Raw genomic sequence first — 222,370 nt, forward strand, 5'->3', positions numbered from 1 at the left:
CAGCAGCTTGGCACCGGCCGCCTCCAGCGCGTCCCCGGTCACGGCGGCGGCGTAGACCGCGGCACGGGCGACCTCGGCGCGTACCAGCATCTGCGCGCAGAGGTGCTTCACGGCCTGGAACGCCCCGATGGGCTGCCCGAACTGTTCGCGCTCACGCGCGTATTGCACGGCCGTCTCGCAGGTCCGGACGGCGCTGCCGAGCTGCTCGGCGGCGTGCAGGAGCACCCCCCGGCCGGGGCGGGGCGCGCCCGGTACGCGATGCAGCGGCGTCAACGGATCGACCGATCGCAGGGGGACGGCTCCGGTGACGTCGCCCTGGACGACGTCCGCCTCCTCCAGCCACGGGACCAGGGTGCCGTCGACCGCCGTCACGACGGCCTCCCCCGTCCCGGCACCCACCACCTCGCCCGCCGCGAGGAACGTCGCCACGGCGGGCCCCGGGAGCAGCACCCGCCCCGCTTCCTCGAAGGCGAGTACGGCCTCCGGCGGCCCGAGCCCGACGCCGCCGCGGTCCTCGGGCAGGGCGAGGGAGAAGAAGCCCGCCTCCCCCAGCTCCCGCCACAGGCCCCGGTCGATCCGGCCGGCGGTGTCACGCAAGGAGGCCCGCGAGGAAAGGCGCCCCTCCAGCAGCTCCCGCACCCCCGTACGCAACGCCCGCTGGTCATCCGTCAGTTGGAAATCCATACGGACCGTCACCGCCCCTTCGGGAGGCCGAGGATCCGCTCGGCCACGATGTTCTGCTGGATCTGCGAGGTCCCCGCGGCGATCGTGTACGCCAGGGAGGACAGCCGGTCCAGGGTCCATTCGTGCCCGAGGTCGAGCGCGTCCTCGCCGAGCACGTGCGCGGCGGCGTCGTACAGCTCCTGGCGTGCGTGCGAGTACCGCAGCTTGAACACCGAGCCACCCGCTCCGGGCACACCGCCGGTCCGCTGCGCCTCGCTCACGTTCCACTGCGTGAGCCGCCACAGCGCCGAGAACTCCGCGGCGAGGCGTCCGAGCCGGCGGCGCAGCGCGGGGTCGTCCCAGCGGCCGTTCCTACGGGCCTCACGCGCGATCTCGCCGAGCACGCGACGGCAGGCCACCACCTCGCCCACGAAGGCGGTGCCCCGCTCGTAGGAGAGGGTCACCATGGTCACGCGCCAGCCGTCGTTCTCGTCCCCCACGCGGTGGGCCACCGGGACCCGCACCTCGTCGAGGAACATCTCGGCGAACTCCGTCGAGCCCGCGAGGGTCCGCAGCGGGCGCACGGTGATCCCGGGGGCGTCCATCGGCATCGCGAGCCAGGTGATGCCCCGGTGCTTCGGCACGGCCTCGCTCACCGGTGTCGTACGCACGAGGAGTTCGCACCAGTCGGCGACCTCCGCGTGGGAGGTCCAGATCTTGGACCCGCTCACTACGTAGTGGTCGCCGTCGCGCCACGCGCGTGTGCGCAGCGACGCGAGGTCGGAGCCCGCGTCGGGTTCGCTGAAGCCCTGGCACCACACCTCCTCGCCGCGCAGCACGGGCGGCAGCCATCGGGCGCGCTGTTCCGGCGTGCCTTCGGAGGCGATGGTCGGCCCCGCGTGGAGCAGGCCCACGAAGTTGGCGCCCACATAGGGGGCGCCCGCCTTCTCCGTCTCCTCCAGGAAGATCAGCCGCTGGGTGGGGGACGCGTCCCAGTGCACGTGGCCGTATCCCGCGTCGTACAGGGTGCGCTGCCACGCGGTGTCGTACGCGCGCCGTCCGGGCCAGTCGTGGGGAGAGGGCCTGTCGGGGAGCTTCAAGAGCGCCGTCGCGAGCCATTCCCGCAGGACCGCCCGGAAGGCTTCCTCCTCCTCGGTGTACGTGAGGTCCACACGCGTCCCCTCCGCGGTCTCTCCGGCCACACCCGAGACCTGATGGCCCGTCAGGCAGCAGGCTAGCGCCGCGCCTCTGGACCGACAAGGCGCCGGGACTTACGCTCTCCGCACGATCTGACGGCTCATCAGTTACTGGCCCGACCGTCCCGACCCGAGGGGATCGCATGGGGACTTCGCAGCACGAGCCCTCGCAAGGGTGTGACGGGACCGCGTACGAACTGGCCGCCTCCCGCACCCTCTGGGAGCTGATCGAGCGCCGCGCGGCCCTCACTCCCGACGCGCCCGTCCTCATCCAGGCCGCCGCCGACCCCGCCGACGACCGCACGCTCACCTTCGGCGGCCTGCGCGAGCGCGCCGAACGCGTCGCGGCCGGCCTCTACGGCATGGGCGTGCGCCCCGGCACCGTCGTCGCCTGGCAGCTGCCCACGCGCGTGGAGACGGCCCTGCTCTCCTTTGCCCTCGCGCGCGTGGGGGCCGTCCAGTCGCCGGTCATCCCCTTCTACCGCGACCGCGAAGCAGGCTTCGCGCTGCGGGAGTCGGGGGCGGAGTTCTTCGCGGTGCCCGGTGTGTGGCGCGGCTTCGACCACACGGAGATGGCCCGGCGGCTCGGCGCCGCAGGAGTCTTCGAGGCGTACGACGACCTGCCCGAAGCCGACCCGTCCGTCCTGCCACCGCCGCCCTCCGAGGGCACGTCCGTGCGCTGGATCTACTGGACGTCGGGCACCACGTCCGACCCCAAGGGCGTGCGCCACACGGACCGTTCACTGATCGCGGGCGGCTCGTGCCTGGCCCACGCCCTGCGTCCGAAGGCGACGGACGTCGGCTCGATGGCGTTCCCCTTCGCGCACATCGCGGGCCCCGACTACACGGTGATGCTGCTCCTGTACGGCTTCCCCGCGGTGATGTTCGAGCACTTCGCGCTGCCGGACGCGCTCGACGGCTACCGGCGGCACGGCGTGAGCGTGGCGGGCGGTTCGACGGCCTTCTACTCGATGTTCCTCGCCGAGCAGCGCAAGCGGCCGGCGGGCGAGAAGGTCATCCCGACCCTGCGGCTCCTGGCGGGCGGCGGGGCCCCCAAGCCGCCGGAGATCTACCACGCCGTCGTACGCGAGCTGGGCTGTCAGCTCACCCACGGGTACGGCATGACCGAGGTCCCGATGATCACCATGGGCGACCCGGACGACACGGCGGAGAACCTGTCGACGACCGAGGGGCGGCCCCCGGCCGGCATGGAGATCCGCGTCACGGGCCCCGACGGCGAGGAGCTGCCCCCGGAGACGGACGGCGAGATCCGGCTGCGCGGCGAGGCCGTCTGCAAGGGGTACGTCGACCCGGACCAGAGCGACGCCGCCTTCGACGCCGAGGGTTTCCTGCTCACCGGCGACCTCGGCCACCTCAGGAAGAGCGGCCATCTGGTGCTCACCGGGCGGGCGAAGGACATCATCATCCGCAAGGGCGAGAACATCTCGGCCAAGGAGATCGAGGACCTGCTCCACCGGCATCCGGCCGTGCAGGACGCGGCGGTCGTCGGCCTGCCGGACCCCGAACGCGGGGAACGGCTCTGCGCGGTCGTCGAACAGCGCGCGGGAACCGAGCCGTTGACCCTGGACGAGGTCACCTCGTATCTGCGCGGGGAAGGCCTCTCCCCCTACAAGCTGCCGGAACAGCTGGAGGTCGTCGAGGCGCTTCCCCGCAACGAGACACTGCGCAAGGTCCTCAAGTACAAACTGAGGGAGCGCTTCTCACCGGCGTAGAGCCCACGTCGGCGGCCCTCACTCGGGAACCGTGAAGTACTCCGCGAAGGCCGTCACGATCTCCTGCTCGGCCACCTTGCCGTCGCCGTCCGCGTCGAGGGCGCCCGCCGTCGCCGCGGCGGTGTCCTCGGGCACGCCGAGCGCCTTGAGCGCCCGCTCGACCTCACCAGGGGCGACCGCCCCGTCGCCGTCGGCGTCGGCGATCCCGATCGCCGCGTGCAGAAAGGGCCGCGCGATCTCGGCGAACCGCTCGGGGCTGTCCCGCAGCCGCTTCACCGCGCCGCCCACGAACTCGTCCCGGGTGATCCGCTGATCCCCGTCGCGGTCCGCGATTCCGGCCATGCCCTGCCAGAACGCCTCGGCGCCGATGTAGAGCGCCTGCCCCTTGTCGGACCGCGCCGTCGCGCCGAACTCCTTGCACAGGGCTGCCGCCGCCGTGCTGAAGTCCTCACGGGAGATGTACTTGTTGCCGTCCTGGTCGAAGGTGGCGAACCGGGCCGCGATCTTACGCTCGTACTCGGCACTGTCCATGGTCTTCGGGCCGCCTCACTTCCGCGGTTGGGTGCAGTTCAGGGGGTGGGTACCCCGGCAGCGAGCGTACGTCGTCGCAGGCCGCCCGGAAGCCGGAAAGCACCGCTTGTGGCAAGACCGCCCAAATTCCGGGACAAGGGTGTGGCACGGGGACGATGTGCTGCACTGTGCGCGTGGAAGCGGTTGCGGCGAGTGTCATAGCGGTGTTGGGAACTCTCCTGGGCGCGGGCATCACCCACGCCTTCCAGCGCAAGGCGATCGAACGGACGGAGGAGTTCACCCGCGGCGAGAAGCTGCGGCAGGAGCGGATCGACGCCTACTGCGCGTACGCGGGCGCGCTGGTCAACTACCGGCGGGTCCTGGTCGACCGCTGGTTCAGCAGGCACGAGAACCGCCCCGAGGACGGCGAGGAGGCACGCTTCCGCTCCTACGAGATGCGGTCCGAGGCCCAGGAGGCGCTGTTCCGTGTGCAGTTGCTCACCAGCGACGCCGAACTGGTGCGGCTGGCCTGGGAGACGCTCGACCAGGTCGCCGACGTGCACAGGGCCGACGACCGCGACGAACTGGCGGAGCGGCGCCGCGTCTCCCGGGACGCGATCAACGCCTTCGTGGCGGCGGCCCAGCGGCAGGTGTGACTTCCTGGGCCGGTTCAGGCGGAGAGCGGGGTCGCCTTTTCGTCGAGGGCCGCCACGACGTCCGGGTAGACCTCGAAGAGCCTGCGTACGCCGAGGGCGGCGAGGACGCGGTTGACGTGCGAGCCGTCGACGGCGCCCTGCGCGGGCAGGATCAGCCGCAGCCGGCCCTGGCAGGAGCGGATCAGACGGCGCGTGGCGATCAGCACGCCGACACCGCTGGAGTCGCAGAACAGCACGTCGGAGAGGTCGAGGACGACGCTGCGGCGGCCGTCCGCCACCGCGTCGTGCACGCGCTGGCGCAGCACGGGTGAGGTCAGCAGGTCCATCTCGCCGGACACGCGCAGCACGGCCCAGCCGGACTCCTCGCCCACCACCACCTTGAGCGTCACGCGCCATGCCTCCCGCTCGCCATGCCCGTCCCGCCCGTCCGGAGTGCCCCGGCGCCCGGAGTGATCCGGAAGCGGTCCTTACGCTTCGTTCTGCTGCGGCTGCCCCACCGCCCTCCCATGAAACACCAAGGGTCCGCCGTCAATATCATCCGGTGTCGGCCCGGGCTCGCGCTTTGCCATAAACAGGAGCCCGCTGTCAGTGCCGCCGACTACATTCGAGGGATAGTCAGAAACAGGCGGTACCGTCGAAGGACAGGTCCGAAGCACAGGTCCGAAGCACAGGGCAGGGCAAGGCAAGCGCACGAGGGGGCCGCATGCCGAAGGACGCGCCGCGGCGCTGGGACCGCCGGATGCAGCAGCGGCTCGCGCACGGGGAGGCCGCCGCGCTCGGCGAGCTGTACGACCGCTTCGCCTCGCTCGTGCACGGCCTCGCCCACCGGGTCCTCGGCGACGAGTGCGCCGCCGACCGCATCACCCGCGAGGTCTTCTCCCACGTCTGGGAGAACCCCGACGCGTACGACCCCCGGCAGGGCCCCCTGCGCTCCTGGATCGCCACGCTCACCCACCAGCGGGCCGTCCGCAGGCTCCGCCAGACCGAGTCCGCCGCCCTCGCCCTCGGCGGCGAGGGCACCCCGGAGGACCTGGAGCGCAAGGTCCGCCGCGCCTCGGCCGCGGCCCGCGCCGACTACATCGTGACGGCCATGCCGACCCCGCTGCGCAAAGCCCTGGAGCTGGCGTACTTCCAGCGGCGTGACTACCGCCAGACGGCGGCCGACCTCGGCGTGACCGAGGACGAGGCCCGGCGCAGGCTCCGCCTCGGCCTCCAGCTCCTTTCGACGGCCCACGACACCGCGGACCCCTCCGCGAGCCCGGCCCCCGGCCCGCCCGGATACGGGACAGCGCTGTGACCGGCTCCGACCGCCCCGAGCCGTACGAAGAGCCCGACGGCCCCGAAGGCCCCGGCCCCGCCGGGCAGCAGCGCGGTGCCCCGCGCATACCGCTGCCGCGCTCCTCCATAGAGGACACCGGCCTTCCCCTGCCCGACCCGGACCCGGACGCGATCACCTGGGAGGTGCCACCGCCTCCCCCGCCCGAGCCGCTCGTCCTGGAGCACCGCGTCCTGAAGTCCCTGCTCGGCGCCTGGGCGCTCGCCGCGTGCTCCGCGGCCGAGGCGACCGCCGTGGAGGAGCACCTGGGCGACTGCGGGCCCTGCGCGGAGGAGGCGCTGCGGCTGCGTGACGCCGTCGGCCTGCTGCACCCCGAGGAGAGCCTCGATCTCGACCCCGGGCTGCGCACCCGCGTCCTGGAGAGCTGCCTCGGCCGGCGCCCGCCGCGCATCCCGGTGCCCGAGTGGGCCGTGCCGTACGACGCGGAGAGCGCCCGCCTCGACGCCCTGCTGCGGGACATCGGCGACTCGGAGTGGCACGCTCCGGTGCGGCTGCGCTGGTTCGAGCAGGACGGCCCGGTGAACAGGAAGTCCACCGTCGCCGGGGTCATCGCGCATCTGCTTGCCGTCGACGGCCTGGTCGGGCTCGCCCTCGGCCTCGACGACCCGCTCGGACCGGGGACCGCGGGCCCGCAGCACCCCACCCGGCGCACCGAGGCGTACTGGCACGCCTCGCGCTTCCCGCCCACGCGCGCGGTGCGGGGCCCCTGGCGCGACCAGACGCACGAGATCGTCCGCACGGTGTCGTTCGCGGGCGACGGCTCGGGGCGGCTCCCCGTGCCGTACGGGACGGTGCCGGCCGCCGACCCGGCCGCCGGCGCCGAGACCGGGCAGAAGATCGAGCTGCCGCTGCGGGACGCCATGGTGGACCGCGCCTTCGAGTGCTGGATCCACGCGGGCGATATCGCCGAGGCCGTCGACTACCCCTACGACCCGCCCGCGCCCCGGCACCTCCACCACATGATCGCCCTCGCCGTCCGGCTGCTCCCCGGCACGCTGGCCGACCGCCGGCGCTCCGGGCTCGCCGCGCCGCCCCGCGGCCTGGTCGCGGCGGGCACGCCGGGCCGCACCCTGCGTCTGGAGATCGAGGGACTCGGCGGCGGCGAGTGGCTCATCCCGCTCGACTCACCGGCGGCGGTCGCCTCGGCGGACCGGGAGGTCGCGCATGTGGCCCTGGACGGCGTCGAGTTCTGCCGCCTCGCCGCGGGCCACGTCTCCCCGGTGGAAGCGGCCGCGGGCCAGGACGGCGACCGCGAGGCGATCCGGGACGTCCTGTTCGCGGCGGCCTCCCTGAGCAGGCTGTAGCCCCGGCGGCCGAGACGGGTGGGTGGATGGGCGGGCGGGAAGCTCGCCGCGCAGCGGCGCTCAGAAACCCACGACGGCCCGCACCCGGGCCACCCGCGGAGCTACGCGAAGACCACCGTCCGCCGCCCGTTCAGCAGAATCCTGCGCTCCGCGTGCCACTTCACGGCCCGCGCCAGCGCCTGGCACTCCACGTCACGGCCGATCGCGACCAGCTGGTCGGGGGTCACGCCGTGGCCCACCCGCTCGACCTCCTGCTCGATGATCGGCCCCTCGTCGAGGTCGGCTGTCACATAGTGCGCGGTGGCACCGATCAGCTTCACCCCGCGCGCGTGCGCCTGGTGATACGGCTTCGCGCCCTTGAAGCTCGGCAGGAACGAGTGGTGGATGTTGATGATCCGCCCGCTCAGCTCCTTGCACAGGTCGTCCGAGAGCACCTGCATATAGCGGGCCAGGACGACCAGCTCCACGCCCTCGGACCGCACGATCTCCAGCAGCTGCGCCTCGGCCTGCGGCTTGTTGTCCCGGGTCACCGGAATGTGGTGGAAGGGGATGTCGTACGAGGCGACCAGCTCGGCGAAGTCCGTGTGGTTGGAGACGACCGCGGCGATCTCCACCGGCAGCGCCCCGATCCGCGAACGGAACAGCAGGTCGTTCAGGCAGTGCCCGAACTTCGACACCAGCAGGACGACCCGCATCCGGTCCTCGGCACGGTGGATCTGCCACTCCATGTGGAAGGAGTCGCCGATCGCGGCGAAGCTCGCCCGCAGCTTGTCGACGGTCACCGGCGCCTCGGCGGAGAAGTGGACGCGCATGAAGAACAGCCCGGTGTCGTGGTCACCGAACTGCTGGCTGTCCTCGATGTTGCAGCCGGTCATGAAGAGGTAGCTCGACACGGCGTGCACGATGCCCTGCTTGTCGGGGCAGGAGAGGGTGAGGACGTACTGCTCAGCGGGAGCGGCGGAGGCGGCGGGGGCGGCGGCGGACTGCTCATTCATGCGGCCAAGGTTCCCATATGCGACGGGCGCCGCGGGCAGGCGTCCGGCCGGGCTCAGGCGGACCTGGTCAGGATCCGCAGCACCTCCAGCGTCCGCGGGGCCTCGTCGGGGTCCTCCCCGTCCCCAGCCGCGAGCCGCACGTGCGCGTCCCGCGCCGCCCGCACGGCGTCAGGCCAGCCCGGGTGCTCCAGGTAGACGGAGACCATCGCGTCGGGCCCGACCTCGTGCATGATCCGCAGGACCCGCAGCACGGCCGTGTCGACGAGCGCCGCCTCCTGCGGGTCGCGGAAAATCGTCCCGACGTATTTCTCCGCGGACCAGTTGTCCAGCCACGTGTCCTCGACCAGCCGGTACACGGCGTCGGTCACGTCCCCGTACTCCTCGCGCCCCGCGAGCCAGCACTCACGCTGGAAGTCGGGGTCGGAGAGCATGTGCAGCGCCGAGCGCACGTTGCTGCGCCAGCGCCACCACGGCATGTCATTGGTCGGCATGCCGCCCATGGTGCTGGAGCGACGGCCGCGACGGGAAGAGTTCTCCGAACCTTGCACGGTCATCGATCGTACGTTCCCACCTCATGCACTCGAATCGGCCCCCGCCCGTTCACCTTCATGTCACAGTCCGTTGAGAACGAGTCACTCCACGGTTGGCCCTCCAACGGCATCGTGCGGGGACATGACCGGCCGGCGACGCACCTTCCTCCCCCGCCCCTCCAAAACCGCGGTACTCGCCGCGGCAGCGGCGGCGTGTACGTCCCTGATAGCCGGGTGCGGGGTCATCCCTGGGACCACGGGGGGTTCCAGGGACGACCCCATCACCGTCATGACCTGGGCGCCCGAGAAGACCAAGGCCACCAACAAGCCGGGCGTCCCCGCGATGGCGCAGGCCTACGCGCGCTGGGTCAACGCGCACGGCGGCATCGACGGCCGCGAACTGAAGGTCCTCACCTGCAACGACCACAACGACCCGGTCGGTGCCGCCGACTGCGCCCGCGAGGCGGTCGACGAGGACGTGGTGGCCGTCGTCGGCGCCTACAGCCAGCACGGACGCTCCTTCCTCGCCCCGCTGGAACTGGCGGGCATCCCCTACATCGGCGGCTACGGCATCACCGACGACGAGTTCAGCAGCCCGCTGTCCTACCCCGTCAACGGCGGCGAACCGGCGCTCCTCGCGGGCAACGGCCGCCAGCTCGCCGCCCGCTGCGACCGCGTCGCCCTCGTCCGCCCCGACACCCTCGCCGGTGACGAGCTGCCCAAGCTGCTCAACTCCGGGCTCCGCGACGGCCACCACAAGCCCGTCGCCGACATCCGCGCCCCCGAGGACGGCACCGACCTGACCCCGCAGGCCGAGCAGGCCCTCAAGCACGCGGGCGCCGAGCACGGCTGTGTGACGGCCGCGCTCGGGGCCCGCACCGACACCTTCTACGACTCGTTCCGGCGCACCAAGGACGACTATCCGCCGGTACGGATCTCCTCCGTGCTCGGCAGCGTCGACCAGTCGCTCGTCGACCGCACCGGCGGCGCGAGCGGCCCCTACGAAGGGGCGTACGTCACCGGCTGGTACCCGCCCGCGAGCGACCCCCGCTGGTCCGAGATGCGCAAGGTCATCCGCGAGCAGGCGTTCGGCGACAACCGCGTCGACCCGGCCGACGCGGGCGTCCAGACGACGTGGATCGCGTACACCGTCCTGAAGCAGGTCGTCGAGTCGCTGGACGGCGGCGAGGTCTCGTCCCTCTCGCTGCGGCGCGCCCTCGACGGCGGCCTGCGCGTCGGGACGGGCGGCCTCACACCGACGCTGCGCTGGCGCTTCGAGGACCTGATCGCGGCCAGCGAGTTCCCGCGCCTGATCAACTCGGGCGTCACGTTCCAGGTCGTGCGGGACGGGAAGTTCGTCCCGGCGCGCAAGGGGTTCGTGGACGTGGAGCAGACGCTGGAGCAGTCCGCGTAAACCGCCCCGGCGGTTCACGCGGACCGTCCCGCCGGGACCTACAGCTGGGACTTCTCGCGCGTGGTCAGCCCGTACTTGCGGGCGATCGCGTTCCAGTGGTTGGCCGCCTGCTCCTTGGCGCTGGTCGCCTGGCCGCTCGCGCGGTTGCCCGCGCCCTGCTGCGGGGTGCTTCGGGCGTGGCCCTTCCTGCACCCCTTCTTGCCGGCCACCTGGTCCGCCCACGCGGCGTAGTGGTTGTCGGCTGACGCGGACGCCTTCCAGGCCCGGTTGAGGGACGAGGTCAGCAGGTCGTTGGCCGGGAGCTTGTCGACCTTCAGCCCGGCGAGGCGCGTGACCAGGCCGTTGCGCTGCTTGGCGGCGGCGCGCAGGTCGGTCGCCGACTGGCTCAGGTTCTGGCACTTGCCGACGTTGCGCACGGCGGCGATGACCATGTCACGGCTGTTGTTGCTGTCGGCGAGCAGCTTGTCCAGGGCGACCGCCTGCGCCTTGGCGGGGTCGGCGGTGGGTGAGGGCCGCTCGTCGGCGGGGGCGGGCGCGGAGACGGGCTTGCTGTCGTCCGCCTCCGCGTCGTCACCGCCGCCGGAGCTGAGGAGCGCGCCGGCGCCGACGCCGAGCACGGCGATGCCGACGCCGATCGCGGCGATGAGCGGCACCTTCGATCCGGTGCGGCTTCGGCGCCCGCCATGCCCGCCCCCGTGAGCGGGAGCAGCCGCGGGAGCCGGGGCGGGCGCGGCCGCGGGGGACTCGAAACGGGGCATCTGCTGCGTGGAGGCGGGGCCCTGTGCCCCGGCGTCCGGTTCGGTGCGGAAGAGGCTGTCGAACTCGGCGGGCGGCTGCCGGTCACCGGGGGCGCCGGGGCGGATGCCGTAGGGCGCGGCGCCCGGCTCGGGCGGCCCTCCGTGACCCGCGGGGCCGCTGCCGCCGGGGACGGGCGCGATGTACTGGGTGGGTTCGCTGTCGGACGCGGCGGCGGGCGTGGGGTCCTGGGCGCGACCGAGGAACTGCGTGGCGTCGGCGGCGGGAGCCTCGGGCGGCAGGGCCCCGGGTCCCACCGGGGGTATGTACTGCGTGGCCCCTTCGTCGGCACCGGCGGCGGGCACCGGCGCGATGTACTGCGTGGCCTCGGCGTCGGATCCGCCGACGCCGGGCATCGGGGCGCCGGGCGCGGCGACGGGGGGCAGCGGGGCGCCGCCCTGGCCGAGCGGCGGCAGAGGCATCCGCTGCCCGCCGTAAGAGGCGTCACCCTGGGCGGGCCGCTGGGGCTGCTCGGGGGACTGAGGGGCGTACCCCTGCTGACCGCTGTACCCCTGGCCCTCGTACGCACCATAGGAGGCACCAGTGCCGTACGAGGCATCCGTGCCGTACGGAGCATCCTGGCCGTACGAGGCGCCCGTGCCGTACGCGGCGCCCGCGCCCTCCGGGGGCAGCGGCATGGCCTGCGGCTGCTGGGTCTCCCACTGCCCGCCCCGGCCGCCCGGCGGCGGGCCGGCCGTCTCGGGCCCCCAGGGCTGGCCCCAGGGGGTGCCGCCCGCCGGGGTGGTCTCCCGGCCCGCGGTGCCGGGAAGCAGCGGTTCGCTGCCGTCCGCGGGCAGCACGACGCCCTCGTGGGCTGGCCGATCCGCGGGCTGCCGCGGATCGGAGGAAGCAGCGCCCTGACCGCTCTGCTGCGTCACCGGGACTCCTACGTATGGGGGACCTACGGAACCGTCGGCTCACGCTACCGGGTCCCCGCGGCCCTCTGCCACGCAGCTCGGAACAGCAGCTCATGCCCAGTGGCGGGAGTAACGAAACCTCCCGCCCGGACGCTGTACAACGCGCGCCCGCGCGCCTCACGCCGCCTGGACGTCGACCCGCGCCCCGAACTCCCTTACCACCGGCTCCTCCCGGTAGGGCTCAAGGCGCTGCTGGAAGTCCTCCAGGTACTCCGCGCCGCGGTTGGACCGCAGGGTGCCGAGGAGTTCGACGGCCTTCATGCCTGTGTGGCAGGCCTGTTCGACCTCGCGCCGCTGGACCTGTGCCGTGGCGAGCAGGACCAGACCGATCGCGCGGCGCCTGGCCCGCGTCTCCGGATGTCCGTCGAGGGACTCCTGCGCGCTGCGCGCCGCCGCGTCCGCCTGGCCCAAGTCCCGGTGACAATGCGCCATTTCATCGGCCAGATACGCATGGTCGAAGTGCCGGATCCACACCGGGTCGTCGCCCGAGTCCGCCTCGCCGGCGGCCCGGTCCATCGCCTCGATCGCCCGGCCCGCCACCACCTGCGTGGCCCGCGCGTCCCCGAGCAGCGCGTGCCCGCGCGCCTCGGCGGCGTAGAACATCGCCTCGGCGCGGGGCGTGACCCGCCCGCGCGTCCCCTCCTGCGCGGCCCGCGCCAACTGCGCGATCTCGCGCGGATTTCCGAGCTGGGCGGCGAGGTGGCTCATCGAGGCCGCGAGCACGTACCCGCCGTAGCCCCGGTCTCCGGCCGCCTGCGCGAGCCGCAGCGCCTGGATGTAGTAGCGCTGGGCGAGGCCCGGCTGGCCCGTGTCCACGGCCATGTAGCCCGCCAGCTCCGTCAACCGCGCGACGGCGGCGAACAGTTCACGCCCGACCGCTTCCCGGTAGGAGCCCGCGAGCAGCCCGGAGACCACGGAGTTGAGGTAGTGCACGACGACGGGACGGACATGCCCGCTGCCGTACTGGTGGTCGAGGCGGGTCAGCGCCTCCGTCATCGCCTTGACCGCCGCCACGTCCGCCATCCCGACGCGCGGCCCCGCGGTCCGTCCGACCTGCGGGTCGGTCGAGGAGATCAGCCAGTCGCGGCTGGGCTCGACGAGCGCGGAGGCGGCCACGGTCGAACCGGAGAGGAAGTCACGGCGGCCCACATCGCTGCGCCACAGCTCGCAGACCTGCTCGATGGCGCCGAGGACGGTCGGCGAGAACTGGAGCCCCACGCCCGAGGCGAGGTTCTTGCCGTTCGCCATGCCGATCTCGTCGATGGTGACGGTCCGGCCCAGCTTGCGGCCGAGTGCCTCCGCGATGATGCCGGGCGCCCGCCCGCGCGGCTGCTGCCCGCGCAGCCAGCGGGCCACCGACGTCTTGTCGTAGCGCAGATCGAGACCGTGCTCCGCGCCGCACATGTTGACCCGGCGGGCGAGACCGGCGTTGGAGCAGCCGGCTTCCTGGATGAGCGCTTGCAGCCGTTCGTTGGGCTGCCGTGCGACGAGTGGCCTGGCGGCCATGGCTTACCCCCTGTGTGCACCGTGGACCATCGGAGACAAGGCGGCCGCCGAGGCCGCCTCACGACGATCAATGCCCTTGGGGCAAGGCGAAGATGCGCCACGAAAGAGGCATAAGAAGCAATGAAGAACAACAAGTACTAAAATGTACGAATCTCCCCAGAGGCTTCCTCCGAGGCGCCTTCTGATTGCCCTTGAGCTGGCTACCCGCACATGGATGCCATTTCCCCTGCGCGCCCCCGGCCGTGCACCCATGCGCCCCGCTCGCAGGATCGATGCTCCTCCTCCGCCCTCGCGTGCGCCCGTAACCCGCGGTGGTGGCGGGAGTTGAGAACTCCGTGGAAGAGACCATCGGAGTCACGTCAGCCGCGCAGATCCCGAAGCAGCGCGGAGAAGCCTTGCTGGACACGGCCGTGCGATACGCGGAGGAGCGCCACTGGGACATCTTCCCCGGTACCTGGCTGGAGTCGGCCGAGGGCACCGAGCGCTGCTCGTGCGGCGACACCGCGTGCGCCTCACCCGGCGCACACCCGGCGCGCGAGGACTGGCCGACCCAGGCCACCGGCAGCGCGACCGTGGCCCGGCGGCTGTGGCAGAAGCAGCCCAAGGCGTCGATCCTGCTGCCCACCGGGCGTACGTTCGACGCGATCGACGTGCCCGAGACCGCCGGGTTCCTCGCCCTCGCCCGCATGGAACGCATGGAGCTGACGCTCGGCCCCGTGACCTGCACGCCGGACCGGCGCATGCAGTTCTTCGTACTCCCCGGCGCCACCGCCAAGGTGCCCGAACTCGTCCGCAAGCTCGGCTGGCCGCCCGCCGCCATCGACCTGGTCGCGCTCGGCGAGGGCACCTACGTGGCCGCTCCCCCGACCCGCTTCGGCGCCTCGGGCGCGGTCCAGTGGGCCTGCCGCCCGACCGCCGCCAACCGCTGGCTGCCGGACGTGGAGGAGATCATCTCGCCGTTGGCGTATGCGTGTGGCCGGGAGGCCCGGCGCTGAATCGCCCCAAAGGGGCGCGGGGAACTGCGCGACCAGCCACAACCCGGCCCGCAGGTCCCCGAGCACACAGAAGCCCCCGTATCGTGCGGGCACGGGGCAAGCTGTGACGGAGGGCGGCGCGGTGACCGAGGTGGCTTCGGCGGCGGTACGGGTTCAGGGGCTCTGGAAGCGGTTCGGCGAGCAGGTAGCCGTGGCCGGGATCGACCTGGATCTGCCCGCGGGCAAGTTCATCGGTCTGGTCGGGCCGAACGGTGCCGGGAAGACCACCACCCTCTCCATGGTCACCGGCCTGCTCCGACCGGACCAGGGCACCGTCGAGGTCGTCGGCCACGACGTGTGGCGCGACCCCGTCCAGGTCAAGGCCCGCATCGGCGTACTCCCCGAGGGCCTGCGCCTCTTTGAGCGGCTCTCGGGGCGCGAACTGCTCGCGTACACCGGACGCCTGCGCGGCCTGCCCGGCGCCGAGGTCGACAAGCGCGCGACCCAGCTCCTCGACGTCCTCGACCTCGCGGGCGCCCAGCACAAACTCGTCGTCGACTACTCCACCGGCATGCGCAAGAAGATCGGCCTCGCCGCCGCGCTGCTCCACAACCCCGAAGTGCTGTTCCTCGACGAGCCGTTCGAGGGCGTCGACCCCGTGTCGGCCCAGACGATCCGCGGCGTCCTCGAGCGCTACACCGCGTCCGGCGCCACCGTCGTCTTCTCCTCCCACGTCATGGAGCTGGTCGAGTCGCTCTGCGACTGGGTCGCCGTCATGGCCGCGGGCCGCATCCGCGCCCAGGGCACCCTCGCCGAGGTGCGCGGCGCGGCGCCCTCGCTCCAGCGGGCGTTCCTCGAACTCGTCGGCGCGCACGGCCGTGACGCGGGCTCCGATCTCGACTGGCTGGGCGGTGGGGCGCGATGACGGCCGTCGCGAACGCATCGGCGATCACCCCCGTCCTCGTACGCCTGAAGCTGTCGCTGCTGCGCAACGGCCTGCGGCAGTCGGCCGGGCGCCGGGCCGCCTACATCGCCTCGGTCGGCTTCGCCCTCCTCTTCGCCGCGCTCCAGCTCCTCGGCCTGATCGCGCTGCGCGGCAACCCGCACGCCGCCACCGTGTGCGTACTCCTCGTCGCGGTCCTCGCGCTCGGCTGGGCGGTCATGCCGCTGTTCTTCCCGAGCGGCGACGAGACCCTCGACCCGACCCGCCTGGTGATGCTGCCGCTGCGGCCCCGGCCGCTGGTGCGGGCGCTCCTCGTGGCGTCGCTGGTCGGCATCGGTCCGCTGTTCACGCTCTGCCTCGCCGTCGGCGCGACCATCGCGCTCGCCCGCGGCGCGGCGGCCGCGGTCACCGGCGTCCTCGCGACCGCGCTCACCGTCCTGACCTGCGTGACCCTCGCCCGCGCGGTCGCCGCCGCCAACATCCGCCTGCTCACCAGCCGCAAGGGCCGTGACCTCGCGGTCCTGAGCGGCCTGCTCATCGCGCTCGGCGCGCAGGCCGTCAACTTCGGCGCCCAGAAGCTCGGTTCGTCCGGGCTCTCCACGCTCGACCCGGCGGCGGCCGTCGTGCGGTGGATCCCCCCGGCGGCGGCGCTCGGCGCGGTGGACTCCGTGAGCGAGGGCTCGTACGCGACCGGCGCGGCGCAACTCTTCCTCTCCGCCGCCGCCTTGGTGGCGCTCCTCGCTCTCTGGCAGCACAGCCTGACCCGCCTGATGACGACACCGGACGGCTCGACACTGGCGGCCGCGGAGCCGGAGAAGGGCACCTCACGCGCCTCGGGCGCCCTCGGCGGGCTGCTCCCCGCCGGGCGCACCGGCACCGTCATGGAACGCGGCCTGCGGTACGTCCGGCGCGACCCGAAGACGAAGGCGGCCTGGGTGACGTCCCTGGCCATCGGCCTGATCGTGCCGCTCTTCAACGCCCTCCAGGGCACGGGATCGGTGTACTTCGCGTGCTTCGCGGCGGGGATGCTCGGGATCCTCATGTACAACCAGTTCGGCCAGGACACCTCGGCGTTCTGGATGGTGGCGATGACGATCTCCTCGACCCGCGACGCGTACGTGGAGCTGCGGGGCCGCGCCCTGGCGCTGCTGGTGATCACCCTCCCGTACGCCACGCTGGTCACCGTCCTCACCACGGCGGTGCTCGGTGACTGGCCCGCCCTGCCGGAGGTCCTCGGGCTCTCCTTCGCGCTGCTCGGCGCGATGCTGGCGACGGGCGCCTGGTCCTCGGCCCGGTTCCCGTACTCGATCCCGCAGGAGGGCTACAAGAACGTGGCCCCCGGCCAGGCGGGCCTCGCCTGGATCTCCATCTTCGGCGGGATGGTCGCGGCGGCCCTGCTGTGCGCCCCGGTCCTCGCCCTCACGATCTGGCTGCACGCCTCGGCCGCCGACTCCTGGAGCTGGCTCCTGCTTCCCCTGGGCGCGGCGTACGGCTGGGCGCTCTCGGAGGGCGGGCTGCGCCTCTCGGCGCCGCGTCTCGCCCGCAGCCTCCCGGAGATCCTCACGGCGGTCAGCAAGGGCTGACAGCGGGGCCGGCAAGGAGCGCCGACAACGGGGCCGGCCACCGACCGATGACTTTCTCGGCTCCCGCCGGTCAAATGTGTCGTCAGTTGCTCAACGAGGTGCACGAGATGCACGAGATACCTGGAGACCCGACATGCGCACCCTGATCAGCTCTGCCTTCGTCTCGCTCGACGGCGTCGTGGAGGCCCCCGGCGGCGAACCCGGCTACCGGAACTCGGGGTGGACCTTCAAGGACATCGAGTTCCTCCCGGAGGCGTTCGAGATCAAGGGCCGTGAGCAGGAGGAAGCCACCGCGATACTGCTCGGCCGGGTCAGCTACGAGGCGTTCAGCCCGGTCTGGCCCAGCATGGAGGACTTCGCCTCCTACAAGACGATGCCCAAGTACGTCGTCTCCACCACCCTCGGCGAGGGCGACCTGGTGTCGGACTGGGGCGACACCACGATCCTGCGCTCGCTGGACGAGGTGGCCGCGCTGAAGGAGACCGAGGGCGGCCCGATCATCATGCACGGCAGCGCCGACCTCAACCGCGCCCTGTCGGACGCCGGCCTGATCGACCGCTACCACCTGCTGGTCTTCCCGCTGCTGCTCGGCGCGGGCAAGCGGCTGTTCAGCGACACGGACAAGGACAAGCAGCAGCTGAAGCTGGTCGAGCACGCGGCGTACGCCAACGGCCTCCAGCTGAACGTCCTCGACGTCGTCCGCTGACGCAGACGACCCGCGAGCCGTGGTTCCTGCCGCACCGGACGGGCCGGGCGGAGGAAGCCGGCCGGACGTACCGGCGGCTCGCGGGTCGGGTGACTGCTTGGGAATAGGGCCGGCTGCACACACCACACGTGCGGGTCCGGCGCCGAATTCGAGTTGCGACGACGGGCCGCTAGCCCGCAGTCACCTCACGCGTCCGGTTTCGATACATCTGCCGAACCACCTCCCTTCTCGTGTGCACGCCAGCCTAGGAACCGCCCCTCGCGCCGCACAACCCAATTTCCGCGCACCGCCGAATCCCTCCGACTTCCGGGAATTCGCTGTGGGCTGCGTCACGTTCGAGTTGAATGATCTGAGGACACGGTCTGTAGGGGGTTCGGGGTGAGTGCTGCGCGGCAGAGCGGAACTACTGACGAACTGGGCCCTGAAGAGCCCGAGCCCGGCGGGGCGGAGCTGCTCGCGGCGTTGCTGGACGGGATGGACGCGGCGCTGTGCGCGTTCGACGCCGACGGTGTGGTGACGCACTGGAACCGCGAGGCGGAGCGGGTTCTCGGGTGGTCGGCGGCGGAGGCCGTCGGGCGGCGGGGCTTCTCCGGGTGGGCCGTGCGGCCCGCCGACGCCGGGGAGGTCGAGGGGCGGCTGCTGTCCGCGATGGACGCGCCGGGGCGGCAGGTGCACGAGTTCGCGCTGGTGACCAAGGACGGCGGGCGGGTCCTCGTACGGATGCAGTCCGCGGCCGTGCGCGGCGGGGACGGGAAGCCCGCGGGGGTGTACTGCGCCTTCAGCGAGGTCCACGCGCAGATAGACCTGGAGCGGTCCATCGCCCTGAGCGAGGCGCTCTTCGAGAACGCCACCTGGGGCGTGGTGCTCGTCGACGCGGATCTGCGGCCCGCCGTGGTGAACGAACACGCGGCCCGCGCCCTGGGCGTGGGGCGTACGGCGGTCCTCGGGCGGCCCCTCGCCGATCTGCTCGGGCAGGGCGTCGAGGAGCTGGAGAGCGCGCTGGCCCACGTGCTCGCCGAGGGGGCGCCGCCCGCACCCGCCGAGCTGTGGGTGTCGGTGCGGGCCGGGGACGGCCAGGAGGACGGTTTCGAGCGGCGGTGCTGGCGCAGCGGCTTTCTGCGGCTGGCCTCCCCGCTGGCGGAGGAGCCGGTGCCGCTGGGCGTCGGCTGGCTCTTCCAGGACGTGACGGAGGCGAAGCTGACGGAGCAGGAGGCCTCGCAGCTGCGCTTCCGCTCCCAGCAGCTGCACCGTGCGGCGCGGGCCGCCGCCGAGTGCGAGGACCCCATGGAGGCGGCCACCGTCCAGCTCGACTTCGCGCTCGCCGGGTTCGCCGATCACGCGCTGGTGGATCTGCTGGCGGGTGAGGAGCCGGTGCGGCTGGTGCGGGTCGCGGCGACGCCCGCGGGGCCGCCGGGGCCGTGCCTTCCGGTGACCATGGCGGGCATCCCGGTGCGCTATCCCGAGGGGCATCCGGCGCCGCAGTGCGCGGAGCGGGCGGGGTCGGTCCGGGCCAGCGCGGGGGCGGCCTCGGCGGAGCGGGCCCGCGCGTGGGCGAGCGCCCGGCAGTGGCCGGAGGACTCCGTGCACGCCTTGTGCGCGGTGCTGCGCAGCCGGGGGCGGACGCTGGGCGTGGTGACGTTTCTACGAGGGGCGGGGCGGGGGCAGTTCGAGCGGGCGGACGCGGTGTACGCGGAGAGTGTCGCCGCGCGGGTCGCGGCCTCGCTTGATCTGGCCGGGGGGCCTGGGGGGTGAGGGCTCGGGTGCTGGTGGCTCAGGTGCTGCCTGCTCGGGTGCTCGTGGCTCGGCAAGAACCTTTCCCACCCACCCGTTTGCCCCGCGCTTCACCGCTCGGTAGGGGCCTCCTCAACGCCGATAGAAGATTCGGTCCCCGTACTCCTGGAAGACCCGGCCGTTCCAGTCGTGGCCCCCGTCCACGTTCCCCGAACGGAGCAGCGGCGGCTGGATGCCTCGCGAGGTCAGTTGTTCGACGGCGGACGCGGTCATCGCCTGCATGAGCGCGTTCGTCACGACGCCGGACGCGGGACCGAACGGCGCGTCGACCCCGTCGAGGGAAAGCTCCGCGTCCCCCACCGCGATCTTGGAGTCGACCACGAGGTCGCAGTGGTCCTTGAGGAAGGTCCCGGAGACGTGCCGCGAGCGGGTCTCCGTCGCGTACGCCACGGAGGTCACCCCGATGACCTTCAGGCCGAGCGCGCGGGCGTTCATCGCCATCTCCACCGGCAGGGAGTTGCGCCCCGACAGCGAGATGATCACGAGTACGTCGCCGGGGCGGGCCGGGGAGGAGTCGAGCACGGCGCCCGCGAGGCCGTCGACGCGCTCCAGGGCGGAGCCCAGCGTCGCGGGCATCACGTCGACGCCGACCACGCCGGGCACGGCGAGGAGGTTCATCAGGGCGAGGCCGCCCGCGCGGTAGACGACGTCCTGCGCGGCGAGCGAGGAGTGCCCGGCGCCGAAGGCGAACAGGCGCCCGCCGGACGCGACCGCGTCGGCGAGCAGGGTGCCGGCCTCCGCGATGGTTCCGGACTCCTCGTCGCGGACCCGCTGGAGCAGGTCGATGGCGGCGTCGAAATACTGACCGGCCAGCTTGCTCTCGCTCTTGGAGCTCATTCGCATCACGTTGCGGTCTGGACCAGCGCCCTGTCAACACGGTCACCGGACGTCCCGGGGCGGGTTTTCCCACGGCGCGACACGGTTGTCAGTGGTATGCGTCAGAATTGAGGGCAGGGCCAGCGCACGAGCGAATTCTGAGGGGCACCCATGTCGGGGCTGATTGACACCACTGAGATGTATTTGCGCACCATCCTCGAGTTGGAGGAGGAAGGTGTGGTCCCCATGCGCGCCCGGATCGCCGAGCGGCTCGACCAGAGCGGACCGACGGTGAGCCAGACCGTGGCGCGGATGGAGCGCGACGGCCTGGTGGCGGTCGCCAGCGACCGCCACCTGGAGCTCACCGAGGAGGGCCGCCGTCTGGCCACCCGTGTGATGCGCAAGCACCGCCTGGCGGAGTGCCTGCTCGTCGACGTGATCGGGCTCGAATGGGAGCAGGTGCACGCCGAGGCGTGCCGCTGGGAGCACGTGATGAGCGAGGCCGTGGAGCGCCGCGTCCTCGAACTGCTGCGTCACCCCACCGAGTCTCCGTACGGCAACCCGATCCCGGGTCTTGAGGAGCTGGGCGAGAAGGACGGCGCGGACCCGTTCCTGGACGAGGGCATGGTCTCCCTGACGGAGCTGGACCCGGGCACCGAGGGCAAGACGGTCGTCGTGCGCCGTATCGGCGAGCCGATCCAGACGGACGCCCAGCTGATGTACACGCTGCGGCGGGCCGGTGTGCAGCCGGGCTCGGTGGTGAGCGTGACGGAGTCGCCGGGTGGCGTGCTCGTGGGCAGCAGCGGCGAGGCCGCCGAGCTGTCCTCGGAGATCGCCTCGCACGTCTTCGTCGCCAAGCGCTGAGCAAGCACTGAGCAGTGCTGAGCAGTGCTAAGCAAGCACTGAGCAAGCACTGAGCAAGCGCCGAGCCAGCACTGAGGGCACCGGCTTTCGAGCGCACCGCCACCGCATGCGGACACGGGCGTCAACTTCCGCTACTAGCGGGATAGTTGACAGGGTTTCAAGATCTCCGTCAGATCTTGCGGAATCCAAGATTCAGTGTGCGGAACCGCAGCGCGCGAGCGTTTCGCGTGCGAGGCTGTCGCGAGAGGCATATGACTTGAGGGCTCTTGACCGTGTCGGCGCCGGGTCTGGCCGCGCGGCCGGAGAGGGGGCGGGAGGATGTGCCCGTCTGGTGAGCTTGGACGTGAGGGTCCCGGCGCCCGAGGGCGCCGGGACCTGTCCTCCCCTGTGCTGACCCGGAGCCCCGAGCTCCCAGGGTCGTCCCCCACGGGCCGATGTCCCCGAGCGGCCCGCCTCCCGATGAAGATCTCCCCTCGGCCACGCCGGTCAATCCTTGAGCGTGGTCACCCGAACGAGGGGTGTTACCGGCAATCCCGCCGCTTTCGAAAGGGAGTTCGATAGCGTGCGGGGGTGTGGGGCAGGACCAGGCGTGGATCCCGAGCGGAATCTAGGGGGGTGCCAGGAAACATGGTGCGGCGCATCGACGTGACGGGCGCGGGTGGCGTACGCCTCGCCGCCTGGGAGTTCGCCGATCCTCCCAAGCTGAGGGAGGCCGAGGGGTCGCAGGGCGGGGTGCTCCTGCTGCACGGCCTGATGGGCCGCGCCTCGCACTGGGCGGGCACCGCCCGCTGGCTCGCCGAGCGGCACCGCGCGGTCGCCCTCGACCAGCGCGGCCACGGGCAGAGCGAGAAGCCCCCGGAGGGCCCCTACACCCGCGAGGCCTACGTGGAGGACGCCGAGGCCGCCCTGGTGCAGCTCGGCCTCGCGCCCGCGGTCCTCATCGGGCACTCCATGGGAGCGCTCACCGCCTGGCAGCTGGCCGCGCGCCGGCCCGACCTCGTCCGGGGTCTGATCATCTGCGACATGCGGGCCTCCGCGCTCGGCGCGGCCTCGCAGCGCGAGTGGGAGCACTGGTTCAAGTCGTGGCCGGTGCCGTTCGCGACCCTCGCCGACGTGCGCAAGTGGTTCGGCGAGGACGATCCCTGGGTGGAGCGGCCCAACCCCGCGCGGGGCGAGTTCTTCGCCGAGGTGATGGCCGAGGGCCCCGACGGCTGGCGGCCCGTGTTCGACCGCGCCCAGATGCTCAAGTCCCGCGAGACGTGGGTGCACGACGCGCACTGGGAGGAGCTGATCCAGGTCCGCTGCCCCGCGCTCGTCGTGCGCGGCCTGGACGGCGAGCTGGGCCGGGCCGAGTCCCAGGAGATGGTCCGCGTACTGCCCCGGGGGGAGTACGCGGAGGTGGCCGACGCGGGGCACCTCGTCCACTACGACCAGCCCAGCGAGTGGCGCGCGGCGGTCGAGCCGTTTCTGGACAGGGTCCTGGCGGGATAGGCGCGGCGCCCCGGGTGTGCCGTGCCGCCTGTCGTGGCCTTCGGCCTACTCGTCCTCGAACGCCGGACGGGCTAAACCCTCACGGGCTCAGGCGTTCCAGGTGCCAGTCCTTGCCGTCCGGCGTCCGGACGTAGCGCAGGCGGTCGTGGAGGCGGTTTCTGCGGCCCTGCCAGAACTCCACCTCGCGCGGGGTCACGCGGAAGCCGCCCCAGTTCGGGGGGACGGGGACCTGTTCGCCCTCGGGGTAGCGGGCCGCCAAGTCGGCGTACGCGCGGTCCAGTTCGGCCCGCGAGGTGAGGACGGACGACTGGGCGCTGGCCCAGGCGCCGAGCTGGGAGCCGTGCGGGCGGGTGCGGAAGTAGGCGACCGTCTCCTCGCGCCCGACGCGCTCCGCGGTGCCGGAGACGATGACCTGGCGGGCCATGGGGTGCCAGGGGAAGAGCAGCGAGACATGCGCGTTGGCGGCCAGCTCGTGGGCCTTGCGGGAGTCGTAGTTGGTGAAGAAGACGAAGCCCCGCTCGTCGAAGCCCTTCAGGAGCACCGTGCGGGAGCTGGGCCTGCCCTCGGCGTCGACGGTGGAGACGACCATGGCGTTCGGCTCGTGCACGGCGCCCGTGGCGGCCGCCGCCTCCTTGAACCAGAGCGCGAACTGTTCCATGGGGCCGGCGGGCAGCCCCGCCTCTTCGAGCCCCTCGGTGACGTACTGCTCGCGCATGAGGGCCGGCTCGGGGAACGGTCCGGAGAGAGAGGCACTGGAGTCGGTCACCCGATCATCTTGCCGTATACGTAACGGAGCCGGCGGGCGCACTCCGCCACGGAGAGGTGACGTGTGGCACTGAGTGCCGCATCCCATCGCCAAAGGTGGCACCAGGGGATATCGTCCTGCTGCCGAATCGACCGCGAAACCGGATCGAAATCGCCCACCGTCATGCCGAACCCATCACGAGGAGCCGCCTGATGTCCGACTTCGTACCCGGTCTTGAAGGAGTCGTCGCGTTCGAGACGGAGATCGCCGAACCGGACAAGGAAGGCGGCGCGCTTCGCTACCGCGGCGTCGACATCGAGGACCTGGTCGGCCACGTCTCCTTCGGGAACGTGTGGGGCCTGCTCGTCGACGGCGCGTTCAACCCCGGTCTGCCGCCCGCCGAGCCCTTCCCGATCCCGGTGCACTCCGGGGACATCCGCGTCGACGTCCAGTCCGCGCTCGCGATGCTCGCCCCCGTGTGGGGCCTGCGTCCGCTGCTCGACATCAGCGAGGAGCGGGCCCGCGAGGACCTGGCGCGCGCCGCCGTCATGGCCCTGTCCTACGTCGCCCAGTCGGCCCGCGGCCAGGGCCTGCCGATGGTCCCGCAGCGGGAGATCGACAAGGCCGACACGGTCGTGGAGCGCTTCATGAAGCGCTGGCGCGGCGAGCCGGACCCCAAGCACGTCCAGGCCGTCGACGCGTACTGGACCTCGGCCGCCGAGCACGGCATGAACGCCTCCACGTTCACCGCCCGCGTCATCGCCTCCACCGGCGCGGACGTCGCGGCGGCGCTGAGCGGGGCCGTCGGCGCGATGTCCGGCCCGCTGCACGGCGGTGCGCCCTCCCGCGTCCTCGGCATGATCGAGGAGATCGAGCGCACGGGTGACGCGGTGGCGTACGTGAAGCAGGCGCTGGACAAGGGCGAGCGGCTGATGGGCTTCGGCCACCGGGTGTACCGGGCGGAGGACCCCCGGGCGCGGGTGCTGCGCCGCACCGCCCGTGAGCTGGGCGCGCCCCGCTTCGAGGTCGCGGAGGCGCTGGAGAAGGCGGCCCTCGACGAGCTGCACGCCCGCCGGCCCGACCGGGTCCTCGCCACCAACGTGGAGTTCTGGGCGGCGATCGTCCTCGACTTCGCCGAGGTGCCGGCGCACATGTTCACGTCGATGTTCACCTGTGCGAGGACCGCCGGGTGGTCGGCGCACATCCTTGAGCAGAAGCGGACGGGGCGGCTGGTCCGCCCCTCGGCCCGGTACGTGGGGCCCGGCTCCCGTAGCCCGCAGGAGATCGAGGGTTTCGGGGCCATCTCGGGCTGACGCCTCTGGACTCACCGCCTCGGGGCTCCGCCCCGGACCCCGCTCCTCAAACGGCGGAGGGGCTGGATCTCAGAGCCCCCTCCACCAGCACCGTCCACTGCGCCACCACCCGCTCCCGTCGCGCCCCGTCGTCCGTCAGCAGGTTCGCGAGGCCCAGGCCCCGCGCCATGTCCAGGAGGCCCTGGATGGTCTCGCGGACGCCGGGGCGGGACTCGTCGGCGTCGAGGAGTTCCACCGCGATGCGGTGCGTCTCGCGGCCGACGCGGGATTCCAGTTCCGTGACGCGCGAGCCCAGCTGCGGCTCGTTGGACGCGGCCACCCACAGATGGAGCGCCGCGCGGAAGAGCGGGCCGGTGTAGAGGTCGACCAGGGCGGCGACCACCGAGGCACGGTCCTGTGCGGGCAGGGCGCGCAGGGCCGTGGAGCGCTGTTCGGCGACGTACTCGACGGCGGCGGTGAACAGGTCCTCCCGGGTCGGGAAGTGGTGCTGCGCCGCGCCCCGCGAGACGCCCGCCCGCTCGGCGACCACCGAGACCGTCGAGCCCGCCCAGCCGTGCTCGGCGAGGCAGGACACCGCGGCCTCCAGGAGCCGCAGCCGTGTCGCGCGGCTGCGGTCCTGCTTGGGCGCCCGGTCGGCGGTGGTCACAGCACCCATGGGGGCTCCCGTCGTTCGAGGAACGCCTCCGTCCCGTCCCGTGCCTCGGTGGAACCGAAGAGCCGCGCGGACAGGGCGGTACAGGCGTCCGAGTGGTCGTCGAATGCGTCGAGCACCCTAGCCGTGAGCAGCTTCTTCGTCTCGGCCAGGGCGCCCGGTGCCGCCCGCCGCAGCCCGTCGAGCATCGGTGCGAGACCCGCGTCGACGTCGGGCGCGTACGCCGTGACCAGGCCGATCCGCGCCGCCTCCGCCCCGTCGAAACGCTCCCCGGTGAGGCAGTAGCGGGAGGCGGCGCCCGGATCGAGGCGGGGCAGGAGCGGCAGCGAGATCACCGCGGGCGCTACCCCGACGCGTACCTCCGTGAGCGCGAACGACGAGCCGGGTCCCGCCACCGCCAGATCGCACGCGCCGAGCAGCCCGAGCCCGCCCGCCCGCACATGCCCGTCCACCCGTGCGAGGACCGGCTTCGGCAGCTCCACGATCCGCCGCAGCAGCGCCACGAACGCGGCCGGGTCGGGCGGCTCCCTCAGGTCGGCACCCGAGCAGAACGTCGTTCCCGTGTGCGCGAGGAGGACCGCGCGGGTGCCGGGGTCCCGGCCGAGGTCGTGGAGCGCCTCGGCGAGGGTGCCCACCAGGGCCGCCGAGAGTGCGTTGCGGCGCTCGGGGACGTCCAGGGTGACGGTGGTGATGCCGCGCGCGGGTGAGGAGACGGACAGGCTCATGAGGGAGGGCTCCTCAGTACGACTTGGGCAGGCCGAGGGTCTGGTGGGAGACGTAGTTGAGGATCATCTCCCTGCTGACGGGGGCGATCCGCGCCACGCGTGAGGCGACGATGAGCGAGGCGAGGCCGAACTCCTTGGTGAGGCCGTTGCCGCCGAGGGTGTGGACGGCCTGGTCGACGGTCTTCACACAGGCGTCGGCGGCGGCCAGTTTCGCCATGTTGGCGGCCTCGCCCGCGGCCATGTCGTCGCCCTCGTCGTAGAGCCTGGCGGCCTTCTGTGTCATCAGGCGGGCCAGTTCGATCTCGATGTGGCACTGGGCGAGGGGGTGGGCGATGGCCTGGTGGGCGCCGATGGGTGTCTTCCAGACGGTGCGTTCCCCGGCGTACTCGGTGGCGCGGCGCAGGGCGTAGCGGGCCATGCCGAGCGAGAAGGCGGCCGTCATGATCCGCTCGGGGTTCAGCCCCGCGAAGAGCTGGAGCAGTCCCGCGTCCTCGTCCCCGACGAGCGCGCCGGCCGGCAGCCGTACATCATCGAGCGTCAGCTCGAACTGCTTCTCGGCCGCCTGGAGTTCCATGGCGATCTGCCGCCGTTCAAAGCCCGGGGTGTCGCGCGGGACGATGAACAGGCACGGTTTGAGGCTGCCGGTACGTGCGTCCGACGTGCGGCCGACGACGAGGGTGGCGTCGGCGATGTCGACGCCGGAGATGAACACCTTGCGGCCGGTCAGGAGCCAGTCGCCGGAGTCGGGGTCGCGGCGGGCCGTGGTGGTGATGCGGTGGGAGTTGGAGCCCGCGTCCGGCTCGGTGATGCCGAAGGCCATGGTGCGGGAGCCGTCGGCGAGGCCGGGCAGCCAGGCCCGCTTCTGCTCCTCGGTGCCGAAGCGGGCGATGACGGTGCCGCAGATCGCGGGCGAGACGACCATCATCAGGAGCGGTGAGCCTGCGGCGCCCAACTCCTCCAGAACTATGGAGAGTTCGGAGATGCCACCGCCTCCTCCGCCGTACTCCTCGGGCAGGTTCACCCCGAGGTAGCCGAGCTTGGCGGCGTCCGCCCACAGCTCGTCGGGGTGGCCCCCGTCCGCGACGACGCGGGTCATGTAGGCGCGGCCGTACCGCTTGCCGAGGGCGGCGACGGCGGCGCGCAGGGCCTGGTGCTCCTCGGTTTCGAGGGCGGCGCCACGAGGGCTGCGTGCGGTACTGCCGGTGGAACTGCGGGCGGTGCTCATACGGACTCCTCCGGGACGGCGGCCTGGACGACGGCGAGCAGCGCGCCGACCTCGACCTGGCGGCCGGGCACGGCGTGCAGCGCGGTGAGCGTGCCGGAGGCGGGAGCGCAGACGCGGTGCTCCATCTTCATGGCCTCCAGCCAGACGAGGGGCTGCCCGCCCGTGACCTCCGCGCCCTCGGTGAGCCCTTCGGCGACGCGGACGACGGTGCCCGGCATCGGGGCGAGCAGCGAGCCGGGTGCGCGGCGGGCGGTGGGCTCGGGGAGCAGTGGCAGCGCGGTGAGGGCGGTGTCGCCGCGGGGCGTGGTGACGTGCACGCGCTCGCCGTACCGCGTGACGGTGAACTTCCTCCGTACGCCGTCGACCTCGAGTTCGACGCGCGTCGGCGTCACGGCGAGGACCCGCACTCCCTCGGCGACCGGGCCGGTCCGGGTGTGGTCGTAGCGGACCTCGTGCACGGCGGCGTCGGGCTCGGTGCGGTAGCGCTTGGTGTGGGGCTGCGAGCGGAGGTTGCGCCAGCCGCCGAACCGGGAGCGGCCGTGGGCGTCGGCGAGGGCGGCGGCGAGCGGGGCGTGCGGGTCGGGCTCGGGGGCGGCCAGCTGTGCGGCGTACCGGTCGTAGAAGCCGGTGTCCATGCGGGCCTCCGCGAACTCCGGGTGCCGCAGGGAGCGTACGAGCAGGTCGCGGTTGGTGACCGGCCCGTGCACGACGGCCCGCTCCAGCGCGCCCGCCAGCTTGCGGACCGCCTGCGCGCGGGTCGGCGCGTACGCGATGACCTTGGCCAGCATCGGGTCGTAGTGGACGCCGATCGAGTCTCCGCCCGCGTAGCCCGTGTCGAGGCGGACGCCCGGCACCTCCAGGTGGTGCAGGGTGCCGGTCTGCGGGGCCCAGTCGGCCGCCGGGTCCTCGGCGTACAGGCGGGCCTCGATCGCGTGCCCGCGCGCGGGCGGGGGTTCCTTCTCCAGGGCGTGGCCCTCGGCGATCTGGATCTGGAGCGCCACCAGGTCCAGGCCGAACACGGCCTCGGTGACGGGGTGTTCGACCTGGAGGCGGGTGTTCATCTCCAGGAAGTGCGCCCGGCCGTCCGCGACCAGGAACTCGACCGTGCCCGCGCCCCGGTACTCGGTCACGCGCGCCGCCCGCACGGCCTGCGCGTGCAGCTCGGCGACCAGGTCCGGAGCGAGTCCGGGCGCCGGGGACTCCTCGATGACCTTCTGGTGTCTGCGCTGGAGGGTGCAGTCGCGGGTGCCGAGCGTCCACACGGTGCCGTGCGCGTCGGCCATGACCTGCACCTCGACGTGCCGCCCGCCCTCGATGAACGGCTCGACGAACACCTCGCCGTCCCCGAAGGCGCTCGCGGCCTCGGCCCGCGCCGCCGCCAGCTCCCCCGCCAGATCGGCCAGATCGCGTACGACACGCATGCCGCGCCCGCCGCCACCGGCCGCCGCCTTCACCAGGACGGGGAGGTCGGTCTCCGTGACGTCGCCGAGCGGCTCGACGCCCATCAGTTCCTTGGCGCGCGTCTTGGACGCCATCGCCTCGATCGCCTCGGGCGGCGGGCCGATCCAGACCAGGCCCGCGTCCAGGACGGCCCGCGCGAAGTCCGCGTTCTCGGAGAGGAAGCCGTAGCCGGGGTGGACCGCGTCGGCGCGCGCGGCCTGCGCGGCCTTCACGACGAGGTCGCCGCGCAGATACGTCTCGGCGGGCGCCGCGCCCGGCAGCCGTACCGCCGTGTCGGCCTCACGGACGTGCAGGGCGTCCGCGTCGGCGTCGGAGTACACCGCGACCGTGGCGATGCCGAGGTCCCGGCAGGTGCGGAAGACGCGGCAGGCGATCTCGCCGCGGTTGGCCACGAGTACTGACTCGATCATGGTCACTGCCTCACATCCGGAAGACGCCGAAGCCGCCGCGCGCGCCTTCGTAGGGGGCCGTGTGGATCACGGACAGGCACAGGCCGAGGACGGTGCGGGTGTCGCGCGGGTCGATGATCCCGTCGTCGTAGAGCCGCCCCGACAGGAACATCGGCAGGGACTCCGCCTCGATCTGCTGCTCCACCATGGCGCGCAGGCCCGCGTCGGCCTCATCGTCGTAGGGCTGGCCCTTCGCGGCGGCCGACGCGCGGGCGACGATCGACAGGACCCCGGCGAGCTGCTGCGGGCCCATGACGGCCGACTTGGCGCTCGGCCAGGCGAAGAGGAAGCGGGGGTCGTAGGCGCGCCCGCACATGCCGTAGTGCCCGGCGCCGTACGAGGCGCCCATGAGGACGGACAGGTGCGGCACGCGCGAGTTGCTGACCGCGTTGATCATCATGGCGCCGTGCTTGATGATGCCGCCCTGCTCGTACTCCTTGCCGACCATGTAGCCGGTGGTGTTGTGCAGGAAGAGCAGCGGGATGTCGCGCTGGTTCGCGAGCTGGATGAACTGGGCGGCCTTCTGGGACTCCTCGCTGAACAGGACGCCTTGTGCGTTGGCGAGGACGCCGACCGGATAGCCGTGCAGGGCGGCCCAGCCGGTGGTGAGGCTCGTCCCGTACAGCGGCTTGAACTCGTCGAAGTCGGAGCCGTCGACGATACGGGCGATGACCTCGCGTGGGTCGAAGGGCTTCTTCAGGTCGCCGGGGACGATGCCGAGGAGTTCGTCCTGGTCGTACTCGGGCGGCTCGGCCGGGCCCGGATCCGCGTACGCCTTGCGCCAGTTGAGGCGGGCGACGACCCTGCGGGCCTGCCGCAGCGCGTCCCGCTCGTCCTCGGCGAGGTAGTCGGCGAGACCGGAGGTGCGGGCATGCATCTCGGCGCCGCCGAGCGACTCGTCGTCGCTCTCCTCGCCGGTCGCCATCTTCACCAGCGGCGGGCCGCCGAGGAAGACCTTCGCGCGCTCCTTGACCATGATCACGTGGTCGCTCATGCCGGGGACGTACGCGCCGCCGGCCGTGGAGTTCCCGAAGACGACGGCGACCGTCGGGATCCCGGCCGCCGAGGACTGCGTGAGGTGTTTGAAGAGGGCGCCTCCCGGGATGAAGATCTCCTTCTGGGACGGCAGGTCCGCGCCTCCCGACTCCACGAGGTGGATGGACGGCAGCCGGTTGGCGTGCCCGATCTCGTGCGCCCTGAAGGCCTTCTTCAGCGTCCAGGGGTTGGAGGCGCCGCCCCTGACCGTCGGGTCGTTGGCGGTGATCAGGCACTCGACGCCCTCGACGACACCGATGCCGGTGACCATGGAGGCGCCCACGGGATAGTCGCTGCCCCAGGCGGCCAGCGGGGACAGCTCCAGGAACGGCGTGTCCGGGTCGAGCAGCAGCTCGATGCGCTCGCGGACGAGCAGCTTGCCGCGCTCGCGGTGGCGCCGGACGTACTTCTCGCCGCCGCCCTCCAGCGCCTTGGCCTGCTCGGCGTCGAGCGCGGCCAGCTTCTCCAGCATGGCCGCGCGGTGCTCGGCGTACTCGGCGCTCGCGGGGTCGAGCGCGGAGGCGAGGACGGTCACAGCAGTACCTCCGGTATGTCCAGGTGGCGGGCGCGCAGCCACTCGCCGACGCCCTTGGCCTGCGGGTCGAAGCGGGCCCGCGCGGCGACGCCCTCACCGAGCAGGCCCTCGACGACGAAGTTGAGGGCGCGCAGGTTGGGCAGGTCATGGCGCACGACGGTCAAGTCGGCGCTCTCCGGTACGAGTTCCCGGAAGCGGTCCACGGTCAGCGCGTGGGCGAGCCAGCGCCAGGCGTCGTCGGTGCGCGCCCACACGCCGACGTTGGCATCCCCGCCCTTGTCCCCGCTGCGGGCCCCGGCGACGAGGCCGAGGGGGGCGCGCCGAGTGGGGCCGGGCGGGAGGGGCTCGGGCAGCGGTGGCGGCGGCACGTCCTCCAGGACGAGGGTGCCCGCGCCGGGCGGGACCGGGCGCCGCTCCCCGTCCGGGAGGACGGCCACGTGCGCGACGCCGGAGCGGTCCACGTACACCGCCTCGAAGACGCCGTAAGGCGCGCCCTTGCCGGGGGGCGCGGTCACGTGGAAGCCGGGGTAGCTGCCGAGGGCGAGTTCGACGGCGGCGCCGCTGAGGGCGCGGCCCACCGCGCCGGCGTCGGGGTCGCGCGCGACGAGCCGCAGCAGGGCGGAGGCGGTCTCCTCGGTGGCGGCGTCGGCGCGGTCGGTGCGGGCCAGCTCCCAGCGCAGCTCGGCGGGGCGGGCCTCGGCGCGGCCGAGGGCGTCCTCGATCTGCGCGCGGACGAGCGCGGCCTTGGCCTCGATGTCCAGGCCCGTGAGCACGAAGACGACCTCGTTGCGGAAGCCGCCGAGCCGGGTCAGGCCGGCCTTCAGGGCGGGCGGAGGCGCCTCGCCGCGCACGCCGTCGACCCGTACGCGGTCGGGCCCCTCCTGGGTGAGGGTGGCCGTGTCGAGCCGGACGGTGACGTCCGGGCCCGCGTACCGGGCGCCCTGGGTCTCGTACAGGAGTTGCGCGGTGACCGTGCCGACGTCGACGAAGCCGCCGGTGCCGTCGTGCTTGGTGATGACGGCGGAGCCGTCCTGGTGGATCTCGGCGAGCGGGAAGCCGGGGTGGCGTACGGACGTGGGGCCGTGCTCGGCGAAGAAGGCGTAGTTGCCGCCGGTGGCCTGCGTGCCGCACTCCAGGACATGCCCGGCGGCGACGGCGCCGGCGAGCCTGTCGTAGTCCGCGGGGCCCCACCCGAAGTGGGCGGCGGCGGGCCCGGTGACGAGGGCGGCGTCGGTCACCCGCCCGGTGACGACCACGTCGGCCCCCGCGCTCAGGCAGGCCGCGATCCCGCCGCCGCCGAGGTAGGCGTGGGCGGTGAGCGCCCCGGGGAAGCGCTCCCCGAGGTCGTCGCCCTCGACGTGCGCGACCCGCACGGGGACGCCGACCCGCGCGGCCAGCTCCCGTACGGCGTCGGCGAGACCGGCCGGGTTGAGCCCCCCGGCGTTGGCGACGATCTTCACGCCCCGCTCGTGGGCGATCCCGAGACAGTCCTCCAACTGCCGCAGGAAGGTCTTGGCGTACCCGCGGGAGGGGTCCTTCAGCCGGTCACGCCCGAGGATGAGCAGGGTCAGCTCGGCGAGGTAGTCCCCGGTGAGCACGTCGAGTTCCCCGCCGGTCAGCATCTCCCGCATGGCGCTGAACCGGTCGCCGTAGAAGCCGGAGGCGTTGCCTATGCGCAGAGGCGGGACCGTCGCCCCACCCGGCGGCTTCACCGCCCCGCTCCCGCACGCGGCTCGCGCCCCGCGCCCGGGGGCCCCGCGAAGGCCTGGGCGAGGGACAGCCAGCGGTCCGCGTCGGGGCCCTCCGCCCGCAGGGCCAGGTCGGTGCGGTGGGCGCGCTGGGTGACCAGGAGGCAGAAGTCGAGCGCGGGGCCCGTGACACGCTGGCGGGCGTCCTGGGGGCCGTACGCCCACACCTCCCCCGTCACGGGCGACGTCAGCTCGACCCGGAATTCCTCCCCCGGCGCGCCGAGCCCCCGTACGGCGAAGGCGAAGTCCCGCGTCCGTACGCCGATCCGCGCCACGTGCCGCAGCCGGTCGGTCGGTGTCCGCGGCACGCCGAGCGCGTCCGCCACGTCCTGGCCGTGCGCCCACGTCTCCATGAGCCGCGCGGTGGCCATGGAGGGCACGGCCATGGGCGGCCCGTACCAGGGCAGGCGGGCTCCGGCCGGGGCCTCGCTCAGGGCCCGCCACAGCCGGTCGCGGCCCGACCGCCAGCCCGCGAGCAGCTCGTCGGGCGGCAGCGCCGCGCCCTCCTCGGCGCCCTCGTCCACGAACGAGCCGGGTGCCGCGGCCGCCTTCTCCCCCTCGGCGGCGAACGCCCCCGGGTCGGTGGCGGCGAGCAGCGCGGCCCGGTCGGTCCAGGCGAGATGCGCGATCTGGTGGGCGACGGTCCAGCCGGGCGCGGGGGTCGCGAGCGCCCAGCGCTCCTGCGCCAACTCCGCTACGAGCCGGTCGAGTTCCTCGCTCTCGCTGCGCAGGTCGTCGAGCACGGACAGGGCATCGGACACGGAACGCTCCCCTCGGGGCAGGCGGTTAGCCAGGGAGCATGGCAGGACGCACAGAAACAAGCAAGCGTGCTTGCATTAATTTTGCCCGGCCCCGTGGCGGGCGTGCGGCGTGCGTGCGTACGGCGCGTGCGCGTGCGGCGGGACGGCGGCCCGAGGGCCGCCGTCGGTCGGGCACCGGCTCAGGCGGTGCAGGCCTGGTAGAACCGCTTCCAGCCGTCGCCGGGCATCGCCGGCGGCTCCGCCGGGGTGCCGTGCTCGCCGTACTTGTACTGCTGGTCCGAGTCGTAGCGCCCCGGCCCGCTGCCCGGCTTCGTCAGGCGGACCTCCCGGTCCCACACCCCGTCACCGGCGTTGTTGAGGATCGCGAGGTCCGGGTACGCGTCGTCGCCGTAGTTGGCGATCCGGAGCTGCTTGACCTCGCGGCTGTCGCCGATGTCGAGGTGGCGGGTGCGGGCGGAGCCCAGGTTCGCGCGCTTGAGCGGGCCCGGACGGTAGTCGGCGACGCGTGCCGTCGCCGGGTCGTCGACGCCGGACGGCTTGACGATGTTGACGACCATGTCCAGGGTGCCGTCCTGCTGGAAGTCGGCGACCGCGGCGGTCGCGACCTCGCCCGGCTTGGCGCCGAGCAGCTTGCCGACGGAGTGCTCGGTGCCGAACGAGCCGTCCGCGGCGCCCCACTGGACAGTCATCCTGGTCCCGGTGTGCCCGGGGTTCGAGATCTTGTCCGGGCGGCCGTCACCGTCGAGGTCGCCGACCAGCGTCGTGGCACCGGCCAGGCACGGGACCGGCGCCGCGGCCTCCCTGCCGGACGCACCGGAGGCGCCGGACGCAGCGGTCCCACCGGACGCACTGGCCTGGTACCCGGCGACGGTCAGCGTCAGGGCGACGGCCGCGATCGGCGCGGCGATCAGACGTGAACGCTTGCGAAGCATGTACGGACTCCTCAGGTCGTTGCCGTTGTGCCGTGGTGCGGACACGGCTCGACCATGCGGGGTGATCCGTCCCGAAAGCCACGAAAGTCCGGTAGTACGGGACGCTGGAACGCGGCAACAAGTCCTGACCAGGGGAGACGTAAGCCGCCTGGAACGCGGGAGCGGGACGCGCGCCGCCCCTTTCAGGCGCTGTCGCGTGCCGTGCGCGCCTTCCCCCGCCCCACCTGCGTCCGCACCGCGCCCATGCTCGCCGCGATGACCAGGGAGATGGCCAGCGCCTCGGCCACGGTCAGGGCCTGGCTCAGGACGAGGAATCCGGCGATGGAGGCGATGGCCGGTTCCAGGCTCATCAGGATCGCGAAGGTGTGCGCGGGAAGGCGGCGCAGCGCGAGGAGTTCGAGGGTGTACGGCAGCACGGACGACATGACCGCGACCACCGCGCCCAGCGCCAGCGTGCCCGGCTCGACCAGCTTCGAGCCCGACTCGACGATCCCGAGCGGCAGGAACAGCACCGCCGCGACCACCATCGCGAGGGCGAGGCCGTCCGCCTGCGGGAAGCGCCGCCCGGTACGCGCGCTGAAGACGATGTACGTCGCCCACATCGCGCCCGCGCCCAGTGCGTAGGCGACGCCGACCGGGTCGAGGCCGCTGAGACCGCCCCCTCCGCCGAGCAGGAACACGCCGCCGAGCGCGAGCCCGGCCCAGATCAGGTTGACCGCGCGGCGCGAGGCGATGACGGAGAGCACGAGCGGCCCGAGGACTTCGAGGGTGACGGCGGGGCCCATGGGGATGCGGGCGACGGACTGGTAGAAGAGGCCGTTCATCCCGGCCATGGCCACGCCGAAGGCGACGACCGTGCCCCAGTCGGCGCGCGAGTGCCCGCGCAGCTTCGGCCGGCACACGGCGAGCAGCACGAGCGCGGCGAAGGCGAGCCGCAGCGTCACGATGCCGAGTGCCCCGGCCCGCGGCATCACGCTCACCGCGACCGCGCCGCCGAACTGCACGGATATGCCGCCCGCGAGGACGAGCCCGACGGGCCCGAGCCTGGCGCGGAGGCTGCTCACGGCCCCACCCGGGGCGGCCTCGGCGGTCGCCGCCGCACCGGCGACTTCCGGCTGCTGGGCCACCACGGGGGCCGCTGCCGGTGCCGCCTGATCGCTGCGCGAGACGTTCACGCCTGAGCCTTCCTGCCGTTTGCCACCACTCCCAGCAGTCCAGTGTTCTGGACTCCGCCGTCCAAGGTAATGGACCAGGACAGGATTGTGGAGCGCGTTCACTCCTGTACGCAACCCAGGTCCGCCTCAACCGCGTCCAGCGCCTCCGCGAGGACCTCCGCCAGATGCCGCCCCCGCACCCCCGCAAGCTGCCCCAGCTGCGTCCGGCAGGAGTAGCCGTCCGCGAGGACCACCGCCTCGCCCGGCGCCTGCCGTACCGAGGGCAGCAGCTGTTCCTCGGCGCAGGCCGCCGACACCTCGTAATGGCCCCGTTCGAAACCGAAGTTCCCCGCGAGTCCGCAGCAGCCGCCGCTCAGCTCGCCCTCAAGACCCGCCTTCGTACGCAGCCGCCGCTCCGCCGCGTCGCCCAGGACCGCGTGCTGGTGGCAGTGCGTCTGGCCGGCGACCGGGCGGCCGATGTGCGGGGGACGCCAGTCGGGGGCCAGCTCTTCGAGTGCCTGCGCGAAGGTGCGGACCGACGCGGCGAGGCGGTGGGCGCGCGGGTCGTCGCCCAGGAGTTCGACGAGGTCGGTCTTGAGAGCGGCCGCACAGCTCGGCTCCAGGACGACGACCGGCGCCCCCGCCGCGAGGAGCGGGCCGAGACGGTCCAGCGTCGCGCGCAGTACCGCGCGGGCACGGTCCAGCTGGCCCGTCGAGACATACGTGAGCCCGCAGCACACCCCTCGCGGCGGCAGCGCGACGGTGAGCCCGGCCGCCTCCAGGACACGCACCGCGGCCCGGCCCACGGAGGGCGAGAGGTGGTCGGTGAAGGTGTCGGGCCACAGCACGACCCGCACGACCCGCGCCCCCGGCGCCCCCCGCCTCCGCGGCCTCCCGCGCCACCACTGCCGCAGCGTCTGCGGCGCCACCGCCGGAATCGAACGCTCCGGCGCGATCCCGCCGAGCCGCTTGCCGAGCGCCGCCAGCGGCCCGATCCGGGCGAGGGCGTTGACGACGGGAGCCGTGCGCGTGCGGGCCACGGCCCGCAGCCAGCGCGGCAGCCACCCCATCGCGTAGTGGGCCGCGGGCCTGCGGCGGCCTTCGTAGTGGTGGTGGAGGAACTCCGCCTTGTACGTGGCCATGTCGACGCCCACCGGGCAGTCCGACCGGCATCCCTTGCAGGACAGACAGAGGTCGAGCGCGTCCCTGACCTCCGTGGACCGCCAGCCGTCCGTGACCACCTCGCCCGCGAGCATCTCGTGCAGGAGCCGCGCCCGGCCGCGCGTGGAGTGCTCCTCCTCGCCGGTCGCCCGGAAGGAGGGGCACATGACGCCGCTGGGCGATGCCGCCGTCGCCGTACGGCATTTGGCGACGCCCACGCACCGCCTGACCGCCGCCGAGAAGTCCCCGCCGTCGTGCGGGTAGCCGAAGGCGACGTCGACGGGCTCGCGCGGCAGGGGCGCGAACCGCAGGCCGGTGTCGAGGGGCGCGGGGCGCACCAGCATGCCCGGGTTGAGCAGGCCCGCCGGGTCCCAGACGTCCTTCACGCGCTCGAAGAGCCGGACGAGTGCGGGCCCGTACATCTTCGGCAGCAGCTCCGCGCGGGCCTGCCCGTCCCCGTGCTCACCGGAGAGCGACCCGCCGTGCGCGACGACCAGGTCGGCCAGCTCCTCGGAGAAGCGGCGGAAGCGGGCCACGCCCTCGGTGCTGAGCAGGTCGAAGTCGATGCGTACGTGGATGCAGCCGTCGCCGAAGTGCCCGTACGGCGTGCCGCGCAGGCCGTGTTCGGCGAGCAGCGCCCTGAAGTCCCGCAGATAGGCGCCGAGACGGGCGGGCGGCACCGCGCAGTCCTCCCAGCCGGGCCACGCCTCGCTGCCGTCCGGCATCCGGGTGGCCGTGCCGCTGGCGTCCTCCCGCACCCGCCACAGCGCCCGCTGCCGTGCCGGGTCGTCGACGACCACGGCGTCCAGTACGTCGGCGGCGCGCACGATCGTCTCGGCACGCGCGCGTGCCTCGGCCGGGCTCGCGCCGCCGGTCTCCACGAACAGCCAGGCGCCGCCCTTGGGCAGGGCGCTCTCCTGCGCGGTGTCGCGTACGAGGTCGGCGGCCATGCCCTCCACGGTCAGCGGGCCGTGCGGCAGGAGGCCCACCGCCGCCTCCGCCGCCGCGTTCTCGTCGGCGTACCCGAGGACGGCGAGCGCCCGCGCGCGGGGCGCCTCGACGAGCCGCACCACCGCCTCGGTGACGACGCCGAGCGTGCCCTCCGAGCCGCAGAACGCGCGGGCCAGGTCCGCGCCGCGCTCCGGGAGCAGCGCGTCCAGGGCGTATCCCGAGATGCGGCGCGGCAGGTCGGGGAAGCCGGTGCGCAGGAGGGCCAGGTCGCCCTCCACCAGGGCGCGCAGGCCGGTGGGGGCGCCGTCCCAGCCCCGGCCGAGGCGGAGGGTGTCGCCCTGGGACCTGACGACCGTCAGACTCCGGACGTTGTCGGCCGTGGTCCCCCAGGCCACCGAGTGCGAGCCGCACGAGTTGTTGCCGATCATGCCGCCGAGCGTGCAGCGGCTGTGCGTGGAGGGGTCGGGGCCGAAGGTCAGGCCGTGCGGGGCCGCCGCGGCCCGCAGGTCGTCCAGGACGACTCCCGGCTGGACCACGGCCGTACGCGCCTCGGGGTCGAGGGAGACGACGCGGTTCATGTGCCGGGTGAAGTCGAGGACCACGCCGGTGCCCGTCGCCTGCCCGGCGATCGAGGTGCCCGCGCCGCGCGCCACGACCGGCACGGCGCGCCTCCGGCAGACGTCCAGGGCCGCCGTCACGTCGTCGGCGTCGCGCGGGGCCACGACGGCGACCGGCACGCGGCGGTAGTTGGAGGCGTCCATGGTGTGCAGGGCCCGTGCGGTGACGGAGAGGTCCACCGCGCCGCGTACGGCCGCGCGCAGGTCCCGCTCCAGGCCGCCGAGGTCACCGACGTCACCGACGCCGCCGACGCCGCCGGGTCCTGCGAGGTCGCCGAAGTCGCCGTCGAGGTCGCTCATGCGGTCCAGGATGCCCTCGCCCCGGGACCCCGGCGCCACCCCGCCTCACCCCATATGTCACGATCCGGAAGGGAACATTCCCAACACGCTCATCAACTCTCCTATAGTGACCAGAACTTGAGCAGAGTGTGTCGCTTCCGATCGAGGACCCCGATTGATGACCGCGCCAACCCCCCTAGCGCGCCCCGGGACGGAGCGCCCGCCGCTGCGTCCTTCCGCGCTCGTCCTGCTGGCCTGCGCCCTCGTCACCGCGGCGCTCGCCGGGACGGCCGTCGCCCTCGCGCCCGCGTCCGCGCGAACCCCTCTGGCCTGGGGTGCGAGCGCCGCCGCCCTCGCGCTCAGCGCGGCGGTGACCGTCGCCTTCCACGCCCTGCGGTCACTCTCCCTGTCGCGGCGTCAGCTGGCCGCCGCACGCCAGGAGACCGGCCGCCTCCAGCAGGAACAGACGCGGCGCGCCGCCGAGTTCGGGCAGGAGCACGCCCGCCTCACCGCCGCGCACGCGCGTGAACTGGCCGAGCTGACCGCCGAGCAGGCCCGGCTGCGGGAGAAGCTCACCGCCGAGCACGACCGCGTACGTACGTCACTCGCCTCCGAGCTCGACCGGGTACGCGCGGAACTCACCGCCGAGAACGCGCGCGTGCGGACCGAGCTGACCGAGCGCGTACGCACCGCCGAGTCAGAGCGCGCCGCCGCGCTCGCCGCGTGTGCCAACGCGGCGGGGCGGATGCAGGCGCTGGCCACCGGCATGCTCGCCGACCTGCGCGAGATGGAGGGCAGGCACGCCGACGAGGACGTCCTCACCGACCTTCTCCACCTGGACCACAGGACCGCGCAGGCCGGCCGCATCGCCGACTCCGTGGCGGTCCTCACCGGCGCCCGCTCCGGGCGCCGGTGGGCCCGGCCCATCGTCATGGAGTCGATCCTGCGCGGCGCGATGGGCCGCATCGGCGGCTACCAGCGCGTGCGCCTGCACTCGGCCAGCGAGGTCGCGGTCGCGGGCCACGCCGCCGAGGGCGTCATGCACGCCCTGGCCGAAATCCTCGACAACGCCGCGAACTTCTCGCCGCCCACCTCCGAGGTGCACGTCTACATCGAGGAGGTCGCGGCCGGGGTCATCGTCTCCGTCGAGGACAGCGGCCTGGTGATGGGCCCGGTGCAGCAGCGCCGCGCCGAGCGTGCCGTGTCCGGGGAGACGACGGGCCTCGGCGGCCTGAGCGGCACCCGGCTCGGCCTCGCGGTGGTCGGCCGCCTGGCCCGCAAGTACGGCCTGACGGTGTCGTTCCGCCCCTCGGCGCGCGGCGGCACGGGCGTACTCCTCCTGATCCCGCAGGAACTGCTCTCCCGCCCCTCGGACCCGGCCCCGCTCCCCGCGACTCCCCTGCCCCGCACCCCGGCCCGCGCCCAGCTCCCGGCGGTCCCCCAGGACGTGGCGCCCGCCCAGGAGCCGGTGGCCCCGCAGCCCTCGGCCCCCGCCCAGGACCCGACGAGCGCCCAGCACCTGACGGCCGCGCAGCCCCTGGCGCCCTCGCCGAACCCGCAGACTCCGGCGCCCTCGCCGAACCAGCCGTCCCTGCCCCCGGCGGACGCCCGGTCACCGAAGGCCCCTCACCTCCCCGGCACCGTCCCCGACCCCCTCACCGACCGCGTCGACCGCGACCCGGTGCCGACCCACCACTCCCCGGCCGACCGCCCGGCCGGAGCGGGGGCCGAGGCCGAGGGCGTCGCGATGCCGCTGCCCAAGCGGCGGCGGGGGCGGACCCTCGCTGCCGCCGAGCGGGCCCGCGCCGACAGCGACACCGGGGAGAGCCCGCGGCCGCGCCCCGCGGACGCCGCCAGTACCGCGGCCCGCTTCAGCAGCTTCCGCCAGGCCGTCCGCACCACTGCCCCGGACCCCTCCGAACCGTCGACTCCCCCGCACCCGGAAGGCGGCACCCCCCGATGACCACCGGCACCACCCACGCCACCACCGAAGCCAAGCTCACCTGGCTCCTCGCGGGCCTCCTGGAGCGCACCCCCGGCGCCCGGCACGCCCTGGTGCTCTCCCGGGACGGCCTGAAGCTGTGCCGCACCCCGGAGCTATCCGTCGACCAGGCCGACCAGCTCGCCGCGATCGCCGCCGGCATCCAGTCCCTGGCGCACGGCGCCTCCGCCGAGTTCGGCGACGGCACCGGCGGAGTGCGCTCGGCGATGGCCGAGTTCTACGGCGGCATCCTCTTCATCGTCGAGGCCGGCGAGGGCGCGCACCTCGCGGTCGTCGCCGACGAGGACGCCGACGCCGGCCTCGTCGGGCACACCATGAGCGAGCTGGTGGAACAGCTCGGCGAGCATCTGCGCGCCGCGCCCCGCGGGGACGGCGGCCCGGGCGCCAAGACCACCGCATGAGCGTGCGCCGCCCCGGCCGCGACGACTCGCCCGACCGGCTGTACACCCTCACCGGAGGCCGCAGCCGGTCGGCGCCCGACGCCCCCTTCGACCTGGTGACCCTCATCGTCGCCGAGTCCGGCCCCCTGCCGGGCATGCAGTCCGAGCACGCCGCGATCCTGCGGATGTGCGAGCTGCCCACGGCGGTCGTGGAGATCGCCGCCGACCTGGGCCTGCCGGTGAGCATCACCCGCATCCTGCTCTCCGACCTGCTCGACGCGGGCCGGATCAGCGCCCGGCACCCCCGCTCGGGCCCCACGCACAGCCTTCCCGATTCCGAACTCCTGGAGCAGGTGCTCGTTGGACTCCGCAATCTCTGAACGCAAGCCGGCCGGCGAACGCGAGCCGGCCGGTGCCGGCCGAAGAGAGCTGACCGCGACCGCCGACAACGGCCTGAAGATCGTCGTGGTCGGCGGCTTCGGCGTCGGCAAGACGACGCTGGTCCGCTCCGTCAGCGAGATCCGTCCCCTCAACACCGAGGAGACGATGACGCAGGCCGGCCGGGGCATCGACGAGACCGGCGGCCTCGAAGGCCTCGACGGCAAGACGTCCACGACGGTCGCCTTCGACTTCGGCCGCATCACGCTCGACGCGCGCAACGTGCTCTACCTGTTCGGCGCCCCGGGCCAGGAACGCTTCTGGTTCCTGTGGGACCGCCTCTTCGCGGGCACGCTCGGCGCGGTCGTCCTCGTCGACACCCGCCGCCTGGAGGACTCCTGGTACGCGATCGACCGCCTGGAACACCACGGCACGCCGTTCATCGTGGCCCGCAACGACTTCGGCGGGCCCCAGCACACCCCCGAGCAGCTGCGCGAGGCGCTCGACCTCGACCCGTGGGTGCCCCTCGTCGACTGCGACGCCCGCTCCCGCGAGTCCAGCAAGGGCGTACTGATCACGCTCGTGGAACACCTGAAGTCGCTGTACGCCGCTCAGCCGAACGCCCCCCAGGAGAACGCCCAGTGACCTGCCCCGTGACCGGCGCCGCCCCCGGTCCCGTACCGCTCTCCGGCCCCCGCTTCGCCACCGAACCCGCCCAGCTGTACCGGGAGATGCGCCGCGACCACGGCCCCGTCGCACCCGTACTGCTCGACGGCGACGTGCCCGCCTGGCTGGTGCTCGGCTACCGCGAGCTGCACCAGGTCACCGGCGACCCCGTGCTGTTCAGCCGCGACTCCGAGCTGTGGAACCAGTGGCCGGCCATCCCCGCCGACTGGCCCCTGCTCCCGATGATCGGCCACCGGCAGCCGTCCATCCTCTACACGGTCGGCGAGCGGCACACCCGGCGCGCCGCGATGATCTCCCACGCCCTCGAAGCGGTCGACCCCTTCGAACTCCGGGCGCACGCCGAGACGTTCGCGGACGAGCTGATCGACCGGTTCTGCGGCACGGGCGCCACGGACATCATCGCCGAGTACGCGATGCTGCTCCCGGTGCGGGTCCTTGCCCGTGTCTACGGCTTCTCCGACGAGCAGGGCCCCGGCCTCGTCACCGCCATGAACGACATGATCGACGGCCGTGAGCGGGCTCTCGCGGGCCAGCAGCACCTGGCCGGTTCGATGATGCGGCTCATCGCCGACAAGCACGAGAAGCCGGGCCTGGACGTCGCCTCGTACATGATCGAGACGCAGCTCACCGAGGACGGCTCGGACTTCACCGACGAGGAGATCGCGCAGGACCTGATGGTGATGATGGCCGCGGGTCACCAGCCGACCGCCGACTGGATCGGCAACTCGCTGCGCCTGATGCTCACCGACGACCGCTTCGCCGCCTCCCTCTTCGGCGGCCGCAACAGCGTCGCCGAGGCCATGAACGAGGTCCTGTGGGAGGACACCCCCACCCAGAACGTCGCCGGGCGCTGGGCCTCGCGCGACACCCGGCTCGGCGGGCGCCACATCAACGCCGGTGACCTGCTGCTGCTCGGCCTCGCCGCCGCCAACGCCGACCCGCAGATCCGCACCGACGGCTCCGCCCTGACCGGCGGCAACAGCGCCCACTTCGCGTTCGGGCACGGCGAGCACCGCTGCCCCTTCCCCGCCCAGGAGGTCGCCGAGGTCATCGCGCGGACCGGCATCGAGGTGCTCCTGGACCGCCTGCCCGACCTGGACCTCGCGGTACCGGCGGGGGACCTCACCCGCCGCCCGTCGCCCTGGCTGCGCGGCCTGACCGATCTGCCGGTGCGCTTCACCCCGACCCCGACCTCAGCGTTTGGAGACCCCAGATGACGCGCATCGCCCTGGACCCCTTCGTCACCGACCTGGACGGGGAGAGCGCCCGGCTGCTGGCGGCGGGCCCGCTCGCCGAGGCGGAGCTGCCCGGCGGCGTGCCGGTGTGGGCGGTCACGCACCACGCGGAGGCGCGTCAGCTCCTCACGGACAAGCGGCTGGTGAAGGACATCGAGGTCTGGGGCGCCTGGCGGCGCGGCGAGATTCCCGCCGACTGGCCGCTGATCGGCCTCGCCAACCCGGGCCGTTCCATGCTGACGGTCGACGGCGAGGAGCACCGCCGGATGCGGACACTAGTGGCGCAGGCCCTCACCCCGCGCCGGGTGGAGCGGCTGCGCGGCCGCATCACGGAGCTGACGCACGCCCTGCTCGACAAGCTCCCCGCCTCCGAAGTGGTGGACCTGAAGGCGGAGTTCGCGTACCCCCTGCCCATGTACGTCATCAGTGACCTGATGGGCATCGACACGGCTGACCATCCGCGCCTGAAGGTCCTGTTCGACAAGTTCTTCTCCACGCAGACCCCGCCGCAGGAGGTCGTCGCGACGCTCGGCGAACTGGCCGCGATGATGGGCAAGGTCGTCGCGGCCCGCCGCGCGGAGCCCGGCGACGACCTCACCAGCGCGCTGATCCAGGCCTCCGAGAACGGCGACCACCTCACGGACGAGGAGATCGTCTCCACCCTCCAGCTGATGGTGGCGGCGGGCCACGAGACGACGATCTCCCTCATCGTCAACGCCGTCGTGAACCTGTCCGCACACCCCGAGCAGCGCGCGATGGTCCTCTCCGGCCAGGCCGGCTGGGACGCCGTGATCGAGGAGACCCTGCGCTACTCCACACCGACCTCGCACGTCCTGATCCGCTTCGCCGCGGAGGATGTCCCGGTCGGGGACAAGGTGATCCGCAAGGGTGACGCGCTGATCGTGTCGTACGGGGCGATAGGCCGCGACGAGCGGGCCCACGGCCCCACGGCCGCCGCCTTCGACATCACGCGCACCTCCCCCACCCGCCACATCTCCTTCGGCCACGGCCCGCACGTCTGCCCCGGTGCGGCGCTCTCCCGCCTGGAGGCGGGGGTGGCGCTCCCGGCCTTGTACGAGCGCTTCCCGGACCTGGCCTTGGCGGTCCCGCGCTCGGAACTGCGCAACAAGCCGGTGGTGACGCAGAACGACTTGTACGAGCTGCCGGTGAAATTGCGCCCCTCCGGCGTTTGAGGAGCGGGGTCCGGGGCGGAGCCCCGTGGTATGGACACCCAAGGGGCAGTGGATCTCAGCGGCCGGACACCAGGAGAACCCCGCGCCCTGAGCCGCTAGGCTCCCCCCGTGGCTGAGATCCAGATTCCCGCTGACATGAAGCCCGCCGACGGCCGTTTCGGCGCGGGCCCCTCCAAGGTGCGTACGGAGGCGCTGGAGGCCCTGGCCGCCACCGGCACCTCCCTCCTCGGTACGTCCCACCGCCAGGCCCCGGTCAAGAACCTGGTCGGCCGGGTGCGCGAAGGCGTCAAGGACCTCTTCTCCCTCCCCGAGGGGTACGAGGTGATCCTCGGCAACGGCGGCTCCACCGCGTTCTGGGACGTGGCGACGCACGGCCTGATCGAGAACAAGTCGCAGCACCTGAGCTTCGGCGAGTTCTCCTCCAAGTTCGCGAAGGCGGCCAAGCTCGCCCCGTGGCTCGCCGAGCCCACCGTGATCACGAGCGACCCGGGCACCCACCCGGCCCCCCGGGCGGAGGCGGGCGTCGACGTCTACGCCTTCACCCACAACGAGACCTCGACGGGCGTCGCGGCTCCCGTCAAGCGGGTCGCGGGCGCCGACGAGGGCTCCCTCGTCCTGGTGGACGCCACGTCCGGCGCGGGCGGCCTGCCGGTCGACATCGCCGAGACGGACGTCTACTACTTCGCCCCGCAGAAGTCGTTCGCCTCGGACGGCGGCCTGTGGATCGGCGTGTTCTCCCCGGCGGCGATCGAGCGCGCCGAGCGGATCCACGCGTCCGGCCGGCACGTGCCGGAGTTCTTCAGCCTGCCGACGGCGATCGACAACTCCCGCAAGAACCAGACGTACAACACCCCGGCGCTCGCCACGCTGTTCCTGCTCGGCGAGCAGCTGGAGTGGATGAACTCCCAGGGCGGCCTCGCCTTCACGACGGGCCGCACCGCCGAGTCGGCGCGGACGCTGTACGGCTGGGCCGACGAGTCCAAGTACGCGACGCCGTTTGTCACGGATCCTGCCAAGCGGTCTCAGGTCATCGGCACGATTGACTTCTCCGAAGAGGTTGACGCGGGCGCCGTTGCTAAGGCTCTGCGGGCCAACGGGGTCGTTGATACCGAGCCGTATCGGAAGCTGGGCCGGAATCAGCTGCGCGTCGCGATGTTCCCGGCGATCGACCCCGCGGATGTCGCTGCGCTCACCCAGTGCGTTGATTACGTGATCGAGCGCCTTTAATGCTCCCAGCTGCGCGGCCAGCCACCTGCGGGTGCGTCGTGGCTGGTCGCGCAGTTCCCCGCGCCCCTATCGGGGCTTATCGGCTCAGCTGCTTGAACTTTCGTACCGCCAGGGGCAGGAACACCAGCGAGATCACGATCGGCCACACCACCGCCATCAGGACCGCGTGCTGCTCCACCCAGGTGGAGCCCCCCGCACCGGGGTTGCCGAACAGTTCACGCGCGGCCGTGCCCGTCGACGAGACGGGGTTCCACGCCGCGATCGGCGCCAGCCAGTCCGGCATCAGGGACGGCGCCACGAAGACGCTGGAGATCATCGTGAGCGGGAAGGCCACCGCGTAGAGGCCGCCCGCCGCCTCCGGGGTCGGTACGAGCAGGCCCAGGAAGACCCCCACCCAGATCAGGCTGAACCGCAGGAACAGCAGCAGCCCGAAGGCGAGCAGGGTGTCGAGCACGCCCGCGCTGGAGCGCCAGCCGATGGCGAGGGCGGTCAGCGCGAGGATGGTCAGTTCCGCGCAGGCGACGACGAGGTCGGCGACGCCCCGCCCCGACGCCACCGCCGAGGGGGCCATCGGCATCGAGCGGAAGCGGTCGATGACACCCTTGGAGGCGTCGGTGACCACGGCCATGGCGGTGTTCATGAAGCCGAAGGCCATGGTCATCACGAACATGCCGGGCATCAGGAACTGCTTGTAGTCGCCGTCGTCCCCGCCGCCCGGCACCTTCATCGCCTCGCCGAAGACGAAGCCGTACAGGAGTACGGAGATGATGGGGAAGCCCAGCTGCCAGGCGATGGTGACGGGCTGGCGCACGAAGTGCGTGAGGTAGCGGCGGGTGACGTTCCAGCAGTCGGCGAGGGCCCAGTAGAGCCGTCCGCGCGAGGTGTCGGCGGTGAGGGCGACGCTCATGCCGCGACCTCCTTCTCAAGGTGGGTGACGGGGTCGGCGGCCTCGGAGGTCTGGCCGGTCAGGCGCAGGAACACATCGTCCAGACTCGGCCTGCGCAGGCCGATGTCCTCGACCGGGACGCCCTCGTCCTGGAGGGTCCGCGCCACGTCCGTGAGGGCGGCGACCCGGTCGGTCACGGAGGCCTGCACGCGCCGCTCCACCTCGATGACGAGCGGTTCACCTGCGCAGACCCGGCTGACGGCCTTGACGGCGGCGGGCAGGTCGGCGGCCTCGCGGACCACGACGTCGAGGTGGCTGCCGCCCACCGTGTTCTTCAGGCCGTCGGGGGTGTCGTCGGCGATGGCCCGGCCGCGGTCGATGACGGTGATGCGGGAGGCGAGCCGGTCGGCCTCCTCCAGATACTGCGTGGTGAGCAGCACGGTCGTGCCGCCCGCGACCAACTCCCTTACGGTGTCCCAGACTTCGAGGCGGCTGCGCGGGTCGAGGCCGGTGGTCGGCTCGTCCAGGAAGAGGACGGCTGGCGCGAGGATCATCGAGGCGGCGAGGTCCAGCCTGCGCCGCATGCCGCCGCTGTACTGACCCGCGCCCTTCTCCGCCGCGTCCTCCAGGTGGAACTGCTCCAGGAGTTCCTGGGCGCGCAGGGCGGCCCGCTTGGCGCCGAGGTGGAACAGGCGGCCGAACATCTCCAGGTTCTGCCGCCCGGTGAGGATCTCGTCGACCGCGGCGTACTGCCCGGTCAGGCCGATGCGACCGCGGACCAGGGCGGGTTCGCGCACCACGTCGGCGCCGGCCACCTCCGCGCACCCGCCGTCGAGCCGCACGAGCGTGGACAGGATCCGTACGGCGGTGGTCTTGCCCGCGCCGTTGGGTCCGAGCAGTCCGTGCACCGTCCCCTGCCGCACGTGCAGGTCGAAGCCGTCCAGCGCGTACTTCTCGCCGTACCGCTTCTCAAGCCCCTCGGCCCGTACCGCGAGGCCGTTCCCGTTGCCGTTCATGCCTGACCCTCCAGGTCGTCGTACATGCGCGAACCGTGCCGCGCACCCTCTGGGTACGCCGTACTCATTTGAGAGTACACCGTACTCAGTTCGTCGGGTACACCGTACCCAGTTTCGTGGGTACGGTGTACCCAATTCCAGTACGGGCGATTAGGGTGAGCCCATGACGAGCAAGAACGGCGGCGACGACCGGCGCACCGGCAGCGACATCACCCGCAGTCTGGAGCTGCTCTGGGAGGGGAGCGGGCGCCCGGCGCGCGGGCCGAAGCCGGCCCTCACCCTCGACCGGATCGTCACCGAGGCGGTACGCCTCGCCGACGCCGAGGGGATCTCGGCGGTCTCGATGCGCCGCCTGTCCACGGAGCTGGGCACGGGCACGATGTCCCTCTACCGCTACCTCCCCGGCAAGGGCAGCCTGCTGGACCTGATGCTCGACCGCGTCTACACCCCGCCGGAGGAGGAGGGCCCCTGGACCGGCGGCTGGCGCGAGGGCGTCGAGACGTACGCCCGCGAGACCCTCTCCCTCTACCGCCGCCACCCCTGGCTGCTCCACGTCAACCAGGCCCGCCCGGTGCTCGGCCCCGGCGCGGTCGGCGGCCTCGACCGGACCCTGTCGCGGATCAGGCCGATGGGGCTGACCGACCCCGAGCTGATCGGCGTCATCGTCATGGTCGAGGGGTACGTCACCGGGGCCGCCCGCACCCAGGTGCACGAGATGGAGGCCGAGCAGCGGACCGGCCTCTCCGACCAGGCGTTCTGGGAGGCGCAGACGCCGGTCCTGGAGGAGGTCATGAAGAGCGGCCGCTATCCGTCCCTCGCGACGCTGGGCGAGGACGCGTTCGGCCCGGACTTCGACCACTTCGAGTTCGGGCTCCAGCGCCTCCTGGACGGCCTGGACGTCCTGGTCGCCCGGCGCGGACAGGCCGCCTGAAGAGACCGACGAGGCGGAGGAGCCTGCGGGCTCAGCGTTTGCGCAGCAGCCGCTTCAGGCCGAAGAAGGCGAGCAGCACGGCGACGACCGCGACGGCGCCCGTCCTCAGGTCCCCGCCGAACCCGCCGGGCCCCGCGTCACCGCCGTCCGAACTCCCGCCCCCCGTACCCGAGCCGGAGTCGCCGCCCTTCCCCGGCACCTCCACGGGCGTGACCTCGCTCTGCGCGCCCTCGGTGCCGTACATCAGGGTCGTGCCGTCCGGGGTGTACGTGATCGACTCGCCCTGCCGCTGGATGGGGACGCTGAGGCGCCCCTCCCGCGCGGGCTTCTCGCCCTCGCCCTTCCACGCGTAGGAGACCCCGCCGAAGTACCCGCGCAGGGCCAGCTGCCGTCCGTCGGGCGAGAAGGCGCCGTCGGTCACCCACAGGTCGGTGGCGGCGACGCGCTTGAAGACGTTCGTCCTGGAGGCGGACATCTCGGCGGGCCCCTCATAGAGGCTGCCGCCCTCCTCCTTCTTGTCGGCGATGTAGATCCGCCCGGTCTTCGGATGCACCATCAGCGCCTCCGCGTCCCGCGCCCCGTCGGCGTACTTCACGACGTACTGCGTGGCGCGGACCGTCTGGTCCTTGAGCGTCTTCGGCTCGGGCAGCTTGTAGATCCACACGTTCGACCAGGTGCCGCCGAGGTTGTCGCCGATGTCGCCGACGTAGAGGTTGCCGTCGGCGCCGACCGAGATCGCCTCGACATCGCGCGGGGCGCCCACGCCGGTCATCGTGACGGTGGCGACGGTCTTGCCCGTCCGTGAGTCGACCGCGTACAGGAAGGCGCCCTTGTCCTGGTCGTTGTGCGTCCAGTAGATCCCGGGGTGGGCGCGGGACGCGGCGAGGCCGCTGGACTCGACGATCCGCGGGTCCTTGATGGTGAACCCCTCGTGGTCGTCGGCCGCGGCGGGCCCCGCCGCGGTCAGGAGCAGCACGGCACCGGCGAGGAGGACAGAGGGAACAGCCCGAAGCGAACGCATGGGCCCAAGCGTGCCATCCGCGCGGCGAGCCGGGGTGCTCAGCCTCACATCGCAGGTGGCGGGCGTGATCCGCGATGATGTGCGGATGCTCAGGTTCATGTTCGTCGGCGACTCGATGACGATCGGAAGCGCCGGTGAACACACCTGGCGCTACCGGATGTGGCAGCACCTGCGCGACACCCTCGGCGACGGGGGCTTCGCGGTGGTGGGGCCCCGCGACACCCTCTACGACCAGTCCGCGGGGGAACCCCTCTCCCACGACTACGCCGACGCGGACCCGGACTTCCCCCGCCACCACCTCGCGGGCTGGGGCGAGGGCTGGCTGCACATGGCGCCGCGGGTGGCCGGCGCGCTGGCCCGCGACCCCGCGGACGTCCTGCTGATCTCGCTGGGCCTGATCGACCTCGGCTTCTACACGAACGCGGAGCAGACGGCCGCGAACGTCCGCGCGTTCATCGGCCGGGCCCGCTCGGCCCGCCCGCACATACGCATGGTCCTGCTCCCCGTCATACCGAACATCCGCGCCGAGTCGGACGCGCCCTTCGCCGCCGAGGTGGCCCGCTTCAACGAACTCCTCGCGAAGACCGTCGCCGACCTGGACACGGGCTCCTCCCCCCTCCTCCTGGCCTCGTCCCCGCCGTCGTACGACATCCACCTCGACACCTACGACGGCACGCACCCGAACACGAGCGGCGAGCACAAGCTGGCCGGGGCCTTCGCGGACGCGCTGGGGCAGGCGTGGGGCATCGGCGGCCCCTACGCGCCGCTGCTCACGCGGCCCACCGGCTGACCGCGAACTTCGCCCCGTCCCGCCGGACCTCGGCGGCGCCCGCGCCCCGGAAGTGCGCCGGGACCACCAGCTCCCGCTCGTCCGCGGCCCGCCCGAGGATCCGCACCCGGGTCGCGGCGGCCTCCCGCGGGTCGGCGCACAGGCAGCTGCTGTGGCCGGGTTCGAGGATCTGCACCGGGGTGTGCAGCAGGTCACCGACGAAGACGGCCCGGTCGGTGCCCGAGGCGAGGCGCAGGACGGACGAGCCGGGGGTGTGGCCGGGCGCGGCCTCCAGGGTGAGGTGGGCGTCGATCCGGTGGGTGCCGCTCCACAGCAGCGTCTGACCGGCCCGGTCCACCGGCGCGACACTGTCCGCGAAGACCGGGTCGCGGCTCTCCTCGTCCGCGCCCCGCGGGCCGAAGTGGGCGTGGTCGGCGGCGGGCATGAGGTAGGTGGCGTTGGGGAAGGCCGGCACCCAACCGCCGTCCCCCGCGCGGGTGTTCCAACCCACGTGGTCGGCGTGCAGATGGGTGTTGACGACGACGTCGACGTCCTCGGGGCGGACTCCGGCGGCGGCGAGGCGGGCGAGGAAGTCGGTGTCGAGGTGCGCGAAGTGCGGCGCGTCGGGCCGTTCCCGGCCGTTGCCGACCCCGGTGTCGACGAGGATGGTCCTCCCCTCGCTCCTGAGCACCCAGGTCTGCACGGCCGCCACGGTCCGGCCACTGGCGGGGTCCCAGAAGTCGGGCGCGAGCCAGTCCTCGTTCGCGCGCCACACCCCCTCGGGCACTCCGGGCACGAGCGCGGCGGCCGGGAGGAAGGGCGCCTCCAGCTCCACGACCCTGCGGACCTCGACCTCGCCCCACATCATCTTCATGTCCATGCGTACGACCGTAGGGACCGGGCGCTGAGCGCCTCAATGCCCCCAACGCTCATCTGAATACGCGTACGCCTCACCAGCGCCCCTCTACGCTGCCCTCATGGATGTAGTCAGCGACGCGATCGCGGCCGCGCGGATCGGGCGGCCCGACGCCCACCGGGTCAGGGCCTCGGGCTCGTGGTGCAGTCGGCTGCCCGCCTACGACGGGGTGGGCTTCCACGTGGTCCTGGAGGGCGGCTGCTGGCTGCTGCCGGACGACGGGAGCGCGCCGTTCACGCTGGCGACGGGCGATGCGGTGCTGCTGCCGCGCGGGGCGGGACACGTGCTCGCGGACGCCCCCGCCGACGCGCACACCGTCGCACGTGCGGTGCCCTTCGAGCGGTGGCGGCAGCCGGAGACGGAGGGCGAACAGCAGGGCGCGGCAACGGAGTTGCTCTGCGGCAAGTACCGCTTCGACGGCCGCCACGCCCACCCGCTGCTCGCCGAGCTGCCGGAGGTCGTGCACCTGCCCCGGCGGGAGGGGCGCCACCCGGAGCTGGGGGCGGCGATCGGCCTGCTGGGCCGGGAGACGGGCGCGGCGCGCCCCGGCGCGGACGTGGCCGTCCCCGGCCTCCTGGACCTGCTCCTCGTCTACATGGTGCGGGCCTGGACGACGGACGGCCCGCCCGCGTCCGCCGCCGCCCGCTGGCCCGCCGCGCTCGGCGACCCGGTGGTCGCCGAGGCCCTGCGCCTTCTGCACTCGGCCCCCGAGGCCCCGTGGAGCAACGACCGGCTGGCCGCCCGCACGGGCGTCTCCCGCGCCACGCTCGCCCGCCGCTTCACGGCCCTGGTGGGCCGCGCCCCGATGGCCTACCTCACCTGGTGGCGCATGACCCGGGCGGCCACGCTCCTGCGCGACACGACGGACCCGCTGGAGACGGTGGCGCGCCGGGTGGGCTACGGCTCGCCGTACGCCCTCTCCCACGCGTTCACCCGGACGTTCGGGACGACGCCGGGGCGCTACCGGACGCGGTACGGCTCAGGTTTACGGGCCGTTACACCGCTGGTTTGACGCGTACGTCCTGTGCTGTGGGCGACCCTGATGCCCTGCCGCCACGAGCAGCCGCCGGCGGTCCACCTCACGGACGGGACGTACTCATGAAGCGCTCACTGATCGGAGTCCTCGCCGCGGCCTCCCTGGCGGGGGCGGCCCTGGCCACCGCCGCCCCGACGCAGGCGGCGGCCCTGCCGACCTGCACCACCTACCGGGAGTACCAGGGCCTCTACGTGTTCTCCACGGCGAGCGGCTCGATCAACTGTCAGCTGGCCGCGGGGACTCGGAGCAGCGGTGCGGTGCCGCAGCTCCAGCGCAACCTGCGGGACTGCGACCGCTACCAGCGCGACGTCACCGTGGACGGCATCTTCGGCCAGCGGACGGTGGCGGCCCTCAGGTGGGTGCAGAACAAGGAGGGCGTGCCCCCGACCGGCGCCTACGGCCCCGCCACCCGCGACAAGATGTACTTCATGGTGGCCGGCAGCCGGACCGAGTGCCGGCCGCTGAACGCCTGACCGGCACACCTGCCGACTGCCTGGCAGGACGCCTACCGACTGCCTGACCGGTACGCCGACACTTTGGTCGCCGCTCCCTAGCCATTGGACGGACGCGGCCGGGCCACCCGTCTCCCTACCGTCCAGGCATGACGACCGAGACCACGAAGACAGAGCGGGCCCTCGCCCCCGATCTGGCCCGAGGGCTGATGCTCCTGCTCATCGTGCTGTCCAACACGGGCTTCCACCTCTGGAAGGCGGAGCGCGGGCCCTCCGGGTGGCAGCCCGTGGACGGCGGGGCGCTCGACCACGCCGTGCAGTTCACGATGATCACCACCCTCGACATGCGGGTGTACCCGCTGTTCGCCTTCCTCTTCGGGTACGGCATGACGCAGCTCTACCTGCGTCAGACCTCCGCGGGAGCTTCGGGACGCGACGCCGCGCGGATCCTCCGCAGGCGCAGCCTCTGGCTGATCGTGATCGGGCTCGCACACTCCACGCTCCTGATGGCCGGCGACATCGTCGGCTACTACGGGCTGCTGAGCCTCGGCCTCGGCCTGCTCTTCCTGCGCCGGGGCGACCGCGCGCTCAAGTGGTGGATCGGCATCGGCGCCGCGCTGCTGCTCTTCGGGGCGCTGGAGCCCGTCGTATCGGCCTGGCTGCGGGGCGAGTTGGGGTCGCTCGGCGACGCGGGTGCCGAACCCGGCGCCGCCGCCTATGCCGCCGACGAGCCGAGCTGGCTCGACGCCGCCGGCACCCGCCTGGAGAGCGGCCTCTTCGTCACGTTCGTCGCCGCGCCGCTCTCCCTCGTCGGCGGCGGCTTCACCGTGTTCCTGCTCGGCTTCTGGGCCGCGCGCCGCCGGATCCTCGAAGCACCCGGCCACCACCTCCCCCTCCTGCGCCGCACGGCGGTGCTCGGCATCGCGGTCGGCTGGCTCGGAGCCCTTCCGGCGGCCCTCGCCCACATCGGCGTACTCGACGTACCGGACGACGCGCAGAGCGAGACGGGAGCGCTGAGCCTGCTGCGCGACGTCACCGGGAACGCCGCCGGCCTCGGCTACGTCGCCGCCCTCGCCCTCTTCGCCCACTGGTGGACCCGGCGCCCGACGAGGCGCGGCGCACGGGCGGTCACCGCGGTCTCCGCCGTCGGCAAGCGCTCCCTGTCCTGCTACCTCACGCACTCGCTCCTCTTCGCCCCGCTCCTCGCCGCCTGGGGCCTCGGCCTGGGCGCACACCTGACCAGCGCGACGATGGCGCTGGTCGCCACCGGGGTGTGGCTGGTGACGGTGGCCGGGGCCTACGCCCTGGAGCGGGCGGGGCGGCGAGGCCCGGTGGAGGCGGTGCTGCGGCGCCTGGTCTACCGGGCGTGAGGACGGTCAGGTCGCTCGCGTCAGCCGGTTCGCGAGCGTCGACATCGTGTACGCACCGAGGCCGAGGACGACTTCGAGGGCGTTGCGCTCGGTGTAGCCGTGGGAGAGGAACGCCTTCACGTCCTCGTCGGGGACGCCGCCCGCCGTGGCCAGCACTGTCAGGGTGAACTGGCGTACGGCTTCGAGCCGTTCGTCCGGCAGCTCCCGCTGCTCGCGCAGGGCGGTGATCAGCTCCGTCCCCGCACCCAGCTTGCGCAGCTTGCCGGTGTGCATGGTGACGCAGATGTGGCAGTCGTTGCGCGTCGCGAGCGTCATGATGACGACCTCGCGGGCCACGGGCTCCAGCGTCGTACGGTCGAAGGCCGCGCTCATCTCCAGGAAGCCGTTGAGGAGTTCCGGCGACTCGGCGAGGCGCGCCACCGCGTTCGGGAGCTGGCCGAAGGCCTGGGTCACCCGCTCCATGGCGGGGCGGGACTCGGCCGGCGCGGTGTCCACGGTGTGCTCGACGAACATGGTGTTCCCCCTACTATCGACAACATGGTTGACGACATGAAGGTAAACCAGGTTGTCGATGAGCGCAAGGGACATGCGGGAGGAGAAGAGGAGGGCGCAGGCAGGGGATACGAACTTCCCTTCCTCCTCCTCGCCGGCTTCCGCTCCCTCATCGACCGCCTGCACTCAGAACTCGCCCACCAGGGCCACCCCGACATGCGCCCCGCCCACGGCTTCGCCATGCAGGCCATCGGGGCCCGGGGCGCGACCGCCAGCGAGATCGGCCGCCGCCTCGGCGTCTCCAAGCAGGCCGCGGGCAAGACCGTCGACCGCCTCGTCGCCCTCGGCTACGCGGCCCGCGCCGACGACCCGGCCGACGCCCGCCGCAAGCTGGTCCGCCTGACCCCGCACGGCGTCGACGCGCTGCGCCGCTCGGCGGTCGTCTTCGACGAGCTGCGGGCGGAGTGGGCGGCGACCCTCGGCGCGGACCGGCTCGGCGAGCTGGAATCCGGCCTGCGCGCGGTCGTGCCGCCGGAGGCGTTCCGCCTTGACGCGGCGGGGTGGCTGGGCGGTTCGTGACCGGACGTGACCTTGCCTCCGTGCGTATCGTTGTACTGCGCGGCTGCCCACCCAAAGAGGCAGCCGGGGAGGAGCGCCACGATGACTCTTGTGGACGACAGGATCAAGATGGCCGACAACAACACCGCGCGCCTGGACGAGATGTTCGAGGCGCTTGAGCGGGGGCCCTTCCTCGAGGGATACAAGATCGACATCATCGATGGGGCCGTCCACATGACGCCGCAGCGGGCCAACCACTGGGACATCATCGCGGGTGTCTACGACCAGTTGAGGACCAAATACCCGCGTCAGCGCACACTGTCCGACGTCCGCATCGACTACCCCGGTGAGCTGAATGCCTTCTGTAGTGACGTGGCCCTGGTCGCCGAGGGTGCCGAACGCACGGAGCGGGGCGGTTTCCTGTGCGGCGACGTCGAGTTCGTCGCCGAAGTGATCTCCCGGAGCACGGGCCCGAACGACTACGGCCCCAAGAAGTCCGGATACGCCACCGCCGGCGTCGCCGTTTACCTGATCGTCGATCCCTACAAGGGCAAATGCCACGCCTACACTCAGCCCGAGGGCGATGACTACCACGTCCGGACGACCGTCGACTTCGGCGAAAAGGTCGACTTGACCCACACCCCCCTCGGCCTCGTCCTCGACACCTCCGACTTCTGCCGCGACTGACCCGAGCCCTCTAAACCCAGCCCCTCAACCCCCTTGGCCAGGACCTCATGAAGTACACGCAGCTGGGACGGACAGGGCTCAAGGTCAGCCGGCTCGCGCTCGGCACCATGAACTTCGGGCCGCTCACCAACGAACCCGACAGCCACTCGCTCATGGACACCGCGCTCGACGCGGGCGTCAACTACTTCGACACCGCCAACGTGTACGGCCAGAGCGCGGGCAAGGGCCGCACCGAGGAGATCATCGGAACCTGGTTCGCCCAGGGCGGCGAGCGGCGCGACAAGGTCGTGCTCGCCACCAAGGTGTACGGGAACATGACCGCCGACGGCGAGCCCGTCTGGCCCAACCACGACCGGCTCTCCGCGCTCAACATCCGCCGCGCCGTCGAGGGGTCGCTCAAGCGGCTCCAGACCGACTACATCGACATCTACCAGTTCCACCACATCGACCGGCACACGCCGGTCGAGGAGATCTGGCAGGCCGTCGACGTCCTGGTCCAGCAGGGCAAGATCCTCTACGCCGGGTCCTCCAACTTCCCCGGCTACAAGATCGCCCAGGCCAACGAGACCGCGGCGCGCCGCGGCGGCTACGGCCTCGTCAGCGAGCAGTGCCTGTACAACCTCGCCGTGCGCGACGCCGAGATGGAGGTCATCCCGGCCTCCCAGGAGTACGGCGTCGGCGTCATCCCCTGGTCGCCGCTGCACGGCGGCCTGCTGGGCGGCGCGCTGAAGAAGGCGGAGGGCGCGCGCCGCAGCGGCGGGCGGGCCGCGGCCGAGCTGGCCAAGCCGGAGGTGCGCGCGCGGGTCCAGGCGTACGAGGACCTGCTTGACAAGCACGGCCTTGCGCCCGGCGAGGTCGCCCTGGCCTGGCTGCTGACGCGCCCCGGCGTCACCGCGCCGATCCTCGGCCCGCGCACCGCCGAGCAGCTCGACTCCGCGCTGCGCGCCGTCGAGCTGGAGCTGTCCCGGGAGGTTCTCGACGCGCTGGACGAGATCTTCCCCGGTCCGGGCCCCTCACCGGAGTCCTTCGCCTGGTAGCCCCTCGGGGTGAGCGGGGCGGCCGCGGCAGGCCCTAACCGCCGAGCGCGGCCGCCACCGCCACCACGACGAACATCATCACGAGCACACCGGCCATGATCCGGTTTCTGGTCTTCGGGTCCACACCGTCGAGGTTAACCGGCCGCCCCCGGAAGCCGGGCGCCGCCTCCCAGTGGCCAGCGCCCGATCGTCTCGTACCGGGGCCGCTCGCCCGGCACCCCGCTCCTCGGCAGCTCACTGCGTACGAGCGTCAGCTCCTGAACCGTCCAGGGCGCGCCCTCGAAGGGGGCGAGGGCTTCGGCGTACGGGCGGAGGTCCGTCTCTCCCCCGCCGCGCGCCAGCGTGAGATGCGGGCGGTAGGGCCGGTGCTCCTCCCTCGGGAGGCCCGCCTTGCGCGCCGCCGCGTCCGCCCGCGCCGCCAGCAGCCGCAGCGCCGCCGCGTCACCCGTGGCCCCCGCCCACAGCACCCGGTCCCCGAAGTGCCCGCCTCCGCGCAGGGCGAGCGCGAAGGGCGGCGTGCGGTGCGCCGCCCGCTCCAGGCGGGCGGTGAGGTCAGGCACGGTCTCCTCGGGCACCTCGGCCATGAAGGCCAGCGTGAAGTGCCAGCTGTCGCGGGGCGCCCAGCGCAGGGCCTCGGCGCCAGGGAGCTTCCGCAAACCGGCCGCGGCGGCGGCCAGTTCGGAGGTCACGGCGTCCGGAGGGAGAACCGCGGCGAAGAGTCTCATGGGGAGAGTCTCCCCGCGGCTCGGAGAGCTGTCGCGGGCCCTCGGCACGCCCGCCGCCCGGCCGGGCCACCCCGCACGCCCGCCGCCAGGCCGGGCTACGCCGCGGTCGTCAGCTCCCGCTCCCTCGGCACGAAGCGCAGGTGCTGCCTGCCGCGGCGCAGGTCCACCTTCAGCCGAAGGTTCGCCGCGCGCGCCAGCATCAGGCCCACCCCGACCGCGGCGAGCGCGCAGACCAGGCCGCCGACGGCCATGCTGAGCCGCACGCCGTAGGCGTCGGCGAGCCAGCCGAAGAGGGGTCCGCCGAGCGGCGTGCCGCCCACGAAGACCATCATGAACAGTGACATGACGCGGCCCCGCATCTCGGGGTCGGTCGCCATCTGCACCGAGGAGTTGGCGGTGACGTTCACCGTCAGGCCGAGGATGCCGATGGGCACGATCAGCGCGACGAACATCCACAGCTCGGGGGCGAGGGCCGCCACGATCTGGAGCACGCCGAAGGCGATCGCCGCCCCGGCGAGCAGCCGCAGCCGCGAGGTGCCGCGGCGGGCCGCGAGGAGCGCGCCGGCCAGCGAGCCGAGCGCCATCAGCGTGTTGAACAGTCCGTACATCCCGACGCCGCCGTGGAAGACGTCGTCCGCGAAGGCGCTCATCCAGATCGGGAAGTTGAAGCCGAAGGTGCCGATGAAGCCGACAAGGACGATCGGCCAGATCAGCTCGGGGTGCCGGGAGACGTAGTTCAGGCCCTCCCGCAGCTGCCCCTTGCCGCGCGGCTTGCGCGGGGTGGGGTGCAGCTCGTCGGGGCGCATCAGCAGCAGGCCGGTGAGCGGTGCGAGGAAGGACAGGCCGTTGGCGAGGAACGCCCAGCCGGGTCCGACGGCCGCGGTCAGGCCACTCGCCACGGCGGGGCCGATGAGGCGGGCGGACTGGAAGTTCGCCGAGTTGAGCGAGACGGCGTTGCGGACCTGGTCGGGGCCGACCATCTCGGAGACGAAGGACTGCCGCGTCGGGTTGTCGACGACGGTGACGAGACCGGTGAAGAAGGCCGCCACGTAGACGTGCCAGACCTGGACGTGCCCGCTGAGGGTGAGCGCGGCGAGGAAGAGGCCGCTGACGCTCATCGCGCCCTGAGTGCAGAAGAGCAGGTTCCGCTTGGCGAAGCGGTCGGCGATCACGCCGCCGTAGAGGCCGAAGAGCAGCATCGGCAGGAACTGCATGGCCGTGGTGACACCGACGGCCGCGGAGGAGCCGGTGAGGCTCAGCACCAGCCAGTCCTGGGTGATGCGGGCCATCCAGGTGCCGGTGTTCGAGACGACCGCGCCGGTCGCGAAGAGCCGGTAGTTGCGGATCTTCAGCGAGCTGAACATCGAGGACTTGCGGGGTTCAGGCTTGTCGAGGGTGGTTGGTGCGGGGGCGGAGTCTGCTCCGGATCCCGTACTCAAAGTGCGTTCGCCTCCTTTTGCGTACGAAGGGTGTGTGAGGTGGTGCGGGACCGGCGGCTCGGTGCCGGCGGTCCCCGGTGGCTTCGGCGGCTCAGAGGTGGGCGAGCTTCTCCAGGACGGGGGCGGCGGCGCGCAGGCGCGCCCACTCGTCCTCGTCGAGGTGCTCGACCAGCCCGGCCAGCCAGGCGTTCCGCTTGCGGCGGCTCTCTTCGAGCATGGCCTCGGCGGTCTCGGTCTGGGTGACCACCTTCTGGCGGCGGTCCTCGGGGTGCGGTTCGAGCCGGACCAGGCCCTTGGCCTCAAGCAGCGCGACGATGCGGGTCATCGACGGCGGCTGCACGTGCTCCTTGCGGGCCAGCTCGCCCGGAGTGGCGTGGCCGCAGCGGGCGAGGGTACCGAGCACCGACATTTCGGTGGGGCTCAGCGACTCGTCGACACGCTGGTGCTTGAGTCGACGGGACAGGCGCATCACAGCGGAGCGCAAGGCGTTCACGGCGACGGCGTCGTCACCATGGGAGAGGTCCGGCATGTTCGTTAGAGTAACTCATTACCCAAGCTAAAGACCACCCACTTCCCCCACCTCTCGACCACCAAACCCATTGGTCACCCGTAAGAGTGAGTGGACGACGGAAAGACGGGTGTCCCCCGTGAGCGGCCGGGACCCTGTCCCGCATGGGATCGACAGTGCTCAGCCTGCGGATAGACGGTGAGCTGCACGACCGGCTCCGGGCGCACGCCGCGAAAAGAGGAATGAGCGTCCAGGACTACGTGGTCCGGACGCTCATTCGAGACGACTTCGACGAACGGTTCGCGAGGTCCGTCGAGGAGACGGAGAAGTTCTACGGGGCGGCGTGACGCCCGGTGCGCGGCTGGCAGCACGCGCCCTGGTACCAGCCCGGTATCACGGGCGTATGGCAATGACACTCCGACTCCCCGACGACCTCGACGCGAAGCTCACCGAACGCGCGCGCCGCGAGGGCCGCAGCAAACAGGAGCTTGCCATCGAGGCCATCCGTGAGGCTCAGGACCGGGCCGAGCTGAAGGTCGACGACGTCCTGGCAGAGCTGATGGACAGCGACGCGGAGATCCTGGACTACCTGAAGTGACCGACGTGCGCTATGTGCAGATCGACGAGATCCTCGCCATCGCCCGCGCGGTCAACGGCACCAGCCACAGCGTGCGGGACATGGGGCTTCCCCTCGGCGGTCGAACGGCCCCGGACCCACGTGTTCGGTGCCGAGCTGTACCCCACCCTCCACGAGAAGGCCGCCGCCCTGCTGCACTCGATCGCCCGCAACCACGCGCTGATCGACGGCGACAAACGCACAGCGTGGCTCGCCATGCGCTTCTTCCTCCGCGTCAACGGCGTCAGCGCGGCCACCCGCCCGCCTCACGTCTCCGTCGCGGGGCCGTTCGTCGAGGATGTCGCGCAGGACGACATCGACGTCCCGACCGTCGCCAAGCGCCTCGCGGCTTGGTTCCCCGTCTCCTGACGGGGAACCGTGCGCGGCTGAGCGGAGCGCGGGGGCGCCACCGTGCCTACGTCAGATCCAACGCCGGCATCAGGTAATAGAAGGCGAACACGGCCGACACCGCGTACATCGCAGCCGGAACGTCCCGCCCCCGGCCCGCGGCCAGCCTCAACACCGTGAAGGTGATGAAGCCCATGCCGATGCCGTTCGTGATCGAGTACGTGAACGGCATCATCAGCATCGTCACGAACGCGGGGATCGCGATCGTGTAATCCGCCCAGTCGATCTGGCGGATGGAGCCCGACAGGATCAGGAAGCCCACCGCGAGCAGCGCGGGGGTGGCCGCCTGGGACGGGACCATCGTGGCGAGCGGCGTGAGGAAGAGCGCGACGGCGAAGAGGCCGCCGGTGACGACGTTCGCGAGGCCGGTCCTCGCGCCCTCGCCGACGCCCGCCGTGGACTCCACGAAGCAGGTGGTGGCCGAGGAGGACGAGGCGCCGCCCGCGGCGACCGCGATGCCGTCCACGAAGAGCACCTTGTTGATGCCGGGCATGTTGCCGTTCGCGTCGGTCAGCTTCGCCTCGTCGCCGATGCCCATGATCGTGCCCATCGCGTCGAAGAAGCACGAGAGCAGCACGGTGAAGACGAAGAGGACGCCGGTCAGGACGCCGACCTTCTCGAAGCCGCCGAACAGGCTGATCTCACCGACGAGCCCGAAGTCGGGCGTCGAGACCGGGTTGCCCGGCCACTCGGGAGTGGTCAGACCCCAGGACGGCACCTCAGCGACGGAGTTGATGATCATCGCGACGAGCGTCATGACGACGATGCTGATCAGGATGGCGCCCGGCACCTTGCGCACCATCAGGGCCAGCGTCAGCAGCACGCCGAGCGCGAAGACGAGCACCGGCCAGCCGTTGAGGTGACCGTCCCCGCCGAGCTGCAACGGCACGGTGGTGTGCGCGGCGTCCGGCATGCGCGAGACGAAGCCGGAGTCGACGAGGCCGATCAGCATGATGAACAGGCCGATGCCGATCGCGATGCCCTTGCGCAGGCCGAGCGGCACGGCGCTCATCACGCGCTCCCGCAGTCCGGTCGCGACGAGCAGCATCACGACGAAGCCCGCGAGGACGACCATGCCCATGGCGTCGGGCCAGGACATGCGGGGCGCGAGCTGGAGGGCGACGACGGTGTTCACACCGAGGCCCGCGGCGAGCGCGATCGGGACGTTGCCGACGACGCCCATCAGGAGCGTGGTGAAGGCGGCGGTGAGCACGGTCGCGGTGACCAGCTGCTTGTTGTCGAGCTGGTGCCCGTACATGTCCTTCGCGCTGCCCAGGATGATCGGGTTGAGCACGATGATGTACGCCATCGCGAAGAAGGTGGCGAAGCCGCCGCGGACTTCCCTGACCAGGGTCGAGCCCCGCTCGCTGATCTTGAAGTAGCCGTCGAGCCCGCCCTGCGGGGGCTTCGGGGGCTCTTTACCGGCGTCGACCGGGGCAGTGGCCGAGGGGGACATGGAAAACCTCGTGACTTGTATTTTCGTACGAAAGCAACCGGCCATTCATAAGCCGTTTCAGTATGAATACATAAAGCGGAAATCGCTATCTCCGCGCGTAGACCCCGGCGGGGCAAGGGCACGGCCGGGGGCCGCGGGTGCCGCGGGGCCCCCGGCAGGGGCCCCGTAAGCTAGGCCCCATGGCCAAGTGGACCCCCAAGCACGAAGCGCCGGAGCCCCTTGAGGGCCCCGTGGTCGCCACCATCACGGGCGGCACGATCCTCTGGTTCGTCCTCTTCCTGGCCCAGCTCCCCTTCTACGGCTGGTTCGACGACCGCGACGCCACCTGGTGGGTGTGGACCTGCCTGGCCGGCGGCGGCCTCGGCCTCATCGGCATCTGGTACGTACGGGTGCGCGACGCCGCGATCAAGAGGTCGAAGGTCACTCAGTCCGACTAGCCCGTACGACCACGGGACCGGGCCCGTCCTACCGTGGTCGGATCTTTGGGGCATTCAAGGGGTGAAGCCCCAGCACCGCCCTTACCGTCGAATGCATGACGCATATCGACGCGGGCGCCGAACTCGACCCCGTCCACCCCGTGCAGCCGCCCGAGGGGCCGCCCAAGGGGCTGAGCGCCGCCGAGGTCGCCGAGCGGGTCGCCCGCGGCGAGGTCAACGACGTACCGGTCCGCAGCTCCCGCTCCCTCGCCGAGATCATCCGGGCCAACGTCTTCACCCGCTTCAACGCGATCATCGGCGTGCTCTGGGTGATCATGCTGTTCGTCGCGCCGATCCAGGACAGCCTCTTCGGCTTCGTGATCGTCGCCAACACCGGCATCGGCATCATCCAGGAGTGGCGCGCCAAGAAGACCCTCGACTCCCTGGCCGTCATCGGCGAGGCCAAGCCGACCGTGCGGCGCGACGGCAGGGCCGCCGAGATCTCCGCCTCCGAGATCGTCCTCGGCGACCTGGTGGAGCTGGGCCCCGGCGACAAGATCCCGGTGGACGGCGAGGCCGTGGAGACCGACAGCCTGGAGGTCGACGAGTCGCTCCTGACCGGCGAGGCAGACCCCGTCGTCAAGAAGCCCGGCGACAGGATGATGTCGGGCTCGTTCGTGGTCGCGGGCGGCGGCTCGTTCACCGCCACCAAGGTCGGCCGCGAGGCGTACGCCGCGCAGCTCGCCGAGGAGGCGAGCCGCTTCACCCTCGTCCACTCCGAGCTGCGCTCCGGCATCTCCACGATCCTCAAGTACGTGACGTGGCTGATGGTGCCGACCTCCGTCGGCCTGGTGATCTCCCAGCTCGTCGTCAAGGACGACAACTTCAAGGAGTCCATCGCATACACGGTGGGCGGGATCGTCCCCATGATCCCGGAGGGGCTCGTCCTCCTCACCTCCGTGGCCTTCGCGATCGGGGTGATCCGGTTGGGCCGCAAGCAGTGCCTCGTCCAGGAACTGCCCGCGATCGAGGGCCTCGCGCGCGTCGACACGGTCTGCCTGGACAAGACCGGAACCCTCACCGAGGGAGGCATGGACGTCACCGAGCTGCGCCCGCTGAACGGCTCCGACGAGGAGTACGTACGTAAAGTCCTCGGCGCCCTCGGCGAATCCGACCCGCGCCCGAACGCCTCCCTCCAGGCCATCATCGACGCCTACCCCGACAGCGAGGAGTGGCGCTGCACGGAGTCCCTGCCCTTCTCCTCGGCCCGCAAGTACAGCGGCGCCTCCTTCAGCGAGGGCGACGGCACCGCGTCCGCCTGGCTGCTCGGCGCGCCCGACGTGCTGCTGCCCGACGACGACCCGGCCCTCACCGAGATCGAGGAGCTGAACGAACAGGGCCTGCGCGTCCTGCTCCTCGCCCGCGCCGCCGGCGACCTCGACGATCCCGACGTGGCCGACCGGGCGGACGCCGCCGCCCTGGTCGTCCTGGAGCAGCGGCTGCGCCCCGACGCCGCGGACACCCTGCGCTACTTCGAGGAGCAGGACGTGGCCGCCAAGGTCATCTCGGGCGACAACGCGGTCTCGGTGGGCGCGGTCGCGGGCAAGCTCGGCCTGCCCGGCGCGCAGAACACCGTGGACGCGCGGCGGCTGCCCGCCGAGAAGGACGAGATGGCGCGAGCCCTGGACGACAACGCGGTCTTCGGCCGGGTCACCCCGCAGCAGAAGCGCGACATGGTGGGCGCCCTCCAGTCACGGGGGCACACGGTCGCGATGACGGGCGACGGGGTGAACGACGTACTGGCTCTGAAGGACGCCGACATCGGCGTCTCGATGGGTTCGGGCTCGGAGGCGACGCGGGCCGTGGCCCAGATCGTGCTCCTCAACAACAGCTTCGCGACGCTGCCCTCCGTCGTCGCCGAGGGCCGCCGCGTCATCGGCAACATCACGCGCGTGGCCACACTGTTCCTGGTGAAGACCGTCTACTCGGTGATCCTCGCGCTGCTCGTGGTCTGCTCGCAGGTCGAGTACCTGTTCCTGCCGCGCCATCTGACGCTGCTGTCCACGCTGACGATCGGCGTCCCGGCCTTCTTCCTGGCCCTCGCCCCCAACAAGGAGCGCGCGCAACCGCACTTCGTCCGCAGGGTCATGCGCTACGCGATCCCGGGCGGCGTGATCGCGGGCGGCGCCACCTTCGCGACGTACCTTCTGGCCCGGCACCACTACGAGGGCGCGGGCGCGCGGGAAGCCGAGACAAGCGCGGCCACTCTGGCACTGTTCCTGATCGCCATGTGGGTCCTCGCCATCATCGCCCGCCCCTACACGTGGTGGCGGATCGGCCTCATCGGCGCGATGGGTCTCGGCTTCCTGCTCGTGCTGACCGTGCCCTGGCTCCAGGACTTCTTCCAGCTGAAGCTGGTGGGCACGACGATGCCGTGGGCGGCGGTCGCGATCGCGGCGGTGGCCTCGCTGGCCATCGAGGTCATCTACCGCTGGGTGGACCGCCGCGTGCCGGCGTGAGCCGTGACTACTGGACGTCGATGGCGTCGCTGGTGGCCGTGACGGGCGCGGTGGTGGACGAGCCCGCGAAGACGTAGCGGTAGTTTCCGTCGACGGAGGCCGTGACGGTGGTCTTCAGCGCGCCCTTCGAGCCGGACTTCACCGTCTTGACGGTGGAGTACGTGCTCGCGCCCTTCTTCTTGAACTCCAGCTTCACGGACTGGCCGGTGTAGCCGGCGTACTTGTAGGTCTCCCAGTTGGCGCGGGTCAGGGCGCCGGTGACCGTGATGGTCTTGCCCTTCTTGACCGGCTCCGGGGAGGCGTTGGTGGTGAGCTTGGCGGCGCGCAGGACCCGGGCGTCCGAGGGCGCCTTGTCCTTGCTGATGAAGTCGCCGTCCTTGCCGATCGCCGAGGCGCCGACGTGCCACTTGCCGGCCACGATGTTGCTGTAGAAGTCGCTCTTCGGGTCGGCGGTGATCGCGACCGTGCAGGTCGAGGTGGTCGCGTTCACGACCGTGCACTTGGCGTCGCCGTCCGCGATCATCAAGCCGTCGATGCCGTTCTCGCTGTCGAGGTCCGTGCCGTGCCAGAGGAAGGCGTTGGCGCCGTAGATGCCCTCCGGATCGGTCGCGGTGACATCGATGGTGAACTTCTTCTTCTCGGTGGTGCCGAGCACAAGGGCCTTGCCGCCGTTGACGGTGACCTTCGTGATCTTGGTGTCGCCCTCGGCCTCGTCGGCCGGAGCCTTGGCGACCAGGGCGTCGAGCTTCGAGAGGTTCGGCCCGTCGGCGGCCTGGGCGGCCGGGAGAGCGAGTGCGGACAGAGCCAGGGTGCCGGACAGTGCGGCCACGGTGGCACGGATGCGCATGTGTTTCCCCAGTCGGAGAAGGGGTTCCCACGGTGCGTGACGCCTTCACGCGGGAACCGAGTGATCTAGGAGTCTGTTGACTCGCAAGATCAGACTCGCGTCAAAGGCGAACGGTTGTACGACGATTGAAGAAAACGCAACCAATCTACGGAATGCCCGCTTCCGCCCCGTTGGCCGGGACGGAAGCGGGCATTCCGGGTAACGGTCGCCAGCCGTCCGTCAGTCGAACCAGCGGTCCCGCGCCAACTCCGCCGTCCGCGAGGGGTCTTCGAGCAGCGCCGCCACCTCGAAGCGGCGCGGCCACTGCCCCGCCGCCCAGGCGAGCCCGGCCGCGACCCCCTCCAGGGTCGCCGCGTGCACGGTGCCGTCCGGGGTGCGCCGCCAGTCCAGCTCGACACCGCCCGCGATCAGTTCGTCGTGCTCGACGTACGTCCGCGGGGTCGTCGCGCCCAGCAGGATCCGCACCGGTTCCGGCACCGCACGCTCGACGCCCTGTCCCGCGGGATCGACGGCCGCCGTCTCGCTCAGCCTGCGCACCTGGAACAGCTCCGCCAGGTCACCGGCCCTGCGGGGCTCGACGGGCAGCAGCGCCACACCCTCGGCCAGCGGCAGCAGGTCGGGGGCGTCGGCGACCACCGCGTCCGCCGCGTCGACCACCACGACCTCGCCGTCCACCACCGCGCGCAGCTCGTCGGGGAGCGTCACCCGCTCCGGGTCGAGATCCGCCAGCGCGCCGTACAGGGCGTGCAGTTGGCCGGGCGAAACGGGCCGCTCGGGGTCCGCGAGCCGGTCGAGGAGTTCGGCGGCACCGCCCGGCTCCTCAAGGAGGGCCGCGACGGACGTGCGTACGCCGAGGGCGCGCAGCACCTGCTCGTCGCCGAACCCGGACGCGTCCGCCGCGTCGTACAGCCCCACCAGGAGCGGATCGCCGCCTTCCGCGCGCAGTCCGGCGGGACGGCGCCCGTCGAGGACGGGGTGGCCGCGCAGCCACCAGGCCGTGTACGAGCGGACGGTCTGCGTCGTGCCGTCCGGCAGCAGCACCCGCAGCGGCTGCGTCAGCGCGTCCCGCAGCGGCGGGCGCGAGAGCATCGCGAGCGCCTGCGGCCAGCATTCGTCGTCGACCAGGTCCAGATCCCGTACGGCGACGATCTCCGTGGCGACCGGCGGCACCGGGGTGTCCGGCAGCCGGTCGAGCAGGTCCTCGCACCACACGTCGACGGCGTCGAGGAGCCCTACGTCGTCGGGCTCGGCGAAGTCGCCCTCACGCGGCTCCAGTTCGTCCGGGTCGAGGACGACGTCGGTGGCCCGTACGAGCGCGAAGGTGGCGAGCACACCACAGGCGGCCAGCGGCTGCTCGCCCCAGCGCTCGGTCAACTCCTGGTCGGCGAGGGCCAGTTCGTCCTCGCGCATGACGGCCGCGAAGTCGCTGCCCGGCAGGACGAGTTCACCGGCGGGTGCCAGTTCGCCGTCCTCGTCGGGCAGGGCGAGGGCGGCGAGCCACGGCTCGTCACCGGGCGCGAGGTTCGCGTCCCGCACCAGCGCGAGCACGACGTCCGCCAGCTCCTCGGCGTCCAGGGCGTCCTCGTCCCACGTGTCGTCGTCGAGGGAAACGGCGACGGCCGCGCGCACCTGCGGCGTGGTCAGGACGGCGCGGGGCGTGGCGGGGAGCGCGCCGAGCTTTTCCAGCAGCGGGTGGGCGGCGTCCGGGTGGGCGACCTTCAGGCCGAGGCGGGCCAGCGACGCGGGGTCGCGCTCGTCACCGGGGGCGGGCAGCAGCACCTGCCGGGGCCCGATCGTCGTACGCCTGTCGGCGAGCGGCACCGGCAGTCCCGAGAGCCGCTCCGGGTCGACCCCGGCGAGGGTGTCGTAAAGGCGGCGCCACCAGTCGGGCTCCCGCTCCAGACCGGCGAGCCGGTCGATCGCCTCGGTCAGCGGGACGCGGGCGACACCGAGGGTGCGCAGCTCGGCGCGGCGCTCAAGTCCCGCGGGCAGCAGGCTGGGCAGCACCTCGGCGAGCACCCGGACCGTGTCGGCACCGGCGCCCTCCACGACCTCCGCGTCCCGGGGCCGCAGCGTCTCGGGCAGACCGTCCTCGTCCTCCTCGCCCCGGGGCAGGGCGGGCGGCAGGAAGGCGGTACGCGGCAGCCGCTCCAGAACGGCCCGGCGCAGGGCGCCGTCCAGCTCGCTCTGACCGAGCGGCCCGGGCACCAGGCCGATGATCTCCTCGCCCACCGGCCGCCATTCGCCGAGGAGTTCGACGTACGCGTCCGCCGCCCGCTCCACGAGGAAGTCGGTCAGCGGACCGGGCGCGGCGTGCCGCCGTGCGGTGTCCAGCGGGAACGACGCGATGAGCAGCGCCGGTACGCCGAGCGGCTCGTCGCTGGGTGTCGGCGCGTGCACGACGGGGGTGGTGCGGGGCCGCTCCGGGGCGCCTGAGCGGTCCGCCGGCACGGCCCAGGTGACCGACCAGTGCGGGCGCAGCCGCTCCTCGACGGGCCGGTCCTTCAGGAGGGCGGCGTCGAGGGCGCCCTGGCGGCTGACGGTGCGCCAGCGGGTCGTGCCGTCCCTGCTGTCCTCGACGACGGTGTACGGGGCCTCGGCGCGGCGGCGCAGGGTGCGGGTGGTGCCGTCCGGGGTTTCGATGCTGACTTCCTCGAGCCCCGGGAGGGCGAGGAGCAGGGCGTCGTCGACCTCGCCGAGGAGCCGCGCGACGAGGTCCTCGGCGGCGGCGTCGCGCAGGGGCAGGATGACGACGGTGTCGTAACCCTCGGGAGCGATGCCCTCGGCGGCCAGTGGCAGCCGCAGCAGCGGTACGTGCCCGTCCCTGCGCCGGATCTCGTCGCCGAGGCCGGGGCTGAACCGGGCGGTCTCCGCGGCCAGTTCCCTGGCCTCGGACAGCGACCAGCGGACGCCGCCGGTCCGCCCCACGACGGCGGGCTCGTCGCTGACGGCGAGCACGGCGGCGAACCCGACGCCGAACCGTCCCACGCTCTGCCCCTTCTGGTCCCTGCTCTCCTCCCGCTTCGCGGAGGCGCGGAGGGTGGACAGGGACTCCACCCCGGCGGCGTCGAGGGGGGCGCCGCGGTTCGCCGCGGCGAGGACGCCGTCGCGCAGCGTCAGAGCGAGCCGTCCGGGGACGCCCGCGCGGGCGGCGGCGTCGGAGGCGTTCTGGGCCAGCTCGACGACCAGGCGGTCGCGGTAGCCGCCGAGGGCGAGGTCTTCCTCGGCGTTGGCGTCCTCACGGAAGCGGGCGGGGGCCGCCGCCCAGGCGTCGAGGACTCCGTGGCGGAGGCGGGCGGTGCCGAAGGGATCCGTACCTTCGGCCGCCGGCCGCACGGTCTTGCTCACGGGCGTGACTCTCCTCTGCGGTTCCGCTGCGCTGGGCTTGGCGGGGTCGGACTGGGTCGGACTGGGCTGCGGCTTTCCCCTCCACTGTGGGCCGGGGTCGCCCTGCGGGCGAACGCTACCGCCTCCTGGCGCGGGCGCCTGAGGACACCTGGGGATGCCGGCCGGGAGGTCCCGGCGGGCTTATGCGCGCGTCAGCGCGAACGACGCCACCGACATGACGATCATGACGGCAACGCAGAACACGACGTGCCGGCGCGGCATGACGTACGTATCGCGTGTCACGCCCTCGTTGATCTCGCGGGCGTACGTCGTGAACAGCTTGCGGGACGGAAACAGCCCGATCGTCAGACCGGCCAACGCGAACGAGTAGAGGACGAGGAGCTCACGCGGGGCGATTCCCTCCGCCCACCCGGCTATGCCCAGGTAGACGACCCCGGACAGGACCCCTTCACTGCTGGGAACCGGCAACGTCCGGGCTCGGCTCCGTACCGGAGTCGGTCGCCGAGCCCCGGGGCCGGGGCTAGCTGTGGCCCAGTTCTTCGCTCGGGCCCTCCACCGAGACCGACCCCGAGTCCGCCGAGGGCCGAAGGGGCAGTACGTCCACCCGCGTCTCGTCGAGAACCGGCGGCGCCGGCCGGGGCGGCTTCGGCATGACGGCTGCCTCCGAGTGCCCGCCGCAGCCGTACGAGAGCGAGACGACATGCCCGTCCGCAGGCCCGAACTCATTGGCGCACACCCCGAACGCCTGCCCGAGCGAGCCACCGATCGCGACCAGGAACCCGCAGCTCACGCACGCCGCCGGCGCCGCCTGCGCCATCGGGGTCTTCGCGCCGTGCGACTCCTCCCAGCGGTCGGCGGCGACATGCAGCCCGTACCGCGAGAGGACCCGCGCCCTGCGCATGCCCAGCTCATCGGCGATCGCCGCGATGGAGCCACGCGCCGGGGCCACCGGCAGCTCGGCGGGCGATCCCGCCGTGACCTCGGCGTCCTCGGCCTCGGCGAGCGCCGCCATCTCCTGCGACACGATCGAGTTCGGCGGCGGCTCCTCCTCGCCGGTGAAGCCGGGCTCGAGACGGAGATCCTCGGCGTCGGTCGGCAGCAGATCACCGGGGCCCATGTCGCCGGGGCGGAGCCGCTCGCTCCACGGCACCCACTCGGGGGCCAGCAGGGCGTCGGGGCCCGGCAGCAGTACCGTCTCGTCGAGCGTGACGACCTTCGCCCGCGAGGCACGGGCGACCGTCACCGCCCAGCGCCAGCCGCGGTAGCCGAACTCCTTGCACTCGAACAGGTGCGTGACGACGCGGTCGCCCTCGACGACGACCTCGACATGCTCACCGACCACACCGGGCGCGGCGGTCTCCTCGGCCGCGGCGCGCGCGAGGCCGACCGCCTCGGCGCACAGGCGGTCGGGGGTACGCGGGGTGCGCTGGGTACGGCTTCGCGTTGTCGCTGCGCTCACAGGTATCGCTTCTCTCCTACGCCGTCTCACGAGTGCGCCACCCTTACGCGGGGGGCGGACGGAGCGGACCAGGGGGCCGCGTCAACGTCCGCGCCCGACGTTCTCGGGCGCACCTACGTCACCCATTCTGCGGGATGACCGAGAGGCGCGCGGCCAAGAACAACCGCCGCAGGCGCGCTACGCACGCTACCTTCTCCTGGCCCCTGGGCCTACACCGACGTACGCGCCCGGCCCGCGCGCTCCCCCCGAACTCCTCGCCCGCCCCCCTCCCCGCGGGACCTCCACTCCCCCGGCACCACCCCCCGAAGCGCCGCCGCTCCGCGCCGCCTTCCCCACCCACCCGCCCTCACAACCCCTCCAACGCGGGGCAAACGGGTGGGCGGGTGGAAGATGCGGCGAAAGCACCGCCACCCCCGCAGCCCAGCGGGCGGGCCCCACCCGACACCGCCCAAGGCTCACAGCCAGTCTCCGCGCTAGTAGTCCCCCCAACAGGGCACTATGAACGACGTGGCCCCCACAAGGTCGACATCCGTAGGAACCGTCTCGCCGGGCCCGGCGAGGCGGGCCGCGCGTGCGCTGGGACGTGCCCTGCATCTGCCGTTCACCGGGACGGCCCGCGGTATCCGCAAGGCGACCCACGCCCACGGCGCGGGCGAGTCCGGCCTCGGCAAGCTGATCGAGCTGCACGCGGTGAACGGCGCGGGCGACGTCATGGTCACCGTGGCTCTCGCCTCCACCGTCTTCTTCTCCGTGCCGACGGACGAGGCCCGCGGGCGCGTCGCGCTCTACCTCGCCATCACGATGGCCCCCTTCACCCTCCTCGCCCCCGTCATCGGCCCGCTCCTCGACCGGCTCCCGCACGGCCGCCGCGCCGCGATGGCCGGTGCGATGCTGGCCCGTGCCCTGCTCGCGCTGGTCCTCTCGGGCGCCGTCGCCACCGGCAGTGTGGAGATGTATCCGGCGGCGCTCGGCGTACTCGTCGCGTCGAAGGCGTACGGCGTGGTGCGCAGTGCCGTCGTGCCGCGCCTTCTGCCACCCCGGTTCTCGCTGGTCAAGGCGAACTCCCGGGTGACGCTCGGGGGCCTTCTCGCGACGGCGGTGGCGGCGCCCGCGGGCGCGGGGCTCCAGGCGATCGGCCCGCGCTGGCCGCTGTACGGGGCGTTCGTGATCTTCGTATCGGGGATGTTCCTGTCGTTCTCGCTGCCCCGCAAGGTCGACTCGGCGAAGGGCGAGAGCAAGGCGCTGCTCGCCGCCGACGAGGAACACCTGCATCTGCACGCGCGCGCCGAGGCCGCCGCCGACACCACCCGCAAGCGGCGCCTCGGGCTGCGGACGGTCGGCCCCGCCGTCACCCACGCCCTGGCCGCCAACGCCACGCTGCGCTGTCTCTCCGGCTTCCTCATCTTCTTCCTGGCGTTCCTGCTGCGCGAGCATCCCCTCGGCGGGCAGAGCGCGGCCGTCTCGCTCGGGATAGTGGGCGTCGCGGCGGGCACGGGCAATGCTCTCGGCACGGCCGTGGGCGCCTGGCTGAAGTCACGGGCCCCGGAGTTGATCATCGTGACGGTCGTCGCGGTGGTGCTGGGCGTGGCGATCGCGTCCGCGGTGTTCTTCGGGCCGGTGGGCGTGGCCTGCCTCGGCGCGTGCGCGGGCTTCGCGCAGGCCCTCTCGAAGCTGTCCCTGGACGCGCTGATCCAGCGGGACGTCCCCGAGCAGGTCCGCACCTCCGCCTTCGCCCGCTCCGAGACGCTGCTCCAGGTCGCCTGGGTGGTCGGCGGCGCCATCGGCATCGCCCTGCCGCTGAACGGCTCGCTCGGCCTGTCGGTGGCCGCGGGGATCCTCGCGCTCGGCTGGCTCTCGACCGTGCGGGGGCTGCTCAGGACGGCCCGCGGCGGCGGCGCGCGCCGCGCCCGGGTGGTGTGACCGCCCCGTGCGCCACGCCCGGACGTACCCACCCCGGCCTGCCGGACGCGGCACGCCCGCGACCCCCGCGTAACAGGTCCCCACAGCGCGCCCGATAGCCTTCGCCCATGACCTCCCTGCTCCGCGGCGGAGCCGCGAATGTGAACAGCGCGGCGCGCCGCCGCCGCACCGTGGCCGCCCTTGGCGCCGTCTCCGCCGGACTCCTCGTCCTCTCGGCCTGTGACAAGCCGACGCCGCTGGCCACCGTGACGGTCGGCAGCGACTCGGTGAACACCGAGGCCTCCTGCTACAACGACGGCAAGGAGCTGAAGCAGTCGCAGCTCAAGTCCTGTCTCCAGGACAAGGACGTGAAGACCGTCAAGATCGATCCCGACGAGAAGGTCCGCTTCGGTGTCGACCCCGAGGTCGCCGAGAAGGGCTGGACGCTGCTGATGAACGGTCAGCCGCTGACCGAGGCCAGCAAGAAGACGTACGTCGTCATCCCCGGCAGCGTCTTCTTCAACCAGCAGTACGGCGGTGGCGGCAACAAGTCGACCGTCAGCCTCCTGGAAGGCGGCAAGGGCGGCACGCAGAAGGCCACGGGCCTGTGGTCGTTCAAGTTCGAGAAGGACTCCTGACCTCCGGTCCGGTGCCTCACCCGCGCGTCCTCGTCGCCACCGCCGTCCCGGCCGAACGGGACGCGGTGGCCCGCGCGCTGCCCTCGGAGGGCCGCCTCGACGCGCTGGCCGTCGGCGTGGGGCCCGCGGCCGCCGCGGCCGGCACGGCGACCGCGCTCGCCCGCGCCGCCGCCGCCGGCAGGCCCTACGGCCTGGTCGTCTCGGCGGGCATCGGAGGCGGCTTCCAGCCCGACGCCCCCGTGGGCTCCCTCGTCGTCGCCGACGAGATCACCGTCGCCGACCTGGGCGCCGAGACCCCGGACGGCTTCGTGCCCGTCACCGAGCTGGGTTTCGGAGCCGTCACCCACCGGCCGCCGCGTTCCCTCGTACGAGATGTCGCCGCTGCCTGCGGTGCCGCGACCGGCACAGTCCTGACCGTCTCCACCGTCACCGGCACCGCCGAGCGTGCCGCCGGGCTGCGGCTGCGCCATCCGCGTGCCCTGGCCGAGGCGATGGAGGGTTTCGGTGTCGCCGAGGCGGCGGCCCTGCACGGCCTGCCCGTCCTTGAGATACGCGCGGTCTCCAATCCGGTCGGACCGCGCGACCGCGCCGCCTGGCGGATCGGCGAGGCGCTGGCCGCGCTGAGCGACGCGTTCGGGAAGTCCACGCCGGTACTGAAGGGTTGGAACACGCATGACAGGAACGACTGAGTCACCGCTGCGCATCGCGTACTCGCCCTGCCCCAACGACACCTTCGTCTTCGACGCGTGGGCGCACGGCCGGGTGCCCGGCGCCCCCGGCCTGGACGTGACGTTCGCGGACATCGACATCACGAACGGCATCGCCGAGCGCGCCGCGTCCGCCACTCCGGCCGCCTCCGACCTCGACCTCGACGTGCTGAAGGTGTCGTACGCCGTTCTGCCGTACGTCCTCGACGAGTACGCCCTGCTGCCCTGCGGCGGCGCGCTCGGCCGGGGCTGCGGACCCCTCGTCCTGACCCGTGAGCCGGGTGTGGACCTGGCCGGCCGGACGGTGGCCGTGCCGAGCGAGAAGTCGACGGCGTATCTGCTCTTCCGGCTCTGGGCCGCGGACACGCTCGGCGGCGACGGCGTCGGTGAGATCGTCGTGCTGCCCTTCGACCAGATCATGCCCGCGGTGCGCGACGGGAAGGTCGACGCGGGTCTGGTCATCCACGAGGCGCGCTTCACCTACCAGAACTACGGTCTGCACCGCCTCGCCGACATGGGCGAGCACTGGGAGGCCACGACGGGCCTGCCGATCCCGCTGGGCGCGATCATCGCGAAGCGGAGCCTGGGCGCTGCGGCGCTCGAACAGCTCGCTCAGGCGGCCCGCGCCTCGGTCCGCATGGCCTGGGACGACCCCGAGGCATCCCGGCCCTACGTACTCGAACACGCCCAGGAGATGGATCCGGCCGTCGCCGACCAGCACATCGGGCTGTACGTCAACGAGTTCACGGCGGACCTGGGCGAGGACGGCTACGCGGCCGTGCGGGGGCTGCTCACGCGGGCCGCGGCCGAGGGGCTCGTGCCCGCGCTGCGGCCGGGCGCGCTGGCGTTTCCGTGAACGCCGGGCGGGCCGGACAGGCCCGCCCGGTACTCGGGTCGTGCGGTACTCGGGTCGTGCGGCTATACGTCCAGCTGGTCCGCGACCGCCCTCAGCAGGCCCGCGATTTTCGCACCCGACGCCTTGTCGGGGTAGCGGCCCTTCTCCAGCATCGGGGTGATGTTCTCGAGCAGAGTCGTCAAGTCCTGGACGATCGAGGCGAGTTCGTCCGGCTTGCGGCGCTGCGCGGCCGCCACCGACGGGGTCGGGTCGAGAAGGGTGACGGAAAGGGCCTGGTCTCCGCGCTGCCCCGCGACCACGCCGAATTCCACGCGCTGGCCGGGCTTGAGTGCGTCGACGCCGGCGGGCAGTACGGAGGAGTGCACGAAGACGTCGCCGCCGTCGTCGCGGGAGAGAAAGCCGAAGCCCTTCTCACTGTTGAACCACTTGACCTTGCCGGTAGGCACGTGAAGTCCTCGTCCTCGTCGTACTCGTCTATGCCGGTCCGCCCAGCCGGGAACGACCGGGCGAAAACGGCTCTGGATAGCACTACAGCGGGTCTTCCGACCCGCCGGGACCAAGACTATTGGTCCGGGAGCCGGTGACAAGACGTCCCCGATCTCTTCCTTCGGGTTCCTCCTTCGCGCTGGGAACTACCCTGGTGGGGTGCGTGACAAAACCCAAGCGAATTCGGCCGGGCCCGGCGACGGGATGGTCCGGATCGGAGCAATCGTCTTCTTCGTCGGCGCCGTGGCCACCATGGTCACGGTCGCCCCGCTGTTCCTGGGCACCGACCCCTTCCCGCCGCTCGCCTACGCGGTGTGCATGCTGATGGGCGTCGGCTTCCTCATCGCGGCCGCGGGCGTGCTGCGCGGCATCGCCGTGCAGCGGCGGCAGGCGAGGTCGGCGGCCGGCTAGGGCCTGTCCGGCGGATCGGGCCGCACTTGGGCGACGGTCACCTTTCCGCGCCGGTGAGCGGGGTCTGGTGCGTCGCAGATCGGCGTGCCAGACCCCGCGGCCCGCGGCATGATCCGCCGGACAGGCCCTAGACAGGCCCCGCTGCGGCGTACGCGTCGAGCCAGTCCGCGAACTCCGTCAGTCCGCCGAGGACCACGTCCGCGCCCGCCGCGCGCAGTTCCGCTGCGTCGCACGGCCCGGTCGCCACCGCGACGGACAGCGCGCCCGCCGTACGCGCGCCGCGTACGTCGCCGGTGTGGTCACCGACGTACACGGACGCCTCGTGCTCGCGCAGGGCCTCCGCCTTCGCCTCCGCCCAGAGCCAGCCGATGACCGCGTCGGCCTCGATGCCGAGGTGGGCCAGGTGCAGCTTCGCGTTCGGCTCGTGCTTGGCGGTCACCACGATCGCGCGGCCGCCACGCGCGCGGACCGCGGCCACCGCCTCGCGGGCGCCGGGCATCGCGAGCGTCGGCGCGATGGCGTATGTGGGATAGATCTCACGGTAGCGGTCGCCCATTTCCCGGATCCTCTCCTCGGGGAACCAGTTCCGCAGCTCCTGCTCCAGCGGCGGCCCGAGGCGCGTGACGGCCAGATCGGCGTCTATGTACGTCCCTGTCTCCGCGGAAAGCGCCTGGTAGGCGGCCTTGATGCCGGGGCGGGAGTCGATCAGCGTCATGTCGAGGTCGAAGCCGACGGTCAGCGCGCGTGAGGTCATGCGCCCATTCTGCCCAGGCGGTCACTGCCCCCACCCTTAGACTGTGCGCGCTTAGCCAAGCCTTACCAACGTTCAGCTCTCCGCACTCCGAAACGAGTCCAGCCGATGCGTGTGCCCGTCCGACGCGCTGCCGTGATGATGGCGGCCGTCGTGGCCCTGCTGCTCGCGGTCCTGCTCAGCCTCGCGGTCGGCGCCCGCGCGATCGCCCCCACCACGGTCCTCGACGCGCTGCTGCACGGCGGGCACAGCGACTCCGCGGAGGTCGTCCGCGAGATGCGGGTGCCGCGCACCGCCATCGGTCTGATGGTCGGCGCGGCGCTCGCGCTGGCCGGGACGGTGTTGCAGGGCATCGCCCGCAACCCCATCGCCGACCCCGGCATCCTCGGCATCAGCCAGGGCGCCTCGGTGGGCGTGGTCACCGCGATCGCCTTCGCCGGCGTCCACACACTGACCGGATACGTCTGGTACGCCTTCGTGGGCGCCGGTCTCGCGTCGGTCGCCGTGTACGCGATCGCGGCGAGCGGGCGGGGCGGGGCGAGCGCGGTGAAGCTCGCGCTGGGCGGCGCCGCCATCAACGCCCTGCTGGTCTCGGTGACCACGGCGATCCTCACCACCAAGGCCTCCGCGCTCGACGAGTTCCGCTTCTGGCAGGTCGGCTCGCTCTCCGGGCGGGACTCCGAGATCGTCGGCCAGATCTGGCCGTTCCTCCTCGTGGGCCTCGTGCTCGTCCTCGCGGTCGCGCGGGGCCTGGACGCGCTGGCGCTCGGCGAGGACGTGGCGAAGGGACTCGGACAGAACGTGGCGACGGTACGGATCGTGGGCGGGCTCGGGGCGACGGTCCTCACCGGGGTGGGGGTCGCCGCGGCGGGGCCCATCGCCTTCATCGGCCTGGCCGTCCCGCACATCGCCCGCGCGGTCGTGGGCAGCGACCATCGCTGGGTGCTGCCGATGGCGGCGGTGCTCGGTCCCGTGATGCTGCTCGCCTCCGACGTGGTGGGGCGCGTCGTGTTCCCGCCCAGCGAGGTGCCCGCCGGGGTGATGACCGCGCTGATCGGGGTGCCGTTCCTCGTGGCGCTGGTGCGCAGGAAGGCGGTCGCCGCGTGAGTTCCGTGCCGTGTGCCCCGCGCCGGATCCGTCCGATCCGTCCCGTCGGATACGCCGTCGTACGCGTGGGCCGTGCCGCCTTCCTCCTGCACCGGCGGGCTGCCCTCGTCGCCCTCGGGCTCGGCGTTCTGCTCGCCGCGAGCTGTCTGGCGTACCTGTGTGTCGGGGAGTCGTACGTCCAGCCCGTCGAGGCGCTGAAGGTCGTCCTCGGGCAGCCCTCCGCCGATGAGCTGGTCGTGGGCACGCTGCGTGAGCCCCGCATGGTCGTGGGGCTCCTCGTCGGCGCCGCGTTCGGGGTGGCCGGCGGGCTCATCCAGACCGTGGCCCGCAATCCGCTCGCCAGCCCGGACATCATCGGCATCAGCCACGGCGCGAGCGCGCTGACGGTCGGCGCGATGACCTTCGGCGTCACCTCGTACGCGGTGCTGCCCTACCTGTCGGTGATCGGCGGCATCGCGGCCGCCGCCCTCGTGTACGTCTTCGCGTGGCGCGGCGGCCTGCACGCCGCCCGGTTCGTGCTCATCGGCATCGGCTTCGCGATCGCGCTGCGTTCGGTGACCACGCTCTTCATGACCAAGGGCGACTACCTCGTCGCCCAGCAGGCGCAGATCTGGATGACGGGCTCCCTCAACGGCCGCGGCTGGGCCGAGGCGGACCCGCTCGCCCTGACGCTGCTCGTGCTGCTGCCGTGCGTGTTCTGGGCGGCCCGCGCGCAGCGTTCGGTCGCCCTGGACGACGACACGGCGACCGCCCTCGGGGTGCGCCTCGGCCGCGTACGCCTCGGGCTCGTCCTGCTCGGCGTCGTCCTCGCCTCCGTCGCGACCAGCGCCGCGGGGCCCGTCGACTTCGTGGCGCTGCTCGCCCCGCAGATCGCCCGCAGGATGACCCGGACCGCGCAGATCCCGCTGCTCTGCTCGGCGCTGATGGGGGCGCTGATCGTGGTCCTCGCCGACCTGCTCGCCCGCCGCCTGTTCTCGCCCACGGAGCTGCCGGTGGGCGTGCTGACGGCGGCCGTCGGTGCCCCGTACCTGATCTGGCTGATCGTCCGCAGCCGTTCCGTCCGCAATGGAGGCACCTCGTGACAGCCGCCCGACTCTCGGCCCGCGAGCTGACCCTCGCCTACGAGGACCGCACGGTCGTCGACCGCCTCGACCTGGCGATCCCCGATGGCAAGGTCACCGTGATCGTCGGGCCCAACGCGTGCGGCAAGTCCACGACGCTCCGGGCACTCGGCCGTCTCCTGAAGCCCAAGAGCGGCGCGGTCCTCCTGGACGGCGAGACGCTCGCCAAGCTGCCCACGAAGAAGATCGCCCAGCAGATCGGGCTGCTCCCGCAGACGCCCGTCGCCCCCGAGGCGATCACCGTCGCCGACCTCGTCGCGCGCGGCCGCCAGCCGCACCAGCACTGGTGGCAGCAGTGGTCCGACGCCGACGAGACGGCGGTGACGGAGGCCATGGAACGTACCGACGTGGCCGCCCTCGCCGAACGCGCCGTCGACGAGCTGTCCGGCGGCCAGCGGCAGCGCGTGTGGATCGCGATGGCCCTGGCCCAGGACACCGACCTGCTGCTCCTCGACGAGCCGACGACGTACCTCGACATCTCCCACCAGGTCGAGGTCCTCGACCTGGTGCGCCAGCTCAACCACGACCGCGGCCGCACGGTCGTGGTCGTCCTGCACGACCTCAACCAGGCCGCGCGGTACGCCGATCACCTCGTCGCCATGAAGTCGGGCGAGGTCGTCGCCGAGGGCGCCCCCTCGAAGATCGTCACCGAACAGCTCGTACGCGACGTCTTCGGCCTGGCGTGTGTCGTCGTAGCGGACCCCGTGACCGGCTCCCCCCTCGTCGTCCCCGGGGCGCCGTGGTCCGCGGCCGCGCCCGCCCCCAGCAGCACCCCCGTTTAACGCATGAAAGGCGTCCCCATGACCCTCCCCACGCACCGCTTCCGCTCCCCGCTGCGCCGCCGCGCGCTCCTCACCGGCTCCCTGGCCCTGACCGGCGCGCTCGCGCTGTCCGCCTGCGGCTCCTCGGACTCCGACAAGGACTCCGGCTCGGGCAAGACCCGTACCCTCAAGACGGCCATGGGTGACGTGAAGGTCCCCGTCGCCCCCGAGCGGGTCGTCGTCCTCGACACCGCCGAGCTGGACTCCGCGATCTCCCTGGGCGTCAAGCCGGTCGGCGCCACGCACGTCGAGGCCGAGTCGGGCTTCCCGGGCTACCTGCCGAAGGACAAGGTCAGCGGCATCAAGGACGTCGGCGAGATGATGACCCCCAACATGGAGGCCATCGCCGCGCTCAAGCCCGACCTGATCCTCACGTCGAAGATCCGGCACGCCGCCAAGTACGACCAGCTGAAGAAGATCGCGCCGACCGTCATGACGGAGACGACGGGCTTCCCCTGGAAGGAGAATTTCCAGGTGCACGCCGACGCGCTGGGCAAGCGGGCCGAGGCGAAGAAGGTCGTCTCCGACTACGAGGCCCACACCAAGAAGGTCACCGAGGCCATCGGCGGCCCCGCGAAGGCGAAGGCGACGAAGGTCAACGTCCTGCGCTTCATCGAGGGCGCCGACATCCGCCTCTACGGCGAGCAGACCTACATCGCGACGCTCCTCAAGGACGTCGGCCTCGGCCGCGCGCCGATCGCCGCGAAGGCGAAGGACGGCTTCTCCTACGACCTGTCGCCCGAGAAGATCGACCTCGCCGACACGGACGTCATCTTCCAGTCCACGTACGGCGATCCGAAGAAGGCCAAGCAGACGCAGACCGTCGGCAGCGGCCTGTGGAAGAACATGAAGGCCGTGAAGTCCGGCAACGTCCACACCGTCAAGGACGAGCTGTGGATCCAGGGCATCGGCTACACCGCGGCCAACAAGATCCTCGACGAGATGCAGGCGGATCTGACGAAGAAGTAGGGCTCCCCGTGCGGGGTGCGGCGTGAGGCGTGAGGGGTGCGGCGCTCACGGCCGTCGTCGCTGCGATCTCCACACCAGGAAGAGCGCCGAGGCGACGGCCGCGCCGCGCACCACCCACGGCCACGTCTCGGCGATGGCGCCGCTCATCCGCCCGTCCCGGATCGGATCGCCCCACCGGCCGTCCGTACGCCCCCACAGCCAGGTGAGCCCGGCGGCCACCGCGAGCCCCGGCATCCCCAGCACGGCCCACTTCGCCTCGGCGCGGGAGAGCCTGCGGGAGGCGTAGGCGATGAGCCAGCCACCGCCGAGCGCCAGCCAGTTGCCGAGGACGGCACCGGCGATGAGCAGGGCGGCGGCGAGGAGGAGCAGGGGGTTGCTGAGGCCGGCGCCTTCGCCGGGGCGGCGGGGGAGGCGGGGGCGCCAGCGGCGGCGGCTCTCGGCCTCCCCCACTTTTTCCACTTCCTCCACTTCCTCCTCGGCCTCCGCGCCGGCCTCCGCAGCGGCCTCCTTGCCGAGGCGCGGGGGGTCGTCCGGGTCCGGTGGGGGTTTCAGTATTTCGGGGATCTCCACGCCGCCGACGAAACCGGGAACGGTGTCCGCGCCGCCGAAGGGGCTGCTGTCCAGCCGCCACCAGTCCGGCTCGGAACCGCTCGGCCCCAGCTCGTCCGAGCCCGCGAGATGCGGCGGGGACGGGCGGGGGTCGTCCAGGTCCAACAGGTCCTGCGGCGGCGGGGTCTTGGGGGCACGGCGGGGCCGGGGCACGATGCGGCGAAGCCGCTTGGCTGCGTCTTCTCCTCCTCCGTGCTGCGGGGGTACGGCCGCGGGGGCGTCTGGAGTGCCGGGAGTGCCGGGGGTCTCGCCCGCCGCGTCGACGATGTCTTCCGGGGTGCCGAGCCGCGCCAGGATGCGGCGGACGGCGGCGGGGCTGTCGCCGCCCGCGCCCGCGCCGGCCCTGCCCCGGTCGATCTGATTGCGCAGGTCGGCGACCAGGCGCATGCGGGCGCCCGACGGCAACTGCCGCTGCTGGGCCAGGTCTCCGACCCTGCTCAGATAGTCGTAGACCAGCTGGTCGCTCTCGATCCCCACGAAGTCCCCTCCGGGGCGGCTGCGTTGGTAATCCCCGAGGTCCGACGTTACCGGGTCCGCCTCGGGAAACACGCGGGCGGTCGCTCATGAGGCCACGACCGGGGAAGCTGTTTGTGTGCGTGATTACGTAGAGGTTCCCGGTCAGTTGGTTCTGCGCCCGTGGTCGCTTCGGGACCGTGACAGCTTGGTGGCGGCATTCAAGGAGCCGGAGATGGGTCGTCAGGCTGATCAGCCCGTCGATACGCCGACCGCCGCGGCCGACTGGATCGAGCGGCGTGCCGGTCGGTGGGCCGACGGTTCGGAGTATTCCTTCGCGGTGACCGGTGCCGACGGCGTGGTGCTGGGCAATGTTGCCGTGGGTGCGGTCGATCGGGTGCACGGCATCGGATGGGTGTCGTACTGGACCACGTCCGGCGCACGCGGACAGGGAGTGGCCACGAGAGCATGTGTCGCGCTGGCCGACTGGGCCTTCGAGGACGCGGGTCTGTTCCGGCTGGAGCTGGGGCATCGGGTGAACAACCCGGCCTCGTGCCGAGTCGCCATGGGCGCTGGGTTCACGATAGAAGGCAGGGAGCGCCAGAAGCTCGTCTATGACGGCACGCGCTACGACGTGGAGTTGCACGCTCGCTTGGCCAGTGACCCCTTCCCCATCTGACACCTCCTCCCTGGAGGGGCGGGGGCGGGTGGGGAGCCCCCGGGCAGAAGGCGTCCCGCCCGATAGGCGTTCCGCCCGATAGCCGTCCCGCCCGATAGCGTCCCCCCGTGAAGCCACGTACAGTCACCTTTCTGTCACTCTCCGCCCTCGGCGCCTCCCTCGCCGCCCTCGCCGTCCTCTGCCTCCTCCAGCGCATCCCCATGGCCGACGCCCTCGTCTATCGCGCTGAGGGGCAGGCCGTCGTCGGCGGTGCGGATCTGTACGGGTTCACCGTCACCGAGTGGGAACTCCCGGCCACCTACCCCCCGTTCGCCGCGCTCCTCTTCGTGCCCGCCGTCTGGCTCCCCCTCCCCGCGCTCAAGGTCGTCTTCCTCCTCGGCAACACCGCCCTCGTCGCCCTCCTCCTGCACCTCTCCTGTCGTCTCACCGGCCTCCGCCCCCGGCCCAGTCACCTCTGCGCCGCCACGGCCCTCGCCCTGTGGCTGGAGCCCGTCTTCCAGACCGTCGTCTTCGGGCAGATCAATCTCGTCCTCGCCTGCCTGGTCCTCTGGGACCTGACCAGACCCGAGGGCGCCGTCGGCAAGGGGTTCGGGGTGGGGGTCGCCGCGGGGATCAAGCTCACTCCGGCGCTGTTCATCGCGTATCTCTTTCTCGTCGGCCGCGTACGCGAAGCCGTCACCGCCCTGGCGGCGTTCGCCGGGACCGTGCTGTTCGGCGCGCTCGTCCTGCCGTCGGCCACCGTCGAGTTCTGGACGCGCCGCGTCTTCGAGACGGGGCGCGTCGGCAAGGCGTGGATCGTCGACAACCAGTCCTTGCAGGGCCTGATCGCCCGCGCCCTGCACGACGCGGAGCCCGGCCTCGCGTGGGCGCTGCCCGCCGCCCTGACCGCCGCCGCGGGCCTGTGGCTGGTCCGCCGCGTCCCCGCCGACGCTCCCGGAGGCGTACTCCTTGCCGCCCTCACGACCCTCCTGATCTGCCCCATCAGCTGGTCCCACCACTGGGTGTGGTGCGTGCCGCTGCTGGCCTTCCTGATCGCGGAGGGCAGGGCGCGCCTGGCCGCCGCCGTGACCGTGCTCTTCACGGCCCGCACCTTCTGGGTACTCCCGCACCAGGGCGACCTCGACCTCGGGCTCCCCTGGTGGCAGCAGCCGCTGGCCTCGCCCTATCCACTGCTCGCCCTGGCGCTGTTGCCGCTGCTGGCCTCGGCGCCGTTGTTGAGTACGTACATGAGTACGAGGACCGAGGTGCCGTCTCCGCGCGCCGGGGTTGACTGGCCGCATGGAACGAGCCCGGCCGAACACGGAGACCGCGACCGCCGCCGCACCGGCGCGGACCGAGACCACCGCGGAGCCCCGCGCCGCGTGGGCCGCCCGTAACGCCGCCTACGCCGCCGCCCACCCCGTCCCGCCGCCCTCCCGCATCGCGGCCCTGGCCCTGGCGACCCCCGCCGTGCTGCTGCTCCTCGCGCTCGGCTGGCTGATCGTCGCGCTCGACGGGAGCATCGGCGGCGCGTCGACGCCGGAACACCGGGACCTGGTGGCCCGCTACGTCCTCGCGGTGTTCGCGGGCCTCGGCTGCCTGACGGCGGGCTGGCGCACGCCCCGCGACTCATCCGTGGCATGGCTGCGGACGGCGTTCGCCTGCGCGTCGGTCGCGGTGGTCCCGGCGGCGATGCTGCTGGGGCTCTGAAGCGGGCGTTCTCAGCTGCCGGCGAGCAGTTCGTCCGCGTCGACGATCCGGTACGCGTAACCCTGCTCGGCGAGGAAACGCTGCCGGTGCGCGGCGAAGTCCTGGTCGATGGTGTCCCGCGCGACGACGGAGTAGAAGCGGGCCTCGTGCCCGTCCGCCTTGGGCCGCAGCACGCGCCCGAGCCGCTGGGCCTCCTCCTGGCGCGAGCCGAACGTGCCCGACACCTGGATGGCGACGGTCGCCTCCGGCAGGTCGATGGAGAAGTTCGCGACCTTCGACACGACGAGGACGGAGATCTCGCCCTGCCGGAAGGCGTCGAAGAGCTTCTCCCGCTGCGCGTTCGTGGTCTCGCCCTTGATGACGGGCGCGTCCAGGTGCTCGCCCAGTTCGTCGAGCTGGTCGATGTACTGCCCGATGACCAGGGTCTGCTCACCGGCGTGCTTCTTGACCAGCGCCTCGGTCACCTTCCGCTTGGTCGCCGTGGTGGCACAGAAGCGGTACTTCTCCTCGGCCTCCGCGGTGGCGTACGCGAGCCGCTCGCCGTCCGTCAGGTTGACCCGCACCTCGACGCAGTCGGCGGGCGCGATGTAGCCCTGGGCCTCGATCTCCTTCCACGGGGCGTCGAACCGCTTGGGGCCGATGAGCGAGAAGACGTCGGACTCGCGGCCGTCCTCGCGTACGAGCGTCGCGGTGAGCCCGAGGCGGCGGCGCGCCTGGAGGTCGGCGGTGAACTTGAAGACCGGCGCGGGCAGCAGGTGCACCTCGTCGTAGATGACGAGGCCCCAGTCGCGCGAGTCGAACAGCTCAAGATGGGGGTAGATGCCCTTCCGCTTGGTCGTGAGCACCTGGTACGTGGCGATGGTGACGGGCCGGATCTCTTTCCTGGTCCCGCTGTACTCACCGATCTCGTCCTCCGTCAGGGAGGTCCGCTTCACCAGTTCGTGCTTCCACTGGCGGGCGGAGACGGTGTTGGTGACCAGGATGAGGGTGGTGGCCTTGGCCTGCGCCATGGCCCCGGCGCCGACGAGGGTCTTGCCCGCCCCGCAGGGCAGGACGACCACACCGCTCCCGCCGTGCCAGAACCCCTCGACGGCCTGCTGCTGGTAGGGCCGCAGCGCCCAGCCGCTCTCGTCGAGGTCGATCGTGTGCGCCTCGCCGTCGACGTACCCGGCGAGGTCCTCGGCGGGCCAGCCCAGCTTCAGGAGCGTCTGCTTGATCTGGCCGCGCTCGGAGGGGTGGACGGCGACGGTGTCCGGGTCGAGCCGGGCGCCGACGAGCGGCTGGACCTTCTTGGACCGCAGGATCTCTTCGAGCACGGGCCGGTCGGTGGTGGTGAGCACGAGCCCGTGGGTGGGGTGCTTGGAGAGCGTGAGGCGTCCGTACCGCGCCATCGTCTCGGCCACGTCGACGAGCAGCGCGTGCGGCACGGGGTAGCGGGAGAACTCCACGAGGGCGTCCACGACCTGCTCGGCGTCGTGCCCGGCGGCGCGCGCGTTCCACAGGCCGAGCGGGGTGACGCGATAGGTGTGGATGTGCTCGGGCGCCCGCTCCAGCTCGGCGAAGGGGGCGATGGCACGGCGGCAGGCGTCGGCCTGCTCGTGGTCGACCTCGAGCAGCAGTGTCTTGTCCGACTGGACGATGAGGGGACCGTTCACGCGAGCGCCCTTTCCTTAGGCCAAACGTCCAGTGTGCCGCATGTCGTCCCCGAAGGGGGCGGGCTCTCCCTGGGGCGGGTCCCGGGGCGCCCGGCGTGGCCCCGTAAGGGGCGCGGGGAACTGCGCGCTCAGCCCCCGCGCACCCGCGGACGAAGCACAGGCCAGCCCCCACAAGCCCCGCCCCGGCGCCCCGCAAGCTCCGCCAGCCCCGGCAAGGGGCCGGAACCCGCTAACGTGAGCCGGATGAGCACCGACGAGCCGCCGCACCCCAAGGCCCCCGCCCCCAAGGCGCCGCGCCCCGCGGAGACCCCCCGCTCCCTCGCCGAAGCGCTCCGCTCCCGCGAGGACGACGCCCTCGCTGAGCTGCTCCACGCCCGCCCGGACCTCCTCAGCCCCGTCCCCACCGATCTGACGCAGCTCGCGAGCCGCGCCGGCACCCGGGCCTCCGTGGTCCGCGCCCTGGAGCGGCTCGACCGCTTCACGCAGCAGGTGGCGGAGACCCTGGCGGTGGCCCAGGAACCGACGACGTACGAGGAAGTGCTCGGGCTGCTCACCGGTGACGAGGGGGACGCCGCCGTCGAGCGGGCCCTGCCCCGCGCCCTCGGCACCCTCCACGAGCAGGCCCTCGTCTGGGGCCCCGACGACCGTCTGCGGCTGGTCCGCACCGCCCGCGAACTCCTCGCCCCCGGCCCCCAGCACCCGTCCCCCACGGGCCTCGGCCCGACCGTCGCCGAGGCCACGGCCGGCATGTCGCCCACCCGCGTCCAGGACATCGTCGCGGCGGCCGGCCTGCCCACCACGCACGACCCGGTGTCGGCGGTCGGCTCCCTCACCGCCCTGTTCACCGACCGCGCCCGTATGTCGGCCCTCCTGGACGAGGCGCCCGCCGAGTCCGTGGAGGTCCTGTCCCGTCTGGTGTGGGGCCCTCCCTACGGCCAGGTCACCGCGGATCCGGCCCGTCACCTGCGCTGGCTCATGGACCGCGGGCTGCTCCTGCCCACCGCACCCGGCACGGTCGTACTGCCCCGCGAGGCGGCCCTGCATCTGCGCGCGGGCCGCGCCCACCGCGTGCCCGAGCCGACGCCGCCGCCCGTCGAGGTGGCGCGCGAGCACCGTCCACAGGTTGTGGACGCCACGGCGGCCGGCCAGGCCTACACGGCGCTCGCCACCATCGAGGAGCTGCTCAAGGAGTGGGACGAGGGCGGCCCCGCGGTGCTGCGCGCGGGCGGCCTGAGCGTGCGCGACCTGAAGCGCACGGCGGTGGCGCTCGACCTGCCCGAGCCGATGGCCGCGTTCTGGGCCGAGCTGGCCTACGCGGCGGGCCTGGTGGCCTCCGACGGCGAGGCCGACGAGCGGTACGCGGCGACGCCCGCGTACGACGACTGGCAGGAGCTGCCCGCCCCCGAGCGCTGGGCGGCGCTCGCCGAGGCCTGGCTGGCGGCGACCCGCACGGCGGGCCTGATCGGGGGCCGCGACGGCAAGGACCGCACGCTGTCCGCGCTGGGCCCGCATCTGGACCGCTCGGCGGCGCCCGAGGTACGCCGCCGGGTCCTCGCCCTGCTCGCCGGGCTTCCCGAGGGCGCGTCACCCGACCCCGAGTCGCTCCTGGCCCGCCTCCGCTGGGAGCGCCCGTCCCCCGCGTCGCGGGACCTCCGCGCCCGCATGGCCCAATGGACGCTGAACGAAGCGGAGTTGCTGGGCGTCACGGGCCGAGGGGCGCTCTCGACGCACGGGCGTGCGCTGCTCGGGCCTTCGGCGGGCGGGGCCGAAGCGGGTGTGGCGGCGACCGCGCGGGGGACTGCCGGCACACCCGCACCCGCACCCGCACCCGCACCCGCGAAGGCTGAAGGCGTCGCACCCGCCACCGGCGCCGAGCGTGCCGTCGCCACCGCGCGGGCCGCGCGGCTCCTCGCCCCGCTGCTCCCCCAGCCGCTCGACCACGTCCTGCTCCAGGCCGACCTGACGGCCGTGGCGCCCGGCCCGCTGGAGCGGCCGCTCGCCGAGGCGCTGGCCGTGCTCGCCGACGTCGAGTCCAAGGGCGGCGCGACCGTCTACCGCTTCACGCCCGGTTCCGTACGCCGTGCGCTCGACGCCGGGCAGGCGGCGTCCGATCTGCACGCGTTCCTGGCCGCGCACTCCCGTACGCCGGTCCCGCAGCCCCTCGCGTACTTGATCGACGACGTGGCCCGCAAACACGGCCACCTGCGCATCGGCGCCGCGTCCGCCTACGTGCGCTGCGACGACGAGGCGCTGCTCAACGAGATCCTGGCCGACAAGCGCTCCCAGAGCCTGCGTCTGCGCCGCCTCGCGCCGACCGTGCTGGCCGCGCAGGCGGACCCCGGAACGCTCCTCGAAGGACTGCGCACGATGGGCTTCGCACCGGCCGCGGAGTCCCCGGAGGGCGACGTCCTGATCACCCGCGCCCACGCCCACCGCACCCCGCCGCGCTCGGCGCCCGAGCCGGTGCCGGACGGGCCTCCGCTGCCCGACGCCACGCTGATCGGCGCGGCGGTGCGGGCGATCCGCGCGGGCGACCTGGCGTCGACCGCGCCCCGCAAGGAGACGCCGCGCACCCCGAGCGGCGGGCTCCCCCGCACGACGTCCGCGGAGACCCTCGCCACGATGCAGGCCGCGGTGATGACGGGCGAGACGGTATGGATCGGCTACGTCAACGCCGAGGGCTCGGCGAGCCAGCGGATGATCGCCCCGGTTCGGGTCGAGGGCGGCTTCGTCACGGCGTACGACCATACGGCGGACGAGGTCCGCACGTTTCCTCTCCACCGGATCACGGGCGTGGCCGAACTGGCAGACGACTAGTGCCCCGTCGGGGGCGCGGGGAACTGCGCGACCAGCCCACGCGGACCCGCGCCCGAAGAACTCGCCCTGCCCGGTCCTCGCCCCCGGGGCCCGTCCCCCGACCGCGGGCCCGTCGTGGCTTGGCGCGCAGTTCCCCGCGCCCCTGACGGGGCTTTCCCTACGCCGCTGAAGTGTCGGGTCCGTCGGAAAACCGTTGGCGGCGCCACGGGCCCCCCGCCTAAGCTGCCCCCTCCCCCGGCCTCCCCCGCGGAGCGCCGCCGCCCGGACGGAAACCGGGCGGCAGCACCAGACCACCCCGCTGAACCGCCGGAGGCACCCCGTGCAGGCGCACGACCAGACGACCGACCCCCTCGCCCGTGAGCGGGGGCACCTCGCCGCGTCCCGTTCCGCGCTGCGCGCCATGCGCGCGGACGCCGAGGCCCTGGACATCCGCGATGTCACCGCGAACTGGGTGAACGCCGCCGTCCTGGAGCGCCAGATCGGCGAGCGCGTCAAGTCACTCGCCGACCTCGCCCACACGCCGCTGTTCTTCGGGCGGCTCGACTATCTGCACGCCCCGGGCGCCGACCAGGCGGAAGGGGCCGGAGGCGAGCAGTTCTACATCGGGCGCCGGCACGTGCACGACGCCGACGGCGACCCGATGGTCATCGACTGGCGCGCGCCGGTCTCCCAGCCGTTCTACCGGGCCTCCAAGAAGGACCCGATGGACATCGCGCTGCGCCGCCGCTTCGGCTACACGGGCGGCGACCTCACCGCGTACGAGGACGAGCACCTCAGCGACCCCGCCGAGGACGAGCGGGCGAGCAAGCTCCTCCAGCGGGAGATCGAGCGGCCGCGCGTCGGGCCGATGCGGGACATCGTCGCCACCATCCAGCCCGAGCAGGACGAGATCGTCCGCGGCGGGCTGAGCGGGAGCGTGTGCGTGCAGGGCGGGCCGGGCACGGGGAAGACCGCCGTCGGCCTCCACCGTGTCGCCTACCTCCTCTACGCCCACCGCGAGCGGCTGGCCCGCACCGGGACGCTCGTCATCGGCCCCAACGCGTCCTTCCTGCACTACATCGAGCAGGTGCTGCCCGCGCTGGGCGAGCTGGAGGTCAAGCAGGCCACGGTCGACGACCTCGTCGCGCATGTGGAGGTGCGCGGTACGGACGACTCCGCCGCCGCCCTCGTCAAGGGTGACGCCCGCATGGCGCGGGTGCTGCGCGCGGCCGTACGCTCCCACGTCACGCTGCCGGCCGAGCCGGTCGTGGTCGTACGCGGCTCCCGGCGCTGGCGGATTCCCGCGTACGAACTGGAGGAGATCGTCAGCGAGTTGCTGGCGCGGGACATCCGCTACGGCGCCGCCCGCGACGCCCTGCCGCAGCGCATCGCCCACGCCGTCCTCGTCCGCATGGAGCAGGCGGGCGAGGCCCCGGACGACCGGGTGCAGGACGCCGTGGCGCGCAACGCCGCGGTGAAGGCGGCGGTGAAGGCCATCTGGCCGCCGGTCGATCCCGCGAAGCTGGTGCTGCGGCTGCTGTCCGACGCGGAGTTCCTGGCCGCGCACGCCGAGGGCGTGCTGAGCGAGGACGAGCAGAAGGCCATCCTGTGGACGAAGCCCGCGCGCAGCGTGAAGTCCGCCAAGTGGTCCGCCGCGGACGCCGTGTTGATCGACGAGGCAACCGATCTCGTCTCGCGCACGCACTCCCTCGGGCATGTCGTGCTCGACGAGGCGCAGGACCTCTCCCCCATGCAGTACCGCGCGGTGGGGCGGCGCTGCACGACCGGTTCGGCGACCGTGCTGGGCGACCTCGCGCAGGGCACGACGCCCTGGGCGACCCGTAGTTGGGCCGAGGCGCTCGGCCACCTCGGCAAGGCGGACGCGGTCGTGGAGGAGCTGACGGCCGGTTTCCGCGTGCCGCGCGAGGTCATCGCGTACGCGTCGAGGCTGCTGCCCGACATCGCGCCGGGCCTGACGGAGGTCGCCTCGGTCCGCGAGTCGCCGGGTTCGCTGGCGGTGCGGCGGGCGACGAAGCGGGGCGCACCCGCCCCGGACGCGGCCGACCTCGACGCGGCCTGCCTGGAGGCGTGCGCGGAGTCGCTGCGGCAGGAGGGGTCCATCGGCCTCATCGCCGCGGACGCCCGTATCCCCGCGCTGGCGAAGGCGCTGACGGCGGCCGGGATCACGTACCTCTCCCCCGGCGAGGAGACGACGCCCGACACCCGGCTCACGCTCGTGCCGGCGTCCCTCGCGAAGGGCCTGGAGTACGACTACGTGGTACTCGACGAGCCCGCCGCCGTGGTCGACGGCGAGCCCGACGAGCGGACGGGCCTGCGCCGCCTGTACGTGGCGCTGACCCGTGCCGTCTCCGGCCTGATCGTCGTCCACTCGGCGCCGCTGCCGCCACAACTGGCCTAGGGCGTGTCCTTGGAGCCGTCCGCCGCAGCTCCGGCGGACGGCAGGTGGTTCACGATCAGCACGATGCCCGTGAGCGTCACGACGCGGATCGCCGCGTCCAGGCCGTTCCAGTTCTCGGACTGCCACATGGCGAACCACTCACCGCCGACACCGATGAACCCCGCCCCGAAGAGCAGCAGGATCATCAACAGCCCGACACTTCCGAGGCGTTGGGCGCGCGCGAACCCCGCGCGGCGCCGCAGCGCCGCGGCCCACAGGGCAGTCGCGGCGATGAGGACCAGCGCGGCGACGCTCTCCCACACGATGATCGCGATGTACGCGGCGTCCTGGAGCGCGGTGGACTCCACCGCGCGCCACATCAGGTCGTCGTCCTTGAAGGTGGTGTCCATCGCGAGGACATGGCGTACGAATTGCTGGTTGGTGCCGAAGTCGGTGATGTTCCCGAACGCGACGAGCGCGATGTAGAGCGCGACGGTCCCGGTGAGCAGCGCGGCCGCGACGGGCTGCGTACGACTTGCGTGTGCGGTCATTGAGGTCCCCTCCGTTTCGGCCCAGTTGTATCGCGGGCCCCACTGAGGCGCCCCGTCAGGGGCGCGGGGAGCTACCCCCGCCGTCCCCTATCCCTCAAGGGCCTCCCGCCACTGCGCGACGGCCGCCGAGGAGACCTGGCCCGACCACCCGTCGGGCCTCGCCGCTCCGCCGATGTGGAACGCGTCGACCCCCGCCGCCCGAAGCCGCGGCAGGTGGTCCAGGCGGAGGCCGCCGCCTACCAGGAGTTGGGGGTCGTAGGCGGGCTCTCCCCGGCGGGCCGCCTCGGCGAGCAGTGTCGGCAGGCCCTCGTCGACTCCGCCCGCGGCACCCGCCGTGAGGTACGTGTCCAGGCCGGGCAGGTCCGCGAGCTGCTTGCGCAGGGCGTTGCGGTCGGCGGCCCGGTCGATCGCCCGGTGGAAGGTCCAGCGGCAGCCGTCGAGGGCGGCCAGCACGGTCTCGACCGCGCCGAGATCGGGGGCCCCGGCCTCGTCGAGGAAGCCGAGGACGAACTCGTCGGCGCCCTCGCTCCTGAGTTCGCGGGCGCGGCGGACGAGCGCGTCGACGTCGCCCGCGGCGAATCCGTCGGCCAGCCGCAGCATGACGCGCAGCGGGATGTCGACGCGGGCGCGGATCGCGGCGAAGGTCTCCCGCGAGGGGGTCAGGCCGTCCGCGGCCATGTCGGTCACCAGCTCGAGGCGGTCCGCGCCTCCGGCCTGGGCGGCGACGGCGTCCTCGGCGTCGAGGGCGATCACCTCCAGGACTGCACGCTTGCTCATGGATGTCTCTTCCTTCTCGTCGAGGTCCCGGAGCCCCGGAGTCCCGGAGTTCCGTGGTCCCGTAGTTCCGGCCCGCACAGGTCTAGTCCAATTGCCAGCCTACGCGCAGAACACCCCGGCGCGAGCCGAGTAGCTCGCACCGGGGTGCGTCGGACGAGCGGACGGAACGCTCACGCCAGCGGCTTGAACCCCCTCAGCCGCAGGCTGTTGCCGACCACGAAGACCGAGGAGAAGGCCATCGCGGCTCCCGCGATCATCGGGTTGAGCAGCCCGGACGCGGCCAGCGGCAGCGCGCCCACGTTGTAGGCGAAGGCCCAGAAGAGGTTCGTCCTGATCGTGCCCAGGGTGCGGCGCGAGAGCCTGATCGCGTCCGCCGCCGCCCGCAGGTCACCTCGTACGAGCGTCAGGTCCCCCGCCTCGATCGCGGCGTCCGTCCCCGTGCCCATCGCGAGGCCCAGGTCGGCCTGGGCGAGGGCCGCGGCGTCGTTCACGCCGTCGCCGACCATGGCGACCGAGCGGCCCTCGGCCTGGAGCCGCTTGACCACGTCGACCTTGTCCTGCGGCATGACCTCCGCGATCACGTGCTCCGGGGAGATGCCGACCTCCGCGGCCACCGACGCCGCGACCGCCTTGTTGTCGCCGGTCAGGAGGATCGGGGTCAGGCCGAGCGCCCGCAGCCGCCGGATCGCCTCGGCGCTGGTGTCCTTCACCGCGTCGGCGACCTCCAGGACCGCGCGGGCCTCGCCGTCCCAGGCGACCGCGATGGCCGTCCGTCCGGCCGCCTCGGCGTCGGCCTTGGCGCGCTCCAGCTCCACCGGGAGGCGGATCTCCCACTCGGCCAGCAGCGATTCCCGGCCGACCAGGACCGCGTGGCCCTCGACGATGCCCTGCACTCCGCGGCCCGGCACGTTCGCGAAGTCCTCGGGGACGGGCAGCGTGCCCACCTCGGCGGCCGCCCCGGCGGCGACCGCCTGGGCGATGGGGTGTTCGGAGGAGTGCTCCAGGGCACCGGCCAGGCGCAGCACGTCGGCGGCCGAGGTACCGGGAGCGGTGCGGGTGGCGAGCAGGGTCATCTTGCCGGTGGTGACGGTGCCGGTCTTGTCCAGGACGATGGTGTCGACCTTGCGGGTGGACTCCAGGACCTCCGGGCCCTTGATCAGGATGCCGAGCTGGGCGCCGCGTCCGGTGCCGACCATGAGGGCGGTCGGGGTGGCGAGGCCGAGGGCGCAGGGGCAGGCGATGATCAGTACGGCGACGGCCGCCGTGAAGGCGGCGGTGAGGCCGGCGCCGTTGCCGAGCCAGAAGCCGAGGGTGGCGAGCGCCAGGCCGATGACGACCGGTACGAAGACCGCGGAGATCCTGTCGGCGAGACGCTGGGCGGCCGCCTTGCCGTTCTGCGCGTCCTCCACCAGCTTGGCCATGCGGGCGAGCTGGGTGTCGGCGCCGACGCGGACGGCCTCGACGACGAGGCGTCCGCCGACGTTGAGGGTGGCTCCGGTGACGAAGTCGCCCTCGCCGGTCTCCACGGGCACGGACTCGCCGGTGAGCATGGAGGCGTCCACGGCCGAGGCGCCCTCGATGACCTTGCCGTCGGTGGCGATCTTCTCGCCGGGCCGGACCAGGAAGCGGTCGCCGGTCCTCAAGTCGCCCACGGGGATGGTCTCTTCGCGTCCCCCGTCGCGCAGCACGGTGACGTCCTTGGCGCCGAGCTGGAGCAGCGCCTTGAGGGCGGCCCCGGCCTTCCTCTTGGAGCGGGCCTCGAAGTAGCGCCCGGCGAGGATGAAGGCGGTGACGCCCGCCGCGGCCTCCAAGTAGATGTTCCCCGCGCCGTCGCTGCGGGCGATGGTGAGTTCGAAGGGGTGGGTCATGCCCGGCGTGCCCGCGGTGCCGAGGAACAGGGCCCACAGCGACCAGAGGAACGCCGCCGAGGTGCCGACGGAGATCAGCGTGTCCATGGTGGCCGCGCCGTGCCGGGCGTTGGTGAAGGCCGCCTTGTGGAAGGGCCACGCGGCGTAGGTCACGACGGGCGCGGCGAGGGTGAGGGAGAGCCACTGCCAGTACTCGAACTGGAGGGCGGGCACCATCGCCATCGCGATCACCGGCACCGAGAGCAGCACCGCGGTGATCAGCCGCTCACGCAGCGGCCGCAGCGCCTCATCGGCCCGCCGGGCCTCATCGGCCTGCCGGGCCTCATCGGATTGCCGGGCCCCGCCGTCACCCGTGAGCGCCGCGGTCTCCTCCCGTACGGCCGTGGGCTCCTGCGCCGTGTAGCCGGTGGCCTCGACGGTCGCGATCAGGTCCTGTACGGAGATGTCCTCGCCGCGGTAGCTGACCTTGGCCTTCTCGGTGGCGTAGTTGACGGTCGCCTCGACGCCGTCCATGCGGTTGAGCTTCTTCTCGATCCGGGCGGCGCACGAGGCGCAGGTCATGCCACCGATGGCAAGTTCCACCTCTGCGGTGGAAGCGGTGGGGGCCGCCTCGGGGGTGCCGGGTGTGGTGGTGGACATGGTGCGGGCTCCTCGTGACGCGCTCATGGTGCTCCCTGATACCCGGGGCGGGTATCGACGTGATGAGGCCAGTTATACCCCTGGGGGGTATCAAGCGCAAGAGCGGACCACTCGGCACCCCGGACTTGACTTGGTACCCCGGGGGGGTATCTTCGAGGCATCGAGTATCGCGTATCAGCCAAGGAGTCGTCATGAACACCGGCCTGAAGATCACCGCATTCGCCGCCGCCGTCGCCGCGACCTTCGGTACCGCGTATGGAGTGGGCAAGGGCGTCGGCCCTGTCACGGACCGGACGCCCGCGGCTCAGCACGGTCACGGCGAGGAAGAGGGCGCCGGGCACGGCGGCGAGAAAACCGCCCCCGGCGGCCTCCAGATCTCCGAGCGGGGCTACACGCTGGACCTGAAGACCTCGCGGGTCGACGCGGACCGCGAGGAAGAACTGCGCTTCGCCGTCGTCAAGGACTCCACGGGCCGGAACGTCACCGCGTACCAGCGGGAGCACGACAAGGAGCTGCACCTCATCGTCGCCTCACGCGACCTGACCACCTACCGCCATCTGCACCCGGCCCGCGCGGCGGACGGCACCTGGTCCACCCCGGTCGACCTCCCCGAGGCGGGCGGCTACCGCGTCTTCGCCGACTTCCGCCCCGAGGGCGCGAAGGAGGCCCTGACGCTCGGCGCGGACCTCGCGGTGGCGGGGAAGTCCGCGCCGAAGGAGCTGCCCGCGCACAGCACGACGGCGAAGGTGGACGGTTACGACGTGACGCTGAAGGGCGAGCTGAAGACGGGCGCGGGCGGCGATCTCACCCTGGACGTGGCGAAGAACGGCAAGCCGGTGACCGACCTCCAGCCCTATCTGGGCGCCTACGGCCATCTGGTGGCCCTGCGCTCCGGCGACCTCGCCTACCTCCACGTCCACCCGAACGGCGAGCCCGGCGACGGCACGACCAAGGCGGGCCCCGGCATCTCCTTCACGACGACGGCACCGAGCAAAGGCGCGTACCGCCTGTTCCTGGACTTCAAGCACGAGGGGAAGGTGCGCACGGCGGCGTTCACGGTGCACGCGGGCGGCGCCGGGCACGCGGAGAAGGGCGGAGCCGGGCACGCCGAGAAGGACGGCGCCGGGCACGCGGAGAAGGGCGGTGGCCACCAGCACTGACCACCCCCCTGGCGCCACGCACGTGCACCCTGGACGCCTACGCGCCCGGCGCCACCGCCGCAAGCTCCTCCACACTGCCCGACATGACGGCCCGCACATGCTGGGTCAGATGCTCGACCGGCCAGTCCCACCAGGCGAGTTCGAGCAGCCGCGCGATGTCCTCGTCGCCGAAGCGGCGCCGGATGAGCCGGGCCGGGTTGCCGCCGACGATGCCGTAGTCCGGCACGTCGTCGACGACCACCGAGCCCGAGGCGATGACCGCTCCGTGCCCGATCCTGACGCCCGGCATGACCGTGGCGCGGTAGCCGAACCAGACGTCGTGGCCGACGACGGTGTCCCCGCGCCCCGGCAGCCCGGTGATCAGGTCGAAGTGCTCGCCCCACGATCCGCCCATGATCGGGAAGGGGAACGTCGAGGCCCCGTCCATCCGGTGGTTGGCGCCGTTCATGATGAACCGCACGCCCTCCCCCAGGGCACAGAACTTCCCGATCACCAGCCGCTCGGGGCCGTAGTGGTAGAGGACGTTGCGGGTCTCGAAGGCGGTCGGGTCGTCGGGGTCGTCGTAGTACGAGAAGTCGCCGACCTCGATCAGCGGTGAGGTGACGAGCGGCTTGAGCAGGACCACGCGCTCCTGGCCGGGCATGGGATGCAGCACGTTCGGGTCGGCGGGCACGAGGGGGGCACCGGGTTCGGAGGTACCGGGTTCGGAGGTACCGGGTTCGGGAGTACCGGGTTCGGAGGTCATCCCTCCATGATCCACCTCAGTCGAACAGGCCCAACTCCTTTTCCGTGGCGCCCGCCAGCTCGTACCGCGTCCCCGTCAACGGCCGCCCCGCGCAGATCCGGATGAGGGTGGGCGCGTCGCCGATGTAGCGGGCCGGGGGCCGTCGGCCGTCCGTGGCGCCGAGGACCAGCGGCTCGTCCCAGCCGTCCACGTCGGCGTGGACCGCGAGGCCGGGCGCCGCCGCGCTGAACGGCGAGCGGCTGTGCTGCCCGAGGAGCGGCAGCGCGTCCGTGAGCCCGGCACCGGCGTACGCTCCCGGCTTCCCCCACGCCTCGCGTACGTCACCGGCGTGCACCCACTCGCCGAGCGCGATGCCGTCCAGGCGCCCCTTGGCGGCGGCCATGATGGGCCCGACCTCGGACATGCGGCGCTCCAGCTCGTCCACGACACGGGAGTTCGGCCAGTCGGCGCACTCGGCGATGTCCCTTTCGTTGCTCTCCGGGCTGAAGACGCCCTCGCCGTAGCGGCTCTCCACGACCCGCGTCAGCACGGTGGCGCAGTGCGCGACCACATGCCGCACGGTCCAGCCGGGACAGCAGGTGCGGACCGCGAACGCCTCGTCGGGCGCGGACCTCAACAGGGGGATCAGAAGGTCGCGTTCGGCCCGCAGGAGCCGTCCGGCGCGCTCAGGTTCGTACGTGTCTTCGGGTGCAGTCGTCATACCGGAACCCAACCGCCCGACACCCGCACCTGGCAACGGCCGGGCAGGACAGATCGTCCCCGGCGGGCGATTGATTACGCTCGCCCCATGGCCCACGACGAGAACCACGAGCTGCGGGAGCGCTGGCTCGGCACGCTGCTGCGCGCCCGGGACACCGACCGTTGCGTCTACGACCCGTACCGGTTCGCCGACGACCTGCTCGCCCGCTGGGCCGAACCCCAGCGCCGCTATCACACGATCGCCCACCTCACGGCGGTCCTGGACCACATCGACGTACTGGAGGACCACGCCGACGACCCCGAACTGGTGCGGCTCGCGGCCTGGTTCCACGACGCGGTGTACGCGCCCGACCGCTCCGAGAACGAGGAGCGCTCGGCCCGCCTCGCGGAGCGGGCCCTCCCCGAAGCGGGCCTGTCCGACCGGCGGACGTCCGAGGTGGCGCGCCTGGTCCGCCTCACCCTCACCCACGACCCCGCCGACGGCGACCACAACGGCGAGGCGCTGTGCGACGCCGACCTGGCGATCCTGGCGGCCGCCCCGGACGCGTACGCGGCCTACGCCGCGGCCGTCCGCGAGGAGTACGGCTTCGTGCCGGACGAGGTGTTCCGCGCCGGCCGCGCGGACGTGCTGCGCCAACTCCTCGCCCTTCCCCGCCTGTTCAGGACCCCGCACGGCTCGGCGAACTGGGAGGGCCCGGCACGCGAGAACCTCACGACGGAGCTGGCTCTGCTCGACGCCTGAGACCGCACCCCGGACCCCTGAAAACCCGGGGCGCTCCCGCCCGTGTGCCCGTACTCTCTGCGCATGCTGCTCATGGGTGGGGACAGAATCGACGAGGCCGTCGCGCACGCGGCGCGGGTGCTGCGTACCGCGGTGGACCGCGACTGGGACGTCAAGGCGGGCGGGCTCGACTGGAGCTGCCTGGAGACGGCGGAGCACATCGCGGGCGATTTCGTCGCGTACGCCGGGCAGCTGACGGGGCGGGCCACCGACGGCTGGGTCCCCTTTGAGGTCACGCTCGACGAGGGCACGGGCCCGGAGGGCGCGATCCAGGTGATCGAGGCGACCGGCCGCCTGCTCACGGCGACGGTTCGCACGACGCCCCGCGGGGTCCGCGGCTTCCACCCCTACCCCTCCGGCAGCGCGGACGCGACGGGCTTCGCCGCGATGGGCGTCACCGAGGTGCTTCTCCATACGTACGACATCTGCGAGGCGCTCGGCGTCGACGCGGAGCCGCCCGCGGAACTGTGCGGGGCGGTGCTCGGGCACCTCTTCCCGCACGTGCCGCCCACGGGAGGCACGCCGTGGCAGGTCCTGCTGTGGGCCACGGGCCGCGGTGAGCTGCCGGGACGCGCGCGGCTCTCTTCCTGGCGCTGGCACAACTCCCTCTCCCTGCCGGCCGGTCCGCTCGCGCTGCGCGAGGTGTCCCCCGCTGCCGCCGCGGATCTCGCCGCGGGCGGCACGGGCGGGCTGACGTGGGTCGAGGGCGGCCCCTTCGACGGGACGCGGGGCGCCTCGGGGAAGCTGGCGAAGGCGTACGCCGACGGGGTGCACCGCCCCGGGTGGGGCGTGTACGCGCTGGTCCGCACCGAGGACGAGCTGGCGGTCGGCGCCATGGGCTTCCACGGCCCGCCGGACGACGAGGGGTGCGTGGAGGTCGGGTACGACCTGGCGGAGGCGGCGCGGGGCCGTGGTTACGCCACGACGGCGCTGCGGTCCCTCGCGGAGTGGGCCCTGTCCCGCCCCGAGGTCACGTCGCTGCTGGCACGGGTGGACCCGGGAAACACGGCATCCGAGGCGGTACTCGCCCGAGCGGGCTTCACCCGCCTGCCGGACCGGGACGACACGCACGTATTCGGCTTGCGCCAAAGCTGACGGTGGCGCCCCGCAGGGGGGCGCGGGGAACAAACACGGCGAGGACGCCCCCTCACCGCCCTCCCAGGGCGAGCCGCACCGGCTCCCGACTCCCCGCCCCCTCCGCGAACGCGGAGGCATAAGCCCCCTCGCCAAGGGCCTCCCGCACCAGGCGCTCCGCCAGAACGTGCGCGTCGTGCAGCGGCTTGAGCCCCCCGAGCGCGACGCCCGTCGTCCGCAGAAGCCGCGCCGCCGCCCCGAAGAGGCGAGCCGCATGAGCGTGGTCGCCCGTCGCGGTGGCCGCCCAGGCCATCGTCTCCACCCCCCACACCGGGCCCCACCGGTCACCGATGCCCCGCTGCCGCCGCAGCGAGTCGCGGAAGAGGCCGACCGCCCGGTGCGGGTCACCGTGGCGCAGCTCCGCCAGGCCCATCCCCCACAGACCCCAGGAGTGCGCCCAGCCCGCACCGTGCGCGGCGGCCTCCGTCACGTACTCCCGGCCGGCCGTCAGCGCCTGCTCCCGCTCGCCGAGGAACGCCGCCGCCATGGCCCACAGCATGCTCGCCATGTGGGCGTCGCCCACCAGGCCCGCGGCCCGGAACCGGTCCCGGGCCCGCGCGAGGAGCGCCACGGCCGCCGCGTCGCCGTGGGCGAGGAAGGCGAAGGCGCCCTCCATGTACGCGAGTACGCCCAGCGTCTCGCCGTCCGTGGCGCCCTCGCCGAGCCGTACGGCCCCGGCCAGGAAGCGTTCCGCGGCGGGCCGGTCCCCCTGGCACAGGGCGATCCACGCGGCGAGCGCGAGGCCGCCGACCCGCAGCGGGACGGGGGCCTCCGGCGCCAGGTCCAGCGCGCGGGTCAGCCACAGCCGCCCCTCTCCGAGCGAGCTGCTGAAGAACCAGTAACGCGTACGCGTCAGATTCGCGGCGATCGCGAGACCGGCCGCCGCGTCGCCCTCCCCCGAGACGCTGAAGTCCAGCGCCGCCCGCAGGTTCGGCGTCTCCAGGCGGAGCCGGGACAGCCACGCCACCTCGTCGGGACCGCACCAGCGCGCGGCCGCCCGCGCGGCCATGTCCCCGTAGTACGCGCAGTGCCGCCGCCGCAGCGGCACCTCGCGGCCCAGCTCCCCGAGCCTGCCCTGCCCGTACTGGCGCAGGGTCTCCAGCATTCGGTACCGGGCCCGGGAGCCGGTCGTGTCGACGGTGAGGACGGACTTGTGCGCCAGCGCGGCCAGGACGTCCACGACATCCTCCCGGGGGACGTCCACAACGTCCTCCCGAGGCCCGTCCTCGCCGGGGCAGACCGCCTCGGCCGCCGCGAGGTCGAACCCGCCGGAGAAGACGGACACCCCCGCCCACAGCCGCCGCTCCCGCTCGTCGCACAGGTCGTGGCTCCAGTCGACGACGCCGCGCAGGGTGCGCTGGTGGCGGCGCCCCGTCCGCGCCGCCCCCGTGTCCGACAGGAGCCGGAACCGGTCGTCGAGGCGTTCCAGGATCTCCTGTGCCGAGAGCGTGCCGAGCCGCACCGCGGCCAGCTCGATCGCCAGCGGAATACCGTCGAGACGCCGGCACAGCCGCCCCACCGCCTCCTGGTTGCGCGCGGTGATCCGGAAGTGCGGGGCGCACGCCTCGGCGCGGTCGGCGAGCAGCCGCACGGCCTCGCTGCGCTCCAGCGTCGGCGGCTCGCCCCGGTCCGTGGGAACGGCCAGCGGCGGTACGGGCAGCAGATACTCCCCCGGAACCCGCAGCCCCTGTCGGCTCGTGGCCAGCACGCGCAGCCCCGGGGCCGCGCACAGCAGGGTGCCGAGGAGGTGGGCGGCGGCCTCGGCGACGTGCTCGCAGTTGTCGAGGACGAGCAGCAGCCGGCGTTCCCTCAAGTGTTCGACGAGCACTTCCGTGCCGGGGCGCAGGGACTGGTCGGGGATGCCGAGCGCGTCGGCGACCACGCGGTCGAGAAGACCCGGATCGGTCAGCGGTGCGAGGTCGGCGAGCCAGGCGCCGTGCGGGTACGCCCAGGAGGCCTCGGCGGCCGTACGCAGCGCGAGCCGCGTCTTGCCGACCCCGCCCGGCCCGGTGAGCGTGACGAGGCGGGCGCCGTCCAAGAGCTTGCGGGTCTTCCTGAGCATGGCTTCGCGGCCGACGAACGTCGTCGTCTCGGCGGGCAGATTGCCCTCCGTCCGTGGCCCGTGGGGTGAGTCCGGCGGCGCCGGGGCGGCCAGGGCGGGGTCGGCGGTGAGGATCTGCTGGTGCAGCCGCCACAGCTCGGCGCCCGGGTCGACGCCCAGTTCGTCGAGGAGCAGCGCGCGGACGGTGCTGTAGCAGTCCAGGGCCTCGCCCTGGCGGCCCGCGCGGTAGAGGGCCAGCATCCGCTGCGCCCAGAAGCGCTCCTGCAAGGGATGCGCGGCGGTCAGTTCACGCAGCCGCGGCAGGACGTCCGCGTGCCGGCCGAGCCGGAAGTCGGCGTCGGTGCGCAGCTCCAGGGCGCTCAGGCGACGTTCGTTCAGCGCGGGGACGACTTCCTGGCGCAGCCGCTCGGACGGCACGTCCGACAGCGGTTCACCGCGCCACAGCGCCAGCGCCTCGCCCAGCAGCGCCGAGGCCCGCTCGGCTGTGCGCGCGGTCTCGGCGGCTCGTGCCGCGTCGACGAGGGCGTCGAAACGGTGCAGGTCGAGGGCGTCTTCGGGTACGTCGATGGCGTACCCCTGCGCGCAGGTGCGGATGGGGCCCCGGGCGGAGCCGCCCAGGGTGCGGCGCGCCCTGAGCACGTAATTCTGGAGGGTGTTGCGGGCGCCGTCCGGCGGCTCGTCCCACAGCCGGGCGATCAGGGTGTCGACGGGAACGACCCTGTTGGCGTCGACCAGCAGTGACGCGAGCAGGGCCCGCTGCTTGGCCGCCCGGACCACCACGGGCCTGCCGTCGCGGACCACTTCGAGCGGCCCCAGGATCTTGTACTCGAACTTCTCGAACTTCTCGGACTTCTCGAACTTCTCGGGCTCCGTGTCCCCCACCCCAACAGTCACGTTCCGTCATGCTTCCATCACCTGAGGTGAGTGTCGAGTGACTGTCGAGTGACCGGCGTGACAGGCCTGCTTGGAAGCATTCACAGCGACGGAAAGCAGCTCCATTCGCTTCAGAAAAGGGAGACCGAACCATGAACGAGCCTCGCCGATCCACCCGCCTCGCCCTCAAGCTCGCGACCCTGGCGGCCGCCGCGACACTGCCGGTGGCGGGCCTCGCGCCGAGCGCGGTGGCGACCCCGTCGCAGGAGGCGTCCGCGGCCGCCAACATCCTCACGTGCCACACCGATACGGACGGCAGGTGGGGTCACGCGCACTGCAAGAACAACACCAACGTGGTGAAGGCCTTCCGGGTCACGGTGGTCTGCGGCGTCTGGCCCGACACGTCCGGCCCGTGGAAGACGCTGAGGCCGGGCCACTCCGACGTGTCGAGCGCCCGCTGCAATGGCGGCACGGGGGTGGGCAGCGTCGGCTGGCAGGAGGGCTGACCCCGCCCCGCCTCTCGGCGGGCAGAGCCACTCCCCCGCCCTCACGGCGGGGCCGCCCGGCCCCGCCTCTCGGCGGCCAGAGCCACTCCGTCGCTCTTCCGGCATGGCCAGCCGGTTCCGCCTCTCGGCGGAGAGAGCCACTCCCCCGGCTCCCCCGCCCCCCCCCCCGCCACGCGGGCTCCGCCCAACGGCAGACAGAGCCACGGCCCCAACTCCTCCTGCCTGCCTCACGGCACGGCAAGATCCCCACCCACCCAAATCCCGCCTCGGCGAGGAAGCAGCCGCTCCCCCGGCTCCCACCCCTCACCGCGCGGCAAGATCCCCACCCACCCGCCCGAACCCCGCCCCACGGCGAGGAAGCAGCCGCTCCCCCGGCTCCTACCCCGCCGCCCGATGCGGCGAGACGGGCGGGTGGGTGGGAAAGCATCCGCCGCGAAGCGGCGGCCCAAGGACCCGGGGGTGCCCCGTGGCCGCGAGGTGGGCGGCGGAGGGCAACGCGACGCCGTCGCCGACGCGCACGCGAGGGCCGATGACCCGCACCTGGAGGCCCGCAAGGGCTGGGCCGGCCTCCTGTCGTGGCCGGGCGCGCCCGCGCAGCGGAGCCGTATGTCGACACGGCCCCGCGCCCCTCAGGGCGCTACCGCTCAGGGCCGCAGGTGAGCAAGCAGCGCGTCCGCGGCGGGATAGACCGGCTCCTCAGGGAGGAGCGCACGGGCACCGTCGAGGTCGCCTTCACGTACCAACTCCCTTACGCGCCCGGCCTGCTCGGTGACGTCGGTGACCGAGACGATCCACTCGTCCGCGTACCGCCGGGAGGCCTCCCCCGCGAGGCCGAGCTGGAGGGACCGGTGGGGCAGCGGACGCAGGTGAAGGTCCCGCTCCGGGTCCCACTGCACCCGCGCGGGCGCCTGCTTGAGCTGCCGCTTCCAGTCCGCGGCGTCCGCGTGCACGCCCGGCTCGTAGTGCGAGAGGCACGCGTGGGCGAGGGCCCAGTCGAATCCTTCCCTGCTGATCTCCAGTGCGAGGACGGTCTCCTGCCCCTCCTTCGTGCCCCAGCCGCAGCGGTACATCATCCACAGGAACGAGGGCTTGATCCACGTCATCCGCTCCCGCCGCCACGCGGCGGGGAAGCGCCCGTCCCGGGCGGCGGGCTCCCCGATGTGCGGGGCGTACGCCTGGTAGACGGTCACGGTGGTGTCGGTGTGGGCGGCTCGGATCTGGTGCTCGGGGTGTTTCACGGGGCCAAGCGTGCGATGCCGGGACGATCGCGCGCCAGCGATTTCGCCCCGCTGGGGTTCTTGTGGGAGGTGGTTCCCGCCGCGGTGAGGAGTTCGGGGGTTTCAGGGTGGGGGCCTTCGTTGGCCCAGTCCAGCGGGGAGCGGCCCCTTCCGTGCTCTCCGCGCCAGCGGGAATGCCCCGAACCCCCCAAACGTTCACCCCTGATATGCCGTCCCCCGCCCAGCGCGCAGCGCCCCGCATGCCCATAGCCGTATACATGCTCGGCCTCGCCGTCTTCGCCCTCGGCACGAGCGAGTTCATGCTCTCGGGGCTCCTGCCGCCCATCGCGGACGACATGAACGTCTCCATCCCCCGCGCGGGCCTCCTCATCTCCGCCTTCGCCATCGGCATGGTCATCGGCGCCCCCCTGCTCGCCGTGGCGACCCTGCGCCTGCCCCGCCGTACGACCCTCATCACGCTCATCACGGTCTTCGGCCTGGGCCAGGTCGCCGGCGCCCTGGCACCTTCGTACGAAGTCCTCTTCGCGTCCCGCGTGATCAGCGCGCTGGCCTGCGCCGGGTTCTGGGCGGTCGGCGCGGCCGTCGCCATCGCGATGGTCGACTTCAACCAGCGCGCCCGCGCCATGGCGGTGATGCTCGGCGGCCTCTCCATCGCGAACGTCCTCGGCGTCCCGGCCGGCGCGTTCCTCGGTGAGCACTTCGGCTGGCGCTCGGCGTTCTGGTCGGTGGCCGGGGCGTCCGCGGTCGCGCTCGCCGGGGTCCTGACGCTCATCCCCCGCATCCCGCTCCCCGCCGAGAAGCCGCAGCTCAAGAAGGAACTGTCCATCTACGCCGACCGTCAGGTCTGGCTGTCCATCGCCGTCACCGCGCTCGCCGCGGGCGGCGTCTTCTGCGCGTTCTCCTACCTCTCCCCGCTGCTGACCGATGTGGCGGGCCTGGACGGCGGCTGGGTCCCGTCGGTCCTCGGCCTGTTCGGCGTCGGCGCCCTGGTCGGCACGGCGATCGGCGGCCGGTTCGCGGACGCGCACCTCTTCGGGGTGCTGCTCAGCGGCATAGCCGCGTCGACCGTCTTCCTCGTCTGCCTGGCCCTGTTCGCCGCCACCCCGGCCGCGGCGGTCACGCTGTCGTTCCTCATCGGGGTCTCCGCGTTCTACACGGGCCCGGCGCTCAACGCCCGTATCTTCAACGTGGCGGGCGCCGCCCCCACCCTCGCGGGCGCGACCACGACAGCCGCGTTCAACCTCGGCAACACGGGCGGCCCCTGGCTCGGCGGCACGGTCATCGACCTCGACTTCGGCTACGCGTCCACGGCGTGGGCGGGCGCGGCGATGACGGCGACGGCGCTCGTGGCGGTGGCGGTGTCACTGCGCCTGCACCGGAAGACACCGAGCCGCGTGATCACGTCCTCGACGCGGTCGGAAAACACACAAGCCGAAACCACCGCGGCCCGAACCCCCTGACTCCCCGGCCCCCTGCCCCCTGATCTCCTGCCCCCTTACGCAGACGCAGGCCGCCCCTTGGGCCTCCGCAGCCCCGCCCCCGTGAGCCTGCGCACCAGCTCCTTCGACCCGACCTCCACCGCCCCCGCCCGCACCGCGTCCTCGTACCGGTGCGACGGGATGTCGTAGTGGTCGCGTTCGAAGGCGCGCGGCGGGGCCCCGATGGACGCCGCGAACGCGTGCAGTTCCTCGTACGAGACGTCGCTGATCAGGTGCGACCACATGCGGCCGTGTCCCGGCCAGGTCGGCGGATCGATGTAGACCGTCACGCGGTCAGCCCGCCCACCGGCGCCACGACGACTCCCGCCTTGCCGCACACCCAGTGCGGGTCGGGCCCCAGCTCCGGTTCCACGTCGAGGGCGTGCGGGTCCCCCGAGCCGCACACGGGGCACAGCGGCCAGCGCCCGTACCGCTCCAGGAGCGCGTCCTGTACGTCCTGCGCGACGAGCCCCGCCACATAGGCGATGCCTTCGGGCCACTGCTCGACCCACCAGCGGCGGTGCGCCACGGACTCCTCGACGAGCGAGACGACCTCGGCCTCGGCGACCTCACGGGCGACGAGGTCGGCGAGGACAAGTGCGCGGGCGGCGTGCAACGCCTGCTCCAGGGGGTCGATCGCGTCCATGCAGCCATTGTCACCCCACACGCCCCGTCGCACGGAGCAGAGCCGCCCCATCTCACGGAGCGGAGCCGCCGTGCCCCTCGGAGCGGCACCGCTGTCGCGGACCTTGACCCCACCCCCCGCTGAAAATACGTTTCAAGCGTGACCCAAGACGTGAAGGAAATTTTCGCGGGCGCCGCACCCCCGGCCCCCGCCGCCCTCGCGGCCAAGGTGCGGACCCTGGCGCCGTCGATGACCCGCTCCATGCAGCGCGTCGCCGAGGCCGTCGCCGGCGACCCCGCCGGCTGCGCGGCCCTGACCGTCACCGGCCTCGCCGAGCTGACCGGCACCAGCGAGGCGACGGTGGTCCGCACCGCCCGCCTCCTCGGCTACCCGGGCTACCGCGACCTGCGCCTCGCGCTCGCGGGGCTCGCCGCCCAGCAGCAGTCGGGCCGGGCGCCCGCCGTCACCGCGGACATCGCCGTCGACGACCCCATCGCCGACGTCGTCGCGAAGCTCGCCTACGACGAGCAGCAGACCCTCGCCGACACCGCCGCCGCACTCGACACCGTGCAGCTCGGCGCCGCCGTGGCCGCGCTCGCGACCGCCCGCCGCACGGAGATCTACGGCGTGGCCGCGTCCGGCCTGGTCGCCCAGGACCTGGCGCAGAAGCTGCTGCGCATCGGCCACATCGCGCACGCGCACTCCGACCCGCACCTGGCCGTCACGAACGCGGTGACGCTGCGCGCGAAGGACGTGGCCATCGCGATCACCCACTCCGGTTCGACGGGTGACGTGATCGAGCCGCTGCGGGTGGCCTTCGAGCACGGGGCCACCACGATCGCGATCACCGGCCGCCCCGACGGGGCCGTCTCGCAGTACGCCGACCACGTACTGACCACCTCCACGGCCCGCGAGAGCGAGCTGAGGCCGGCCGCGATGTCGTCCCGTACGAGTCAACTGCTCGTCGTGGACTGTCTGTTCGTGGGCGTCGCCCAGCGGACGTACGAGACGGCGGCCCCCGCGCTGGCCGCGTCCTACGAGGCGCTGGCGCACCGCCACAGCCCGCGCGGCGGCCCCAGCGGCCGCTGAGCCGACCCGACCGGACCCGACCCGAGCCGACCCGAGCCGATCCGAGCCGCCAACCCCCCACCTCCGCACACGAAAGAGCCACACCCACCATGACCTTTCCCGAATCCGCCTCCGCCTCCGCCGCCGAATCCGAATCCGAATCCGAGACCTACGGACAGCTGCGCGCCCAGCTCGCCACCCTCACCACCGAGGCGTTCCGCCCCGAGCTGTCCGAGATCGACCGGCTGGACACCCTCGACATCGCGCGGATCATGAACGGCGAGGACGCGTCCGTCCCCGCGGCCGTGGCCGCGCAGCTGCCCGCGATCGCCGCCGCGATCGACGCCACCGCCGAGCGGATGGCCCGCGGCGGCCGCCTGGTCTACGCGGGCGCGGGCACGGCGGGCCGCCTCGGAGTGCTCGACGCGTCCGAGTGCCCGCCGACCTTCAACACCGACCCGGGCGACGTCGTCGGCCTCATCGCGGGCGGGCCGACCGCGATGGTCAGGGCGGTCGAGGGCGCGGAGGACAGCAAGGAGCTTGCGGCCGAGGACCTGGACGGCCTGAAGCTGACGGCGGACGACGTCGTGGTCGGCATCTCCGCGTCGGGCCGCACGCCGTACGCGATCGGCGCGGTGGAGCACGCCAAGGACCGCTACGGCGCGCTGACCATCGGCCTGTCCTGCAACGCGGACAGCGCGCTCGCGGCCGCCGCCGAGCACGGCATCGAGGTCGTCGTAGGCCCCGAACTGCTCACCGGCTCCACCCGCTTGAAGGCGGGCACGGCGCAGAAGCTCGTACTCAACATGCTGTCGACGATCACGATGATCCGCCTCGGCAAGACGTACGGGAACCTGATGGTGGACGTGCGCGCGTCGAACGAGAAGCTGCGCGCCCGGTCGCGCCGCATCGTCGCGCTCGCCACCGGGGCGCCCGACGAGGAGATCGAGGCGGCGCTGGCCGCGACGGACGGCGAGGTGAAGAACGCGATCCTCACCATCCTGGGCGGCGTCGACGCCCCCACGGCGGCGGACCTCCTCACCACCACGGACGGCCATCTCCGCGCGGCCTTGGACAGAGCCCGTACAAGCTGACTGAGGCGTGGCGGGACGGGTAGCCCGCGTCGGCGCTCCTCATCTCGTGCTGTCAAGCAAGTACGCGGGTACACGGTCGAGCAGGTGTTCAGACAAGTAGGGCGAGCGGACAATGCGCGAGGCTGGCATTGAGCTAGCGGCGGTCGAGCTGATCCTGAACGCCCGACGGCGGTCTCCGGGTCCAACACCCGTGCGCAGGACGCTGCCGACCGCAACGAGCCGCCGGGCACGGCTCGACAACCCGGGCAACTCCTGCCCCCTGACCACAACCTGACTGCCCGCCGGCCTGTTCGCCGTTGCGGTCACAACTACCCAGGCTCCAGCACTTATCGGCCATAGTCCGCAGTCGACACGGAAGAGTGGTCTCCATCACAGCGTGTGACGTTAACTCCTGGTTGGGTGATCTTCACCGAACGGGCACAGAGTCATCACCGATATCGGGAACTCCGCTATGCCCAAGGCCATTTCCTGGAGGGGGACTTCTCACACCATGCCTACCGCTACAGCCAGACGCCGCACACTCGCCCGCACCTCCGCAGTTCTCGTGAGCGCTCTCGCAGCGACCACACTGCTCACCTCAGCCGCCACCGCCGACGACACCGGCCCGGCCGGGGACACCGTCGACATCACCGACGACGCGGGCACCGTCAGCCTCGACGAGGAGGGCCTGTTCGAACTGCCGGCCTCCAACGACGGCGAGATCCAGCCCCAGAACTTCACCAGCAAGATCGTTGAATGGAAGCCCGGCAACCACGAATCCAGTCACTGGTCGGACAACGACTACACCGAGATCAAGTTCACCGGCTGCTCATTGGAGGGCGTCTCCGGAGGGGGTAGGTCCCTTCACGTGCAGCTTCATCAGGCCATTCCGTTCAGCCTGGACAGGAGTCTGGGCTCGAAGCGTTTTACGAACTGCTTCAAGGGCTCGGGCAAGACCTCAAGGGGCGAGTGGGACACGCACGAATCCGGCGGCGACAACCGCTACTTCACCATCCCCAAGCACAACGACTCCGAGTACAGCCGTACGTCCTTGGACGTCAGGAAGGTCTACGTCGACACCTCAAAGGCAGACTAGTCACAACCGAAGTGGCATGACGCAGAGCCGGGAAGCGCCCACGCGCTTCCCGGCTTCCCCCATTTCTTCACAGAGCGGCCTCGGCACCTTGAACCTTCGCACCCGACTGCGCACCACTCCGGCCGTGTGGACCGCGCCGATCTGGCTCGGGATCATTGGCTTCTACTACTTCTACGCCCTGCACTTCGAGGACTCCTACCAGGAAGTCATTAACGGCCCGCTCTGGGCACCCGAACAGGTCGAGGTGGCACTGTCGTACTTCTATGCCTTCGCCTATGCCATCACTCTCGGGCTCGCTGTGTGGGAGGGCGGGCGGTTGAAGCGGGACGGGGTTTGGCAGCTCGTCCCGGGCCGGTCCCGCTATCGCGTGGCCGCTCACACACTGGCACCTGTAGTCGCCGCCGGCTGGTTGGTGCTTGTGTTGCCGGCGGTGATGCGTCTGATCGAGACCCGGCTCATGCCGACACCGGCAGCAGTGGCGCCCCTGGTCATGGCCATGGGCATCGTCTGCGCGTACACGGTGATCGGCTGTGCCCTCGGACACCTCACCCCCCGCATGATCAGCGCACCGCTGTCTGCTGCTGCCGTGTTCTACGTGATCATTTACACCGTGAAGTACGACGCCCCGACATGGCCCAGGCACCTCTCGGGCCAGCCGGACACCTCCCTCGGATTCGGCGAGGAATACGGCGCCGCCACACTCTTTGCTCCCTTTCTTTTCATCGCCGCAATAGCCGCCGCGGTGGCTGCGTGGTGGATCCGTACGGCAGGTCAGGGCCGGTGGGTGATACGCGGCGGCGGAGCAGTGGCAGCCGTGGCGCTCATGGCCACGTGTGTCAACGTCGCAGGTGGCTGGGCCATCGCGGACGGCCCCGTGACCTCCCATCACGCCACAGCGCGCTGCACCGGCACAGCGCCAAGGGTGTGCATGGCCGAGACCGGCGGCGCGGTGGAGAAACTCGACCAGGTACGCCGGCAGATCGTGACGTCGACGTCGAAGCTCCGTGCCGCAGGAGTCAACGTGACCCTGCCCGCCACCGTGTCCGACAGCCTCCTCAACGGCCGGGACCGCAAAGCCTCGTCGAACACCACTTGGTGGCTCCCGCTCTCCCGGCAGGCCGGGCAGGCGGGAGGCGGCATGACAGCCATCCGGTATGCCGTCCTGCGCAGCAGCGTCACTTTTCCCTGCACCTTCCCCGCCTCCTACGAGTCCGCGCCTTCGGCTGACTACGTCGTCAACCATGACGCGGCCATGCTGTGGGCCGCCGTCGTCATCGACGCAGACCGGCCCTATCTGGCATGGCGCAAGGGGGAGTACGGCGGGGTATTTGAGAACCCCCGCCAGGTCCTGGACAAGGTCATGCAACGCGCCCGCGACGCCCTGGAGCTCCCCGCCCGGCAGCAGACCGCCTGGTTCCACAGAGAGCAGGCCAAGGCCTGCCGCCTCGCCGACCAGGGGGCCAAGTCGTGATCTGGTGGATCAAGGCCCGCCGCCTGCGCCCCGTGCTTGTGCCCGGCACCGCCGCATGCATCCTCCTCGTCGCTCTCGCACACGACCAGGCCATCGAGCTGCCCGGCATGCTGAGCGCCAGTGCCAACCAGGTGTTCCTCATGCAGCTCACCCCCCTCCTGGTCACCTCCACCCTCGCCCACTGCCTCAACCAGCGTCTGGACGAGGCCGAAGTGATGGCCACCCGCAACCTGCGCCGCCTCGACATAGGAGCGGTCCTGACATGCGTGTCGGCCGTGGCGGTGGCCGGAGTGGCCATCGGCGCCGCTGCGGGTTCCGACGAGGCGACCACGATCGGGCGCAACACCGCTTTCCTCACCGGCCTCATGCTGCTCGCCGAAGCCGTGCATCCCAAGGCGGTCACCGTGGCGCCGGCCGGATGGGTGTTCGCCATCATGTTCCTCGGTTACTCCGACTACCACCGCCCCTGGCCGTGGGCCGTGACGCTGCACTCCCCGCCCAACATCCCCGCTCTCCTCGTCTGCCTGGCCGTCTTCCTCGGCGGCCTCATCGCGCAGGCCCTCACCCGTCGCACCATATGAAAGGCCGTCCCCGCCATGCCCGTTGAACTCCAGGCAGTGTCCTACGCCTACGGCCGCAACAAACCCCGAATCCTCGACCAGCTCACCTACACCACCCCGCACGGCTTCACCGTCCTACTTGGCCCCAACGGCGCCGGCAAATCCACGCTGTTGAAGCTCGCCGCCGGCGTCAACCAGCCCACCACCGGCGCTGTACGCCTAGGCCGCCTGTCTTCGACGACCCGGGAATACCGCACCAAGGTCGCCTGGATGCCCCAGACCATCACCGCGATGACAGGCCTCACCGCACGCGAACAAGTCGCCTACACGGGCTGGCTCAAAGGCATGAACCGCGCATCCGCCTGGGAAGCAGCGGCCACCGCCCTGGACCGGGTACAGATGAAGGATCGCGCCGACACGAAGACCAAACAGCTATCCGGCGGTCAGCTGCGGCGTATCGGCGTGGCCTCCGCCCTCGTCCACGACGCCCGCATTCTGCTCCTCGACGAACCTACCGCCGGAATGGACCCCGCCCAGCGCCGCGTCTTCCGCGACCTGATCCTCCGCCTCGCCACCGACGAAGTACAGGTGCTGATGTCCACCCATGACGTCGCCGACCTCGCCGAAGAAGCCGACCACGTCACTGTCCTCACCGACGGCCGCATCACCTTCAACGGAACCACCCGGGACTTCCTCGCCCATGCCCCAACTCAAACTCCTGCGGGACGACAGGCCGAAGCGGCCTACACCGCCATTTCCTCTGAGTTCACGGCCCCCCCGGCCCACTGAGCCCCCGAAGCAGCAGATACGCCTGTTGGATGAAGGTGCCGTGCAAGGTGGGGTTCGTGTTTGTCAGGGCGACGACGGCCGTCTCCGGGTGGGGGGTGAATCCGGTGAAGGCGGTGAAGCTTCTTGTGCCGCCCGCGTGGAAGTAGAGGTCGCGGCCCGGCAGGCCGCGCCTGTTCCAGGCGAGCGGGAGCCGCGGTCCGTCGTTGGACAGCGCGCGAAGTCGCAGTACCTCCGTCATCGCCTCACGCAGTGAACCGTCGGGCAGCCGGGTGGGCTCGGCCAGGTACCGGAGGCAGGTGAGCAGGTCGCGGGCGCTGGAGCGGAGGGCGCCCGCGCCCGGCAGGGCGGGGATGGACCAGGGCGGGCGGGGCCGCCCGCGCAGGTGGCCGGTGGCTTGGGCGAGCCCGTCGCAGCCCGTGTCGGCCAGGTGCAGCGGTCGCAGTACGTGCGTCTGGAGCGCGCTCGCGTAGTCGGTGCTCGCCCGTTCGGCAAGGAGGTGGCCGAGGAGGCCCATACCGAAGTTGGAGTACCCGACACGGGTGCCCGGCCGGTGGCGGACGCGGCTGCGGGCCAGGGAGTCGAGCAGCCGGTCGGGTGTGTAGTGCGCGTAGGGATTGCTGTACCAGGACCGTGCCCCGGCGGGCAGCAGGCCGGGTGGCAGCCTGGGCAGTCCCGCGGTGTGGGTGGCGAGGTGCTCCAGAGTGATGGCCGCCCCGTGCGGGCCGCGCGGGAGGACCCACGCGGGCACGCAGCGGCTGAGCGGCTCGGCGAGCAGCAGCAGCAGCAGCAGCAGCACGGTGAACGTCTTGGTCACCGAACCGACTTCGAAGCGTGTCGCTCACCGACCGGCTGGGTTCTCGTCCGGTCCGTGAATCCCTGGCACACCGTGAGAGAGTCTCCGCCGGTGTACGCGGCGACGGCGACGCCCGCGTCAGGGCCGGCCGACCGGGCGACCAGGCGAAGGCGCTCGGTCAGCGAGGCGGGCTCGGACGCGGACGCGGACTCAGCGGGGGGACACATCGCCGCTGCGGGCCTGCGCGAGGGTGCCGGCCACGACGGTCACGACCCCGGTGTGCTGGTGGTCCCGGAACGCCTGCTCCGGTTCGTCGCTGACCGGCTTCCCGTCACGGGGCACAAGACCGTCGGCGTGCTGGACGGCCGCCAGCCGCTGCCAGACGTCGAGGTGGTGGCCGGGGCGGGGCAGACAGGCGTCGACGATGAGGAGTTCCACGACGAGGTCCCACTCCTCGATCTCGACCCAGATGTCGATCCACACCGGCAGCCAGCACTCCAGGTAGGCGACCACGTCAGCGGGAAGGTCATGGGGCAGTCCGCCCCAGTCGGTGACGTGGAAGACGGTGTGGGTCATGCAGTAGGCGGTCATCCAGTCGATGGCCCACGGCTCGGGGAGCGGCGAGTGCGCCGGTTCACGGCAGGCACCGTTTTCCCCGCCGGTTCACGGCAGGCGCCCTTCCCAGTTGACCTGCCGCACCTTCGCCCGCAGCACCTCCCCCGACGGCGCCTCGCCCACCGACCCCGGCGGGCAGTCCCACTCCCGGCCGCCGCCGATCGGCCTGAGCTGTACGAGGCCGCCCTCGCACCCCATGACCTCCCCCACACTGCCGTCCCGGTGGTCGACGGCGTACGTCCCCGTCTCCGGCACGCTCGGGTCGTCGTTCATCGCGCCCCCTCCAGGACCGCCACCAGCCGCAGCGCGGTGTCGAGGTTGCAGCGCCCCAGCTCCACGAGTGGCAGCGCGCCTTCGTCGGCGGCGCTCAACGGGTCCATGCGCAGTGACGGCAGTGTGATGCCGACCTCCCCGAGGGCCGCCTTCAACTGTCGTACGGCCTCCTCGGCCGCCCGCATTCGTTCCTCCGCCGTCAGTGCCATGTGCTTCGCCTTTCACACCGAGTGTTGCCGTTACCTCACCCAGAGTGGCCGGGTGTGCGTAGCCTGAGAAGCATTGGCGTCCCAACAACCCCCCGTGTCCAATGGAGGAGTTGCCCCATGACCCGCCCCAAAGACCTCGACCCCTCCTCGAACCCCCGAGCGCTCCTCGGCTGCGAACTGCGCCACGCCCGCGAACAGGCGGGCCTCAGCCAGGAGGCGCTGGGGGCGCCGATCTTCGTGAGTGGTTCGTTCATCGGCCAGTTGGAGGCGGGGACGCGGCGGATGCATCTGGAGTACGCGAAGCACTTCGACGCGGTCTTCGGCACGGACGGCTTCTTCGAGCGCAACTGCGAGGCGGTCGGCAAGTCCAAGTATCCGGACCATTTCGCGGAGGCGGCGGAGGCGGAGGCCGTCGCGACGGCCATCAGGCAGTACGCGACCCTGCTGATCCCCGGCTTGCTCCAGACGAAGGCGTACGCCGAGGAGGTGTCCCGCGCGTACCACCCGACGGCGACGGACGAGACGATCGACGACCTGGTGGCGGCCCGACTCGAACGGGCGCATCTTCTTGATGACCCAACAACCCCGTTGTTCTGGGTGGTGGTTGACGAGGCCGCGCTCCAGCGGGCCGTCGGCGGCGGGGCGGTGATGGCGGAGGCCCTGCGCCACGTGTCCGCCCTTGCGCGCAAGCGCCGCATCATCGTGCAGGTACTCCCGTTCAGCGCGGGCGCACACGCGGCAATGGAAGGCCACCTGAAACTGATGGAGTTCGAGGATGGGCCCCCTCTCTGCTTCGTCGAGGGACCGAGCATGGGGAAGCTAATCGACGACCCAGCCACCGTCACCCACCACACCATGATGTTCAACCTCCTCCAGGCAGCCGCACTCTCCCCGAAAGATTCCCTGGCCCTGATCGAATCGGTGGCGCAGGATTACGAGCATGGACAACAGCATCCGTGAGTACGAGTACGACCTGAGCGGCGCCACTTGGCACAAGTCCAGCTACAGCGGCGGGCAAGGCGGCGACTGCCTGGAGGTCGCCACCTGGCGAAAGTCCAGCTACAGCGGAGGCAGCGGCGGCGACTGCCTGGAGGTAGCCGACACCTGGCGCAAGTCCACCCACAGCGGAGGCGAAGGCGGCGACTGCCTTGAAGTCGCTGACGGGCACCCGCAAATCGTCCCCGTCCGCGACTCCAAGAACCCCACAGGCGCAACCCTCGTGTTCCGCAACACGAGCTGGTCCGCGTTCATCGCGGACGTCAAGGCCCGCTGAACTCACCCGGCGAGCAGCCGCCCCGCCGCCACCGTCGCCCCATCCGCGCGGACCGTGGCGGCGACGGCTGCCGCCTGTTCCCGAAGTTCGGGCGCCAAGGCCGCCGCCAGCGCGGCCGAGAGGGAGTCGAAGCTCGGGGACGGGCCCTCCTCGTGCGCGGCGCCGATACCCAGGTCGGCCACCCGGCCCGCCCAGTACGGCTGGTCCGCGCCCTGCGGCACCACCACCTGAGGGGCACCCGCCCCGGCGGCGACCGTCGTCGTGCCCGCGCTGCCGTGGTGCACGACGGCGGCCACCCGGCGGAACAGTTCCCGCTGATTGACCTCGCCGACGACGAAACAGTCCCCCTCGTCGTCGACGGGGGCCAGCCCGCCCCAGCCCCGGGAGAGAACAACCCGCCGCCCCTGCGCGCGAACCGCCTCGATCGCGGCACGGGAGACCGCCCTCGGATCACTCAACGGCGTACTGCCGAAGCCGACGTACACGGGCGGAGCCCCGTCCTCCAGGAACGCCACCAGGTCATCAGGGAGCGGCCGCTCGTCGGCCCGTACCCACGCACCCGTCTGCACCACGTCCAGGTCCGTCGGCCGCCACGGGGACAGAACGGGATCCGTGGCCAGCCACGGCTGCTCGCTGAAGGCGTAGTCGCGGACGCCGGACACCGGAGGCAGACCAGCCGCATCCCGCCGGGAGTTGAGCATCTCGCCGAACATCGTGTCGGCGATCTCGGCGTCCCGGTCCCACAGCGCCTGGTGGTCGGTCGCGCCCGGCGGCAGCGGCTGGCCGCGCCGCGCGGGCGGACGGCGGTACGGCGAGGGCAGGACGACGGGCTGATGGCTCGCGTGTACGTAACGCATGCCGAGCTTCTCGGCGACGGACCGCGCCCCCGCGGTGACCGGCAACGGGCCGGTGGCCACCAGCACGTCACACCCCTCGGCGACGGCGGCGACCGTCTCGAACTGGGCGTCCATCAACTCGGCCACCCGCTCCGCGAGGCCCGCCGCGGACCCGGGTGCCACCGAGGCCACCAACGGGCTCACCGGCCGCCCGACCGGCACGGCCTCCACCCCGACCTCCCGCAGCCGCCCCGCGAACTCCCCGTCGGGCGGCGCGCAGACGCGGACCTCGGCCCCCCTCTCCCGCAACCGCGCCGCGAGCACGGCTATCGGTTCGACACTCCCCCGCGACCCGTACGTCGACAACACGACACGCATCCCACAACCCCCACTTGCGCTGGCACTGATACCGGCTTTAGTGGGGGATTGTGCCAACCTCCCCGCATCAAGACATCGCGCAGCAGCAGGCGGCCATCACCCGACTGCTGCTCCAGCACCTCCACCAACCCCTGGGCGGCGACCAGTTCATCAAGGGCGTCCTGCCCGCGCCGCCCGCCCTCGCCGTCATCCGTGTCGTCACGGGCCCCTGCGACGCCATCCCCGACGAGTGCACGGTCTGGGAGCTTCCCCTGCGCGTCGCGGACTCCGAGGAGATGTACGGGCCTCACGACCTCCTCGGCTTCCTGCGCGCCCTGCACACGGGCACCCACATCTTCTCCACCAGTTGCATCCGCACCCTGATGGGCATGCCCTTGTTCCAGGCCGACGTGAGCACGCTCTAGACGGAGGACTGCGCCGCCTGCCCCCGCACCGGACCGCCCCGGCGCCTTCGCGACAGACTTCCGCCCCTTCCCCGCGCCCCCGGCCCCCGCCCCGCACCCCGAGTTGGCCGACGCGCCGCCGGGGCGTCCCCCCGCGCCGGCCGCCGCCGCCCACCCGTGCCTGGCCAGCGCCGCGGACCCCCTCCCGCCCCACCCGTAAAGGGCGATGAACGGCCGAAGCCGCCCTGTCCGAAAGGGCCCCGGCCGACTGTCGGCAGCCGACGGACGTACCCAAGATGGCGCCGAACGGCACCAGCACCGGTGGACCGACCCGAGGGGACCCGCAATGACCGACCCCAACCACCCCGACGCCCTCACCGAAGCCGACGCCCGGCGCATCTCCGAGGCCTTCGGGGCCGCCGCCCGCGTCACCCTGGCCCCGGGACCGAGGCAGGCCCGGGAGGCGCCCGCCGCCGCGCCCGAGCCGGACGACGAGTGGGCGCTGCCCGAGGGGCGGGCCTGGGTGTACCTCGCCGACCGGACGCGCGGGCTGACCCGGCCCGTCATCCTCGGCGACGGGTTCAACTCGGGTCCGAGCGACCTCAACTACTCCTGGGAGATCCTGGAGCGCGGCCCGTACCCGTTCGTCGGCGAACTGCGCCGCCGCGGCTACGACGTCATCCTGCTCGGCTTCGACGAGCGCGGCGCGTCCATCCTCGACAACGCCAAGGTCGCGCGGGCCGCCATCCGCGAGGCCATCGCACGGCGCGACGGCGACCACCCGCTGACCGTCGGCGGCTTCAGCATGGGCGGCCTCGTCACCCGCTACGCGCTCGCCAAGATGGAACACGACGGCGGCCCGGAGAACGACCACCAGACCGCCCTGTACTTCTCCTACGACAGTCCGCACCGCGGCGCCTGGATCCCCCTCGCCCTCCAGTCGTTCGCCCACTACATCCGGCGCCTCAACGCGGCCTTCTCCGAGCAGATCAACAGCCCGGCCGCCCGCCAGCTGCTGTGGCAGCACATCACCGAGTGGGACGACAGCCCCGAGACGGACAAGGAGCGCGGCACGTTCCTCGCCGAGCTGGAGCGCGTCGGCGGCTGGCCGAAGCGGCCGAAGAAGATCGGCGTGGCCAACGGCGTACGCATCGGGCAGAGCAACGGCGTCCGACCGGGCGAGAAGGCCTTCCACGGCAAGGGCCTCGCCATCACCGGCACCCACCTGCACACCCAGTCCGTCGGCGAGGACCAACTCGTCGCCCAGTTGCGGGTCGTGACCCTGCGCAAGCCCCGCATCCGCACCTCGGGGATCCCCGAGATCGACGGCGCCCCCGGCGGCACCCTGGAGGGCTTCGGCATCCTCGCCGACGAGCTGAACAAGATCCCCGCGCTCATCGGGCTCGGCTCCCAGGCCGACGTCCGCGCCCACTGCTTCGTCCCGACCGTCAGCGCGATCGCCCTGCGCGACATCGACAGCCACGAGAAGCTGTACGAACCGATCACGGCCGCCGAGGACGAACTGAGCGAACTGGACGAGTTCCGCTGCGCCTCGAAGAACGAGGGCCACACCCTCGTCACCGAGGAACTCTGCGCCTGGATCATGGACCGGCTGCCGTAGCCGGAGAACGCCCGAGGGCGGCACCCCTTCCTGAGAAGGGGTGCCGCCCTCGGTACGTAAGGACAGTGATCAACCAGAGGTCGATCAGAAGTCCATGTCACCGCCCGGCATGCCGCCGCCGGCCGGGGCAGCGCCCGCCTTCTCCGGCTTGTCGGCGATGACGGCCTCGGTGGTGAGGAACAGCGCGGCGATCGACGCGGCGTTCTGGAGGGCGGAGCGCGTGACCTTCGCCGGGTCGAGGATGCCCTCGGCGATCATGTCGACGTACTCACCCGTCGCGGCGTTCAGGCCGTGGCCGACGGTCAGGTTGCGCACCTTCTCGACGACGACACCGCCCTCAAGGCCGGCGTTGACCGCGATCTGCTTCAGCGGGGCCTCCAGGGCCAGCTTCACAGCGGCGGCACCCGTGGCCTCGTCGCCTTCCAGCTCAAGCTTCTCGAAGACGGCGGAAGCCTGGATGAGGGCCACGCCACCACCGGCGACGATGCCCTCCTCGACGGCCGCCTTCGCGTTGCGAACGGCGTCCTCGATGCGGTGCTTGCGCTCCTTGAGCTCGACCTCGGTCGCGGCACCGGCCTTGATGACGGCCACGCCGCCCGCGAGCTTCGCCAGGCGCTCCTGGAGCTTCTCGCGGTCGTAGTCCGAGTCGCTGTTCTCGATCTCGGCGCGGATCTGGTTGACGCGGCCCTGGACCTGGTCGCTGTCACCGGCGCCGTCGACGATGGTCGTCTCGTCCTTGGTGATGACGACCTTGCGGGCGCGGCCGAGCAGGTCGAGACCGGCGTTCTCCAGCTTGAGGCCGACCTCCTCGGAGATGACGGTGCCACCGGTGAGGATGGCGATGTCGCCGAGCATGGCCTTGCGGCGGTCACCGAAGCCCGGGGCCTTGACGGCGACGGACTTGAAGGTGCCACGGATCTTGTTGACGACGAGCGTGGACAGCGCCTCGCCCTCGACGTCCTCCGCGATGATCAGCAGCGGCTTGCCCGACTGCATGACCTTCTCCAGCAGCGGAAGGAGGTCCTTCACGTTGGAGATCTTGGAGTTGACGATCAGGATGTACGGGTCGTCGAGCGACGCCTCCATACGCTCCATGTCGGTGGCGAAGTACGCCGAGATGTAGCCCTTGTCGAAGCGCATACCCTCGGTGAGCTCCAGCTCCAGACCGAAGGTCTGGGACTCCTCGACGGTGATGACGCCTTCCTTGCCGACCTTGTCCATGGCCTCGGCGATCAGCTCGCCGATCTGGGTGTCGGCGGCGGAGATGGAGGCCGTGGAAGCGATCTGCTCCTTGGTCTCGACATCCTTCGCCTGCTCGAGGAGGGCACCGGAGACGGCCTCGACGGCCTTCTCGATGCCGCGCTTGAGGGCCATCGGGTTGGCACCGGCGGCCACGTTGCGCAGACCCTCGCGCACCAGGGCCTGGGCCAGGACGGTCGCGGTCGTCGTGCCGTCACCGGCGACGTCGTCCGTCTTCTTCGCGACCTCCTTGACCAGCTCGGCGCCGATCTTCTCGTACGGGTCCTCGAGCTCGATCTCCTTGGCGATGGAAACACCATCGTTGGTGATCGTGGGGGCGCCCCACTTCTTCTCGAGGACGACGTTGCGACCCTTGGGGCCCAGGGTCACCTTGACGGCGTCGGCGAGCTGGTTCATGCCGCGCTCGAGGCCGCGCCGTGCCTCCTCGTCGAACGCGATGATCTTGGCCATGTGAAGTGGTCCTCCCGGACAGGGGTGGCATGCTCCGGATCGACGTCGGTGCCCGCGACGGACGGCCTGCAAACCTTGTGGTTCCTTGCCCCACTCGGCCTGCGGACCTCACCGGCCCGATCCAAGTTCTGTCACTCTCACTGGGAGAGTGCTAAGCCCAATGATTAGCACTCGACCCCTGCGAGTGCAAGCGCCTCTCCCGGATCCCCGGAGGCGCTCCGGTCCTACCCGCGGGCGCGCGGGCGCACACGAGGGGCCCGTACCCCCATGGGATACGAGCCCCTCGCGATGCTTGCTTCGGTGGTCGGTCGCGCCGAGCTAGACGGCGAGCTTGACCATGTCCGCCTGCGGACCCTTCTGGCCCTGCGAGATCTCGAACTCGACTCGCTGACCTTCTTCAAGGGTGCGGTAACCGTCCATCTGGATCGCGCTGTAGTGGACGAAAACATCCGCACCACCGTCGACCGCGATGAAGCCGTACCCCTTCTCCGCGTTGAACCACTTGACGGTGCCCTGAGCCATGCCTAACTCCCCTATTACTGGCCCTTGCACAGGACCGCACTTCGCGGACCCGGGTCAGACCTCACCCCCCACTGGTTGGGGGTGTGCGCCGGAACGCGTCGACCGCCGCTGAATGTATCTGTCCAACTGCCCTCTGCAACAGGTCAATCGGACGAGAATTCTGAGCACCCGCGAACGGGAATATGCGGAGAATTCGCCAGAAGCCGGGGCAAGTCGGGCCCGACAAATGGCACATGCGACTCAAAAGGGTGGCTCGCTTTGGCTGCTTCTTGTCGACTCCGGGCCGAGTTCGTATATGCGCTCGGCACAAACGGAGAAGCGCCTTTCCCAACTGTACCGCGCTCAACCATCCAGAATTGCCCCCTCCGTTTGTCTCCCGGAGGGGGCAATTCTGGTTACGCAGGAAAGTTGCGGAAATAGATCATCCGCCGGCGACCGCCGGAATGATCGAGACGCCGGCGCCGTCCGGAGTGGCCGTCTCCAGGCCCTGTTCGAAGCGGACGTCGTCGTCGTTCACGTACACGTTGACGAAGCGCCGCAGCTTGCCCTGGTCGTCCAGGACACGGGCGGCGATGCCGGTGTGGTTCTTCTCCAGATCGGCGATGACCTCACCGAGGGTGCCCCCCTCGGCGACGACCTCGGCCTTGCCGCCGGTGTAGGTGCGGAGGATGGTGGGGATACGAACGTTCACGCTCATGGGGTTCACCTCAGAAATACGGGGATGGGGGCGCCCCGTCAGGGGCGCGGGGAACTGCGCGACCAGCCACAGCCGTCCCGCAGGGAAGCAACAACCTCAGTTGGCGAGACCCGCGGAGCGAAACGCCTCAAGGCTCGGCTTGATGGTCGCGGTGGCCTGCGACGTCTCAGCGACAGCGTCCAGCGTCTTCAGGCCGTCCCCGGTGTTGAGCACGACCGTGGTGAGGGACGGATCGAGCAGCCCCGCCTCGACGAGCTTCTTGGTGACGCCCACCGTCACACCGCCCGCGGTCTCCGCGAAGATCCCCTCGGTCCGAGCGAGGAGCTTGATCGCGTCGACGACCTGCTCGTCGTTCACGTCCTCCACGGCCCCGCCCGTGCGCCGCGCGATGTCCAGCACGTACGGCCCGTCCGCGGGGTTGCCGATGGCCAGCGACTTGGCGATCGTGTTCGGCTTCTGCGGGCGCACGACGTCATGCCCGGCCTTGAACGCGGCCGACACGGGCGAGCAGCCTTCCGCCTGGGCGCCGAAGATCTTGTAGGGCTTATCGGCCACGAGGCCGAGCGCGATCAGCTCCTTCAGACCCTTGTCGATCTTCGTGAGCTGCGAGCCCGAGGCGATCGGGATGACGAGCTGATCCGGCAGCTCCCACCCCAGCTGCTCGCAGATCTCGTACGCGAGGGTCTTGGAACCCTCGCCGTAGTACGGCCGCAGATTGACGTTGACGAAGCCCCAGCCCTCGCCCAGTGGGTCGCCGATCAGCTCGGAGCAGAAGCGGTTCACATCGTCGTAGTTGCCCTCGATGCCGACGAGTTCACCGCCGTAGACCGCGGCCATGACGACCTTGCCCTGCTCCAGGTCGTGCGGGATGAACACGCAGGACCGGAAGCCGGCGCGGGCGGCGGCGGCGCCGACGGCGCCCGCGAGGTTGCCGGTGGAGGAGCAGGAGAGGGTGGTGAAGCCGAAGGCCCTGGCCGCTTCGAGCGCCTGCGCGACGACACGGTCCTTGAAGGAGTGCGTGGGGTTCCCGGAGTCGTCCTTGACGAACAACTTGCCCTGCTCGACGCCGAGTTCACGCGCGAGGTTGTCGGCCTTGACGAGCTGGGTCCAGCCGGGGTTGAGGTTCGGCTTGTCGGCGACGTCGGCGGGGACGGGCAGGAGCGGGGCGTAGCGCCAGATGTTGGCGGGGCCCGCCTCGATCCGCTTGCGCAGGGCTTCCGGGTCGCCGAGGGGAAGGTCGTACGCGACTTCGAGGGGTCCGAAACACTCGGCGCAGGCGAAGATCGGGCCGAGCGGGAACGTGGTGCCGCACTCTCGGCAGGAGAGTCCCGAAGCGGGCCCGAGGTCTACGGAAGAGACGGAAGAGGTGGTGCTTTCGGTGGCGACGGTCTGCACAGCCATGGAGGCGAGGCCCTTTCTCCTCATCTTCCCCGCGGCGCATCTCGCCGCGAGACGGAATTGGCACCTTCCCGAGCCGGGAGCCTCGCGGCGCTGAACTGCGCACGAGACCGGCTGGAGGGTTGCCGGGGCTTCAACGGGCCGTATCCCTCTGCCCCTCTGGATGAGCGGTATTCGATTGTGGGTTTCAGTTGTCTGTGGGTTTCAGTTGTCGATCTCACGCGACGGCGACCCCGACATGCGATGGTCACCGGCGTTGTTCAAGACTGTAACCGAAGCCCTGGACCCTTGAGATAGTCGTCCGAACCGCGAGATGGATCACATACGGGAGGACTCCGACCGTGCTGGAAGAGGCCGAGCGCTGGCTGAGCAGGCGTTCCTGGTCGGTCGCCGACCGCCCGCTGGACCGGCTGGCCGCGGCCAAGCGCGCGTCCGGCGCGTCGGTGAGCGTCGTGCTGCCCGCGCTGGACGAGCAGGCGACGGTCGGCGCGATCGTCTCCGAGATCCGCCGCGAGCTGATCGAGAAGACCTCGCTGGTCGACGAGCTTGTGGTGATCGACTCCGGTTCCTCGGACCGTACGGCGCAGGTGGCCCGGGAGGCGGGCGCCAAGGTCGTGCACCGGGACGAGATCCTGCCGCGCATCGCGCCGCTGCCCGGCAAGGGCGAGGTGCTGTGGCGCTCGCTCCTTGTGACGAGCGGTGACATCGTCGCGTTCGTCGACGCGGACCTGAGGGAGTTCTCCGCGGACTTCGTCTCGGGGATCGTGGGCCCGCTCCTGACCGATCCCGACGTGGCCTTCGTGAAGGCGATGTACGACCGTCCGCTCGGCGAGGCGACCGGCCAGGGCGGCCGGGTCACCGAGCTGATGGCGCGCCCGCTGCTGAACATGCACTGGCCGCTGCTCGCCGGGTTCGTCCAGCCGCTGGGCGGCGAGTACGCGGCCCGCAGGTCCCTCCTGGAGCGGCTGCCGTTCCCCGTCGGGTACGGCGTGGAGCTGGGCCTGCTCGTCGACGCGCTGCACACGGTCGGCCTGGACGCGCTGGCGCAGGTGGACGTCGGCGTACGCAAGCACCGCCACCAGGACGGGCAGGCGCTCGGGCGGATGGCGGCGGCGATCTACCGGACGGCGCAGGTGCGGCTCGCGCGCGGGCACCTCGTACGCCCGGAGCTGACGCAGTTCGAGCGGGGTGAGCGGGGCTTCGTGCCGCGGACGTACGCGGTGGACACGGAGGAGCGGCCGCCGATGACGGGCATCGCGGAGTACGCGCACCGACGCGTGGCGTGAGCGCCTGACGGTCGTACGTTTGCCCGGCCCCGGGACGGGCTACGTTTTGCCACATGGTGTCCGAGCCCCGAACAGCAGCAGCGCAGGTACTCGTCGCGTCCAACCGCGGCCCCGTCTCGTACTCCGTGGGGAAGGACGGGGAGCTGACCGCCAAGCGCGGCGGCGGCGGTCTCGTCTCCGGGCTGAGCGCCATCGGTGACTCCCCCGAGGACCCCGCCGCCCTGTGGGTGTGCGCGGCGCTCGGCGAGGGCGACCGGGAGGCGGTGCGGCGCGGCGTCGGCGAGCCGGGCGTGCGGATGCTCGACATCGACGCGGGCTCGCGCGAGGGCGTGCACGCGGCGGCGTACAACGGCATCGCCAACTCGGTCCTGTGGTTCGTCCACCACATGCTGTACCAGACGCCGCTGGAACCGGCGTTCGGCCCGGAGTTCCGCGCGCAGTGGGCGGCGTACGAGACGTACAACCGGGCGTTCGCCGAGGCGCTGGCCGCGGAGGCCGCCCCCGGGGCCTCGGTCCTCGTGCAGGACTACCACCTGACGCTGGTGCCCGGGATGCTCCGCGAGCTGCGCGACGACGTGCGGATCGGCCACTTCTCGCACACCCCGTGGGCGCCGGCCGACTACTTCCGGATGCTGCCGGACGACGTGGCCGAGCAGGTGCTGCGCGGGATGCTCGGCGCCGACCGGCTCGGGTTCCTCACCGGGCGCTGGGCGGACGCGTTCACGGAGTGCTGTGTGCGGCTGCTCGGCGGGACGTCGGGGACGCGCATCGGGGTGCACGGCCTCGGTGCCGACGCGGACTTCCTGCGGGAGCGTTCGCGGCGGGACGACGTCGAGGAGCGGATGGCGACGCTGCGGGAGCAGATCGGCGAGGGCCGCAAGGCGATCGTGCGGGTGGACAGGACGGAGCTGTCCAAGAACATCGTGCGGGGCATGCTGGCCTACCGCGAGCTTCTGGAGACCCGCCCCGAGTGGCGCGAGCGGGTCGTCCACGTCGCCTTCGCCTACCCCTCGCGGCAGGACCTGGCGGTGTACCGGGAGTACACCGCGGAGGTCTCGCGGGTCGCCGAGGAGATCAACTCCACGTACGGGACGCCCGGCTGGACGCCGGTGATCCTGCACGTCGACGACGACTTCGCGCGCTCGCTCGCGGCGTACCGGCTCGCGGACGTGGCGCTGGTCAACCCCATCCGGGACGGCATGAACCTCGTCGCGAAGGAGGTGCCCGTCGTCTCCGACGAGGGGTGCGCGCTGGTGCTCTCGCGGGAGGCGGGGGCGTTCGAGGAGCTGGGCGAGGACGCGATTCCGGTCAACCCTTATGACGTGACAGCGACGGCGGAGGCGTTGCACGCGGGGCTTTCTATGCCGGTCGGGGAGCGGGCCGAGCGGACCAAGCGGCTCGCCGCGGCGGCTACGGCGTTGCCGCCCGCGCAGTGGTTCCTGGACCAGCTGCACGCGCTGACCGGCGATCGTCCCTAGACCGCCGCTTCGCGGCGGGTGTCTCCCACCCACCCACCCGTTTGCCCCGCGCTATCAGGCTAGGTGGCGTGCGAGGGCGTTGAGGAGAGCCACCACTCCGCCGGGGCCGTCCACCACCAGGTCGGCCCGGTCGGAGAGTTCCGTGACCTCCGCGCTGCCGCTGCACACCAGCAGGCCCGCCATGCCGTCCGAGCGGAGCTTCTCGACGGCGGCGAAGGCGGGCAGGTCGCCCAGGTCGTCACCGGCGTAGAGCACGGACTCCGCGCCGACCTCCCGCAGGTACGCGGCGAGGGCCACGCCCTTGTCCATGCCCGGCGGGCGCAGCTCCAGGACCATGCGGCCCGGCTCGACGATCAGGCCGTGCCGGTGCGCCAGCTCGGCGAGCGGTGCGCGCAGCGCGTCGAAGGCGGCCTGCGGGTCCCGCGCGCGGCGCGTGTGGACCGCCACCGCGCGGCCCTTCTCCTCTATCCAGGTGCCGCGCCAGGCGTCGATCGCGTCGAGGAACCCGGGAAGCTCGGCGCGCACGGCAGCGACCCCGGGGTGCGGCTCGGCCGCCTGGACGGTGCCGGTGACCGCGTCCCAGCGCTCGGCGCCGTAGTGCCCGAGGACCACGAGGTGTTCGAGGCCCGGCACGCCCGCGAAGCCGCCGTAGCGCACGGCGACGCCCGCCGGGCGGCCCGTGACCACGGCGACGGACCGCAGGCGCGGGGCGAGCGCGGCGAGCGCGGGCACGGCGTCCGGGTGGGCGCGGGCCTGCTCGGGGTCGGGCACGATCGCGGCGAGCGTGCCGTCGAAGTCGAGGGCCACGACGGACCGGTCGGGCCGCGCGAGAAGCGCGGCGAGGCCGTCCCGCCCGGCGGACGTCACGGGTTCGGGCAGGCCGGGACGTCCGGCCCGGTCGGGCTGCGCGTACGTAGGGTCACCCATGGGCCCGACCTTAACCGCGTCAGCGCTCGTCGCGCCGTGACTCCCGTACCCGGCGCAGTCGATTGACCGTAATCGGGTCGTGCGCGAGGGCGCGGGGGTCGTCGAGGAGGGCGTTCAGGAGCTGGTAGTAGCGCACGGGGACCATGCCAAGCTCCTCGCGGACGGCACGTTCCTTGGCGCCCGGACCCGGCCAGGCGCGCCGTTCGAGGGCGAGTACGGCGCGATCGCGCGCGGAGAGGCCCTCAGCGGGTTCCTGGTCGGTCATGCGGCCACGCTATTCCGCGTTCTCCGCGGTCGCCGCCTTGTTCTGGATCTGGCCGAGGATCGAGGAGGGGTTGCCGTTCTTGTCGACGGTCCTGCCGATGTTCTGCTTGATGGACGCCGAGACCTGCGCCCACGACGTCTTGCCCACCGGGTAGAGCTGCGAGGTCGGCAGCTCCTTGAGGAACTTGCCCAGCTCGGTGTGGCCGCGGTCCTTGGCCATCGCCTCGGAGGCGGAGTTCGTCACGGGCAGGATGTCGTACTCGTTGGAGAAGTCGAGCACGTTCTTCTCGCTGTAGACGTAGTCGAGGAACTTGCCGGCCTCCTTGCGGTGGCCGTTCTGCTTGAACGCCATCATCCAGTCGGCGACGCCCATCGTGGCCTGCGCCTTGCCGTTGACGCCGGGCGCCGGCACCATGCCGAACTTCACGCCCTTCTTGGCGGCCATCTTCATCAGCGTGGGGTGGCCGTTGAGCATGCCGACGTCGCCGCGCGAGAACGCCGCGAACGCCTCGGCGCGGTTCATCTTGGCGGGGGGCGTCGGTCCGGTCAGGCCCTTGCCGACGAGTTCGTCCCTGAGCCAGGCGAACGTCTTGGCGTTCTGCTTGGAGTCGATGTCGTACGAGCCGACCTCGTCGGTGTAACCGCCGCCGCCGCTGAGCATCCACATCAGCGTCTCGGCGGGCGCCTCCTCGGGACCGAGCGGCAGCGCGTACGGGATCTTCACGCCGCGCGCCTTGAGCGCCTTGGCGGCGCTCTGGAGTTCGCCCCAGGTCCGCGGCGGGGTGAGGTGCGCGTCCTTGAAGAGCTTGGTGTTGTAGAAGAGCAGGCGCGTGGAGGAGGCGAACGGCATGCCGTACTGGATGCGGTGGACCTCGCCGGCCCGGGCGAGCGGGGTCATGAAGTCGGCCTGGGTGGCGATGGAGAGCAGCTCGTCGGCCTCGTAGAGCTTGTCCTGCGCGGCGTAGTCGGCGTACGCGCCGATCTGCGCCAGGTCAGGGGCCTCGCCCTTCTTGACCATCTCCTTGACCTCGCGGTCCACGTCGTTCCAGGAGTGGACGGTCACCTCGACGTCGATGCCGGGGTTGTCCTTCTCGAACCCCTCGACGACCTTGGCCCAGTACTTCTTGGAACTGTTCGCCGCCGAGTCGCCGTAGTCGGCGGCCACCAGTTTGAGGGTGACGTCACCGGAGTCGCCCGGGCCGCCGCAGCCGGCGAGAACGCCCGCCATGCCCAGTACGGCCACCGCCGCGGTCAGTCCTGTCACGCGCCGCTGCACAGCTGTCCCACCCTCGTTGCTTTCGCGCACCGGGGCCGGTGCGCCCCACCGCTGTCGAACTGCGATTTTCCCCCGAGTTTCCCCCGGGTCCGAACACAAGGTCTACACCAGCCCAGTATCACTTGTGCAACGGGCGGCCATTGCAGCCCCCGCCCCCGGCCTGCTAAGCACGTCACGTTCACGTCCCGCACGACGAGGAGCCTTGCCGCATGTCGCGTACCGCAGCAGAAATAGCCACTCAGCCCGCCTGCTGGCACCGGGCGGCGGAGGCGGCGGCCTCCTTCACGGGGTTCCCCGAGCCGGGTGAGCGGGTCGCCGTCACCGGGTGCGGGACGTCGTGGTTCATGGCGATCGCGTACGCGGCTCTGCGCGAGGCCGCCGGACAGGGCGAGACGGACGCCTTCGCGTCGTCGGAGTTCCCGGCCGGGCGGCGCTACGACCGGGTGGTGGCGATCACCCGGTCCGGCACGACGACGGAGGTCCTCGAACTGCTCGGCCGGCTGAAGGGGACGGTCCCGACGCTCGCCCTGACCGCCGACCCGAAGACCCCGGTGATGGACGCGGCGGACGCGGTGGCGGTCCTGGACTGGGCGGACGAGCGGTCGGTCGTCCAGACCCGCTTCGCCACGACCGCGCTCGCCTTCCTGCGGGCCGGGCTCGGTGACGTCCCGGGCGTGAAGTCGGTGGCGCAGGCGGCGGTGGACGCGGAGCTGGCGGTGACGGAGCCGCTGCCGGACGCGGTGGTCTCGGCGGAGCAGTGGACGTTCCTGGGGCGCGGCTGGACGTACGGCCTCGCGCTGGAGGCGGCGCTGAAGATGCGGGAGGCGGCGGGCGCCTGGACGGAGTCGTACCCGGCGATGGAGTACCGCCACGGGCCGATCTCCATCACCGGCCCCGGCCGGGTGACGTGGATGTTCGGCACGCTGCCGGAGGGCCTCGCCGGTGACGTGGCCCGTGTCGGCGGCGAACTGGTGGCCCGCCAGGAGGCGGACCCCCTGGCGGACCTGATCCGCGCGCAGCGGCTGGCGGTGGCGCTGGCGGAATCCCGCGGCTTCGACCCGGACCGGCCGCGGAATCTGACGCGGAGCGTGATCCTCAGCTAGGGCGTGTCCGGCTTCGCTCACCTCGGGGTGATGGCGATGCCCTCGGGCTGGTGGCCGGTGCGCAGGGTCGTGCGTACCTTCGTGAGGCCCGGGTCGACCACGGATACGGTGTCGGAGTCCTCGTTGGTGACCCAGACCCGGCTGCCGCCCGGACTGACGGCCACGCCCTGGGGTGTCTTGCCCACGGGCACCCGGGAGAGGACACCGCCGGTCGCGGTGTCGATGACGAGGAGCACGTCGGCCCCGGAATCCGCGGCGTACAGCCGCTGCCCGTCGGGGCTGACTCCCAGGCCGAGCGGGGCCTTGCCGACCGGCCAGGTGGCCGTCACCTTGCGGGTGACCGGGTCGATGACGGAGATGCTCCCGGAGCCCGTGTTGGCGGCGTAGACCCTGTCCCCCTTCACCGTGGCGGTGATCCCGCTGGGGAAGTCGCCCACGGGGATCCGGGCCACGGGCTCGTGCCCCCTGGACAGGACGGTGACGTTGTTGCTGCCGCTGTTGGTGACGTAGGCGGTCCCGTCGGGCAAGGTGGCGACGCTGTGCGGGAGTTCACCGACCGCGGGCGTCGCGATGACCCGGCGACTCGCGGTGTCGATGACGGAGACGTTGCCGCTGCCCCAGTTCGCCGCGAGCACCCAGCGCCCGTCCCGGCTCGGAGCGGCCGAGAACGGATAGGACCCGACCGGCACGGTCGCCACGGCCTTGCGGCTGACCGTCTCGATGAAGGTGACCGAGTCGGACACGCCGTTGGCCACGTACACGTGGGAGCCGTCGGGGGCCGCGCCCACGCCGGTCGGTCCAGTGCCCACCGTCGTGGTGGCGACGGGCCTCTCCAGGCGGACGTCGGCGGAGGAGACGGTCCCGGAGCCGCTGTTGGCCACGTACGCGGCGATGCGCATCGGGAAGTCCTTGTGGGGCGCCTTCGACGCGGGCCGCGGCTCCGGGGGCGGCCCGGTGGACGCGGCGGCGGAAGCGCACGCCATGGCGGCGAGCACGGACCCGAGCGCCAGACGGACCAGACGGACACGGCAGCGGCGGCTGCCTGCGAAGAGTCTCACCATGGGTCTACCTCTGCGGCTGTGGGGGAGTCCGGGACGAACGCGCATGGTCAAACGGGCGGTACGCGCGTCCCGCACCCAGCCGGGGCATGGATTCGCTCTTTCGCATGGCGGCTCTGCGGCAAATTGGCCATTTCGCATACTTGCGGGTGTCATATGACAGCAGCGACAGGTGGACTAGACCTTTCACGGGGTGACGGGCGAGACTGTATCCGTGAGACACGTCATCGCCCTCGATGTGGGCGGCACCGGAATGAAGGCCGCCCTGGTAGGGGCGGACGGCACCCTGCTGCACGAGGCACGCCGTCCGACGGGCCGCGACCGCGGCCCCGAAGCGGTCGTCGCGTCCATCCTCGACTTCGCGGCGGACCTCCGCGCCCACGGCATCGCCCACCTCGGCGAACCCGCCGCGGCGGCGGGCGTCGCCGTGCCCGGCATCGTCGACGCCGCCCGCGGCATCGCGGTCTACGCGGCCAACCTCGGCTGGAGCGACGTCCCCCTGCGGGACCTCCTCAGCGCCCGCCTGGCAGGCGTCCCCGTGGCCCTCGGCCACGACGTCCGCACCGGCGGCCTCGCCGAGGGCCGCCTCGGCGCGGGCAAGGGCGCCGACCGCTTCCTGTTCGTGCCCCTGGGCACCGGCATCGCGGGAGCCATCGGCATCGGCGGAGCCATCGAACCCGGCGCCCACGGCTCGGCCGGCGAGATCGGCCACATCGTCGTACGCCCCGAAGGACCGCCCTGCGGCTGCGGCCAGCGCGGCTGCCTGGAGCGCCTGGCCTCCGCGGCCGCGGTCAGCAGGGCCTGGGCCGAGGCGAGCGGAGACCCGGAGGCGGACGCCGCGGACTGCGCGAAGGCCGTGGAGTCGGGCGACCCCAGGGCCCAGGAGGTCTGGCGCGACGCCGTCGACGCCCTCGCCGACGGCCTGCTCACCGCCCTCACCCTGCTGGACCCGAACACGCTGATCATCGGTGGCGGTCTCGCCGAGGCCGGGGAAACGTTGTTCACGCCGCTGCGGGCCGCCGTCGCGGCCCGCGTCGTCCAGTTCCAGACGCTGCCGGAGATCGTCCCCGCGGCCCTCGGCGACACCGCCGGGTGCCTGGGCGCGGGCCTGCTCGCCTGGGACCTGCTCGACCGAGCAGCTCCCACCGACCCCACGGAGGTAACCACCTGATGGCCACTAGCAAGGTTCTCGCCGGTGCCCGGGTGGTACTGCCCACCGGAACCGTCCCCGACGGCCGCGTCATCGTCGACGGCACCCGCGTCGCCGGCGTCGCACCCGCCGGCGCGGAGACGCTCGACCTCACCGGCCACTGGCTCGTCCCCGGCTTCGTCGACCTGCACAACCACGGCGGCGGCGGCGCCTCCTTCACCTCCGGCACGGTCGAGGACGTACTCAAGGGCGTCCACACGCACCGCCTGCACGGCACCACCACCCTCGTCGCCTCCACCGTGACCGGCGACATGGACTTCCTCGCCCAGCGCGCCGGACTGCTGAGCGAGCTGGCCGAGCAGGGCGACATCGCGGGCATCCACTTCGAGGGCCCCTTCATCTCGCCGTGCCGCAAGGGCGCGCACAGCGAGAGCCTGCTCAGACACCCCGACCCCGCGGACGTCCGCAAGCTGATCGACGCGGCACGCGGCCACGCGAAGATGCTCACGCTCGCCACGGAACTGCCGGGCGGCATCGACTCGGTGCGCCTCCTCGCCGAGCACGGCGTCATCGCGGCCATCGGCCACACGGACGCGACGTACGAACAGACGGTGGAGGCCATCGACGCGGGCGCCACCGTCGCCACGCACCTCTTCAACGCGATGCCCGGCCTCGGCCACCGTGCGCCGGGCCCGATCGCCGCCCTCCTGGAGGACGAGCGGGTCACCGTCGAGCTGATCAACGACGGCACGCATCTGCACCCCGCCGCCCTGGAGCTGGCCTTCCACCGCGCGGGCGCGGACCGCGTCGCCTTCATCACCGACGCGATGGACGCGGCGGGCTTCGGCGACGGCCGGTACATGCTCGGCCCGCTGGAGGTCGAGGTGAGGGACAGCGTGGCGCGGCTCGTCGAGGGCGGCTCGATCGCGGGCTCCACGCTGACCCTGGACCGCGCCTTCAAGCGCTCGGTGACCGTCGACGGGATCTCCGTCGAGGACACCGTCCGCGCCCTGTCCGCCAACCCGGCCAGGCTCCTCGGGATGTACGACGCGGTCGGCTCCCTGGAGCCCGGCAAGGACGCGGACCTGGTCGTCCTCGACGCGGACTTCGACGTCAAGGGCGTGATGCGCAAGGGCGCGTGGGTGGTCGAACCCGCATAAGCGGGTGGCCGAACCCGTGTACGTGCGTGCCGGACCCGCACACACGGATGGCCGAACCCGCCGCAACCGCGAGGCGGTTGGCCCGCACCCCTGGGCCAACCGCCTTCTGTTTGGCATGATCAGAGCCAGAAATGGAGCGCGGCACTTCGGGGGTGGGTACGAGTGATCCTCACCGTCACGCTGAACACCGCACTCGACCTCACCTACCGCGTCCCCGCCCTCACCCCGCACACCTCGCACCGCGTCACCGAGGTGACCGAACGCCCCGGCGGCAAGGGCGTGAACGTCGCCCGTGTCCTCGCCGCCCTCGGCCACGCCGTGACCGTCACCGGCTTCGCGGGCGGCGACACCGGACGCGCCCTGCGCGAGCGGCTGGCCACCGAGCCCCGCCTCACGGACGCGCTCGTCCCGGTCGCGGGCGCCACCCGCCGCACCCTCGCCGTGGTCGACGCGGCGACCGGCGACACCACCCAGCTCAACGAACCGGGCCCCACCGTGACCCCCGCCGAGTGGGCCGCCTTCCTCGACTCCTACGAGCAGTTGGCGCGCCACGAGGGCACCACGGCGATCGCGCTCTGCGGCAGCCTGCCCCCCGGGGTGCCCGTGGGCGCGTACGCCCTCCTCATACGTGCCGCGCGCGCCGCCCGTGTCCCGGTCCTGCTCGACACCAGCGGGGAGCCGCTGCGCCGGGGCGTGGCCGCCCGCCCCGACATCGTCAAGCCCAACGCGGACGAACTCGCCGAGCTGACCGGCTCCCACGAGCCCGAGCGGGCCACCCGCGACGCCCGCCGCAGGGGCGCGCACGCGGTGGTCGCCTCGCTCGGCGCGGACGGCCTGCTCGCGCTCACCCCGGACGGCGGCTGGCGGGCGCGGCCCCCGAAGCGCGTACGCGGCAATCCGACCGGCGCCGGCGACTCGGCGGTCGCGGGGCTGCTGTCCGGGCTCGCCGAGGGCCTGCCGTGGCCGGAGCGGCTCGCCCGCGCGGTCGCCCTGTCGGCGGCGACCGTGGCGGCGCCGGTGGCGGGCGAGTTCGACCCGACGACATACGAGGACCTGTTGGCGCGGGTCGCGGTGACCGACGCCGTACCCGCCAGTACTTAACGCCCGACCGAGCCGGATCCGCACCGCACAACGGGGCGCAGCGCCCCGGGGAATTGGGGAGCACGTGCCACTCGTCAGCACCGGGGAACTCGTCGCGCGGGCGCGTGCGGCGGGCCATGGCGTCGCCGCGTTCAACGTCATCACGCTGGAGCACGCCGAGGCGATCGCGCTGGGCGCCGAGCGCGCCGGGTCCCCGGCGATCCTCCAGATCTCCGAGAACGCGGTGAAGTTCCACGGCGGCGGCCTCTCCGCGATCGCGGCGGCGACGGCGGCCGTGGCCCGCGCCTCCTCGGCCTCCCTCGCCCTCCACCTGGACCACGTGACGGACGCCGAACTGCTGCGGGCCGCGCACCCGGCGGGCTTCAGCTCGGTCATGTTCGACGCGTCGAAGCTGAGTTACGGCGAGAACGTGAAGGCGACGGCGGAGGCCGTGCGCTGGGGCCACGAGCGCGGCATCTGGGTCGAGGCGGAGCTGGGCGAGGTCGGCGGCAAGGAGGGCGAGCCCCCGCTGGACGCGCACGCGCCGGGCGTACGCACCGACCCGGCGGAGGCCGCCGCGTACGTCAGGGACACCGGCGTGGACGCCCTCGCGGTGGCTGTCGGCTCCTCCCACGCGATGACGGAACGCACGGCCACCCTGGACCACGAGTTGATCGCGTCCCTGGCGTCGGCCGTTCCCGCACCCCTGGTCCTGCACGGCTCAAGTGGCGTACCGGACGAGGAGATCCGCCGCGCGATCGCCTCCGGCATGGTGAAGATCAACGTCGGTACGGCGCTCAACACGGCGTTCACAGGCGAGGTCCGCGCCTACCTCGCGGCGCACGAACAGGGCGTCGACCCCCGGAAATACCTCGCCCCGGCTCGCGAGGCGATGGCCGGGACGGTGGCGGGGTTCCTGGGCCTGCTGACGTAGCCCCGGGAGTGCTGAAGGGCTAGCCCTTGACGCCCTCCACGAGCCACATCTGGTCGATGTTCGCCCCGGTCGACCCGCATAGATTGCTCTGGTCGCAGGAGAGCGTGATGGTGTTGGTGCCCTTGGTGAGCTGGACCACCGCCCAGGTGTTGGTCCAGCCGTTCTCCCAGTCGCCTTCCTTGGCGTGGGCGAAGTTCTTCATGCTCAGGGGCCGGGTCTGCTTGTCGCCGTTGACGAGGATCGTGGCGTTGGAGTCCTTGCCGGGCACGCCGTAGTTCACGCGCAGGCTGTACGAGCCGGCCTTCGGGATGCCGTCGACGGTCCACGTCACCTGGGCGCCGACCTTGTCGAAGCCCGACACGTAGACGCCGCCCGCGGCCTTGGCGCCGGCGATGTCGGAGGCCGTCGTCGTGCCGCCCTCCAGCTTCAGCGCCTTCGCGTCCGTCTCGGGCAGCTTGTCCTTCTCCTTGGCGGGCTTCTTCGACGGCTTCTCGCTGGGCTTGACGGACTCGGCCCGCGACGGCTTGGCGGCCGCCTCCGTGTCGCCGCCCTTGTCGTCGTCGCGGCCGAACAGCATGGCGGCGCCGATGCCGATGGCGACGACGGCCACCACCGCGATCGCGGCGATCAGCAGGCCCTTGGTGTTGGGGCCCCGGCCCCGGCCACCGCCCGCCGGTGCGTACTGCGGCGAGGCGACGGGCGCGCCGCCGGGCTGCGCCTCGGGCGCGGTGTAGTGCGGGTTCGGCCGGCCGTAGGGCTGCTGGGCCTGCTGCTGCGGGACCTGCTGGCCGTACGGCTGCGTGGCCTGGGCCTGTCCGTACGAGGGGCGCCGGTCGCCGACCGCTCTCACCTGGTTGTAGGACCGGGGACCCGGGTAGCCGTAGCCGCCGCCACCGCCCGGCGGGGTCGCCCCGGCCGCCTGTCCGTCCTCGTACAGGTAGCCGAACGGATCGTCGTCGCCCTGCGGCGCGCTCGGCGTGTTCTCGCCGTTATTGCCGGGCGTCATTCCCAGGTCACTCCCTCACGTCGCTGACGCGGGGAGCCTACCCGGTCCGAGTGAGCCCAAGAGGTGGCGTTGACCTCATCGAGACCGTCAGCCCGCCCGCCGCTGCTGCTTGGCACGGGACCGTTTCTCCACGTACATCCGCTGGTCGGCGGAGTGCAACACTTCGTCCGCCGACATCCCGCAGTGCGCCCAGCCGATGCCGAAACTGGCCCCCACGCGGACCGCCCTGCCGTCGACGCGGATCGGCGGGATGATCGCGTTCCGCAGCCGGACCGCGAGGTCCTGGGCGTCGGCGCGGCCGAGGCCGTCGGCGAGGACGACGAACTCGTCGCCGCCGAGCCGGGCCACCGTGTCCCCGTCCCGTACGCCGCTGGTGAGGCGCCTCGCGACCTCGATGAGGACGGCGTCGCCGGTGTGGTGGCCGAACCGGTCGTTGATGGACTTGAAGCCGTCGAGGTCGCAGAAGAGGACCGCGAGCCCCTTCGTGCCGTCGTCCACGTCCCCGTCACGCCCCTCGGGCGCGACGGTGTGGACGTGGTGGTCGAAGCCCTCCTCCTGCTGGAGCGAGGCGTGCCCGAAGTCGAAGCCGTGTTCGTAGGCGGCGTCGAGGGAGTCCACGGCGCTGGGCCTGCCCGCGTGCGGCCTGCGGCACAGGCGCGCGCTGAGCCGGGCCCGCAGCTCGGCGGAGTTCGGCAGTCCGGTGAGGGAGTCGTGCGAGGCCCGGTGGGCGAGCTGGAGCTCGCGGCGCTTGCGCTCCTCGATGTCCTCGACGTGCGTGAGCAGGAAGCGGGGCCCGTCGGCGGCGTCGGCGACCACGGAGTTGCGCAGCGACACCCATACGTACGTCCCGTCGCGCCGCGCGAGCCGCAGCTCGGCCCGCCCGCCCTCGGCGGAGGTGCGCAGAAGCGTGCCGATGTCCTCGGGGTGGACGAGGTCGGAGAAGGAGTAGCGACGCATGGCGGATGCGGGGCGCCCGAGCAGCCGGCAGAGCGCGTCGTTCGTGCGCAGGATCCGGCCGTGCTGGTCGCCGCCCATCTCGGCGATGGCCATGCCGGACGGCGCGTACTCGAAGGCCTGCCGGAAGGACTCCTCGCTGGCCCGCAGCGCCTGCTGCTCGCGCTCCAGGCGGACCAGGGCGCGCTGCATGTTGGCGCGCAACCGGGCGTTGCTGATCGCGATGGCGGCCTGGAAGGCGTACATCTGGAGGGCTTCGCGGCCCCAGGCGCCGGGTCTGCGGCCGTTGCGGGGGCGGTCCACGGAGATCACGCCGAGCAGTTCGCCGCCTGCGGCCCCGGTCGCGTACATGGGGGCGAAGAGGCGGTCGGCGGGGTGCCACTCGTCCTCGAAGCGGGGCTCGGGGCCCTCGGTGTACCACTGCGGGACGTCGTCGTCGTCGAGGACCCAGCCCTCGGCGTACGAGATGAAGCGCAGGGCACCCCATGCCTCGCCCATCGCGAGGCGGCGGTCCCAGGCGTCGCGGGAGCCGACGCGTCCGGTGATGAGGGCCTCGGCGGAGGAGTTGCCCGCGAAGGCGGCGACGACGAGGTCGCCGTCCGGGCGCACGAGATTGACGCACGCCAGCTCGTAGCCAAGGCCGTTGACGACGCCGTCGGCGACGGTCTGCAGCGTGTCCGCCAGGCTCCGGGCCGTGTTCAGCTCCGCCACCACCTGGTGCAGCTGCCGCAGGGTCGCAAGACGGACGTACGGCTCCGACTCGGTCTCCATGCTCGTTCTCCCCGAGACCTCGACAGCAACTCCAGGAATGCGCAGCGCCCGCAGTGTTCTTTCAGTGCCTCCGGCACCGGCACTTCTGTACTTCTGTGCCCTTGTGCCCTCAGTGTCTTATTGCCACCGTCACTGAATCACAGCGAGCTGCCCACTCGGTACACAGGGTCAACAAAATATGGGTCCTGTGACTCAAGTCACAGGTGAGGCACCGTCGTTGGTCCAGTCCCTTGGCCTAGTCCACCGCATTCGGGGGCACCGCGTGCCACCTTGCGGAGTTCTTTACCTTCGGGCGCCATCGGCCACGGGTCCTAGGACCGTTCTCGGCCCAGGGCCCGATGCCGCGGAGGGGGCGCGCGGGCTAGCGTCAACACCGTGGCTCACGTACTGAAGACTCTCCCGGCCCCGCCTTCCCCCCGTCCGCCCTCTTCGGATGGGCATGCTGACGGGGTGAGCAACGACGAGTTCCGCGCGGCGATGTCCCGTCTTGCGGCGGGCGTGGTCCTGGTGACGGCGCGCGAGGCGGGCCTGGACCCCGACGACGCGAACGCCCCGGCGGGCGAGGACGTGGGCATGACGGCCACGGCCTTCCTCTCCGTCTCGCTGGATCCGCCCCTGGTCATGGTGAGCCTGCGCGAGGGCTCCCGGATGGACGACCTGCTCGCCGAGCAGCCGATGTGGGCGGTGTCGGTGCTCTCCGAGAGCCAGCGCCACATCGCGGGCCGCTTCGCGATGAAGGGCCGGATCAGCGACAGGCTGCTCTTCGAGGACATCCCGTACACGCGGGGCGCGGAGTCCGGCGCCCCGCTGATCGGCGGCGCGCTGTCGACGCTGGAGTGCCGTACGGAGCAGACGGTGACGGCGGGCGACCACACGCTGGTGATCGGCCGCGTGCTGACTGCGTCGCTGCCCAGCGCGGAGGGGGGCCCACTCCTGTACTTCCGGGGCCGCTACCGCCAGCTGGGCTAGTAATGAGCGCCCCGAGGGGACACTCAGGCCCAGCCCTGCCCGGAGCGCCCCCGCTTGGTCTCACTCCGCTGCTTCTTGTTCCGCAGCCTGCGCTCATTGATCCCGCGAGGGATCCTGGTGGCGCGACGCGGCTTCGGCGGCGGGGCGGTGGCCTCGGCGAGCAGGGCGGCCAGCCGGGTGGCGGCCATCTCCCTGTTGCGCCACTGCGAACGGTGCTCGCTGGCCCGCACGCTGAGCACACCGTCGACGAGCCGGGACCCGAGCCGCTCCAGGGCCCGCGTCTTCCACACCTCGGGCAGCGCGCCGGTGTTCGCGAGGTCGAAGCGCAGCTCCACCTGGGAGTCGCTGGTGTTGACGTGCTGCCCACCCGGCCCGGACGACCGCGAGAAGCGCCACATCAGCTCGGCCTCGGGCAGGGAGACGGAACCGCGGATGACATAGGGACCGGACATGTCCCCCATGGTCCCGCGCCTGTCGGGCTCACGTCACGCCCTTTTCCCCGGCAACGTAAAGAAAGTAAAGCCATGCGGAACCTTGGGGACCTCGGTCGGCGTTGGTACGAGTGAAGGTAGCTTCGTCCCCAGAACGAAGCCCGTACGCACCGGCTCACACGCGGTGCGTCGTAAACGAGGGAAGGGACTCCCAACAATGGCAGTAAGCCTGTCCAAGGGTGGCAACGTCTCGCTCACCAAGGAGGCTCCGGGCCTGACCGCCGTCACCGTGGGGCTCGGCTGGGACGTCCGCACCACCACCGGTACCGACTTCGACCTGGACGCCTCCGCCATCGCGGTGAACACCCAGGGCAAGGTCTTCTCCGACCAGCACTTCGTCTTCTTCAACAACAAGGCGACGCCGGACCAGACCATCGTCCACACCGGCGACAACGTCACGGGCCAGGGCGAGGGCGACGACGAGCAGATCAACGTCAACCTCGCGGGTCTGCCGGCCGACATCGAGAAGATCGTTTTCCCGGTCTCGATCTACGACGCCGAGAACCGCTCGCAGAACTTCGGCCAGGTGCGGAACGCCTTCATCCGCATCATCAACCAGGCCGGTGGCACCGAGATCGCGCGTTACGACCTCTCCGAGGACGCCGCCACCGAGACCGCCATGGTCTTCGGCGAGCTGTACCGCAACGGCGCGGAGTGGAAGTTCCGCGCGGTCGGCCAGGGCTACGCCTCGGGCCTGGTCGGCATCGCCCAGGACTTCGGCGTCAACGTCTAGATTCACGCCCCTGACCTGGGTAAACGCAGGTCAGCACGAAGACCCCCCGACTGACCCTCGGGGGGTCTTCTTCATGTGCGGGTACGTGTCGGCGGTGACGCGGATCGATTTGTGCCCGAGCCAGCGGTGGAGCGCTCCCCTCATCAGGGGCGGACGGTCGGGCAGGCAAGGTCCGGTGCGGCACGGTTCGGGGAGCACGTCACCAGAGCTACGGACAGAAACGCGGGCCTCTCCAGGTAGAAGCCGTGGGATACATCTCCGCCCCAACCGAGCCGTTCGGCAGCGCAGTGAACCAGTAGTGCCAGTCGCGTACTGTCGCGGTCCGACTCGGAGGCGAACCGGGGCGCGTACTCCGCCAGTCGTTGCCCGAGCCATTCCGCCGCTTCCTTCGGCTCCTCCCAGGTGCCGCGAACGAGGCGCCCGGGTTTCATCAACCAGAGGGCCGTTTCCATCGGGGGGAGGTCGCCGGTGCGGAACTCCACAACGGCTTCCTTGTACCGCTGGTTGAGCTTGTGCCCTTCTGGGTCGTCCTCCCTCGACGGTGGGGGTGGCGAGGCGCCAGAGGACCGTCTGTGGCCCTCCTTGTCGAACCGCTTCTTGTCGCCGGTCCATAGGTAGCCGTGGTGGTGCAACTGTCGCGAGCGGCCGTCAGGCCGACAGGCCGAAGCGCGCTGGGTCGATACCGGCCGCGTCCAGTTCGGCCGTGGTGAAGCGCAGCGGGGCCAGGTCGGGGCGCTTGTCGTCGCCCAGCGCCCATGCGCCCGGGCCGATCTTCGCGAGCGTCGCGCACGACTCGCCGTCCGGATGCGTGTTGCCTCCGCACGCCTTGAAGAACGTAGCTCCGTCGAGAGGCAGGCTGTACAGGTCGGTTTCAGGCATGGGTGTGCCTTCCTGTGAAGTCAGTGACGGGGGAAGCAGGACCATTTCTGTGTCTGCCACACGCCGACCGTCCTTCGTCAGCCACGGTCGGCATGGCTACATCCTCGGACTACCGACGAGGGACCTCTAGCCCGTTTCCCGTTGCTGCAAGAGGTCGTCCCGGACCCCTTCGAGGAACCCTTTCAGCTCGTCGCCAGAGAGCGAGCTTTCGGTGAACCCATCGAACTTGGCTACGTATAGGGCAACGTCCTTCGGGTCGGTAACCACTACGTCGGCGTGCACCGTCTCTACCGACACGGCCCGGTCGTCCCTGATGACGAAAGCGTGGTTGGGAATGTCATGCTTGGGCCCCGCCAGGGGTACGACCCCGATGTCGACGTTGGGCAGCCGGGACAGGGTGATCATCCGGTCCATCTGCCCGGCCATGACGAGCGGCGGCACGATCAGCCACCGAAGCACCGGCTCCGTGATCACGAATCGCAGCGTCTTGCTCGTGTCGTACAGCACCTGTTGCCGCTCCAGACGGGCACTGATGGTGCGCCGGACCGTGTCCTCTGTGAGGTCGTCGTGGCGCGACAGGATGGCTCGCATGTACTCCGGGGTCTGGAGCAGCCCTGGCATCAGAGCCGGTTGGAAGAGTCTGAGAAGGCTCATACGGGCCTCTACGGCCTGTAGCTGCTTCTGGGCCTTGTGGAGTCCCGCACGCTGGATCAGACGCCACGCTGTGGCTTCTGTGGCCACGGCCCGCGCAGCCTCCATGTACTCCGCCTTGACGCCGTCCGAGACACCGATGGCGGTGAGGATGCGGTCTACGTCATCTGCGCTCGGGGCGAGCTTCCCCGTCTCGATCTTGCTGAGCTTGCTGGCAGACATGACGGCACTGCGAGCCACAGCCTTGGCCTCCTTGCCAGAGGCTTGCCGTAGGACTCGCAGCGCTGCGCCCAACTCCGAACGGTTCACTCCCCGTGTCTTGCCCACCAGTCCACGAAGGGCACCGCGTTCGCGAGTGCCGTGTCCCGGTAGGTGACGTATTCAGGTCCTCGGTCATCGGGGAGTACATCAGCACCGAGGAACTTCCCGTCATGGCTGTAGTGCATGGGAGCGGCCGTGACTGAGTCGAACAGCCAGAAGTCCCCAACGCCAGGCAGTGGATTGGGCCGGTCGGTCAGGTCAAGGATGAAGAACTCCTCTCCGGCCGTGGCGTTGGTGACGTAGCCCCACCCGAGTTCGAAGCGTAGATACGGGGTCAGGGGCCGCGTCAGGATGTGGACGCGGTACATGCGCCGTCCGGCGTCCACGTGGGCCTTGACCTCTTCGAGCCAATCGGCGTTGTAGTCGGGGGGCTTCTTCTGGCCGTCGCGGAACAGGCCGTACGCGTCCACGCTGCCCGACTGGCTGTAGTCGTCCAGGGTCTCCAGCCGGAACGCCTCAGCGTCGAAGGCGTCGAAGAGGTTCCCCAGACTCCTAGCCAAGCCGGCCACCAAACGCCTTATTGATGAGGTCCATGGGGATCTCCACGCGAGTCTCGTGGGCAGGGATCGTCAGACCGTGGTCTGCGGGTGTCTCGCCCTGTACGAGGATCGTGCCCCGGTCGGTCTTGTAGATGGTGGGGCAGTCCTTCTTGTCGCATGACGTCGCAAGCATGGTGACTTCCCCGGTCTCCCCTTCCTAGCGGTCAGGCTCCTGTTCGATCATTCCGAGGGCTCGTCAAGAGAGACAAGGGCGCGGAGTTGCAGGAACGGGAAACCGAGCCGGAGCGCAGACGTCAACGCCTGACCGGAAGCACCACTAGTATGAATCCCGCAATAGTCCCTGGACCTGAAGAGTGGCCCGAACCGGGAGGCACCCGTGACCGACGCCCACACCGCGTGGACCCGCGCCGCGCTGCCCGTGTGCCTCCTCGGCATCCTCGACGGCGAGGAGAAGAGCTACGGCTACGCCCTGCTCGGCCGCCTCGCCGACGCGGGGCTCGAAGGGGTCAAGGCCGCGACGCTCTACCCCGCCCTGACGCGCCTCGAAGAGGAGAGCGCCGTCGAGATCGAGTGGGGTGCGGGAGAGGGCGGTCCCGGGCGGAAGTACTACCGGATCACCGAGGAGGGGCGGGCGAGGCTGCGGCGTGACCAGGCCGCGTGGGGTGACTTCACCCGGACCGTCGCCTCGCTCCTCGGCAAGGGGGACGACAGTGGGCAACACACCCGGGACACCCATGACGCGGGCGGCTGACCTCGTCTGGGCCCGCGAGGAGGACGAGGAGTGGGCCGACACCGTCCACGTACGGCTCCTGCTCGACCACGACGCGCCCGCCGGCCTCGCCGACGAGGTGCTCGCCGAGGCCCACCAGATCGTGCGCGAGGCGGGGCTGCCCGCCCCGGAGGTCCTCGGCGAGCCCGAGGCGTACGCGCGTACCGTCGCCGCCGAGCGCATCAGCGAGAAGGACCGGGCCAAGGTCGACTCGCACGGCCTGACACCCGGTGAGCGCGTCTGCGCCTCCCTCGGGACGCTCGGGTTCATCGGGTTCTGCCTGTGCGTCATGCACTGGTTCGAGGACGGGCTGTGGGCGAGCGGCAGCTGGGCCTCGGTCGCGGGATGGACCACGGTCGTGGCCGTCGTCTCGCTCGGCACCCTCGCCTTCGTCGCCCGCGCCGCCGGACGGATCCGGGGCATGTGGGGCTTCCTCACGGGGGCCGCCTGCGCGTTCGCGGGCGGGATCGCCGTCGCCACCAACACCCCCGGGGAGCGGTTGTTCGAGGTGCCCGTGCCGGTGCTGATGGCGGGCTGCGCCGCGTGGACCGTCGCGGCCTACGCGTTCCCGGACGCCGCCCTCGACCGCTGGTTCGCACCGCGCCCGCACGCCGACGACGAGCAGTGGCTCGCCCGGCTCGAAGGGCTGCTGCGGGGGCGGCACGCCATGCCGGCCGCCGAGGCGCGCGGCCATGTGCGCGAGGCCCGGCAGCATCTCTTCGGAGCGGACCGCGAGCGCGCCGAGGACACCTTCGGCGACGTCGAGGTGTACGCCATGCGGCTCGCCGAAGGACCCCGCAAGCAGCAGCGGATCGCCCGCCACAAGCTGTACCGCACGGCGGCGGCCGCCGTGGTATTCACCGTCCTCGCCGTCGACGAGACCCTCGAAACGGGCCACTTCTCGGGCTGGGTCGCCTGCTACGTGGGCGCGGCCGGCGCCTGGATATGGACCCTGATCTCCGAGTGGCGCGACCTCCGCAAGCCCGGCCGGGCCGGCAAGGCCGCTTAGCGCGAGGTTCGGCGGGCCCACCGGAGCCGACCGGGCCGGTTAGCCTGCCCCGCATGATCCTGGAACCGCTCGTCGCCGTCGGGGGCGCGCTGCCCGGTCACCTCCTCACCGAGGTGACCGCGCTGTACGCGGCGAACCGTGACTTCTTCGCGCTCAGCGGGGACTTCCCCGACCCCGACGACATCCGCGTCGAGCAGGTCGCCAAGGCCCTCGCGGACGAGCTGGCCCATCCGGACGCGGAGGTCCTGCTCGCCCGCTCCGAGGGGCGGCTCGTCGCGGTCGCCGTCACCCTCGCCCGCCACCCCGACCCCACCGATCCCGACCCGTGGCTCGGGCTGCTCGTCGTCGCCGCGGAGCTGCACCGCACGGGCGTGGGGCGGCGGGTGGCGGCCCTCGTCGAGGAACGGTTCCGGGAGGCGGGCCGGGACGCCGTGCGCCTCGCGGTCCTGGAGAACAACCCGAAGGCGCTGCGCTTTTGGACCGCGCTCGGCTATCTCGTCATCGGCCACCGCGAGGACCGCGCACGCCACCGCCCGTGCGCGGTCCTGCGCAAGCCGCTCTAGCGAGGCCGTTCAGGGGCGGTCCGGCCTGCCGTCCCCGTAGAGCCAGTCCCCCCAGATCCGGCTCACCTTCTCGCGCGCCTCGTCGCCGCCCGCGTGCTCCTCGACGTACTCGGTGAAGTCCCTGGTGTCCGCGTTCTTGTGCCGGTACGTCTTCGCCCAGCCCTGCACGATGTCGTAGAACGCGTCGTCGCCCACCGCCTGGCGGATCTTGTGGATGACCATCGCGCCGCGCTCGTAGACCGGCGCCTCCGAGATGTGCGCGGCGTCGGTGGGCTTGGCGGGCGGGAAGGCCCAGACCGCCTCGTTGTCCTCCTTGTCGGCGTAGAGGTCACCCTCGTACAGCGCGTCGAACGTCTCCTGCGCGCTGTCACCGCCGTTGTCCTCCGCGTACAGCCACTCCGCGTACGTCGCGAAGCCCTCGTTGAGCCACATGTCCCGCCAGGACTTGGGCGTGACGGAGTCGCCGAACCACTGGTGGGCCAGTTCGTGGACGAGGAGCGCGGTGTCGGGGGGACCGGGGAAGACGGGCCGGGTCTGGGTCTCCAGGGCGTACCCCGCGTCCCCCTCCCGGTCGACGATCGCGCCGGCCGACGAGAAGGGGTAGGGGCCGAAGTTGTACTCCGCCCACTCCAGGACGTCCGGAAGCTTCGCGAGGATCTTCTTGCTCGCCTTCGCCTGGGACGGGTCGACGGCCGTGATGACCGGCAGCCCGTCCTCCGTCGCCGACGTCTCCATCTCGTACTTCCCGATGGCGACGGTCGCCAGATAGCTCGCCATGGGTTCGGCGCTGTGCCAGGCGAAGGTGGTGCGGCCGTTCTTGGTCGACTCGCGCGTCAACTCGCCGTTGGAGACGGCCTTCAGCCCCTTGGGGACGGTGACCTCTATGTCGTACGAGGCCTTGTCGCTCGGGTGGTGGTTGCCCGGGAACCACGCCATGGAGCCGGTCGGCTGGCCGAGCGCGAGCGCGCCGTCCGCCGTCTTGAGCCAGCCCTCCTCGGAGTCGTCCGCGTCGGTGATGGTCTCCGGGGAGCCGGAGTAGCGGACGCTCGCCACGAACGTCTCGCCGCGGTCGAGTTCGTCGGCCGGGCGGACCCTCAGCTCGTGGCCCGCCCGCTGGAACCGGGCCGCCTTGCCCTCGACGGTGATCGCCGAGACGTCGAGGCCCTTGAGGTCGAGGTTGAAGGAGCTGAGGTTCTTGGCGGCGCGGGCGGTGATCTCCGCGGTGCCGGTGAGGTGCCGCGCCTCGGGGTCGTAGCCGAGGGTCAGGCCGTAGTGCGTGACGTCGTAGCCGCCGTTGCCCAGCTTGGGGAAGTACGGGTCGCGCACGCCGTCCGCGCCCGGGGTGCCGTCCACGCCCGCGCCGCCGCAGCCGCTCACGGTGGCGAGCAGGGCGAGCGCGCAGGCGACGGTACGGGGCAGGGTGGCGGCTCGGACGGCCGGAGATCGCAGGTCCACGCCGGTGATCTTATGCGGCAATTGTTCGGGCTTGGGGTGGCGCCCCTCTCCGAGTCAGCGGCCGAGCGCCGCCACGCCCGCCTTCGCGAACTTCTCGTCCAGGTCGCCGCTCGGGGCCCCCGCGACGCCGATGCCCGCGACGGGCGCGCCCTTGGCGGTCACCGGGGCACCGCCGGCGAGGAACAGCGTGCCGGGGATGTCCTTCAAATTCGGGGCCTGCTCCAGGCGCTTGGCCAGCTCGGAGGTGGGAGCGTTCCAGGAGACGGCGGTGTAGGCCTTCTTCTCGGCGGACTCGTACGACTGCGGGCCCGCGCCGTCGCCGCGCAGCGTGACGACGGTGTTGCCGTTGCGGTCGACGACGGCGACGGAGACGCGCTGGTTCTCCTTCTTCGCCGCGTCCAGGGTGGCCTGCGCGGCCTTCGTGGCGGCGGCGACGGTGAGGTGCGTGCTGCGCGTCAGGTGCTTGTCGCCCGCGTCGGCGGTGACGGCGGCCTTGGCGGCGGCGTCCGGGGTACCGGCGCTCGCGGAGACGGCACCGAAGGTACCGGCGCCGAGGGTGGCGACGGCACCGGTGAGGACGCGGGCGCGGGTGCGGCGGGAGAGGTTCTTCATCGGGGGCTCCTTGGGGGGCTGAGTTCGGGTGGTGCGGCCGGAAGGAAGGTTTTCTCGCGGCCGGAAGGAAGGTGTGCTCGGGAAGGTGTGCTCGGGCAGGTGTTCTCGAAAAGGTGCTCTCGGGAAGGTGCTCTCTTCCTCTGCCATCGATCCTCGGGCCGATTCCGGGCCGCACCCCTCGACGTACCGGCTGGGAGCCGCGCGCGGCTCGGCCGACACCGGGGTCAGCCGATCGGTTGACCCCCGCGTGGCCCCGCCGGGTCACAATGAGGGTGTTTGCCCAGTTCACCGAGGGCGTCACGCCGTACGAGAGGGAGGCCCCGCAGTGGCACAGCACGCGCCGGCCCCGGACACGCGGGTGCCCGACCCCGACGCCCACTGGCTCGCGGCCGTCATGCACACAGCGTTCTTCCTGCTCCTCGGCTCCTCGCTGGTCCGCTTCCTGCTGCGGCACCCCGGCGAACCCCGCACCCCGTGGATCATCGCCCTCTTGGTCTGCCTCGCGCTGCTCTACGTGTCCGGCCCCGCGCTCGGCACCCGGTCCACCCCGCACCGCCTGGCCTGGCTGTTCCTCGTCGTGGCCACCTGGGGCGTCCTCGTCGTCCTCGCGCCGAGCTTCGCATGGTGCGCGGTGCCGCTCTTCTACACCGGGCTCCGCACCCTGCCGGCCCGCGCCGCCCTGCTCCTGGTGGCCGTCCTGACCGCCTTCGTGGTCACCGCGCAGTTGCAGCTCGCGGGCCACTTCGACCCGAACCTGCTGTTCGCGCCGCCCGCGTGGGCGGCGGTGGCGAGCGCCGTCTTCCTCTACATGCAGCGCCAGGCGGCCCGTCAGCGCGACCTCATCGACGACCTCATCCGCACCCGCCGCGAACTGGCCGCCACCGAACGCCGCGAAGGCACCCTCGCCGAACGCCAGCGCCTCTCCATGGAGATCCACGACACCCTCGCCCAGGGCCTGTCGAGCCAGCAGATGCTGCTCCAGGCGGCCGACCGCCTCTGGGACACGGACCCGGCAAGGGCCCGCACCCACGTCCGTACCGCCGAGTCGATCACCGAACGCGGCCTCGCCGAGGCCCGCCGCTTCGTGCACGACCTGGCACCCGCCGACCTCGCGAACGGCGGCGGCCTCGCGCAGGCCCTGCGGGCGCTCGCGGAACGGGAGTCGGACGCGGGCCTGACCGTCCGCTTCCACGCCGAGGGCGCACCGGTGCCGCTGCCCGACCGGGTCGCCTCGGCGCTGCTGCGCATCGCACAGGGCGCGCTGGCCAACGTACGGGAGCACGCGGACGCGGCCACGGCGGCGCTGACCCTGACCCTCCTGGGCGACCAGGTGGTCCTGGACGTGGCGGACGACGGCCGCGGCTTCACGCCCCCGGCGGCGGAGGAACCAGCGACCGGCGTACGAGGCCACGGCCTGCCCGCGATCCGTGCGCGGGCGGGCCAGCTCGGCGGCACGCTGACCATCGAGTCGGCGCCGGGCGAGGGCACCGTCCTTTCCGTATCGATCCCGCTGGAGTCCCCGTCATGAACCCCTCGCGCCCCGTCCGCCTGCTGGTCTGCGACGACCACGTCGTCGTACGCGCGGGCCTGCTCGCCCTGCTCGGCAGCGCGCCGGACATCGAGGTGGTCGGCGAGGCGGGCACGGGCGAGGAGGCGGTCGCCCTGGCCGCCAAGCTGACGCCGGACGTCGTCCTGATGGACCTGCAACTGGGCGAGGGCATCGACGGCGTGGAGGCGACGCGCCGCATCGCGTCACCAGCCCCCGACGCCCCGCCCCACGTCCTGGTTCTGACGACCTACGACACGGACGCGGACATCACGCGGGCGATCGAGGCGGGCGCCACGGGCTATCTGCTCAAGGCGGAGCGCCCCGAGGAACTGTTCTCCGCGATCCAGGCGGCCGCCCAGGGCCGCACCGCGCTCTCACCGCCGGTCGCCTCCCGCGTCATGGCCCGCATGCGCGCCCCGCGCCCCACCCTCACCGACCGCGAGCGCGACATCCTCGGCCAGCTCTCCCGGGGCCTCGGCAACCGCGAGATCGCCCGCGCCCTGTTCATCAGCGAGGCCACGGTGAAGACCCACCTGGGCCGCATCTACGACAAGCTGGGCGTCGACACGCGGGCGGGCGCGGTGGCGGTGGCGAAGGAGCAGCGGCTGCTGCCGTGAGACGGCGGCACTCATGCGGCCGGGCGCTCATACGGCTGGGCGCTCATACGGCCGGGCGCTCGCGTGCCCGGGCCATGACACCATCGACCTCGTGCTCGATATCGGCTACGCGCTCTCCTCCCGGTTCCCGGACCCCCCTCAGCTGGACTACGGCAAGGCGGACGTCCGCACGCTCCGCCACGACCTGTTCTGCGGGGACGTGTATCTGGCGGACACCAAGGCCGACCGGGAACTGTCCACAGCCTGGGGATGGGTTCCCGTACTGGACTTCGCGTGGGCGCTGTGCGACATCGTGGAGAACCTGGACAAGGACCCGATGGGCAGCCGGGCCTCCCGCCCGCAGTACGCGGAGCTGGACTTCACGGAGTCGACGGACCGCATGCTGTTCGCCCGGCGCTTCGGCTGGGTGGACATCGAGGCGGACTGGATGGACCCCGAGGAGCCTCCGCTGAGCTTCTCCCACGCGGAGTTGCGGCGCGAGGCGCGTGACTTCCTCCACGATCTCATCGCGGACCTCACGGACCTCCACGACTCCCTCGCGGACAACCCCTCGCTCTGGTCCCTCCAGTCCCGCTTCCCCCGCATCTCGCGCTAGGGCGTGTCCGCGAAGTCCCGTCGTTCGCCCGCAGGGCGGGCGTCGCGGCGTCCGGTGCGTGCTCTCGGCGTGGCGGCCGGATGCCCTCGTACTGGGCGTACTTGGGCTTTCGGCCGATGCGGCGAGAGTGCGTGCCGGGCGTCGCGGCGCAGGCGGGACTTCGCGGACACGCCCTAGGGAGCTGCACTCGCGGGGCTCGCCCCGCCTCGGCGCCGGGAACTACTGTCGCGGGCATGGTCGAACACGATGCTCTCACCGCCACCCGCGAGGCGTACGACGCGATAGCGCCCACGTACGCGGAGCTGTTCCGCGACTCACTGCGCGACAGCCCCCTGGACCGCGCGATGCTGGGCGCCTTCGCCGAGGCCGTGCGTACGGGCGGGGGCGGCCAGGTCGCGGACCTCGGCTGTGGCCCCGGCCATGTCACCGCCTACCTGGGCGAACTGGGACTGACCGCGTTCGGCGTCGACGCCTCTCCCGCGATGATCGAGCTGGCCCGGGAGGCCTGGCCGGGGCTGCGGTTCGACGTGGGCTCGATGACCGCGCTGGACATCGCAGACGGCGCGCTGAGCGGCGTGCTCTCCCGCTGGTCCGTCATCCACACCCCGCCCGAGGAACTCCCCGCCGTCCTGGCGGAGTTCCACCGCGTAATGGCACCCGGCGGCCACCTCCTGCTCGGCTTCTGGGCGAGCGACGACCCGGCCCACCCGACGCGGGTGTTCGATCACGCGGTCGCGCCGGCCTACTGCTGGGCGCCCGATCACCTCGCCGCGATGCTGCGCGAGTCGGGCCTGCCCGAGGTGGCCCGCATGACCCGGGCCCCTCAGCCCACGGACCGCCGCCAGTTCCCCGAGGTCCACCTCCTCACCCAAAAGCCCTGACCCGCGCCCTCTCCCTCACCGGCGCCACCCCCTGCCCCGGCGCTCCGCGCCGGATGCTCCCCACCCACCCGTCTCGCCGCATCGAGCGGCGTGCCGTAGGGGCTCCGGGGCCCCCGCACCACGCGGGTGGGGGGCGGGTGGGTGGGGAACTCCCCCGAAGAGCGGGCAGCGGCACTCACGAGGCAGGCGACCGGGCGAGGGAACTCCCCCGCGGAGCGAGCAGCGGCACTCACGTGCAGACGGCCGGACGCGCAGCCCCCACCGGTCCGCAGCCGCGCACGCTCGTGAGGGGACGTGGGGGTATGTGCGAGCGGAGCACAGTGGATCCAACTAACCGAGCCCAACAACCAACAGGCTCCCGCACCAAGATGGCGAGCACGCACATACCCCCGCGGCCCCGCCCCACAACCGAACCCAAGGCGAATCCCCGAAGGCGCCCCCGCCAGCCAAGGCGCTCCCGCCAGACCCCGCCCGCCCGCAACCGAACCCACGGCGAAACCCCACTGAAGGCGCCCCGCCAGCGAAGGCGCCCCCGCCAGCCCCCCCCACCCCCACCAGACCCCGCCCTAGGCCCAGGGGCCAGCCACCCGCACACCCACCTCCGCCGCAAAACCCCCCGCCAACTCGATCAGCTGCTCAGGACTGATCACCGCCCCGGCCAGACTCCCCACCCCCCGCGCGATCCCCAGCTCCCCCGCCGCCCGCAGATCCACGTCCTTCATCCGCACCCCGCTGAAGTCCGCCCCCCGCACCACACAGTCCCGGAACTCCACCCGCTCCAGGGACGCGAGCCCGAAGTCCGGCTCCACCAGCACGCAGCCCTCGAAGATCACATCCCGCAGCCGCGCCTTCCGCAGGTTCAGGTAGTCGAGCTTGCCGCCCCGCACGACGACCCGCTCCAGCACGCTCCCGTGCAACTGCACGCCGCCGAGCCGCGCGTCGACCACCTCCACGTCCCGCATCGACGCCTCCACGAGGTCGGTCCCCACGCCCCGCGGTTCCGTCAGGACGGAGTCGACGAACCGCGCCCGGCTCAGCCTGGTCTCCCCGATCCCGCACCCGACCAGCGCGCAGTCCATGAAGAGCGCTCCTCCCCCGTCCTGCGCGCCGAGGTCGAGACCGCCGAACTCCAGCCCGTCGTAGTCCCCGTCGGGCTCCAGCTCCCCTCCCTCGAAGGGCCGCAGCGGAGGCAACCGCACCTCGGCCCGCCGCGCCTCCTTGACCACGCCCGCGGCCTTCGCGCCCCGCGCGCCGCCCTTCGCAACCTTCGCCCTCTGAGCCATCCCCCCATCGTGCCCGCCGCCACTGACAACGCCGCCACTGACAAAGCCACCTCCGGCAAAGCCGCCGCCCCCCGATGTCACATCCGGCCCGCCCCCACCCGTCGAGGTAACGAAGGCGAAGACCGAACGAAGGCCGGCCCACACCCTGAGGGAGCCCGAGCAATGCCACCTGCCCACCGCCCCACAACCTCCACCACCCCCATCCCCACCCCCCTCACCGTCATCGGCGGCGGCTTCGCCGGCCTCACCGCGGCCATCACCGCCGCCGAGGCCGGCGCCCGCGTCACCCTGCACGAGTCCCACCACACGCTCGGCGGCCGCGCCCGCACGGCGGAGGGCCCGTACAAGACCAACGAGGGCCCGCACGCCCTCTACAACGGCGGCCCCCTCTGGACCTGGCTCAAGCAGCGCGACCTCATCGGCCCGCTGGCCCCCTTGCCGCCCCTCGAAGCCGCCCGGCTCCGCTTCCACCACCGCGGCACCCTGCACCGCGTACCACCCCTCGCCCTGCTCAAGCTGCTGCGCCACAGGTCCGAACGGGCCCCGGTGGACCAGGACTTCACCACGTGGGCGACGGGCGTGGTCGGCGAGGAGGGAGCGCGCGCCGCCGCGCACTACGTGGCCGTGGCGACGTTCCACCACGACCCCGGTTCGCTCTCCGCCCGTTTCGTGCAGGAGCGCCTGCGCCGCGCGACGAAGCTGCCCCCCGAGGCGCAGTACCCGCGCGGCGGCTGGGCCCGGGTCATCGACCGCATGGCGGGGCTCGCCTGGAACCTCGGCGTACGCGTGGAGACACTGGCCCGCGTCGACAGCCTCGCCGACGTCCCCCGGAACGACCCGGTCGTCGTGGCGACCTCCCTCGACGCGGCCCGCCGCCTCCTCGGTGACGACTCCCTGCGCTGGGAGAGCGGCCGCACCGCGCTCGTCGACGTGGCGTTCCGCTCCCGCAAGGGCGACGCCTTCGTCGTCTCCGACCTGGACCGGACGGGGTGGGTGGAGCGTTTCACCGCCCAGGACCGCACGCTGGCCCCCGAGGGCGAGCAGCTCGTCCAGGCGCAGATCCCGCTCTCCCCCGACGAGACGAAGCACGACGGCGTGGCCCGCGCGGAGCACCTGCTCGACCTCGGCTACCGCGGCTGGCGCGAGCGGCTGACCTGGCGCCGCGCCTCCGTGGCGAACGGCCGCACGGGCGCGGTCGACCACCCCGGGACCACCTGGCGCGACCGCCCCTCGATCGACCGCGGGGACGGCGTCTACCTGGCGGGCGACCAGGTGGCGGCGCCCGGTCTGCTGACCGAGGTGTCGTTCAACAGCGCGGTGGAGGCGGTGACGCTGGCGCTGACGAGGTCGAGGCTTGACCTCAAGTCTGCTTGAGGTTGAAAGGTGGGGTTCCAGAGCGGCCGCCCGACCACCGGACCGGCCCCGCATCCGAGGAGCCCACCATGCCCGGCACCACGCCCACCACCGCCACCACGCCCACCCCCACCTCCGCCATGCACGCCATCCGCCTCCACGCCTTCGGCCCCGCCGAGAACCTCGTATACGAGGAGACGGCGGCCCCCGTCCCGGCCGCGGGCCAGGTCCGCGTCACCGTCGCCGCGGCCGGCGTGCACCTTCTGGACACCGCGATCCGCGAGGGGATGCAGGGCCCGCTGCCCGAACTCCCCGCCCTGCCCACGATCCCCGGCCGCGAGATCGCCGGCACGGTCGACGAGGTGGGCGAGGGCGTCGACCCGGACCTCCTGGGCAAGCGCGTCGTCGCCCACCTCGGCTTCGCGCCCGGAGGCTACGCCGAGCAGGCCGTCACCGAGGCGTCCCGCCTGCACGTGCTCCCCGACGACATGGACTTCGCCGAGGCCGTCGCCCTCATCGGAACGGGACGTACGACGATGGGGATCCTGCGATTCACCGAGCTGACCCCCGACTCGGTGGCCGTCATCCCCGCCGCGGCGGGCGGCATCGGCACGCTCCTCACGCAGTACGCCAAACACCGGGGCGCCACCGTCATCGGCCTGGCGGGCGGCCCGGACAAGACCGCCCGCGTCCGCGCGAACGGCGCCGACCTCGCCGTGGACTACAAGAACCCGGCCTGGCCCGACGAGGTCCGCACGTACCTCAAGGAGCGCCTCGACGGCCGTACCGCCACCGTCGTCTTCGACGGCGTGGGCGGCGAGGCGGGCCTGGCCGCGGTCGATCTGCTCGGCCCCGGCGGCGTCCATGTCGTCTTCGGCTGGTCGGGCGAGGGCCTGCACGGCGGCGAGGCCCTGACCTTCGACGAGGAGGAGCTGGCCGCGCGCGGCATCACCCAGGTCAACGTCCTCGGCCCGGCGATGACGGCGAAGGTCGGCGGCGACAACCCCGTGCGCACCCTGGAACTCGCCGCGCTCACCGAGGCGGCCGCCGGGCACTTCACCCCGGCCGTGCAGCGCTACCCCCTGGCGGAGGCGGCGGCGGCCCACCGCGCGCTGGAGACCCGCGGCACGATGGGCAAGGTGGTCCTGATCCCCTGACATCCCTCGCCGCCCGGTGCCGGCCCAGTGACCGCGTCGGGGGAGGCGGAAATTCACCTGCTGTCACGGCATCCGGGAACTACCGTCCGTTATATGGATATGGAAGCCGTCCACCCCTCCGCCCCCTCCCCCATTCAGTTCCGCGACATCCCCGAGGCGGGCATCGACCGTGCCCTCTCCCTCGCGTACCTCGCCTTCCACCAGAGCCCGGAGGACGAGAAGCGCAAGCACAACCACGACCTGCTGCTCGGCTGCACCCGCGTCGGCGCCTACGACGGTGACGAACTCGTCGGATTCCTCGCGGCGTTCCCCTTCACGGTCTCCGTCCCCGGCGGTGAACTGCCCTGCCCGGGCATCACGTTCGTCTCCGTGGCGCCGACGCACCGGCGCCGCGGCGTGCTCTCCGGGATGATCGCGGAGCTGTTCGCGAAGGCGGTGGCCGAGGCCTCGCCGATCGCCGCGCTGTGGGCCTCGGAGGACGCCATCTACGGCAGGTTCGGCTTCGGCGTGGCCACCTACGGCAACACCGTGGAGATCGACTCCCGCCGCCCGCTGGCCCTGCGCATCGCCCCGGACGACCGCCCGCTGCGCCTGGTCGACCCGTCCGACGTCCCGGATCTCCTCGGCCCGTACTACGACCGCACCCGCGCCGACCGCCCCGGCCGCCTCGCCCGCACCGAGGCATGGTGGCGCGAGGAGTGGATGGTGACGGAGGACGAGGAGGACGACGAACTGTCCCCGCCCCGCATCGTCACCCTCGGCACACCCGGCAGCCCCGGCAGCCCTGTCGGCCCCGGCACCCCCGGCAGCCCGCCCCCCGGGATAGCCGGTTACGCGATCTACCGCACGAAGGCCCGCGACGACGCCCCCGGCCTCGTCCGCCTCGACGACCTGGAGGCGGACACCCCCGCCGCGGCCGCCGCCCTCTGGCGCTATCTCGCCTCGATCGACCTGACGGGTGTCGTCCAGGCCTGGGGCCGGCCCCTGGACGACCCGCTGCTGCTCTTCGCCGCCGACCGCGACCAGGTGCGCGTCACGGGCCAGTTCCCCGGGCTGTGGGTCCGCCTCGTCGACGTGCGCGCCGCGCTGACCGCCCGCTCCTGGGCGGCCCCGGTCGACGTGGTCATCGACGTACGCGACGACCACCTCCCCGCCAACGCGGGCCGCCACCGCCTGACGGCGTCCCCCGACGGCTGTACGTACGAGAGGACGGACCGCCCGGCGGACCTCACCCTCGACGTACGCGACCTGGCCGCCGCCTACCTCGGCGGGACGGGGACCGACGCCCTGGTCCGCGCGGGCCTCGCCCAGGAGCACACGCCGGGCACGACCGCGGCACTGGACGCGGCGCTGCGCACGGCCCGGCTGCCCCACACCGTGGACGAGTTCTAGGCATGTTCTAGGACGCGGCGGGCGGCGAGCCGAGCGAGGTGAGCGCGTCGTCCGTCAGCCGGTACACGGTCCACTCGTCCTGGGGGCGCGCGCCGAGCGCCTGGTAGAAGTTGATCGACGGCTCGTTCCAGTCGAGGACCGACCACTCCAGGCGCTCGTAACCGCGCTCCACGCAGATGCGCGCGAGTTCGGTGAGAAGCGCCTTGCCGTGCCCGCCGCCGCGCGCCTCAGGACGCACGTACAGGTCCTCCAGGTAGATCCCGTGCACGCCCCGCCACGTCGAGAAGTTGAGGAACCACAGGGAGAAGCCCACCACGTCACCGCTCGCGTCGTCCTGCGCGATGTGCGCGAACGCGGCGGGCCGCTCCCCGAACAGCGCCTCACGCAGCTGCTCCTCGGTGGCCTTCGCCTCGTCGGGCGCCTTCTCGTACGTGGCGAGGTCGCGGACCAGCGCGTGGATGACGGGGATGTCGGCCGGTGTGGCGGTACGAATCATGGAGGCAGGCTAGTCAGCGGCGGACCCCCGGGGTCAACGCCGTCTCACCAGCCGGGCGGCGCGACCTCACCGCCCCAGGAGCCGCCGCGCGGTCTCCATGTGGTCCGGCACCAGCGGCCGCCCGTCCTCGATCTCCCACAGCGAGTTCTGGAGCACCCGCCCGAGCGTCCAGGCGCGCGCACGCTCCCGGTCAAGACCCAGAACCTCGGTCATCGCGTCGAACCGCCACAACACCTCGTGCGGCTCGAATCGGTTGTCGAGGGCCGGCCAGAGGTCGAACCCGGGGTCACCCGCGAGGGGTTTGGGGTCGATGGCGAGCCACGGCTCACGCTCCGACGCCAGTACGTTCTCGAAGTGCAGGTCCCAGTGGAGCATCCGGTCACCGGCCTCGCCCATGACCTCGCGCACCGCGCCCCCGCACCGCTCCACGATCGCGCGTTCGGCCGGGTCGGGGATCGCCTTCAGGGCCCCGGGCAGGTCGTCGACCATCTCGGCCGCGATGTCGCCGAGCCGCCGCATGCCTTCCGGGGCGGGCCCCGCGGTCAGCCGGGCGAGGAGTTCCGCGATGACGAGCACGGCCGCGCGCGTGTCGGACGTCGTCGACAACATCCGCCCCTGGTCGAGGCGTTCGAGCAGCATCGTGCCGGTGCGGGCGTCGTGGTCCAGGAGCCGGACGGCCCCGTCGCCGTCCCACAGCCGCAGCGCGACCGGCTCGCCCTCGGTCTCCTCGTCCAGGACCTGGAACTTGACCACGGCGGGCGTGCCGTCGGCGCGCAGCACGGGCAGCACGAGCGCGGCCTGGCCGTGCATCGGATCCCCGTCGGGTGTCAGCTCCCACCGCTCGGCGAACTCCCGTACGCGCGCGGGCAGTACGTCGATGAAGGCGCGCCCCGCCTCACCGGCGTACAGATGCTGCGACTCGACCAGCCCGTCCGGAACGCGAATGTCGATCACGCCCGCGACCCTATCGACGCGCGCGCGGCCCCGCACATACGTTTTTTTCCACGAACGTCAGGAAATCCCGGCCGCCTTGAGCTGCTTGGCGAACTCCCCCTGGTCGTAGAGCGCCTCCCCCTCGGACTTCTCACCGTCGATGAGGACGGTGGGCGTGGACTGGACCCCGTCCTCGCTGAAGGTCGTCATCGCCTCGCCGACCCACTTCTTGTACGTGCCGTTGGTGACCGCCTTGTCGAAGGCGCCGCCGCGCAGCCCGTCGACCTTGTCGGCGATCTTCAGCAGGAATGCCGGGGTGTAGGCGTCGTCGGTCTCCTCCGCCGGCTGGTTGGCGAACACGGCGGCGTGGTACTGCGGGAACTTGCCCGCCTCCACCGAGGCCCGCAGCGCGTTCGCCGCGTTCACGGAGCCGCTGCCGCCGAGGTTCTTGTCGAGGAACGAGGCGATCACGTACTCGACCTTGACCTTGCCGTCGGCCACCGGCCCGACCAGCGCCTGCGCCCCGCCCTCCTCGAACTTCCGGCAGAACGGGCAGCGCGAGTCCTCGTAGACCTTGACCGTGTGCTCGGCCTTCGGGTCGCCGACGGTGATGACGCCGCCCTTCACCGAGGCGGGCACGTCGGACCCGGGCGCCTTGGACTCGGGCCCCTTGGTCCCGGGCCCCTTGGACTCGGGCGCGGAGGACGAGGACTTCTCGGCGCCACCGCCGTTGTCCTCGTCGGGACCACAGGCGGACGCGGCCACCCCGATCAGCGCCGCGGCGGCCACGGCGGTGGCGACGCGCCCGGCCTTGCGCCCGGCCTTGTGTACGGCCATGAGTTGAGCCCTCCCAATGTTCGAAAAGTTCCGCTCAAAGTATCGGAACGCACCGAAAGCCACCCCCGCCCCCTGCGCCTGCCCAGGCTCTCCAGGCCCTCACGAGCCGTTGTCGGTCCCTTGTGCCACGATCACCCGACCATTCGTTCAGCCTGGGGGGCCCGATGCCTGAACCACATCCCTGTCCGAGATCCACGAGATCCACGAGACCCGCGGTGTCCACCGCACTGCTACTCGCCCTGACCGCGCTGCTGGCCCTGTTGGTGCCGTCCGCACTGCCGACGACCGCCGCCCACGCCGCCGAACCGGAGTGCGCGCCGCTCGCCCTCGCCCCGTTCGGCGACCCGGGCGGTGCGGTCGGCAGAGCGAAGGTCGCGCCCGACGGGTCCGCCTGCCACACCTTCACCGCCACCGAGGCCGGTCTCCACCTCATCCCGCTCGACAGCGGCAACAACAAGACGTACGTCCAGGTAAACGCCGGCGCCAAAAAGATCGACTGCGCCGACGACATCTGCGACCTGCCAGAAGCGGGCGACTACACCGTGCGGGTCTCCAACAACGGCTGGGAGGAGGCCGACACCGCCGTCACCGTGGTGCCGCTCGGCGACACCCGCGGCTGCGCCGAGTCCGTCGGCACCTCATGGGACAGGCCGACCGACCCCCGAACCGCCGTCAGCGCCCTGCAAGTCGGCTGCCAGCCCTTCGACGCCGAGCCCGGCGACCGCGTCCGGCTCACCCACGGCAGCGAGGTCTACGGCGACTCCGCGGCCTGGATCACCGACGCCACCGGGCACCGGATCTGCGACGCGCCCGAGGAGGGCGAGAACAGCTGCGTACTGCCCGGCAAGGGCCCCTACCGCGTCCTGTCGCGCGTCACGTACACCGAGAAGGGCTTCCCCGCCGCGTACGCGGTCAAGGTGCGCCGCCTGAACAACGCCCAGGGCTGCCCCTCCTCCCCGGTGCGGCCGTACGGACCGCTGGAGGCACAGGAGTTCACCAAGACGCCCTGCTTCACCGTCACCGCCGAGAAGGCGGGCCGGTACCTCATCGACTCCGTCAACGGCAAAACCGCCACGGAGAAGCCCGTCCGCGTGTACGACAGCTCCGGGAAAACCGTCTGCCGCACGACCGACGACGGCTGCCACCTGCCCACCGCCGGCACCTACACCGCCGTCCTCGACGGCCCGAGCCCCTTCCACGACACACCGAGCGGCCTGGTCGTCCTCGACAGCGCGTCCGGCCGCGGCTGCGTGAAGGCGGACATGGGCTCGCACCGGGGCGAGTTGAGCGCGGACGGACAGTACGACTGCCTGGAGCTCGCCACGCCCGAGAACGCCCGGGTCGCGGCGCTCACCGCGCTCGACGCCTCCGGGGTCGACCCGGCCGTCGAGGTCCTCGACAGCGAGGGCGTCCGGCGCTGCGGCGCGGAGCGGCTCGCGGCAGGCGACTGCGCGCTCACCGGCACCGCCCCCTACCGCGCGCTCGTCCACGCGGACGGCAACCCCCGCACCGGCCCGTACGCCGTCGCCCTGCACCGCACGGACGCGGCGAACGACTGCCCCGTCCTGCCCGCGGGCAGCTTCACCGCCGACGGCGCGAAGGCCGCCTTCTCCACCGGGAACGGCGTCTTCTCGCGCTGCCTGACCATCCCGGCCGACGCCCACTCCTCACGCGAGGTGCTGCAACTCGTCGCCACCTCCGGTGACGTGCCCGCCAGGTTCTCCGTGCTCGACTCGGCCGGCAAGCGCGTCTGCGAGCGCTACGCCACCACCAACGGCTGGGTGGTGTGCCCGCTGACTCCCGGCACGGCCCACACCGTCCTGGTCACCGGCCGCGACAAGGCCGCCGAGTACACCCTGACGCGGCGCGACGTGACGTCGACGGCCTCGTCCGCGGGTTGCGCGAAGACCTCGGCGGCCAAGGTGGGCGGCCCGTCCGTGAAGGGCCCGTACGACACTCCTGGCTCCCTGCGCTGCCACCAGGTCACCACCTCCGCGGCCGGTGACGTCCTGCACGTCGATGTACGGGACGCGCTGGGCACCGCCAACATCATGGTCCTGGACGGCGACGGCGCGATGGAGTGCTCCTGGCGCAACCGCTCCTGCGCGGTCACCGGCTCCACGACCCACCAGGTCCTCGTGCAGACCCCGGCGAACCTGAAGGCGGCACCCGAGTACCGCCTCGACGCCCTGCGCGTGGCCACCGCGGACGGCCCCGCGGCCGAGTGCGCCAAGGTGCCTTCGGTCGCGTACGGCTACGGCCCCGTCACCGGCACCCTCGACGAGTCGCACACGGCCGTGTGCGCGGTCCTGCCCACGTCGCGGAACGACTTCTTCGATGCCGAGATCAGCGACACCACCGGCTCCCCCGAGAAGGCGGTCCCCGCGCTGTACAACAGCTCCTGGACCAACGGCTGCTACGGCGTCAGCCGCGGGGGCTACCAATGCGGTGTGAACGAGTCCCCCGATACTCCGAAGAAGCCCTCCGTGCTCGTCCTCGGCCTCCCGGAGAAGGCCTCCGCCACCTCCTACCGCGCCACGCTGAAGTGCTCGTCCGCCCGCTGCGGCGACGAGAAGGTCACCGTCACCGGCCTGACGCCCACCACGGCGCCCAGCGGCACCAAACCCACGCTCACGGTGACGGGCACCGCCCTCCACCCCGACTTCACGGTCCGGCTCACCCAGGCGCGCAAGACCCTCACGGCCACGACGAAGTCGGTGTCGGCCGACAACCGCAGGCTGAAGGCGACGCTCGACCTGACGGACATCCCCGCCGGCGAATGGCACATCAGCGTCTACGCGAACGGGCAATACCAGCTCGGCACGTTCACCGTCACCGAACCGGAGCTGACGAACACCACCACACCCAAGATCACGGGTACCGCCACCGTCGGCTCCGAGGTCACCGCCGACCCCGGCACCTGGTCACCCACCCCGTCCTCGTACACCTACCAGTGGAAGGCGGACGGCGAGACCATCGAGGGCGCCACGGCCGCGGCGTACAAGATCCCGGCGAAGTACCTGGACAAGAAGCTGAGCGTCACGGTCACCGCCCACGCGGCTTCGCGGAACGCGACCGCGACCTCCACCCCGGTGACGATCGCCAAGGGCGCCGCGCCCAGGGCCACGAAGAAGCCGGAGATCACCGGCACCGCCAAGGTCGGCAAGACCCTCAAGACCACGAAGGGCACCTGGTCGCCCGCCCCGGGCACGTACTCCTACCAGTGGTACGCGAACGGCACGAAGATCACCGGCGCGACCAAGCCCTCCCTGGTCCTGAAGTCCGCCCAGCACGGCAAGAAGATCACGGCCAAGGTGACCGCACACCGCCCGGGCCACCTCGACGGAAAGGCGACGAGCAAGGCGACCGGAACCGTCACCCGCTAGCCACGAACGGCCCCGAAACACGAAGGCCCAGGTCACCGATGAGATGACCTGGGCCTTCGCCCTGTGGAGCCCCCTGTCGGATTCGAACCCAAGACCTACGCATCGGTGTGTCAGGCTTGCGCGCTGACGATCAGTGTGCCGATGTGCCCTTCCTTCGGGGCGTCGACGATCCGGGCCTCCGCCTCGGCGAACCCCGCCCGGGTCAGGTGCCGCTCCCACACTGCGGGCTTGTAGCTGTACCGGTAAGTGAACATCGCCTTCCCCGCGAAGCCGCCTTTGTACATGCCCTGCGGACCATAGGCGCCCGGGATGGCCGGTGGCTGGGAGAATACGAACACCCCGCCTGGGACTAGGTGCTTGTGGACGAGCGGGAAGAGCCGGGACGGGTCGGTGAACCAGACCGCGCCGAAGATGGAGTACACCGCGTCGTACCGGCCGGTGTCGGTGGCGAGCCAGTCAAGGATCTCCGCGTGCTCGATCCGGACGCCGAGCGGCGCCCACCGCTCCCCCGCCAGCTGCGCCATGCGCGGCGACAGGTCCACGCCGGTCGCCTTCACACCCTGCTGCGCGAGGTGAGCGAGGGCGCGGCCGGTGCCGCAGCCGATCTCCAGAGCCGAATCGGGTGAGCCGAGCAGCTCAGCCCCAGGTCCGTGGTCGGCGTACTGGGTCCAGCAGAATTTCGGCTCCGCCTCGGCGTCGAACGCGCTCTTGGCGAAGGTGTCCCAGAGTTCGGTCTCGGCGGGGATGTCGTGGGGTACGGGCACAGCGGTTCTCCTGGTCGTAGGGAGGCCCCTGCCCTCGGGGAGCCGTGAGGGCAGGGGCAGACTGTAGCGGTGTCAGTGGCTGTCGGGGACCTTGTCGTCGCACGGTGAGCAGTCCGCGCCATCGATGGCCCATAGCTCTTCATCGATGGCCCAGCCCTGGGACCTGAGGAAGTCGCCAGTGCGCAGGCACAGGCCGTCGCTGCGGCGTTCGATGAACGGGGCGTGGTGCTTGTACCGGCCCCCGTTGTACAAGCGGCACACGCCCCACCAGACGGGCGTGTCGAGGATGAGCTGGTGGACGCCGATGTCGACGAGCTTGCCGACACCGAGGTGGACGTCAGGGTTCTCGATCGAACCCATGACGTACATGACCGCGTTGTCCAGAATCCGCTCGGCCATGTCTCGGACCATCGTGTGGTCGCGCAGGAGCAGGGCAACCTCGCGGTCCCACAGGCTCATGCCGGAATCGAAGATGTTGACGGTCAGCTCGGTGATGTGAGGGGCGACCGCGTTGAGGAGTTCCTGCGGGTCCCGGGTGCGGGTGGGACTGCGCCTCCGGTCCGAGGCGCTTGGCCCGCCCGCTGGTAGGGGGCGGGAATCTGGGTGAGGAGTAGCGGCCCGCAGCCCGACAGGGGAGGGCAGACGTAGACCTCGATGCTCAAGTCATGTCCGTCGGAGTGACCTTGGGGCGGGCGGCGGCTCGTCGCAGAACAAGCAAGACCCTCATTCCTCGCAGCTCCCTGCCCGCGCTTCGGCACGAGCCGCCCGCAACGCCTCGCCTTCCGCCTGGAGCTGGCACGGGCACGGGCACGCTTCCTCTGGGGTGAGATAGAGGAGTCACCGTCGATACCGAGGGACGTGCCCTGGGCGCACACGTGGGGGTCGGCCAGGGCCCCGTCGAGGAGCTGGCGCAGGCAAGGACCGCACGGTACGAGAGCCGGGTCCGGGGTCGGCGGTTCGTACTTCACCGGACCGTCCGCATGGCCGTGCGCAGCGCCTTGCCATCGGTGCAGCGGGTGAGGTCGTCGGCGCACTGTTCGCAGCTCTGGGTGTGGTCGAGGAGCGCCTGGTGGATGTGCTGGAAGCCGCAGGGGCGGCGGCAGCAGCGGGGGTACCAGCGGGCGCCGCTGCCATGGGCGTTCACCTTGCGGGCACCGAGGTCGAACGCGGTGGTGTTGTCGAGGACACCCCTACACCAGACGCAGGTGCGGCCACACACCTGCTCCTCGGACAGCCCGGCCGGATCGGGCAGTTCAACCGGCGGCAGATGGAGGGTTCCTGAACCGCTTCCTCCACCGGTCGTCCGGCCCGTAATGTCGCCCATGTCGACTCCTTGTCAGTCGGCCATGCCCCGGGGCCGTTCACCGCGGTCGCCGGGGTCTGTCGATCTGATCAGCCTCCGGCTACAGACCGTGTCAGCGCGATCCCCTGACGGTAATCTCACGGTGAGATGACTTCCTATCCAGTTCTGGATACCCGGGGGCTGCACTATGTCGACCTCTACGGGCCCGATCGATCTGCCTGACTGGGCATGGGAACGCGCGGAGGTTCGCGAAGCACTCCGAGCGCGGGACATGGGCGCCGTCTTCCGGCACGTTCAGCAGTACTCCGGGGCCAGCCAGGCCCGTATCGCTGCAACCGTCGGCATGACCCAGGCCCGTGTCAACGAAGTCATCAACGGCCGAAGGGAGGTGACACGCCTTGCTGTGTACGAGCGCATTGCCGAAGGACTGCTCATGCCCGACGACGCACGCCATCTGCTCGGACTCGCGGCCAGCCGTGAGAGGAGCCGAGGCGGCGCCGCATTCGACTTGGCGGCGTTTCCCGAAGTCGTCCGCGTCTATGAGGCGCAGGCCTCCGCGGCCGAGGAAATCCAGCAGAACGCACGCTGTGCCGAAGAACTGGACATCCTCGCTGTGCGAGGGCTGGGGCTGATCGGCCTGAACGACAGTCTTCTGCGTTCCACCTGTCTGCCGCTAGAGCAAGGCGGGAAGGGTCTGCGTGTTCGCGTGGCGTTGCTTGACCCTGACGGCGAAGCCCTGAAGCAGCGCGCGGCCGAGATCGGCGAGTCGGCTGAATCCCTGGCTAGCGGCGTGCGGCTGGCGGAGGCCCGGCTGCGGGAACTGCACACGGAGGGATGCGATGTGGCGGTGTTCCGGTACAAGATGCTGCCGACATGGCGCCTGATCCGTACCGACGGCACCCATTTCGTGGGCGCGTTCGACGCAGGCTGGGAGGGGCACGAGTCAGCCACGTACAAGGTGATGGCGACACCGCACGGTCCGCTATTCCGCGGGTTCCGGCGGATGTTCGAGGCGGTCCTGGCAGAGGCGCAGCGCACAGTGTGAAAGAGGAGGACGCGTGATCGAGGCCGAGCTGAAGGCGCGGGTCCAGGAGCCGGAACAGGTCATGAGGCTGCTGGACGGTCGCGCACGGGCACGGAGCGAGGTGTACCGGGATACGTATTACGACCGCCCGGACGGTCTCCTTGCCGCAGCCGATGAGGAGCTGCGCGTGCGCACGATTCACGGCGAGGCTGGCACCCGTACTGTTCTGACGTTCAAGGGGGCGGCGGTCGATGTGGCGTCTGGATCCAAACCAGAGCACGAAACCGGTGTCGATGACGCTGAGGCAGCACACGCCATCTTGCGGGGCCTTGGTTACGTCGAAGTCATCGCGTTCGAGAAGCGGTGCCGTAACTACGACTTCGAGGCGGGCGAACGGCGGATGCTTGCCACCTTGGTGAGGGTTCCCGAGATCGAGGGGACGTTCCTGGAGGTTGAGACGCTCGTCGTTGAGGCCGACGTAGAGGCGGCCCTGGACGACATCCGGGGCGTCTTGGCGGACCTCGGTATTGGCGACGAGGATTTGACGCGCGAGGCGTATACGCGCGCCGTCGCAAAGCAACGCAAGTAACCGGCCGGACATGACGAAGGGTCCCCTTCCGCCCGAAGGCGGAGGGGGCCTGTGTCATGGGTACTGGCGGCGGCTCGGATCGAGCACTGTCTGTGAGGCCGGTCTGTCGTCGGGCTCTGGATCGGGGGTGCCATCACGGCGGCACACGAGCGCGTCCGGGTCGTCGGTCGGCGGCTGGGCGCTGTAGCCGTCCGGGCATGACTCCCCGTCCCGCCCCTCTTCGCCGTCGGCGTCCTTCCCCGGCGGGCCGGGCTCGCCCTGCGGCCCCGGCGGGCCCGCGGTGCCGCCCGCGCCTGGAGCGCCGGCCTCGCCGTCCCGGCTGCCGTGAACGGACACCGGGAAGATCTTTACGCGGAAAGACGGGACGTGGCTGCACCTGGAGCCGGTCAGCGACGCGTTCCGAGAAATCTACGTCGCCGCGGACCTTCCCCCGATCAACCTGCGGGACCTGCGGGACCTGCGCCATGGTGCGGCCACCTTGGTGAAGGCCGGCGGCGGGAACATCCATGACGCGAAGGCGAAGCCGGGTGCGCCCCATGCCCGGAACCTGATCCTGGCACCGCCGCTCACCCATCGCTCACGCAGGAGCCGAAAGATGAACGGCAGGTCAGGGACCAAACGCCCCCTGACCTGCCCTGTAGTGGAGCCCCCTGTCGGATTCGAACCGACGACCTACGCATTACAAGTGCGTTGCTCTGGCCATCTGAGCTAAGGAGGCACACGCGGACCGCTACGCAGCGCGCCCCCGCAGTGTAACCAACGACGCCCCCGCCCCCGTCGAAAATTTCCGCGAACCCCGCCGCGCCCCGACTACTGACAGACCACGGACCTCCGGGGTACGGTCACGAGCAGTTCACTCAGGTGGACTACACCACTCCCTCTACTCGGATCGTCCGGCACGTTCCTGCCGGTGAAGGGGGCCCTCACCATGGCCACTGTTACGTTCGACAAGGCGACCCGGATCTACCCGGGTTCCGAGAAGCCCGCCGTCGACGGCCTCGACATCGAGATCGAGGACGGCGAGTTCCTCGTACTCGTCGGCCCGTCCGGCTGCGGCAAGTCCACCTCCCTGCGCATGCTCGCGGGCCTGGAGGACGTGAACGACGGCGCGATCCGCATCGGGGAGCGCGACGTCACGCACCTGCCGCCGAAGGACCGGGACATCGCCATGGTGTTCCAGAACTACGCGCTCTACCCGCACATGACCGTCGCCGACAACATGGGCTTCGCCCTCAAGATCGCCGGCGTCAACAAGGCCGAGATCCGCCAGAAGGTCGAGGACGCGGCGAAGATCCTGGACCTCACCGAGTACCTGGGCCGCAAGCCCAAGGCGCTCTCCGGCGGTCAGCGCCAGCGCGTCGCCATGGGCCGCGCCATCGTGCGCGAGCCCCAGGTGTTCCTCATGGACGAGCCGCTGTCCAACCTCGACGCCAAGCTGCGCGTGTCGACCCGTACGCAGATCGCCTCGCTCCAGCGCCGCCTCGGCATCACCACCGTGTACGTCACGCACGACCAGGTCGAGGCCATGACCATGGGCGACCGCGTGGCCGTCCTCAAGGACGGGCTCCTCCAGCAGATCGACTCGCCCCGCAACATGTACGACCGCCCGGCCAACCTCTTCGTCGCGGGCTTCATCGGCTCCCCAGCCATGAACCTCGTCGAGGTCCCGATCACCGACGGCGGCGTGAAGTTCGGCAACTCCGTGGTGCCGGTCAACCGCGAGGCCCTGGCCGCCGCCGCGGACCGGGGCGACCGCACGGTCACCGTGGGCGTCCGCCCGGAGCACTTCGACATCGTCGAGCAGGACGGTGCCGTCGCGACGTCCCTCTCCAAGGAGACCGAGGACGCCCCGGCCGGCCTCGCCGTCTCCGTCAACGTCGTCGAGGAGCTGGGCGCCGACGGCTACGTCTACGGCTCCGCCGAGGTCGGCGGGGAGCACAAGGACCTCGTGGTCCGCGTCAACGGCCGCCGCGTCCCGGCCAAGGGCGCCCAGCTGCACGTCGTACCGCGTCCGGGTGAGACCCACGTGTTCTCCACCTCCACGGGCGAGCGCCTCTCCGACTGACGCGACTGGCTGGAGCGACTGGAACGCCCAGCGCGGCACCACGCCCGCCCAAGGGGCCCCGCACTTCGGTGCGGGGCCCCTTGGCGTATCCCCCGGCCCCGACCACGTTGTCGACAAATACCCCGGCACACCGGTCATTTCGCCCAGGCCTCGTCAACACCGCGCCAGCAAAACCCACTTCCCCGTCGCTCGACCGAGTGACTAAATGTCGCCAAATCATCACCTAGCGCTACGCTGCCTGGCGTGACGCACTCCGCCAACTACACCCAGAAGCCGCGCCGAGCCCACCGGGGCCCCGCCCGCCGCATCGGCCGCACGCTCGCTCTCGTCCTGCCCGTGATGCTGGTGCTTTCCGGGACCCTCGCGGTCACCAGCGTCAACTGGTCGGGGAACTCCTCGGATTCGATGCTCACCGCATCCGCCGACGACCTCTCCGTACCGGCCAAGTCCCGCGCCCCGCAGGACATCCTGCGCGACCGGCTCCTCCTGGAACTCCAGGAGAAGAACCCCGGCATCGCGCTCACCCACCTCCAGCGGGAGGTGAACGACCACCCGTCGCTCGCCCGCCACTGCGTGGCCGTCGCCCGCGCCCTCGGCCGGGCCGCCGTGCAGAAGTACGGCCCCACCCGCGCCCAGTCGTACGCGCGGCCCGTGTGCGACACGTCGTTCGCGGCGGGCGTGGCAGCCCACCAGAACCGCTGAGCCCACCAGAACCGCTGAGCCGACCTGGCCGACGCGCCGCGTAGGGTTCGGGCATGACCACGCTGAACCCCACGCAGGCCGTAGTCCTGGCCGGAGGCCAAGGCTCCCGCCTCCGGCCGTACACCGACGACCGGCCCAAGCCGATGGTCGAGATCCCCGGCACGGGGACCCCGATCATCGGCCATCAGCTTGCCTGGCTGGCCGCGGAGGGCGTGACCGACGCCGTCGTCTCCTGCGGCCACCTCGCCGAGGTCCTCCAGGAGTGGCTGGACTCCGCCGACCTCCCGCTGAACGTCACCACGGTCGTCGAGAAGGAACCCCTCGGCCGCGGCGGCGGCCTCAAGTACGCCGCCCGCCACCTCCCCCACGCCGACCAGCCCTGGTACGCGACGAACGGCGACATCTGGACCCGCTTCTCGCTGCGCGACATGGCGGCCTTCCACGCCGAGCGCGACGCCACCGCGACCCTCGCACTGGCCCGCCCCCGCATCCCGTGGGGCGCCGTCGAGACGGACGCGTTCGGCCACATCACGGACTTCATCGAGGCCCCGCCGTCCCCGTACCTCATCAACGCGGGTGTCTACGTATTCTCCTCGTCGTTCACCGCGCTCCTGCCCGACCTCGGCGACCACGAGCGCACCACGTTCCCGCGCCTGGCCCGCGAGAAGCGCCTGGCGGGCTTCCCGCTGCCGCAGGGTGCCTACTGGCGCGCGATCGACACCGCGAAGGACCTCACCGAGGCCGCCAAGGAACTGGCCGCACAGGCCCGTTGAGGCCCCGAGCCCACCCCCGCACACCCCCGCCATACGTACGTCGGAGGGGCCCCGCACACGCGCTGTGCGGGGCCCCTCCGACGTACTTCCACTTCCGCGGCCTCAGCGCCCGAGGACACCCCCGAGCAGACCACCGGGCTCCTCGCCCCCACCGCCGGTGCCGCCCGAGCCGCCCGTACCGCCCGAGCCGCCGCCGGTGCCGCCGCTGGACGAGGGACCCGCGGTCGAGGCCGGCGGCTGCTGCTGTTGCTGCTGCTGTTGCTGCGGCGCCGACTGCTGCGGCGGAGCCTGGCCCGCCGTGCTGCTGCCCTGCGTCTGGCTCGGCTGCGTGGAGCCCGCCGTGCCCGTCTCGCGCGCCGCACCCGGGGCCGTGGCGCCCGGTGAGGGCCTCGGCGAGCTGCCCTGCGACGGGGAGCCGGACGAGGCGGAGGGGCGCTGCGCCTTCCGGTCCTGCCGCTTCTTCTCGGGGTCCCCGGGGAGCGGGGAGCCCGGCAGTTCGTTGCGCGGGGCCTCGCCGGGGCCGGGCACGGTGACCCGGTCCGCGTCCCGCACCGCGCCGCCGAGCAGCGAACCGAGGAGCAGCGTCAGGCCGATCGCCACCGCCCCGACCAGCGCGCCGCGCCGCAGCACCCGCCGCCGCAGCTCCCAGATCTCCGCGCGCGGCCCGAGCGTGCGCCAGGCCTCTCCCGCGAGGCGTCCGTCCACGGAGTAGACGGGGGCGCCCGCGATGATCAGCGGCGACCAGGCGGCGAGGTAGATGATGTCCGGCGCGTCGTAGGCGGGGACGGTCTTCCAGCTGACGGTGACGATGAGCGCGGCCGAGAGCAGCACGCCGATGGAGGCGGCGACCCGCTGCCAGAGCCCGAGCACCGTCAGGACGCCGACGATGACCTGGAGGAAGGCGATGGTGAGCCCGGCGCCCACCGGGTGCTGGAGGGCGAAGTCGCGCAGCGGCTCGGCGAGCGCCCAGGGGTGCAGCGAGTTGAGCCACTTGACCATGGAGCCGCGCTCGCCGCCGTCGAAGTACACGGGGTCGCAGAGCTTGCCCATGCCGGCGTAGATGGAGATGAAGCCGAGGAAGACGCGCAGCGGGAGCAGCACGACACCGAGGTTCATCCGGCGGCCGGGGTAGTAGGCGTGCCGGACGGGGTCGCCCCCGTGCCGCCGCTTGCGCTCCTCGGCCTCGGCCTCGGTCTCGTCGGCCGCGTACTGGTCGTAGCCGTCGTAGCCGTCGTATCCGTTGTAGCCGTCGTACCCGCCGTACGCGTCGTCGCCGTACCGCCCGCGCTCCTGGGCCGGCCGCTCGTCGTAGTCGCTGCTGGGCATCCGCATCTGCGGCAGCAGCTGGGTCTGGGGCTGGTCGGGCCCGCGCGCGCCGACGACGGGCGTCTCGGCGGTCTCGGGCCCCTCGTCGAGGTCGACGCGCGGGATGACCTGGGTGGCGCCCCCGTCGTCGTAGGGCCCTGCCTCTTCGGCCGAACGGCGCACGCCGCCGCCGCGCACGGCCTGGAGCAGTCTGATCGCGCCGGTGTCGTCCGGATCGGACTTCCCGCTCCAGACGACGGGTGCGCGGCGCTTGGCGGCCGCCCCCACGGCGGGGATGCGCACCGTCTCTTCGGGGAGGCCCAAGTGCCGGGAGATACGCGGGGATTGGATGCGCCCAGCGGCGGGGAGCTGCACGCGGAAGCTCGCGTGCGCGACGATGACCTGCGCCGGGTCGCTCGGCACCTTCACCATGCTCAGCGCGGGAGCTTCGTCGAAGCCTGACGAGCTTCCCCCTGTGGGTGTGCGGGGTGTTCTGGTGTCCACACTCATCTAACCGAGTGATGTGTGTTTAGGACACTGCCTTGACCACGCGCAAATGTCCGGACCGCGTCAAGAGATCCCCGTCAAGAGATCACACGGCCCGGACATCAGTACGCCCGGCAACACCTACGCGCGGCGCCGCGCCGCCTCGTAGAGCACCACGCCCGCCGCGACACCCGCGTTCAGCGACTCCGCGCCACCCGGCATCGGAATCCGCACCCGGAAGTCACAGGTCTCGCCGACGAGGCGGGACAGGCCCTTGCCCTCGCTGCCGACCACGATGACCACGGGGCCGCCGATCGCCGCCAGGTCGCCGACCTCGTGCTCACCGTCCGCCGCGAGGCCGACGACGGCGATGCCCGCCTTCTTGTACGCCTCCAGGGCGCGCGTCAGGTTCGTGCAGCGGGCGACCGGCGTACGCGCGGCCGTACCGGCCGACGTCTTCCAGGCACCGGCCGTCATCCCGGCGGCCCGCCGCTCGGGCACGACCACGCCGTGGCCGCCGAACGCGGTCACGGAACGGACGATCGCGCCGAGGTTGCGCGGGTCCGTCACGCCGTCGAGCGCGACGATCAGCGGGTCCTCCCCGGCGTCGTACGCGGCGGCGGTCAGGTCCTCGGGGTGCGCGTACTCGTACGGCGGGACCTGGAGGACGAGGCCCTGGTGGTTGAGGCCGTTCGTCATGCGGTCCAGCTCGGGCCGCGGGGCCTCCATCAGGTGGATGCCGCCGCGCTCGGCCGCGAGCTGGAGCGCCTCGCGCACCCGCTCGTCGTTGTCGATGAACTGCTGGACGTAGAGCGTGGAGGCGGGCACGCCGTCGCGCAGCGCCTCGAAGACCGGGTTGCGGCCGACGACCATCTCGGACGACGACTTGCCGCCGCGGCCCTTGGGCGCGGGACGGCGCCCGGCCGCCTTCTTGGCCTTGGCGGTGGCGATGCGGTTCTTCACATGCCCCTTGCGCGCCTCGGCGGGCGGCGTCGGACCCTTGCCCTCAAGGCCGCGGCGCCGATTGCCGCCGCTGCCGACCTGCGCGCCCTTCTTGCCGGACATGCGGCGGTTGTTAGCGGCCATGACCTACCTGTCTGTTGTGATGCGAGTGCGCGTACGTCCGTACGCGCGAAGGTGTACGTCTATGAAGTGTGCCGCCCGGAACGCCGGGCGGCACATCAGAGGTGCTAGCGCGGACCCAGCGTCCAGCGCGGACCCGTCGGGCCGTCCTCGATGACGAGGCCCGACTGGTTCAGCTGGTCGCGGATGGCGTCGGCGGTGCCCCAGTCCTTGCGGCCGCGGGCGGCCTCGCGCTGGTCGAGGACCATGCGCACGAGGGTGTCGACGACGCCGTGGAGGTCTTCGCCCCGGTCGCTCTCGCCGCCGGCCCAGTGCGGGTCGAGCGGGTCGAGGCCGAGGACGCCGAGCATGGCCCGCACCTCGGCGAGGCGCGCCACGGCGGCCTCCTTGTCGTCGGCGGCCAGGGCGGAGTTCCCCTGGCGGACCGTGGTGTGCACGATGGCGAGCGCCTGCGGGACGCCCATGTCGTCGTCCATGGCGTCGGCGAACGCGGGCGGCACCTCGGCCGCGGGCTCGACGACCCCGCCGGCCTTCTCCACCACGCGCTGCACGAAGCCCTCGATGCGGGCGAACGCGGACTCGGCCTCGCGCAGGGCCTCCTCGCTGTACTCGATCATCGAGCGGTAGTGCGGGGTGCCGAGGTAGTAGCGGAGCACGATGGGCCGCCACTGCTTGACCATCTCGGAGACGAGCACCGAGTTGCCCAGCGACTTGGACATCTTCTCGCCGCTCATGGTGACCCAGCCGTTGTGCACCCAGTAGCGCGCGAACGCGTCACCGAAGGCCTTGGCCTGGGCGATCTCGTTCTCGTGGTGCGGGAAGATCAGGTCGATCCCGCCGCCGTGGATGTCGAACTCCCGGCCCAGGTACTTGTGAGCCATCGCCGAGCACTCCAGGTGCCAGCCGGGACGGCCGCGGCCGAAGGGCGTCTCCCAGGCGGGCTCGCCCGGCTTGACGGCCTTCCACATGGCGAAGTCGCGGGAGTCGCGCTTGCCGGCGACGCCCTCGTCGGGCTGGCGCAGGTCGTCGATGTCCTGGTTGGACAGCTCCAGGTAGCCGGGCCAGGAGCGCACGTCGAAGTAGACGCTGCCGTCGGCCTCGTACGCGTGTCCGCGCTCGATGAGGCCGCGCATCATCTCCACCATCTCGGTGATGTGGCCGGTGGCGCGCGGCTCGTAGGTGGGCGGCAGGCAGCCCAGCGCGTCGTAACCGCTGTTGAAGGCGCGCTCGTTCTCGTAGCCGATCGACCACCAGGGGCGGCCCTGCTCGGCCGACTTCTTGATGATCTTGTCGTCGATGTCCGTCACGTTCCGCACGAACGTCACGTCGTAGCCGCGGTAGGCGAACCAGCGGCGCATGATGTCGAAGTTCAGGCCGGACCTGATGTGCCCGATGTGCGGGGCCGCCTGCACCGTGGCACCACAGAGGTAGATCGAGACACAGCCTTCGTGCAGGGGGCTGAAGTCACGGATCTGCCGGGCGCTGGTGTCGTACAGGCGAATCGTCACCACTCCAGGGTAGTGGTCGCGGGGCAGTGCCCCACGCCCCCTTGGCCCACAGGGCATGGAACTGTGACGTGGGGACCGCCCCGGCCCCGCCCCGGGACCGCTCTCAGACCCGCCCGACGACCTTCCGGGCGGAGACCCGCACCACCACGCGCGGGGCGTCGTCCTTCGACGCGGGGTTGAACTCGGCGTACTTCTTGCCCGTGTACTTCAGCGACAGCTCGTCGATGAGTTCCTGGCCGCCCTCGGTCGTCATCTGTGCCGTGCCGCGGATCTCCGCGTACGTATAAGGCGCGTCGAAGGGCTGGAGCAACACCGTCACGCGCGGATCGCGGCGCAGGTTCTTCTCCTTGCGGCGCCCGATGGTCGTGGAGAAGAGCACGTCGTCGCCGTCCCGCTTCACCCAGACCGGCGACAGCTGCGGGCTGCCGTCGGGCTGGATGGTGGCGACGGTGATGAAGGACGGGGCGTCGAGGAGGGCTTTGAGCTGGTCGGACAGTGCGGCGGACATGGCTTCACTCCTTCGTGGACAGCAGGCTGCGAGAGCCTCGCCGGTACGAGCCATACCCCTACCCGATATCGCCGTCAGTGCGACGTACGTACGACCAAGGCGGTGGCGACCGCCGCGAGCCCGTCGCCGCGGCCCGGGAACCCGAGGCCGTCGGTGGTGGCCCCGGAGACCGAGACGGGAGCGCCGACGGCATGGGAGAGCACCTTCTGCGCCTCGTCACGGCGCTTGCCGATCTTGGGGCGGGGGCCGATGACCTGCACGGCCACGTTGCCGACGGTGAAGCCCGCGTCCCGCACGATGCGGGCGGCCTCGGTGAGCAGGGTGAGGCCCGAGGCGCCGGACCACTCGGGGCGGCCGGTGCCGAAGTGTGCGCCGAGGTCGCCGAGGCCCGCCGCGGAGAACAGGGCGTTGCACGCGGCGTGCGCGACGACGTCGGCGTCGGAGTGCCCGGCGAGGCCGGGCCCCTCGTCCTCCCACTTCAGGCCCGCGCACCACAGCTCGCGGCCCTCTTCGAAGGCGTGGATGTCGGTGCCGATGCCGACCTGCGGCAGGACGACCGGGGGCGTCTCAGAAGCCATCGTTGGCCCTCCTGCGGGCGAGAACGGCCTCGGCGAGGAGGAGGTCGAGGGGGCGCGTCACCTTGAAGGCCTCCTCGTGTCCTGGCACGACGACGACCGGCAGCCCCAGCTGCTCGACCATGCTCGCGTCGTCCGTGACGCTGTCGGTGACGCTCTCGTGGGCGCGTACGAGCGTGGCGCGGTCGAAGCCCTGCGGGGTCTGCACGGCGCGCAGCCGGGCCCGCTCGGGCGTGGCCACGACGGGCTCGGCGTCGCCGGGCGCCGCCGCGGGCTCGACCTGCTTGACGGTGTCGGCCAGCGGCAGCGCGGGCACGACGGCGGGCGCCCCGCCGCGTACGGCCGCGATGACGCCGTCGACCGTGTCGACGGGTACCAGCGGGCGGGCCGCGTCGTGCACGAGCACGATGTCGATGCCGGGCGGCAGCGCGTCCAGGCCGGCCCGCACGGACTCCTGGCGGCTCTCGCCGCCGGGCACGACGAGGAAGTCGGTCCGCTCGGGCAGCGCGTGGTCGTCGAGGAGGGTCTTGACCTCGGGGGCGCCGTCCGGCGGGGCCACGACGACGACGAGGGAGACGGCGCGGGACGCGGCCATGGCGCGGACCGCGTGGATGAGCATCGGGGTGCCGTTCAGCGCACGGAGCGCCTTGGGGGCGCCAGGGCCGAGGCGCACGCCCCGTCCTGCCGCGGGAATGACCACCGCGGTACGGGATTCGCTAGACATCGGTTCCGTTCAGGTTTGTGTGCTCGGCTGACGTGGGTATGGCCTCACCGTGCCGGGGTGGCATCTTGACCGGACCCTTCCGTGACATCTGGTCGAGCCAGCTGCCGAGTCCAGCACGCCAACACGGCTCCCCGGGGGCCGCTCTCACGTATGCCTGGGTGCGGGAAATATCCGAGAAAATCTGGGTACGAACATGCCGCAGCGCCCGGCGACTCCTTTACGGGTCAGCGGGCACCGCGGCATCATTGCGCCAAAGACAGACAGCCCCGCAGACAGTCCCAGGGGCCGTCCGCGTCAGGACGCGAGGACCTCGTCCAGCAGGGCCTCGGCCTTGTCCTCGTTCGTGTTCTCCGCGAGCGCGAGCTCGCTCACCAGGATCTGACGCGCCTTGGCGAGCATGCGCTTCTCACCGGCGGACAGTCCGCGCTCACGCTCCCGACGCCACAGGTCACGCACGACTTCCGCGACCTTGATGACATCGCCGGACGCGAGCTTCTCGAGATTTGCCTTGTAGCGACGCGACCAGTTCGTGGGCTCTTCGGCGTACGGCGCGCGCAGCACCTCGAAGACCCGGTCGAGGCCGTCCTGACCGACCACATCACGCACGCCCACGAACTCCGCATTGTCCGCTGGCACACGCACCGTCAGATCGCCCTGGGCGACCTTCAGCACCAAGTAGGTCTTGTCCACGCCTTTGATCTGGCGAGTTTCGATAGCCTCGATCAGCGCGGCCCCGTGATGGGGATAGACCACGGTGTCGCCAACCTTGAACGTCATGTGACAGGTACCCCTTCCGTGGCTATCCATCCTAACACGAGAACCGCCTCTTCTGAATGGCGTTTTCGCAGGTCAGGGCATATCTCGGGGCTTGACAACTGCAACAGGAACGTGCTGCGGAGGGCTGCCGGAACGGGGTATTCGCAGGTCGGAGCGGCTCTCCGGGGAGGCGGAAACAGGGGCGTTACGCACCCCTCAAGAAGCCTCAGAGAGGCCGAACGTCCCGGTTTGCGCGGTTCCAAGCGGTGAACTTTCGCTGCTCCGTTCGGTCGCCGGAGAGGCGTACCGCACGCCGTCGGACAGGATTCCGGAATTGATCAAGCAGCCCGGTGATCAATTCCGCGGCCCCCCGCGCATTCCTTACCGGAAATCCGCAAGACGTTCGGGAGGACTCTCGGCAGCGCTTATGTGAATGATGAACGAGGGGGCATTGGGGCGGGCGGGACGGAGGGGCCCGCTGATTCATCCCGGCGCAGGCTCGCGGCCCCGAGGGGCGGGTCGGGTGCGGCGGCGTGGGAACGGCTCGGTAACCTAAGCGCGCTGACACACCCTTAGGGCGGCTTTACCGCCGCCTCAGGGCGGCTCCAGGGCCGCCCGCCCCTCCCGTACCGCCCACGTTCAAGGAGTTGCCGCCGCCGTGAGCCGCAGCCTTCGACGCGGCGCCCTCGCCGCCACCGCCATCGCGTTCTCGCTTGCCTCGCTCGCCGCGTGCGGCGCCGGCAACAACGCTCAGACGCTGGAGGTCAAGCCGGACAACGCGGCGACCTCCGTCGGTGACATCAAGATCCAGAACGCCATGGTCATCACCCAGCCGGACCTGAAGTCCAAGGGCCCGGCCGTGGTCTCCGCGACGGTCTTCAACACCGGCACGACCGCCCAGACCCTGAACTCCATCACGGTCGACGGCGCCGGCAAGAAGGCCAAGATCACGCCCGCCAAGGACGACAAGGCCTCCAAGTCGAACGGTCGGCTGACCATCCCGGCCGGCGGCTCCGTCGTCATCGGCGGCAAGGACAACGCCTCGGCCGTCCTGCCCAGCAGCCGCGACGCCGTCAAGGACGGCAACGCGCAGCGGATCACCTTCGCCTTCAGCGAGACCGGCGACGTGAAGCTCAAGGCGTTCGTCGTGCCCGCCGAGAGCTACTTCAGCGAGTGGGGCCCGACCGAGGTGCCGAAGGCGCCTGACGCCAAGCCGGGCGCGTCCGGCAAGCCCGCACAGCCGGGCAAGTCGGGGGAGCCCGCCGACGGCGCCTCCACCGACCCGTCCGGCCAGGCCTCCCACGGAGCGGGCACGGACCCGTCCGGCGCGGCCTCCGCGGACCCGTCCGGCGCGGCCGGGCACCAGGAGGACGCCGGTACCAGCGCCGAGCACTGATCCACGTACGTACGACTGATAGACGTACGTACGACTGATAGATGCACGCACGACGAGAGGGCGGGACCCCACCAGGGGTCCCGCCCTCTCTCGCATCGGGCCGCTCGCGGTTTACGGCTCGAACTTGTAGCCGAGGCCGCGCACCGTGACCAGATAGCGCGGGGCGCCCGGGTCGGGCTCGATCTTGGCGCGCAAACGCTTCACGTGGACGTCCAGCGTCTTGGTGTCCCCCACGTAGTCCGCGCCCCACACGCGGTCGATGAGCTGCATGCGGGTCAGCACGCGGCCCGCGTTGCGCAGGAGCATCTCCAGGAGGTCGAACTCCTTCAGCGGCAGGTCGACCTTGGAGCCGGAGACCGTGACCACGTGCCGGTCGACGTCCATGCGGACGGGGCCCGCCTCCAGGGCCTGCGGGGCGACCTCCTCGGGCTCGCCGCGGCGGCGCAGGACCGCGCGGATGCGGGCGACCAGCTCCCGCGACGAGAAGGGCTTGGTGACGTAGTCGTCGGCTCCTATCTCCAGGCCGACCACCTTGTCGATCTCGCTGTCCTTGGCGGTGACCATGATCACCGGGACGTTCGAGCGGCTGCGCAGCTGGCGGCAGACCTCCGTGCCGGGCAGGCCGGGCAGCATCAGGTCGAGCAGGACGAGGTCGGCGCCGTTGCGCTCGAATTCGTCGAGTCCGTCCGGGCCCGTGGCCGCGATGGCGACCTCGAAGCCCTCTTTGCGGAGCATGTAGGACAGAGCGTCGCTGAAGGATTCCTCGTCCTCGACGACGAGCACTCGGGTCACGGAAGGACCTCCGGGGCAGGGATGGGTTCGTACGAAGTGGTCTCGTCGGGTGCGGCGTGCTCGGCGTCGAGCACGCCGCCGTGACCTGATCCGCGGTCGCGGTGCGCGGCCGCCTCCGGCAGCCGCAGGGTGAAGGTGGAGCCCTGTCCCTCGGAGCTCCACACGGTGACCTCCCCGCCGTGCGAGGCGGCCACGTGCTTGACGATGGCGAGGCCGAGGCCGGTGCCGCCGGTGGCCCGGGAGCGGGCCGGGTCGACGCGGTAGAAGCGCTCGAAGATGCGCTCCTTGTCCTTGTCGGAGATGCCGATGCCCTGGTCGGTGACCGCGACCTCGATGAGGTCCCCGCCGGGTGCGGTGACCCGGCGGGCGGCTATGCCCACGCGGGTGCGGGCCGGACTGTAGTTCACCGCGTTCTCGACGAGGTTGCCGAGGGCGGCGGCGAGCTGGCCGCGATTGCCCCAGATCTGGAGCTCGGCGGTGCCTCCCGCGGCCATGGTGATCTGTTTGTGGGAGGCCTGGTGCCGGCTGCGGTCGATCGCCTCCGCCACCAGTTCGTCGACGCGGACGGGCTCGGCGTCCTCCAGGGGGTCGTCGTTCTGCACCCGGGAGAGGTCGATCAGCTCCTGCACGAGGTTGGTCAGGCGGGTCGCCTCGATCTGCATACGGCCGGCGAAGCGCTCCACGGCCTCCGGGTCGTCGGAGGCGTCCATGACGGCTTCGGAGAGGAGCGAGAGGGCCCCCACCGGGGTCTTCAGCTCATGGCTCACGTTCGCGACGAAGTCACGCCGTACGGCCTCGATGCGGCGGGCCTCCGTGAGGTCCTCGACCAGGAGCAGCACCAGCCGGGAGCCGAGCGGCGCCACGCGCGCGGAGACGGCGAGGGCCTCGCCCCGGCCGGTGCCGCGCCGGGGCAGGTCCAGTTCGACCTGGCGTATCTCTCCGTCGCGGCGGGTGTCGCGCGCCATCTGGAGCATCGGTTCGACGGCGAGCTTGCCGCCGCGGACGAGTCCGAGCGCGTACGCCGCCGAGCTGGCCTTGACCACGCTGTCGGCCTCGTCGAGGACGACCGCGGAGGAGCGCAGCACGGAGAGGACCGTGTCCACGCCGGGCGGCAGTACGGGGTCGGTGTGCAGGGAGGTCCGGGTGGGGCGTTTCTGGTCGCGCTCGCTCCAGCGGAACGCCAGCATGGCGATGACGCCGGTGCACACCCCGGCGATCGCTGCCACTGCGGCGACCGCCGCGTTCACGTCCATGCGTCCAGGTTATGCGCCGTATCGATGCCGACCACAGCCAAACGGGTGCCGCCTCGAACACTCGTCGCTCAGAGTTCACCATGGGGACGGCATCGGTTCATTTCCCCCGGACGGGCCGGGAGGAGCAGGTCCGGAGGTGTCGTGCCGCGTCGCCCACAGTTCACCTTGATGACGGTGGCGGTTCATTCGGGGTGCCGGAAACGGACGGTTAGGGGCCGCACCGTGGGAGCGTAGGGGCCAGCCCCCTGAGACGTACGAGAGAGGGACAGCCACATGCGGGACGCGTACCACGAGGAACTTGACTCGATCGGCGAGAGCCTGGTCGAGATGGCCCGCCTGGTCGGGTCCGCGATCGGGCGCGCCACGACGGCCATGCTCGACGCCGATCTGAAGATGGCCGAGAGCGTGATCGCCGCCGACCAGCGGGTCGACGACCTCCAGCACGAGCTGGAGGCCCGCGCGATAGCCCTGCTCGCGCGGCAGCAGCCGGTCGCCACCGACCTGCGCATCGTCGTGACCTCGCTGCGGATGAGCGCCGACCTGGAGCGGTCGGGCGACCTCGCCCAGCACGTCGCCAAGCTGGCCCGGCTGCGCTTCCCCGACTCGGCGGTGCCGCGGGACCTCCAGGCCACGATCCTGGAGATGGGCCAGCTCGCGCAGCGCCTGATGGCGAAGGCGGCGGAGGTCATCATCACCAAGGACGTCGACCTGGCGCTCCAGCTGGAGCAGGACGACGACGAGATGGACCAGCTGCACCGCACGCTCTTCCAGCACCTGATGGACGACCGCTGGAAGCACGGCATCGAGACGGCCGTCGACGTGACCCTCCTCGGCCGCTACTACGAGCGCTTCGCGGACCACGCGGTGTCGGTCGCCAAGCGGGTCGTCTACCTGGTCACGGGCGAGCACGCGGACGAGATCCAGTCGGCGGGGCAGGCGTCGGTGGAGGGGGCGTAGGCCTTTCGCGGGCTCGCTGCTCGCGGGCCTCTCGCGCGGGACGCGCTTGTTCTGTGCCGCACGCGCGCGTGCCCCGCACGACGTCAGTCGTCGTGCGGGGCACGTTCGGTTCCCGCCGGGTGTCAGCCGCAGCCGCCGCCGCACTGGCAGGAGCCACCGGACTGGCAGCCGCATGAACAGCCGGGGCCGCAACTACAGCTCATCTCGATGACTGCGGGCGTGGGGGACTCGGCCATGGGTCTCCTCCTCGAAGGCGTACGTAACGCACTTGCCTGCGCCCATTCCAACCCCGCCGGGCAGGGCGCATCAACGGCGCACGCGCGCGTATCTCCTTTCGAACCCCCAGGGAGAGCCGCCTCGTGAAACTTCCTCCACACCTGTCACAGACATGCCATAACCTGCGCTGTGAACGGGGGTTCCGGCCCGGGCACACGGCCCGCGCCTTCCATGTGGGGGGTCACATCACCGTGCGTACGCGCATCATCTCGACCGCGACGGCGCTCGCGGTCCTCTTCAGTTCGGCGGCGCTGGTCGCCCTGGCGTCCGGCCCGGCCGCGGCGGACTCCGACAAGCGCCTGGACATCCGGTCGGCCGGAGACGTACTGGTGGACGGCGAACACCAGCGCGTCTACGTGTCCGACCCCAGGGGCGGCAAGATCGTCGTCACGGACTACGCGGGCACCGTCAAGGCGACCCTGGACGGGCTGCCGGACGTCGAGGGCCTGGCGCTCTCGCCCGACTCCGGACAGGTGTACGCGGCGGTCGCGGGCCTCAACCGGATCGTGTCCGTGGAGACGACCTCGTACTCCCAGACGGCCAGTTACGCCCTCGACGGCGCCGAGAAGCCGCGCACGCTGGCGCTGGCGAGCGGCAAGCTGTGGTTCGGCTACGGGGCGTCCGCCGAGGGCGGCATCGGCTCGCTCGACCTCTCCGGGGGCGAGCCGGTCATCACGCTCGACCTGGACGGCGCCGCCGACTTCTACGCCGCTCCCGAGCTGGGCTCCGACCCCGACTCGGGGATCCTCGTGGCGGGCGAGAAGGCGACGAGCAGCGACGCCCTGACGGTGTACGACGTCTCCGGGCCGAAGCCGGAGCTGCGGGTCACCAAGTCGGTGGAGGGCGGCTTCTTCGACGACATCGCGGTCTCCCCCGACGGCACGCAGATCGTCACGGCCAGCGGCGCCCCGTACTACCACCCGGTGTACTCCACGAAGGACCTGTCCCCCCTGGGCCGCTACGACTCCGGGGACTACGGCTCGGCCGTGGACATCGCCCCGGACGGCACCGTGGCGGCGGGCACCTTCTCCTGGTACCGGCCCGACGTGCACATCTACCGGCAGGGCAAGTGGTCCAAGGTGCGGGAGTACGACTTCCCGAACACCGCCCAGGGCAGCGGCGGGGACACCCTCGCGGAGGGCGGCCTGGCCTGGGCGCCGGACGGCAGCCGGCTCTTCGCGGTCTCCTCCAACAGCGACGACGTCTTCTCGCTGCGGATCCTGACCGACCCGGCCAAGTCCCTGCCCACGCTCACGGTCGAGGCGCCCGAGAAGGCTCCCCGGGCCAGGGCGCTCACCGTCGAGGGCAAGCTCACCGGAACGGGCCTCCCGGCCGGCACCGAACTGACCGTCACCCGCACGGACGTCGAGTCCCCCGACGGCAAGGCACTGCCCCCGGTCAAGACCGAGGCGGACGGCTCCTTCTCCTTCACCGACAGCCCGCCGGCGGGCGGCAAGGTGACGTACAAGGTCGCGTACGCGGGTGACGCCACGCACGCGGCGGCCTCCGCGTCGGACTCGGTGGAGGTCTCGCGTACCAAGACCACGCTCACGCTCGACAAGAACGGCAAGGTGTTCGGCTACGGCGCGGACGTCGCCTTCACGGCCCACCTCGGTTCGACGTACAAGAACCGCACGGTCGAGATCTGGGCGGACCCGTACGGCGCCGACAAGCCCAACAAGCTGGTCGAGAGGGGCGTCGTGAACTCGCGCGGCGACCTGAGGGCCACGGTCGACATGAAGCGCGACACGAAGGTCACGGCCGTCTTCTCCGGGGACGCGCGCTCGGCCTCCGCGAAGGCGACGTCGACGGCGTACGCCAAGGTCAAGATCTCCAGCTCCGTCTCCAAGCACTACAGGACGGGCAAGATCGGCTCCACGACGTACCACTACTTCCACAAGAACACCGACCCGGTGCTCGCCACGACGATGTCGTACTACAAGGACCGCAAGCAGCGCCTGGAGATCCAGGTCTACGGCCCGGACCGCAAGTGGCACTCCACGGGCTCGGACTACTTCAAGCTCGGTACGAACGGGAAGTCCACGGTCCGCCTGGAGGCCCCCGGTGAGTCGGGCATCCGCGCGCGGATCCGTTCGTCGTACGTGAACGGCACGTCGGGCGACAACGTGAACTCGACGACGCATGGGGCGTGGAAGTACCTCAACTTCACGAGGTAGCGCGGCTTCGTGACGCCGCCGGAACGCCGCCGGAACGCCGCCGGAACGCCGCCGGAACGCCGGGAGGCCCCCTGTCCGCGAGTGACTCGCGGACAGGGGGCCTCCCCATGGGCACCTGGCCGGCCCTAGTACCACATGTACAGGTGGTACTTGAACCTTCCGTCAGTGCCCAGCCCTGGGTCGCACTCCGCCCCCCAGGAGGGGTTCCTGCTCATCCAGTAGTTACCCCGGGCCTGGCACTCCCGAAGGGTCCAGTGGCTGCTGTAGAAGTGCCGGGTCGCCTGGGCGCCCTTGGTCTCCTCCACGCTCTGGGCGGCCTGGGCGGGGGCCACTTGGGCGGGCGCGGCCTGGGCGGGGGCCGCCATGAGGCCCAGTCCGACGGTGGTCCCGAGAGCGAGTCCTGCGATGGCCTTACGGGTGCGCATTCAGTACCCCTTCCTCCGGCGGAGGCCGACCCTGAAGGGCCTTTCCCTCCACGCCTGTTCGACGGCCACTACGTTGCTCGGCGGGCTGTGGGGAAACCTTGGAGCAAGCTTGAATGCGCAGACGAGAGACCGGGTTTCGACGCCGTACGCTGCCCAAGTCCCATCACTCTGCCGTCGACCGGGAGTCATCGCATGACCGAACCGTCCGCTGCGCGGAAGAAGCCCTTCCTCTACGTAGTCGTGTGCGCGTGCGGGATCGCCGCCGACGTCGGCGAACTGATCACCGCCGCGCAGGAACGGCACTGGGACGTCGGTGTGATCGCCACCCCGCAGGGCCTCGGCTTCCTCGACACCGAGGCGATCCGGACCCAGACCGGCTATCCGATCCGCTCCGCCTGGCGTGCTCCCGGTGAGGCGCGTCCCCTGCCGCCCGCGGACGCGATCGCCGTGGCCCCGGCCAGCTTCAACACGATCAACAAGTGGGCCGCGGGCATCTCCGACACCCTCGCTCTGGGCATCCTGTGCGAGGCGTACGGCATGGGGGTCCCCATCGCCGTCCTGCCGCACATGAACGCGGCCCAGACGGCTCACCCCGCCTATCGGCAGAGCCTGGAGCGGCTGCGCGGGATGAACATCCTGATCGGCTCGGGCGAACCCCACCCGCCCAAGTCCGGTGGTGGAGCCGACCCATTCCGGTGGCAGGAGGCCCTGGACCTCCTCGAACCTCAGCTCGGCCATCGGCCGGATCGGGGGCGCCGAGGCACCCCATGACGTCGTACTGACGGCCCGGCGACCGCGCGCCGCACCCCTTCGACCGCACGGGGGGCGTGCGCACCCGCCGTGCGCCGCACAGCACTACGGACGCGGCACGGCCGCGGAATCCGTACGAGGCGCCGCGGAATCCGTGCGAGCCGCCACGGGCTGTGCGGCGCCGACGTCCACCGTGGAAACGCCCTCGCCCTCCCCCTCCTCGGGAAGCCCCCGCATCAACCCCCAGTACCCGACCGCCGCCACCGTCCCGAGCACCGCGCACGCCGCCCACAGCCACTCCGCCCCGAACCGGTCGATCATGAAGCCGGACATCAGCGGCGCGACCAGACCGGCCACGGACCAGGACATCGTGTACATGCCCTGGTAGCGCCCGCGGCCGTGGGTGGGGGAGAGCCGTACGACCAGGCCGGTCTGGGTCGGCGCGTTGACGATCTCGGCGAGCGTCCACACGCACACCGTCAGCGCGAAGACCCCGAGGGATCCGGCGAAGGCGGTGAGACCGAAGCCGTACCCGGCGACGACCGAGGAGAGCACCAACAGGCGGCGTGGGTCCCGGTGTTCGATGAAGCGGGTGACGGGGATCTGGAGGGCGACGATCAGTACGCCGTTGACCGCGATCGCGAGGCCGTAGTCGGCGGACGTGAATCCCGCCTCGCCCATCGCGACCGGCAGTCCCACGGACCCCTGCTGGAAGATCAGTGCCACGAGGAACGACAGCCCCACGACCCCCATGAACCGCCCGTCCCGGAACACGCTCCCGAGCCCGACCTCCGGCTCCGCCGCCTTCTCCAGCGCCGTCCGCACGGGCCGCGACTCGGGCAGCTTGACGAAGACGAGGATCGCGCAGACCAGCGTCATGGCGGCCTCGATGAGGAAACCGGCGCGATAGCTGTACGAGGCGATGAAGCCGGCGCCCGCCGAGGAGATGGCGAACCCGAGGTTGATGGCCCAGTAGTTGAGCGAGAAGGCGCGTACGCGGTCCTCGGGCCGGACGATGTCCGCCATCATCGCCTGCACGGCGGGCCGCGACGCGTTGCTCGCCATGCCCACGAGGAAGGCGACGCCCGCGATCGCGACCGGGTGCTCCATGAACCCGAGCAGGGCCACGGAACCGGCCGTCGACGCCTGCGCGATCAGCAGCGTCGGCCGCCGCCCGAGCCGGTCGGTCATCACCCCCGCCCCCAGCGAGGAGACGACACCGCCGAGCCCGTGGAGTGCGACGACCAGTCCCGCGTACGAGGCCGAATAGCCACGCTCCAGGGTCAGGTACAGGGCCATGAAGGTGGCGACGAAGGCCCCGAGCCGGTTCACCAGCGTGCTTGTCCACAGCCACCAGAAGGCCCGGGGAAGACCCGAGACGCTCTCGGTGACGGCACGTCTCATGGCGGTGAACGGCATCAAGATTCCCCCGAATGCAAGCGTTTGTAAGCGTCTCTACCGGACATCACACATTACGATCCCGTGGCCCGGCCCCGCTACTCGATTGACGCGGCCCGTCAACCGTCACCCGCGCTTCCGCCGCTCACGGAGCCGCCACGCCCGCGCGCGAGGCCCGCCGGGGTTCGATTACGCTCAGAGGCATGGCCGACGCACCGTACAAGCTGATCCTCCTCCGCCACGGCGAGAGCGAATGGAACGCGAAGAACCTGTTCACCGGCTGGGTGGACGTCAACCTCAACGAGAAGGGCGAGAAGGAGGCGGTCCGCGGCGGTGAGCTGCTGAAGGACGCCGGCCTGCTCCCCGACGTGGTCCACACGTCGCTCCAGAAGCGCGCGATCCGCACCGCGCAGCTGGCCCTCGAGTCCGCCGACCGCCACTGGATCCCGGTGCACCGCAGCTGGCGCCTGAACGAGCGCCACTACGGCGCTCTCCAGGGCAAGGACAAGGCGCAGACGCTCGCCGAGTTCGGCGAGGAGCAGTTCATGCTGTGGCGCCGCTCGTACGACACGCCGCCGCCGGCGCTGGACCGCGACGCGGAGTACTCCCAGTTCGAGGACCCGCGCTACGCGCCGCTCCCCCCCGAGCTGCGCCCCCAGACGGAGTGCCTGAAGGACGTCGTCGTCCGGATGCTCCCCTACTGGTTCGACGGCATCGTCCCCGACCTCCTGACCGGCAAGACGGTCCTGGTCGCGGCCCACGGCAACAGCCTCCGCGCCCTGGTCAAGCACCTGGACGGCATCTCCGACGCCGACATCGCGGGCCTGAACATCCCGACGGGCATCCCGCTCTCGTACGAGCTGGACGCCGACTTCAAGCCGCTGAACCCGGGTGGCACGTACCTCGACCCGGAGGCCGCGAAGGCGGCGATCGAGGCGGTCAAGAACCAGGGCAAGAAGAAGTAGGCCCGCACCAGTAGGCCCCCGACCTGTGACTTCTGGCAGGGCGGGGGCTTGCTTGTGGGCGCGGGCCGCCCTATGAGCCGCTGACCGCGGGACCGGTGCACGCTCAGGACGGCCAGGCGTCGGTCATCCGGAAGCAGACCATGGTTCCGCCGAAGCGGCTTGTTCCGGCGTGCCAGGAATCGGAGACCGAGTCGACCAGGAGCAGCCCGCGCCCGTGCGCGTCGTTGGCATCGGGGCGCCTCAGCCGCACGTTCTCCGGGAGCCCTGGGTTGTGCACCTCGACCCGGAGGGAGCCGCCCTCGCGGAACCACTCCACCCGGACGACCCAGTGCCCGTCCGCCCTGCCGTGGACGACCGCGTTGGTCACAAGCTCCGAGATCATCAGTACGCAGTCGTCGATGGAGCAGGCGGGGTTGTACGGAGTGATGAACTTCCGGAACCAGCGCCGGGCCCGAGGCACGGACTCCGCCTCGGGCGGTAAGGCCATCGCACCGAGGCGCGGCGACTCTTCACGGGGATAGCGGTCGAGCGTATAGGCCATCAGCGTTCCGCACCTCTCACTCCCAAGGCCCTTCAGCCTCTCTATACATCTCACTCTGGAGCACATCTCTAGAGACGTCAATCGGATTGCAGGAGACGGTCGTTGACCAGCCCCGGGCGGCTACACGCAGCGAGCGAACGGCCAACCCGTGGCCTAAGGTGTCTAGAGAAGAGAGTGAGGAGACCTGCGGAATGGCCCACACCGAAGACACCCCTCGGCCCAAGTACGAGCGGATCGCAGACACCCTGCGCGAGGCGATTCAGGCGGGCCGGTACGGTCCTGGTGATCGGCTGCCGGGGGAGAACGACCTCATGGCCACGCACGGAGTTGCCCGAATGACGGCACGCCAGGCCCTGGGTGTCCTTCGGGACGAGGGCATCGCTGAAGCCCGCAAGGGGGCCGGCGTGTTCGTCCGCACCTTCCGCCCGCTCCGGCGCCGAGGCATCCAGCGGCTGGCCGAGCAGCAGTGGGGCAACGGTCGTTCCATCTGGTCGGCGGACATCGAGAACCGCTCCCTGGAGGTGGACCAGGTCACCGTGTCCGAGGAGACCGCGCCCGACCGCGTCAGTACCGTCCTGGACTTGGCCGACGAGGAGCCGGTGTGCGTGAGGCGTCGGCGTTTCGTCCTGGACGGCAAACCCGTCCTGCTCGCGACGAGCTACCTGCCCATGGCCCTGGTCGCCGGATCGGCGATCACCCAGGAGGACACCGGGGAGGGCGGAACATACGCCAGGCTCGCCGAACTGGGCCACAAACCAGTGCACTTCCGCGAGGAAATCCGCTCACGCATGCCGTCTAAGGACGAGGTAGCGCGCTTGAGCATGCCCGCGGGCACCCCGGTCTTCCTCATCTGCCGCACGGCGTTCACGACCGGAGGCCGCCCCGTCGAGGTCAACGAGATGACGTTGGACGCCGCCTCGTATGTCTTGGAGTACGACTTCGACGCAGCTCCCGAGGCCCCCGATGCGACCCGGGGCAAGAGGAAGTAGGCCCGCGTCAGCCCGGCGCTAGCCCTTCGGCTGGGTCAAGTGCGTGAACGCGTCCAGGTTCCGCGTCGACTCGCCCCGGGAGACCCGCCACTCGTACTCCTTGCGGATCGCCGATGCGAAGCCCAGTTCGAGGAGGGTGTTGAAGGAGTCGTCCGCTGCGGAGAGGACGGAGCCCAGGAGGCGGTCCAGTTCCGTGGGGGTGACCGCCGCGAGCGGGAGCTTGCCTGCGAGGTAGATGTCGCCCAGGGAGTCGATCGCGTAACTCACGCCGTAGAGGCGGAGGTTCCGCTCCAGCAGCCAGCGGTGCACCGCCTCGTGGTTCTCGTCGGGGTGCCGGATCACGAAGGCGTTCAGGGAGAGCGAGTGCTTGCCGACCCGCAGGGAGAGCGTGGTCGAGAGCTTCCGGGTGCCCGGCAGCTTCACCACGTACGAGCCGGGCTCGGGTGCCTCCCATTCCAGCTCGGCGTCGTCCAGCGTCCGCTCGATGATCGTCGCGGTGTCTGCCTGCTCAGCCATGGTGCGAGCGTACGTGACGGTGGGAACCGCGGAAATCGTGCATGGCCGCGGTGTACACGTCCGCCGTGGCGGACGCGGCCGTGTCCCAGCCGAAGGACTGCGCGTGCCGGGCCGCCGCCTGCCCCATGCGGTCCACGAGCTGTGGATGGTCGGCGAAATCGCGCAGCACGCGCGCGTAGTGGGCCGGTTCGTGGCCGGAGACCAGGAAGCCCGTCGTCTCGTCGCGTACGGCGACGGGCAGGCCGCCCACCGAGGCCGCGAGGACCGGCGTACCGGCCGCCTGCGCCTCTATGGCGACGAGGCCGAAGGACTCGCTGTAGGACGGCATCACGAGGACCGACGCCGCCCGGAACCAGTCCGCCAGCTGATCCTGGCCCACCGGCGGCTGGAAGCGGACCACATCGGCGATCCCCAGTCTCGCGGCCAGCTTCTGGAGGCCTTCCGGCTTCGCGAGGCCGCTGCCGCTCGGGCCGCCGACGATCGGGACGACGATGTTCGAGCGCAGGGCGGGCCGCTCGTCCAGGAGCACGGCGACCGCGCGGAGCAGGACGTCCGGGGCCTTCAGGGGCTGGATGCGGCCCGCGAAGAGGGGGATCAGGGCGTCCTGCGGTAGCCCGAGGCGGTGGCGGGCGGCGGCGCGCCCGTCGGCCGGGCGGAAGCGGTCGAGGTTGACGCCGGGGTGGACGACGGCGACCTTGCCGGCGTCGGCTTCGTAGTGGCGTACGAGTTCGTCGGCCTCTTCGGAGGTGTTGGCGATGAGGCGGTCGGCGGCGCGGACGATCTGCGTCTCGCCGATGACTCGGGCGGCCGGCTCCGGAGTGTCGCCCTCGGCGAGCGCGGCGTTCTTGACCTTGGCCATGGTGTGCATGGCGTGGACGAGGGGCACGCCCCAGCGCTCGGCGGCGAGCCAGCCGACGTGCCCGGAGAGCCAGTAGTGGGAGTGGACCAGGTCGTAGTAGCCGGGGCGGTGGCCCGCCCAGGCCTGCATCACACCGTGCGTGAAGGCGCAGAGCTGGGCCGGCAGCTCTTCCTTGGCGAGGCCTTCGTAGGGGCCCGCGTCGACGTGCCGCACGAGGACCCCGGGCGCCAGTTGCACGCTCGGCGGAAGGGCGCCCGTGGTGGCCCGGGTGAAGATCTCGACCTCGATGTTGATCGCGGCGAGGCGCTTGGCCAGCTCGACGATGTAGACGTTCATGCCGCCCGCGTCGCCCGTACCGGGCTGGTGCAGCGGCGAGGTGTGCACGCTCAGCATGGCCACGCGGCGCGGACGCCGGTGGGTGCCGGGGATGCGGAGCCGGGAGGGGGCCGCCGGGGAGCGACGCCCGAGCCTGGACACGTACTGGCTCACGTGGCGGTCCTCCTTGCGTACGGGCATGACGACGGGGAGGGCGTACGTACCTCCAGTGGCACAACACCGGAAGCCGTTACTCCATTTCCGCTCTCCTCCCCCACTCTCCCTTTTTGCCAAAGCGTTACCCGGTGCCTCTCGGCCGCTTCACCCGCATACCCTTTCCCCATGGCCCCACGCACCCCTTCCCGCCCCGTGGGAACGGTGACGCGCGGGACCACGAACCCGAACCGGCTGCGCCGCATGGACCGCTGGATCGCCGCCACGCACGGCGCCGCCCTGCGCCGCTCTCCCGACCCGGTGGCCGTCGACCTCGGCTACGGCGCCTCCCCCTGGACCGCCGTCGAACTGCTGCTCCGGCTGCGTACCGTCGCTCCCCACGCGCGCGTGGTCGGTGTCGAGATCGACCCGGCGCGGGTCGCGGCCGCCGAGCCGTACGAGCGGGAGGGGCTGACCTTCCGGCACGGCGGCTTCGAGGTGCCGCTGCCGGGCAGCCCCGCCCTGATCCGCGCCGCGAACGTCCTGCGGCAGTACGACGAGGACCAGGTCGCCGCCGTCTGGGAGCGGCTGCGCACCCGCCTCGCCCCCGGCGGGCTGCTCGTCGAGGGCACCTGCGACGAGATCGGGCGACGGCACGTGTGGGTCGCGCTCGGGCCCGAGGGGCCGCGCACGGTGACCTTCGCGGCGCGGCTCGGCTCCCTGGAGCGGCCCTCCGATCTCGCCGAGCGGCTGCCGAAGGCGCTGATCCACCGGAACGTGCCGGGCGAGCCCGTACACGCGTTCCTACGCGACTTCGACCGGGCCTGGGCGGCCGCCGCGCCCTACGCCTCGTACGGGGCGCGGCAGCGGTGGATGAGGGCGGTACGCGACCTGAGCGCCGACTGGCCGGTGCTCGAAGGCAGTTCGCGGTGGCGGCAGGGGGAAGTGACCGTGCGCTGGGGGGCGTTGGCGCCGCGGCCCGGGTGAACCCCGAGTCCATTTGGAGGACACCCGGGGTGAACCCCGACGCCGCCCGGAGGCCGGACCCGGATACCACCCTGATGCTCTGACCTGCGGGGAACGGACACCGCATGCCGTTCGTCAGACGTGGCGGACGGGGGATCGGAGTTTGCTGTCGGGCTCTGTCGCATTGGGCGTCGGCGTGGCACCATCCCGTGGACGACCAGACGTTACTGACGGTAAATCAGCTTTGGGGGTGGCAGGGCGTGACCGGCAAGCGATACTCGACGGCGGCGACCGTGGCGCTGATCTGCGCGGCCGTGGTGATGACCGCGCCGGGAGCGGCGTATGCGAGCCCTTCTCCCCCTTCCAGCCCGGCGGAGCCGACGCCGCCGTCGGACGCGTCACGTGAGTCGGACGCGTCGCTTGAGAAGGTCCGCAAGGAGATCGAGAAGCTGTACCACGACGCGGGCGTGGCGACGGACGCGTACAACGCGGCCGAGGAGAAGGCCGACAAGCAGTCCGAGCAGATCGTGAAGCTGGCCAAGGACATCGCCAAGGGCGAGGCGAAGCTGAAGAAGCTCAAGGCGCGGGCGGGCGCCGCGGCCCGCGCGCAGTACCGCGGCGGCGGGCTGCCGGACGAGGCACGGCTGATGCTCAGCGACGACCCGGGGCAGTTCCTGGACGGCGCCGGGCGCATGCGGCAGGGCGAGAAGGCCACCAAGAGCATGCTGACGGAGCTGGACAGGACCCAGGACGACCTGCGGATCTACGCCAAGGACGCCACCGCCCGCTGGAAGAAGCTGGAAGCCAACCGCAAGGCGAAGGCCGCGTCGAAGAAGAAGATCAAGAAGAAGATCGCGGCCGCCGAGAAGCTCGAGTCCAGACTGGAGAAGAAGGAGCGGGACCGGCTGCGCGAGCTGGAGGAGGACGCGGCCCTCAAGAGACAGTCGGCGTGGGTGGGTTCGGGCGTCCTGAAGGACATCGACGGCAAGGCGACGCTCCAGGGCAGGAAGGCCGTCGAGTTCGCCACGGCGCAGATCGGCAAGCCGTACGTATGGGGCGCCGAGGGCCCGGGTGCGTACGACTGCTCGGGGCTCACCTCGAAGGCCTGGGCGAAGGCCGGGCGCGGCATTCCGCGGACCTCGCAGGAGCAGTGGAAGCAGCTGCCGCGCATCGACGTGAAGAACATGCGCCCCGGCGACCTGATCATCTACCACTCGGACGCGAGCCACGTCGGGATGTATCTGGGCGACGGCGCGATCGTGCACGCGCCGCGGCCGGGCCGGGACGTGACGATCGCGGGGGCGGGCTCCATGAGGATCCTCGGGGTCGTGCGGCCCGACAAGTAGCCTCGCGCCACGGGGGCCACGGAGGCAGCCGGGGCCACGGAGGTCGCGGGGGCCGCGATCGGTGAGGCCGACGGCGGCGGGCCGGGCGGCCTCCGGAGTGTGTGACCCAGTGCACGCCCCGGCCCCCCGCTCGACCCCCGGGGCGTGATGTTCGTCATCCGGCCGGGGCCGTGCCGTGCCCAAGTGCGTTCCTGGATGCGGCATATGACGGTGGCCGTTCGCCGAGCGGCATTCCAATGGAGGCTCGGCTACCGCTAAGGTCCCCGTCGGTGCCGCGTCGACCTGCGTGGCGCCATGCCCTCGGGGGGAGGGAAGGAAGCCAGAGATGCCCGTACCCATACCGCGGCAGAGAGAGATCCCGGCCGCGGAAGGCGGTCAGGCTCACGCGGCGCCCCGCCACAGCCCGGCGGTGCCCGCCCACCACACGACCACTGACGGCCACGCAGGCACCGGCAGCGGGCCAGGCCCCAAGGGCTCCAGCTCCCGCCCCGGCCCCGGCCCCGGCGCCAGCCGTAACCCGAGCCCCGGGCTCAGCCCCAGCCCCAATACCTCACTGAGCCTGCTGGTGATCGAGGACGACCCGGCAGGGTCGCTGAGCGTTCCCGAGCTGCTCGACTCCGCGGGCAAGCCCATCCGTATCCGCACCGCGCGCAACCTCACCGAGGCCGAGCGGCTGCTCACGGACGACGTGCACTGCATCCTGCTCGACCTCGCCCTGACCGTCCCCGGCACCCCCGAGGCGGACGAGGACGAGCTGGCCGCCCTCAAGCACGTACTGCGCCTCGCGCCCCGCCACGCCGTCCTCGCGCTCACCGCCAACGACGACTCCGAGCTGGGCGCCGAGGCCGTGCGCGTCGGCGCCCAGGACTATCTCCTCCGCGACGAGCTGGACGGCCGGCTCCTGAGCCGCGCCATCCGGTACGCGGTGGAGCGCAAGCGCGCCGACGTCGCCCAGCGCCAGCTGACCGAGTCACGGCTGCGGGCCCAGGAGAACGCCCGTCTGGAGCGCGGCCTGCTGCCCACGCCGCTCCTGAACGGCTCCCCGCTGCGGTTCGCCGCCCGCTACCGCCCCGGCCGTTCCCGCGCGCTGCTCGGCGGCGACTTCTACGACACCGTGCGCACGCCCGACGGCTCCGTGCACGTCATGATCGGCGACGTCTGCGGCCACGGCCCCGACGAGGCGGCGCTCGGCGTGGAGCTGCGGATCGCGTGGCGCGCGCTGACCTTCGCGGGGCTGTGCGGCGACGAACTGCTCTCCACCCTTCAGAAGGTCCTGGAGCACGAGCGCGCGGACGACGAGATCTTCGCGACGCTCTGCACGGTCGACATCGCCCCCGACGGCCGCCGCGCCGGGCTCTGCCTGGCCGGCCACCCGTCACCGCTGATCGCCCGCGAGGGCCGCCTCGCCGAACTCCTGCCGTACGAGGACGGGGGCCCCGCCCTCGGCCTGCTGCCGCGCGCACGCTGGCCGCGGCGGCAGGTGGAGCTGGGCGGGAAGTGGAGCCTGATGCTCTACACGGACGGCCTGATCGAGGGCCGGATCGGCCAGGGCAAGGAGCGCCTGGGGCAGGAGGGCATGGTGGAGATGGTCCGCCGCCAGATCGCCTCGGGGCTCCAGGGCGACGAACTGCTCGAAGCCGCTGTGAACGAGGCGCGGGACCTCAACGGCGGGGATCTGACGGACGACGTGGCGGTCCTGCTCCTGGACCGGGCGCCGGGCGGGCGCTAGGGCGTCCGCTTGCCGGCGTCTGTGGGCTACCCCTGCGGGCTACCGGCCGCCGTTGTACGGCCCGTAGGGCCCGTCGCTGCTGGAGCCGCCGCGGCGCCCGCCACCGGTGATCTGCCGGAGGGCGGGCCGCACGTCCACCATGTAGACGATGGTGGCGATGAGGCCGAGGATCGGCAGGAACGACAGGATGTTGAAGATCAGGTTCACCACGAAGGCGAGCCCGAGGATGATCAGCCAGAACGGCTTGGTCTTCTTGTCGGCGGCCCGATAGGCGTCCTCGCGCCGGACGGCGGCGTCGATGAGCGCGAATCCGCTGAACACGATCAGGGCCAGCGACAGCAGCCACATGAAGTTCGCGAACCCCTGCATCAGCACAACGTCCACCACCAGTCTCGGCTGTCCATTACGCGGCCACGGTACCCGCTACCCCGTCAACGGGGCGGACACTCCATGAGTGCCCGCCCCGCGAAACTACCTGGCGGTCCTACTTGGCAGGCGGCGTGGTCTTCTTCGCCGTCGCCGGCGTCGTCGTCGTCGCCTTGCGGGCGGCCGGTGTCTTCTTGGCGACGGGCTTCTTCGCCGGGGTGGCGGTCACGCCGGTGGTCTCGGAGGCCCCGATCACCTTGGGCTCCGCCGTGGCACGGGCGGGCTCCGGCTCGGCGTCCGGCTCGACCGTCTCGGCCAGGTCGAGGATCTCCTCGGCGGCCTCGCCGCGCCAGGTCCGCACGGCCTGCTCGCCGTGCTCGGCGACCTCGTCGTACTTCTCGCGCGCCTTGACCGCCAGCTCGGCCGCCACGCCGACACCGCGCAGCGCGAGGTCCTGGGCGGTCTCGCCGAGCTTCTTCAGGTCGGTGTCGATGGTGCCGAGCACCTCGGTGACCTTGGCCTGGATGGTCTCCTGCGCCTCCTTGGCGCGGGCCGCGGCCTTGTCCTGGACTTCCTTGGGGTCGGTGTTGCGCACCGCCTCGAAGCGGGACGGCGCCTCGGCGATCAGCTGCTCGACGATGCCCGGCACCTTCTTCGCCTGCTGGAACGCGAGGTCCGCGGACCCGGCGACGAAGTATGCGGGGGTGGTGTTGGTGAGGGTCTTGCGCAGGTCATCAGTGATGGCCATGACGATGGTCCTCCCGGATTCGCGTCAGCTGGTTCAGCTAGGGGGTGTCTGCTTCGGGCCGGCATCACTGCCATCGGCCGCGCGGGGGCCGTCAGCGGCCTCGGCGTCCTCATCGGCGTACGCCTCTTGCGCGTACGCCTCATCCGCGTCCGCCTCATCCGCGTACGACGAGGTCTCGAAGCCGTTCTCCTTGCGGAACGACTCGTAGATCTGCAACAGCACCTGCTTCTGGCGCTCGTTGATGGAGGGGTCGGCGAGGATGACGGCGCGCGTCTCCAGCTCGTCCCGCTCCTTCTCGTCGAGGATCCCGGCCCGCACGTACAGCGTCTCGGCGGAGATCCGCAGGGCCTTGGCGACCTGCTGCAACACCTCGGCGCTCGGCTTGCGCAGGCCGCGCTCGATCTGGCTCAGATACGGATTGGACACCCCGGCGGCGTCGGCGAGCTGCCTGAGCGAAAGCTGCGCGGTGCGCCGCTGCTCGCGCAGGTACTCGCCGAGATTTCCGACGTTGAGTGATGCCATGCCTCGATGGTGCAGCACCCTTGCTAACTTTTGCAAGCACCTGCTTGCAAAAGTGCGCTACGCCACTAGGGCAGCACCGCGATCTGGTCCAGCCGGCTCGGCATCCACCAGCTCGCCCGCACCGTGATCCGCAGAACCCATGGTTGACCTTCACCTCGGGTGAGCCCCCAGCATCGGTGGAGCCGGGCGGCGTGCCCGGGATGAGGAGGGGGCGGGTATGGGATTGCTGACCATCGGGACGTTCGCGAAGGCGGCCCGGCTGTCGCCCAAGGCGCTGCGGCTCTACGACGAGCTGGGGCTGCTGACGCCCGCGCGCGTCGACCCGGTGAGCGGCTACCGCCTCTACGCACCGGCGCAGCTGGACCAGGCCCGCCTGGTCGCCTGGCTCCGGCGCCTTGGGATGCCGCTGAACCGCATTCAGCGCGTCTGCGCGCTGGAGCCGACCGAGGCCGCGCGGGAGATCCGCGCTTTCTGGGCCCAGGTCGAGGCGGACACCGCCGCGCGGCGGGACCTCGCCTCCCTCCTCATCGACCATCTGTCCCGGAAGGACCCCGCCATGTCTGTGACCACCGAACCCCTGGAAATCCGTTACGCCGCACTGTCCGACAAGGGCCTCGTCCGTGAGAGCAACCAGGACACCGCCTACGCCGGGTCCCGCCTGCTCGCCGTCGCCGACGGTTACGGCAGCGCGGGGGCAGAGGCCGGCGCCGCCGCCGTCGACGCGCTGAAGCGGCTCGACACCGGCGACCTCCCGGCGGGCGGTCTCCTCGACGTCCTGGAGGACGCCGTCGAGCAGGCCAAACAGGCCGTCGACGGCGTCGCCGGGCCCGGTTCGGCGCACGAGGGGGCCGGCACCACCCTCACCGCGATGCACTGGACCGGCTCACAGCTGGCCCTCGTCCACATCGGCGACTCGCGCGTCTACCTCCTCCGTGACGGAGAGCTGTTCCAGATCACCCACGATCACACGATGGTGCAGAGGATGGTCGACGAAGGACGTCTCACCGCGGAGGAGGCCACCTCCCACCCCCAGCGCGCGCTGCTCGTACGAGGCCTCGGCCACGGAGCCGACACCACCCACGACATGCGCCTTCACGACGCCCTGCCGGGAGACCGGTACCCGCTCTGCTCCGACGGCCTGTCCGCCGTCGCGCGGGTCGAGGAGATCCGACGGGTGCTCTCCGGGGCCGGGGACCCCGAGCAGGCCGTCCGTGAACTCATCGCCCTCGCCAACGGCTCCGGCGGCCCCGACAACGTCAGCTGCGTGGTCGCCGACGTCGTGGAGCCGGAGCAGGCGCTAACGTCAGGCTCATGATCGTATGGCTCAACGGCACCCATGGGGTCGGCAAGACGACGACCAGTGCGCTCGTGCGGCAACAGCTCCCCGATTCACGGGTGTTCGACGCCGAGAAGGTCGGCGAGACGCTCATGGACATCACACCGGGGCTGCCCGGGACGGACAACTTCCAGCACTGGCCGCCGTGGCGGCCGCTCGTCGTCGAGACCGCCCGGCGCGTACTCGACTACACGGGCGGCACCCTGGTGATGCCCATGACCGTCCTGGTCGAGGCGTACTGGCGTGAGATCAGCTCTGGCCTCGCCCAAAACCGCATCCCCGTACGCCACTTCGTACTCCACGCCGACCAGGAAACCCTCCGCGGGCGGATCGAGGGGGATACGGTCCTCGGCCCCTCCGCATTCCGTCTGAAGTACCTGGAGCCGTACGCCGAGGCGGCCCGGACGTGGCTGCACGCCGAGGCCGAAGTCGTCGACACCACACGCCTCACGCCCGCCCAGGCCGCCTCGCGGATCGCGGAGGCCGTCAAGAGCTGAACCCCCGCGGCCGGACGGCTCAGCCCGCCGTGGCGGTACCGAACCACGTCGGCAGATGGTCGACCAGGTCCCCCTGGTCCTTGCCGACCCACGCCACATGGCCGTCCGGCCGCAGCAGCACCGCGGGGACGTCCAGCGCCGCCAACTCCTCACCGGCGTCGACCACATGGTCGATGCGGTCCTCCCAGCCCGCGACCGACAGGTCGCCGGTGCGGTCGAGCAGCAGGCCGCGGCCGGTGCGCATCAGCTCGTAGAGGCGGCCCCGCTCCAGCTTGACGTCCCGCATCCGGCGGCCGAGCAGCTCGTGTCCGTCGCCGAAGTCGTAGCGGATGTCGACCGCGGTGATGATGCCGGTCACGTACCGGTTCACCTCCTCGAAGTCCATCAGCTTCGAGAACAGCTCCCGCAGCGCGGTCGCGCCCGGGTCGGTCCCGAGGAGGGTGATCTGCGCGCGGGTGTTGTCGAGCACGGCGGCCCCCACCGGGTGCCGTTCGGCGTGGTAGGTGTCGAGGAGCCCTTCCGGCGCCCAGCCGTTGACCGCGGCGGCCAGCTTCCAGCCGAGGTTGAACGCGTCCTGCACACCGAGGTTGAGGCCCTGTCCGCCGGTCGGCGGGTGGATGTGCGCCGCGTCGCCGGCCAGCATCACCCGGCCCACGCGATAGCGCTCGGCCTGCCGGGTGGCATCCCCGAACCGGGACAGCCAGCGCGGCGAGCGCGCGCCGAAGTCCGTGCCCGCCCAGGCCCGCAGCTGCTCCTTGAACTCGTCGAGGGTCGGCGCCGCGCGGTCCTCGGACACGCCGTCCGCGGGCACGACGACGCGGTACCAGCCCTCCCCCAGAGGCTGGGCGCCGAAACGCAGTTGGGTCTTGTTGACCTCCGCGACGGCGGCGGCGATCGCCTCCGGGGCCTCGGTCAGCTCCAGCTCGCCCAGCATCGTCTCGACCTTGGCGGCCTCGCCGGGGAAGTCGACGCCCAGCTGCTTGCGGACCACGCTGCGGCCGCCGTCACACCCTACGAGGTAGCGCGCGCGCAGCTGGGTGCCGTCCGCCAGCTCGACGCTCACCCCGTCCTGGTCCTGTCTCAGCCCGACCACTTCGCTGCCGCGGCGGATCTCCGTACCGACCGCGACGGCGTGCTCGTCGAGCAGCCGCTCGGTGACCGGCTGCGGGGCGGCGACGCCGTACGGGTGCGCGGTGTCCAGCCGTTCCGGCCACGGCTTGGCCACGCCGCCGAAGAGGCCGCCGACCTGGAACTTCTCGCTGATGGCGAGGAATTGGTCCAGCAGCCCGCGCTGGTCCATCACCTCGACGCTGCGCACGTGCAGGCCCTGCCCGCGGGACTGGCCCGTCTGCTCGGTCAGCTTCTCCAGCACGACCACCCGCACGCCGTGCAGCCGCAACTCGCCCGCGAGCATCAAGCCGGTCGGTCCGCCGCCGACCACGATCACATCAAACATCACAACGCCCATTCACGAGTCCGGTCCGCCAGCGGCGGTGCGAGCACCGCCGTCTCCGCCATTTGCGCAGGTCCTGGCCTTGGCCGGACATTGTGCGGCACGACATGGGCCTTGCCGCAAGCCCCCCTGTGCGCTATAAGTTGAGAGTGGCGAGGAGCGGATTCAGCTCCTCGCTTTCGTCGTGTGCGGGGTGCCGCGTACAGGGGCGTCCACCGCGCGGACGGTCCGCCGCGCGGATGTCAGCGGTGATCGGTAGCGTTCCTCGTGTGGTGTCCCTTCCCGACCTCGTCCGGCTGCGCCAGGCCCGTGACCGCATGGACCGTGACTACGCGCAACCGCTGGACGTCCCCGCCCTCGCGCGGGACTCCCTGATGTCCGCGGGGCACTTCTCGCGCAGCTTCCGCGCGGCCTACGGCGAGACGCCGTACAGCTATCTCATGACCCGCCGCATCGAGCGCGCCAAGGCGCTGCTGCGGCGCGGCGACCTGAGCGTGACGGAGGTGTGCATGGCGGTGGGGTGTACGTCACTGGGGTCGTTCAGCTCGCGGTTCGCCGAGGTGGTCGGGGAGAGCCCGAGCGCGTACCGGGCCCGGGATCACGGCTCGGGCGCCGACGTCCCGGCCTGCCTCGCCAAGATCTACACCCGACCGGTCAGGAACGGAGAAGCGAAACCTCCCGGCGCTCCCTAGCGTGGTGGGCATGGAAATCAATCTCGCACAGTGCTTCATCGCCGTCGACGACCACGACAAGGCGCTCGCTTTCTACCGCGACGCACTCGGCCTGGAGGTGCGCAACGACGTCGGGTTCGAGGGCATGCGCTGGGTGACCGTCGGCTCGCCCACGCAAGCGGGCGTGGAGATCGTCCTCGAACCGCCGCTCGCCGACCCGAACGCCACGGAATCCGACCGGCAGGCGATGGCCGAGCTGATGGCCAAGGGCCATCTGCGCGGAGTCATCTTCCGGACCGACGACGTCGACGCCGCGTTCGAGCGGATCCGCGCCGCGGGCGGCGAGGTCCTTCAGGAGCCGATGGACCAGCCCTACGGCGTACGCGACTGCGCCTTCCGCGACCCCGCGGGCAACATGATCCGCTTCAACCAGCCGCGGAAGAAGTAGCCCCGGAAGAGGCGGCCGCGGAATCACACCCGGCACGAGCAGTGGCTACCGCCAGGCGGTAGCCACTTTTTTGTGGGTACTTGGCGTGCGACGCGACCCGGGCCAACCTGGTGGGGACGCCGCAACGGAAGACGCCGTGCCACACGGGGGAAGGGGGAGGCACGAGGTGACGTCGCGTCACGAACGCTATACAGCGACCGACTCGGGCTGGGACGCCGGCCGCTCACCGGCGACCAGCCGGTCCAGGCGGCGGTGCCCCCAGTCCGCCAGGGGCGCCAGCGCCTCGCAGAGGTCACGGCCGAACTCCGTGAGGGAGTAGACGGTCTTCAACGGCCGTACGTCGTGCACCTCCCGGTGCACCAGGCCGTCCGCCTCCATCTCGCGCAGCGCCTGCGTCAGCACCTTCTCGGTGAGCCCCGGCAGCAGCCGCAGGATCTCCCCGGGCCGGTGCGGGCCGCTCTCCAGCGGCCAGAGCAGCGCCGTCTTCCACTTGCCGTCGATCACGGCGATCGCGGCCGTCACACCGCACACATTCGGGTCATTGGCGCGGCTGCGCGTCATCTCGGGGCCCTCTCTCTTCTCTTTCCGTATCACTTATGGGAGTTGACTCATGTCGTCGTACGTCGAACAGTCTGCCGTCACCGTCGTCGGCCTGGGCCCGATGGGCCGGGCCCTCGCCTCCGCCTTCCTGGACGCCGGGGTCCGGACGACCGTGTGGAACCGCACGCCGGGGCGGGACACCGAGCTGATCGCGCGGGGCGCGCTCGGCGCGCGTACGGTCGAGGAGGCGGTCGCGGCGAGCCCGTTGACCGTCGTGTGTGTCGTCAATTACGACGCCTCGGACGCCGTGCTGCGCCCGGACGCGGTCACGGCGGCGCTGAAGGGGCGCACGCTGGTGAACCTCAGCGCCGACATCCCCGACCGGGCACGTGACACCGCGCGGTGGGCCGCCGAGCAGGGCATCGCGTACCTGGACGGCGCGATCATGTCGCCGACCACCACGATCGGCACACCCCAGGGCGTCTTCCTCCACAGCGGCCCCGCCGAGCTGTACGAGCGGCACCGCCCCGTCCTGGACGCGCTGGGCGGCAGCCACACGTACCTCGGCGAGGACATCGGCCGGGCGGCGGCGTACGACATCGCGCTGCTCGACATCTTCTGGACCGCGATGACGGGTTACATGCACGCCCTCGCGGTCGCGAAGGCGGAGGGCATCACCGCGCGGGAGCTGGCCCCCTTCGCCGAGGGCATCGGCGCGATCATGGCCCCGGTCTTCGCGGAGACCGCCGGTGAGGTGGACGACGCCACCTTCTCGGGCGAGGGCAACCCGATCTCCTCGGCGGCCTCGACGATGGCCCACGTCATCCACACCTCCGAGGCCCACGGCATCGAGGCGGGGGTGATGCGTGCCGCCGAGGGCCTGGCGCGGCGCGTCATCGCCGAGGGCCACGGGGCCGACGGGGCGACGCGGATGGTGGAACTGCTCAGCCGCCGCTGAGCGCGGGGCCCGGCCGGCGGCTGAAGAAGGACCGCCGGTAGTCCCCCGGTGACACCCCGACCTGTTTGAGGAAGTGGTGGCGGAGGTTGTTGGCCGTGCCGAGGCCGCTCAACTCGCCCACCTTCTCCACCGGCAGGTCCGTGGACTCCAGGAGGCCCTGGGCCCGCGCCAGGCGCTGGTTGAGCAGCCACTGGAGCGGGGTCGTGCCGGTGGCCGCGTGGAGACGGCGGTAGAAGGTGCGGGGGCTCATCGCGGCCCGGCGTGCCAGGTCGTCGACGGTCAGCGGCCGGTCCAGGTGCGCGCGGGCCCATTCCAGTACCGGGCCGAGGCCCGCGTCGTCCGTCTCGGGTACGGACAGGTCGATGAACTGGGCCTGGCCGCCGGGCCGGTGGGCGGGCACCACCATCCGCCGCGCCAGCTGGTTGGCGACGTGGGCGCCCAGGTCGCGGCGGACCAGATGCAGGCAGAGGTCGATGCCGGCGGTCAGGCCCGCGCTGGTCAGGACGTCACCTTCGTCCACGTAGAGGACCGAGTCGTCGACCGTCACCTTCGGATACCGGGCGGCCAGTTGGGCGGCGTGCATCCAGTGCGCGGTGGCTCTGCGGCCGTCCAGGAGGCCCGCCTCGGCGAGTGCGAAGGCTCCGGTGCACAGCGAGACCATACGGGCGCCGCCCGCGTGGGCCGCGCGCAGGGCGTCGGTGAGGCCCGGCGGCAGCGGCTCGCCTTCCTCGGCGCACGCGTCCGGTACGGAGGTCACGATGACGGTGTCCGCCCCGGCGAGGCCTTCGAGCCCGTAGGGGGTGCGCAGCGCCAGCCCGAAATCACCCCCGCCCACGGCGTGTTCGTCCGACGCGCACAAGCGCAGGTCGTACCAGTGGTCGGACAGGTCGGGCTGTGGCTTGCCGAACACCGTGAGGGGGATGCTCAGTTCGTACAGATCCCAGGACGGGATCCCTATCTCCTCGGCCACGACCACCGCGACGGAACCAGCGCTCATGCCGTGAGCGTACGAGAGCGGGCCTCCCGGCGAGCACTGGCAGGAATTTGGTGAGCGCCGTCACCACTGTCACTGTTTCGCATCCGCCGCCCCTGCGAGCGTGATCCCCATGAACGCACAGCACTCGCACCCCGCCCCCAGCCCCGCCTCCACCCCCGTCACCGTCATCGGCCTCGGCCTCATGGGCTCCGCCCTCGCCGCCACCCTCCTGGACCGGGGTCACCCCACCACCGTCTGGAACCGCTCCCCGCAGAAGGCCAAGCCCCTCGCCGACGCCGGCGCGCACGTGGCGGCGACCCCGGAGGACGCCGTCGCCGCGAGCGGCCTCGTCCTGGTCTGCGTACTGGACTACGACGCGCTGCACGCCGTCCTCGACCCGCTGGCCGAGGCGGGCGGCCTCGCCGGGAAGTCCCTGGTCAACCTCACGTCCGGCGCTCCTGAGCAGGCCGTGGAGATGGCGGCGTGGGCCGGCCGGCACGGCGCGGGCTACCTCGACGGCGGCATCATGACGACCCCGCCGGGCGTCGGGAACCCCGAGATGATGTTCCTCTACAGCGGCTCGGAGGCCGTGTTCGAGGCACACCGCCCCACCCTCGCAACGCTGGGCGATCCGCTCTACCTCGGCGCCGAACCGGGCATGGCCTCGCTGTACGACTCCGCCCTGCTCGGCCTGATGTGGGCGACGTTCACGGGCTGGCTGCACGGCACCGCGCTGGTGACCTCCGACGGGACGACGGCCGCGGACTTCACGCGGATCGCCCTGCGCTGGCTGACCGGCGCCGTCTCCGGTTTCGTGACGACGTACGCGCCCCAGGTGGACGCCGGGCGGTATCCGGGGGACGACGCCACGGTCGACGTACAGATCACCGCGATCGACCACCTCATCCACGCCGCGCACGCGCGCGGCATCGACAACTCCCTGCCCCACCTGCTCAAGTCGACGATGGAGCGCACCGCCGCCGCGGGCCACGGCTCCGACAGCTACGCGAGCGTGATCGAGGCGCTGCGCGGCCCGAAACGCCGGTAAAACCCCGGTTCGCCTCGCGCCGCGTGGCGCGAGCGGACAGGATGGACCGGAAACGTTCATCCATCGGCGCCGGGGGGAGCCACCACCATGAACCGTCCGCTGCGGCACATCGCCCTTTTCTGCGGAATCCTCACGCTCGCCCTGCTGTTGCGGGCGAACTGGGTGCAGTTCGCGCAGAACGACAAGCTGTCGAACCACGAGAAGAACCGCCGCGTGCAGATCGAGGCCTTCTCCCACCCCCGCGGCGACATCATCGTCGGCGGCAAGTCCATCACCGGTTCGAAGAAGACATCGGGCACCGACTTCGCGTACAAGCGGACCTTCAAGGAGGGTCCGATGTACGCGCCGGTGACGGGCTACTTCTCGCAGGCCCAGGGCAGCACCTTCCTGGAGGGCGTCCACAACGGCATCCTCAGCGGCAACGACGACCGCCTCTTCATCAAGCGCACCCTGGACATGCTGACCGGCAAGAAGCAGCAGGGCGGCGACGTCATCACCACCATCGACCCCAAGGCGCAGAAGGCCGCCTACGAAGGCCTGGTGAAGCTCGACGCCAAGGGGGCGGTGGTCGCGCTCGACCCGCGCACCGGCAAGGTGCTCGCCCTGGCCAGCACCCCGTCGTACGACCCCTCGGTCTTCGCGGGCATCTCGCAGGAGGAGGGGCGCACCTTCACGCGCCTGTCCAAGAGCGCGGACAAGCCGCTCAGCAACCGCGCCCTGCGCGAGATCTACCCGCCGGGATCCACCTTCAAGATCCTCACGGCGGCCGCCGCCCTGGAGCACGGCGTGGTGACGGACATCGACGAGCCGACCGGCGCGAGGACTCCGTACAAACTCCCCCTCAGCTCCACCCGCATCGGCAACGACGTGCCCGACGCCAACTGCGACGACGTCTCGATGAAGACCGGCATGCAGTGGTCCTGCAACAACGTCTTCCTCGACATCGCGCTCAAGCTCGGCAAGGACAAGATGCGCGAGACGGCGGAGCAGTTCGGCTTCAACGAACAGCAGTTCATCCCCGTACGCGCGGTCGCCAGCAGCTATCCGGAGGAGCTGGACAAGCCGCAGACCGCCCTGACCGGCATGGGCCAGGGCAGCCTGACCAGCACCCCGCTCCAGATGGCGATGGTCACGGCGGGCCTCGCCAACGACGGCAAGGTCATGAAGCCGTACCTCGTCGAGGAGCTGCGCGGCCCCGACCTGACCACGGTCGAGAAGGCCGAGCCGCACGAGCTGAACCAGGCCGTCTCCGAGGACACCGCGAAGAAGGTGCAGGAGATGATGGAGAACACCGTCGAGAAGGGCACCGCCAACAAGGCGAGGATCGACGGCGTCACGGTCGGCGGCAAGACCGGCACGGCCCAGCACGGCGCGGACGTCAACGACGAGCGCCCGTACGCCTGGTTCGTCTCCTACGCCAAGAACAGCGACGGCGAGTCACCGGTCGCGGTGGCGGTCTTCGTCGACCCGTCCCACATGAACATCCCCCGCTCGGAGATCGCGGGCGGCAAGCTGGGCGCGCCGATCGCCAAGGCGGTCATGGAGTCGGTCCTGGAGCGCTGACCAGCCCGTTCTCCGTCCAGGCCGCCCACGGCAGGGGCAGGCTGTGCACCACGTCCAGCCGCGAGACGGCCCGGGTCAGCACGACGTACAGCCGGTGCGGGCCGCGCCGCTCGGCCGCCGCGATCGCGGCCGGTTCGACGGCGACGACATGGTCGTACTCCAGGCCCTTGGCGTGCGAGGCGGGCAGCACGGTCACGCGCGCGCCCAGCTCGTCGGGGCCCGCGCTCGCGATGCCGGCCGCGTCCAGGGCGGCGCGCAGCGACCCGGTCTGCGCGTCGGCGGCGATGACGCCGACCGAGCCCTCCCGCCCGAGGGCGCCCCGCACGGTCTCGACGACGGCGGCCGCCACATCGCGGGTCTCGCGCACCCGCAGCTCGCCGTCCGCCCGCATCGACCGGGCGGGCGGCACGTCCACGTCGAGGTGCGCGAGGAGCCGGTTGGCGAGCCCGACGATGGCCTTCGGTACACGGAACCCGGTGGTCAGCGGCGTCACCGTGGCGTCCGGCTTGCCGAGATGACCGAGCAGGTCGCGCCAACTGCGTGCCGCCCAGGGCGTGGTGGCCTGCGCGAGATCGCCGAGCACGGTCAGTGAACCGAAGCCGACGCGGCGCGCGATGGCCCGGCACTCCATCGGCGACAGGTCCTGAGCCTCGTCGACGACGATGTGCCCGTACCCCTCGGGCCGCTCCAGCATCCCCTGCACCTCGTCCATCAGCACCAGGTCGGCGGGGCCCCACCGCGCGGACTTGTACGAACGCGGGGCCCTGTGCCACACGATCGCCCGCTGCTCCTCGGCCCCGAGGACCCCCTCGGCGGCGGCGGCGAGCACATCCGGATCACCGAGCACCTCCGCGAGCACCTCATCGGCCCTGACCTTGGGCCAGACCTGCTCGACGAGGGCACTCACCGGACGGGACCGGCCGATCTTCTGCACCCAGGTGTTGTTCCGCGGCCCGGACCGCCGCTCGGCCTGCTCCTGGACGGCCCGCACGACCCGGCTCCGCACCCGCTCGCGCCCCACGGCGTACGGCGGCTCCTCACCCCGCACGCTCTCGACGATCCGCTCCAGTTCCTCACGCGGCACCCGCCAGCGGTACGACCCGTCCGGCACCGCGAGGGAGTCGGCGGGCGCCCGGACGCGGGAGTACAGCGCGCGGCGCAGTACCTCGGCCATCCGGGCGTCGTGCTTGACCAGCGCGGCCGCCTCGCCGTCCTCGGCGCGCACCGGATGCCGCCCGACCTCGTCCAGCACGGTGGACTGCCGCACGCCCGTCTCGCCGAGGGAGGGCAGCACCTCGGCGATGTAGCGCAGGAAGGTGCGGTTGGGCCCGAGGATCAGCAGCCCGGAACGCTGTACGCGCTGAGGGTGGGTGTAGAGGAGATACGCGGCGCGGTGCAGCCCGACGGCCGTCTTGCCGGTGCCGGGCGCGCCCTGCACACAGATGGAGGCGGTGAGTTCACCGCGTACGAGGTCGTCCTGTTCCGGCTGGATGGTGGCGGCGATGTCCCGCATGGGGCCGACGCGGGGCCGCTCGATCTCCCCGGCGACGATGCGGCTCCCTCCCTGGGGGGCCTCGCTTCCGGCGGCGTCGGCGTCGGCGTCGGCGTCGGCCAGATGTTCGTCCTCCATGCCGGTGAGGTCGGTGGAGTCGCCCTTGCTGCCGGGCGCCCAGCCGAACCGGCGGCGGACGGCGACGCCCTGCGGGGCAAGGGCGCCGGCCTGGTAGAAGGCGCGGGAGACGGGCGCGCGCCAGTCGACGACCAGGGGCGGCGCGGAGGGATGTTCGGTGACACGCAGCCGCCCGATGTAGTAGCGCTGCCCGCGGTGGTCACCGGCTTCCGCGGCGTGGGGCCCGTCGGCGGCGAAGTCGAGGCGGCCGAAGAAGAGGGGCGCTTCGGGCAGCTCGCGGAGGGCCTTGGCGTGGCTGCGGAACTGGTAGCCGAGCACTTCCGCGTCGGCACCGGACGCGGACACATCCGCCCCTCCGGCCACTTGTTCCTGGGCGCCTTCGACCATGCCGGTCAGGGCGGCGCGGCAGGCGTCGTGGTAGCTGCGTTCGAGGGCGAGGGGCGAGTGGTCTGACGCATCCATACGCCCAGACTAATGTAACCGAGTTAAATTAGATACCGAGTAACATTCATGACCCGGTCACATTCGTAACCGGGTAACCAACCCCCATAGACTCCCCCCATGACCGAAGCGAAGCCCCCTGCCCCGCCCCTCGCCCTACCCCCCGAGCCCGGCCTGCGGAGCCGCAAGAAGCAGCAGCGGTACACGACGATCTCCGAGGCGGCGATCGCTCTCTTCCTGGAGAGGGGCTTCGAGAAGGTGTCGGTGGCGGAGGTGGCCGCCGCGGCGGAGATCTCCAAGCCGACGCTCTTCCGGTACTTCGCGACCAAGGAGGACCTGGTCCTGCACCGGTTCGCCGACCACGAGGACGAGGCGGCCCGCGTGGTCGCCGGCCGTCCGGCCGGACGGGCCGCGCTGGACGCGCTGCAACGGCACTTCCTGGACGGCCTCGAACGCCGCGACCCCGTGACCGGCCTCTGCGACGCCCCCGCGGTCCTCGCCTTCCACCAACTCCTGTACGGAACACCGTCGTTGGTGGCCCGCCTGCACGGTTACCAGAACCGCTCCGAACAGGCGCTGACCGAGGCGCTGACCGCCGCGCACGGCGGCAACCGCCTGGAGGCGCGGCTCGCCGCAGGACAGATCGTGGCCGTCCAGCGGATCCTCGCGGAGGAGAACTGGCGCCGGGTGACCTCCGGCGAGGCCGCGGACGAGGTCTGGCCCGACGCGGTGACCTCGGCCAACAGGGCGTTCTCCCAACTCCGCTCAGGCCTCACGCGCTACGCGTAGCCTCCACCCCGAGCCCGGCCCAGGCCGCCCCCCCCTCAGCCCCGACCCCCTCAGCCCCGCCCCTCCACCAACACCGCCACCCCGTCCAACACCCGGGCGAGCCCGAACTCGAACTCGGTGTCGTCCTCGTCCGGCACCTCCAGCACCCCCGCCCCCAGCAGCCGCCGCACCCCGGGAAACCGCCCGGGATCCGCCGCGGTCAGCGCGTCCACCGTGCGGGCGTACCGCCGCATGACCTCGTCCGGCGCGGCCCCCCGCGCCCGCATCGCCGCCTCCAGGTCGGCCATGAGGGAGACCTCGTTGCGGACGTAGCCGCCGACCAGCAGCATCACGGAGATCTTCCGGCCGTCGTCGAGCCCGCTGCCGTCGAGGACCTCAAGACCCCGCTCCATCCACTCCAGACCGTGCGGCGAGGCGGGCGGCGAGGAGATGGGGATGCGCAGCAGCCACAGGTTCCGCTGGAAGACGGCACGCTGCCCCCGCGCCCACCACTCGAGACCGGCCCGCCAGCCGCCCGCGGAGTCCGGCCGCCGCGGAGGGGCGCCCATCGCCGTGTCCTGCATCAGGACGTACAGATCGTCCTTGGCGGAGACGTACCGGTAGAGCGACATGGTCGAGACGCCGAGTTCCTTGGCGAGGCGCCCCATGGAGACCGCGTCGATCCCCTCGGCGGCCGCGACCCGGATGCCCGTCTCGACGATGCGCTCCAGGCTGAGGCCGGGCTTCGGCCCCTTGGAGGGCCGCTCCCGCAGCCCCCAGGCCGTTTCGAGCCCGACGGACAGCCCCGTGCCCTCGCTTCTGCCGGCCGTCACGCGCCACCCCTCTCCGCTCACCCGCTCTTGACGCACATCGTAGTTCTGCGTAACCCTTAAACAGTAATGCGTAGGCCTTACGCAGTAACCAGAGGAGATGCCCGCATGCCCGCCATCGAGGCCACCGGCCTGCACAAGTCCTACGGGCCCGTCCACGTCCTCCGCGGAATCGACCTGCACGTCCCGCCCGGCACGGTCTTCGCGCTGCTCGGCCCGAACGGCGCGGGCAAGACGACGACCGTCCGCATCCTCGCCACGCTCACCGAGCCCGACGCGGGGACCGCGCGGATCGCGGGCCACGACATCCGCACGCGCCGCCGCGAGGCGCGCCGGGCCCTCAGCCTGACCGGCCAGTTCGCGGCGGTCGACGAGAAGCAGTCCGGCGCGGAGAACCTCCGCATGATGGCGCGGCTCGCCGGCCTGTCCCGCCCCGCGGCCCGCGCCCGCGCCACCGAACTGCTCGCCCGCTTCCACCTCACGGACGCCGCCGACCGCCTGGTCGCCACGTACTCCGGAGGCATGCGCCGCCGCGTGGACCTGGCGGCGGGCCTCGTCGGCGACCCCGAGGTGATCTTCCTGGACGAGCCGACGACGGGCCTCGACCCGCGCAGCCGCAAGGAGATGTGGGACGTGGTCCGTGAACTGACGGCCCGGGGCACGACGGTCTTCCTCACCACGCAGTACCTGGAGGAGGCAGACCGGCTGGCCGACCGCATCGCGGTCCTGCACGAGGGCCGGGTGGTGGCGGAGGGCACGGCGGCCGCGCTCAAGTCCCGCGTGGCGGACCACCGCCTGGACCTCACCCTCACTTCCCGGGAGGCCTACCTACGCCTGACGGCCCCGGCCCCCACGAGCGCGAAGGCGACGGCGGCACCGGGGGCGACGCACCACTCCCCCGAGACCCTCACCCTCGGCTTCCCCACGGACGGCTCCGCCCACCACGTACGCGCCCTCCTCGACGAACTCGACCCCCACCACACCGAGATCGAGCACTTCGCCCTTCGCGGCGCCACGCTGGACGACGTCTTCCTGAGCCTGACCCAGCCGAAGAACTCGCCCACCACCCACCAGGACCAGAACCGGAACCAGGACCCCGCCCATGCACACGCCTGACGCCCTCATCATGTCCGGCCGCTCCCTGCGCCTGAGCCGCCGCACCACGGACGCGCTGATCACGGCCCTCGCCATGCCGGTGATGCTGCTCCTGATCTTCGTGTACTTCTTCGGCGGCGCGATCGACACCGGCACGCGGTACGTGACGTACGTCGTCCCCGGCGTGCTGCTCCTCTGCGCCGGCTTCGGCTCCTCGAACACGGCCATCGCCGTGACGGAGGACCTCAAGGGCGGCATCATCGACCGGTTCCGCTCGATGGACATCGGCGGCACGCCCATCCTGGCGGGCCACGTCCTCGCCTCCACGGCCCGCAACCTCGTCGCGACGACGCTCGTCCTCGCCCTGGCCTTCGCCATCGGTTTCCGCCCGTCGGCGACCCCGGCGGGCTGGCTGGCCGCGCTCGCCGTGCTGATCGCCTTCATCGTGGCCCTGTCCTGGCTCTCGGCGACGGTGGGCATGCTGGCCGGGTCCTCCGAGGCGGCGGGCGGCTTCACCTTCTTCGTGAGCTTCCTGCCCTACCCCAGCAGCGCCTTCGTCCCCACGGACACGATGCCCTCCTGGCTCCGCGTCTTCGCCGACCACCAACCGGTCACCCCGGTCATCGAATCCCTCCGCGGCCTCCTCCTCGACCAGCCGGTGGGCAACACCCCCTGGCTGGCCCTGGCCTGGTGCGGGGGCATCCTCATCCTCGCGGTGGCCCTGTCGGCGTTCCTGTTCGGGAGGCACACCCGCTAGGCGCCGACCGGCCGAACGGCCCCGCGTACCAGTCCCGCAGGGCCCGCTCCGCCACCCGCGCGTCCGGCACCTCGGCCAGCTTCAGAGGTTCGGCGGCGCGCCGCAGGGCCCGGCAGACCCGCGCGGAGGCGAGCGCGTAGTCCGCGTCGTCCGGACCACCGGCCGACGCGGTCAGGTCGAGCGCGGCCCGCATGATGTCGGGGAACACGGACTGGGCGTACTCGAAGTCCAGATAGACCGGCAGATCGGCGGCCATGCCCTCGGTCATGTCCCGGTGGCCCGCACGGTCCATCGCCTCGGCCCACAGCTCCTGCATCCGGGTCTGCTCGTCCTTCTCGTACTCCATGCGTACGAGATGAGTGGCGAGGTCGTGCAGCGGGTCGCCGTACATGGCCAGCTCCCAGTCGATGACCGCCACATGACGGCGGTCGACGACGATGTTGCCGCGGTGGACGTCGGTGTGGAGGAGACCGAACGGGCGGGGCGTCAGGCGCCGGTGGTCCGGGTCGGCGCGGAAGGCGGTCATGACGTCGGAGTGGATGCCCACCGCGCCGAAGAGGCCCTCGAAGCGCCGCCGGTTCGGCCGGTGCACCTGGTTCTCGGTGAAGCCGATCAGCCAGTCGAGGAACTCCTGGCTCCGCCCCGGCTCGGGCCAGCCGTCGGGCCTGGGCGGCAGCTCCTTCTCGGGCACGTCCGCGGCCCTGGCGAAGAACTCGGCGAGCGAGCGCATCATCGCCTCCCCGACGGGCCCGTCGGGCTGGACCTCACAGAGCGCCTTCCCCGCCCGGTAGGAGTGCAGCGACCAGTCCCCGAAGTCCCGGAAGCAGCGCGGGACTTCCTTGAGCCGCCGGCTCACCACCGTGAGCAGCTCCGTCTCGCTGGGCCAGATGCGCGGCACCACCTCCACGGCCTCGCGCGGCATCCGGCATTTGACCCGGGCCCGGAACGGCATCGTGATCAGCAGCACGGCCAGGGGCCAGCTCAGCGGCACGACATAGTTGATGTTGTGGTGACCCGCCACGACCTCACGGTCCGGATGGTCCCTGTGCGAGTCGGCGAGACGTCGGATCCACGACTCGCGGCGACCGCTCTTCGGCGCCTCGTGGGGGAAGCGAGGCGGAGGTGACGGCATGAGCGCAGAGCGTAGCTCACCGAACCGTTCCTGCTGGCTCGCCTTACGGCCCTGTCAGCATCTCCCGTCGCGCACACAGCGCAGGACCGGCTCCAGGGACGACACGAGGTGCGTCCCGCCGGCGCCGCGCAGCAGTCCGGCCTTGCGCGGGTTGCGCGCGAAGCCCAGGAAGCCCACGCCCGCCCGTCGGGCCGCCAGGAAGTCCGAGGGCCTGTCGCCGATCATCAGGGCCGCCCCCGGATCGGCGCCCATGGCTCGCAGGGCGCGGTGCACACAGTGGGGGTGCGGCTTGAGCAGGCCGAGATCCTGGGTGCGGCCGTAGATGTGCGGGGCGAAGCACTCCAGGAGGCCGCGGGAGGCCAGGTAGGTGCTCACGGCGGCCGGGGCGTTGTTGGTGGTCACGGCCAGCCGGACACCGACGGCCGTCCAGGTGCGGATCAGCGGATCGACGTGCGCCGTGGGCCAGGCGTTCGCCACGGCCTTCAGCTCCTGCTGGGTGAGCCACGCCTCCAGCTCCTCCACCAGCTCGCCGCGGGGGCTGCGGCGGTCGACGGCGCGCAGCAGCACGTAGGGGTCGGGCTCCCGCCGCTCGTCCGTGGTGAGCAGGTCGCGCAGGCCCCACCCCTCCAGACGCCGCACCATTTCCCTCGCCACGTCCTCGGCCAGGAGTCCGGCGAAGAGGTCACACATGGGACCGTCGAAGTCGAAGAGCACGAAACGAACAGGGCCGATCAGATCGTGGAGCCTTTCGGTCTCCTCGTCGAGCATCTCGGGCCACACCGTGTCGGATTGTGTCGGGTCAGAGGTCACCTAAGAGAGTGTCAGGTCAGTTGTGATGGTTGCCCATAGGGCGTCGAACCACTTCTGCGACTCGTCGACGAACGTGGCGTCGCGGGTGCCCTGCCCGGACTTCTCGAAGGAGAAGAGGGGCACCTTGACGCCCGGCACGTCGTAGAGGTCCAGCATCTCCCCGTCACCGTCCGGGTCCATTTCGAGCTGCGCGGGCCCCAGCGTGTAATACGCGAGGAGCGCCTCCCGGCCGTTGAGCAGGTACAGCTTCACCGGCGTGGTGAACGGCAGCGCGCGGAACGTGACGTCGACGTCGATCCCGTGCGAGGACCGCAGCGCACGCAGGTTGTGCCGCAGCACCTGCCCCTGCGCGTTCCGCTGAGCGAGCCAGCGCTGGTGGAGCCGCTCCCTGCTCTCCGCGTCGCCCGCGATCGGCACCGGGAACGCCAGCTGGATGTCGCTGCTCGGCAGCAGGATGCGCACCTTGATCGACTCGGGGCGGATACGGCCCTCGTGGATCAGGCGGACCGGCTCACCGAGGGCGACCATCAGGGTCTCGGCGGTGTACGACACGACGTCGATCCGTACCTCCGTCGCCGCGAACGCCTCCGCGAGGCGGGGCGCGAGGACGACCATGGACGGCTGCGGGCCCCGGCTCGCGGGGGCCGGGCCCGCCTCGGCGACGCGGGGCGGGCTGCCCTTGCTGACGTTGGACAGGAGGCCTTCGCTCTGGAGCTTCCTCATCGCCTGGCGCACGGCACCGCGCTCCACGCCGAACTCCTCGGCCAGCTCCGCCTGGGTCGGCAGGCGGTCCCCCGCCCGCAGCTCACCCGCCCGGATGCGATCACGTACGGCGTCGGCGATGTCCTGGGACGAGAGCTTCCTGTTGCCGTTCACTGCAACGTTCTCCTGGGTCACAACCAAACGATACAACTGACCGCCATCTCAGGGCAGTTGATGGGAAGTTGTTTATTTAGTCGTACCAAGTGGGGACAACTAAAGCAGAGTTGGCTGCCAACTTGGTCAAGATGGTAGAAGGGGGAACCACCATCATGCCCGTCATAGCCCTCCTCACAGCCCTGGTCGCCGTCACCGTCGAACAGCTCGTGCAGTGGAAGTACGGCCCGATGGGCATCGCCGGTCTCCTCCTGCTGACCATCGGCCTCAAGGCGAGGAACCACACGTGCAGCTCCATCGGCGCCGCCGTCCTCGCCCTGATGGTGACCGGCCCGGCGCTGTGACCGGCCCGGCACGGTGACCGCGGCGGTCAGCCCGCCGCCAGCTTCAGATCCTGACTGATCGTGTTCCACAGGGCGTTGAACCACAGGTGGGACTGCTCCACGAACGTCGTGTCCCGCAACCCGTCCCCCTGTTGGAACGGGAAGAGCATCGACTGCGTGCCCTGCGCGTCGTACATCTCCAGGGACTCCTGGCCGATCTCCTCGTCCCGCTTGGTGAGTGTGTAGTAGGCGAAGAGCGCCTCCGTGCCGTTGATCAGGTACAGCTTCACCGGCGGGGTGAACGGCAGCGCGCGGAACTGCACCGATACGTCGATCCCGTGCGAGGCCCGCAACGCCAGGAGGTTGTGCCGCAGCACCTGCCCCTGAGCGTTGCGCTGGTCGAGCCAGCGGCGGTGCACCCAGCCGCCCTCGTCGTCGCCGCCGTCGACCGGCGCGGGGAACGCCAGGTCGATGTCACGGCTCGGCAGCAGCACCCGGACGTCGACCTTGGCCGGTTTGCGCTGTCCGGCGTGGATCTGCCGCAGCGGTTCGCCGATCGCCATGGTGAGGGAGACGGAGGTCAGACAGAGCGCGTCTATCTCCACGTGCGGGGCCTCGAAGGCCGACGCGATGCGGGGCGCGAGGCCGACCATCGTGGGCTGGGGACGCACCGACGCCGCCCCGTCGAGTGCCCGCTCCGGGGCTTTCGCCACCGTGGCGGGGCTGCCCTTGGACACGTTGGACAGAAGGTGCTCGCGGTGCAGGATCCGCAGCGCCTCGCGCACGGCTCCGCGCTCCACGCCGAACTCGTCGGCCAGCTCGGCCTGGGTCGGCATGCGCTGGCCCGGCCGCAGCGACCCGGACCTGATCCGGTCACGCAGCACGTCGGCCACCTCGCGGTGGGAACGACGCCTCTTGCTCCCGTTGACGGGGGCGTGTTCCGTACTCACAACCAAACAGTACAACTTCGCGCCATCTTAGGGGAGTTGCAGGAAAGGTGGTTATGAGTCGACTCCCAGCGGAGATAAGTCAGTTGAAGTTGGTAGCCAACTTTGGCGACATGGTCAGGCCCTTCCGGGGTTGGCCACCAAGGAGGGAACATCATGCCGCTCATCGCCATCGTCGTCGCCGCCCTCGCCATCGGTTTCGAGCAGCTCATCCAGTGGAAGTACGGCCCGCTGGGCATCGTCGCCCTCGTCCTGCTCACCGTGGGGATCAAGGCCAGGAGCGCCAAGATCGGCGGGGTCGGGGCAGCCCTTCTCGTCCTGCTCCTCGCCCAGTCGGGCTGACGGCCCGGCTGCACAGACCCGGCTGGCCGGGCTCCCATCCGGAGGGGAGCCGGGAGTCCGACCGACCGGCGGAAAACCGAGCCCCGGCTCCCGGCTACGGGGGAGCCGGGGCTCACACATGGCCCACCTCAGAAGAGGTCCTGGCACCACGGACGCCGGGCCGTGGCGAACAGCGCGTCGGCGACCGCCACCGCCCCGGCCCGCTCCTCCGCCACCCGCCCCAGCGCCACCAGCCGCGCCACGGACTCGTCCCCGAGCCACAGCCGCCCCAACTCCGCTATGTCCAGGGCGAGATCGGGCTCAGCCCCCGTCGGCGAGCACACCGCCCCGCCGTCCGGCGCCGCCTCCAGCCGGTAGCGCCCACCCGCGAGCCCCGCCGGGTCGGCGACCTCCAGGACGAGCGTGCCCGCCCCGCCGTACGTCCGCGCCTCCAGGGCCCGTACGACATCCAGGATCCGCACCCACAGCCAGTCCGCGTGCCCGGTCACGCGGGCCGCGCGCGGGTCCGGCAGGAGGTGCGGGAGCAGGTCGTCGGGGGCCAGCCACCCGCTCTTCACCGTGACGACCTTGTCGACCGAACAGACGTAGTGCCACAGGGCACGCTCGGCGGCCGGCGTGACGGCGGTCATCGAGCGCACGGTCGCGGTGTTCCGCGGCAGCAGGGAGTCGCCCCACTCGTCGTGCGTCGTCTCGTACACGAGCAGGCCGTCGACGCGCCCCGACGGGTCGCGGTAAAGGGCGTAGAACGGCTCGTCCCACGGGAATTCGGGGGTCACCTGCTGCCCGGTGCTCCTCAGCCACCAGTGCTCGTCGCGGGTGATGGCGCCGTGCCGCACGGCCCTGAACCGCTCGTGCAGCTCGGGACCGAACTTGCGTACGTCGTCGCCGTCGACCAGGTCGATACGGGCACCGGCCTCCTCAGGACCCGACCAGCGCGGGTCGAGCCCCGAGCGCGTCACGTCGACCGTCCACTCGGTGACCGAGGTCGCGGGCCCGAAGCCGAACCGGCCGTAGATCGCGTACTCGGCGGCGATGAGTGTGGCGACCACGTCACCGCGCTCCTTCGCCGCCGCGAGGTCGGCGGTCATCATGCGGGTGAGGATGCCGCGGCGCCGGTGGGTCGGGGAGACGGTCACCGCGGAGACGGCGTTGGCGGAGACGGCCGCGCCGCCCACCGCGGTCAGCTCCTGCGGGAAGGACCGGTAGGTGCCTACACAGCGGCCGCGGTCGAAGGCGCCCCGCATGCCTCCGATGGCCCCGCGTGCGCGTATGTTCGCCACGGCCTCGTCAGACATGCCGGCCCGCGCCTGGAGGAACCCCGCCTGCACGGCCCTCAGCCAGGCGGGCAACTCGGCGTCGGTGATGGCCCTGACCTCGACATCGCCCTCAACATCACTCATGCGCCCACGCTAGGCAGCGCACCACCGCCGCCGCACGGGATTTTCACCCCCGCCGCCCGCCCCGCTCACACCAGCAGGTCGTCCACCTGCGCCTCGCCCTCCCGGTACCGCCGGGCGATCTCCCCGCTGCAATCGTCCGCCGTGCGCTGGAGCGACTGCCTGCGCCGCGACACCTGCTGTTCGTAGCGGACGAGGCGGCCCATGGCCGTGCGCAGTTCCTCGTCCGTGCGGGCCGCCAGGTCGGACAGCTCGACCTCGGCGAGCATCTCCGTGGCCAGCAGGCGGTACTCCTCGCTGTGCGGGGTGCCGAGCGTGACGTGGCGGGCCGAGGAGCGGTGCCGGGCCGGGGCGTCCGCGAGGATCTCCGAGAGCCGGTCGACGACGGCCGCCTCCGGCCTGGGCGCCGGCGAGTCCCCGCGGCGCGCGATCTCGGCCCGCAGGATGTCGATGCGCCCTTGAAGCAGCCGCCGCACATAGCTGAGATCGGCCTCGTCCTGCTGCGCCGCCCGGCGCAGCTCCCGAAGCTCGGGCAGGCGCCGCGCGGCCAGATCGTGCTCGGGCACCTCGGGCAGCAGTGGGCTGCCGGTGCGCTGCTTCGGTGGACGCGGGACCGCCGTACGCCGAAGCGAGACCCGGCCGGGCGACTGCCCCGTACTTGGTGTGCTCATATCGCTCTACCGTCCCCTCGACCGGCCGACGCGGGTGCACCGCGTGTGAGCATCGTGCCACCCCGAGTGGCCACTATGTGAATGAGTGCCCGGAATCGGCCCCGGATGGGGGGATCTGGAGCCCCTGGATGGGCCACCCCGGCCACCCCGGCCACCCCGGCCACCCCGGCCACCCGGGACGCCACCCGACCCGGCCGCCCCCACCCGGCACGGCATGATGGCCCGTATGCGAGCAGTGGTGCAGAGGGTCGACGGCGCGAGCGTGGTCGTCGAGGGCGAGGACGGCCCCGCGACGGTGGGCGAGATCAGCGGCGAGGGTCTGTGCGTCCTGGTGGGCGTCACGCACGACGACACCAAGGAGAAGGCGGCCCAACTGGCCCGCAAGCTCTGGTCGTTGCGCATGCTGGCCGACGAGAAGTCGTGCAGCGACATCGACGCGCCGCTGCTCGTCATCAGCCAGTTCACGCTCTACGGGGACGCCCGCAAGGGCCGCCGCCCCACCTGGAACGCGGCGGCCCCCGGCCCCGTCGCCGAACCCCTGGTCGACGAGGTGGTCGCCCAGCTGCGCTCCCTCGGCGCGACGGTGGCGACGGGCCGCTTCGGGGCGCAGATGCGGGTGGGCCTGACGAACGACGGCCCGTTCACGGTGCTCCTGGAGATGTGACCTAGGGCTGAACGACCACTTCCTGAGCAGCGGCGATGTCCCCGGCGACCAGCTCCGCGTCCACCGGCACGTTCCGCTTGATGAGCCCGAGCGCGATCGGCCCCAGCTCGTGGTGGCGTACGGCGGTCGTGATGAACCCGAGCTTGCGGCCCTCGGCCCCGTCGGCGGCGAGCTGGAGGGGCGTCCCCGCGACCGGCAGATGCACCTCGCTCCCGTCCAGGTGGAGGAAGACGAGGCGGCGCGGCGGCTTGCCCAGGTTCTGGACGCGGGCGACCGTCTCCTGCCCGCGGTAGCAGCCCTTCTGAAGGTGCACGGCCGTGCCGATCCAGCCCAGCTCGTGGGGGATCGTGCGGTGGTCGGTCTCGAAGCCGAGGCGCGGCCGGTGGGCCTCCACCCGCAGCGCCTCGTAGGCGAGGAGCCCGGCCGCGGGGCCGTTCTCGGCCGCGTACGACTCCAGGTCCGTACGCGGCAGGAACAGGTCGCGGCCGTGTGCCGTCTCGCGTACGGCGACGCCCTCGGGGGCCGGGGCGATCGAACCGGCGGGCAGGTGGACGACGGCGAACTCGTCGGTCCGGTCGGCGACTTCGACGCGGTAGAAGAACTTCATGCTCTCCAGGTACGCGATGAGCGCGTCCTGGGTGCCGGGCTCGACGTGCGCCCAGATGGTCTCGCCGTCGTCCACGAGATAGAGCGCGTGTTCGATATGGCCGTTGGCGGAGAGGATCAGCGCTTCGGTGGCCTGGCCGGCCGGCAGCTCGCTGACGTGCTGGGTGAGCAGCAGATGCAGCCAGCTCAGCCGGTCGGAGCCGGTCACGGTGACCACCCCGCGGTGCGAGAGGTCGACGAAACCGGCGCCGTCGGCGAGGGCGCGCTGCTCACGGAACAGTTCGCCGTAGTGGGCGGCGACGCCTTCGTCCACGCCCTCGGCGGGGACGGCGCCGGGCAGGGACAACAGGGGGCTCTTCATGTTCACAAAGACTACGACCAGTGGGCGGCGGCTTTTATTTCTGGCGGCACTTCTCGCACTGCCCGAAGATCGCGAAGTGCTTCAGGTCGGTGTCGAACCCGAAGGTCTCCCGCAGCTTGGCGGTGAACTCCGCGGCCACGGAGGTGTCGGCCTCGATGACGCCCGTGCAGTCCCGGCAGACCAGGTGGATGTGGTGGTGCCGGTCCGCCAGGTGGTAGGTGGGCGCGCCGTGCCCGAGATGGGCGTGCGAGACGAGGCCCAGCTCCTCCAGCAGCTCCAGCGTGCGGTAGACCGTGGAGATGTTGACCCCCGACGCCGTCTTGCGCACTTCGCAGAGGATGTCGTCGGGGGTCGCGTGCTCAAGGGTGTCGACGGCTTCGAGGACAAGCTGGCGCTGCGGCGTCAGCCGGTAGCCGCGCTGCCGCAGGTCGCTCTTCCAGTCGGAGTCGGTGCTCGCCACGCCGACAAGTCTAGGTCTACTTGAAGAAGACGACCTCTACTTGAAGAAGGCGATGCCGTCGTCGGGCAGATCGCCGAGGTTGCGCGCCATGTCGGCGACCTCCTCGGGCGTGACGACCTTCTTCAGCTGCGCCGACATGTAGGGGCGCAGCGACACCTCGGGGGTCTGCTTCTCGCCGACCCACATCAGGTCGCCCTTCACATAGCCGTAGAGCCGCTTGCCGCCGGTGTAGGGGCCGGCGGCAGCGGTGCGCGCGACGGCGTCCGTGACCAGGTCGATCTGCGGCTTCTTGTCGGCCAGCTCGCCGTACCAGACCTCGACGACGCCGTCGTCGCGGACCATCACGACCTCGACCTTGCGGTCCTTGTCGATGCGCCAGAAGCCGGACTCGGTCTCCAGCGGCTTGACCTTGTTGCCCTCGGAGTCGAGCACCCAGGTGTACGAGCGGTACTCGATGAAGTCCCGCCCGTCGTGCGTGAAGGAGACCTCCTGGCCGAAATTCGCCTTCTCGGCGCCGGGGAAGTCGGTGACGCCCGCGCCCGCCCAGTTGCCGAGGAGGAAGGCGAGGGGGACGAGGTCGGGGTTCAGGTCGGACGGAATCTCGATCATGGGAAGCTCAGACGATCTGTGGAGGGGGTGGTGGTGGCGGTGGTCAGCGCTGGCCCTGGTACAGCTTCTTCACGGTGAGCCCGGCGAAGGCGAGAACGCCGACGCAGACAAGAACCAGCAGGGCGGAGAAGAAGGCCTCAAGCACGGGGTGCTCCTCGGTGAGCTGTTGGGGCAGGTATCAGAGCCGGTCCCACTGTAGTCGGGCGGCGCCCGTCCCTCTCTGTGAGGGGCCTTACGATGCGGCCATGGCGAAGAAGCTCGTGATCAAGGTGACCGCCGGGGCCGACGCCCCCGAGCGCTGCTCGCAGGCCTTCACGGTGGCGGCCGTGGCCGTGGCCAGCGGGGTGGAGGTGTCCCTCTGGCTGACCGGTGAGTCGTCGTGGTTCGCACTGCCGGGCCGGGCGGCGGAATTCGACCTTCCGCACGCGGCGCCGCTGCCGGATCTGATCGACTCGATCATGGCGGCGGGCCGGATCACGCTCTGCACGCAGTGCGCGGCGCGCCGCGACATCTCGGAGCAGGACGTCATCGCGGGCGTACGGATCGCGGGCGCGCAGGTCTTCGTCCAGGAGGCGACGACGGACGGCGTCCAGGCGCTCGTGTACTGAGCGGCCTACTGCGGGTGCCGCTTGCCGTCCAGCTCGTCCCACCACTCGTCGGACTTCGGATCACCCGAGGGGTCGTCCCACCAGCGGTCCTCGGGCCCTCGCCGGTTGGCGACCATGGCGGCGACCGGCGGGATCACCATCGCCACGACGCACATGCCGACGGCGACGGGGATCGACCACAGCCGCACGACGCCCCAGGCCAGGACGAACAGGGCGATGCAGATGCCCATCATGACGAAGTACGTATGACGTCGTCGTGCGTACATGTGTCCAGCGTAGGCCCGCACGGGCTGAAGGGCCGCACCCCGTTCCAGTGGCGTCCAACCCCCTGGGGTGCGGCCCTTCAGCCGTTCATGGTGCGGCGCGGATCAGACCGCGATCGCCACCTCCGCGAGGCCGCCCGTCTGCGCGACGACCGTGCGGTCGGCCGTGCCGCCGGGGACCAGCGCCCGGACGGTCCACGTGCCCTCGGCCGCGTAGAACCGGAACTGGCCGGTCGCCGAGGTGGGCACCTCGGCGGTGAACTCGCCGGTCGAGTCGAGCAGGCGCACGTAACCGGTGACGGGCTCGCCGTCGCGGGTCACCTGGCCCTGGATCGTGGTCTCACCGGGCTTGATCGTCGAAGCGTCGGGGCCGCCGGCCTTTGCTCCACACATGTCGTACTCCTGAGGATGAGGGGGAGGGGACGGGAGGTCCGGGATTACTTGTTGGCGCCCAGCTCGATCGGCACGCCGACGAGCGAGCCGTACTCGGTCCAGGAGCCGTCGTAGTTCTTGACGTTGGTCTGGCCGAGCAGCTCGTGCAGGACGAACCAGGTCAGGGCCGAACGCTCACCGATGCGGCAGTAGGCGATCGTGTCCTTCGACAGGTCCACCTGCTCGGCCTCGTAGAGCGCCTTCAGCTCCTCGTCGGACTTGAAGGTGCCGTCGTCGTTGGCGTTCTTCGACCACGGGATGTTGCGGGCGCTCGGCACGTGGCCGGGGCGCTGCGACTGCTCCTGCGGGAGGTGGGCCGGGGCGAGCAGCTTGCCGCTGAACTCGTCGGGCGAGCGCACGTCGACCAGGTTCTTGGAGCCGATGGCCGCCACGACGTCGTCGCGGAAGGCGCGGATCGACGTGTCCTGGGCCTTGGCCTTGTAGTCGGTGACGGGACGCTTCGGGACCTCGGCGCCGTCGACCAGGTCGCGGGAGTCCAGCTCCCACTTCTTGCGGCCGCCGTCGAGGAGCTTCACGTCCTGGTGGCCGTAGAGCTTGAAGTACCAGAAGGCGTACGAGGCGAACCAGTTGTTGTTGCCGCCGTAGAGGACGACGGTGGAGTCGTTCGCGATGCCCTTCGCCGACAGGAGCTTCTCGAAGCCCTCCTGGTCGATGAAGTCGCGGCGGACCGGGTCCTGGAGGTCCTTGGTCCAGTCGATGCGGACCGCGTTCTTGATGTGGTTCTTGTCGTACGCGGAGGTGTCCTCGTCGACCTCGACGATGACGACCTTCGGGTCCTCGATGTGGGCCTCGACCCAGTCGGCGTCTACCAGGACATCGCTGCGGCTCATGCTTCTCTCCTCCGGGGCAGTTACGGCGGTACGGCTGTGCGAGGGGACGTGCGCGTACGGCGGACAAGCGCGGGGAGGCGCGGCGTACGTGGCACGGGGGGTGGCCCTGACCGAAGTCGTCGACGGGCCGGGGGAATACGGGAGTTGGATCTCCCGCTAGAAGGTGCGACAGAGCATGGCGGCGACGCGGCACAGGTCTACTGCCCGCCGCTTCGTGAGGTCCGCCTGTCGGTTCATAGGGCCGATCGTAGGGATGCGGAGGCGGCCGTGTCACCGGGGCTCCGCATACTGAGACACGATCGTCCACTATGTGGGAATGGTTGAAGCCCGGGGCCGCCCCGACGGGGCCCCGGGCTCCATGTCACGCCCATCACATCCGCCCGCCGGACGGGTGCGTCTCGCTCTGCGGACGACGCCCCACGGCGGCGGGGTCCAGCCGGTCAGGCCGGCGGGGTTCAGCCGGTCAGGCTCACGTCCGAACCCGTCACGGACATGTCCACGCCGTCCGGCGCCGCCTCGACCTTCTCCAGCTTTATCCCGGCCGGCAGGTCGTCGACCTTCTGCTTGAAGTCGGTGACGTCGCGGACCATGCCCTCGGGCAGCGGGATGGAGACGCCGAGGACCTCCAGCTTCTTCGGGATCTCGTCCGCGTGGACCACGATGCTGTCGCCCTCGACCCGCACCGAGCTGAGCACGTGGACGGGCTTGGGCAGCTTCGTGCCCCCCTTGCTGACCTCGACCTCGACCTTGACCTTGCCGTTGCCGCCGTCGGAGAGGCCGACCACCTTGCCGGTGGCGCCGAGCGGCAGCCCCACGGGCTCGGACTTGCCGGCCTTCAGGAGTTCGTCGTACGAGACGTGGGCCGTGCCCGTGGCGGTCGCGGCGGTCGCCGAGCTGTAGTCGCCGGAGAACTTCACGCCCTTCATCCGGGCCGTCAGGTCGGCGATGCGGATCGAGTCGGAGCCGGACCTGGCGTCGTAGTCCTTGATGCCGACCTCGACCTCGTCCAGCTCACCGCCCGCGACCTGCGTCAGGAACGGGAACCCCTTGATGGAGACGTCGGGCGTCTCGCTCAGCCCCTCGTTGGTACGCAGCTTGTCCGCCGCCTCGCCCTCGGCGAAGTTCACGGCGAGCCGGTCGGCCGCCACGAAGAGCCCTCCGAGGATCACCACGACGATCAGAAGTATGCGTACGGCGCGCTTGCTCATGTCCGGTGTTCCCCCACCTTGTTCCCCCGCCTCAACTGTCCTTTCCGCGAGCCTAAAGGACAGGTCCCCGGCCGGTGGGACCGGCCGGGGACCTGTCGATCAGCTGTGACGGTGTACGGCCGTCAGCCGATGGCACGCCCGAGGACGTAGACGGCCGGCGCGGCGGCGGCCAGCGGCAGCGCGACGCCCGCCGTCATGTGCACGAAGCGGGACGGGTAGTCGTAGCTCGCCACGCGGTGCCCGATCAGCGCGCAGACCCCCGCGCCGAAGGCGAGCAGCGCCCCCTTGCTCCCCAGGTCGGTCAGCCCGCCGACGGCGACCCCGGCGCCGGTGGCCGCGAGCAGCGCGACGACGACGGAGACGGGCGTGGGCAGCGGCAGCGCGCGGGCGAGGATCGCGACGGCGACCGCGACACCGCCCACGGTGACAGCGTCGGACGCGGCCGCGAGGTGCCCGGCCGCGATGATCGCGAGCGCGGCGGAGACGACGGTGGCCATGAGCCCGTACATCCGCTCGTCGGCACCCGCGCGGCTGCGCAGCTGGAGGACGAGCACCAGCAGCACCCACACGCCGAGCGTGCCGAGGATGGCGGCGGGCGCGTTCTCCTTGCCGACGCCTAGCAGGACGGCGTCGGCGACGACACCCCCGAGGAAGGCCAGCGCGATGCCCTGCCGCGCCGGCCACATGCCGTTGAGCCGGAACCAGCCGGCCGCGGTCACCGCTTGCAGGATCACCAGCGGTGCGAGCAGTGCGTACGACCCGACGGCGGCACCCGCGGCGAGCAGCAGCCCGAGGACCGCGGTCAGGGCCGCGGGCTGCATCCCCGGCTCTATGACGGGCGATCGACCCTCGGCACGGGCGCGCTGGGCATCGGTGACACGGGCGTTGCCG

222 protein-coding genes, 1 tRNA gene, 4 pseudogenes and 1 riboswitch (2 of these 228 cut by a window edge) are annotated in these 222,370 nt (G+C 71.8%); of the genes and pseudogenes, 112 read left to right on the top strand and 115 right to left on the bottom strand.

Features of this window, described 5'->3' with window-relative positions; translation table 11 throughout:
* Window positions 1-684: the 5' portion of an acyl-CoA dehydrogenase family protein gene (locus tag CP975_RS15195; protein WP_055535995.1), read on the bottom strand. The gene continues 168 nt to the left of window position 1, outside the view; the window shows 684 of its 852 coding nt (coding positions 1-684); it begins with the start codon at window positions 682-684; the stop codon falls past the left edge of the window.
* A gap of 8 nt (window positions 685-692) precedes the next feature.
* Complete coding sequence (locus CP975_RS15200) at window positions 693-1,835, bottom strand: acyl-CoA dehydrogenase family protein (RefSeq protein WP_055535996.1); 1,143 nt, start codon at window positions 1,833-1,835, stop codon at window positions 693-695.
* 167 nt (window positions 1,836-2,002) lie between these two features.
* Here CP975_RS15200 and CP975_RS15205 point away from each other — a divergent pair, with 167 nt between their 5' ends.
* Complete coding sequence (locus CP975_RS15205) at window positions 2,003-3,592, top strand: class I adenylate-forming enzyme family protein (RefSeq protein WP_055535997.1); 1,590 nt, start codon at window positions 2,003-2,005, stop codon at window positions 3,590-3,592.
* Window positions 3,593-3,610: 18 nt separating this feature from the next.
* Here CP975_RS15205 and CP975_RS15210 read toward each other — a convergent pair whose 3' ends face one another.
* Window positions 3,611-4,123, bottom strand: coding sequence for an EF-hand domain-containing protein (locus CP975_RS15210; RefSeq protein ID WP_055535998.1), 513 nt, complete (start codon window positions 4,121-4,123; stop codon window positions 3,611-3,613).
* Window positions 4,124-4,326: 203 nt separating this feature from the next.
* Here CP975_RS15210 and CP975_RS15215 point away from each other — a divergent pair, with 203 nt between their 5' ends.
* Entirely contained in the window at window positions 4,327-4,758 is a 432-nt protein-coding gene (locus tag CP975_RS15215; protein WP_246201527.1) for a hypothetical protein, read from the top strand.
* A gap of 14 nt (window positions 4,759-4,772) precedes the next feature.
* Here CP975_RS15215 and CP975_RS15220 read toward each other — a convergent pair whose 3' ends face one another.
* Complete coding sequence (locus tag CP975_RS15220; RefSeq protein ID WP_055535999.1) at window positions 4,773-5,147, bottom strand: STAS domain-containing protein; 375 nt, start codon at window positions 5,145-5,147, stop codon at window positions 4,773-4,775.
* 314 nt (window positions 5,148-5,461) lie between these two features.
* Here CP975_RS15220 and CP975_RS15225 point away from each other — a divergent pair, with 314 nt between their 5' ends.
* Together CP975_RS15225 and CP975_RS15230 are read left to right on the top strand one after the other, a co-directional pair.
* Window positions 5,462-6,055, top strand: a complete 594-nt coding sequence (locus tag CP975_RS15225) for a sigma-70 family RNA polymerase sigma factor (RefSeq protein ID WP_055536000.1) — start codon at window positions 5,462-5,464, stop codon at window positions 6,053-6,055.
* A complete protein-coding gene (locus CP975_RS15230) occupies window positions 6,052-7,398 on the top strand; it encodes a zf-HC2 domain-containing protein (RefSeq protein ID WP_055536001.1) in 1,347 nt (448 codons plus the stop codon). The genes CP975_RS15225 and CP975_RS15230 overlap by 4 nt, the downstream gene beginning before the upstream one ends.
* A gap of 101 nt (window positions 7,399-7,499) precedes the next feature.
* Here CP975_RS15230 and purU read toward each other — a convergent pair whose 3' ends face one another.
* Window positions 7,500-8,393, bottom strand: coding sequence for a formyltetrahydrofolate deformylase (gene purU, locus CP975_RS15235; protein ID WP_055536002.1), 894 nt, complete (start codon window positions 8,391-8,393; stop codon window positions 7,500-7,502).
* 53 nt (window positions 8,394-8,446) lie between these two features.
* The gene (locus CP975_RS15240; protein WP_078594392.1) at window positions 8,447-8,947 is read right to left on the bottom strand and encodes an SCO4402 family protein; all 501 of its coding nucleotides are present in this window, start codon (window positions 8,945-8,947) and stop codon (window positions 8,447-8,449) included.
* 118 nt (window positions 8,948-9,065) lie between these two features.
* On the opposite strand from CP975_RS15240, the gene CP975_RS15245 reads away from it, so the two are divergent.
* Window positions 9,066-10,337, top strand: coding sequence for an ABC transporter substrate-binding protein (locus CP975_RS15245; RefSeq protein WP_150476999.1), 1,272 nt, complete (start codon window positions 9,066-9,068; stop codon window positions 10,335-10,337).
* Between the two features lie 38 nt (window positions 10,338-10,375).
* Here CP975_RS15245 and CP975_RS15250 read toward each other — a convergent pair whose 3' ends face one another.
* Together CP975_RS15250 and CP975_RS15255 are read right to left on the bottom strand one after the other, a co-directional pair.
* Complete coding sequence (locus tag CP975_RS15250; protein ID WP_150477000.1) at window positions 10,376-12,010, bottom strand: hypothetical protein; 1,635 nt, start codon at window positions 12,008-12,010, stop codon at window positions 10,376-10,378.
* Window positions 12,011-12,166: 156 nt separating this feature from the next.
* A complete protein-coding gene (locus tag CP975_RS15255; protein WP_055534597.1) occupies window positions 12,167-13,555 on the bottom strand; it encodes an NsdA family TPR-like regulatory protein in 1,389 nt (462 codons plus the stop codon).
* Window positions 13,556-13,890: 335 nt separating this feature from the next.
* On the opposite strand from CP975_RS15255, the gene CP975_RS15260 reads away from it, so the two are divergent.
* The 5 genes from CP975_RS15260 to CP975_RS15280 all read left to right on the top strand — a co-directional run bounded on the left by CP975_RS15260 (window position 13,891) and on the right by CP975_RS15280 (window position 19,513).
* A complete protein-coding gene (locus CP975_RS15260) occupies window positions 13,891-14,550 on the top strand; it encodes a bifunctional DNA primase/polymerase (RefSeq protein ID WP_055534595.1) in 660 nt (219 codons plus the stop codon).
* 130 nt (window positions 14,551-14,680) lie between these two features.
* Window positions 14,681-15,454: an ABC transporter ATP-binding protein gene (locus tag CP975_RS15265; protein ID WP_425474318.1), complete on the top strand. Its 774-nt coding sequence runs from the start codon at window positions 14,681-14,683 to the stop codon at window positions 15,452-15,454.
* Window positions 15,451-17,055 carry a hypothetical protein gene (locus tag CP975_RS15270; RefSeq protein WP_055534591.1) on the top strand — a complete coding sequence of 535 codons (1,605 nt, stop codon included), beginning with the start codon at window positions 15,451-15,453 and terminating at the stop codon, window positions 17,053-17,055. Before CP975_RS15265 ends, CP975_RS15270 begins: the two co-directional genes overlap by 4 nt.
* Before the next feature lie 133 nt (window positions 17,056-17,188).
* Window positions 17,189-17,761 carry a dihydrofolate reductase family protein gene (locus CP975_RS15275; RefSeq protein WP_055534589.1) on the top strand — a complete coding sequence of 191 codons (573 nt, stop codon included), beginning with the start codon at window positions 17,189-17,191 and terminating at the stop codon, window positions 17,759-17,761.
* A 378-nt stretch (window positions 17,762-18,139) separates the two neighbouring features.
* Window positions 18,140-19,513 (top strand): PAS domain-containing protein, encoded by a 1,374-nt coding sequence (locus tag CP975_RS15280; protein WP_150477002.1) that lies wholly within the window; start codon window positions 18,140-18,142, stop codon window positions 19,511-19,513.
* A 111-nt stretch (window positions 19,514-19,624) separates the two neighbouring features.
* On the opposite strand, the gene CP975_RS15285 is transcribed toward CP975_RS15280, so the two are convergent.
* Window positions 19,625-20,389, bottom strand: a complete 765-nt coding sequence (locus CP975_RS15285; RefSeq protein WP_150477003.1) for an SIS domain-containing protein — start codon at window positions 20,387-20,389, stop codon at window positions 19,625-19,627.
* Between the two features lie 150 nt (window positions 20,390-20,539).
* On the opposite strand from CP975_RS15285, the gene CP975_RS15290 reads away from it, so the two are divergent.
* Both CP975_RS15290 and CP975_RS15295 read left to right on the top strand, forming a co-directional pair.
* The gene (locus tag CP975_RS15290) at window positions 20,540-21,232 is read left to right on the top strand and encodes an iron-dependent transcriptional repressor DtxR (protein ID WP_030787715.1); all 693 of its coding nucleotides are present in this window, start codon (window positions 20,540-20,542) and stop codon (window positions 21,230-21,232) included.
* Between the two features lie 627 nt (window positions 21,233-21,859).
* Entirely contained in the window at window positions 21,860-22,723 is an 864-nt protein-coding gene (locus tag CP975_RS15295; RefSeq protein WP_055526918.1) for an alpha/beta fold hydrolase, read from the top strand.
* A 79-nt stretch (window positions 22,724-22,802) separates the two neighbouring features.
* On the opposite strand, the gene pdxH is transcribed toward CP975_RS15295, so the two are convergent.
* Window positions 22,803-23,507 carry a pyridoxamine 5'-phosphate oxidase gene (gene pdxH / locus CP975_RS15300; protein ID WP_425474319.1) on the bottom strand — a complete coding sequence of 235 codons (705 nt, stop codon included), beginning with the start codon at window positions 23,505-23,507 and terminating at the stop codon, window positions 22,803-22,805.
* Between the two features lie 173 nt (window positions 23,508-23,680).
* On the opposite strand from pdxH, the gene CP975_RS15305 reads away from it, so the two are divergent.
* Entirely contained in the window at window positions 23,681-24,781 is a 1,101-nt protein-coding gene (locus CP975_RS15305; protein ID WP_055526921.1) for a citrate synthase 2, read from the top strand.
* Window positions 24,782-24,827: 46 nt separating this feature from the next.
* On the opposite strand, the gene CP975_RS15310 is transcribed toward CP975_RS15305, so the two are convergent.
* From CP975_RS15310 to CP975_RS15355, 10 genes are all read right to left on the bottom strand, one after another.
* Window positions 24,828-25,436, bottom strand: coding sequence for a TetR/AcrR family transcriptional regulator (locus tag CP975_RS15310; RefSeq protein WP_055526922.1), 609 nt, complete (start codon window positions 25,434-25,436; stop codon window positions 24,828-24,830).
* A complete protein-coding gene (locus CP975_RS15315) occupies window positions 25,424-26,158 on the bottom strand; it encodes an enoyl-CoA hydratase family protein (RefSeq protein WP_055526923.1) in 735 nt (244 codons plus the stop codon). Before CP975_RS15315 ends, CP975_RS15310 begins: the two co-directional genes overlap by 13 nt.
* A 13-nt stretch (window positions 26,159-26,171) precedes the next feature.
* Window positions 26,172-27,383, bottom strand: coding sequence for an acyl-CoA dehydrogenase family protein (locus CP975_RS15320; protein ID WP_055526924.1), 1,212 nt, complete (start codon window positions 27,381-27,383; stop codon window positions 26,172-26,174).
* Complete coding sequence (locus CP975_RS15325; protein WP_055526927.1) at window positions 27,380-29,254, bottom strand: acetyl/propionyl/methylcrotonyl-CoA carboxylase subunit alpha; 1,875 nt, start codon at window positions 29,252-29,254, stop codon at window positions 27,380-27,382. The genes CP975_RS15320 and CP975_RS15325 overlap by 4 nt, the downstream gene beginning before the upstream one ends.
* Before the next feature lie 10 nt (window positions 29,255-29,264).
* Entirely contained in the window at window positions 29,265-30,863 is a 1,599-nt protein-coding gene (locus CP975_RS15330; protein WP_055526929.1) for an acyl-CoA carboxylase subunit beta, read from the bottom strand.
* Window positions 30,860-32,575, bottom strand: a complete 1,716-nt coding sequence (locus CP975_RS15335) for an acyclic terpene utilization AtuA family protein (RefSeq protein ID WP_281292886.1) — start codon at window positions 32,573-32,575, stop codon at window positions 30,860-30,862. The genes CP975_RS15330 and CP975_RS15335 overlap by 4 nt, the downstream gene beginning before the upstream one ends.
* Entirely contained in the window at window positions 32,572-33,372 is an 801-nt protein-coding gene (locus tag CP975_RS15340; RefSeq protein ID WP_150477004.1) for a TIGR03084 family metal-binding protein, read from the bottom strand. Before CP975_RS15340 ends, CP975_RS15335 begins: the two co-directional genes overlap by 4 nt.
* Window positions 33,373-33,551: 179 nt before the next feature.
* The gene (locus tag CP975_RS15345) at window positions 33,552-34,304 is read right to left on the bottom strand and encodes an FG-GAP repeat domain-containing protein (protein ID WP_150477005.1); all 753 of its coding nucleotides are present in this window, start codon (window positions 34,302-34,304) and stop codon (window positions 33,552-33,554) included.
* Between the two features lie 182 nt (window positions 34,305-34,486).
* On the bottom strand, window positions 34,487-35,479 hold the full coding sequence (locus CP975_RS15350; protein ID WP_055535907.1) for an EamA family transporter: 993 nt from the start codon (window positions 35,477-35,479) through the stop codon (window positions 34,487-34,489).
* A 98-nt stretch (window positions 35,480-35,577) separates the two neighbouring features.
* Window positions 35,578-38,487 (bottom strand): FAD-binding and (Fe-S)-binding domain-containing protein, encoded by a 2,910-nt coding sequence (locus CP975_RS15355; RefSeq protein WP_150477006.1) that lies wholly within the window; start codon window positions 38,485-38,487, stop codon window positions 35,578-35,580.
* 157 nt (window positions 38,488-38,644) lie between these two features.
* Between CP975_RS15355 and CP975_RS15360 the strand changes: the two genes are divergently transcribed.
* The 7 genes from CP975_RS15360 (at window position 38,645) to serC (ending at window position 45,568) form a co-directional block, all read left to right on the top strand.
* Entirely contained in the window at window positions 38,645-40,429 is a 1,785-nt protein-coding gene (locus CP975_RS15360; protein WP_150477007.1) for an ATP-binding protein, read from the top strand.
* Window positions 40,426-40,869, top strand: a complete 444-nt coding sequence (locus CP975_RS15365; protein ID WP_150477008.1) for a roadblock/LC7 domain-containing protein — start codon at window positions 40,426-40,428, stop codon at window positions 40,867-40,869. The genes CP975_RS15360 and CP975_RS15365 overlap by 4 nt, the downstream gene beginning before the upstream one ends.
* A 2-nt stretch (window positions 40,870-40,871) precedes the next feature.
* Window positions 40,872-41,228, top strand: coding sequence for a DUF742 domain-containing protein (locus CP975_RS15370; protein WP_055532119.1), 357 nt, complete (start codon window positions 40,872-40,874; stop codon window positions 41,226-41,228).
* Window positions 41,209-41,871 carry a GTP-binding protein gene (locus CP975_RS15375; RefSeq protein ID WP_030787754.1) on the top strand — a complete coding sequence of 221 codons (663 nt, stop codon included), beginning with the start codon at window positions 41,209-41,211 and terminating at the stop codon, window positions 41,869-41,871. Before CP975_RS15370 ends, CP975_RS15375 begins: the two co-directional genes overlap by 20 nt.
* Window positions 41,868-43,130 carry a cytochrome P450 gene (locus CP975_RS15380; protein WP_246201528.1) on the top strand — a complete coding sequence of 421 codons (1,263 nt, stop codon included), beginning with the start codon at window positions 41,868-41,870 and terminating at the stop codon, window positions 43,128-43,130. Before CP975_RS15375 ends, CP975_RS15380 begins: the two co-directional genes overlap by 4 nt.
* Window positions 43,127-44,341, top strand: coding sequence for a cytochrome P450 family protein (locus CP975_RS15385; protein WP_055532117.1), 1,215 nt, complete (start codon window positions 43,127-43,129; stop codon window positions 44,339-44,341). The genes CP975_RS15380 and CP975_RS15385 overlap by 4 nt, the downstream gene beginning before the upstream one ends.
* A 108-nt stretch (window positions 44,342-44,449) precedes the next feature.
* Window positions 44,450-45,568 (top strand): phosphoserine transaminase, encoded by a 1,119-nt coding sequence (serC, locus tag CP975_RS15390; protein WP_055532115.1) that lies wholly within the window; start codon window positions 44,450-44,452, stop codon window positions 45,566-45,568.
* Window positions 45,569-45,644: 76 nt separating this feature from the next.
* Here the strand turns inward: serC and CP975_RS15395 are convergent, their stop codons facing one another.
* Both CP975_RS15395 and CP975_RS15400 read right to left on the bottom strand, forming a co-directional pair.
* The gene (locus tag CP975_RS15395; protein ID WP_055532113.1) at window positions 45,645-46,475 is read right to left on the bottom strand and encodes an ABC transporter permease; all 831 of its coding nucleotides are present in this window, start codon (window positions 46,473-46,475) and stop codon (window positions 45,645-45,647) included.
* The gene (locus tag CP975_RS15400; protein ID WP_055532111.1) at window positions 46,472-47,470 is read right to left on the bottom strand and encodes an ATP-binding cassette domain-containing protein; all 999 of its coding nucleotides are present in this window, start codon (window positions 47,468-47,470) and stop codon (window positions 46,472-46,474) included. The genes CP975_RS15395 and CP975_RS15400 overlap by 4 nt, the downstream gene beginning before the upstream one ends.
* 163 nt (window positions 47,471-47,633) lie before the next feature.
* On the opposite strand from CP975_RS15400, the gene CP975_RS15405 reads away from it, so the two are divergent.
* Window positions 47,634-48,401 (top strand): TetR/AcrR family transcriptional regulator, encoded by a 768-nt coding sequence (locus tag CP975_RS15405; protein WP_055532109.1) that lies wholly within the window; start codon window positions 47,634-47,636, stop codon window positions 48,399-48,401.
* Between the two features lie 31 nt (window positions 48,402-48,432).
* On the opposite strand, the gene CP975_RS15410 is transcribed toward CP975_RS15405, so the two are convergent.
* Window positions 48,433-49,422: a hypothetical protein gene (locus tag CP975_RS15410; RefSeq protein WP_055532106.1), complete on the bottom strand. Its 990-nt coding sequence runs from the start codon at window positions 49,420-49,422 to the stop codon at window positions 48,433-48,435.
* Between the two features lie 85 nt (window positions 49,423-49,507).
* On the opposite strand from CP975_RS15410, the gene CP975_RS15415 reads away from it, so the two are divergent.
* Window positions 49,508-50,212, top strand: coding sequence for a GDSL-type esterase/lipase family protein (locus CP975_RS15415; RefSeq protein ID WP_055532127.1), 705 nt, complete (start codon window positions 49,508-49,510; stop codon window positions 50,210-50,212).
* On the opposite strand, the gene CP975_RS15420 is transcribed toward CP975_RS15415, so the two are convergent.
* Window positions 50,193-51,071, bottom strand: coding sequence for an MBL fold metallo-hydrolase (locus CP975_RS15420; RefSeq protein ID WP_055532105.1), 879 nt, complete (start codon window positions 51,069-51,071; stop codon window positions 50,193-50,195). The two genes, CP975_RS15415 and CP975_RS15420, sit on opposite strands and share 20 nt — an antisense overlap.
* Window positions 51,072-51,168: 97 nt before the next feature.
* Between CP975_RS15420 and CP975_RS15425 the strand changes: the two genes are divergently transcribed.
* The 3 genes from CP975_RS15425 (at window position 51,169) to CP975_RS15435 (ending at window position 53,965) form a co-directional block, all read left to right on the top strand.
* Window positions 51,169-52,119: an AraC family transcriptional regulator gene (locus tag CP975_RS15425; RefSeq protein WP_055532103.1), complete on the top strand. Its 951-nt coding sequence runs from the start codon at window positions 51,169-51,171 to the stop codon at window positions 52,117-52,119.
* 86 nt (window positions 52,120-52,205) lie between these two features.
* Window positions 52,206-52,616: a peptidoglycan-binding domain-containing protein gene (locus CP975_RS15430; RefSeq protein WP_055532101.1), complete on the top strand. Its 411-nt coding sequence runs from the start codon at window positions 52,206-52,208 to the stop codon at window positions 52,614-52,616.
* A 128-nt stretch (window positions 52,617-52,744) separates the two neighbouring features.
* Window positions 52,745-53,965 carry a DUF418 domain-containing protein gene (locus CP975_RS15435; protein ID WP_055532099.1) on the top strand — a complete coding sequence of 407 codons (1,221 nt, stop codon included), beginning with the start codon at window positions 52,745-52,747 and terminating at the stop codon, window positions 53,963-53,965.
* Window positions 53,966-53,971: 6 nt separating this feature from the next.
* On the opposite strand, the gene CP975_RS15440 is transcribed toward CP975_RS15435, so the two are convergent.
* Entirely contained in the window at window positions 53,972-54,478 is a 507-nt protein-coding gene (locus CP975_RS15440; protein WP_055532097.1) for a carboxymuconolactone decarboxylase family protein, read from the bottom strand.
* Between the two features lie 24 nt (window positions 54,479-54,502).
* On the opposite strand from CP975_RS15440, the gene CP975_RS15445 reads away from it, so the two are divergent.
* From CP975_RS15445 to CP975_RS15455, 3 genes are all read left to right on the top strand, one after another.
* Window positions 54,503-55,036 (top strand): MarR family winged helix-turn-helix transcriptional regulator, encoded by a 534-nt coding sequence (locus CP975_RS15445; RefSeq protein ID WP_150477009.1) that lies wholly within the window; start codon window positions 54,503-54,505, stop codon window positions 55,034-55,036.
* Between the two features lie 81 nt (window positions 55,037-55,117).
* Window positions 55,118-55,702, top strand: a complete 585-nt coding sequence (locus CP975_RS15450; RefSeq protein ID WP_055532095.1) for a Uma2 family endonuclease — start codon at window positions 55,118-55,120, stop codon at window positions 55,700-55,702.
* Window positions 55,703-55,749: 47 nt separating this feature from the next.
* Window positions 55,750-56,739 (top strand): aldo/keto reductase, encoded by a 990-nt coding sequence (locus tag CP975_RS15455; RefSeq protein ID WP_055532093.1) that lies wholly within the window; start codon window positions 55,750-55,752, stop codon window positions 56,737-56,739.
* Window positions 56,740-56,873: 134 nt separating this feature from the next.
* Here CP975_RS15455 and thpR read toward each other — a convergent pair whose 3' ends face one another.
* From thpR to CP975_RS15470, 3 genes are all read right to left on the bottom strand, one after another.
* Window positions 56,874-57,464 carry an RNA 2',3'-cyclic phosphodiesterase gene (thpR, locus tag CP975_RS15460; RefSeq protein ID WP_055532091.1) on the bottom strand — a complete coding sequence of 197 codons (591 nt, stop codon included), beginning with the start codon at window positions 57,462-57,464 and terminating at the stop codon, window positions 56,874-56,876.
* A gap of 95 nt (window positions 57,465-57,559) precedes the next feature.
* On the bottom strand, window positions 57,560-58,903 hold the full coding sequence (locus CP975_RS15465) for an MFS transporter (protein ID WP_150477010.1): 1,344 nt from the start codon (window positions 58,901-58,903) through the stop codon (window positions 57,560-57,562).
* Between the two features lie 91 nt (window positions 58,904-58,994).
* Window positions 58,995-59,432, bottom strand: coding sequence for a MarR family winged helix-turn-helix transcriptional regulator (locus CP975_RS15470; RefSeq protein WP_055532087.1), 438 nt, complete (start codon window positions 59,430-59,432; stop codon window positions 58,995-58,997).
* Between the two features lie 143 nt (window positions 59,433-59,575).
* Here CP975_RS15470 and CP975_RS15475 point away from each other — a divergent pair, with 143 nt between their 5' ends.
* The 3 genes and pseudogenes from CP975_RS15475 (at window position 59,576) to CP975_RS15485 (ending at window position 60,396) form a co-directional block, all read left to right on the top strand.
* Window positions 59,576-59,758, top strand: a complete 183-nt coding sequence (locus CP975_RS15475) for a toxin-antitoxin system HicB family antitoxin (protein ID WP_150477011.1) — start codon at window positions 59,576-59,578, stop codon at window positions 59,756-59,758.
* A gap of 56 nt (window positions 59,759-59,814) precedes the next feature.
* Window positions 59,815-60,009, top strand: a complete 195-nt coding sequence (locus CP975_RS15480; RefSeq protein ID WP_030862426.1) for a ribbon-helix-helix protein, CopG family — start codon at window positions 59,815-59,817, stop codon at window positions 60,007-60,009.
* Window positions 60,006-60,396: pseudogene (locus CP975_RS15485) on the top strand (type II toxin-antitoxin system death-on-curing family toxin). The gene CP975_RS15480 and the pseudogene CP975_RS15485 overlap by 4 nt, the downstream one beginning before the upstream one ends.
* A 46-nt stretch (window positions 60,397-60,442) precedes the next feature.
* On the opposite strand, the gene CP975_RS15490 reads toward CP975_RS15485, so the two are convergent.
* The gene (locus tag CP975_RS15490) at window positions 60,443-61,891 is read right to left on the bottom strand and encodes an NCS2 family permease (protein ID WP_055532085.1); all 1,449 of its coding nucleotides are present in this window, start codon (window positions 61,889-61,891) and stop codon (window positions 60,443-60,445) included.
* 179 nt (window positions 61,892-62,070) lie between these two features.
* Between CP975_RS15490 and CP975_RS15495 the strand changes: the two genes are divergently transcribed.
* Both CP975_RS15495 and CP975_RS15500 read left to right on the top strand, forming a co-directional pair.
* Window positions 62,071-62,328 carry a DUF2530 domain-containing protein gene (locus tag CP975_RS15495; protein WP_030787816.1) on the top strand — a complete coding sequence of 86 codons (258 nt, stop codon included), beginning with the start codon at window positions 62,071-62,073 and terminating at the stop codon, window positions 62,326-62,328.
* Between the two features lie 95 nt (window positions 62,329-62,423).
* Window positions 62,424-64,826 carry an HAD-IC family P-type ATPase gene (locus CP975_RS15500; protein WP_055532083.1) on the top strand — a complete coding sequence of 801 codons (2,403 nt, stop codon included), beginning with the start codon at window positions 62,424-62,426 and terminating at the stop codon, window positions 64,824-64,826.
* A gap of 7 nt (window positions 64,827-64,833) precedes the next feature.
* On the opposite strand, the gene CP975_RS15505 is transcribed toward CP975_RS15500, so the two are convergent.
* The 4 genes from CP975_RS15505 to CP975_RS15520 all read right to left on the bottom strand — a co-directional run bounded on the left by CP975_RS15505 (window position 64,834) and on the right by CP975_RS15520 (window position 70,480).
* Complete coding sequence (locus CP975_RS15505) at window positions 64,834-65,673, bottom strand: DUF5707 domain-containing protein (protein WP_055532081.1); 840 nt, start codon at window positions 65,671-65,673, stop codon at window positions 64,834-64,836.
* A 219-nt stretch (window positions 65,674-65,892) separates the two neighbouring features.
* A complete protein-coding gene (locus CP975_RS15510) occupies window positions 65,893-69,021 on the bottom strand; it encodes a sacsin N-terminal ATP-binding-like domain-containing protein (protein WP_055532079.1) in 3,129 nt (1,042 codons plus the stop codon).
* Window positions 69,022-69,201: 180 nt separating this feature from the next.
* Window positions 69,202-69,489 (bottom strand): hypothetical protein, encoded by a 288-nt coding sequence (locus tag CP975_RS15515; protein WP_246201529.1) that lies wholly within the window; start codon window positions 69,487-69,489, stop codon window positions 69,202-69,204.
* A gap of 52 nt (window positions 69,490-69,541) precedes the next feature.
* A complete protein-coding gene (locus tag CP975_RS15520) occupies window positions 69,542-70,480 on the bottom strand; it encodes a DUF3027 domain-containing protein (protein ID WP_055532076.1) in 939 nt (312 codons plus the stop codon).
* A 498-nt stretch (window positions 70,481-70,978) separates the two neighbouring features.
* Here CP975_RS15520 and CP975_RS15530 point away from each other — a divergent pair, with 498 nt between their 5' ends.
* The 4 genes from CP975_RS15530 to CP975_RS15545 all read left to right on the top strand — a co-directional run bounded on the left by CP975_RS15530 (window position 70,979) and on the right by CP975_RS15545 (window position 74,580).
* The gene (locus CP975_RS15530; RefSeq protein ID WP_150477012.1) at window positions 70,979-72,400 is read left to right on the top strand and encodes an MFS transporter; all 1,422 of its coding nucleotides are present in this window, start codon (window positions 70,979-70,981) and stop codon (window positions 72,398-72,400) included.
* A 107-nt stretch (window positions 72,401-72,507) separates the two neighbouring features.
* Window positions 72,508-73,017: a DUF2771 domain-containing protein gene (locus CP975_RS15535; RefSeq protein WP_150477013.1), complete on the top strand. Its 510-nt coding sequence runs from the start codon at window positions 72,508-72,510 to the stop codon at window positions 73,015-73,017.
* Window positions 72,987-73,706 carry a futalosine hydrolase gene (locus CP975_RS15540; RefSeq protein ID WP_150477014.1) on the top strand — a complete coding sequence of 240 codons (720 nt, stop codon included), beginning with the start codon at window positions 72,987-72,989 and terminating at the stop codon, window positions 73,704-73,706. Before CP975_RS15535 ends, CP975_RS15540 begins: the two co-directional genes overlap by 31 nt.
* Window positions 73,690-74,580: a 1,4-dihydroxy-6-naphtoate synthase gene (locus tag CP975_RS15545; RefSeq protein ID WP_055532714.1), complete on the top strand. Its 891-nt coding sequence runs from the start codon at window positions 73,690-73,692 to the stop codon at window positions 74,578-74,580. The genes CP975_RS15540 and CP975_RS15545 overlap by 17 nt, the downstream gene beginning before the upstream one ends.
* A 62-nt stretch (window positions 74,581-74,642) precedes the next feature.
* Here CP975_RS15545 and CP975_RS36240 read toward each other — a convergent pair whose 3' ends face one another.
* A complete protein-coding gene (locus CP975_RS36240) occupies window positions 74,643-75,026 on the bottom strand; it encodes a cold-shock protein (protein ID WP_055532712.1) in 384 nt (127 codons plus the stop codon).
* Between the two features lie 199 nt (window positions 75,027-75,225).
* Here CP975_RS36240 and CP975_RS15555 point away from each other — a divergent pair, with 199 nt between their 5' ends.
* Window positions 75,226-75,477: a hypothetical protein gene (locus CP975_RS15555; protein ID WP_030795004.1), complete on the top strand. Its 252-nt coding sequence runs from the start codon at window positions 75,226-75,228 to the stop codon at window positions 75,475-75,477.
* Between the two features lie 127 nt (window positions 75,478-75,604).
* Here CP975_RS15555 and CP975_RS15560 read toward each other — a convergent pair whose 3' ends face one another.
* Complete coding sequence (locus CP975_RS15560) at window positions 75,605-76,231, bottom strand: HAD family hydrolase (RefSeq protein WP_055532710.1); 627 nt, start codon at window positions 76,229-76,231, stop codon at window positions 75,605-75,607.
* A 105-nt stretch (window positions 76,232-76,336) separates the two neighbouring features.
* On the opposite strand from CP975_RS15560, the gene CP975_RS15565 reads away from it, so the two are divergent.
* From CP975_RS15565 to CP975_RS15580, 4 genes are read left to right on the top strand one after another with little or no spacing between them, the layout of a single operon-like run.
* Window positions 76,337-77,335: a FecCD family ABC transporter permease gene (locus tag CP975_RS15565; protein ID WP_055532707.1), complete on the top strand. Its 999-nt coding sequence runs from the start codon at window positions 76,337-76,339 to the stop codon at window positions 77,333-77,335.
* On the top strand, window positions 77,332-78,417 hold the full coding sequence (locus tag CP975_RS15570) for a FecCD family ABC transporter permease (RefSeq protein ID WP_055532705.1): 1,086 nt from the start codon (window positions 77,332-77,334) through the stop codon (window positions 78,415-78,417). The genes CP975_RS15565 and CP975_RS15570 overlap by 4 nt, the downstream gene beginning before the upstream one ends.
* Window positions 78,414-79,238, top strand: a complete 825-nt coding sequence (locus tag CP975_RS15575) for an ABC transporter ATP-binding protein (RefSeq protein ID WP_055532703.1) — start codon at window positions 78,414-78,416, stop codon at window positions 79,236-79,238. The genes CP975_RS15570 and CP975_RS15575 overlap by 4 nt, the downstream gene beginning before the upstream one ends.
* Before the next feature lie 18 nt (window positions 79,239-79,256).
* Window positions 79,257-80,246 carry an ABC transporter substrate-binding protein gene (locus CP975_RS15580; RefSeq protein ID WP_055532701.1) on the top strand — a complete coding sequence of 330 codons (990 nt, stop codon included), beginning with the start codon at window positions 79,257-79,259 and terminating at the stop codon, window positions 80,244-80,246.
* Between the two features lie 45 nt (window positions 80,247-80,291).
* On the opposite strand, the gene CP975_RS15585 is transcribed toward CP975_RS15580, so the two are convergent.
* A complete protein-coding gene (locus tag CP975_RS15585) occupies window positions 80,292-81,332 on the bottom strand; it encodes an HAAS signaling domain-containing protein (RefSeq protein ID WP_150477015.1) in 1,041 nt (346 codons plus the stop codon).
* A 115-nt stretch (window positions 81,333-81,447) separates the two neighbouring features.
* On the opposite strand from CP975_RS15585, the gene CP975_RS15590 reads away from it, so the two are divergent.
* From CP975_RS15590 to CP975_RS15600, 3 genes are all read left to right on the top strand, one after another.
* Window positions 81,448-81,987, top strand: a complete 540-nt coding sequence (locus tag CP975_RS15590) for a GNAT family N-acetyltransferase (RefSeq protein ID WP_055535967.1) — start codon at window positions 81,448-81,450, stop codon at window positions 81,985-81,987.
* A 200-nt stretch (window positions 81,988-82,187) separates the two neighbouring features.
* Window positions 82,188-83,363, top strand: a complete 1,176-nt coding sequence (locus CP975_RS15595) for a glycosyltransferase 87 family protein (protein ID WP_150477901.1) — start codon at window positions 82,188-82,190, stop codon at window positions 83,361-83,363.
* Complete coding sequence (locus CP975_RS15600; RefSeq protein ID WP_055536350.1) at window positions 83,266-83,676, top strand: hypothetical protein; 411 nt, start codon at window positions 83,266-83,268, stop codon at window positions 83,674-83,676. The genes CP975_RS15595 and CP975_RS15600 overlap by 98 nt, the downstream gene beginning before the upstream one ends.
* An 11-nt stretch (window positions 83,677-83,687) precedes the next feature.
* Here the strand turns inward: CP975_RS15600 and CP975_RS15605 are convergent, their stop codons facing one another.
* Complete coding sequence (locus tag CP975_RS15605; protein WP_055536351.1) at window positions 83,688-85,331, bottom strand: DNA repair helicase XPB; 1,644 nt, start codon at window positions 85,329-85,331, stop codon at window positions 83,688-83,690.
* A gap of 243 nt (window positions 85,332-85,574) precedes the next feature.
* On the opposite strand from CP975_RS15605, the gene CP975_RS15610 reads away from it, so the two are divergent.
* Together CP975_RS15610 and CP975_RS15615 are read left to right on the top strand one after the other, a co-directional pair.
* On the top strand, window positions 85,575-88,148 hold the full coding sequence (locus tag CP975_RS15610; protein ID WP_150477016.1) for a helicase C-terminal domain-containing protein: 2,574 nt from the start codon (window positions 85,575-85,577) through the stop codon (window positions 88,146-88,148).
* Between the two features lie 319 nt (window positions 88,149-88,467).
* Complete coding sequence (locus CP975_RS15615) at window positions 88,468-90,546, top strand: HelD family protein (protein ID WP_055534789.1); 2,079 nt, start codon at window positions 88,468-88,470, stop codon at window positions 90,544-90,546.
* Here CP975_RS15615 and CP975_RS15620 read toward each other — a convergent pair.
* From CP975_RS15620 to CP975_RS15630, 3 genes are all read right to left on the bottom strand, one after another.
* The gene (locus CP975_RS15620) at window positions 90,543-91,076 is read right to left on the bottom strand and encodes a DUF2165 domain-containing protein (RefSeq protein WP_055534787.1); all 534 of its coding nucleotides are present in this window, start codon (window positions 91,074-91,076) and stop codon (window positions 90,543-90,545) included. The two genes, CP975_RS15615 and CP975_RS15620, sit on opposite strands and share 4 nt — an antisense overlap.
* A gap of 87 nt (window positions 91,077-91,163) precedes the next feature.
* Window positions 91,164-91,853: a copper homeostasis protein CutC gene (locus CP975_RS15625; protein ID WP_055534785.1), complete on the bottom strand. Its 690-nt coding sequence runs from the start codon at window positions 91,851-91,853 to the stop codon at window positions 91,164-91,166.
* Between the two features lie 170 nt (window positions 91,854-92,023).
* Entirely contained in the window at window positions 92,024-94,360 is a 2,337-nt protein-coding gene (locus tag CP975_RS15630; RefSeq protein ID WP_055534783.1) for a heavy metal translocating P-type ATPase, read from the bottom strand.
* Window positions 94,361-94,551: 191 nt separating this feature from the next.
* Between CP975_RS15630 and CP975_RS15635 the strand changes: the two genes are divergently transcribed.
* Window positions 94,552-95,520, top strand: coding sequence for a hypothetical protein (locus CP975_RS15635; protein ID WP_055534781.1), 969 nt, complete (start codon window positions 94,552-94,554; stop codon window positions 95,518-95,520).
* A gap of 37 nt (window positions 95,521-95,557) precedes the next feature.
* Here the strand turns inward: CP975_RS15635 and CP975_RS15640 are convergent, their stop codons facing one another.
* Together CP975_RS15640 and CP975_RS15645 are read right to left on the bottom strand one after the other, a co-directional pair.
* The gene (locus tag CP975_RS15640) at window positions 95,558-96,163 is read right to left on the bottom strand and encodes a CatB-related O-acetyltransferase (RefSeq protein WP_055534792.1); all 606 of its coding nucleotides are present in this window, start codon (window positions 96,161-96,163) and stop codon (window positions 95,558-95,560) included.
* A 118-nt stretch (window positions 96,164-96,281) separates the two neighbouring features.
* Window positions 96,282-96,965 carry a maleylpyruvate isomerase family mycothiol-dependent enzyme gene (locus tag CP975_RS15645; RefSeq protein ID WP_055534779.1) on the bottom strand — a complete coding sequence of 228 codons (684 nt, stop codon included), beginning with the start codon at window positions 96,963-96,965 and terminating at the stop codon, window positions 96,282-96,284.
* Between the two features lie 87 nt (window positions 96,966-97,052).
* On the opposite strand from CP975_RS15645, the gene CP975_RS15650 reads away from it, so the two are divergent.
* Both CP975_RS15650 and CP975_RS15655 read left to right on the top strand, forming a co-directional pair.
* Window positions 97,053-97,706, top strand: coding sequence for an HD domain-containing protein (locus CP975_RS15650; protein WP_055534777.1), 654 nt, complete (start codon window positions 97,053-97,055; stop codon window positions 97,704-97,706).
* 63 nt (window positions 97,707-97,769) lie between these two features.
* Window positions 97,770-98,840 carry a GNAT family N-acetyltransferase gene (locus CP975_RS15655; RefSeq protein WP_150477018.1) on the top strand — a complete coding sequence of 357 codons (1,071 nt, stop codon included), beginning with the start codon at window positions 97,770-97,772 and terminating at the stop codon, window positions 98,838-98,840.
* 52 nt (window positions 98,841-98,892) lie between these two features.
* Here the strand turns inward: CP975_RS15655 and CP975_RS15660 are convergent, their stop codons facing one another.
* Window positions 98,893-101,835: an AfsR/SARP family transcriptional regulator gene (locus CP975_RS15660; protein ID WP_208835564.1), complete on the bottom strand. Its 2,943-nt coding sequence runs from the start codon at window positions 101,833-101,835 to the stop codon at window positions 98,893-98,895.
* Window positions 101,836-101,966: 131 nt separating this feature from the next.
* Between CP975_RS15660 and CP975_RS15665 the strand changes: the two genes are divergently transcribed.
* Window positions 101,967-102,320 carry a hypothetical protein gene (locus CP975_RS15665; protein ID WP_246201530.1) on the top strand — a complete coding sequence of 118 codons (354 nt, stop codon included), beginning with the start codon at window positions 101,967-101,969 and terminating at the stop codon, window positions 102,318-102,320.
* Window positions 102,321-102,779: 459 nt separating this feature from the next.
* The gene (locus tag CP975_RS15670) at window positions 102,780-102,980 is read left to right on the top strand and encodes a hypothetical protein (protein ID WP_150477019.1); all 201 of its coding nucleotides are present in this window, start codon (window positions 102,780-102,782) and stop codon (window positions 102,978-102,980) included.
* Here the strand turns inward: CP975_RS15670 and CP975_RS15675 are convergent.
* Window positions 102,965-103,558 carry a DUF4291 domain-containing protein gene (locus tag CP975_RS15675; protein WP_055536475.1) on the bottom strand — a complete coding sequence of 198 codons (594 nt, stop codon included), beginning with the start codon at window positions 103,556-103,558 and terminating at the stop codon, window positions 102,965-102,967. The two genes, CP975_RS15670 and CP975_RS15675, sit on opposite strands and share 16 nt — an antisense overlap.
* A 239-nt stretch (window positions 103,559-103,797) precedes the next feature.
* Here CP975_RS15675 and CP975_RS15680 point away from each other — a divergent pair, with 239 nt between their 5' ends.
* The gene (locus CP975_RS15680; RefSeq protein ID WP_055536474.1) at window positions 103,798-105,018 is read left to right on the top strand and encodes a Cmx/CmrA family chloramphenicol efflux MFS transporter; all 1,221 of its coding nucleotides are present in this window, start codon (window positions 103,798-103,800) and stop codon (window positions 105,016-105,018) included.
* A 35-nt stretch (window positions 105,019-105,053) separates the two neighbouring features.
* On the opposite strand, the gene CP975_RS15685 is transcribed toward CP975_RS15680, so the two are convergent.
* A complete protein-coding gene (locus CP975_RS15685; protein ID WP_150477020.1) occupies window positions 105,054-105,326 on the bottom strand; it encodes a DUF4031 domain-containing protein in 273 nt (90 codons plus the stop codon).
* Window positions 105,323-105,682 (bottom strand): hypothetical protein, encoded by a 360-nt coding sequence (locus CP975_RS15690; RefSeq protein WP_055536268.1) that lies wholly within the window; start codon window positions 105,680-105,682, stop codon window positions 105,323-105,325. Before CP975_RS15690 ends, CP975_RS15685 begins: the two co-directional genes overlap by 4 nt.
* 138 nt (window positions 105,683-105,820) lie before the next feature.
* Here CP975_RS15690 and CP975_RS15695 point away from each other — a divergent pair, with 138 nt between their 5' ends.
* The 6 genes from CP975_RS15695 to CP975_RS15720 all read left to right on the top strand — a co-directional run bounded on the left by CP975_RS15695 (window position 105,821) and on the right by CP975_RS15720 (window position 111,718).
* Complete coding sequence (locus tag CP975_RS15695) at window positions 105,821-106,750, top strand: MurR/RpiR family transcriptional regulator (protein ID WP_150477021.1); 930 nt, start codon at window positions 105,821-105,823, stop codon at window positions 106,748-106,750.
* Between the two features lie 89 nt (window positions 106,751-106,839).
* Entirely contained in the window at window positions 106,840-107,823 is a 984-nt protein-coding gene (gene murQ, locus CP975_RS15700) for an N-acetylmuramic acid 6-phosphate etherase (RefSeq protein WP_150477022.1), read from the top strand.
* A 544-nt stretch (window positions 107,824-108,367) separates the two neighbouring features.
* Window positions 108,368-108,898: a hypothetical protein gene (locus CP975_RS15705; protein ID WP_055536270.1), complete on the top strand. Its 531-nt coding sequence runs from the start codon at window positions 108,368-108,370 to the stop codon at window positions 108,896-108,898.
* Window positions 108,899-108,914: 16 nt separating this feature from the next.
* Complete coding sequence (locus CP975_RS15710; RefSeq protein ID WP_055536271.1) at window positions 108,915-110,369, top strand: hypothetical protein; 1,455 nt, start codon at window positions 108,915-108,917, stop codon at window positions 110,367-110,369.
* Window positions 110,366-110,950, top strand: a complete 585-nt coding sequence (locus CP975_RS15715; protein ID WP_055536272.1) for a hypothetical protein — start codon at window positions 110,366-110,368, stop codon at window positions 110,948-110,950. The genes CP975_RS15710 and CP975_RS15715 overlap by 4 nt, the downstream gene beginning before the upstream one ends.
* Window positions 110,951-110,965: 15 nt before the next feature.
* A complete protein-coding gene (locus CP975_RS15720) occupies window positions 110,966-111,718 on the top strand; it encodes an ABC transporter ATP-binding protein (protein WP_055536273.1) in 753 nt (250 codons plus the stop codon).
* Here CP975_RS15720 and CP975_RS15725 read toward each other — a convergent pair.
* The 4 genes and pseudogenes from CP975_RS15725 to CP975_RS15740 form a co-directional block, all read right to left on the bottom strand.
* Window positions 111,696-112,532: a serine hydrolase domain-containing protein gene (locus CP975_RS15725; protein ID WP_150477023.1), complete on the bottom strand. Its 837-nt coding sequence runs from the start codon at window positions 112,530-112,532 to the stop codon at window positions 111,696-111,698. The two genes, CP975_RS15720 and CP975_RS15725, sit on opposite strands and share 23 nt — an antisense overlap.
* 189 nt (window positions 112,533-112,721) lie before the next feature.
* Window positions 112,722-113,117 (bottom strand): annotated as a pseudogene (locus CP975_RS15730) (DUF6895 family protein); the annotation flags it as partial.
* A 57-nt stretch (window positions 113,118-113,174) separates the two neighbouring features.
* The gene (locus CP975_RS15735) at window positions 113,175-113,399 is read right to left on the bottom strand and encodes a hypothetical protein (RefSeq protein WP_055536275.1); all 225 of its coding nucleotides are present in this window, start codon (window positions 113,397-113,399) and stop codon (window positions 113,175-113,177) included.
* A complete protein-coding gene (locus tag CP975_RS15740; protein WP_055536276.1) occupies window positions 113,396-113,608 on the bottom strand; it encodes a hypothetical protein in 213 nt (70 codons plus the stop codon). Before CP975_RS15740 ends, CP975_RS15735 begins: the two co-directional genes overlap by 4 nt.
* 117 nt (window positions 113,609-113,725) lie before the next feature.
* On the opposite strand from CP975_RS15740, the gene CP975_RS15745 reads away from it, so the two are divergent.
* Together CP975_RS15745 and CP975_RS15750 are read left to right on the top strand one after the other, a co-directional pair.
* Window positions 113,726-114,568, top strand: a complete 843-nt coding sequence (locus tag CP975_RS15745; protein WP_055536277.1) for a helix-turn-helix domain-containing protein — start codon at window positions 113,726-113,728, stop codon at window positions 114,566-114,568.
* Complete coding sequence (locus tag CP975_RS15750; RefSeq protein ID WP_055536278.1) at window positions 114,549-114,881, top strand: DUF397 domain-containing protein; 333 nt, start codon at window positions 114,549-114,551, stop codon at window positions 114,879-114,881. Before CP975_RS15745 ends, CP975_RS15750 begins: the two co-directional genes overlap by 20 nt.
* A gap of 2 nt (window positions 114,882-114,883) precedes the next feature.
* On the opposite strand, the gene CP975_RS15755 is transcribed toward CP975_RS15750, so the two are convergent.
* Complete coding sequence (locus tag CP975_RS15755) at window positions 114,884-116,095, bottom strand: glycosyltransferase (RefSeq protein WP_150477025.1); 1,212 nt, start codon at window positions 116,093-116,095, stop codon at window positions 114,884-114,886.
* A gap of 50 nt (window positions 116,096-116,145) precedes the next feature.
* Between CP975_RS15755 and CP975_RS15760 the strand changes: the two genes are divergently transcribed.
* Entirely contained in the window at window positions 116,146-116,499 is a 354-nt protein-coding gene (locus CP975_RS15760; RefSeq protein ID WP_150477026.1) for a hypothetical protein, read from the top strand.
* 325 nt (window positions 116,500-116,824) lie between these two features.
* Window positions 116,825-118,099 (top strand): lipase family protein, encoded by a 1,275-nt coding sequence (locus CP975_RS15765; RefSeq protein WP_055529882.1) that lies wholly within the window; start codon window positions 116,825-116,827, stop codon window positions 118,097-118,099.
* Window positions 118,100-118,183: 84 nt separating this feature from the next.
* Here the strand turns inward: CP975_RS15765 and groL are convergent, their stop codons facing one another.
* The 4 genes from groL to thrC all read right to left on the bottom strand — a co-directional run bounded on the left by groL (window position 118,184) and on the right by thrC (window position 122,429).
* Window positions 118,184-119,809: a chaperonin GroEL gene (gene groL, locus CP975_RS15770; RefSeq protein WP_030791626.1), complete on the bottom strand. Its 1,626-nt coding sequence runs from the start codon at window positions 119,807-119,809 to the stop codon at window positions 118,184-118,186.
* Window positions 119,810-120,127: 318 nt separating this feature from the next.
* Entirely contained in the window at window positions 120,128-120,331 is a 204-nt protein-coding gene (locus tag CP975_RS15775; protein ID WP_005315736.1) for a cold-shock protein, read from the bottom strand.
* Window positions 120,332-120,752: 421 nt separating this feature from the next.
* Entirely contained in the window at window positions 120,753-121,028 is a 276-nt protein-coding gene (locus CP975_RS15780) for a ubiquitin-like small modifier protein 1 (protein ID WP_055529880.1), read from the bottom strand.
* Window positions 121,029-121,124: 96 nt separating this feature from the next.
* Window positions 121,125-122,429, bottom strand: coding sequence for a threonine synthase (thrC, locus tag CP975_RS15785; protein ID WP_055529878.1), 1,305 nt, complete (start codon window positions 122,427-122,429; stop codon window positions 121,125-121,127).
* 17 nt (window positions 122,430-122,446) lie between these two features.
* Window positions 122,447-122,596, bottom strand: a riboswitch (SAM riboswitch).
* A 171-nt stretch (window positions 122,597-122,767) separates the two neighbouring features.
* Between thrC and CP975_RS15790 the strand changes: the two genes are divergently transcribed.
* Window positions 122,768-123,712, top strand: coding sequence for a glucosyl-3-phosphoglycerate synthase (locus tag CP975_RS15790; protein ID WP_055529876.1), 945 nt, complete (start codon window positions 122,768-122,770; stop codon window positions 123,710-123,712).
* 53 nt (window positions 123,713-123,765) lie between these two features.
* Complete coding sequence (locus CP975_RS15795) at window positions 123,766-125,190, top strand: alpha,alpha-trehalose-phosphate synthase (UDP-forming) (protein WP_055529874.1); 1,425 nt, start codon at window positions 123,766-123,768, stop codon at window positions 125,188-125,190.
* A 54-nt stretch (window positions 125,191-125,244) separates the two neighbouring features.
* Here CP975_RS15795 and otsB read toward each other — a convergent pair whose 3' ends face one another.
* The 3 genes from otsB to CP975_RS15810 are packed head-to-tail and all read right to left on the bottom strand — an operon-like array spanning window position 125,245 to window position 127,657.
* Complete coding sequence (otsB, locus tag CP975_RS15800; RefSeq protein WP_150477027.1) at window positions 125,245-126,117, bottom strand: trehalose-phosphatase; 873 nt, start codon at window positions 126,115-126,117, stop codon at window positions 125,245-125,247.
* Window positions 126,118-126,136: 19 nt separating this feature from the next.
* Window positions 126,137-126,382 carry a DUF3263 domain-containing protein gene (locus tag CP975_RS15805; protein WP_055531089.1) on the bottom strand — a complete coding sequence of 82 codons (246 nt, stop codon included), beginning with the start codon at window positions 126,380-126,382 and terminating at the stop codon, window positions 126,137-126,139.
* A gap of 9 nt (window positions 126,383-126,391) precedes the next feature.
* Complete coding sequence (locus tag CP975_RS15810) at window positions 126,392-127,657, bottom strand: ABC transporter substrate-binding protein (RefSeq protein ID WP_478492179.1); 1,266 nt, start codon at window positions 127,655-127,657, stop codon at window positions 126,392-126,394.
* Window positions 127,658-127,866: 209 nt separating this feature from the next.
* On the opposite strand from CP975_RS15810, the gene CP975_RS15815 reads away from it, so the two are divergent.
* On the top strand, window positions 127,867-128,760 hold the full coding sequence (locus CP975_RS15815) for an SIS domain-containing protein (protein WP_055531090.1): 894 nt from the start codon (window positions 127,867-127,869) through the stop codon (window positions 128,758-128,760).
* Window positions 128,761-128,777: 17 nt separating this feature from the next.
* Here CP975_RS15815 and CP975_RS15820 read toward each other — a convergent pair whose 3' ends face one another.
* Window positions 128,778-129,821 carry a YncE family protein gene (locus CP975_RS15820; RefSeq protein ID WP_055531092.1) on the bottom strand — a complete coding sequence of 348 codons (1,044 nt, stop codon included), beginning with the start codon at window positions 129,819-129,821 and terminating at the stop codon, window positions 128,778-128,780.
* Between the two features lie 211 nt (window positions 129,822-130,032).
* Between CP975_RS15820 and CP975_RS15825 the strand changes: the two genes are divergently transcribed.
* The 4 genes from CP975_RS15825 (at window position 130,033) to CP975_RS15840 (ending at window position 134,142) form a co-directional block, all read left to right on the top strand.
* Window positions 130,033-130,989, top strand: coding sequence for an ROK family protein (locus tag CP975_RS15825; protein WP_055531094.1), 957 nt, complete (start codon window positions 130,033-130,035; stop codon window positions 130,987-130,989).
* On the top strand, window positions 130,989-132,128 hold the full coding sequence (gene nagA, locus CP975_RS15830; RefSeq protein WP_055531096.1) for an N-acetylglucosamine-6-phosphate deacetylase: 1,140 nt from the start codon (window positions 130,989-130,991) through the stop codon (window positions 132,126-132,128). The genes CP975_RS15825 and nagA overlap by 1 nt, the downstream gene beginning before the upstream one ends.
* A gap of 162 nt (window positions 132,129-132,290) precedes the next feature.
* Entirely contained in the window at window positions 132,291-133,229 is a 939-nt protein-coding gene (locus CP975_RS15835; protein ID WP_055531098.1) for a 1-phosphofructokinase family hexose kinase, read from the top strand.
* A 64-nt stretch (window positions 133,230-133,293) separates the two neighbouring features.
* Complete coding sequence (locus CP975_RS15840; RefSeq protein WP_055531100.1) at window positions 133,294-134,142, top strand: class II fructose-bisphosphate aldolase; 849 nt, start codon at window positions 133,294-133,296, stop codon at window positions 134,140-134,142.
* A 19-nt stretch (window positions 134,143-134,161) separates the two neighbouring features.
* Here CP975_RS15840 and CP975_RS15845 read toward each other — a convergent pair whose 3' ends face one another.
* Both CP975_RS15845 and cdgB read right to left on the bottom strand, forming a co-directional pair.
* The gene (locus tag CP975_RS15845) at window positions 134,162-135,148 is read right to left on the bottom strand and encodes a carbohydrate-binding protein (RefSeq protein WP_055531102.1); all 987 of its coding nucleotides are present in this window, start codon (window positions 135,146-135,148) and stop codon (window positions 134,162-134,164) included.
* Window positions 135,149-135,235: 87 nt separating this feature from the next.
* Window positions 135,236-136,873 carry a diguanylate cyclase CdgB gene (gene cdgB, locus CP975_RS15850; RefSeq protein WP_055531104.1) on the bottom strand — a complete coding sequence of 546 codons (1,638 nt, stop codon included), beginning with the start codon at window positions 136,871-136,873 and terminating at the stop codon, window positions 135,236-135,238.
* A gap of 477 nt (window positions 136,874-137,350) precedes the next feature.
* Here cdgB and CP975_RS15855 point away from each other — a divergent pair, with 477 nt between their 5' ends.
* Window positions 137,351-137,842: a flavin reductase family protein gene (locus tag CP975_RS15855; RefSeq protein ID WP_150477905.1), complete on the top strand. Its 492-nt coding sequence runs from the start codon at window positions 137,351-137,353 to the stop codon at window positions 137,840-137,842.
* Window positions 137,843-137,865: 23 nt separating this feature from the next.
* On the opposite strand, the gene arfB is transcribed toward CP975_RS15855, so the two are convergent.
* On the bottom strand, window positions 137,866-138,303 hold the full coding sequence (arfB, locus tag CP975_RS15860) for an alternative ribosome rescue aminoacyl-tRNA hydrolase ArfB (protein ID WP_055531108.1): 438 nt from the start codon (window positions 138,301-138,303) through the stop codon (window positions 137,866-137,868).
* Between the two features lie 187 nt (window positions 138,304-138,490).
* Here arfB and CP975_RS15865 point away from each other — a divergent pair, with 187 nt between their 5' ends.
* Window positions 138,491-139,066, top strand: a complete 576-nt coding sequence (locus CP975_RS15865) for a TerD family protein (RefSeq protein ID WP_030791572.1) — start codon at window positions 138,491-138,493, stop codon at window positions 139,064-139,066.
* Window positions 139,067-139,209: 143 nt separating this feature from the next.
* On the opposite strand, the gene CP975_RS35780 is transcribed toward CP975_RS15865, so the two are convergent.
* From CP975_RS35780 to CP975_RS35785, 5 genes are all read right to left on the bottom strand, one after another.
* Entirely contained in the window at window positions 139,210-139,698 is a 489-nt protein-coding gene (locus CP975_RS35780) for a hypothetical protein (protein WP_055531110.1), read from the bottom strand.
* Window positions 139,699-139,714: 16 nt separating this feature from the next.
* Complete coding sequence (locus CP975_RS15875; protein ID WP_055531112.1) at window positions 139,715-139,945, bottom strand: hypothetical protein; 231 nt, start codon at window positions 139,943-139,945, stop codon at window positions 139,715-139,717.
* Window positions 139,946-140,071: 126 nt separating this feature from the next.
* Entirely contained in the window at window positions 140,072-140,905 is an 834-nt protein-coding gene (locus CP975_RS15880) for a helix-turn-helix domain-containing protein (RefSeq protein ID WP_150477028.1), read from the bottom strand.
* Window positions 140,902-141,426 (bottom strand): DUF6879 family protein, encoded by a 525-nt coding sequence (locus CP975_RS15885; RefSeq protein ID WP_055531114.1) that lies wholly within the window; start codon window positions 141,424-141,426, stop codon window positions 140,902-140,904. Before CP975_RS15885 ends, CP975_RS15880 begins: the two co-directional genes overlap by 4 nt.
* Complete coding sequence (locus tag CP975_RS35785) at window positions 141,410-141,589, bottom strand: hypothetical protein (RefSeq protein WP_055531116.1); 180 nt, start codon at window positions 141,587-141,589, stop codon at window positions 141,410-141,412. The genes CP975_RS15885 and CP975_RS35785 overlap by 17 nt, the downstream gene beginning before the upstream one ends.
* Window positions 141,590-141,793: 204 nt before the next feature.
* Here CP975_RS35785 and CP975_RS15895 point away from each other — a divergent pair, with 204 nt between their 5' ends.
* From CP975_RS15895 to CP975_RS15905, 3 genes are read left to right on the top strand one after another with little or no spacing between them, the layout of a single operon-like run.
* A complete protein-coding gene (locus CP975_RS15895; RefSeq protein ID WP_055531118.1) occupies window positions 141,794-142,168 on the top strand; it encodes a PadR family transcriptional regulator in 375 nt (124 codons plus the stop codon).
* The gene (locus CP975_RS15900) at window positions 142,152-143,195 is read left to right on the top strand and encodes a hypothetical protein (protein ID WP_055531120.1); all 1,044 of its coding nucleotides are present in this window, start codon (window positions 142,152-142,154) and stop codon (window positions 143,193-143,195) included. Before CP975_RS15895 ends, CP975_RS15900 begins: the two co-directional genes overlap by 17 nt.
* Before the next feature lie 53 nt (window positions 143,196-143,248).
* Complete coding sequence (locus CP975_RS15905) at window positions 143,249-143,758, top strand: GNAT family N-acetyltransferase (protein ID WP_055531123.1); 510 nt, start codon at window positions 143,249-143,251, stop codon at window positions 143,756-143,758.
* Between the two features lie 9 nt (window positions 143,759-143,767).
* Here the strand turns inward: CP975_RS15905 and CP975_RS15910 are convergent, their stop codons facing one another.
* Window positions 143,768-145,213 (bottom strand): M1 family metallopeptidase, encoded by a 1,446-nt coding sequence (locus tag CP975_RS15910; RefSeq protein WP_425474252.1) that lies wholly within the window; start codon window positions 145,211-145,213, stop codon window positions 143,768-143,770.
* A 54-nt stretch (window positions 145,214-145,267) separates the two neighbouring features.
* Window positions 145,268-145,825, bottom strand: coding sequence for a GlcG/HbpS family heme-binding protein (locus tag CP975_RS15915; RefSeq protein ID WP_055531125.1), 558 nt, complete (start codon window positions 145,823-145,825; stop codon window positions 145,268-145,270).
* 394 nt (window positions 145,826-146,219) lie between these two features.
* Here CP975_RS15915 and CP975_RS15920 point away from each other — a divergent pair, with 394 nt between their 5' ends.
* The 4 genes from CP975_RS15920 to CP975_RS15940 all read left to right on the top strand — a co-directional run bounded on the left by CP975_RS15920 (window position 146,220) and on the right by CP975_RS15940 (window position 149,467).
* Window positions 146,220-147,353: a sensor histidine kinase gene (locus CP975_RS15920; RefSeq protein ID WP_150477906.1), complete on the top strand. Its 1,134-nt coding sequence runs from the start codon at window positions 146,220-146,222 to the stop codon at window positions 147,351-147,353.
* Window positions 147,350-147,991 carry a response regulator gene (locus CP975_RS15925; protein ID WP_055531128.1) on the top strand — a complete coding sequence of 214 codons (642 nt, stop codon included), beginning with the start codon at window positions 147,350-147,352 and terminating at the stop codon, window positions 147,989-147,991. Before CP975_RS15920 ends, CP975_RS15925 begins: the two co-directional genes overlap by 4 nt.
* Window positions 147,992-148,082: 91 nt before the next feature.
* Window positions 148,083-148,586 carry a hypothetical protein gene (locus tag CP975_RS15930; RefSeq protein ID WP_055531129.1) on the top strand — a complete coding sequence of 168 codons (504 nt, stop codon included), beginning with the start codon at window positions 148,083-148,085 and terminating at the stop codon, window positions 148,584-148,586.
* 233 nt (window positions 148,587-148,819) lie between these two features.
* Window positions 148,820-149,467 (top strand): class I SAM-dependent DNA methyltransferase, encoded by a 648-nt coding sequence (locus CP975_RS15940; RefSeq protein WP_150477029.1) that lies wholly within the window; start codon window positions 148,820-148,822, stop codon window positions 149,465-149,467.
* A gap of 566 nt (window positions 149,468-150,033) precedes the next feature.
* Here CP975_RS15940 and CP975_RS15945 read toward each other — a convergent pair.
* Entirely contained in the window at window positions 150,034-150,750 is a 717-nt protein-coding gene (locus CP975_RS15945) for a pentapeptide repeat-containing protein (RefSeq protein ID WP_150477030.1), read from the bottom strand.
* A gap of 162 nt (window positions 150,751-150,912) precedes the next feature.
* On the opposite strand from CP975_RS15945, the gene CP975_RS15950 reads away from it, so the two are divergent.
* The 3 genes from CP975_RS15950 (at window position 150,913) to CP975_RS15960 (ending at window position 154,652) form a co-directional block, all read left to right on the top strand.
* A complete protein-coding gene (locus CP975_RS15950; RefSeq protein ID WP_150477031.1) occupies window positions 150,913-152,124 on the top strand; it encodes an NAD(P)-binding protein in 1,212 nt (403 codons plus the stop codon).
* 119 nt (window positions 152,125-152,243) lie between these two features.
* On the top strand, window positions 152,244-153,260 hold the full coding sequence (locus tag CP975_RS15955) for a zinc-binding dehydrogenase (RefSeq protein WP_150477907.1): 1,017 nt from the start codon (window positions 152,244-152,246) through the stop codon (window positions 153,258-153,260).
* A gap of 93 nt (window positions 153,261-153,353) precedes the next feature.
* On the top strand, window positions 153,354-154,652 hold the full coding sequence (locus tag CP975_RS15960; protein ID WP_150477032.1) for a GNAT family N-acetyltransferase: 1,299 nt from the start codon (window positions 153,354-153,356) through the stop codon (window positions 154,650-154,652).
* Window positions 154,653-154,659: 7 nt separating this feature from the next.
* Here CP975_RS15960 and CP975_RS15965 read toward each other — a convergent pair whose 3' ends face one another.
* The 3 genes from CP975_RS15965 to CP975_RS15975 form a co-directional block, all read right to left on the bottom strand.
* Window positions 154,660-155,148, bottom strand: a complete 489-nt coding sequence (locus CP975_RS15965) for a GNAT family N-acetyltransferase (RefSeq protein WP_055534312.1) — start codon at window positions 155,146-155,148, stop codon at window positions 154,660-154,662.
* A gap of 66 nt (window positions 155,149-155,214) precedes the next feature.
* Window positions 155,215-156,102: an aminoglycoside phosphotransferase family protein gene (locus CP975_RS15970; RefSeq protein ID WP_055534333.1), complete on the bottom strand. Its 888-nt coding sequence runs from the start codon at window positions 156,100-156,102 to the stop codon at window positions 155,215-155,217.
* 57 nt (window positions 156,103-156,159) lie between these two features.
* Entirely contained in the window at window positions 156,160-156,918 is a 759-nt protein-coding gene (locus tag CP975_RS15975) for a DsbA family protein (RefSeq protein ID WP_055534313.1), read from the bottom strand.
* 215 nt (window positions 156,919-157,133) lie between these two features.
* On the opposite strand from CP975_RS15975, the gene CP975_RS15980 reads away from it, so the two are divergent.
* Window positions 157,134-160,304, top strand: a complete 3,171-nt coding sequence (locus CP975_RS15980; RefSeq protein WP_342787954.1) for a Tat pathway signal protein — start codon at window positions 157,134-157,136, stop codon at window positions 160,302-160,304.
* A gap of 110 nt (window positions 160,305-160,414) precedes the next feature.
* Here the strand turns inward: CP975_RS15980 and CP975_RS15985 are convergent, their stop codons facing one another.
* From CP975_RS15985 to CP975_RS15995, 3 genes and pseudogenes are all read right to left on the bottom strand, one after another.
* Window positions 160,415-161,068, bottom strand: a complete 654-nt coding sequence (locus CP975_RS15985; RefSeq protein ID WP_055534320.1) for a class I SAM-dependent methyltransferase — start codon at window positions 161,066-161,068, stop codon at window positions 160,415-160,417.
* Window positions 161,069-161,140: 72 nt separating this feature from the next.
* Window positions 161,141-161,611, bottom strand: a pseudogene (locus CP975_RS15990) (hypothetical protein); the annotation flags it as partial.
* Between the two features lie 421 nt (window positions 161,612-162,032).
* Window positions 162,033-162,392, bottom strand: a complete 360-nt coding sequence (locus CP975_RS15995) for a hypothetical protein (RefSeq protein ID WP_055534325.1) — start codon at window positions 162,390-162,392, stop codon at window positions 162,033-162,035.
* Window positions 162,393-162,642: 250 nt separating this feature from the next.
* Here CP975_RS15995 and CP975_RS16000 point away from each other — a divergent pair, with 250 nt between their 5' ends.
* Both CP975_RS16000 and cyaB read left to right on the top strand, forming a co-directional pair.
* Window positions 162,643-163,416 (top strand): helix-turn-helix domain-containing protein, encoded by a 774-nt coding sequence (locus CP975_RS16000; RefSeq protein WP_246201531.1) that lies wholly within the window; start codon window positions 162,643-162,645, stop codon window positions 163,414-163,416.
* A gap of 13 nt (window positions 163,417-163,429) precedes the next feature.
* Complete coding sequence (cyaB, locus tag CP975_RS16005; RefSeq protein WP_055534329.1) at window positions 163,430-163,984, top strand: class IV adenylate cyclase; 555 nt, start codon at window positions 163,430-163,432, stop codon at window positions 163,982-163,984.
* A gap of 54 nt (window positions 163,985-164,038) precedes the next feature.
* On the opposite strand, the gene CP975_RS16010 is transcribed toward cyaB, so the two are convergent.
* A complete protein-coding gene (locus CP975_RS16010; RefSeq protein ID WP_199783147.1) occupies window positions 164,039-164,320 on the bottom strand; it encodes a hypothetical protein in 282 nt (93 codons plus the stop codon).
* Between CP975_RS16010 and CP975_RS35795 the strand changes: the two are divergent.
* Window positions 164,316-164,501: pseudogene (locus CP975_RS35795) on the top strand (site-specific integrase); the annotation flags it as partial. The gene CP975_RS16010 and the pseudogene CP975_RS35795 overlap by 5 nt on opposite strands.
* A gap of 124 nt (window positions 164,502-164,625) precedes the next feature.
* On the opposite strand, the gene CP975_RS16020 reads toward CP975_RS35795, so the two are convergent.
* A tRNA-Thr gene (locus CP975_RS16020) sits at window positions 164,626-164,702 on the bottom strand.
* Window positions 164,703-164,912: 210 nt separating this feature from the next.
* Here CP975_RS16020 and CP975_RS16025 point away from each other — a divergent pair.
* The 3 genes from CP975_RS16025 to CP975_RS16035 all read left to right on the top strand — a co-directional run bounded on the left by CP975_RS16025 (window position 164,913) and on the right by CP975_RS16035 (window position 167,524).
* Entirely contained in the window at window positions 164,913-166,049 is a 1,137-nt protein-coding gene (locus CP975_RS16025) for an ABC transporter ATP-binding protein (protein ID WP_055534335.1), read from the top strand.
* Between the two features lie 243 nt (window positions 166,050-166,292).
* Window positions 166,293-166,751 carry a hypothetical protein gene (locus tag CP975_RS16030; RefSeq protein ID WP_055534331.1) on the top strand — a complete coding sequence of 153 codons (459 nt, stop codon included), beginning with the start codon at window positions 166,293-166,295 and terminating at the stop codon, window positions 166,749-166,751.
* 53 nt (window positions 166,752-166,804) lie between these two features.
* The gene (locus tag CP975_RS16035; RefSeq protein ID WP_030784717.1) at window positions 166,805-167,524 is read left to right on the top strand and encodes a nucleotidyltransferase family protein; all 720 of its coding nucleotides are present in this window, start codon (window positions 166,805-166,807) and stop codon (window positions 167,522-167,524) included.
* Between the two features lie 102 nt (window positions 167,525-167,626).
* On the opposite strand, the gene CP975_RS16040 is transcribed toward CP975_RS16035, so the two are convergent.
* From CP975_RS16040 to CP975_RS16070, 7 genes are all read right to left on the bottom strand, one after another.
* Window positions 167,627-169,339 carry a DoxX family protein gene (locus CP975_RS16040; protein WP_246201532.1) on the bottom strand — a complete coding sequence of 571 codons (1,713 nt, stop codon included), beginning with the start codon at window positions 169,337-169,339 and terminating at the stop codon, window positions 167,627-167,629.
* 117 nt (window positions 169,340-169,456) lie between these two features.
* A complete protein-coding gene (rlmB, locus tag CP975_RS16045) occupies window positions 169,457-170,401 on the bottom strand; it encodes a 23S rRNA (guanosine(2251)-2'-O)-methyltransferase RlmB (protein WP_030784723.1) in 945 nt (314 codons plus the stop codon).
* 104 nt (window positions 170,402-170,505) lie between these two features.
* Window positions 170,506-171,906, bottom strand: a complete 1,401-nt coding sequence (gene cysS, locus CP975_RS16050; RefSeq protein WP_055533521.1) for a cysteine--tRNA ligase — start codon at window positions 171,904-171,906, stop codon at window positions 170,506-170,508.
* 103 nt (window positions 171,907-172,009) lie between these two features.
* Window positions 172,010-172,414, bottom strand: coding sequence for a PPOX class F420-dependent oxidoreductase (locus CP975_RS16055; protein ID WP_055533523.1), 405 nt, complete (start codon window positions 172,412-172,414; stop codon window positions 172,010-172,012).
* Window positions 172,415-172,488: 74 nt separating this feature from the next.
* Window positions 172,489-172,992 (bottom strand): 2-C-methyl-D-erythritol 2,4-cyclodiphosphate synthase, encoded by a 504-nt coding sequence (gene ispF, locus CP975_RS16060; RefSeq protein WP_055533525.1) that lies wholly within the window; start codon window positions 172,990-172,992, stop codon window positions 172,489-172,491.
* Complete coding sequence (ispD, locus tag CP975_RS16065; protein ID WP_055533527.1) at window positions 172,982-173,713, bottom strand: 2-C-methyl-D-erythritol 4-phosphate cytidylyltransferase; 732 nt, start codon at window positions 173,711-173,713, stop codon at window positions 172,982-172,984. Before ispD ends, ispF begins: the two co-directional genes overlap by 11 nt.
* Before the next feature lie 294 nt (window positions 173,714-174,007).
* Window positions 174,008-174,490 (bottom strand): CarD family transcriptional regulator, encoded by a 483-nt coding sequence (locus tag CP975_RS16070; protein WP_003953493.1) that lies wholly within the window; start codon window positions 174,488-174,490, stop codon window positions 174,008-174,010.
* Between the two features lie 637 nt (window positions 174,491-175,127).
* Between CP975_RS16070 and CP975_RS16080 the strand changes: the two genes are divergently transcribed.
* Window positions 175,128-175,865, top strand: coding sequence for a copper chaperone PCu(A)C domain-containing protein (locus tag CP975_RS16080; protein WP_055533529.1), 738 nt, complete (start codon window positions 175,128-175,130; stop codon window positions 175,863-175,865).
* A gap of 111 nt (window positions 175,866-175,976) precedes the next feature.
* Here the strand turns inward: CP975_RS16080 and phoP are convergent, their stop codons facing one another.
* Window positions 175,977-176,657 carry a two-component system response regulator PhoP gene (gene phoP / locus CP975_RS16085; protein WP_030362171.1) on the bottom strand — a complete coding sequence of 227 codons (681 nt, stop codon included), beginning with the start codon at window positions 176,655-176,657 and terminating at the stop codon, window positions 175,977-175,979.
* Window positions 176,654-177,910, bottom strand: a complete 1,257-nt coding sequence (phoR, locus tag CP975_RS16090; RefSeq protein WP_055533531.1) for a two-component system sensor histidine kinase PhoR — start codon at window positions 177,908-177,910, stop codon at window positions 176,654-176,656. Before phoR ends, phoP begins: the two co-directional genes overlap by 4 nt.
* A 273-nt stretch (window positions 177,911-178,183) precedes the next feature.
* Between phoR and phoU the strand changes: the two genes are divergently transcribed.
* Both phoU and CP975_RS16100 read left to right on the top strand, forming a co-directional pair.
* Entirely contained in the window at window positions 178,184-178,867 is a 684-nt protein-coding gene (gene phoU / locus CP975_RS16095; RefSeq protein WP_030784741.1) for a phosphate signaling complex protein PhoU, read from the top strand.
* Between the two features lie 467 nt (window positions 178,868-179,334).
* Entirely contained in the window at window positions 179,335-181,320 is a 1,986-nt protein-coding gene (locus tag CP975_RS16100; protein WP_055533533.1) for a YncE family protein, read from the top strand.
* 125 nt (window positions 181,321-181,445) lie between these two features.
* On the opposite strand, the gene CP975_RS16105 is transcribed toward CP975_RS16100, so the two are convergent.
* Window positions 181,446-181,745 (bottom strand): hypothetical protein, encoded by a 300-nt coding sequence (locus CP975_RS16105; protein WP_055533534.1) that lies wholly within the window; start codon window positions 181,743-181,745, stop codon window positions 181,446-181,448.
* A gap of 192 nt (window positions 181,746-181,937) precedes the next feature.
* On the opposite strand from CP975_RS16105, the gene CP975_RS16110 reads away from it, so the two are divergent.
* A complete protein-coding gene (locus tag CP975_RS16110) occupies window positions 181,938-182,516 on the top strand; it encodes a flavoprotein (protein WP_055533535.1) in 579 nt (192 codons plus the stop codon).
* A gap of 84 nt (window positions 182,517-182,600) precedes the next feature.
* On the opposite strand, the gene CP975_RS16115 is transcribed toward CP975_RS16110, so the two are convergent.
* The gene (locus tag CP975_RS16115) at window positions 182,601-183,914 is read right to left on the bottom strand and encodes an MDR family MFS transporter (protein ID WP_055533536.1); all 1,314 of its coding nucleotides are present in this window, start codon (window positions 183,912-183,914) and stop codon (window positions 182,601-182,603) included.
* A 182-nt stretch (window positions 183,915-184,096) separates the two neighbouring features.
* On the opposite strand from CP975_RS16115, the gene CP975_RS16120 reads away from it, so the two are divergent.
* Window positions 184,097-184,858, top strand: coding sequence for a phosphoglyceromutase (locus CP975_RS16120; RefSeq protein ID WP_055533537.1), 762 nt, complete (start codon window positions 184,097-184,099; stop codon window positions 184,856-184,858).
* 103 nt (window positions 184,859-184,961) lie between these two features.
* Here the strand turns inward: CP975_RS16120 and CP975_RS16125 are convergent, their stop codons facing one another.
* Window positions 184,962-185,399 carry an ATP-binding protein gene (locus CP975_RS16125; RefSeq protein WP_055533538.1) on the bottom strand — a complete coding sequence of 146 codons (438 nt, stop codon included), beginning with the start codon at window positions 185,397-185,399 and terminating at the stop codon, window positions 184,962-184,964.
* A 191-nt stretch (window positions 185,400-185,590) separates the two neighbouring features.
* Here CP975_RS16125 and CP975_RS16130 point away from each other — a divergent pair, with 191 nt between their 5' ends.
* Window positions 185,591-186,388, top strand: coding sequence for a GntR family transcriptional regulator (locus CP975_RS16130; protein WP_055533539.1), 798 nt, complete (start codon window positions 185,591-185,593; stop codon window positions 186,386-186,388).
* 18 nt (window positions 186,389-186,406) lie between these two features.
* Here the strand turns inward: CP975_RS16130 and CP975_RS16135 are convergent, their stop codons facing one another.
* A complete protein-coding gene (locus tag CP975_RS16135; protein ID WP_055533541.1) occupies window positions 186,407-186,904 on the bottom strand; it encodes a type III secretion system chaperone family protein in 498 nt (165 codons plus the stop codon).
* Window positions 186,897-188,252, bottom strand: coding sequence for a D-inositol-3-phosphate glycosyltransferase (gene mshA / locus CP975_RS16140; protein ID WP_055533561.1), 1,356 nt, complete (start codon window positions 188,250-188,252; stop codon window positions 186,897-186,899). The genes CP975_RS16135 and mshA overlap by 8 nt, the downstream gene beginning before the upstream one ends.
* A 168-nt stretch (window positions 188,253-188,420) precedes the next feature.
* Here mshA and CP975_RS16145 point away from each other — a divergent pair, with 168 nt between their 5' ends.
* The 3 genes from CP975_RS16145 (at window position 188,421) to CP975_RS16155 (ending at window position 192,272) form a co-directional block, all read left to right on the top strand.
* Complete coding sequence (locus CP975_RS16145; RefSeq protein WP_055533543.1) at window positions 188,421-189,218, top strand: class I SAM-dependent methyltransferase; 798 nt, start codon at window positions 188,421-188,423, stop codon at window positions 189,216-189,218.
* A gap of 299 nt (window positions 189,219-189,517) precedes the next feature.
* A complete protein-coding gene (locus CP975_RS16150; RefSeq protein ID WP_425474320.1) occupies window positions 189,518-190,543 on the top strand; it encodes a C40 family peptidase in 1,026 nt (341 codons plus the stop codon).
* A gap of 325 nt (window positions 190,544-190,868) precedes the next feature.
* Window positions 190,869-192,272 (top strand): PP2C family protein-serine/threonine phosphatase, encoded by a 1,404-nt coding sequence (locus CP975_RS16155; RefSeq protein WP_150477034.1) that lies wholly within the window; start codon window positions 190,869-190,871, stop codon window positions 192,270-192,272.
* A gap of 39 nt (window positions 192,273-192,311) precedes the next feature.
* Here CP975_RS16155 and CP975_RS16160 read toward each other — a convergent pair whose 3' ends face one another.
* The 3 genes from CP975_RS16160 to CP975_RS16170 all read right to left on the bottom strand — a co-directional run bounded on the left by CP975_RS16160 (window position 192,312) and on the right by CP975_RS16170 (window position 193,908).
* Complete coding sequence (locus CP975_RS16160; protein ID WP_199783140.1) at window positions 192,312-192,641, bottom strand: DUF2516 family protein; 330 nt, start codon at window positions 192,639-192,641, stop codon at window positions 192,312-192,314.
* A 115-nt stretch (window positions 192,642-192,756) separates the two neighbouring features.
* Complete coding sequence (locus CP975_RS16165) at window positions 192,757-193,386, bottom strand: hypothetical protein (RefSeq protein ID WP_055534118.1); 630 nt, start codon at window positions 193,384-193,386, stop codon at window positions 192,757-192,759.
* Between the two features lie 33 nt (window positions 193,387-193,419).
* Window positions 193,420-193,908 carry a helix-turn-helix domain-containing protein gene (locus CP975_RS16170; protein WP_055534119.1) on the bottom strand — a complete coding sequence of 163 codons (489 nt, stop codon included), beginning with the start codon at window positions 193,906-193,908 and terminating at the stop codon, window positions 193,420-193,422.
* A gap of 217 nt (window positions 193,909-194,125) precedes the next feature.
* Here CP975_RS16170 and CP975_RS16175 point away from each other — a divergent pair, with 217 nt between their 5' ends.
* Complete coding sequence (locus CP975_RS16175; protein ID WP_055534120.1) at window positions 194,126-195,223, top strand: MerR family transcriptional regulator; 1,098 nt, start codon at window positions 194,126-194,128, stop codon at window positions 195,221-195,223.
* Window positions 195,220-195,741 carry a P-loop NTPase family protein gene (locus CP975_RS16180; protein WP_055534122.1) on the top strand — a complete coding sequence of 174 codons (522 nt, stop codon included), beginning with the start codon at window positions 195,220-195,222 and terminating at the stop codon, window positions 195,739-195,741. The genes CP975_RS16175 and CP975_RS16180 overlap by 4 nt, the downstream gene beginning before the upstream one ends.
* 19 nt (window positions 195,742-195,760) lie before the next feature.
* On the opposite strand, the gene rox is transcribed toward CP975_RS16180, so the two are convergent.
* Window positions 195,761-197,197 carry a rifampin monooxygenase gene (gene rox, locus CP975_RS16185; protein ID WP_055534124.1) on the bottom strand — a complete coding sequence of 479 codons (1,437 nt, stop codon included), beginning with the start codon at window positions 197,195-197,197 and terminating at the stop codon, window positions 195,761-195,763.
* Between the two features lie 269 nt (window positions 197,198-197,466).
* Between rox and CP975_RS16190 the strand changes: the two genes are divergently transcribed.
* On the top strand, window positions 197,467-197,886 hold the full coding sequence (locus CP975_RS16190) for a helix-turn-helix transcriptional regulator (protein ID WP_246201787.1): 420 nt from the start codon (window positions 197,467-197,469) through the stop codon (window positions 197,884-197,886).
* Between the two features lie 10 nt (window positions 197,887-197,896).
* Window positions 197,897-198,313 carry a VOC family protein gene (locus CP975_RS16195; protein WP_030784791.1) on the top strand — a complete coding sequence of 139 codons (417 nt, stop codon included), beginning with the start codon at window positions 197,897-197,899 and terminating at the stop codon, window positions 198,311-198,313.
* A 186-nt stretch (window positions 198,314-198,499) separates the two neighbouring features.
* On the opposite strand, the gene CP975_RS16200 is transcribed toward CP975_RS16195, so the two are convergent.
* Window positions 198,500-198,874, bottom strand: a complete 375-nt coding sequence (locus tag CP975_RS16200; RefSeq protein ID WP_055534128.1) for a winged helix-turn-helix transcriptional regulator — start codon at window positions 198,872-198,874, stop codon at window positions 198,500-198,502.
* A 49-nt stretch (window positions 198,875-198,923) separates the two neighbouring features.
* On the opposite strand from CP975_RS16200, the gene CP975_RS16205 reads away from it, so the two are divergent.
* Window positions 198,924-199,811, top strand: a complete 888-nt coding sequence (locus CP975_RS16205) for an NAD(P)-dependent oxidoreductase (protein WP_055534130.1) — start codon at window positions 198,924-198,926, stop codon at window positions 199,809-199,811.
* Here the strand turns inward: CP975_RS16205 and CP975_RS16210 are convergent.
* Window positions 199,798-200,787 (bottom strand): helix-turn-helix domain-containing protein, encoded by a 990-nt coding sequence (locus tag CP975_RS16210; protein ID WP_425474321.1) that lies wholly within the window; start codon window positions 200,785-200,787, stop codon window positions 199,798-199,800. The two genes, CP975_RS16205 and CP975_RS16210, sit on opposite strands and share 14 nt — an antisense overlap.
* Before the next feature lie 130 nt (window positions 200,788-200,917).
* Between CP975_RS16210 and CP975_RS16215 the strand changes: the two genes are divergently transcribed.
* Both CP975_RS16215 and CP975_RS16220 read left to right on the top strand, forming a co-directional pair.
* Complete coding sequence (locus CP975_RS16215) at window positions 200,918-201,835, top strand: NAD(P)-dependent oxidoreductase (RefSeq protein WP_150477036.1); 918 nt, start codon at window positions 200,918-200,920, stop codon at window positions 201,833-201,835.
* 87 nt (window positions 201,836-201,922) lie between these two features.
* On the top strand, window positions 201,923-203,398 hold the full coding sequence (locus tag CP975_RS16220) for a peptidoglycan D,D-transpeptidase FtsI family protein (protein ID WP_055532238.1): 1,476 nt from the start codon (window positions 201,923-201,925) through the stop codon (window positions 203,396-203,398).
* Here the strand turns inward: CP975_RS16220 and CP975_RS16225 are convergent.
* The gene (locus tag CP975_RS16225) at window positions 203,373-205,490 is read right to left on the bottom strand and encodes a HelD family protein (protein WP_150477037.1); all 2,118 of its coding nucleotides are present in this window, start codon (window positions 205,488-205,490) and stop codon (window positions 203,373-203,375) included. The two genes, CP975_RS16220 and CP975_RS16225, sit on opposite strands and share 26 nt — an antisense overlap.
* A gap of 99 nt (window positions 205,491-205,589) precedes the next feature.
* On the opposite strand from CP975_RS16225, the gene CP975_RS16230 reads away from it, so the two are divergent.
* Window positions 205,590-206,258: a TetR/AcrR family transcriptional regulator gene (locus tag CP975_RS16230; RefSeq protein WP_150477038.1), complete on the top strand. Its 669-nt coding sequence runs from the start codon at window positions 205,590-205,592 to the stop codon at window positions 206,256-206,258.
* Window positions 206,259-206,308: 50 nt separating this feature from the next.
* On the opposite strand, the gene CP975_RS16235 is transcribed toward CP975_RS16230, so the two are convergent.
* Window positions 206,309-207,070, bottom strand: coding sequence for a TetR/AcrR family transcriptional regulator (locus CP975_RS16235; RefSeq protein ID WP_150477039.1), 762 nt, complete (start codon window positions 207,068-207,070; stop codon window positions 206,309-206,311).
* Window positions 207,071-207,175: 105 nt separating this feature from the next.
* Between CP975_RS16235 and CP975_RS16240 the strand changes: the two genes are divergently transcribed.
* Entirely contained in the window at window positions 207,176-208,183 is a 1,008-nt protein-coding gene (locus tag CP975_RS16240) for an ABC transporter ATP-binding protein (protein ID WP_055531410.1), read from the top strand.
* Window positions 208,170-208,919: an ABC transporter permease gene (locus tag CP975_RS16245; RefSeq protein ID WP_055531412.1), complete on the top strand. Its 750-nt coding sequence runs from the start codon at window positions 208,170-208,172 to the stop codon at window positions 208,917-208,919. The genes CP975_RS16240 and CP975_RS16245 overlap by 14 nt, the downstream gene beginning before the upstream one ends.
* Here the strand turns inward: CP975_RS16245 and CP975_RS16250 are convergent.
* The 3 genes from CP975_RS16250 to CP975_RS16260 are packed head-to-tail and all read right to left on the bottom strand — an operon-like array spanning window position 208,867 to window position 211,764.
* Window positions 208,867-210,051 (bottom strand): aminoglycoside phosphotransferase family protein, encoded by a 1,185-nt coding sequence (locus tag CP975_RS16250; protein WP_070321225.1) that lies wholly within the window; start codon window positions 210,049-210,051, stop codon window positions 208,867-208,869. The genes CP975_RS16245 and CP975_RS16250 overlap by 53 nt on opposite strands.
* 54 nt (window positions 210,052-210,105) lie before the next feature.
* The gene (locus tag CP975_RS16255) at window positions 210,106-210,861 is read right to left on the bottom strand and encodes an HAD family hydrolase (RefSeq protein WP_425474253.1); all 756 of its coding nucleotides are present in this window, start codon (window positions 210,859-210,861) and stop codon (window positions 210,106-210,108) included.
* Window positions 210,862-211,764, bottom strand: coding sequence for a FadR/GntR family transcriptional regulator (locus tag CP975_RS16260; RefSeq protein WP_055531414.1), 903 nt, complete (start codon window positions 211,762-211,764; stop codon window positions 210,862-210,864). It abuts the gene before it with no gap.
* A gap of 128 nt (window positions 211,765-211,892) precedes the next feature.
* Here CP975_RS16260 and CP975_RS16265 point away from each other — a divergent pair, with 128 nt between their 5' ends.
* Complete coding sequence (locus CP975_RS16265) at window positions 211,893-212,081, top strand: hypothetical protein (protein WP_030784821.1); 189 nt, start codon at window positions 211,893-211,895, stop codon at window positions 212,079-212,081.
* Between the two features lie 26 nt (window positions 212,082-212,107).
* Here the strand turns inward: CP975_RS16265 and CP975_RS16270 are convergent, their stop codons facing one another.
* Complete coding sequence (locus CP975_RS16270; protein ID WP_150477040.1) at window positions 212,108-213,016, bottom strand: FadR/GntR family transcriptional regulator; 909 nt, start codon at window positions 213,014-213,016, stop codon at window positions 212,108-212,110.
* A gap of 147 nt (window positions 213,017-213,163) precedes the next feature.
* Here CP975_RS16270 and CP975_RS16275 point away from each other — a divergent pair, with 147 nt between their 5' ends.
* A complete protein-coding gene (locus CP975_RS16275) occupies window positions 213,164-213,349 on the top strand; it encodes a hypothetical protein (RefSeq protein WP_055531418.1) in 186 nt (61 codons plus the stop codon).
* A gap of 128 nt (window positions 213,350-213,477) precedes the next feature.
* Here the strand turns inward: CP975_RS16275 and CP975_RS16280 are convergent, their stop codons facing one another.
* Together CP975_RS16280 and CP975_RS16285 are read right to left on the bottom strand one after the other, a co-directional pair.
* Window positions 213,478-214,749, bottom strand: coding sequence for a GNAT family N-acetyltransferase (locus CP975_RS16280; protein ID WP_055531420.1), 1,272 nt, complete (start codon window positions 214,747-214,749; stop codon window positions 213,478-213,480).
* A 65-nt stretch (window positions 214,750-214,814) separates the two neighbouring features.
* Window positions 214,815-215,417 carry an RsiG family protein gene (locus tag CP975_RS16285; RefSeq protein ID WP_055531422.1) on the bottom strand — a complete coding sequence of 201 codons (603 nt, stop codon included), beginning with the start codon at window positions 215,415-215,417 and terminating at the stop codon, window positions 214,815-214,817.
* Window positions 215,418-215,643: 226 nt separating this feature from the next.
* Between CP975_RS16285 and dtd the strand changes: the two genes are divergently transcribed.
* Window positions 215,644-216,081 (top strand): D-aminoacyl-tRNA deacylase, encoded by a 438-nt coding sequence (gene dtd / locus CP975_RS16295; RefSeq protein WP_150477042.1) that lies wholly within the window; start codon window positions 215,644-215,646, stop codon window positions 216,079-216,081.
* A 1-nt stretch (window position 216,082) separates the two neighbouring features.
* On the opposite strand, the gene ygfZ is transcribed toward dtd, so the two are convergent.
* The 3 genes from ygfZ to CP975_RS16310 are packed head-to-tail and all read right to left on the bottom strand — an operon-like array spanning window position 216,083 to window position 218,117.
* Complete coding sequence (ygfZ, locus tag CP975_RS16300; protein ID WP_055533920.1) at window positions 216,083-217,048, bottom strand: CAF17-like 4Fe-4S cluster assembly/insertion protein YgfZ; 966 nt, start codon at window positions 217,046-217,048, stop codon at window positions 216,083-216,085.
* Window positions 217,049-217,082: 34 nt separating this feature from the next.
* Window positions 217,083-217,508, bottom strand: a complete 426-nt coding sequence (locus tag CP975_RS16305; RefSeq protein ID WP_030784838.1) for a Fur family transcriptional regulator — start codon at window positions 217,506-217,508, stop codon at window positions 217,083-217,085.
* Between the two features lie 36 nt (window positions 217,509-217,544).
* Window positions 217,545-218,117: a heme-binding beta-barrel domain-containing protein gene (locus CP975_RS16310; protein ID WP_030784840.1), complete on the bottom strand. Its 573-nt coding sequence runs from the start codon at window positions 218,115-218,117 to the stop codon at window positions 217,545-217,547.
* Between the two features lie 245 nt (window positions 218,118-218,362).
* Here CP975_RS16310 and CP975_RS16320 point away from each other — a divergent pair, with 245 nt between their 5' ends.
* On the top strand, window positions 218,363-218,725 hold the full coding sequence (locus tag CP975_RS16320; RefSeq protein ID WP_055533918.1) for a DsrE family protein: 363 nt from the start codon (window positions 218,363-218,365) through the stop codon (window positions 218,723-218,725).
* Between the two features lie 5 nt (window positions 218,726-218,730).
* On the opposite strand, the gene CP975_RS16325 is transcribed toward CP975_RS16320, so the two are convergent.
* From CP975_RS16325 to CP975_RS16345, 6 genes are all read right to left on the bottom strand, one after another.
* Window positions 218,731-218,991: a DUF3099 domain-containing protein gene (locus CP975_RS16325; RefSeq protein WP_055533916.1), complete on the bottom strand. Its 261-nt coding sequence runs from the start codon at window positions 218,989-218,991 to the stop codon at window positions 218,731-218,733.
* Between the two features lie 102 nt (window positions 218,992-219,093).
* Window positions 219,094-219,381 (bottom strand): DUF1416 domain-containing protein, encoded by a 288-nt coding sequence (locus CP975_RS16330; protein WP_054232391.1) that lies wholly within the window; start codon window positions 219,379-219,381, stop codon window positions 219,094-219,096.
* 44 nt (window positions 219,382-219,425) lie between these two features.
* Window positions 219,426-220,271 (bottom strand): sulfurtransferase, encoded by an 846-nt coding sequence (locus CP975_RS16335; protein ID WP_055533914.1) that lies wholly within the window; start codon window positions 220,269-220,271, stop codon window positions 219,426-219,428.
* 156 nt (window positions 220,272-220,427) lie between these two features.
* Complete coding sequence (locus CP975_RS36615; protein WP_356580218.1) at window positions 220,428-220,508, bottom strand: putative leader peptide; 81 nt, start codon at window positions 220,506-220,508, stop codon at window positions 220,428-220,430.
* Between the two features lie 218 nt (window positions 220,509-220,726).
* Window positions 220,727-221,479 (bottom strand): LmeA family phospholipid-binding protein, encoded by a 753-nt coding sequence (locus CP975_RS16340; protein ID WP_055533912.1) that lies wholly within the window; start codon window positions 221,477-221,479, stop codon window positions 220,727-220,729.
* Between the two features lie 122 nt (window positions 221,480-221,601).
* Window positions 221,602-222,370, bottom strand: partial view of a hypothetical protein gene (locus tag CP975_RS16345; RefSeq protein WP_055533910.1) — the 3' portion only. Its footprint extends 485 nt past the window's final position; the window shows 769 of its 1,254 coding nt (coding positions 486-1,254); the start codon falls outside the window, past its right edge; its stop codon occupies window positions 221,602-221,604.

The organism is Streptomyces alboniger (assembly GCF_008704395.1).
Lineage (GTDB): Bacteria > Actinomycetota > Actinomycetes > Streptomycetales > Streptomycetaceae > Streptomyces > Streptomyces alboniger.

Excerpts from the sequence above, each read along its gene's own strand:
- CP975_RS15205 (WP_055535997.1), top strand. The coding sequence starts at position 2,003 with ATGGGGACTTCGCAGCACGAGCCCTCGCAAGGGTGTGACGGGACCGCG.
- CP975_RS15210 (WP_055535998.1), bottom strand. The coding sequence starts at position 4,123 with ATGGACAGTGCCGAGTACGAGCGTAAGATCGCGGCCCGGTTCGCCACC.
- CP975_RS15225 (WP_055536000.1), top strand. The coding sequence starts at position 5,462 with ATGCCGAAGGACGCGCCGCGGCGCTGGGACCGCCGGATGCAGCAGCGG.
- purU (WP_055536002.1), bottom strand. The coding sequence starts at position 8,393 with ATGAATGAGCAGTCCGCCGCCGCCCCCGCCGCCTCCGCCGCTCCCGCT.
- CP975_RS15240 (WP_078594392.1), bottom strand. The coding sequence starts at position 8,947 with ATGACCGTGCAAGGTTCGGAGAACTCTTCCCGTCGCGGCCGTCGCTCC.
- CP975_RS15245 (WP_150476999.1), top strand. The coding sequence starts at position 9,066 with ATGACCGGCCGGCGACGCACCTTCCTCCCCCGCCCCTCCAAAACCGCG.
- CP975_RS15255 (WP_055534597.1), bottom strand. The coding sequence starts at position 13,555 with ATGGCCGCCAGGCCACTCGTCGCACGGCAGCCCAACGAACGGCTGCAA.
- CP975_RS15270 (WP_055534591.1), top strand. The coding sequence starts at position 15,451 with ATGACGGCCGTCGCGAACGCATCGGCGATCACCCCCGTCCTCGTACGC.
- CP975_RS15275 (WP_055534589.1), top strand. The coding sequence starts at position 17,189 with ATGCGCACCCTGATCAGCTCTGCCTTCGTCTCGCTCGACGGCGTCGTG.
- CP975_RS15285 (WP_150477003.1), bottom strand. The coding sequence starts at position 20,389 with ATGAGCTCCAAGAGCGAGAGCAAGCTGGCCGGTCAGTATTTCGACGCC.
- CP975_RS15290 (WP_030787715.1), top strand. The coding sequence starts at position 20,540 with ATGTCGGGGCTGATTGACACCACTGAGATGTATTTGCGCACCATCCTC.
- CP975_RS15295 (WP_055526918.1), top strand. The coding sequence starts at position 21,860 with ATGGTGCGGCGCATCGACGTGACGGGCGCGGGTGGCGTACGCCTCGCC.
- CP975_RS15305 (WP_055526921.1), top strand. The coding sequence starts at position 23,681 with ATGTCCGACTTCGTACCCGGTCTTGAAGGAGTCGTCGCGTTCGAGACG.
- CP975_RS15310 (WP_055526922.1), bottom strand. The coding sequence starts at position 25,436 with ATGGGTGCTGTGACCACCGCCGACCGGGCGCCCAAGCAGGACCGCAGC.
- CP975_RS15315 (WP_055526923.1), bottom strand. The coding sequence starts at position 26,158 with ATGAGCCTGTCCGTCTCCTCACCCGCGCGCGGCATCACCACCGTCACC.
- CP975_RS15320 (WP_055526924.1), bottom strand. The coding sequence starts at position 27,383 with ATGAGCACCGCCCGCAGTTCCACCGGCAGTACCGCACGCAGCCCTCGT.
- CP975_RS15325 (WP_055526927.1), bottom strand. The coding sequence starts at position 29,254 with ATGATCGAGTCAGTACTCGTGGCCAACCGCGGCGAGATCGCCTGCCGC.
- CP975_RS15345 (WP_150477005.1), bottom strand. The coding sequence starts at position 34,304 with ATGCTTCGCAAGCGTTCACGTCTGATCGCCGCGCCGATCGCGGCCGTC.
- CP975_RS15355 (WP_150477006.1), bottom strand. The coding sequence starts at position 38,487 with ATGAGCGACCTCGACGGCGACTTCGGCGACCTCGCAGGACCCGGCGGC.
- CP975_RS15360 (WP_150477007.1), top strand. The coding sequence starts at position 38,645 with ATGACCGCGCCAACCCCCCTAGCGCGCCCCGGGACGGAGCGCCCGCCG.
- CP975_RS15365 (WP_150477008.1), top strand. The coding sequence starts at position 40,426 with ATGACCACCGGCACCACCCACGCCACCACCGAAGCCAAGCTCACCTGG.
- CP975_RS15385 (WP_055532117.1), top strand. The coding sequence starts at position 43,127 with ATGACGCGCATCGCCCTGGACCCCTTCGTCACCGACCTGGACGGGGAG.
- CP975_RS15395 (WP_055532113.1), bottom strand. The coding sequence starts at position 46,475 with ATGAGCGTCGCCCTCACCGCCGACACCTCGCGCGGACGGCTCTACTGG.
- CP975_RS15400 (WP_055532111.1), bottom strand. The coding sequence starts at position 47,470 with ATGAACGGCAACGGGAACGGCCTCGCGGTACGGGCCGAGGGGCTTGAG.
- CP975_RS15405 (WP_055532109.1), top strand. The coding sequence starts at position 47,634 with ATGACGAGCAAGAACGGCGGCGACGACCGGCGCACCGGCAGCGACATC.
- CP975_RS15410 (WP_055532106.1), bottom strand. The coding sequence starts at position 49,422 with ATGCGTTCGCTTCGGGCTGTTCCCTCTGTCCTCCTCGCCGGTGCCGTG.
- CP975_RS15415 (WP_055532127.1), top strand. The coding sequence starts at position 49,508 with ATGCTCAGGTTCATGTTCGTCGGCGACTCGATGACGATCGGAAGCGCC.
- CP975_RS15420 (WP_055532105.1), bottom strand. The coding sequence starts at position 51,071 with ATGGACATGAAGATGATGTGGGGCGAGGTCGAGGTCCGCAGGGTCGTG.
- CP975_RS15425 (WP_055532103.1), top strand. The coding sequence starts at position 51,169 with ATGGATGTAGTCAGCGACGCGATCGCGGCCGCGCGGATCGGGCGGCCC.
- CP975_RS15430 (WP_055532101.1), top strand. The coding sequence starts at position 52,206 with ATGAAGCGCTCACTGATCGGAGTCCTCGCCGCGGCCTCCCTGGCGGGG.
- CP975_RS15435 (WP_055532099.1), top strand. The coding sequence starts at position 52,745 with ATGACGACCGAGACCACGAAGACAGAGCGGGCCCTCGCCCCCGATCTG.
- CP975_RS15440 (WP_055532097.1), bottom strand. The coding sequence starts at position 54,478 with ATGTTCGTCGAGCACACCGTGGACACCGCGCCGGCCGAGTCCCGCCCC.
- CP975_RS15445 (WP_150477009.1), top strand. The coding sequence starts at position 54,503 with ATGGTTGACGACATGAAGGTAAACCAGGTTGTCGATGAGCGCAAGGGA.
- CP975_RS15450 (WP_055532095.1), top strand. The coding sequence starts at position 55,118 with ATGACTCTTGTGGACGACAGGATCAAGATGGCCGACAACAACACCGCG.
- CP975_RS15455 (WP_055532093.1), top strand. The coding sequence starts at position 55,750 with ATGAAGTACACGCAGCTGGGACGGACAGGGCTCAAGGTCAGCCGGCTC.
- thpR (WP_055532091.1), bottom strand. The coding sequence starts at position 57,464 with ATGAGACTCTTCGCCGCGGTTCTCCCTCCGGACGCCGTGACCTCCGAA.
- CP975_RS15470 (WP_055532087.1), bottom strand. The coding sequence starts at position 59,432 with ATGCCGGACCTCTCCCATGGTGACGACGCCGTCGCCGTGAACGCCTTG.
- CP975_RS15475 (WP_150477011.1), top strand. The coding sequence starts at position 59,576 with ATGGGATCGACAGTGCTCAGCCTGCGGATAGACGGTGAGCTGCACGAC.
- CP975_RS15480 (WP_030862426.1), top strand. The coding sequence starts at position 59,815 with ATGGCAATGACACTCCGACTCCCCGACGACCTCGACGCGAAGCTCACC.
- CP975_RS15490 (WP_055532085.1), bottom strand. The coding sequence starts at position 61,891 with ATGTCCCCCTCGGCCACTGCCCCGGTCGACGCCGGTAAAGAGCCCCCG.
- CP975_RS15495 (WP_030787816.1), top strand. The coding sequence starts at position 62,071 with ATGGCCAAGTGGACCCCCAAGCACGAAGCGCCGGAGCCCCTTGAGGGC.
- CP975_RS15500 (WP_055532083.1), top strand. The coding sequence starts at position 62,424 with ATGACGCATATCGACGCGGGCGCCGAACTCGACCCCGTCCACCCCGTG.
- CP975_RS15505 (WP_055532081.1), bottom strand. The coding sequence starts at position 65,673 with ATGCGCATCCGTGCCACCGTGGCCGCACTGTCCGGCACCCTGGCTCTG.
- CP975_RS15530 (WP_150477012.1), top strand. The coding sequence starts at position 70,979 with ATGAACGACGTGGCCCCCACAAGGTCGACATCCGTAGGAACCGTCTCG.
- CP975_RS15535 (WP_150477013.1), top strand. The coding sequence starts at position 72,508 with ATGACCTCCCTGCTCCGCGGCGGAGCCGCGAATGTGAACAGCGCGGCG.
- CP975_RS15545 (WP_055532714.1), top strand. The coding sequence starts at position 73,690 with ATGACAGGAACGACTGAGTCACCGCTGCGCATCGCGTACTCGCCCTGC.
- CP975_RS15560 (WP_055532710.1), bottom strand. The coding sequence starts at position 76,231 with ATGACCTCACGCGCGCTGACCGTCGGCTTCGACCTCGACATGACGCTG.
- CP975_RS15565 (WP_055532707.1), top strand. The coding sequence starts at position 76,337 with ATGCGTGTGCCCGTCCGACGCGCTGCCGTGATGATGGCGGCCGTCGTG.
- CP975_RS15580 (WP_055532701.1), top strand. The coding sequence starts at position 79,257 with ATGACCCTCCCCACGCACCGCTTCCGCTCCCCGCTGCGCCGCCGCGCG.
- CP975_RS15595 (WP_150477901.1), top strand. The coding sequence starts at position 82,188 with ATGGCCGACGCCCTCGTCTATCGCGCTGAGGGGCAGGCCGTCGTCGGC.
- CP975_RS15600 (WP_055536350.1), top strand. The coding sequence starts at position 83,266 with ATGGAACGAGCCCGGCCGAACACGGAGACCGCGACCGCCGCCGCACCG.
- CP975_RS15610 (WP_150477016.1), top strand. The coding sequence starts at position 85,575 with ATGAGCACCGACGAGCCGCCGCACCCCAAGGCCCCCGCCCCCAAGGCG.
- CP975_RS15620 (WP_055534787.1), bottom strand. The coding sequence starts at position 91,076 with ATGACCGCACACGCAAGTCGTACGCAGCCCGTCGCGGCCGCGCTGCTC.
- CP975_RS15625 (WP_055534785.1), bottom strand. The coding sequence starts at position 91,853 with ATGAGCAAGCGTGCAGTCCTGGAGGTGATCGCCCTCGACGCCGAGGAC.
- CP975_RS15630 (WP_055534783.1), bottom strand. The coding sequence starts at position 94,360 with ATGTCCACCACCACACCCGGCACCCCCGAGGCGGCCCCCACCGCTTCC.
- CP975_RS15635 (WP_055534781.1), top strand. The coding sequence starts at position 94,552 with ATGAACACCGGCCTGAAGATCACCGCATTCGCCGCCGCCGTCGCCGCG.
- CP975_RS15640 (WP_055534792.1), bottom strand. The coding sequence starts at position 96,163 with ATGCCCGGCCAGGAGCGCGTGGTCCTGCTCAAGCCGCTCGTCACCTCA.
- CP975_RS15645 (WP_055534779.1), bottom strand. The coding sequence starts at position 96,965 with ATGACGACTGCACCCGAAGACACGTACGAACCTGAGCGCGCCGGACGG.
- CP975_RS15650 (WP_055534777.1), top strand. The coding sequence starts at position 97,053 with ATGGCCCACGACGAGAACCACGAGCTGCGGGAGCGCTGGCTCGGCACG.
- CP975_RS15655 (WP_150477018.1), top strand. The coding sequence starts at position 97,770 with ATGCTGCTCATGGGTGGGGACAGAATCGACGAGGCCGTCGCGCACGCG.
- CP975_RS15665 (WP_246201530.1), top strand. The coding sequence starts at position 101,967 with ATGAACGAGCCTCGCCGATCCACCCGCCTCGCCCTCAAGCTCGCGACC.
- CP975_RS15680 (WP_055536474.1), top strand. The coding sequence starts at position 103,798 with ATGCCCATAGCCGTATACATGCTCGGCCTCGCCGTCTTCGCCCTCGGC.
- CP975_RS15690 (WP_055536268.1), bottom strand. The coding sequence starts at position 105,682 with ATGGACGCGATCGACCCCCTGGAGCAGGCGTTGCACGCCGCCCGCGCA.
- murQ (WP_150477022.1), top strand. The coding sequence starts at position 106,840 with ATGACCTTTCCCGAATCCGCCTCCGCCTCCGCCGCCGAATCCGAATCC.
- CP975_RS15710 (WP_055536271.1), top strand. The coding sequence starts at position 108,915 with ATGACGCAGAGCCGGGAAGCGCCCACGCGCTTCCCGGCTTCCCCCATT.
- CP975_RS15720 (WP_055536273.1), top strand. The coding sequence starts at position 110,966 with ATGCCCGTTGAACTCCAGGCAGTGTCCTACGCCTACGGCCGCAACAAA.
- CP975_RS15735 (WP_055536275.1), bottom strand. The coding sequence starts at position 113,399 with ATGAACGACGACCCGAGCGTGCCGGAGACGGGGACGTACGCCGTCGAC.
- CP975_RS15740 (WP_055536276.1), bottom strand. The coding sequence starts at position 113,608 with ATGGCACTGACGGCGGAGGAACGAATGCGGGCGGCCGAGGAGGCCGTA.
- CP975_RS15745 (WP_055536277.1), top strand. The coding sequence starts at position 113,726 with ATGACCCGCCCCAAAGACCTCGACCCCTCCTCGAACCCCCGAGCGCTC.
- CP975_RS15750 (WP_055536278.1), top strand. The coding sequence starts at position 114,549 with ATGGACAACAGCATCCGTGAGTACGAGTACGACCTGAGCGGCGCCACT.
- CP975_RS15755 (WP_150477025.1), bottom strand. The coding sequence starts at position 116,095 with ATGCGTGTCGTGTTGTCGACGTACGGGTCGCGGGGGAGTGTCGAACCG.
- CP975_RS15765 (WP_055529882.1), top strand. The coding sequence starts at position 116,825 with ATGACCGACCCCAACCACCCCGACGCCCTCACCGAAGCCGACGCCCGG.
- groL (WP_030791626.1), bottom strand. The coding sequence starts at position 119,809 with ATGGCCAAGATCATCGCGTTCGACGAGGAGGCACGGCGCGGCCTCGAG.
- CP975_RS15775 (WP_005315736.1), bottom strand. The coding sequence starts at position 120,331 with ATGGCTCAGGGCACCGTCAAGTGGTTCAACGCGGAGAAGGGGTACGGC.
- CP975_RS15780 (WP_055529880.1), bottom strand. The coding sequence starts at position 121,028 with ATGAGCGTGAACGTTCGTATCCCCACCATCCTCCGCACCTACACCGGC.
- thrC (WP_055529878.1), bottom strand. The coding sequence starts at position 122,429 with ATGGCTGTGCAGACCGTCGCCACCGAAAGCACCACCTCTTCCGTCTCT.
- CP975_RS15795 (WP_055529874.1), top strand. The coding sequence starts at position 123,766 with ATGGTGTCCGAGCCCCGAACAGCAGCAGCGCAGGTACTCGTCGCGTCC.
- otsB (WP_150477027.1), bottom strand. The coding sequence starts at position 126,117 with ATGGGTGACCCTACGTACGCGCAGCCCGACCGGGCCGGACGTCCCGGC.
- CP975_RS15805 (WP_055531089.1), bottom strand. The coding sequence starts at position 126,382 with ATGACCGACCAGGAACCCGCTGAGGGCCTCTCCGCGCGCGATCGCGCC.
- CP975_RS15815 (WP_055531090.1), top strand. The coding sequence starts at position 127,867 with ATGTCGCGTACCGCAGCAGAAATAGCCACTCAGCCCGCCTGCTGGCAC.
- CP975_RS15820 (WP_055531092.1), bottom strand. The coding sequence starts at position 129,821 with ATGGTGAGACTCTTCGCAGGCAGCCGCCGCTGCCGTGTCCGTCTGGTC.
- nagA (WP_055531096.1), top strand. The coding sequence starts at position 130,989 with ATGGCCACTAGCAAGGTTCTCGCCGGTGCCCGGGTGGTACTGCCCACC.
- CP975_RS15845 (WP_055531102.1), bottom strand. The coding sequence starts at position 135,148 with ATGACGCCCGGCAATAACGGCGAGAACACGCCGAGCGCGCCGCAGGGC.
- cdgB (WP_055531104.1), bottom strand. The coding sequence starts at position 136,873 with ATGGAGACCGAGTCGGAGCCGTACGTCCGTCTTGCGACCCTGCGGCAG.
- CP975_RS15855 (WP_150477905.1), top strand. The coding sequence starts at position 137,351 with ATGTCCCGTCTTGCGGCGGGCGTGGTCCTGGTGACGGCGCGCGAGGCG.
- arfB (WP_055531108.1), bottom strand. The coding sequence starts at position 138,303 with ATGGGGGACATGTCCGGTCCCTATGTCATCCGCGGTTCCGTCTCCCTG.
- CP975_RS15865 (WP_030791572.1), top strand. The coding sequence starts at position 138,491 with ATGGCAGTAAGCCTGTCCAAGGGTGGCAACGTCTCGCTCACCAAGGAG.
- CP975_RS15875 (WP_055531112.1), bottom strand. The coding sequence starts at position 139,945 with ATGCCTGAAACCGACCTGTACAGCCTGCCTCTCGACGGAGCTACGTTC.
- CP975_RS35785 (WP_055531116.1), bottom strand. The coding sequence starts at position 141,589 with ATGCTTGCGACGTCATGCGACAAGAAGGACTGCCCCACCATCTACAAG.
- CP975_RS15900 (WP_055531120.1), top strand. The coding sequence starts at position 142,152 with ATGACGCGGGCGGCTGACCTCGTCTGGGCCCGCGAGGAGGACGAGGAG.
- CP975_RS15905 (WP_055531123.1), top strand. The coding sequence starts at position 143,249 with ATGATCCTGGAACCGCTCGTCGCCGTCGGGGGCGCGCTGCCCGGTCAC.
- CP975_RS15915 (WP_055531125.1), bottom strand. The coding sequence starts at position 145,825 with ATGAAGAACCTCTCCCGCCGCACCCGCGCCCGCGTCCTCACCGGTGCC.
- CP975_RS15920 (WP_150477906.1), top strand. The coding sequence starts at position 146,220 with ATGCACACAGCGTTCTTCCTGCTCCTCGGCTCCTCGCTGGTCCGCTTC.
- CP975_RS15925 (WP_055531128.1), top strand. The coding sequence starts at position 147,350 with ATGAACCCCTCGCGCCCCGTCCGCCTGCTGGTCTGCGACGACCACGTC.
- CP975_RS15940 (WP_150477029.1), top strand. The coding sequence starts at position 148,820 with ATGGTCGAACACGATGCTCTCACCGCCACCCGCGAGGCGTACGACGCG.
- CP975_RS15945 (WP_150477030.1), bottom strand. The coding sequence starts at position 150,750 with ATGGCTCAGAGGGCGAAGGTTGCGAAGGGCGGCGCGCGGGGCGCGAAG.
- CP975_RS15950 (WP_150477031.1), top strand. The coding sequence starts at position 150,913 with ATGCCACCTGCCCACCGCCCCACAACCTCCACCACCCCCATCCCCACC.
- CP975_RS15955 (WP_150477907.1), top strand. The coding sequence starts at position 152,244 with ATGCACGCCATCCGCCTCCACGCCTTCGGCCCCGCCGAGAACCTCGTA.
- CP975_RS15960 (WP_150477032.1), top strand. The coding sequence starts at position 153,354 with ATGGATATGGAAGCCGTCCACCCCTCCGCCCCCTCCCCCATTCAGTTC.
- CP975_RS15965 (WP_055534312.1), bottom strand. The coding sequence starts at position 155,148 with ATGATTCGTACCGCCACACCGGCCGACATCCCCGTCATCCACGCGCTG.
- CP975_RS15975 (WP_055534313.1), bottom strand. The coding sequence starts at position 156,918 with ATGGCCGTACACAAGGCCGGGCGCAAGGCCGGGCGCGTCGCCACCGCC.
- CP975_RS15995 (WP_055534325.1), bottom strand. The coding sequence starts at position 162,392 with ATGGGCGACATTACGGGCCGGACGACCGGTGGAGGAAGCGGTTCAGGA.
- CP975_RS16000 (WP_246201531.1), top strand. The coding sequence starts at position 162,643 with ATGGGCGCCGTCTTCCGGCACGTTCAGCAGTACTCCGGGGCCAGCCAG.
- CP975_RS16025 (WP_055534335.1), top strand. The coding sequence starts at position 164,913 with ATGGCCACTGTTACGTTCGACAAGGCGACCCGGATCTACCCGGGTTCC.
- CP975_RS16035 (WP_030784717.1), top strand. The coding sequence starts at position 166,805 with ATGACCACGCTGAACCCCACGCAGGCCGTAGTCCTGGCCGGAGGCCAA.
- CP975_RS16040 (WP_246201532.1), bottom strand. The coding sequence starts at position 169,339 with ATGAGTGTGGACACCAGAACACCCCGCACACCCACAGGGGGAAGCTCG.
- rlmB (WP_030784723.1), bottom strand. The coding sequence starts at position 170,401 with ATGGCCGCTAACAACCGCCGCATGTCCGGCAAGAAGGGCGCGCAGGTC.
- CP975_RS16055 (WP_055533523.1), bottom strand. The coding sequence starts at position 172,414 with ATGTCCGCCGCACTGTCCGACCAGCTCAAAGCCCTCCTCGACGCCCCG.
- ispF (WP_055533525.1), bottom strand. The coding sequence starts at position 172,992 with ATGGCTTCTGAGACGCCCCCGGTCGTCCTGCCGCAGGTCGGCATCGGC.
- ispD (WP_055533527.1), bottom strand. The coding sequence starts at position 173,713 with ATGTCTAGCGAATCCCGTACCGCGGTGGTCATTCCCGCGGCAGGACGG.
- CP975_RS16070 (WP_003953493.1), bottom strand. The coding sequence starts at position 174,490 with ATGACGTTCAAGGTTGGCGACACCGTGGTCTATCCCCATCACGGGGCC.
- phoR (WP_055533531.1), bottom strand. The coding sequence starts at position 177,910 with ATGGACGTGAACGCGGCGGTCGCCGCAGTGGCAGCGATCGCCGGGGTG.
- phoU (WP_030784741.1), top strand. The coding sequence starts at position 178,184 with ATGCGGGACGCGTACCACGAGGAACTTGACTCGATCGGCGAGAGCCTG.
- CP975_RS16105 (WP_055533534.1), bottom strand. The coding sequence starts at position 181,745 with ATGCGCACCCGTAAGGCCATCGCAGGACTCGCTCTCGGGACCACCGTC.
- CP975_RS16110 (WP_055533535.1), top strand. The coding sequence starts at position 181,938 with ATGACCGAACCGTCCGCTGCGCGGAAGAAGCCCTTCCTCTACGTAGTC.
- CP975_RS16115 (WP_055533536.1), bottom strand. The coding sequence starts at position 183,914 with ATGCCGTTCACCGCCATGAGACGTGCCGTCACCGAGAGCGTCTCGGGT.
- CP975_RS16120 (WP_055533537.1), top strand. The coding sequence starts at position 184,097 with ATGGCCGACGCACCGTACAAGCTGATCCTCCTCCGCCACGGCGAGAGC.
- CP975_RS16125 (WP_055533538.1), bottom strand. The coding sequence starts at position 185,399 with ATGGCCTATACGCTCGACCGCTATCCCCGTGAAGAGTCGCCGCGCCTC.
- CP975_RS16130 (WP_055533539.1), top strand. The coding sequence starts at position 185,591 with ATGGCCCACACCGAAGACACCCCTCGGCCCAAGTACGAGCGGATCGCA.
- CP975_RS16135 (WP_055533541.1), bottom strand. The coding sequence starts at position 186,904 with ATGGCTGAGCAGGCAGACACCGCGACGATCATCGAGCGGACGCTGGAC.
- CP975_RS16145 (WP_055533543.1), top strand. The coding sequence starts at position 188,421 with ATGGCCCCACGCACCCCTTCCCGCCCCGTGGGAACGGTGACGCGCGGG.
- CP975_RS16150 (WP_425474320.1), top strand. The coding sequence starts at position 189,518 with ATGACCGCGCCGGGAGCGGCGTATGCGAGCCCTTCTCCCCCTTCCAGC.
- CP975_RS16155 (WP_150477034.1), top strand. The coding sequence starts at position 190,869 with ATGCCCGTACCCATACCGCGGCAGAGAGAGATCCCGGCCGCGGAAGGC.
- CP975_RS16160 (WP_199783140.1), bottom strand. The coding sequence starts at position 192,641 with ATGCAGGGGTTCGCGAACTTCATGTGGCTGCTGTCGCTGGCCCTGATC.
- CP975_RS16165 (WP_055534118.1), bottom strand. The coding sequence starts at position 193,386 with ATGGCCATCACTGATGACCTGCGCAAGACCCTCACCAACACCACCCCC.
- CP975_RS16170 (WP_055534119.1), bottom strand. The coding sequence starts at position 193,908 with ATGGCATCACTCAACGTCGGAAATCTCGGCGAGTACCTGCGCGAGCAG.
- CP975_RS16175 (WP_055534120.1), top strand. The coding sequence starts at position 194,126 with ATGGGATTGCTGACCATCGGGACGTTCGCGAAGGCGGCCCGGCTGTCG.
- CP975_RS16180 (WP_055534122.1), top strand. The coding sequence starts at position 195,220 with ATGATCGTATGGCTCAACGGCACCCATGGGGTCGGCAAGACGACGACC.
- rox (WP_055534124.1), bottom strand. The coding sequence starts at position 197,197 with ATGTTTGATGTGATCGTGGTCGGCGGCGGACCGACCGGCTTGATGCTC.
- CP975_RS16195 (WP_030784791.1), top strand. The coding sequence starts at position 197,897 with ATGGAAATCAATCTCGCACAGTGCTTCATCGCCGTCGACGACCACGAC.
- CP975_RS16200 (WP_055534128.1), bottom strand. The coding sequence starts at position 198,874 with ATGACGCGCAGCCGCGCCAATGACCCGAATGTGTGCGGTGTGACGGCC.
- CP975_RS16205 (WP_055534130.1), top strand. The coding sequence starts at position 198,924 with ATGTCGTCGTACGTCGAACAGTCTGCCGTCACCGTCGTCGGCCTGGGC.
- CP975_RS16215 (WP_150477036.1), top strand. The coding sequence starts at position 200,918 with ATGAACGCACAGCACTCGCACCCCGCCCCCAGCCCCGCCTCCACCCCC.
- CP975_RS16220 (WP_055532238.1), top strand. The coding sequence starts at position 201,923 with ATGAACCGTCCGCTGCGGCACATCGCCCTTTTCTGCGGAATCCTCACG.
- CP975_RS16225 (WP_150477037.1), bottom strand. The coding sequence starts at position 205,490 with ATGGATGCGTCAGACCACTCGCCCCTCGCCCTCGAACGCAGCTACCAC.
- CP975_RS16230 (WP_150477038.1), top strand. The coding sequence starts at position 205,590 with ATGACCGAAGCGAAGCCCCCTGCCCCGCCCCTCGCCCTACCCCCCGAG.
- CP975_RS16240 (WP_055531410.1), top strand. The coding sequence starts at position 207,176 with ATGCCCGCCATCGAGGCCACCGGCCTGCACAAGTCCTACGGGCCCGTC.
- CP975_RS16245 (WP_055531412.1), top strand. The coding sequence starts at position 208,170 with ATGCACACGCCTGACGCCCTCATCATGTCCGGCCGCTCCCTGCGCCTG.
- CP975_RS16250 (WP_070321225.1), bottom strand. The coding sequence starts at position 210,051 with ATGCCGTCACCTCCGCCTCGCTTCCCCCACGAGGCGCCGAAGAGCGGT.
- CP975_RS16265 (WP_030784821.1), top strand. The coding sequence starts at position 211,893 with ATGCCCGTCATAGCCCTCCTCACAGCCCTGGTCGCCGTCACCGTCGAA.
- CP975_RS16275 (WP_055531418.1), top strand. The coding sequence starts at position 213,164 with ATGCCGCTCATCGCCATCGTCGTCGCCGCCCTCGCCATCGGTTTCGAG.
- CP975_RS16280 (WP_055531420.1), bottom strand. The coding sequence starts at position 214,749 with ATGAGTGATGTTGAGGGCGATGTCGAGGTCAGGGCCATCACCGACGCC.
- CP975_RS16285 (WP_055531422.1), bottom strand. The coding sequence starts at position 215,417 with ATGAGCACACCAAGTACGGGGCAGTCGCCCGGCCGGGTCTCGCTTCGG.
- dtd (WP_150477042.1), top strand. The coding sequence starts at position 215,644 with ATGCGAGCAGTGGTGCAGAGGGTCGACGGCGCGAGCGTGGTCGTCGAG.
- ygfZ (WP_055533920.1), bottom strand. The coding sequence starts at position 217,048 with ATGAAGAGCCCCCTGTTGTCCCTGCCCGGCGCCGTCCCCGCCGAGGGC.
- CP975_RS16310 (WP_030784840.1), bottom strand. The coding sequence starts at position 218,117 with ATGATCGAGATTCCGTCCGACCTGAACCCCGACCTCGTCCCCCTCGCC.
- CP975_RS16320 (WP_055533918.1), top strand. The coding sequence starts at position 218,363 with ATGGCGAAGAAGCTCGTGATCAAGGTGACCGCCGGGGCCGACGCCCCC.
- CP975_RS16325 (WP_055533916.1), bottom strand. The coding sequence starts at position 218,991 with ATGTACGCACGACGACGTCATACGTACTTCGTCATGATGGGCATCTGC.
- CP975_RS16330 (WP_054232391.1), bottom strand. The coding sequence starts at position 219,381 with ATGTGTGGAGCAAAGGCCGGCGGCCCCGACGCTTCGACGATCAAGCCC.
- CP975_RS16335 (WP_055533914.1), bottom strand. The coding sequence starts at position 220,271 with ATGAGCCGCAGCGATGTCCTGGTAGACGCCGACTGGGTCGAGGCCCAC.
- CP975_RS36615 (WP_356580218.1), bottom strand. The coding sequence starts at position 220,508 with ATGAACCGACAGGCGGACCTCACGAAGCGGCGGGCAGTAGACCTGTGC.
- CP975_RS16340 (WP_055533912.1), bottom strand. The coding sequence starts at position 221,479 with ATGAGCAAGCGCGCCGTACGCATACTTCTGATCGTCGTGGTGATCCTC.